This is a genomic window from Streptomyces niveiscabiei, from assembly GCF_033794345.1.
Lineage (GTDB): Bacteria > Actinomycetota > Actinomycetes > Streptomycetales > Streptomycetaceae > Streptomyces > Streptomyces niveiscabiei.
In genome coordinates, this window is sequence record NZ_JARAYJ010000008.1 from 1 (window position 1) to 227,619 (window position 227,619).

Here is a 227,619-nt window from a genome sequence, read left to right on the forward strand (position 1 = left end):
AGCACCAGCTCGGCCTTCGGCCGTCCCGTCCTCGCCATCCGGCCATCATGCCGAACCAGCACTGACTTACGCAGCGAATTCCCGACTCAGGACACTAGCTCCCGCCAGCCACCACACACCGCGAAGTCGATGCCGTCCAGCACGGTCTTGTCGCCGTACGCCTTGCGCAGCCCGTACGCCTCGATGGCGAGCCGTTGTTCTGTCGTCATGCGGCAAGAGGATGCGGCGGGGTGGGTTCAGCGGGGTTTCACGGCGGTTTCAGCGCGGCCGGGACGCTTTTCGAGGGGCGCCTTTTGAGGGCGCCTTTCGGGCGAGCCGCAGCGCAGGGTCCGCTCCGTTGCGGGCCCGGCGCCGCGGGGTTCTCAGAGGGCGTGCGGGCCGCTGGCTGTGGGTGATCCCGGCGCCGAACATGGCCAGCGCGCGGCCGGACGCGGCCAGGGGGACGAGGCCCGTCGCGATGTCCACGGCGGCGGCCGGCCGCGCAGGGCGCCGATGCGGTCGCGCATACCCGGTAGTGCGGCCGGTGCAGCTCGCGCGCCTCCTCGTCGGTGTCCGCGAGGAAGCCGGGGGTGCATGCCGACCGGGTGGGCGGTCGTGCCGAACTCGGCGGCGGCGCGGCTGTACAGCTCGATGTGGGAGAGGAAGCGTTCGGGGGAGCCGCCGACGCCGACCCAGGTGGTGAGGTGCCCGGACGTGGTCTTCGGGAAGACGTCCGCCTGCTCGCTGAGGACGGTCACACCCCGAGGGGTGTCCGATGGCGCACCAGGCGGTCGGTGAAGTGTCAACTACGTTTACACTTTCCCCATGGAACAAGAGGTGCGGTGGTTGACGGCGGAAGAGCAGCAGGCCTGGCGTGGCTTTCTGCGCCTGCACGACCGGCTTCGGGGGCACCTGACGCGGCAGCTCCAGGGGGAGGCGAACGTGTCGGCCGCCGATTTCGCGGTCCTCGTCGAACTGACCGACCTCCCCGAGGGGCGCCGGCGCATCCTGGACCTCGCTCGCGCGCTGGAGTGGGAGAAGAGCCGCATGTCCCACCACATCGCGCGCATGGTCAAACGCGGGCTCGTGGTGCGCGACGAGTGCCTCGAAGACGGGCGCGGCGCGTTCGTGGTGATCACGGACGAGGGCCGCCGGATGATCGAGGCCGCCGCTCCCCGGCACGTGGAGGCGGTGCGCGGACTGTTCCTCGACCATGTGACGCCGGCCGAGCTGCGGGTGATCGCCGAGGTGTCGGAACGGGTCGTGAGGAAGATCGACGAGGCGCCGGAGTGCCCCACCGCCGAGGCGGACTGACGCCCGGGTGCGGCGCTGTCCCGTACGGCGCGCCGATGGCATGATGGTTGACATGGCAACCAAAGCTTGTGGGAGGTGACCCGGTGAGCAACGCCGAAACCGGTCCCGAGGCGCTGAAGTGCGGCGGCGACGAGGCCGCGCCGGACGCCGTCGACGTCCTGACACCCCGCGAGGTCCCTCTGGGCGGCCCCCGCTCCCTCTCCGTACGGCGCACGCTCCCGCAGCGCGCCCGCACCCTGATCGGCGCCTGGTGCTTCTGCGACCACTACGGCCCGACCGAGGTCGCCGGGCGCGGCGGCATGGACGTCGCCCCGCATCCGCACACCGGCCTCCAGACCGTGAGCTGGCTCTTCAGCGGCGAGATCGAGCACCGCGACAGCCTCGGCACCCACGCCCTGATCCGCCCCGGCGAGCTGAACCTCATGACCGGCGGCCACGGCATCTGCCACTCGGAGGTCACCACCCCGGCGACGACCCTCGTGCACGGCGTCCAGCTCTGGCTGGCCCTGCCTGGCGAACACCGCTCGGCCGCCCGGGACTTCCAGCACCACGTCCCCGACCCGGTCCGCCTCGACGGCGCCGAACTCCGCGTCTTCCTCGGCACCCTCGCCGGCAGCGCCTCCCCGGTGCGCGTCTTCACCCCGCTCCTCGGCGCCGAACTCGTCCTCGCCCCGCACGCCGAGGTCACCCTGACCGTCGACCCGTCCTTCGAGCACGGCGTCCTGGTCGACACCGGCACCGTCCGCCTCGCCACGACCACCCTCCGGCGCGCGGAACTCGGCTACGTCCCCCGCGGCGCCGGGACCCTGACGCTGGCCAACGAGTCCGGCGCACCGGCACGCGTGATCCTCCTCGGCGGCACCCCCTTCGAGGAGGAGATCGTCATGTGGTGGAACTTCGTCGGCCGCACCCACGAGGACATCGTCCGAGCCCGCGAGGAGTGGGAGGCCGAGGGCGACCGCTTCGGTGCCGTCGCCGGCCACCCCGGCCCCCGCCTCCCCGCCCCCGCCCTGCCCAACGCGGTGATCCGGCCGCGCGGCAACCCCGTGAAAGGTCCCCGAGATGAGTGAGTCACCGCAGGTCGGCCGCGTCGACGCCGAGGAGCTGTACGAGATCGTGGTGGACGGCCGCCGCGCCGGTCTCACCGCCTACCGCGACCGGGGCGAGCAGCGCGTCTTCTTCCACACCGAGGTGGGCGAGGAGTACGGCGGGCAGGGGCTCGCGGCGCGGCTCGTGCTGGGCGCCCTCACCGACGTACGGGCCTCCGGGATGCGGATCGTGCCGGTCTGCCCGTACGTCGCGCGGTATCTGGAGCGGCACGACGGGTTCGCGGACCTCGTCGATCCGGTGACGCCCGAGGTGCGGGCGTGGCTGAAGGAGCGGCTCGGGGGCGGGGCGGAATAGGACGCGCGCGGGGTGCGTTCCTCCCGTCGAAGTTGATGTATCAACCAGATGGGAGGCCGAGGACGATGCAGTTCGGCATCTTCACCGTCGGAGACGTGAGCACCGACCCGGCCACGGGCCGCACCCCGACCGAGCACGAGCGGATCAAGGCGATGACGGCCCTGGCGCTCAAGGCCGAGGAGGCCGGGCTCGACGTCTTCGCGACCGGCGAGCACCACAACCGGCCGTTCGTGCCGTCCTCGCCGACCACCCTGCTCGGCTACCTCGCCGCGCGGACCGAGAAGCTGATCCTCTCCACCTCCACCACGCTGATCACCACCAACGACCCGGTGAAGATCGCCGAGGACTACGCGATGCTCCAGCACCTCGCGGACGGCCGCCTCGACCTCATGACGGGCCGCGGCAACACCGGACCCGTCTACCCCTGGTTCGGCAAGGACGTCCGCGACGGCATCGACCTCGCGATCGAGAACTACGCCCTGCTGCGCCGCCTGTGGCGCGAGGACGTCGTCGACTGGGAGGGCAGGTTCCGCACGCCGCTCCAGGGCTTCACCTCCACCCCGCGCCCGCTCGACGGCGTACCCCCGTTCGTCTGGCACGGCTCCATCAGGTCGCCGGAGATCGCGGAACAGGCCGCGTACTACGGGGACGGGTTCTTCCACAACAACATCTTCTGGCCCGCCGACCACACCAGGCGGATGATCGACCTGTACCGGCAGCGGTACGCCCACTACGGGCACGGCACGCCGGAACAGGCGATCGTCGGGCTCGGCGGGCAGGTCTACATGCGGGCCAACTCCCAGGACGCGATCCGCGAGTTCCGGCCCGTCTTCGACCACTCGCCGGTGATGGGCGGCGGGCTCCCGCTGGAGGAGTACATGGCCCAGACCCCGCTGACCGTCGGTACGCCGGACCAGGTGATCGAGAAGACGCTCGCCTTCCGTGAGTACGCCGGCGACTACCAGCGCCAGCTGTTCAACGTGGACGGCGGCGGCATCCCGCTGGAGACCGCGCTGGAGCAGGTCGAGATGCTCGGGGAACTCGTCGTGCCCGTGCTGCGCGAGGAGTTCGCCGCGCGGCGCCCGGCAGGGGTGCCGGACGCGCCGCCGACCCACGCTTCGCTGCTCGCGACCCGCTGACCACAGATCCGAGAAATCCGAGAGATCCGAGAAATCCGAGAAGGAGGCCACCGTGACCGCCGAGTTCAACGCCTACCAGGCGACCGACGGCGTTGCCCCCGACCGCTGGGCCAGCGCCCTGCACCTCTTCGACGACGGCCCCGGCGCCGTCCGCGAGGAGACCCCCGGCGAGCTCTGGGAGCGGGCCGGGCTGCTCTTCGGGGCGAAGGACTACATCGGCGCCGTACGGCTCCTGACCCGCGTGGTCGAGGAGTTCCCGGAGCAGACCGCGCCCCGCCTGCTGCTGGCGCGCGCCTACTACCACTCCGCCCAACTCGGCCGCGCCGAGGAGCAGTTGCGGATCGTCGTGGAGCGCGACCCGGTCGAGCACTACGCCCACCTCATGCTGGGCCGCACGCTGGAGCGCCAGGGCCGGCAGGCCGAGGCGGCGCCGTGGCTGCGGATGGCGGGGGCGTTCGCGGGGGAGTTCCCGCAGGACGCGTGAGGGGGTGACGGTGTGACGGTGTGAGGGGGTGGGGCGCGGGGGTGTCCGTGGCGGTGCTGCGGATGCCCCCGCGCTCTGCGTTGTCGATGCCCCTTGGCCGGGAATGTTCCGCGCCGGGAGTTGTTGACATCTCAAGGGGTCGGGATGGAGAGTGGTTGATGTGTCAACATCTCCGGTCGGCCGGGTACAGCGGTGCGGCCGGTGGGAACAGGAGGCTGCCGTGAAGGACGACCGTCCCGGCGCCACGGCCGAGGGAACGGTCCGGTGAGCGCACCGGCCGTACGCGGCCACCACCTCGACCGGCGGCTCCTCGCCGGCACCGCGGCCCTCGCCGCCGCCGCGTCCGCCGCCCTCGCGCTCCACGGCGACGCCGTACGCCTCGCCTCCGGTGCCGACGGTTTCGTCCGCTGGCCCGTGACCGCGCTGACCCTCCTGTGGCTGGCCCGCCACGACCAGAACCACTACGCGCGCGGCGCCGTCGCCCTCGCGCTGACCGGCGCCGGCGGCCTCGCCGTCCTCGTCGCCCGGCACGGCGTACCCGCCCACGAGACCTCCCTCGTCCAGGACTACCTGGACCTCCCCGGCACCGCCGCGAGCTGGTACGTCCTCATGGCGCTGGCCGTGGCGGGCGGGGCGAAGCACCCCCTGACGCGCGCCGGAGCGCTGCTCGCCGCGTCGGCCGTCGGCGTCGGCGCGGTGCTCGCCGCCCACGACCGCCTCCTCGTCGCCCTGCTCGCCGTGGCGCTGCCCGGCGCGGCCTGGACGCTGGCCGGGAGCCTGCCGCTGCGCCGGTCGGGCTGAGCGGGCGGCTCGGCGGGCTGCCGGGCGGTCGGCTGTGCGGGCCGCTGGGCGGGCGATCACCCGGCTCGGCGCGCAGGCTGATGTCTATACCTCCACATTTGGTCATTCGCATTCGCTGGAAGGTCACTCATGGGTTTCAAAGGCGCGGAACTGGCTGTCGTACCGCTCGACTCCGAGCAGGCGCGGCACACGGCCGTAACGGGCGCGAAGGCCGCCAACCTGGCACGGGCCGCCGTCGCGGGCCTCCCCACGCTGCCGGGGTTCGTCCTCGTACCGGCCGACCGCGCGCCCGACGCCCCGGTCGGCGAGTACTCCGTACGAGCCCTCTGGCACGAACTCGGCGGTGATCGGATACCCCTGGTCGTCCGCTCGTCCTCCGCGCACGAGGACACCGAGGACTCCTCCATGGCCGGCCGCTTCGAGTCCGTGCTCGACGTCCGCGGCTGGGAGGAGTTCAAGGTCGCCGTCGGCGTCGTCCTCGACTCCGCGCGCACGGTACGGCCCCTGCGGCCACCGGAGGACGGACCCGGGAGCGACGGGATGGCCGTCCTCGTGCAGCCCATGCTGACCTCGTCCGTCGGCGGGGTGATGTTCGGCGCCGACCCCGTCGAGGGCCGTACCGACCGCATCCTCGTCAGCGCCGTACGCGGCGGACCCGACCAGCTCGTCGACGGCAGCACCCAGGGCGTGCGCTACCAGCTGACCCGCATGGCCCGCCTGGTGCGCACCGAACCGCCCGGCGAGCGGATCCTCACCCACCGGCAGCGGGCCCGCCTCGTCCAGCTCGCGAAGAAGACCGAGAAGGTCTTCGGCGGACCGCAGGACATGGAGTTCGGCTTCGACGGCGACGGCAAACTCTGGCTCTTCCAGGCCCGGCCGATCACCGCGATGGCCGCCCGGCCCGCCCCCGGCGCCCGGCTGCTGGGCCCCGGACCGGTCGCCGAGACCCTGCCCGGCGTCCTCCAGCCGCTGGAGGAGGACCTCTGGGTCGAGCCCATGTCCCACGGGCTCACCCTCGCCCTCGACATCGCCGGTGCCGCGTCCCGCCGCCAGCTGCGGCGGCTGCCCGCCGTCACGACCGTACGCGGGCGGGCCGCCGCCGATCTGCGGCTGCTCGGCGCCGTGCCGTCCGCGCATCCCGTGCTCGACTTCATCAACCCGGCGCCGGGCGCCCGGCGGGCGGGGGCCGCGTGGCGGGTCGGGCGGCTGCGGTCCGCGCTGCCGCTGCTCGCCGTGGACCTCATGGCCGACGTCGACCGGCAGCTCGCCGACTTCCCGCCGCCCCGCGAGATGCTCGGCGGCCAGCTCGTCGAAGCCGTCGCCTGGGGGCGGCAGACCCTGGCCTCGCTGCACGCCCAGGAGTCCCTCGCGGGCGCCCTGCTCGGCGCCGGGACCGGGGCGTCGGCCGCCGGGGAGGCCCTCGCCGAACTCGCCGAGGGGCGGGTGCGCGGCCTCACCGACGACCAGCTCATCGAACGGCACCCCGTCCTGCTGGCCCTGCTGCCGCCTACGCTCGGCGAACGCGCCCCGCTGCCCGGCCGTACCGGATGGACCGCCGCGCCGCGCGGCGTGGGGGCGCTGCCCGTCCGGGAGGGGCTGCGGCTGCGGATCCGGTGGGTGCAGGAGATGCAGGCGCGGATGGTCCAGGAGATGAGTGGACGGCTCGACGCCGGGGACTGCGGTGTCGGACCCGACCGGCTCATGCTGCTGCGGTGGGCCGAACTGGTGCGGGTGGCCGAGGGGGGTGCGCTGCCCGCCGACCTCGACGGGCGGGTGCCGCGGGCGGACGAAGGGCCGCTGCCCGCCGTGTTCCGCGTCGCGGACGGGCGTCCCGTGGCGCAGGTCGCGCCCGGGCGGCGCAGGTCCGGGGAGGGGCAGGGGGCCGGGGGCGGCTTCGGCGCCGGGGTCGCCTGGGACGGACACGGTGAGCGTCCCGAACACGCCGTCCTCGTCGTCCGCTCCCTCGATCCCGCCCTCGCGCCGCTGCTCCCCGGGCTCGCCGGACTCGTCGCGGAGACCGGCAGCGCGCTGTCCCATCTCGCCGTCCTCGCCCGGGAGTACGGCGTTCCGACGGCCGTCGGGGTGCCCGGCGCCGTCGACCGGTTCTATGCCGGGACACCCCTCACCGTCGACGGCGGCACCGGGGCCGTGTCGGCGTCCGCGCAGAAGGAGCTGGCGGCATGAAGACCCTACGATTCGTCGGCTACGCCTTCGGCGGACTGTCCGCCGTGTACGCCGGGTACTACACCGTCGTCTACCTCACCCGCTGGGAGTGGCAGCGCGCGCTCATCTCCGCGGCCCTGTTGATCGTCGTCGAGGTGTTCCTCGCGACCGTCCTGCTGCTCACGCGGCTCGCTCGGCTGGAGAGCCGGATCGAGGCGTCCGACGCGCGGGTCGAGGAAGTGCGCCGGCGCCTCGAACAGTCCCGCTCGCCGATACCCCATCGCTTCAACTGGCTGTCCTCCGTGGACCGTACGTCCCTGAACGGGGCCCAGCGGACCTTCGTCTTCGTGCCGGTGCTGATGGTGGCGGGGGCGGCGTTGTCGGGACTCGCCCTCGTCATCCAGAAGATCGCCGGCGCCACGGCCCGCCCCGGCGCGGAACGCCGCCTCGCCGGCCGCCTCGCCACCCTGACGGCACCTTCGCTGGGCGAGGGACTGACGGGACGGGGGCAGGGGTGGCCCGGCGGGGCGGCTGGAGGGGGCCGGCAGGGTGAGGCGACGGCCGGGAGCACGGTGACGGAGGGGCGGGGGCGTCGAGTCGAGGGTGACTCGGTGCAGGGGAGCCGGGGGGAGAGCCTGGCGCTTGCCCGGGACCGGGACCGGGGCCCGGGAAGGGCGCTGGGCCGGGTACGAGGGCTCGGTCGGCGGCGTGCTGTGCCGGAGGCCATGGTGTCGGGGAGCCTCGGCGATGCCGTGCCGCCCGCCCGTGTCGGACGCAAGCTTCTCGCCGTGACCGCCGGTGTCGCCGGGCTCCTCCTCGTCCCCCTGCTCTGGTCCGCCCTCGCGGACGCGACCCAGACCCGCGCCGAGGACGCACCCCGCGCGGCCAGTACCACCATGGTGTTCAGGGTCGACACGTACGGCGACAAGAGCGCCGCCGCCGTCCAGCTCGCCGCGCAGGACCTGTGGGAGACCTGCCGGCGCTCCACGGCGGCCCAGAACGCGGACGCGAACCTCAGCGCGCTGCGGGACGGCGTCTACACCGGCGTCATCCGCCCCGCCCTGCCCTCCCACGACGTGATGCGCCTGCGGGGCTGCCTGGAGGACGCGAACACGAACCGGACGAGCGCGGTGGTACTGGGGGAGGGCCGGGCGGAGAGCCGGTGAGACCGGGCCGGCCCCGGCGCCCGGTACGCCGCGGAGGAGCAACCGGGGGCGCCGGCGCGGGAATTGGGGAAGCCCTCCGGCTGAGGAATGGCATAGTGATCTCCCGGTGGCAATGTCCCGGCGCGCGAGCGGAGAGTCACGGATGCCGATCGGACTGGTCGCGCTGGCCCTCGGCGGGTTCGGCATCGGGCTCACCGAGTTCCTCATCGCGGGACTGCTGCCCCAGGTGGCGGCCGACTTCGCGGTGTCCGAGGCGGCGGCCGGCCGGCTGATCTCCGGGTACGCGCTGAGCGTTGCGGTCGGGGCGATCGCGTTGACCGCGGCGACGGCACGGCTCCCGCGCAAACAGGTCCTCGTCGGTCTGGTCGTGTTGTTCGTCATCGGCAATCTCCTTTCCGCCGTCGCTTCCGACTACTGGCTGATGATGCTGGGCCGCGTCGTCGCGGCCCTGTGCCACGGCTCCTTCTTCGGCATCGGGTCGCTCGTCGCCCGCTCGCTCGTCGTACCGGAGAAGAAGTCCCAGGCGGTCGCGGTGACGTTCGCCGGTCTCACCGTCGCCAACGTGCTCGGCGTGCCGTTCGGGGCGCTCATCGGCGAACGGTGGGGCTGGCGCGCCGCGTTCTGGGCGGTCACCGCGATCGGCGTCCTCGCGCTGGCCGGCATCGCCGCCCTCGTCCCGGCCACGGCCTCGCCGCCCGCTTCTCAGGGTCTGCGTGCACAGTTCCTCGCGTTCCGCTCCTCTCAGGTCTGGCTCACTCTGGCCGCCACCGCGCTGAGCTACGGCGGCATGTTCGGCGCGTTCAGCTATATCGCGTACACCTTCACCGAGGTCGGCGGCTTCTCCTCGGCGGACGTCGCCTGGCTGCTCATGGTGTATGGGGTCGGTCTGGTCGTGGGGAATCTGGTGGGCGGGCGCGCGGCCGACCGGGACCGGGACCGCGCGTTGGTGTGGGCGCTGGCGGGACTCGCGGTGACGCTGGCGGTGTTCGGGGCGCTGGCGGGAAGCGCGGGCGCCTCGGTGGTGCTGGTGTTCCTGATGGGGGTGACCGGGTTCGCGAGCGTGCCGGGGATGATCACCCGGGTCACGGATCAGGCGGGCGGGGCGGCGCTGGCCGCGAGTGCGAATGTGTCGGCCTCCAATGTGGGGAATGCGTTGGGCGCTTGGCTGGGGGGTGTGGCGATCTCGGCCGGCCTGGGCTATCGGTCACCTCTCTTCGTGGGGGCGGGGATCGTGGTGGTGGCACTGGGGGTGATGGTGGTCGCGGCTCGTGGGGAGAAGGCGGTTGTGGTGCGGGGGTAAGGGGGTGTGCGGTTGAGGGGAGGGCGAGGGGCTGAGTCGGGTGGGATCGGTGCGGCGATACGGTGAGTTGGGCCGGGGTGGGATCGGTGGGGCGGGGCGGTGAGCCGGGTTGGGCGTTCCTGGTCTTCGGGCCTCGGCCTTGCCGGCGGCTCTCCCCCATTCTGGTCCGGCTCCCCGCTCCGCCGCCTCGGCCGAACGGCCGACCCCGATCGGGTGATGCGGCGGTTTTCGAGGCCGGATCAGTGGCCGAACGGCCGAGGCGGCGGCGGACCGGATTCCGCGAAGGTTGATCCACGACGGCAGGGCATGGCCCGCCGGTGGAGGGCGACCATCTCTACCGAGTGGTGGACGCGCTCGACGAAACGGCCCAGGAGACCGGCAGGACGATCCCCCAGGTGGCCATCAACTGGCTGCTGACGCGCCCCACGGTGTCCTCGGTCATCATCGGCGCCAGGGACGAGGCTCAACTCCGGGAGAACCTGGGGGCGATGGGCTGGGAACTGACCCCCGAGCAACTGGCGCACCTGGACAGCGCGAGCGCCCGAACCGCCCCCTACCCGCACTTTCCCTACCAGCGCCAGGCCGGGTTCGCCCGCCTCGCCCCGCCGGTGGTGTGACGGCATGCGGCACTCAGACCTTGTCGTCCCGCCCGAGGAGACGGAACGCCGACCCGCGGGCAGCGGGCGGGGTCCGGGATGACCCGCCGGATCAGGGCGGCGGCCTGGGCGGAGCTGGCCGGGAGCCGCGCGGGGTCGATGGCGACGACCTCGGCCGGAGGGGCGGTCGGTCTCGGAGTCGGGGAGGCCGAGGAGGGTGCGCGCGCCGATCCGCCGTCCCCGTCCGACGACGTGCACCCCGCGAGCAGCACCCCGCACACCGCCACGGCACACCCGAGCCGTACCCCTCGGATCCCCACTGGCCCTCCCCACCCGGTAACCGGTTCCCGGCCTCTGCCCCCGATGCTAGGCAGCAACTCGCGTTGTTTCACGACCGGTTGACGATCATGTGGCACAGCTGTACCCGATCTGTCACGTATCCGGCGCCTCGGAACAGGCATCCGGGGAACGATGTGCGCACAGAGGGAACGGTGTACGCACCGCAGGGTATGCTGGCCGCACCCCACGTACCGGCGAGGAACAGGAGCGTCATGACGGCCAAGCGGAACCCGATCCCCTCGGTATGGGCCCGCCCCAGGCGCGAACCGGACCAGCCCGCGCTCAGCCGGGGCGCGATCGTGCGCGAGGCGGTCGCGATGCTGGACGCGGAGGGTGTCGAGGCGCTCAGTATGCGGAAGCTGGGGGCTCGGCTGAACGCGGGGGCGACCTCGCTGTACCGGCACGTCGCCACCAAGGACGAGCTGATGGAGCTGGCGGCCGACGAGGTCTTCGGCGAGATCGCCGTACCCCCGGCCGACGGCGACGACTGGCGGGGTGCCGTGGCGGACGCGGCGTTCTCGTTCCGGGCGACGATCCTGCGCCACCCCTGGCTGGCCTCCGTCCTCGGGCAGGCGGGCCTCGCCTACCTGGGCCCCAACTTGATGTCCCGCAGCGAGAGCCTGGCCGCGCTCTTCGTCCGCGCCGGCTTCCCCGACCCCGACAAAGCGATCTCCGCGCTCCTGGCGTACGTCACCGGCATGAGCGGGACGGAGGCCGCCTGGCTCGGGACGGTCGCGCGGTCCGGGGACACGGAGGCCGAGTTCGTGGCCCGCCTGATGCCGGCGGCGGAAGAGGCGGCGGCCGGGTACACGCACCTCGCGGACGGGTACCGGGCGCCGGAGGGGCGGGGGCCGGAGGAGACCCGGGAGGCGAAGTTCCGGTACGGGCTCGACGTGGTGCTGGACGGGCTGGCGATGAGGCTGCCGGGCAAGGGGTGACATCGCCGCACGGATGGAGTCACGCAGGCGGATTGTCGTACCGACCCGACCCGACCCGACCCGACCCGGCCCGGCCTCGGCCTCCGCCTCCCGTTCCCGCCATCGCCCCGGCCCGCCACCCCATCGCTGACGCCCCTACCCCGCCGGCGCCTCCCGGGACCCACCCCGCTCCGGCGCCCGCGCACCTCAGAGATCCAGCAGATCCCGCGTCCGCACCACCGCCCCCGTCTCGAACGACCGATTAGCGGCCAGCCCCGTCACCAGCGACCGCGCCCCGTCCACCGCGTCCGCCGCCCGCCCCAGCGGATCAGGCGCCCGTGTCCCGAACAGATCCTCCAGCATCCGCGCGTCCCCGCCCCCGTGCCCGCCCTCCCCGCTCGCCACCTTGATCTCCCGGGGCCGCTCCCAGGACCGGCGCAGCAGGAGTTCCGTACGGCCGGTGTTCGCCTCGACGCCGTGGGCCGAGGCGGGGCTCACCGGGCGAGGGGTCCAGGTCGTCTCCTCGACGAGCAACTCCAGCCGCCCCTCGCTGCCGTTGAAGGCGATCCGGTACCCCTCCCAGGGGGCGTACGCGGTGAGGTGGTAGGTCAGAGAGGTGCCCGAGGCGTACCGGACGAGGACCGCCATGTCGTCCTCGATGGTCACGCCGGGCGCGAAGACGTTCCGGTCGCGGTGGTAGCCGTCCTCCGACTCGGCGTCCAGGTAGAGGGACTTGAGGTCGGGGTCGTCGGCGAGGTGCAGGGCGAACGGGTCGGAGGCGGCGGCCGGTTGGCCGTGCGCGCGGTCGTACTCCCGGGCCAGCCCCCGGCGTCGGCCCGCCTCGGGGCCGTAGAAGAACAACGCGCCCTGCGCGTAGACGAGTTCGGGTGAGCTGCCCAGCCACCAGTTCACCAGGTCGAAGTGGTGGGTGGCCTTGTGGACCATCAGGCCACCGGAGTTGGCCTTCTCGCGGTGCCAGCGCCGGAAGTAGTCCGCGCCGTGCCGCAGGTCGAGCAGCCACTCGAAGTGCACGGACCCGACCTCGCCGACCGCGCCGTCCGCGAGGAGTTCCCGTACGGCCGAATGGACCGGGTTGTAACGGTAGTTGAAGGCGACGCGGACATTACGCCCGGTGCGTTCGCGGGCCGCGAGGATGCGGCGGGCCTTGTCCGCGTCGGTCGTCATCGGCTTCTCGGTGACGACGTCGCACCCGGCGTCGAGCGCCCGCACGATGTACTCGTCGTGGGTCCGGTCGACGCTGCACACCACGACGAGGCCGACGCGCTCGCGGCGCAGCATCTCGTCGAACTCCCCCACGGGGTACGCCGGTACCGAACGGCCGAGCCACTCGTTGTGGACGGCCGTCCGGCGGGAGTTGACGTCGCAGAACCCGGCGAGTTCGTACCGGTCCGCATAGGGTCCGGCGAGCGCGTTCACGAACAGCCGGGCGCGGGAACCGAGTCCGACGACGGCGACTCGACGGCGGGCGGTGTCGCGGGGCATGGGGGTCTCCGTTCCGACGTACGAGGTTGCGGCGTACGAGGTTCCGGCGTACGGAAGAACCGCCGAGAACACCGCGTCGGAGCGTACCCACCCTGGCGCCGGGCCGAAAGATCACCCGGAGCCGAGCCGAGAACACCTTCCACCGCCGTCCTGCGCCTGCGTCCCGGTCGGCGGCGAACGCGGGCGGGCCGGCCAGGATCGTGCCGGCGACCGCGGTCACCGCCGCGACCAGGTGTGTGAAGGTGTCCGCTCAGGCCCGGCAGGTCACGTCCCGGGCGGGAAGGCGCCCGCTCGCCAGGTAGGCGCGCACCCCGTCGTCCGCGCAGGCGTTCCCGTACACGCCGAACACCGCGTGCTGCGCCGGTCCGGCCAGGGTGATCAGCCGCGACGACGGCCAGTTGCGGCGCTGGGCCACCGCGCCCGCGTACGTGGTGCGCGGATCGCCGGTCGCGTTCACCAGGAGCGCCGGGAAGTCGTCCCGGACCGCCGTCGGGGTCTCGCGTGGGGCGGGCCAGAAGGCGCAGGGGCCGATGTTGCGGGTCATGGGGGCGAGGAGGGGGTCCGTCAGCCGGCCGCGCTCGATGTCGCGCCGGTACGCCTCCGGGTCGCGTTCCGTGGGGACGTCACCGCAGAGGATCGCCGACTGGGCGCTTCCGTACGACGACTCGTCGCCGGTCAGGACGAACTTCAGCGCGTCCAGCAGCGCTGGGGGCGGGTCGGCGGGGGCGTCCTTCGCCGCCAGGTGCCGTACGGCTCGCGCGAGTTCGCCGTACGCCTGGTCGTTGTCCTGGGAGAGGCCGGTGAGCAGGATCATCGGGACGACACGTTCATCGACCCGGTAGGGGCCGACGGTCAGCGGCTTGCGGGTCGCCGCCGCCTGGATGCCGTCAACTGTCTTGAGCACGGCGTCAGTTGTGGTGCCCAGTCCGTACGTCGCGTGCCGGGTCGCCGTCCACCGCGCCCAGTCCCGCAGCGCGGCCCGGTTCTCCGGCTCGGCCACGCGCAGGAGGCGCGGGGAGTAGCGGGCCGGGTCGATGACGCCGTCCAGGACCATGCGCTCGACGCGGGCCGGGAACATCGTCGCGTACACCTCGCCCAGGTAACTCCCGTACGAGTAGCCCAGGTACGAGACCTTGCGCTCGCCCAGCGCCGCGCGGATCACGTCCATGTCGCGGGCGGTGTTGCGCGTCGTCGCGTACGGCAGGACGTCCCCGGCGTTCTCGCGGCACAGGGCGGCGAGGTTCTGCGCGAAGCCGGCGTCGAACTGCGCCGGGGCGCTCCAGAGGGACGTGCCCGTGGGCCACTCGCAGTCCAGCGGCGTACTGCGGCCGACGAAACGGGGGTCGACGCCGACGACGTCGTACCGGCCCGCGATCCCCTTCAACTCCCCGTGGATCCACGGCGCGTCACCGATCGTGGACCCGCCCGGACCGCCGCCGTTCAGCAGCAACGGGCCGACGCGGTGGGCGGTGTCGGTGCCCCGGATGCGCGATATCGCGACGGTGATGGTCCGGCCGCCGGGGTTCGCGTAGTCCAACGGCACGGTGACGTCAGCACACTTGGCGCCGGACCGCTCCAACTCCTTCCCGGTGGCGTCGTCCGGGCCCGTCACACAGCTCTTCCAGTCGAGGCGCTGCTCGTGGAAGCGGGCCAGAGGGTCGGTGGCCGCCGACGCGGTCAGCGGGAGCGCGGCCAGGGCGAGCGCGGAACAGAGGGCAACTCGGGTTCGTACGGCGAAAGTTGTCACGCGACCCCACGCTAGGGACCGCACAGTGCCCGGACACTCCGGCGTCCCCGCCGACCCCTCCGGGTGCCAACCCCCTTGCATCCGGCTCCCGAAGCCGGTAACACCCGCGGAACGAACGGGCCGCCCCGACGGACACCGGGACTCGCGCCCGTCACCCCGCGTACGGCGCCCGCGAACTCCCGCCACCATCCTTGAGCCGGAGGCGCCCGCAAGCACCCCCGGCCCCGGAGTCACTCGCCCTTCGGCCCCGCCTGCTGGACCACCTCGAAGGACCACAGGGTCGACGCCGACGACGCCGGCTTCGGGCGTTCGCCGCCCGCCCCGCCCTGGTGGGCCTGCTTCATCGGGCCCTCCATCCACGCCTGGAAGGACTCCTCGTCGCGCCAGCGGGTGTAGACGAGGTACTCCTCCGTGCCCTCCAGCGGGCGCAGGAGTTCGAACCACTCGAAGCCGTCGGAGTTCTCCACGGCGTGCGCGCGGCCCGCGAAGCGCTTCTCCAGGGTCTCGCGCTGCTCCGCGGGGACCGTCAGTACGTTGATCTTGACTACGCTCATGGGCCCATCCTGCCTGTCACGTGCGGCGCACCGGCACACCGACCCCCGGATCACGACGTGCGGGGCGCGGGGGGCTGCCCGACACTGTGAGCCCGGGGGCCGCACGTGAGGAGCGTTCCGCATGGCCTCGTCGCTCTACCGCCTGGGCAGACTCGCGTTCCGACGGCGCTGGTACGTGGCGGGCCTCTGGTTCCTGGTGCTGGTGGGCCTCGGCGCGGCGTCCGCGCAGGCGCCCGAGGCCCCGGACACCGCGTTCTCCGCCCCCGGCATCGAGGCGCAGCGCGCCTTCGACCTGATGGACGAGAGGTTCCCCGGCGCCCAGGCGAACGGCGCGACCGCACGCGTCGTCTTCGTGGCCCCGAAGGGCGAGAAGGTCACGTCGGCGAGGAACAGGGCGGCGATCGACCAGGCCGTCACCCGGGCGGCGGCCGGACAGCAGGTCGCCTCGGCGGTGGGCCCCTTCACGGCGGGAGCCGTCAGCGAGGACGGCTCGACGGCGTACGCGACGGTCACCTACGCGGTCGCCGCCGCCGACCTCACGGACGCCGCGAAGGACACCCTGCGCGGCGCGGCGCAGGGCGCGCGGGACGCGGGCCTGACCGTCGAGACCGGCGGCACGGCGCTCGCGGACTCCCCGGGCCCGGGCGGCGCCGGCGAGGTCATCGGCATCGTCGTCGCCGCCGTCGTCCTCCTGGTCACCTTCGGCTCGCTGGCCGCCGCCGGTCTCCCGCTGCTCACGGCCGTACTCGGCGTCGGGGTCAGCATGACCGCGATCACCACCCTGGCCGACCCCCTCGGCCTCACCTCGACGAGCAGCACACTGGCCTCGATGCTGGGCCTGGCCTGCGGCATCGACTACGCCCTGTTCGTCCTCTCCCGCTACCGGGAGGAACGCGCCAACGGCCACACCGAACAGGACGCGGCGGGCCTCGCCGTCGGCACCGCCGGTTCCGCCGTCGTCTTCGCGGGCCTCACCGTCGTCATCGCCCTGGCCGGCCTGTCCGTCGTCGGCATCCCGATGCTCACGAAGATGGGCCTGTGCGCGGCGGGCGCGGTCGTCCTCGCGGTCCTGGTCTGCCTGACGATGACCCCGGCGCTGATCGGGTTCTGGCCGCGCGCCGTGCTCTCGCGGCGCTACCGGCTCACCGGGCGGCGCGTGCAGGGCGTGTTCGGCAACCGGGGCAGCCGGTGGGCGGAGTTCGTGCAGCGCCACCCCTTCCCGGTCCGGTTCACCGCGATGTGCAGCCTGATCGTGCTGGCGATCCCCGTGCTGAGCCTCCAGCTCGGCATGCCCGGCGACGAGGTCAAGTCGACCGCGACGAGCGAACGCCGCGCCTACGACGACCTCGCGAGGGGCTTCGGCCCCGGCTTCAACGGCCCCCTGACGATCGTCGTCGACGCGAGGAAGGCGGGCGACGCGAAGGCGGCCGTCACGACGATCGAGAACCGGGTCAAGGGGACGAAGGGCGTCGTCTCGGTCACCGAACCCCGCTTCGACCAGGCCGGTGACACGGCCGTCTTCTCCGCCGTCTCCGCCTGGTCGCCGACCGACAGGAAGACCGAGGACCTCGTCCACACCATCCGCGACCACCGCACGCGGACGGTCGCCGGGACCGGGGCGACCTTTGAGGTCACCGGCACGACCGCGCTCAACATCGACGTCGCCCAGAAGGTCCAGCGCGCCCTGATCCCGTACCTGGTCGTCGTGGTCGGGCTCGCCGTCGTCCTGCTGCTGATGGTCTTCCGGTCGGTCTTCATCCCGCTGAAGGCGGCGGTGGGCTTCCTGCTCTCGGTCCTCGCCGCGCTCGGCTGCGTCGTCGCCGTCTTCCAGTGGGGGTGGGGCGCCTCGCTCCTCGGCGTCGAGTCCACCGGCCCGATCATGAGCATGATGCCTATCTTCCTCGTCGGCATCGTCTTCGGCCTGGCCATGGACTACGAGGTGTTCCTCGTCTCCCGCATCCGCGAGGCGTACGTCCACGGCCAGGGCGCCGGCGAGTCCATCACCACCGGCTTCCGCTACAGCGCCCGGGTCGTGGCCGCCGCCGCGCTCATCATGATCTCGGTGTTCGCCGGGTTCGTCACCGCCGACGAGTCCATGATCAAGATGATCGGCTTCGGGCTCGCCGTCGCCGTCCTCTTCGACGCGTTCGTCGTCCGCATGGCCTTCGTCCCCGGCGTCCTCGCCCTCCTCGGCGACAAGGTCGCCTGGCTCCCGAAGTGGCTCGACCGCCTCCTGCCGCACCTCGACGTGGAGGGCGAGGCCCTCAGCCGCGCCCACCCCGCGCCGACCCCGCAGGCGGGGACCGGACAACCCGGCTAACAGATGTTCTGCGTACTGTTCACCAGCCGGTTGTTACGGAACGTCGTGTTCGTCCCGCACGGGTTCTCGGTGATCCGCGAGTTCGTCACCGTCAGGTTCTGTACGACGATGTCGGCGTTGTTCGGGAACTCCGACCGGGCGGCGAGGCGGATCTCGCCGCCCCCGGAGACCGTCCCGCTCTGCGCCGCGAGACTGACGTTGTAGCAGTTCTCGATGAGGACGGCGTTGTTGCCGGTGTTCGTCAGGCTGATCCGGTCGATGACCGCGCCCCCGCTCTCCGACACGCAGAACACCCCGCGCCCGCCCCCGCGCGCGACGACCTCGCCGACCCGGATGTTCGTCGGGTAGGAGCTGCCGATCCGCCCGTTGCGGTTGGCCATCCGGAACGCCGCGTACCCGGTCCCGGTGCCCGCGCCGTCCGCGTCGACCTTCGTGACGTTCGCGTTGACCGTCTGGTTGAGCAGCAGCCCGGACTCGCCTACGTTGCGCGCGGTGACCGTGCCGACGGTCAGCCCGTCCACGCCGTACGTCTCGACGGCGTGGCTGGACGCGCCGGACACGAAGACGTTGTCGATCCGCACGTTGCGGGTCCACTCGGCGGTGTTGCCCCGGTTGTCGATGCGGACGCCGAGCCCGGCCGACAGGCGCATGTCGAGCTGGCCGAGGACCACGTTCTGCACGTTGCGCAGGAAGATCCCGTACAGCGGGGAGCCCGTCAGGGTGAGGTGCTGCACCTCGATGTCGCGGGTGCCGCGCGAGTACACCGGCGCCTGGTCGCCCGAGCCGCCGCCGGTCACGTTGATCGTGCCGCACACGTCGAGGACGGTGTAACTGGGCAGGGAGACGCGGGAGTTCGCGGCGATGTTCCCCGACCCCCGGACGACGACGCGTTCCTTCGACGTCCGGTTCGCCGTCAGGCTGTTGACGGCGGCCTGCATCGCGGCCCGCATGTCCGTGCCGGTGTAGCTGACCGAACTGCCGCGCCGGGCCGTCCAGGTGGAGCCGCTCAGGACGGCCTCCGCCTGGTACGAACCCTCGCCGCAGGCCGCCGCCGACGCCGTGGGGGAGTGCGTGAGGAGGAGGCCGCTCGTGAGGAGGGCGAGGGTCGACACGGCGACACCGAGTCTGCGCATGGTCGTCTCCTGTGGGGTGGGAGAAGTGCGGGTGGAAAGCGCTTTCCCCGGAGTGTGGCCAGTGCGCGGGTGTACGTCAAGGGTTCGTAAAGTCAGCGCAGTTGGAGCCGGGCCGGGACGCTCGGCGCGACCCGTACGGCCGAGGCTCCCGTCCAGCGCAGCAGCGTCGTCCCCCAGGTCACCCCGCCGCCGAACGCGATGATGACGACGAGGTCGCCCGCGTGCAGCCGCCCCTCGGACGCCGCCTTCGCCAGCGCGTAAGGGATGTTCGCCGCGCCGATGTTGCCCACCTCGTGCCCCACCACCACGAGTTGACGATCCGTCACCCCCATCTCGCGGGCCGCCTGTTGGAGCAGGACCGGGTTCGGCTGATGGGTGACGACAAGGGCCACGTCGTCCAGGGTGACCCGGCCCTGGCCGAGCGCGTGCGCGAGCATCCGGGGGAACACGTCGAGGATGAAGTCGCGAACTCCCCTGCCGTTCATGGTGATCCGCTGGGCTGCCAGGGGCGAGGGGAGCCGGCTGCCGCCCGCCGCGATCATCGCGTGGTCGGCGTACCGGCCGTCCGAGCCGAGCGTGAACGCCCCGAAACCCTGGCCCTCGGCGACCGGACCCAGGAGCGTCGCCGCCGCGCCGTCCCCGAACAGGGAGGCGGTGGCGCGGTCGGTGGGATCGACGAACTTGGAGTACGCCTCCACACCGACGACCGCCGCGTACCGTGCCGAACGGTCGCCGGTCAGCCAGTCGCGGGCCACCCGGGCGCCGAACAGCCAGCCCGAGCAGGCCGCCGTGACGTCCAGCGCGACGGCGTGCCGGGCCCCGGTCAGGGCCTGGACCCGGCAGGCCGTCGCGGGGCCCAGCTCGTCCGGCGTGGAGGTGGCGACGACGATCAGGTCGAGCCGCTCGGCCTCCAGGTCGGCCGCCGCGAGCGCGGACTTGAGGGCCGCCGCGCCCAGATCGGAGGCGGCCTCGTCGGGGGCGGCGGCGTGGCGGGCGAGGACGCCGGTTCTGCCGGCGATCCACTCCGCCGAGACTCCGGCCAGCTCGGCGACCTCGGCGTTCGTGCGGCGGCGGGCGGGGAGGTAGGAGCCGGTGCCGATGATGCCTATGGGTGCGTTCATCACTCAGCCTTCCGAAGAGGGGAGGAGGCGCCGGGGAGCCGGTGGGGCGGCCCGCCCGGCGCCGCCCCCTCGTTCTCGCACAGCACCCCGGCGGCGTGCGAGGCACACGCGAAGCAGTACGGCTCACGCCGCTCCCGCCGCGAGCCGGGGGCGCACCCACCGGGGCGCCCGACGCGGGCCGGGGTCGCACGGGCGTCCACGCGCGCCGCAATGCCGACCATGCGTCCTTTACAGGGGGCGGGCAGCTGGTTTGACTTGGGAACGATCTCCCTCATCCCCCCATCTCCTGCCCGTCGGGCGGCCCCTGGCGTTTCCCGGCGGACGCGTCCCCGCGTACGTACGACTGCTGCGTCTCACCATGCCGACCACGAAAGGCAGTTGACGTTGAGCATCCTCACGCTCGTCCCGCCCGAGGACCAGGTGGCCGACTATCTCGCCGACCGGGTCGACACCGACACCGGGCAGCCGGTGCGCCGGCGGCGGCTCGCGGACGTGCGGGAGGCGTTCGCAGCCGCCGCGCTCCCGCCCGGCAGCCCGGTCCTCATCGCCGTCCCCGACCCGCACACCCAGCTCACCGCGTTCCTCGCCGCCCACTACGCGGGCCTCGTGCCCGTCCTGCTGCCCCGCGTCTGCCCCGAGCACCGGCGCCGCATCATCGCCGACGCGCTCGGCGCCGCCGCCCTCGCGACGACCGCCCCCGACCTCGTCGTACGCCGCATAGCCACCGCCCACCCGCGCGCCTACGAACCCGGCCAGGCGATCGTCATGACCTCAGCGACCTCCGGGACGGCCGGCGGCTGCCTGCACCGGGTCGCCGCGCTCTTCGGCAACGCGCGCCGGCACGCGGGCGCGATCGGGCTGCGCGGCAGCGACACCGTCTGGCTCAACCTGCCGCTGCACTACTCCTTCGCGCTGGTCGCGCAGGCCCTCGCCGGGGTCGCGACCGGCGCGCGGCTCGTGCTCAGCGGGCCCCCGTTCGCGCCCGGCGCCTACCGGGAGGGGCTGCGCCGGCACGGCGTGACCGTGTCCTCCCTGTCGCCGTCCCTGGTCCGCTCGTTCCTCGACGACACGTACGAACTCCCCTCCTCCTTACGCGTCCTGACCGTCGGCGGCGACTCCCTGGAGGCCACCCACGTCAAGGAACTCCTGGCCCGGCACCGGGGTGGCGAGCTGTACCTCACCTACGGCCTCACCGAGGCGGGCCCGCGCGTCTCCACCCTCGCCGCGCACCGCGCGCCCCCCGAGCGCTACACCTCCGTCGGCCTCCCCCTGCCCGGCGTCGAGGTCGCCGTGCGCGGCGAGGGCGTCAGAGGCGAACTCCTCGTCACGACGCCGAGCGCGATGGTCCGGCGCGTGGGCCACGGGGCCGCCGGGCGGCGGGGGCTGGTCGCGGCCGACACCGTCGCCACGGGAGACGTCTTCCGGGTCGACGAGAGCGGGCACCTCTTCTTCTGCGGGCGCATCGCCGACTTCGTCGTCATCAACGGGGACCGCGTATCGCTGCGCTGGGTACGGGAGTTGGTGGGCGCGCTGCCGGGGGTGCTGCACGTACGGACCGAGATCGTGCAGGCCGCCGCCGGCCGTGGAGGGATCGGCAGGCAGCGGTACCGGCTGCACGTCACCGCGCGGGAGGCCAGCCAGACGATCCGCGATCAGGTGACCCGGCGGCTCAAAGAGGTGCTGCTCCGGGTGGAGTTCCCCTGCGACGTGGTGGTGCGGGAGCCTCGCGCCAACGAGTTCGCGAAGTGATCCCACAGGGCGGTCGCGTAGTCGGGGGCACCGAGCGGGGGAGTGCCATCCTGTGTCTCGAACTCGCTGATCAGATCGGACAGTCGGGCCATCAACTCCGCACAGAGCCGGTCGATCGCCTTCGGGAGCGCGCGTACGCCCTCCGGGGTGAGGACGCCGGTCGCGACGAGGCGGCCCGCCGCCCGGTCGGCTTCCAGCAGCCCATGGAGAACGCCGAGGGGATGACCGGTGAGCGCACGGGCGATCAGCGTCGCCCCCGCCGCCTCGCCCAGCTCCTTGAGGCGGACCAGATCACCGGGTACGGCGTCCGCCGCGAGCCGGAGTTCGTGCGCGCGGGCCATGCTCGGCCACCACGCCGGGTCGGTGAACTCCCCTGGAATCACCGGCTCTTCGCCGCCCGCACCGGCCCCCGCCCGCCCCGTGTCCACAAAGATCAGCGCGTTGTCCCCGCCCGCGACGGTGAACGCCTGCGCCGCCCCGAGATATCCCTCCAGCAGGTTGACGTCGAGGAACCCCGCCAGCCCGCAGTGCCGCCGGCACACCTCGACGACCCGTACCGCCTCCTGGGTCGACACGGCCTTCAGCAGCGCCAGCGACGCGTCCACGGCGACCCACGGCGAGAGCGCGCCCTCCGGCGCGGCGGAACCCGACGCCTTCCGCCGCCACGCCCGGAGCGCCGCGTCCGCCGAACACGACAACGCGTACGCCCCCGCCAGCGCCCCCAACAGGGCCCGCTGATGCGTGACATGCCCCAGCAGCGGCGCCCCCGACGGAGTCGTACGGTGCTGCGCGAACCGGAGCGCGGACAGCGCCGCCCGCCGGGCCATCGCGGCCATCGCGGAGGGAACCGTCGCCCACAGCGCCTGCCCGACGGACATGGTCCGCCGCAGCCGCGCGCCGGGCGAGCCCGAGGGGTCGGTGAACCGGCCGTCCGAATCGATCCACGCTCCGTCCGACAGCCAACGCCCGTACGGCACCCGGCAGTTCCGGAACCGGATCAGCCCGTACGCCAGCGGCAGCGCGCTCGCCGTCAGCGGCCCCGAGATCTCCACGCCCGGCGCGGCCCGCTCGCCGTCGGTGAGGTCGACGAGGAACACGAACGTCCCCCGGTCCACCCCCTCGACCACGGCCCGCGCGACGACCGCGCCGTACGTCGGCGGGCCTTCGGGGGTCACGCTGGAGAACTTGAGGGCGTCCGCGTCCGGCGTGTCCAGCACGAACTCCCGGGTCGTGAAGTCGAATGCGGCGGTCGTCCGGGCCCCGAGGTGACTGCCCGCGCGCCCCACCTCCGTCACCAGGAACACGCCCTTGGCCACGCCCCCCTCCAGCGCCGCCCGGCAGGGCCCCAGACAGGCGTCGTCCATGCCGAAGCTGACGACCGCGTTGAGGCACAGGACGTAGTGGTTGACCAGCGCCATGTACAGCGCGGGCCGCCGGACCGCCGCCTCGGCCTGCACTTCGGCCAACCGGTCGATGTCGCCCAGGAGTTCCCCCGCGTCACCCAGAACCGCCGCGCACCGCAGCAGATCTGACGCCACGTCACGCTCACCGGCCATGCGGCACCCCCGTGACCCACGCGAACCCGTCCACCGTCGCCACGTCCCCCTCCGCGAACAACTCCCGCGCGCTGCGCGTCAGTGCGCTCCCCGTACCGGCCTCCAGCAGCAGCGCCGGACCGCCGTCCACCGACTGCCGCAGCACCCCCGGCAGCCGGGCGGGCCGCGTCAGGCCGTACGACAGGACCTCGCGCACGTCGTCGTCCGGGCGGTACGCCCTGCCCAACAGGGACGAGTAGAGCGGGAGTCGGGCCACCTCGACCCGGACGTCCCGGATCGCCTCGACGAACCGCCGGGCGTCGTCCTCCAGTTCGGGGTGGTGGCACAGGAACGGCAGCCGCAGGCGGACGACCGGCAGGGCGAGGCCCAGGAGGAGCTGCTCGGCGCGGGTCACCGCGTCCGGCGGGCCGGTGAGGATGACGCGGCGGTCGTCGTTCACGCAGGCCAGCGCCAGGCCGGGCAGGTTCAGGGCGGCGAGGAGACGGTGCGCCTCGGCCTCCGGGTCGCCGTCCGTCACCGGGGGTTCGACCAGGAGCATGCCGCCGGGGTGGCCGGTCAGGGCGCGGGCCACCAGACAGGCGATGCGGGTGCCGTCCGCGACGTCCAGGACGCCCGCCGCGACACAGGCCGCGATGTCGCCGAAGCTCATCCCGACGACCCGGTCCGGGGCGAGCCCCGAACGGCACAGCGCCCGGTGCACGGCGACCGAGCAGGCGAACAGCGCGTACTGCGGCGTCCCGACGGGGCCGTCCGCCAGCTCCCGCGAACTCCTCAACTCCCCGCTCAGCAGCCGCGAGACGACCGGCGCCACCCCGAACTCCCCGGCCACCGGATCCCCTTCGGCCGCGACCTCCTCCAGCGCCTCCTCCACGACGTCCTGCGCGTCCAGCGCTCTGAGCAGCGGCGCCAGCGTGAAATCCCCCTGCCCGGCGAAGGCGTGGACCACCATCCGATCGCTCACCACGGCGACTCCCAGACTCGGCCGAGTGTGTGTCTCTCGTCAGAGACCTCAGCACAGCGCCGCCCGGCGGCGGCAGAGCGCGCGGCGGCACAGGGGAGCGACGCGGGCGCGCACGCCGGGTCCGGCGCGGCTTCGCGGTGACCGCGGCGCGTGCGCCCCGCTCACACCGGGCCGAGGAAGCGGATGTGCGGGCGGCCGTCCGGCGCCTCGTCGGTGACGGCGGCGCGCACGCCGTACACGTCCGCCACGAGCGACTCCGTCAGGACCTCGCGGGGCGTGCCGGCCGCGATCACGCGGCCCTGCCTGAGGACGGCGAGGCGGTCGCAGTACATCGCCGCCAGGTTGAGGTCGTGCAGGGCGACGACCGTCGTGACCTTCAGCTCCGTGATCAGGTTCAGCAGCGCCAACTGGTGCCGGATGTCCAGGTGGTTGGTGGGTTCGTCGAGGAGGAGCTCGCTGGGGTCCTGCGCGAGCGCGCGGGCGATGTGCACGCGCTGGCGCTCACCGCCCGACAGGGAGTGCCAGGGGCGGTCCGCCTTGTCGGTGAGGCCGGTGCGCTCCAGCGCCGTACGCACCGCGTCCTCGTCGCCCGGCGCGGCCGGCGTCCACGCGCGGCGGTGCGGGACACGGCCGAGGCGTACGACGTCCACGACCGTCAACGCGACCTGGGTGTCCGCCTGTTGCTCGACGACGGCGACCCGGCGGGCGATGCCCCTGCGGCCCACCTCGGGGAGCGGGCGGCCGTCCAGGGTGACCGTGCCGGAGTCGGGGGCGAGGACACCCGCGAGGACGCGCAGGAGCGTGGACTTGCCGGAGCCGTTCGGGCCGAGGAGGCCGGTCACCCGGCCGGGGCGGGGGGCGAGGGTGACGCCGTCGAGGATCAGGGTGCCGGCGGCCGTGCGGGTCACGCGGTCCGCGCGCAAGCCGTCGTCAGTCGCCTTGTCCGTCGCCGTGCCGGTCATCGTGCGCCCTTCGTCCGGTACAGCACCGCCACGAACGCCGGGACCCCGATCAGGGATGTCACGACCCCCACCGGGACCTCCTGCGGGGACAGCACCGTGCGGGCCAGCGTGTCGACCCAGACCAGGAACACCGCGCCCGCCAGCGCCGTCGCCGGGAGGAGGCGGGTGTGTCCTGGGCCGGTCAGGGCGCGCGTCGCGTGCGGGAGGACCAGGCCGACGAAGCCGATCGCACCCGCCGAGCTGACCAGGGCCGCCGTCAGCAGGGCCGTCGTGCAGAGCAGGATCAGACGGGTACGGGCCACCGAGACGCCCAGCGACATCGCCGCGTCCTGCCCGAACGCGAACGCGTCCAGCGTGCGCGCCTGGCCGACGCAGACCAGCAGCGCCGCCGCGAGGACCGCCGTACCGACGGCGACGTCCGTCCAGTCCGCGCCGCTCAGCGAGCCCAGCAGCCAGAACAGGACGCCCCTCGTGGTCTCCGCGTCCGCCGCCGTCATCACGATGAACGACGTCAGCGCCGAGAAGAGCTGCATCGCCGCGACCCCCGCGAGGACCACCCGGTCCGTCGTACCGCCCAGCGTGTGGCTCAGCAGCAGCACCAGGCCGAACGCCAGCACCGCCCCGATGAACGCGCCGCCCGACACCGACACCAGGCCGCCGCCCGCGCCGAGCACGACGATGACGACCGCGCCCGTCGAGGCGCCCGAGGAGACGCCGAGGACGAAGGGGTCGGCGAGCGGGTTGCGCAGCAGCGACTGCATCACCGCGCCGCACACCGCGAGCCCGGCGCCGCACACCGCCGCGAGGAGCGTGCGCGGCAGGCGCAGGTTCCACACGATGCCGTCCCGCAGCGGGCTCAACTCCGTGTGGCCCCAGCCGAGATGGGACGCCACCGACGCCCACACGTCCGCGACCGCGATGTCCGCCGGGCCGATCGTGATCGCCAGCGCGACCGACGCGGCCAGCAGCGCCAGGCCGCCCGCGGTGAACAGGAGACCGCGGGTCACGAGGCGGCGGGTCACCGGGAGAGGCCGTACGTCCGCAGCGCCGCCGCGACCTTCTCGATGCCCTCGACCGTACGGATCGTCGGGTTCATGGCCTGGCCCGACAGCAGGACGTACCGCTTGTTCCTCACCGCCGTCATGTTCCTCGTGACCGGGTTCGACTCCAGGAACGCGATCTTCTTCGCGGCCGTCTCCGCCGTCTGCTGCTTGCGCGTGAGGTCGCCGATCACCAGGACCGCCGGGTCCCGGTCCGCGACCGTCTCCCAACTCACCTGCGGCCATTCGTCCTTGGTGTCGTCGAAGACGTTCTTCGCGCCCAGCGCGCGGGTGATGACGCCGGGAGCTCCGCAACAGCCCGCGAGGTAGGGGGACTGGGAGTTCGCGAACCAGTAGAGCAGGGTGACGTCCTGGGCCCTCAGACCCGAAGTCGCCTTCCGCACGCGCTCCTTGAGGTCAGCGACCAGCTTCTCGCCGCGCTCCTCGACGCCGAAGATCCTCGCCAGGTCCAGGACTTCGCCGTACACCGTGTCGATCGACAGCGGCTGCGTGCGCGCGCCGTCGCCGTCCCCGCCGTTGTCCTTGCCGACGCAGTCCGAGGGGGACAGGTACGTCGGGACGCCCAGCTTCTCGAACTGTTCCCTCGGGGCCACGCCGCCCTTGCCCAGCGTCGACGCGAACGAGGCCGCCACGAAGTCCGGTTCCGCGTCCAGGACCCTCTCCAGCGAGGGCGCGTTGTCCGCGAGGCGCTCGACCTTCGCGTTCTCCTTCTCCAGGCCCTTGGACACCGGGTCCGTCCAGGTCGCCGTCCCCACCATGCGGTCCGCGAGGCCCAGGGAGAGCATGATCTCCGTGGTGCCCTGGTTGAGGGAGACCGCGCGCTTCGGGGGGCTGCCGACGGAGACTTTCTCGCCGCAGTTCGTGAGAGTGAGGGCGCCTGAACTCTCGTCCTCGGGGGACGCAGGGGACGAAGACCCGCACCCCGCGACGAGAACAGCGGACACAGCAGCCAGTACGGCAGGACGTGCGAGTCGCACAGAGCTTCCTTCGGCGTCGAGGGCTCGTACGCGAAGCCCGGTCGTACGGTCGCACCCCCTCGCCGGGGCTCCGGCCGGAGGCCGCCAGCAGGTCTTCGGACTCGGGATCGTCCAGCCGGGACGCCTTCCCGGACGAACCGTCCAGTGGCCTGCTGTCCCGCCCGTCACCCTCACCGCTGCGCGTCAGCTCCGGAGTCCCACCGGATTCCCTGACCTCGTGCGTTCGCTCGGACGCACGTGGGTTCGACTGGCCCTGGGAAGCTATCACGCGGGGAAGGGGCGGAGGGGGGTGGGGCGGGGCCGGGAAGTGACCGACCGGCGGGGACGCGGGTTCTCACCCCCGCCCGCTCTCCCACTCCCGCGCCAGCATCGCGTACACGTACTCGCTTCCCCACCGCTCCCCGTCGAGGTCGTTCTCCACCAAGTGGGCCTCGCGGCGCATGCCGAGCCGCTCGGCGACCCGTACGGAACCGGTGTTCAGGGCGTCGATACGGGCGTACAGGCGGTGGGTGCGCAACTCGCCGAAGGCCAGGCCGGCTCCCGCGCGGGCCGCCTCCGTCGCGTAACCCCGGCCGCTGTGCGCGGGGTTGAAGACCCAGCCGATCTCGGTCTGCCGGGCACGCACACTCGCCGCCTTGAGGACGATCTCCCCCACGACCCCGGGCTCGCCCCGCCGGCACACCGCCAGGACCAGGCTGTCACCGTCCTCGCCCCAGGGCGACCCCTCGGCGCGGCGTGCCAGGCTCTCCCCGCACTGCTCCCTGCTGAGCGGCGGCCGGTACAGATGACGGGCGACCTCGGGCAGCCCCTGATACGCGTACAGGTCGTCGAGATCGTCCGGGGTGAAGAGGCGGAGGTGGAGGCGGTCGGTGGTGAGGGAGGTCATCGGGGCAACGTAACTCCTGCGCGGCGACAGGCGCTTCACGTTTTCCTCACCCACCGCATCTCGCCCTCGTGCCACTCCCCGGTGGCCACGAGCCCCGCCCCTCTCGCCACGGCGGCGGACGCCGCATGCTCGGGATGGACATGCGCGACGACCGTACGCACCGACATGCCACCGAGCCACTCCACCAACCCCCGGGCTGCCTCACCCGCGATCCCCCGCCCCTGCCACGGCGTTCCCACGACCCACGCGACCTCGGCACGCGGCCCGGCGTCCACGACCGTCGCCTGAACCGTCCCCACCAGACACCCCTCCTCCCCAAGCCGCACCACCCAGTTCAGCCACGAGACCCCCGGCTCCGGAGCCCCCGCCGCCAACCGCTCGTACCGCGCCCGCACTTCCTCCACCGTCCCCGGCCCCCCGCCGATGAACTCATACAACGCCGGATCGGCCAGCACCCCCGCCATCTCCTCGGCATACTCGACCCGCAACGGCAACAGCCCCAGCCGCGCGGTACGGATCGGCTCCGCCGAAATCCTGTCCAACGGTGTGCTCCCCTTGTCCTATCGTCGGACCCTGATCGTAGGGGGAACGCAGATCATGGACCTGTGTACGGCCATCGCCGCGTACGACGACACCGCCGCCGAGAGACTGATGTACGACGATGGAGCCGACCCGGACGAACTCCTCCCGGACGGCACCACACCCCTGTCCCGCGCGGTGGACAGCGGCTCCCCGTCCCTCGTCCTCACCCTCCTGGGCAAGGACCCCTGCCTACGCCTTCCCCAACCCGACCGAGCCCGCCTCCTCGCATCGGCCAGGCGCTGGTACGAGACCGGCGCGGAGGAGGAACTCCGGCGCAGGACAGGGGAGTCGGGGCCGTCTGAGTCGGTGCGGGTGCTGGACGACGAGTACGACTGGGTCGAGGAGATCCGCCTCGGCGAGCACGTCGTACGAGCCGGGCACGGCGCGGTGCTGACGCTGCTGGAGCGGGCCTTCCTGATCCTGACCCCGGTGGACGAACTGGTCGCCCGTGCCGCGGCGGTCGCGGACGAGGGTCACGTGGACTGGACGGCGGTGGACTGGCACCTGTGCAACCGCCCCAGCCTGGAGACCTGGTCCGCTCTCGCGGCTCACCACCGCCACCCGGACCCGGTCCATCGCCGGTTCGTGGCCCACCACTTGTGGTCACGCGGGATCAGCGGCCGGGGCCCTGTGCCGGAGACGCTCGCCCTGCTGACCACGTGGGCCGCGCAGGAGGTGGACCCCGGGATACTCGCCGAGGTGGTGAAGGCTTTCGGCCAGTACACGGACCCCAACCACGGCCTCATGGCACTGAGTTACGCCGACCACCCCGACGTCCGAGTACGCCGCGCGGTCCCCGACGTCCTCGCCGACTACGGAGGCGCTCCTCTCACCCCCGGGGCCGCGACCGCCCTGCGTGCGCTCATGCGCGACCCGGACGCACTGGTCCGCGCCTGCGCGTGCGCGGCGAGCGCGGGGGACAGCGGCCTCCTCGCGGCACGGACCGAGGCGCTGGTCCTCCTCGCCGAGGGCCCGGACACGGACATGCACGGCACGGCCGCCGAACAACTCGGCTCCATCGAGGACACCTGCCCGGCCGTCATCGACGCCCTGTGGAGCCTGCTCGGTGACGATGACGTCATCGTCCGGCTGGAGGCCGCCTATGGTCTGCTGCGGCACGGAGACCCCCGTATCGCTGAGGCCGTCGAACGTGTCGGACCGCTCGGCGAGGGGTTCGAGGACGACCACCGGCGGAGCGCCCTGAGGCGGTGGGGGTGCTGAGCTACCCCGCGTCCTCGTACGACGCGTCCACCGTTCGTTCCTCGCCCAGCCAGGTTGTCAACGCCCACCACCAGTGCAGGGTTTCGGTGTGGCTGACCGGGGCGCCGGCCAGGGAGCTGTCGGTGATCTGCTGGAGTCGGGCCAGGCGGTAGCGGACGGTGTTGGGGTGGGTGAAGAGTGCTGCGGCGGTCTGGTCGAGGCGGCGGCCCAGGTCGAGGAACGTGAGGGCGGTCAGGGCGAGTTGGCGGTGGAAGTCGTCGGTGGGGTCGAGGGCGCCGAGGCGGCGGGTCGTCACGTACGCGCCCAGCAGGGGCTGTTGGGAGAGGGCCAACTCGGCGGCCAGGTCGGTCAGTTCGTGGAGGCCGTGGCGGCTCTGGCGGCGGAGCAGGTCGACCGCGTCGACGCACAGGCGGTACAGCTCGGGGAGGTGTGCCAGCGGGGCGGCCGGGGCCATGACGACCAGCGCGCCGGGTTCGAGCTGGTCCGGCGTCGGGGGCAGGGGGGAGAGCGCGGCAAGCCGGCCGTCCAGGAGGGCGGTTGCCGCCGGGATGCCCGGGAGGGTGGTGTTGTCGGCGGCCAGGCAGTGGTGGAGGCCGTCGGGGCCGGGGCGGATACCCGCGCGGGTCAGTTCGGAGAGCGGGGGGAGCGCGCCGCCCAGCAACACCTGGCGGAGGAGGCGGGTACGGGCAGCGCCGGTGCCGCGCGGGGTCTCGCGTTCGGCCGCCCGGTAACCGTTGATGACCTGGCGTTCCACCGCGTCGCCGTACTCCTTGAGCCTGAGGACGACGTCGAGTTGGGCCCGGTCCGGGATGCCCGCCGAGCGGCAGCGGTCGACCGTGATCTCGGCCGCGCGGGTGAGGGCCGCCTGGACGCCCCGCAGGACGACGGTCATCGGGACACCCTGGGCGGCGCGGTCCGCACCGAGCAACAGGGCGGCGGTGAAGTCCTGTTCGTCGAGGGAGTCGGGGGAATCGGGGGAGTCGGAGAGGTCGGAAGAGCCGAGAGGGCCGGGCGAGCTGAAGGGCGCTGAGGAGCTGGGGGAGTTGGCGGAATCGGGGGAGGCGGCTGAGCCGGAGGAGCCTGAAGGGGTGGGGGAGCCGGAGTTGTCGGGTGCCGTATGCGGGTCCGGGTGTTCCAGTGCCGTGAACCACGCCCCCGCCGCCCGCAGCATCGCCATCGCGTGCGAGCGGGTCTCCTCCTCGGTGAGGCGCGCCAGTTCGGGGGAGCGTCTGCGGGCCGCCGTGACGAGTTCACGGCATACGTCCGTGTCGTCGGCCATGCCGCGCAGGATGCCGGCGACCGGTTCGGGTCCGTGGCGGACGCTCATGGGCCCCCTTCGTCCGTCCGGACGCTGTGCCCGGGCCACAACGAAGGGGAGTTCCTGTTGCCGCCCGGCCACTACCGGATCAGGGTGACGACCTGATTTCCTGTGGGCTACCGAAGGTAACAGGGGTGGGTCCGGACGCAACACCCTCCGCACTCCCCGTGGCGACACGTCACACGGCCAGGGCGACCCGCCGTACCCCGCAGCACCCCTCCCGTCCCCGCACGGCGCGCACCGTCGCGCGCCGTACCCGGAAGGAAGCACATGGAGCCTGTGGAGCACCCGTCCCGCCGTCGCGTGATGACCGTGGCCGGCGGTGTCGTCGCCGGTGCCGCCCTCGCGCAGTCCCTCGCCGCGCCGTCGTTCGCCGCCGAGGCGCAGGACGCGGACGCGATCGTCGTCGGGCACGGTCTCGCCGGCCTCGTCGCCACGTCCGAACTCGTCGCCGCCGGACGGAAGGTGCTGCTCCTCGACCAGGAGCCCGAGGCGAGCCTCGGCGGGCAGGCGTTCTGGTCGTTCGGCGGGCTGTTCTTCGTCGACTCCGCCGAGCAGCGGCTGATGGGCATCAAGGACAGCCGTGACCTCGCGTGGCAGGACTGGCTCGGTACGGCCGGCTTCGACCGGGACGTCACCGACCCGGCCGGGCAGGACCACTGGGCGTACCAGTGGGCCGAGGCGTACGTGGACTTCGCGTCCGGCGAGAAGCGGTCCTGGCTCGCCGGGCTCGGCGTCCAGTGGTTCCCGATCGTCGGCTGGGCCGAGCGCGGAGGCGGGCTCGCCACCGGGCACGGGAACTCCGTACCCCGCTTCCACGTCACGTGGGGGACCGGGCCCGCCGTCGTCGAACCCTTCGAGAAGAAGGTTCGCGCGGGGGTGGCCTCGGGCAAGGTCACGTTCAGGTTCCGGCACCGGGTCGACGAGCTGATCGTCACGAACGGTACGGTCACCGGGGTGCGGGGCGCTCTCCTGGAGCCCTCCGACGCGGCCCGGGGGACGGCCAGTTCGCGCACCGTCGTCGGTGACTTCGAGCTGCGCGCGCCTGTTGTCGTCGTCACGTCCGGTGGCATCGGCGCGAACCACGACCTCGTACGGGCCAACTGGCCCGCGCGGATGGGGAATCCGCCGAAGTCGATGATCACGGGGGTGCCCGCGCACGTCGACGGCCGCATGCTCGGGATCACCCAGAAGGCGGGCGGGCGCATCGTCAACCCCGACCGTATGTGGCACTACACGGAAGGGCTCCGCAACTACGCGCCCATCTGGCCCGGCCACGGCATCCGCATTCTCCCCGGGCCGTCCTCGATGTGGTTCGACGCGAAGGGCCGGCGCTTCGACACGCCCGACATTCCCGGGTACGACACGCTCCACACGCTCAAGTCGATCACCGACTCCGGGTACGACTACTCGTGGTTCGTCACGACCCAGAAGATCCTCGCGAAGGAGTTCGCCCTCTCGGGCTCGGAGCAGAACCCCGACCTCACGAACAAGGACGTCTGGAAACTCCTCTCCCGTATCTGGCAGTCACCCGAGCCGATCGAGAGGTTCAAGGAGAAGGGCGCGGACTTCGTGGTCGCGTCGACGCTGTCCGAACTTGTCGCCGGGATGAACAAGCTGACCGGTGAGAACCTGATCGACCTCGCCGACCTGAAGCGCCAGATCGAGGCGCGTGACCGGGAGATCGACAATCCGTACACGAAGGACGTCCAGGTGATGGGGATCCGCAATGCGCTGGCCTACCCCGGTGACACCCTGAGCCGCACCGCCTCGGCCCACAAGATCCTGGACTCCTCGGCGGGCCCCTTGATCGCGGTCCACCTGAACATCCTGACGCGCAAGACACTGGGCGGCTTGCAGACGGACCTCTCGGGGAGGGTGCTGAACGCCGCGGGCAACCCGATTCCGGGTCTGTACGCGGCGGGCGAGGTGGCGGGCTTCGGCGGAGGCGGCGTCCACGGATACCGGTCGCTGGAGGGGACGTTCCTCGGGGGCTGCCTGTTCTCGGGCCGCCAGGCGGGGAGGGCGGCAGCGGCGGCGATCTAGGAGGCCGACTGCGGGAGCGTCGTGGCTGGTCGCGCAGTTCCCCGCGCCCCTGAACGGTGGCGGCTTTGCCGCCGACCGTTCAGGGGCGCGGTGCTGTGTTCTGAAAAGACAGGCGCTTGCGGCGTCTTTTCAGGGGCGCGGGGAACTGCGCGACCAGCCACAGCGCACCCGCAGCCGAACTACTGCCCCTCCCTCGGCCACGGTCTCCCCCCAATCGCCTCGATCCCGTTGTTGAACCGCCTCAAATACCCCGCGAACGCGGCGATGTCCTCATCGGACCAGTCCCCCATCACCCGGTCCAGCACCTCGACGATCCCCGTGCGTTCCTGCTCCAGTAGCCGCTCACCCTCCTCCGTGAGCCGGAACTTCCGGGCCATCCCCCCGGCCGGATCAGGGATCCGCTCCAACAGCCCCGCACGGGACGCCGCAGCGGTCTGCCGGTTCAACGTCGACGCGTCCAAGGCGAATGCCTCGCTCAACTCCCCGATCGACATGGGCCCCTGCATCCGGATCCGGCTCAGCATGATGTACGCGCTGCGTTCCATCACCCCGTCGGTCCGCCGCCCACCCCGCTTGCTCATGAACGAGTGGCGGCTGAGCAGCATCTGCTCGTACTCGACCTGATGAGTGGGCGTCTCCATGGATCAATCCTGGCACACGGCAAAGGACAGATCACATGCTTGATACATACGACATGTACGATGCACATCCTTCACCCCTGACACCCCTGAGAGAAAGCGGAGTCCTGAATGGACGCCCCCCAGCCCACGACCCAGCCCACGCCCCGCCCGGGCGCCGTGGTCGCCACGCTGGCCTTCGCCGGCACGACCGCGGCGATCATGCAGACGCTGGTCACCCCCCTGATCGCGGAGCTGCCGAAGATCCTGGACACGACGTCGTCGAACGCGGCGTGGGTGATCACGGTCACCCTGCTGGTCTCGGCGGTGTGCGTGCCGGTCGTGGGGAGGCTCGGCGACCTGGTCGGGAAGCGACCCATGCTGCTGGCCTGCTCGATCCCGCTGGTCGTCGGCTCGGTGGTGTGCGCCCTGGCCTCCGACGTGGTCATGATGATCGTCGGCCGGGGCCTCCAGGGCATGGGCATGGGCATGGTCCCCCTCGGCATCGCGCTCCTGCGGGACGTCGTGCCGACGGAGAAGCTGAGCGGCTCGATAGCCCTGGTCAGCGCGTCGATGGGGATCGGCGGCGCGATCGGACTGCCGATCGCCGCCGCGGTCGCGGAGTACGCGAGCTGGCGCGTCCTGTTCTGGGGCTCGGCGACGCTGGCGGCGGCCGTGGCCGTACTGATCTGGTTCCTGATCCCGGACGTCCCGGCCGGCGCGAAGGGCCAGCGCTTCGACGCGCCCGGCGCGATCGGCCTCGGCGTCGGCCTCGTCGCGCTGCTGCTCGCCGTCTCCAAGGGCGGCGACTGGGGCTGGGGTTCGGGCTCGGTGCTCGGCCTGTTCGCCGTGGCGGTCGTCGCGCTGGGCGCGTGGGGCTGGTGGGAGACCCGTACGAAGGACCCGCTGGTCGACCTGCGGACGACGGCCCGCCCGCGCGTCCTGCTCACCAACGCCGCGTCCGTCTTCATCGGCTTCGGCATGTACGCGTCGATGCTGGTCCTGCCGCAGCTCCTCCAGTTCCCGAAGGAGACCGGCTACGGCCTCGGCCAGTCGATGCTGGCCGCCGGTCTGTGGATGGCGCCCGGCGGCGTCACGATGATGCTGGTCTCGCCGCTCGGCGGAAAGCTCACCAACGCCCGCGGCCCCAAGTTCACGCTGGTCTGCGGCGCGCTCGTCCTCGCGGCCGGGTACGGCGTCTCGCTCGCGCTGATGGGCTCGGCGGCGGGCCTGATGGCCGTCACGATCATCACCAGCAGCGGCGTCGGCCTCGCCTACGGCGCGATGCCCGCGCTCATCATGAGCAGCGTCCCGGCGTCGGAGACGGCCGCCGCGAACGGCTTCAACACCCTGATGCGCGCGCTGGGCACCTCGATCGGCTCGGCCGTCATCGGCGTGATCCTCTCCCAGATGACGACGACGCTCGGCGGCCACACCTTCGCCTCCGAGGCCGGCTTCCGTACGGCCCTGCTGGTCGGCGGCGCCCTCGCCCTCGTCTCGGCCGGCATCGCGGCGGCCATCCCGGCGGCCAGGCCGCTCGCGGACGGCACGGAGAAGACGGACGCGACGGAGGAACCGGAAGAGGCCCGCGTCTGACCCACGCCACGGACGGCGGGGCGCGCTCGGAGACCTCTCACGTCAGGTCCAGCACCCCCCGCCGTACCGCCTCCGACACCGCCGCCGCCCGGTTGTCGACCCCCAGCTTCCGGTAGATCCGCACCAGATGCGTCTTCACCGTCGCCTCGCTCAGGAACAGCGCCTGCGCGATCCCCCGGTTCCCGCACCCCTCCGCCAGCAGCCGTACGACGCCGATCTCACGTGCCGTCAACTCCCGCTCCCGGTCGGGCTCTTCCCCGACGAGCGCCCCCACCAGCTCCGGCGCGAGCCCCAGCGCCCCGGCGGCGGCGCCGCGCACCGCGCGGAACAGCTCCTGCGGCGGCCCGGCCTTCAGGACGTACCCCCGGGCCCCCGCCTCCAACGCCCGTACGACGTCGGCGCGTCCGGAGTAGCTCGTCAGCATCACCACGGCCACCCCGGGAGCCGCAGCCCGCAACCGGCGTACGGCCTCCACCCCGTCGATCCCGGCGGCCCCCGCGAACCGCAGGTCCATCAGCGCCACGTCCGGCGCCAGCTCGGCGGCGAGGCGTACCGCTTCCTCGCCGCTCTCCGCCTCCCCGGCGACGACGAGATCGGCCTCACCCTCCAGCAGGGCACGCAGACCCGCCCGGACGACGGTGTGGTCGTCGGCGAGCAGCAGACGCAGCGCGGTCACCCGGCCACCTCGTCGAGAACCTTCCCGGCCGGCACGGGAATCGACGCGCGCACCCGCGTCCCGTGCCCCGGCGCGCTGCGCACGTCCAGGACACCCCCGCACTCCCGCAGCCGCGCACGGGCGGCCGGCAGGCCGAACCCCCGGGACGGGCCGGTGCGGCCGGGACGTTCCGCGAACCCCAGCCCGTCGTCCCGGATCTCCAGCTCCGCGCCGTCCGGCCGTTGGTGGAGCGTGACGTGGACGTTCACCGCGCGGGCGTGCTCACGGATGTTCGCCAGCGCGCCCTGCGCGACCCGGAACAGGGTCGCGGCGCCCTGCCCGCCGAGTGCCGGGCACGCGGCGCCCGTCGACCGGAACCGGACCCGCGCCGCCGCGCCCTCCGTCTCCGCGCGCTCGCACAACAGCCTGAGCGCGCCCGCGAGTCCGGCCTCCGCGACCGCCGACGGCGTGAGGTCGCTGATGATGCGGCGGGTCTCCGCGAGGTTCGCGTGCAGACCGTCCGCCGCCGCCCGGACCCGGGTCAGCGCGACGTCCGGACGCTCCGCCCAGTCCCGCTCGGCCGCCTGCAACAGCATGACGCCGCCCGCGAGTTCCTGGGCCAGCGTGTCGTGCAGGTCCCGCGCGATGCGCTCCCGCTCGGTCAGCACCCCCGCGCGGCGCTGCTGCCGGGCCAGTTCCTCGCGCGTGGCACGCAACTCCTCGACCAGCCGCCGCCGTCGGTCCGCCTCCCGCCGCAACGTGCCGTACAGCGCGGCCGTCCCCCACACCGCCGCCACCGGTACCAGCATCTCCGGCGTGAAACCGCCGTTGCCGCGCACCAGTTGACCGACCAGGGAGACGGTGACCACGCCCACGGCGAGGCTCGCCGCCCGCCGGTCCAGCACCCGCAGCGCCGCGCAGGCCAGCGGAACCGCCGCCCACACGTACGCGTCGGTCAGCGTCACCGGGGCGCGCAGCACGAGCGCCGTCCACAGCGCGACCAGCGCGGCCACCCAGGTGCGCCGCGCCGCCGTGCCCCACCGGTCGCCGGCCGCCAGGCCGACCCCGTACACCAGCGCCAGCAGCGTGCTGAGCACCACGATGTCGCGGCACAGCGGGTCCCTGTCCGCCGCGGCCCGGACCAGGCCCGCGACGACGACGAGCGCGAACGCGCCGTGCGCGAGGTGGTCCAGGGACCGGCGGGGGGCGGGGGGACGGCGGTCGGACACGGGGACCCCTTGATCCGGTGGAGGAGGGGCGCCGAGTCTAGCGGGCGGCTGTAGGGGCCCTGTCAGTTTTGGCTGTCGGTTTGACAGCTGGGCGCGGGCCGCGCCAACCTCCGCATCGTCAGCGCCAGCTGGAGCCGGAAGCGGCCCTGCGGGGTGCGGACCGGCCAGCCCAGGGACTGTTCCGCGTGCACCAGCCTGTCCTGCAACGTCGAGTGGTGGACGGTGAGTTCGGCTGCCGCCGCGCGCAGGCTCTGGGTGGACGCGACCGCGTGCAGCGTCGCCAACATCCACGGCGCCTCGACCGCCGCACGCTCCAACGCCCGCACGTCCGGCGGCGGTTCGCCACCCGGCACGACCGTCTCCGCGAGCAGCGCGATACCGCCGAGATCATCGGCGTACACGACCCGCTGCCCCGGGTCCCCCGCGGTGCCCTCGGCGGTGAACCGCAGAGCGACACGAGCGGCGGCCCAGGAGCCGGGGAGGGAGAGAAGGGGAAGGACGGGACCCACGCCGGCCCGGGAGGCCGCGGGGCCCGCACCGGCCCGGGGCGCGAGGTCGGTGCGAGTCTCCTGGCCCGGCGGCACCGGGACCACGTACGGCGGCCCGCCCGACGGGGCGACCACACGGGCCCGCGCGTCCGGGGCAAGACCCAGCCCGCGCGCCGCGTGCAGGCGGGCCTGCTCGGAGGCACCGGCATCGAGGAGCGTCTCCACGAGCGCCGGGTCGTCGGAGGGGGCGCGGCCCCGCGTACGGTCCAGGACCCGGCTCACGACACCCGCCGCGCGCTCCAGGATGACGGCGTCGACGACACTGGGCGTGGCTGCCGCCGGGGTGCCGGGCGAGCGGGTCGTGACAGCGCCGGGCGGGCTGGCCGCACCCGCGCCGGGCGGGCTGGTGGCGCCGGTGTCGGGCGGGCTGGTCGCATCCGCGCCGGGTGAGCTGGTAGCGCCTGCGCCGGGCGGGCTGGTAGCGCCTGCGCCGGGCGGGCTGGTCGCACCCGTGCCGGGCGAGCCGTTCGGGCCCGTGCCGGGTGCGTCGTTCGCGTCCGCGCCAGGCAGGGCGTTCGCGTCGGCGCCGGGTGAGTCCGCCGTGCGTTCCAGCCACAGGGCGGGACGGCCGCCCGGGGTGAGCGGTGCGCTGGGCCAGGTCGGGTCGGGGGGTGTGTCGTCGTCCCGGCGGACGCCGTCCGCTTCGACCCGGACCCGGACCCGCCGCTCCTCGTCCACCAACCGCACCGGCACGCCCGCCAGCACGGCGGCCCCCCGCACCAACGCCTCCACCCCGGCCCGGGCCTCGGCCAGCCGGTCGAAGTACGCGATCACCCCCACAGCGGCCCCCGCCACGGGATCCACCGCGCTCAACCGCCCGGCCAGCTCTTTCATACGCCCATCATGCGCCACCCTTTGGGGGGGACCGGCCCCGTGCTACTCCGCGAGCAGCCTCCGCAGCCAGGCCACCTGTGCCCCCTTGGCCGCCTGCGACAGCGCGGCCTGGGGCGCCATTCCGTCGAAGCCGTGGAACCCGCCCGGCCAGACGTGGAGTTCGGCCGTGCCGCCGGACTGCCAGATGCGGGTGGCGTAGGCGACGTCCTCGTCGCGGAAGGTCTCGGCGGAGCCGACGTCGATGAAGGCCGGGGGGAGGCCGGAGAGGTCGGTGGCGCGGGCGGGGGCGGCGTAGGGGGAGACGCCGGCGGTGCCTCGGTCGGGGCCCAGCAGGGCCGTCCAGCCGGTGTCGTTGGACGTCCGGTCCCAGACTCCCCGGCCCGCCATCTGGTACGCGGACGGCGTGTCGTTGCGGTCGTCCAGCATCGGGCACATCAGGAGCTGGCCGAGGGGGCGGGGGCCCTCGCGGTCGCGCAGGAGGAGCGCGAGGGCCGCGGTGAGCCCGCCGCCCGCGCTCGCGCCGGCGATCACCACGCGCTCGGGGTCCACGGACAGCTCGTCCGCGTGGGACACCGTCCACAGGAACCCGGCGTAGACGTCCTCGACCGGCGCCGGGTGGGGGTGTTCGGGGGCCAGCCGGTACTCCACCGACACCACGACCAGGTCCAGTTCCCGCGCCCACTCCAGGACCCCGTCCACGCCCGTGCGGTTGTCGCCGAGGACCATGCCGCCGCCGTGGGTGTGGTAGATCACCGCGCGGGGCCGGGCCGGCGGGGGAGTCGTCGGCGTACAGATCAGCAGGGAGATCGAGGGGGCGCCCTCGGGGCCGGGCACCACCCGGTCCTCGACGGTGAACGCGCCGCCGAGGGTGAGGTCGGCCGGGACCAGGAGCGCGGGCCGCTCCCCCCGCCGCAGCGCCCGCACGTCCTCGATCGTGATGCTGGGCCCGACGACGTCCTTGATCATCTCCAGCGCGGCGGACAGCTCGGGGTCGAAGGGCGGCGGTGACATCGTCGTCATGGCTACTCCTGCTCAGTGGGTGGACTGGAGCCATGTTCCGGCCACGGGAACCTCTCCGGCCCGCCGCCGTACGGCGGATGCTGCCCGCCGACCGGCGGGTGGAGCCGTCTGAGCTGGGCAGGTCGCGTTCCGTGACGCTTCGTTCACCGGATCGCAGTGGAAAGAATCCGGCCGTTGAAGGATCATGGCCAATCCCCACAGCCCCCCACAGCCAAACAGGAGTACCGAACCCGTGAACGTCACCCTGACCGTCTGGCTGGTGACCGTGGCCGCCCTGTGCGTCCTGGTCGCCGTCGACTTCTTCATCGGCAGAAAACCGCACGAGGTCTCCCTGAAGGAGGCCGGGACCTGGACGGTCGTGTGGGTGGTGCTCGCGGTCCTGTTCGGCGTGGGCGTCTGGATCTACGGCGGCGGCCAGTCCGCGGGCGAGTTCTTCGCCGGGTACATCACGGAGAAGTCCCTCAGCGTCGACAACCTCTTCGTCTTCGTCCTGATCATGTCCAAGTTCGCGGTGCCGCCGCAGTACCAGCAGCGGGTGCTGATGGTCGGCGTCCTGGTGGCGCTGGTGCTGCGCGCCGGCTTCATCGCGGCCGGCGCGGCGATCATCTCCGCGTTCTCGTGGGTGTTCTACATCTTCGGCGCCTTCCTGATCTGGACCGCCTGGAAGCTCGTGCAGGACGCCCGCAAGGGCGGGCACGGCGAGGAGGAGTACGAGGAGAGCAAGATGCTCAAGATGGTCGAGGAGCGCTTCGGCGTCGCCGACCGCTACCACGGCACCAAGCTCTGGATCGAGCAGAACGGCAAGAGGGTCATGACCCCGATGCTGGTCGTGATGCTCGCCATCGGCTCGACGGACATCCTGTTCGCCCTCGACTCCATCCCCGCGATCTACGGCCTGACCGACGACCCGTACATCGTGTTCACCGCCAACGCGTTCGCGCTGATGGGCCTGCGCCAGCTGTACTTCCTGATCGGCGGCCTGCTGAAGAAGCTGGTGCACCTCAGCTACGGCCTGTCGATCATCCTCGGCTTCATCGGCGTGAAGCTGTTCCTGCACGCGCTGCACGAGTCCGGCGTGCACGTCCCCGAGATCAGCATCCCCTTCTCCCTCGGGTTCATCGTCCTGGTCCTCGCGGTGACGACGTACACGAGCCTGCGCGCGTCGAAGAGGCGGGAGCTCACGAACTGAGCACGACGAGCTGCCGGGTGGCCCGCGTCATCGCCACATAGTGGTCGACCGCGCCGAACCGCTCGGGGTCCACGAGGACGACGAGGTCGAACTCCAGCCCCTTCACCAGCTCCGGCGACAGCGACCGCACCCGCCCGCCGTCCCCGGCGTACGAGGGCGCCCCGATGACGCAGGCCGTCCCCTCGTCGTGCCCGGCGAGCCACGCGCCGACCACCGGCTCCAGCTCCGACACCGCGCCGTAGGAGACCGGCACCCCCGAACTCCGCACGGACGTCGGCACGTTCGCGTCCGGCAGCACCGCGCGGATCACCGGCTCGGCCTCCGCCATGATCTCCTCCGGCGTCCGGTAGTTGACGCTCAGGGAGGACAGGGCGACCCGGTCGAACCCGACCCGCTCAAGACGCTCCTGCCACGACTCGGTGAACCCGCGCCGCGTCTGCGCCCGGTCCCCGACGATGGTGAAGCTGCGCGACGGGCAGCGCAGGAGCAGCATCTGCCACTCGGCGTCGGTGAGTTCCTGCGCCTCGTCGACGACGATGTGCGCGAAGGGACCGGCGAGCAGGTCGGGTTCGACGACCGGCGCCTGCGGGGTGGCCAGGGAGTTCTGGAGGTCCTGGCCGGTGAGCATGGACATCAGCATGCCCTCCCAGTCGTCGTCGCCGCGCTGGAGGTTCTCCGTGACCTGGGCCCGGTACTCCCGCTCGGCGGCGGCCTCGGCCTCCTGACGCCGCCTGCGCCGGGACGCGCCCGGGTCGCCGAGCCGCTGCCGGGCGGCGTCGAGGTAGGGCAGGTCGGACACGGTCCACGCGTGCGCGTCCGCGCGCTGGAGGCGCCGTACCTCGTCGGGGGCCAGCCAGGGCGCGGCCAGCCTCAGGTACGCCGGGACCGTCCACAGGTCGCCGACCAGGTCGGCCGCCTCGATCAGCGGCCACGCCTGGGACAGCGCCGAGGTCAGCGGCTCGATCTGGCGCAGCATCCGCTGGAACAGCTGGGGCGAGAGGTCGCCCTCGTACTTGTCCCAGAGGATCTCGACGAGCTTCGCCCACACCTCCTCGCGGCCCTCGTTGTGCGGGGTGCCGGGCTCGACGGCGTCGAACGCCTCCGCCCAGTCGCCGGCGGTCAGCGGCAGCAGGACACGGTCGACGGCGAGGGTCATGCCCTCGGCGGGCGGCTCCTCGTAGAACCGCACCGCCCGCTCGACGGCCCGCACCAGCCGCGCCGACTCCTTGAGGCGGGCCACCTCCGGGTCGCCCTCGGGCTTCGCCGTCGCGCCCTCGGCGACCAGGTCGCGCACGATGCACGTCTGCACGCCCTCCTCGCCGAGGCTCGGCAGCACGTCGGAGACGTAGTCCAGGTAGGGCCGGTGCGGGCCGACGAACAGGACGCCGCCGCGCCGGTGCCCGAGCCGCGGGTCGGCGTACAGCAGGTGCGCCGTGCGGTGCAGGGCGACGACCGTCTTGCCGGTGCCGGGACCGCCGTCCACGACGAGCGCGCCGCGCGAACCGGCGCGGATGATCGCGTCCTGGTCGGCCTGGATGGTCGCGAGGACGTCCCGCATCCGCTCCGAGCGGCCCGAGCCCAGCGAGGCGACGAACGCGGACTGGTCGTCGAGCGCGACGCCCTGTTCGAGGCCGTCGGCGGTGAACACCTCGTCCCAGTAGTCGGAGACGCGCCCGCCGGTCCAGCGGTAGCGGCGCCGCGAGAGCAGGCCCATCGGGTTCGCGTGGGTCGCCGCGAAGAACGGCTCGGCGGCGGGGGAGCGCCAGTCGATCAGCAGCCGCCGCCCGTCCTCGCCGGTCAGCCCGAGCCGCCCGACGTACACGATCCCCTCCTCGGTGACCATCCGGCCGAGGCACAGGTCGAGCCCGAACCGGCGCAGGGTGCGCAGCCGCCCGCCGAGCCGGTGCACCTCGATGTCCCGGTCCATGGCGGCCTGCCCGCTCCCGCCGGGCGCCTTCAGCTCGGCGTCCAACAGCCGCGAGGTCTGAGCGATCGACGCCTTCAGGCTCTCGGCGACGGCCGCGAAATGCCGCTCGTCCTCGGCGACCAGCGCCGGGTCGGCCTTCGCGGCCAGCCGCTCCGGCAGGTCGAAGGCGCTGGTGGTGAGGGGGTTCATCAATGACTCCGTACGTTGTTCCGTGGCTCAGCCCGCCACATCGATCAGCAGCTTCGCGGCGACGTCCGCCCCGTCCGCCCGCACCGTCTCGGCGACGGCCTTCGCCCGCACGGCCGTCTCGGGCGCGAGCGCGATCCCGAGCGCCGCCGACAGGGTCTCGTACGTCGGTACGGGACCGTCGTGCGCGGCCCCGATGCCCAGCGCCGCGACCCGGGAACCCCAGTAGGGCTGGTCCACGATCTGCGGGACGACGACCTGCGGCACCCCGGCGAGCGCGGACGTCGTGGTCGTACCGGCGCCCCCGTGGTGGACGACGGCCGCGACCCGGCGGAACAGGGCCTGGTGGTTGATCTCGCCGACGACGTGGCAGTCGGGCCGGCCGTCGACCGGCGCCAGTTCGGCCCAGCCGCGCGCGAGCAGCACCCGGCGGCCCTGGGAGCGCACCGCGGCGACGGCCGCGCGGGCGACCTCGGCGGACGCGTCCTTCAGGGCCATGCTGCCGAAACCGACGTACACGGGCGGCTCCCCGGCCGCCAGGAACTCCGTCACGTCGGCCGGGAGCGGGCGGCCGTCGGGCAGGACCCACGCGCCGGTGTGGACGACAGCGCGGTCCGTCGGGGCGAGCGTCTCGTCGGCGGCGAGCCAGGGGCGGTCGGTGAAGACGTGGTCGCGGACGTTCGCCACGGGCGGCAGGCCGCGCGCGGCGCGGTGGGTGTTCAGGGCCTCCCCGTACAGGGCGTTCACCTTCTCGCCGTCCAGGCCCCACAGGACCATGTTGTCCTTCTCGTCCGGCGGGAACGGCTTGCCCGGACGCGGCAGCGGCGGGTAGTCGGGGGACGGGATCGAGGTCGGCTGGAACAGCGCGAACACGTACGGGATCCCGTTCAGCTCGGCCACCGACCGCGCCCCGGCGGGCAGCAGCCCCGTCGCGAGCAGCACGTCACAGCCCTCGGCCGCCGCGCCGACCGTCTCGAAGTGCTCGGCGACCAGCGCCTTCGCCGTCGCGAAGGGGTCCGGCCGCCCCGGGCCCGACACCAGGGCCCGCACCGACATCCCGAACGGCACGACTTCGGCGCCGACGGCTTCCAGCAGCCGCGCGAATTCCTCGTCCGGCGGTACGCACACCCGGACCTCGGCGCCCCGCGCCCGCAGCCGCGCGGCGACGGCGGCGAGCGGCTCGACGTCTCCGCGCGACCCGTACGACATCAACAGCACACGCATTCCCACAACCCCCAGATACGCAGGTGGAACAGGTCAGGTCGGTGATTGTGCGGGACGGAGGGGGCCTTGCCGCAAGGCCCCCCATGCGTTATAACTTGAGCATGGCAAGGAAAGCCGTTGGGCTCCTTGCCTTTTTGCTGCCCTGCTCCTGTCTTGACTTCGAGAGCGCTCGAAGTCATAGCGTCGGATGTGCCAGAAGATCGTCCGGTGAGCAGGAGACGGCCCATGCGTGTCGGTGTGCACATCAATCGTTTCGACCATCCCGAGGGCGGCGGCGCGCTCGGCGCCGAACTCGCCACGGCGGCAGCCGCGGCGGAGGCGGCCGGGGTCAGCCGCCTGTCGGTGATGGACCACTACTTCCAGATGGAGTTCAACGGCGGCGCCGAGGACCCGATGCTGGAGGCGTACACGACGCTCGGCTTCCTCGCGGCGCACACCTCCACGGTCAAGCTGGGCGCGCTCGTCACCGGCGTCACCTACCGCCACCCCGGGCTCCTCGCGAAGATCGTCACCACCCTCGACGTCCTCTCCGGCGGCCGGGCCTGGCTGGGGATCGGCGCGGCCTGGTACGACCGCGAGCACGCGGGCCTCGGCGTGCCGTACCCGGCGGTCGCCGAGCGGTTCGAGCGGCTGGAGGAGACGCTGCGGATCACCCTCCAGATGTGGGACCCCGAGAACAACGGCCCCTTCGAGGGACGGCACTACCGGCTCGCCGAGACCCTCTGCGTCCCCGCGCCGGTCAGCGCCCCGCACCCCGAGATCCTCATCGGCGGCGAGGGCGAGAAGAAGACGCTGCGGCTGGTGGCCCGGTACGGCGACGCCTGCAACCTCTTCGCCTCCTCCCCCGAGTCCGTGCGCCACAAGCTGGAGGTGCTGCGCGGGCACTGCGAGACCGAGGGCCGGGACTACGACGCGATCACCAAGACGATCACGTACATGGGCGGCGCGGCGGGCGAGGGCGACGCCGAGGCGTTCCTCGCGGACATCGCGGGGTACGGGAAGCTCGGCATCGACACGGTGATCCTCGGGCCGACGACCGGGAACCCGGCCGGGTGGATCGAGGGGTTCGTGGGGCGGGTCGCGCCCCGGCTGGCGGAGCTGGACTGAACGCGCGAGGGCCGGAGCCTCTTCCGGAAGGCTCCGGCCCTGTCGGCGCTGCTGGGTGCGTCAGGCGGCGGCGGGCTCCGTCGCGTGGCCGTGCAGGGTGTTGACGACCTCGGTCAGCTGGGCCACGACCTCGGCGTCGTCCGACGGGTGGGTCTCGGCGAAGCGGGTCAGGGAGCCGGGGATGGAGAGCTTGGCGTCCTCCAGGACCTTGCCGCCGGCGATGCCGACGGCCTTGCGGGCCTCGTCCTGCGCCCAGACACCGCCGAACTGGCCGAAGGCGGTGCCGACCACGGCGGCGGGCTTGCCGGTGAAGGCGCCGGCGCCGTACGGGCGGGACAGCCAGTCGATGGCGTTCTTCAGGACGGCCGGGATCGTGCCGTTGTACTCGGGCGAGAAGAGCAGGAAGGCGTCGGCGGAGCCGGCGGCCTCGCGCAGCTTCGCGGCGGCGGCCGGCACGTTGCCCTCGACGTCGATGTCCTCGTTGTAGAACGGCACGTCGGCGAGGCCCTCGAACAGCACGACCTCGGCGCCCTCGGGAGCGATCTTGACGGCGGCCTCGGCGAGCTGACGGTTGGTCGAGCCGGCGCGGAGGCTGCCGACGAGCGCCAGGATACGGACAGACATGGGTACTCCCAGAAGGACGGAACGATGCTGTGTGGAGATCCGGACCGAGGTCCGTTTAAGGTTCTACCACTCTAACCGGACCAGGGTCCAGTTCCATTCCCGGTGCTTTACGCTGAGTTCATGTCCGCCCTTCTGCCCCCCTTCGTGAGCCCTTCGGACGACTCCTCCGCCGCCCCCGAACTCCTCCAGCTCGGACAGCCGGAGTCCGAGCCGTGCCTGCGGGCGGACGCCGCGCGCAACCGCGCCCGCCTGCTCGACGCCGCGGCCAGACTCGTCGCCGAGCACGGCGCGGCCGGCGTCACGATGGAGGCCGTCGCCGTCGAGGCGAACGTCGGCAAGGGCACCGTCTTCCGCCGCTTCGGCGACCGCACCGGCCTCCTCACCGCACTCCTCGACCACTCCGCGCGCAAGTTCCAGACCGCGTTCATGTCAGGTCCCCCGCCGCTCGGCCCCGGCGCTCCCCCCGTCGAGCGGCTCCACGCCTTCGGCCGCGAACTGCTGCGCACCACCCTCGACCACCTCGACCTCCAGATCGCCGCCGAGGCCCCCGCCGAACGCCGGTACGCCATCGGCGCCGGCCGCTTCCTGCACAGCCACGTCGTGATGCTGCTGCGCCAGTGCGTCCCCGAAGCCGACCACGTCCTGCTGGCCCACGCGCTCCTGGGGTACCTGAGCCCGCCGTTCGTGCACCACATGGTCCGCCAGTGCGGCGAGCCCGTGGAGCGGCTCGAAGCGGGCTGGAGCGACCTGGTGGACCGGGTGACGCGCACCCCCTGCGACTCCTGAGGCGGGTGCCGCCCGAGCCTGCGGAAACACTGTGTGACGAAGGTCTCGTCACGCCCCTGAGACCCTGGTCACAGGGGGTCCCGACCGGCCGGAAAGACGTCGTCCTGAATTCCCCTTGCCCCCCTCCGGCCGCCGCGCGCGCCGGGTCTGCCAAGATGCCGTACGTCATGGTGCAGATACCCAGAACGCCCGTGCCGCCCGCGCCGCGGCCCGTGCCCACCAGCGCCGATGTCGCCCGCCTCGCCGGAGTCTCCCGGGCGACCGTCTCCTACGTCCTGAACAACACCAGCGCGGTCCGGATCAGCGAACCCACCCGCCGCCGCGTCCACGACGCCGCCCGCGAACTGGGGTACGTCCCGCACGCCGCCGCCCGCAGTCTGCGCGCCGGACACAGCCGCATGGTGCTGATGCCCTCCCCGACCGTCGCCGCGGGCCCCCTCTACAGCCAGTTCGTGCACGACCTCCAGCAGTCGCTCAGCCACCTCGGCTACACCGTCGTCCAGTACGGCGCCAGCGGGCTGCGCGGACAGGAGGCCGTGCGCGCCTGGGCCGAACTGCGGCCGGTCGCCGTCCTGGTGCCGGGCACCGGCATCAGCGCCGAGGGCGTCGCCGTCCTGAAACACGCCGGAGCCAAGGCCGTCGTCGCCCTCGCCGCCGGACCCGTCCCGGGCGCCCACACGCTGATCCTCGACCACACCGACGTCGGCCGCCTCGCCGCCCGGCACCTGTACGAGCGCGGCCGACGCCGGATCGGTGTCGTCGTCCCCGTCGAACGCGGGATGGACATGTTCTCCACGCCCCGGCTGACCGGCGTGCGCGCGGAGCTGGCCGGGACCGACGCCGGGGTCACCGAGCTGCCGATGGCCCACACCGAGGAGTCCGCCGCCGAACTCGCCGCCCGCTGGCCGGACTTCGGGCTCGACGGAGTGTTCGCCTACAACGACGAGTACGCCCTTCCGCTGCTGCGCGCCCTCCAGGACAGGGGAGTCCGCGTCCCCGAGGACGTCTCCCTCGTCGGCGCCGACGACCTCCTGATCGCGCGGCTGTCCCGGCCCCGCCTCACCTCCGTCGCCATCCGGCTGCCCGGCGGGCCCGCCCTCGCCGACCTCGTCGACCGCGCGGTGCACGCGCCCGGCACCGAGGCCGAGTACGCGGACGCCATCCAAGTCGCCTTGGTGGCACGGGAGTCCAGCTGAATTCGATGCTGTGAATGTGCGTCACGAGCCGTCGTGATTCTGTTCGACGTGGCTAAGCTGTTGCGCGCTCAACCAATTGGGCCCGCTGCTGTACAGAGCCGCCGAACGGAGAGCCGACATGCCGCTGCTCGACCCCTCGACCTGGCTGACCCACCCCGGCGGGGAACACCCCGTCGTCGAAGCCGCCACCGGCGAACGGCTCGCCACCGTCACCCTCGCCGGCCCCTCGGACGTCGCCACCGCCACCGAGGCCGCGCACGCCGCCCAGCGCGACTGGGCCGCCGCACCCCACTTCGCGCGCGCCGCCGTCCTGCGCAAGGCCGGGGACCTGTTCACCGCGCACGCCCCCGAACTGCGCGACTGGCTCGTCCGCGAGTCCGGGTCGGTCCCCGGCAAGGCCGACTTCGAACTCCACGTCGCCGCCCAGGAGTGCTACGAGGCCGCCGCCCTCGCCTCCCGGCCCACCGGGCACCTCCTGCCCAGCGAACAGCCCCGGCTCTCCTACACCCGCCGGGTCCCCGCCGGCGTCGTCGGCGTCATCGCGCCCTTCAACGCGCCGCTGATCCTCTCCATCCGGTCCGTCGCGCCCGCGCTCGCGCTCGGCAACGCCGTCGTGCTGAAACCCGATCCGCGCACCGCCGTCTGCGGGGGACACGCCCTCGCGGCGGTGTTCGCCGAGGCGGGGCTCCCCGACGGGCTGCTGCACGTGCTGCCGGGCGGCGCCGGGACCGGGGCCGCGCTCGTCGCCGACCCCCGGGTGCCCGTCCTGTCGTTCACCGGGTCCACCGGCGCCGGACGCGCCGTCGGCGAACTCGCCGGGCGCCACCTCAAGCGGGTCCACCTCGAACTCGGCGGGAACTCCGCGCTGATCGTCCTCGACGACGCCGACCTCGACGCCGTCATCTCCACCGCCGCCTGGGGGTCCTTCTTCCACCAGGGCCAGATCTGCATGACCACCGGCCGCCACCTCGTCCACCGCTCGCTCTACGACGAGTACGTCGCCCGGCTCGCCGCCAGGGCCGACTCCCTCGCCGTCGGCGACCCCCACCGGGAACAGGTCCACCTCGGGCCGCTCATCGACGACGGGCAGCTCGCCAAGGTCCACGGCCTGGTCACCGCGAGCGTCTCCGCCGGGGCCAAGGTCGCAGCGGGCGGCACCCACGAGGGGCGCTTCTACCGGCCCACCGTCCTCGCCGACGTCACCGACAACACCCCCGCCTACGCCGAGGAGGTCTTCGGACCCGTCGCCCCCGTACGCCCCTTCGACACCGCCGAAGAGGCCGCCGCCCTCGCCGGCGCGAGCACGTACGGCCTCTCCCTGGGCATCGTCACCCCCGACGTCGCCCGGGGCCTCGACCTCGCCTCCCGCATCCCCACCGGCATCGTCCACATCAACGACCAGACCGTGAACGACGAAGCCGTCGCGCCCTTCGGAGGGCTCGCCGCGTCCGGGAACGGGGCGCGCTTCGGGGGCGAGGCGAACCTCGACGCGTTCACCGACGTGCGGTGGACGACCGTACGCGGGGACGCGGCGCAGTACCCGTTCTAGCTCTCGGCGGGCTTGTCCTGCCCCTGCCCCTGCTGCTCCTGCTGCTCAGCGATCGACTTGCGGACCTCGTCCATGTCCAGCTTGCGCGCCTGCCCGATCACGTCCGCCAGGGCCGCCTCGGGCAGCGCGCCCGGCTGCGCGAACACCGCGACCTGGTCACGGACGATCATCAGCGTCGGGATCGACTGGATCCCGAACGCCGCCGCCAGCTCCGGCTGGGCCTCCGTGTCGATCTTCCCGAACACCAGGTCCGGGTTCGCCTCCGCCGCCTTCTCGTAGACCGGCGCGAACGAGCGGCACGGGCCGCACCACGCCGCCCAGAAGTCGATCAGCACGAACTCGTTCTCGGTGACCGTGCTGTCGAAGTTCTCCTTGGTGAGCTCGACCGTGCTGCTCATGGTGTCCAACCTCTTCTGTGGGGATCTCGTGGGCGTCCGTCCCGGCAAACACGGCCCGGGGCATCGGTATTCCGGGCCCCTACCCCTGTGGCCCCCGCGTACGCCACCCACCAGACTGGGCCCCATGAGCGAATCGGAAACCCTTGCGTACGACGTGATCGTCATCGGCGCCGGACCCGTCGGTGAGAACGTCGCCGACCGTACGAGGGCGGCGGGCCTCAGCACCGCGATCGTCGAGAGCGAACTCGTCGGGGGCGAGTGCTCCTACTGGGCCTGTATGCCGAGCAAAGCGCTGCTGCGGCCGGTCATCGCCCGCGCGGACGCGCGCCGGGTGCCGGGGCTGCGCGCCGCCGTCGCCGGGCCCCTCGACGTGCCCGCCGTCCTCGCCAACCGCGACTCCTTCACGTCCCATTGGAAGGACGACGGGCAGGTCGGCTGGGTCGAGGGGATCGGGGCGGAGCTGTACCGGGGGCACGGGCGCCTCGCCGGTGAGCGGACCGTGCAGGTCGGTGACAAGGTCCTGACCGCTCGGCACGCCGTGGTCGTCGCGACGGGGTCGCGGGCGGCCCTGCCAGATCTGGAGGGGCTCGCCGAGGTGCGGCCCTGGACCAGCCGCGAGGCGACGAGTTCGCAGAGCGTGCCGGGGCGGCTGGTCGTCGTCGGCGGGGGAGTGGTCGCGGTCGAGATGGCCACCGCCTATCAGGCGCTGGGCTCGCGGGTGACGGTGCTGGTGCGGGGGAGCGGGGGGCTGCTGCCGAGGATGGAGCCCTTCGCGGGCGAGCTGGTCGCCGAGGCGCTCACGGAGGCGGGGGCGGAGATCCGTACGGGGGTGACCGTCGCGTCGGTGAGCCGCGAGGACGGCACGGTACGGGTCGCCCTCGACACCGGGGACGTCATCGAGGCGGACGAGATCCTCTTCGCGACGGGCCGCGCGCCGCGTACGGACGACCTGGGCCTGGAGACGGTCGGCCTGACGCCGGGTACGTGGCTGGACGTGGACGACACACTCCAGGTGACCGGCGTGGACTGGCTCTACGCGGTGGGCGACGCCAACCACCGCGCGCTCCTCACCCACCAGGGCAAGTACCAGGCCCGCATCGCGGGCGCGGCGATCACGGCCAGGGCGGCGGGCGACCCCCTGGGCCCCGCGCACAGGGCGGTCGCCGACCATGACGCCGTCCCGCAGGTCGTCTTCACGGACCCGGAGGCGGCTTCGGCGGGCCTGACCCTGGCCGAGGCGGAGTCCGCCGGGCACCGGGTCCGCGCGGTGGACGTGGAGCTCTCGTCGGTGGCGGGGGCCGGCCTGTACGCGGAGGGCTACCGGGGGCGGGCGCGGATGGTCGTGGACCTGGAGGAGGAGATCGTCAGGGGGGTGACCTTCGTGGGCCCCGGAGTGGGGGAGCTGATCCACTCGGCTACGGTCGCCATCGCCGGGCGCGTGCCGGTGGACCGGCTGTGGCATGCGGTGCCGGCCTATCCGACGGTCAGCGAGGTGTGGTTGCGGCTGCTGGAGGCGTACCGGGATCAGTAGCGGGGCCGGCGGCTGGGGGCTACGGCAACGCGAACCCCAGCCCCTGCGCCGCCTCCCTCGGCGTCCCCTGCCCCCACCTCCGCGCCAGCACCTCGTTCGCGGCCAGCGACCTCAGCTCGGCCCGGTCCAGGTACAGCCCGCCGTCCAGGTGGTCCGTCTCGTGCTGGACGATCCGCGCGGCCCAGCCCGAGAAGACCTCGTCGACGATCCGGCCCGTCTCGTCCTCGCCCTTGAGACGGACCTCGGCGTGGCGGGCGACGACCGCCTGGTAGCCGGGGACGCTCAGGCAGCCCTCGTAGAACGCGGCCCGTCCGGGGCCCACCCCTTCGTACGAGGGGTTGACCAGGACCCGGAACGGCTGGGGGGCGCGGCTCCTCGCCGCCTTGATCTCCTCCGGGACCGTCGCCGGGTCCTCGATCACCGCGATGCGCAGGGGGACGCCGACCTGGGGGGCGGCGAGGCCCACTCCGGGGGCCGCGCGCATCGTGGCGCGGAGGGCCTCGACGAAGCGGGCCAGCAGGGAGGGGGCGAGCTGGCCCTCGTACCGGGGTGTGCCGGCGCGCAGGACCGGGTCGCCCGCCGCGACGATCGGCAACGGGCCGTCCGTGGCGAGGAGTTGCTCGATCCGGTCCGTGAGGGGGGTGTTCGGGGGTGTCATCGGGTCAGGATGCCACGCGGGCGACAGGGTGTGACGCAGGTCACTGAAATCGGCGGGAACTTGTGGGCCCCGCCACCCGACTACTGGACCGCAACAGCTGACCGTCCCCGTCCCCAGCCCCCGGAGAACCCCGCCGATGTCCACCGCTCCCCCGATCACCACGGACGACGCCCCGACAGCGGACCCGGCGCCCAAGAAGCGGGGCCCGTGGGCGCCGCTGCGTCCGCTCGTCCTGCGGCTGCACTTCTACGCCGGAATCCTGGTCGCCCCGTTCCTGCTCGTCTCCGCGCTGACCGGCCTGCTCTACGCCGCCTCGTTCCAGGTGGAGAAGATCGTGTACGCCGATGAACTCACCGTCCCGGTGGGCGAGTCGAAGCTCCCCATAGCGGAGCAGGTCGCGGCGGCGCGCAAGGCGCACCCGGAGGGCACGGTCTCGGCGGTCAGGCCCTCGCCGAAGGACGACGCGACGACCCGCGTCCTGCTGTCCGGCGTGCCGGGCGTCGAGGCCACGCACACGCTCGCCGTGTTCGTGGACCCGTACACGGCGAAGGTGAAGGGCGACCTGGAGCAGTACGGCTCGACGGGCGCCCTCCCGGTCCGCACCTGGATCGACGAGTTCCACCGGGACCTGAGGCTGGGTGAGAACGGCCGCCTGTACAGCGAGTTCGCGGCGAGCTGGCTGTGGGTGATCGCGCTGGGCGGCGTCGTGCTGTGGTTCTCGCGGCGCAGGGCGCTGCGGAAGGTGCGCGGTACGAGTGGCCGCCGCCGCACCCTGGGCCTGCACGGCGCGCTGGGCGTCTGGGTGGCGCTCGGCTTCGTGTTCCTGTCCGCGACCGGCCTCACCTGGTCGAAGTACGCGGGCGAGAGCGTCACGCAACTGCGCACGTCCCTCGGCCAGGCGACCCCGTCGGTGTCGTCGGCGGCGTCGGGCGGCGAGCACGCCGGACACGGCTCCGCCTCGGCGGCGGGCGGCACGGGCGAGCACGGCGTCGGCCTGGACAAGGTCCTCGCGGCGGCGCGGGCGAAGGGGCTCGGCGACCCCGTGGAGATCGTGCCGCCGGCCGACGCGGAGTCGGCGTACGTGGTCCGGCAGATCCAGCGCAGCTGGCCGGAGAAGCAGGACGCGGTGGCCGTGGACCCGGGGACGGGACAGGTCACGGACACGGTGAGGTTCGCGGACTACCCGGTGCTGGCGAAGCTGACCCGCTGGGGCATCGACCTGCACACCGGGATCCTCTTCGGCCTGGTCAACCAGATCGCGCTGGCGCTGCTCGCGCTCGCGCTGGTCACGATGATCCTGCTGGGCTACCGGATGTGGTGGCAGCGCGGACGGGGCAGGGCGTTCGGGCGGCCGATCCCGAGGGGCGCGTGGGCGGAGGTCCCGCCGTACCTCCTCGTACCCGGCATGGCGCTGATCGCGGCGCTGGGCTACTTCGTCCCGCTGCTCGGGATTCCGCTCGCCGGGTTCATCGTCGTGGACGTGGTGCTGGGGGAGATCGCGCACCGCAGGAAGAAGACGGCGGCCTGACGACACGTACGGGGCCCGGTTCCACGCACGGAACCGGGCCCTACGCCGACTATGCCTCCAGTTCGGTGTTCGCGCGTCGCGTCACGACCTCCAGCACCCGCCCCGCGACGGCCAGTTCCTCTTCCGTGAGCCCGGCGTAGATCCGCGCCGACGCCTCCGCGATCTCCGCACTGGCCGCCGCGAAGAGCGCGCGCCCGGCGAAGGTGGGCCGCAGGAGGTGCGGGCCGTCGAAGAACTCCAGGTATCCGCGCGCGGCGAGGGCGGTCACCGCCTCCTTCGACACGGCGGGGTCGTTCTTGAGGTCGCCGGTGAGCCGTGCCGCGAGGTCGTCCGGTGTGAAGGGTTCCTCGGCGTCGAGCGCCGCGCGCAGCGCGAGGTGGTCGAGGAAGCCGAGCCGGTGCCGGTCGAGGACGCGCTCGGCGACCGCGCGTCCGGCGTGGTGGGCGAGGCCGATGATGCGGCCGTCGACAGTGGTCATGACGTCTCCCGAGTGGTGTCGGACAGTGTCAGGGGTGTCTCCAGCAGCAGGCGCAGGTCGTCCGCGAAGGCCGTCGCCCGCGCGCTGTCCTGCCCGCCGAGCGGCGCCAGCAGCTGGTCGAGCAGCTCCCGCACGACCCCGATGGCGCGCCGGGTCACCGCGGCACCCTCCTCCGTGAGGGTGAGCCGCATGGCGCGCGGGTCGCGGGGGTCCTTCTCCCGTGAGAGCAGCCCGGCGGACTCCAGGGCCCGCGCCAGCTTGGAGACGTACAGCGCTTCGAGCCCCGTCCGGTCGGCGAGCCGGCGCTGGCTGGGCCGTACCCCCGCCCGCCGCATCCCGTGCAGCGAGGCCAGGACGACGTACTGCGCGTGCGTCAGGCCCAGCGGGGCCAGCGCGCGGTCCACCGCGACCCGCCACTTGCCCGCGAGGCGCCAGACCAGCGAGCCGTGCGTCGCCTGTTCGTTCCCGGTGCTCATGGATCGATACGGTACATGGCTACTATGTCCATGGCTACCATCCGGGCGAAGCCGCCGGACAAGACCCGCCCCACGGGGCTAGGTTGACCCCATGAGCAACCTAGATCGGGCCCCGGCCCCCGCCGTCTGCGGCGGCCGGGGATTCGTCGTAGCGGAACCGGTACGCGAACTCCTCACCCCCCGCCGGGTCCAGCTCGGCGGGTCCACCGAGGTCCGCCGCCTGCTGCCGAACCTGGGCCGCAGGATGGTCGGCGCCTGGTGCTTCATCGACCACTACGGCCCCGACGACATCGCCGGCGAACCCGGCATGCAGGTCCCCCCGCACCCCCACATGGGCCTCCAGACCGTCAGCTGGCTGCACGAGGGCGAGGTCCTGCACCGCGACTCCACCGGCAGCCTCCAGACGATCCGCCCCCGCGAACTGGGCCTCATGACCTCGGGCCGCGCGATCAGCCACTCCGAGGAGAGCCCCCGCGACCACGCCCGCCTCCTGCACGGCGCCCAGCTCTGGGTCGCGCTCCCCGACGCGCACCGCCACACGGAACCGCGGTTCGAGCACCACGCGACGCTCCCCGAGGTCACCACCCCCGGCCTGACCGCGACCCTGATCCTCGGCACCCTCGACGGCACCGCCTCCCCGGGCACCGCCTACACCCCCATCACCGGCGCGGACCTCACCCTCACCGAGGGCGCGGACGTCCGCCTCCCCCTCGACCCCGGCTTCGAGTACGCGGTCCTCGCGATGTCCGGCGAGACCCACGTCGACGGCGTCCCCGTCCTGCCCGGCTCCATGCTCTACCTCGGCTGCGGACGCACCGAACTCCCGCTGCGGGCGGGCTCGGACGCGAGCGTGATGCTCCTGGGCGGCGAACCCTTCGAGGAGGAACTCGTCATGTTCTGGAACTGGATCGGCCGCTCCCAGGAAGAGATCGAACAGGCCCGCGCGGACTGGACGACCGGCACCCGCTTCGGCGAGGTCAAGGGCTACGACGGCGACCGGCTCCCCGCCCCCGAACTGCCCACGACTCCGCTGAAGGCCCGGGGGCGGGTGCGCTGACTGCCGGAATGCCTGAGCGTCCGTCGTCGCCGTGGAACGGGGCGCTGATCGGGAGTCGAGCCTGCGGCTGATCGTTTCCCAGGAACGGCCGAGTCGGAGGGAGCCGGAAGGAAGCCGTCCACACTCCGTCAGGTGCCGACGGCGGGCAGCCCGGGGGCCGCCGCACGCCTGACCTTGCCCAGGGAGTTCTTCGGCAGCGAGGCCACGAAGCGGACCTCGGCGGGAACCTGGTACGGCAGCAGCCGGGCGCGGCAGTGCGACGCCAGCTCCGTCGCGTCCAGTGGCCCCCGGGCGACGACTGCGGCCCGCACCCGCTCCCCGGCACTGTCGCTCGCCTCGCCCCACACCACTGCCTCGACGACCGCCGGGTGCGCGAGCAGCACTTCCTCCACTTCGAGAGGGTTCACCTTCCTGCCACCGACGTTGACGAAGGTGTCCTTGCGCCCGACCAGACACAGATGCCCCTCGGGACCGAGGCGGGCCACATCGCCTGTCCGGTACCAGCCGTCGAGGAACGCGCGCCGTGTGGCCTCGGGGTGACCGAGATAGTGGGTGAACATCGCCGGTGTCCGCACCAGCAGCGCACCCGCCTCACCCCGGGGCACGTCGTGCCCCTGCTCGTCGACGACCCGGACCCGCACACCGGGCATGGGCCGGCCGACCCCCGGTTCCCCGGGCCGCTGCGCGGCGATGACCCCGGCCTCGGTGCACCCGTACACCTGCCGGACGGCTGTCCCGAGCTGTTCCTCGGCCCGCCGCGCCACCTCGGGCGGCAGCGCGGCTCCCGAGGACAGGCACAGCCGCAGCGCATATGACGGGCGTGCGGACGACGGGGCCGCGCGGATCACCAGGTCGTACACCATGGGCGCGCCGACCAGCACGGTGCAGGCGTGCTCCTCCAGGGCCCGCAGGAGTCGCGCGGGCGTGAAGCGGCCGAGCAGGACGAGCTGTGCCCTGGCGTGCAGCGCGGTGACCAGCCCGGCGACCGTTCCGAAGGAGTGCGGCAGCGGGACGGCGAGCAGGATGCGGTCTTCTCCGGTGATGCCGTAGGCGCGTGTGTAGATGTCGCCGCCGTGAACGAGGTTGCGCTGAGTGTGCACGGCCTGCTTGGGCTCCCCGGTCGAGCCGGAGGTGTACTGGTGGAGGAACGCCGCGTCGGGCGCCGGGGGTGAGGAGGGCTCTTCGTCGGCCGCGTCGGCTGCGTCGTCCGGGGGCCCCGCGGGGAACTCCACGGGGACGAGGAGACAGCCGGAACCTTCCAGCGTGCTGAGTTGTGCCGAACGTCCCACGACGGACAGGGAACCTGCCTCGTCCCGGACGGCGAGCAGACGCTCCCGCGAGACGCCGGGTTCCAGCGGGACCAGGCGCAGCCCGAGCCGCGCGGCGGCGAGGAAGGCGACGGCACAGTCGGGGGTGTTCTCCAGGAGAAGCCCCGTCGTGCCGTGCCCGGTGAGCCCGCACGAGCGGAAACGGCGTGCGGCGGCCCATACCCGTCGGCGCAGTTCGCCGTAAGTGAGGACGGCATCCTCACCGCGCAGGGCGACGGCGTGCGGGGCGTCGCGGGCGGCGCTGTCCAGCAGTTCGGCGAGGGTCGCGGGGACATCGGACGCGGTGGACATCGGTTCTCCTCTCAGCCCCGCAAGGCTCGCGCGTACGGCGTGACCTCGGCGGGGTCGGCGTCGGGCCGCTGATGGCTGAAGTAGCGGTCGTAGAGGCGGCGGTAGGCGCCGCCCCGGGCCAGGAGGGTCGTGTGGTCGCCCTCCTCGACGATGCGGCCGTCGTCGACGACGACGATCGTGTCCGCCTTGCGCACGGTGGGCAGGCGGTGGGCCACGATGACGGTCGTGCGGTTCGCGGCGAGCGCTTCCAGACCCTCCTGGATCTGCGCCTCCGTCAGTGGGTCGATGCTGGCGGTGGCCTCGTCGAGAACGAGGACGGGCGCGTCCTGGAGGAAGACGCGGGCGAGGGCGACGATCTGCCGCTGGCCGGTGGAGAGATTGCGTCCGCCGTCGTCGGTCGGGGTGTCCAGGCCCTGCGGGAGCTGCGCCAGCCAGTCGCCGCCCGCCACCGAGCGCGCTGCCGCCTCGATCTCGTCCCGCCCGGCACCCGGACGGCCCCGCGCGATGTTGTCGGCGACCGTTCCGGAGAAGAGGAACGGCGTCTGCGTCACCACCCCGAGACAGCGCCGGTACCGGTCGAGGTCCAGGGTGCGCACATCGAGGCCGTCGATCTCGATCCGGCCCTCCTGGAACTCGTACGCGCGCGTGATCAGCCGCACCACGCTGGACTTCCCGGCCCCGGTGTGTCCCACGAGCGCCACGGTCCGGCCCGCCGGGACGGTGAGGTTCACCCCCTTGAGCACGGGACGGGCGGCGTCGTAGCCGAAACGGACGTCGCGCAGCGTGATCTCGCCCCGCAGCCGTGGCACCGGGATCCGGTCGCGCTGGCGTACGGCGGGCTCTCGGTCGACCAGCGCGAAGACCCGCTCACCGGCGGCCAGTCCTTGCTGGAGCTGGCTCCAGAACGAGGCGATGCTGGTGAGCGGCGCCCAGAACAGGGCCAGGGCCTCCAGGAACAGCACCCACTCGCCCGGCGACACGGAGCCCGCTTCGACGCCGTGGCCGCCCACCAGGACCACGGCGACCGTGCCCAGCCCGGTGAGGGAGATCAGCAGCGGGAAGATGCCGCTGAACAGCCGGTTCAGCCGCACGCTGGCCGAGAACCACCGGCGGTTGACCTCGTCGAGGCCGGCCTGCGCAAACCGCTGGTGGCTGTGGTTGCGGGCCACGGCGACACCCCGCAGCGTCTCCTGGACGTATCCGTTGACCTCGGCGAGCGCCTGCTGCTGGCGGCGCGAGGCACCGCGCGCCGCACGCCGGAAAGCGAGGCTGACGACGACGATGACGGCGGCCACCAGAGCCGTCACCAGCGCCAGCGGCACGTTGATCACGAAGAGCGCGGTCAGCAGGATCACGATCATCAGCACCTGCCCGAGCAGGCTGAGCACCAGGCTGATCAGCGTCGCGAACGCCTGGGTGTCGTTGGTGACGCGGCTCACCACCACTCCTGTCGGGTGGGCGGCATGGAACGCCATGTCCTGGCGCATGGCCGCTGCGAACGCCCGCTCCCGCAGCCGGAGCACCACGTCACCGGCCAGCGTCCCGGTCACCCGCTCCTGGAGCAGGGTGAGCAGCCAGGCGGTGACGCCCGAGACGAGGACGGCCCCGATCAGCAGGGCCAGGTGCCGGTCGCCCGCGTCCTCCAGCGCCGAGTCCACGGTCCGGGCCAGCAGCAGGGGCACGGAGCTGCCCGCCGTCGCGGCGATGACCACGGCGAGCGTCACGAAGGCCACGGCCCCGCCCCTGCCCCGGAAGTAGGGGGCGATGCGGCGGGCCAGCTCACGGTCACCGTAGCGGCGGTCGTAGCCGTCCGGTTCGATGCCCTCCAGCAGAAGTGCCATCAGGGGTTCTCCTTCTCGGCGTCCGCGCCGGCGGGCGCCGGTTCGCTCAGGTAGGGCGCGAAGATCCGGCGGTACAGGGAGCAGCCCCGCATGAGCTGTTCGTGAGTGCCCTGGCCGACGATCCGGCCGGCGTCCAGGACGAGGATGTGGTCGGCCGCCCGGACCCGGGACAGCCGGGGCGTGACCAGGAACGTGGTGCGCCCGTTCGCCGCCTGCCGCATGGCGCGCTGCACCTCGTACTCGGTGGCGCTGTCGACGGCGCTGGTCGCGTCGTCCACGGCGAGCACGCGGGGGTCGGCGACCAGCGCGCGGGCGATGGCGAGCCGCTGGCGCTGCCCGCCGGAAAGGGTGGCACCGCGTTCGCCGATGACGGTGTCGTAGCCGTCCTCGGTCGCCGTGATGAAGTCGTGCGCCTGCGCGATGCGGGCGGCGGCCTCCAGTTGGGCGCGGTCGGCGCCGTCGCCCGCGCCGAGGCCGATGTTCTCCGCGATCGTGCGGGAGAACAGTACGACGTCCTGTTCGACGACCGAGATCTGCGCGCGCAGCGCTCCGACGTCCCAGCCCGTGGTGGCGACACCGTCGATCAGAACCCGCCCCTCGTCCGGGGAGTAGGTGCGGTTCAGCAGGTGGAGCAGGGTGGACTTCCCGCTTCCGGTGGCGCCGACGACGGCCACGGTAGTGCCGGGAGGCACGCAGAACGACACGTCGCGCAGCACTGGCTCGCCCGGCCGGTAACCGAAGGTGACGTGCTCCATGGCGACCTCGCCCGTGACGGTCGCGCGGTGGCCGCCGTCCCGCTCGTCCTCGTCGTCGGGGTCGTCGACGACCTCCTTGATGCGCTGCGCCCCCGCCAGGCCGAGGTGGATGAGCCCGAGGCTGAAGGACGCCAGCTGGGTGGGACCGCGCAGGGTGCCCATCAGCCCGAGGACCGCGACGAGTTCGCCGATGGTCAGCGAGCCCGCCCGCAGCAGGAGCACGGCGTGCACGAGGGCGCCGACGGTGGCGAGGGCCAGCAGCAGCGGCGGCAGGGCCAGTGCCTGGACGCGGACCTGGCGCACGGAAGCGTCCCGGTAGGCCCTCGCCAGTTCGGCGAACCGGGCGTGTTCCCGGTCGGCGCCGCTGGTCGAGGCGACCACCTCGACGCCGGTGACGCTCTCGGACGCCTGGGCCGTCATGGCGCCGAAACGCTCCCGCGCGAGGTCGGAGACGGGTTCGAGGCGCCGCCCGTGTTCGGCGAGAGCCACCGCGAACAGCACGACGAAGGCGACGGGCGACACCAGCAGCCGGGGATCCACCAGGGCGATGAAGACGATCGGCATGAGGATGTTCAGCGCGAGATCGACCGCCAGGTCGAAGCCGGGCGACACCATCAGGTTCAGCGACTCGGCGTCCCCGGTGGCCCGCGCGGACAGGTCACCGACCCGGCGCCGGTTGAAGTACCCCTGGTTCTTGCGCAGCAGGCTGGCGAACACCCCGGCGCGCGCGTCGCGTTCGAGTCCGCTGGCGAAGGACTCGAGACAGTAGGTGGAGGCGATGCCGCACACGCCCCGGACGAGGACGAGCCCGAGGAGGACCGCGGCGATGGTGTGGAAGCCGGACCTTTCCTCGCCCGCGTCCTCCGCCAGGACGGCATCGAAAGCCAGCCCCGTGACCAGCGGGATCGCCGCGGTCAGCGCCTGCCAGACCACACTGCCCAGCAGGAACACGGCGATGTACGGCCCGAAGGGTCGCATCTGCCCGAGCAGCCAGCGCGGCACATCGTCCCCGGCGGCCGGATTCTTTCCGTCCGAAAGGTTCTCCATGGTCATCTGCGCTCCTCTCCGCGGGTTTTCGGCCATGACTCGATGAATTTCACGGCGGACGGCGCACAGGGATTTCCGCCCCGCCTTCGAATTCGGCTCGGCGGACGGCGGAATGGCGCGACCGAGGCCCGGGGAGGGTGCGCTGCAGCTCGGAAGCTACTTGTTTTCACCCCGAAACGAAAGTCCCGGTACGCGGGGTCCGAAAATACCTGCGGCTTGAAAATTAAATCATCGGCCGGGGTGGCGCCTCGTCGGCATTCTTATGGTTGATCCCATCCAAATCGTCTGGGTACTGTGACGGGGGCCAGGCGTCATTTCCAGGCCCCGGTCAGATGTATGACTGAAATAAGAAAGGAGTGCGAGTGAGTCAGACGCTGCGCCACCCCACGATTTCAGGAGAGCAGCTGATGGTGACCACTCTGGTGCGCAACGGGTTCCTACAGCTCGGATTGCGGGCAGCGCTGTCCACGACTCCCCTGGTGCGGGAGGCGAGACACTGCGGTGACTGGAACGAGGTGGAGGACACCTTGGGCGCCCATCGAGTCGACGTCCTGTTCCTGCACGAGAAGGACTACGGCCTGGGCCGCGACGTACTCGCCGGCGCCCGGAGCCCGCGCCCGAAGGTTCTGTTGTTACTCAGCGGCAGCGACGTGCCCGGGGACGTCCTCTCGGGTCCCCCGGTCCCCGACGGATTCCTGGTCGAGAGCGAACTGACGGCCACCGCGGTCGAGGACGCGCTCCAGCGGACCGTGGCGGGCGAGGTGCCCATGCCCACTTCGGTCACCCGCGCGCTTCTGCACCGGGTCCAGGAGCCACCGGAGGGCCGGAGCCGTGTCCTTGCGCTGACCGGCCGGGAGCGCGAGGTACTGCCGTTGCTCGCCGAAGGGCTGAGCAACAAACAGATAGCCCGGCGCCTCGGCATCTCCAGCCACGGTGTCAAACGCATCGTCGCCAGTCTGCTGCTCAAGCTGGGGGCACCCAACAGGACCGCCGCGGTGGTCATCGCGATACAGAACGGCCTCCTCGCCTGACCCGCAGGCCCGGCACGAGTCGCGCCGCCCCGCCCGGTGCCGCGAGCCGCACGGCGCTCGCCGCACCGGGCGGGCGCCCGTTCGGCGCACCCGGACGGGCCGCCCCGAAAGCGCCGGTGACGACCGCTCACCGTCGCGGCTACGGTGAGCCGAAGCGCGGCCCACCGCGCGATATCGCCCGGGTCCAGGCCCGTCGCCGGCCTGGCCGTGCTGGAAAGGAGCGAGCCGTGGCCGAGTCCGTCCGGCACTGTGTCTCCTTCGGCGGACGACGGGCCGTCAACGCGCCGGCCACCTGCGCGCAACGGCACATCTGGAACCTGATCCGACGTCAGCTGCCGGACACCGCCTTCTACGACGTGTGCCACTGGACGGCTCTGCCGGGCCACGGCACCGCACACGACCTTCTCGACGTCTACGCCGAACTCGTCAGCCGGCACGAGTCGCTGCGCACCGGCTTCCACCTCGACGCGGACGGCCTGCTGATCCAGCGGGTCGTGGACTCGGGGACGTTCGAGGCCGAGGTATGGACCCTCCGGCGCGAGGAGGATCCCGCTGCCGTGCTGGACGCCTGGCGGCGGCGCATGAGGTACACCGCCTTCGACCCCGCCCGCGCCCCGCTGATCCGGTTCATGGCCGTCCTCGTCGAAGGCGCACCTGCGCTCGCCGCGTTCTGCGCGTCTCACCTCGCGGTGGACCTGACCTCCGTGCGGCTGCTGGCCGACGAGATGATCCGGCTGCTCGACGCCACAGCGGCAGGCCGCCTCCTGCCGCCGCCGGTACCGGCACGGCAGCCCGTGGAGCAGGCCCGGATGGAGAACTCTCCGCGCGGACGGGCACTGCTGGCGCGGGCACACACCTACTGGCGCCGGCAGCTCACGACCGCACCCGCCACCCTCTTCCCGCCGCGAGGCACCCCGACGGCCCCGGTCCGCTACAGCGCCTCCATGCGCTCCCGCGCGGTGGCCCTCGCGGTACCGGTACTGGCCCGGCGCTGGCGGGTCAGCACGTCCGTTGTTCTGCTGACCACCGTCGCCGGCCTCCTGTGCCGTCGCGCCGGGCTCCCGGCCTGCACGCTCCGACTGCTCACCGCCAACCGCTCGGACCCCGAACTGCGCGCCACCGTCGGCAACCTGCACACGGAGGTCGCCGTGACCATCGAGGTGGAGGGCGACCGCGTCGAGGACATTGCACGCCGTGCCCTCGCCGCGTGCACCGCTGCGTACGCGAATGGCCTGTACGACCCCGACGAGGTGGCGGACCTGATCGCCGTCGGCCACGGGCCCGGTGCGCCGGTGGACCTCTCCTACTGCTTCAACGATGTCAGGGAAGAACAGACCCTGCCCGACGGGGCCGACGGCCGGGTCACGGCCCAGGGTGCCGACCTGCGGGCCGCGATGGCCGACACCGTCGTCGAGCCCGACGATTTCGAGGAGGGGGAGACCTTCTTCCTCGTGATCGATGACGAGGAGCCGGGCTGGATCCGGCTGGTGCTCAATGCCGACCACCGGGCGCTGACTCCGTCCGAGGTCCATGGCTTCTTGAGTGACGTCGAGCGCTCGCTCGTCGAGTACGCAGAAGCCGCGACGCCGACGACCGCCCGTCCCTGAACGAGCCTCCGCGCCGGCCCGACGAGCCCGGCGCGGGCGCGGTCTGAAACGTGAGCGCGTACGCCCGATGCTCCCCGAAAGTCCCAGCATCCGCCATGAGCTTTCGGCCGGGCCTTCGGCGTAGCCGGATGGCCCTAGCCCAAAGTAGGGGTGTCCGAGCTCGGAGGTCCCGGCAAGACTGTTCTGCGAGTCGCCCGGACCATGACAGGCCGGGCGTACGGTCCGAGGATCCGGCGCCGCGATGCCGGACGGCGACCGGCCGAGCCGCTTTTCCGCCCGCCACCTGACGGCGACCGCCCTGCGCGACCTCCTCGTGATGGGAACCCATGTCCGCATTCGTTGACCGACCCGCCCGCCGCGCCACCCCGAACGACCGTGACCGTGTGCCATCCCAGGAGTGGGGACCGGTACCGGTCGAGAACCCGGCGACCGGTGAGGTGTTCGCCCACAGCCCCGGATGCTCCCCCGAACGTCTGGACGCCGTGCTGGAGGACGCGGCCCGTGCCTTCCCCGGCTGGGCGGCGACCCCCGTCGAGGACCGCCGCGAACGCCTTCTCGCGTGCCACCGGGCCCTGCTGGCCGCGCTGGAACCGATGGCCGCCCTGCTCACCACTGAGCAGGGCAAACCCCTGAGGCACGCCGAGGCGGAAGTCCGCCTGGCTGCCGACTGGTTCGCTCACACCGCACGGCTGGAACTCTCGCCGTGCCGACTGGTTGACGAGCCCGCCGTCCGCGTCGGACTGGAACGCGTCCCCCACGGTGTGGTGGCCGCCGTCGCGCCTTCCAACTACCCCGTCCTGCTGGCCGTCTGCAAGATCGCCCCCGCGCTGCTGGCCGGCAACACCGTGGTCCTCAAACCCTCCCCGGACACACCGCTGACCAGCCTGAAGGCGGGCCTGATCCTGAGCGAGGTCCTGCCCGCAGGCACGTTCGCCGTAGTGGACGGCGGCGCCGCGCTGGGCGTCCGGCTCACCGGCCACCCCCTGGTCAGGCTGATCTCGTTCACCGGCTCGGCCGGCGTCGGCAGAGCCATCGCCCGACAGGCGTCGGCCGACCTGAAACGGGTCGTGCTGGAACTTGGTGGCAATGACGCAGCGGTCGTCCTGCCCGGCACGGACGTCGCCGCAGTCGCGCGGGGCCTGTTCACCCGGGCCATGACCAACAGCGGTCAGTACTGCGCCGCCGTCAAACGGGTCTACGCCCCCCGAGACCGGTACCACGAACTCGGCGAGGCCCTGGCGGACGTGGCGAACACGGCTGTCGTGGGCGACGGACGCGACCCGGCCACCGAGTACGGCCCTCTCGTCAGCCGCGCCCACCTGGAGCGGGTCGCGGGACTGGTGGACGACGCAGTGGCCGCCGGGGCCCGCGTCCTGGTCGGCGGCCGGGCCCTGGACCGGGCCGGCCATTTCTATCCTCCCACTGTCGTCACCGGCCTTCCGCCGGGCAGCCGCCTCGAAGAGGAGGAGCAGTTCGGCCCGGTGATCCCGGTCCTCCCTTACGACGACCCCCGGCAGGCGATCGCCCGCGTCAACGCCTCGTCCTACGGACTGGGCTGCTCCCTGTGGGGCGACGAGGACCGGGCGCGGGCCCTGGCCGGCCTGCCGGAGTGCGGAACCGTGTGGATCAACACCCACGGCGACCTGCGGCACGACGTGCCGTTCGGCGGGCACCGGCACTCAGGGATCGGCGTCGAGTACGGCGACTGGGGTCTGCACGAGTACACGCAGCTCAAAGTGCATCACGTCGCGCTTCATCAAACAGATCGGGAGATGTCATGAGTGACCGCACAGCGTCCGGTACCGCAGGACCCGAAGACGTCGACCTGACCGGGGTCGACGTGTTCGTCGGCGGCCCCATCCAGCACGCGATCCACGGCGACGGCTTCCACCAGCCGCTGCGGCGCACCATCCGCGGCATCGTCGACGCTGTCTCGGCCGCGCACGGCACCGTCTTCTCCGCCCATGTCGCCGAGCGGTTCGGCGCGGACACATCGCAGTTCTCGCCGGATCAGGTCAGTGTGCGCGACTTCGGCTGGATGCGCCGCTGCGACGTGTTCGTCCCGGTGCTGCCGGTGGACGGCGCTGGTGAGTTGATCCGCACGGACGGTACCCATGTCGAACTCGGCTGGGCCTCCGCGCTGGGCAGGCCGATCGTCGTCGTCACCCCACTGCCGATGGCAGCGGGCGCCAGCCACTTGCTGCGCGGTCTGCCCTCTGTCGCTGACGTCACCCTCTTCGACCTGGCAGAGGCGGACGCTGACCCCGCCGAACTGCTGCGGCTGATGGAGAAGCTGGGCCGGGCGGCCGTGATGGCGAAGTGAGGGCCGCCGACAGTGCCGACGTCACGCCGGCCGCGGTGGAGGTTCTTGGACTGCGCCTGAAGTCTCCCGTCGTCGTCGGCTCCGGTCTGCTCACCGACCAGGAACGCAACATCCGCAGACTGCTTGACGGCGGAGCGGGAGCCGTCGTCACCAAGACCATCCATCCCGACCCCGGCCCTCTGGGCAACGAACGCCTGCTGCGGCTGCCCACCGGCATGCTGAACAGCACCACCTACTCCCGGCGTTCTGTGGCCGACTGGTGCGCGATGCTGAGCCGGTTTGCCGCCGACGGCCTGCCAGTGATCGCCTCCGTGTACGCGAACTCCCCGGCGGAACTCGCCGATCTCGCGGAGCGCGTGACGGACGCGGGCAGCGCCGCCTTGGAACTCGGTATCTCCTGCCTCAACGAGGAAGGCGGTGCCCCGCAAGACACCCCTGAGCGGGTCGCCGCCTACACAGAGGCGGTACGAGACCGCACGCAGGTGCCGTTCAGCGTCAAGCTGGCGATAGGAGAGCAGGTGCGCGACCGCGTCGACGCCGCCGTCTCCCACGGCGCGGCCGCGATCACCCTGAGCGACACCATCGCCGGCCTGGCGGTCGACGCCGACACCGGTGAGGTGCGCCTCGGCGGGGCGTTCGGCTACTCGGGACCCGGCATCAAACCCCTGGTGCTCGCCGAGATCTTCGCGCTGCGCCGCGCCGGAGCTACCGTGCCGATCCTGGCCTGCGGCGGGGTCGAAGGCGCCACCGACGTCGTGGAGTACCTCAGCGTGGGCGCCGAGGCCGTGCAGGTCTACACGGCTCTGCACCGCAACACGCACACCACCCTCCGCGCCATCGGCCGTGGCTTCGACGAGTGGCTCGCCGAGCATGGCGGCACGGCGGCGGACCTGGTGGGACGCGGCGTCAAGAGGTCATGAGGTGAAAGCGATGAGACGACGCACCACACACGTGCCCTGCTACGGAGACCTGACCAGCCCGCAGGTGCCCGAGGCCGTGGAAGGCGCCACCTTGGTCTGGCCGGTTGGAGGACTGGAGCAGCATGGCCCGCACCTTCCGCTGTCGGTCGACATGGACATCCCCGAAGCCTTGGCTCGGCAGGTGGTCGCGCAGACCGGCGGCCTGCTGATGCCGGGCCAGCCGGTCTCGGCCAGATCTCTGCCGCAGAGCGGAGGCGGATCGCGTTTCCCGGGCACGGTGCACCTGAGCGGCACCACGTTCATCCACTACCTCACCGACTGCCTCACGTCCCTCTCCAGGCTCGGACTCGGCCGACTCATCGTGATCAACGGGCACTACGAAAACGAGGGTCTGCTGTTCGAGGCGATCGACAACTGCTCTCCGGACACGCTCTTCCCCACCACCGAGGTGATCGCCTTCAGCTGGTGGAGCCTTGTCACCGAGGAGTGGCTGGGCGAGCACATCCCCCGGTTCCCGGGATGGCACGCGGAGCACGCGGGCCTGACGGAGACGAGTCTGATGATGTACCTGCGCCCGGGCACCGTCCGCGCGGAGCGCCCCGACCATGCCTCGCCGCCGCCCGCCGGGGTGTACCGGCACCCTGTCGACGCGGACGAGATCTCCGAGCGGGGTGCGCTGTCCTCGGCTGTGGGCGCTTCGGCGCAACTGGGGGAGAGCCTGTTCTGGCACCTGGTCGACGGCGCCGTCGCGCTTCTCGGTAGGCCGCCCCTGGACCTGTCCGTACCCGCCGGCGAAGCCACCCCGAGTCCCGCCGCCCGCTCCGCGTGAGCACCGCCGTGCCCTCCGCACGACGTACCGGCCGCATTCCACCCACCCACGCCACCTCCAGGGAGTTATGCCAATGCCATCGACCAGGCCGTACGAGGACTACGACGTGTGCGTGGTGGGTCTGGGCTACGTCGGCGTCACACTCACCGCCGCACTGCTGGCCACGGGCAGAACCGTGCTCGGCCACGAGACCGACTCGAAGGCGGCGGACGAACTCGCCCGAGGCGTACTCGAACTGGCCGAGCCGGGTGTAGAGGAACAGATCGAGGCCGGGATCGCGAGTGGTGCCCTCGCCGTCACCACGGACATCCACGGACACGGACTACCACCCGTGGTGATCGTTTGTGTCGGCACCCCGGTCGAAGCCGGCACCGCCACACCTGATCTGAGCCACCTCCGGGCCGCTGTCGGGGCGATCGCGGCCGGCATCGACGAGACCACCCTGGTCGTCGTCCGCAGCACCGTGCCCGTCGGCACCTCGAGGGGCCTGGTGCTGCCTGCCCTGCGCGACCGGGTCCCTGAACCGCTGATCGCCTACTGCCCGGAGCGCACTGTCCAAGGGCGGGCCCTGGCGGAGCTGCGGTCCCTGCCGCAGATTGTCGGCGGCCTGAGCGACGAGGCGGGCAAGCGGGCGGCGGTTTTCTTCGCCACTCTCACCGACCAGGTCGTGCCCGTGTCCTCGCTGGAGAGCGCCGAACTGATCAAGCTGGTGTGCAACTGCCACACGGATCTGATCTACGGCTTCGGCAACGAGGTCGCCCTCATCACCGAGAAGCTGGGCCTGGACGCGCAGGAGGTCATCGACTCCGCCAACCTCGGCTATCCCCGCCCCGCTCTGCACAAACCGGGCTTCGTCGGCGGCAGTTGCCTGACCAAGGACCCCTACCTGCTCGCCCACTCGGTCGCGCCGTACGGCCACACACCTCGGCTGATCGGCGCGGCCCGCACCCTCAACGAGTCCCTGCCGCGCAGGGTGGGCGAACGGGTCCTGACCGCCTTGCGGGAGAGGGGCAAGGACCCGGCAGAAGCCCGGATCCTGCTCTCGGGTTTCGCCTACAAGGGCCGGCCCGAGACCGACGACCTGCGCGGTGCTCCCTACGAGAGCCTGCTGCCATACCTCAGGGACCGGGTCAAGGAGATCGTCGGCCACGATTTCGTGGTCCCGAAGGACCACATCGAGGCACGGGGCGTCCGGGCGGTCGGCCTGGCTGAGGGCTTCACCGGCGCGCACGCGGCCATCCTCCTCAACGACCACCCGAGCTACGGCACCGTCGATGCCGCCGACCTGGTCGCGCGCATGGCAGAGCCGGCACTGGTCTATGACACCTGGCGGGTTCTCCCGCCCACGACGAAGGCGATGAGGCTCGGCCGTGCGTAAGAAGATTCTGATCACCGGCGGAGCGGGCTTCATCGGCCTGCATCTGGCCCGCCGCCTCGCGGCCACGTGCGACGTCACCCTGCTCGACGACTTCAGCAGGGGCCGCACCGACGCGGAGCTGGACGAGCTCCTGGACAGGGCCGAACTCGTCGAGCACGACCTGACCACACCCATCCCCGACGGACTGCTCCAAGGCGACTTCGCCGAGGTCTACCACCTGGCCGCCGTCGTCGGCGTCGCCCGGTCCAACGACGACCCCCTGCGGGTCCTGCGCACCAACATCCTCACCACCGTCCACCTCCTCGACTGGCTCGTCGGCCGCACCGCAACCACCCTCTGCTTCGCCTCGTCCAGCGAGGCGTACGCGGGCAGCGTCGAAGCCGGCGCACCCGTCCCCACTGCCGAGGACGTGCCGCTGCTGCTCCCCGACCTCACCGTGCCCCGTACCTCCTACGGCTTCAGCAAGATCACTGGCGAACTGCTGTGCCGCACCTACGCCCGCGTCCACGGCTTCCCGCTGCGTATGGTCCGCTTCCACAACGTCTACGGCCCCCGTATGGGCTACGACCACGTGATCCCCCAGTTCATCGAACGGCTCGCCGGCGGCGCGGACCCCTTCGAGATCCACGGGGCCCACCACACCCGCGCGTTCTGCCATGTCGACGACGCCGTCGACGCCGTCATCGCCCTGACCGCCCTGCCGACGAAGGAATCACTCCTGGTCAACGTCGGTAACGACCAGGAGGAGATCCCCATCGAAGACTTGGCCCGGTGCGTCTTCGATGTCATGGGACGGCACCCGGCCGTCGACGTCCGCCCCGCGCCCCCGCTGTCACCGGCCCGGCGCTTGCCCGACCTCTCCCGGCTGCGGGACCTGACCGGGTACCGCCCCCGCGTCCCTCTGGACGAAGGGCTGCGCCGCACCTGCGCGTGGTACCTGAAGGACCTGGCAGCACGCGGAAGCGGGGTGTGAGCGGCGTGCGCGTACGATACGTCCACCGCGGCTACTTCCCGGCACGCGCCGGGGCCGAGCTGATGACGCAGTACCTTGCCGTCGCGATGACCCGCCTCGGCTGGGACACCGGCGTGTACTCGAACACCGTCGACGTCGACACCGCCGCGTTCCTGCGGAGCGCCGGCGTGCGTGTCCAGTCCCTCCCGGCCACGCCCGACGACACCGAACGGGCGGACCTGGTCCACGCCATCGACGCCTTCCACCCGCAGGACATCGCGGCCGGCCTGGAGTTGGCCCGCGCCTGGGACGCGCCCTTCGTGGTCACTCCCGCGACCGCCCCGGACGTCTGGCCGGACCGTGAGACCGTGCTCGACGGATGCAGACGCGCGGACGCGGTCTTCGCCCTGTCCACGGCCGAGCACGACATGCTCTGCCACGCGGGCGTCGACACCTCGAGACTGCACATCATCGGTCAGGGCCCGCACCTGCCCGGTACTCCCGACCCCGTACGGTTCCGCCGCCACCACGGCATCGAGGGCCCCATCGTGCTGTTCCTGGGACGCAAGACGCGCTCCAAGGGCTACGTCATGCTTCTGGAGGCCACCCGGCACGTCTGGGCGGAACACCCGGACGCCACCTTCGTGTTCATGGGATCCCGCTGGGACGAGGACTGCGCGCAGCGGTTCGCCGAACACGCCGATCCCCGCGTCATCGAGCTCGGACTGGCCGACGAGGACGCCAAGCACAGTGCCCTCGCCGCCTGCGACCTGCTGTGCGTGCCCTCCACCGTCGACCTGTTCCCGCTCGTCTACGTGGAGGCGTGGGCCTGCCGCAAACCCGTCATCGCCTCCACCTTCCTCGGCAGCGAGGAAGTGGTCGCCCACGGCAGGGACGGGCTCCTGGTCCGCCCCACCGTCCGGTCCGTCGCCGAGGCCGTCGGCAGGCTCCTCGCCGACCCGGCCGAACGCTGTGCCATGGGACAGCACGGATACGACAAAGTCCGCCGAGATCTCGGCTGGGACGCGGTCACCGAGCGGGTCCACACCGTCTATCGCAGGTTGACAGCCGTCCGCAAGTGAACGGAGAAGGCCCGATGAGAGCAGTCGTACTGGCCGGTGGCGAGGGCCGCAGGTTACGGCCCACCACCCTGACCGTCCCCAAACCCCTCGTACCCGTCGACGGCGTGCCGATCCTGCACATCATCCTGACCCAGCTCAGGAGCGCGGGTTTCACCCATGTGTCGCTCTCCCTCGGCTACCGGGCCCGCATGATCGAGGCGAGCCTCGCCGACGACCGCTGGTCCGGGCTGGACCTGGACTTCTTCCTGGAGGAGGAGCCCCTGGGCACTGCCGGCCCGCTCACTCTGCTGCCGCCCTTCGAGGATTCCACCCTCGTGATGAACGCCGACCTGCTCACCGACACCGACTTCGCCGACCTGGTCCGGTGCCACAGGAAGTCCCGCGCCGCCGCCACGGTCGCCCTCAGCCGACAGGGCGTCGACCTCGCACACGGCGTCGTAGAACTGGATCAGGAGCGGCAGGTGACCAGCTTCCGCGAGAAGCCCCGGCTGAGTTTTCTCGCCAGCGGAGGCATCTACGTGCTGGAACCCTCTGTGCCCCGACTGCTGGCACCCCGCGCCCGCTGCGACATGCCCGCTCTGCTGGAACGGGCCCGAGCCGCGGGCGAGCGAGTCGAGGGCCATGTCATCGAGGGGGACTGGCACGACATCGGCACCCCCGAACAACTGGAGCGGGCCACCGCCGCGTTCCGGGCCGACCGGGCCCGCTACGTGGGCCGGCCGCGCGCGGACATCGGCGCTCTCCAGGAGGCGGCACGCCCATGACGGACTTCGAGATCCCGCTGTACGGCCCGCGGATCGGGCCGGCCGAGACAGAAGCGGTCGTCAGCGTCCTCAAGTCCGGATGGTTGTCCGCAGGTCCGGTCACCGAGGACTTCGAGGGGAAGTACGCCGCCGCACTGGGCGTCGAGTCCGCCGTCGCCGTCAGCAGCGGCACTGCGGCCCTGCACCTGGCCGTCCTGGCGCTGGGACTGGGTCCCGGTGACGAGGTCGTGCTGCCCTCGCTGAACTTCGTCTCCGCTGCGGCGGCCGTCGCCCTGTCCGGCGCCACACCGGTGTTCGCCGATGTCACCGGCCCGCACGACCTGTGCCTCGACCCCGCCGACGCCGCGCGCCGGATCACCTCGCGCACCCGGGCCGTCGTCGCCATGCACTACGGCGGCCATGCCGCCGACCTGACGGCACTCGGCCGGCTGGCCCGCGCCCACGGCATCGCCCTGATCGAGGACTGCGCGCACGCTCCCGTCACCGACTCCGCCCACGGCATGCTCGGCACGGTCGGCGACATCGGCTGCTACAGCTTCTTCGCCACCAAGAACCTCGCCATGGGGGAGGGCGGCATGGTGGTCGCCCGGGACCCCGCCGTGGCCGACAGGATCCGGCGGCTGCGCTCTCACGCTCTGACCGTCAGTGCTCAGCAGCGCCACGGCGGCGGACCCGCGGGGTACGACGTCGATGCCCTGGGCCTCAACTACCGGCCCACCGAGATCGGCTGCGCTGTCGGCCGGGTCCAGCTGGAGTCCCTGCCGGCCGCGCAGGCCCGCCGGCAGGATGCCGTCCGCGGGTACCGTCGGCGGCTGGCCGCATTGCCCGGACTCGTCGTGCCGTTCGTCGGCAGGCCTGTCGAGGACGGTGCCCACCACCTGCTTGCGGTGGTGCTGCCTGAGCATGTCGACCGCGAAGCCCTGCGAGATCGGCTGCGTGCGGCGGGGATCCAGACCGGCGTGCACTACCCGCCCACCCACCTCTTCACTGCCTACCGTCGCCGCTGCGTGGGCGGACCGGACCGGTTACCGGTCACCGAGGACGTGATGGCGCGCCAGCTCTCACTGCCGCTCCACCCGGGCATCGGCACGGCCGAGGTTCTGCGGGTCACTGAGGCGATGAGCGCCGCATGGCGGGAGGCACGGTGACCGGCGGCCGGGTGACGTGTGCCGACGGCGCCCTGCGCCGCGACGGGCGCCCGTTCGTCAGCGTAGGTGTCAACTACCACCCCTCGCCGACCGGTTGCGACTACTGGCGGGAGTGGGACCTCGCCCGGATCGACGACGACTTCCGCCGGATGGCCGAGGCGGGCCTGAACACCGTGCGCTTCTTTGTCTTCTGGGCCGACTTCGAACCCGAGGAAGGCGGTTACGACCCGGTGATGACGGGCCGGCTGCGGGAGCTGGCCAAGACCGCCGGCCGATACGGACTGGTCTGCCTCCCCTCGCTGCTGACGATCTGGATGAACGGCCAGCGGTTCGACCCGCCCTGGCGGGCAGGCCGGGACCTGTGGCGGGACGCGGACATGCGTGAACGGCAGCGGGCCTTCGTGCACCACATAGCGGGTTCACTGAGCGGCGAGCCGAACATCCTCGCCTACGACCTGGGCGACGAGGTGATCCACGTCGACTCCACGTCGTCCGCGTCCCTCGGTGCCGAGGAGGTCCGCGCCTGGTGGGGAACACTTGCGTCGGCGATTCGTGACGCCGACCCGCACGCTCTGGTCCTCCAAGCCAACGAGGCGTCTGCTGTGCACGGCGGACACGCCTTCCGCCCGGAGCACGCGTGCCCCCTGGACCTGGCCGGACTGCACGGCTTCCCGGTGTGGACGCCCTTCCACATCGAGTCTGCCGCCGCCCGCAAAGCCACCGCCTTCCTGCCCTACCTCGTCCGGCGGGGCACTGCCCATTTGCCTGTTTATGCCGATGAACTGGGCAGCTACGGCTGCGACGAGACCACGGCGGCGCTGTATCTGCGGGCGGCGTCCTACTCGGCCTTCGCGGCTGGCGCGATCGGCACCGCGGTCTGGTGCTGGCAGGACTTCACCACCGGACGCAAGCCCTACGCACTCAGGCCCAACGAACGGTACGTCGGCCTGCTGGCCGAGGACGGCCGCGAGAAGGCCGCCCTCGCCGAGTACCGGGCGTTCGCGCGGTGCGTGACAGGCGAACTCGCCGGATTCCGGCCACTGCCCGCTCCCGTGGGAGTCCTCGCCCCCGAACCGCGGCCGCAGGACGAGGCCGGATACCTGACGCCCTCCGGCAGCGACGCACCCGCCGCGTTCTACGCCCACCTGCTTCTCCAACAAGCACACCTGCCTTACGAGTTCACGCGCCACGACACCGGACTTGAACGCCACACCCTGCTGATCCATCCCTCGGTGAGGACACTGACGCTGCCCGACCGACGGAGTCTGGAACGGTTCGTCCGTTCCGGTGGAGTCCTCCTGTACTCCACCGGCAGCCTGCTCGACGCCGCCGGCGACGAAGAACTGTTCGGCGTCCGCGTACGGGACTTCACCCGGGCCGCCGGCGCGCACGACCACTTCACCTGGGCAGGCGAACGGTTCCCGCTGTACTGGGACGACGGCCCGATCCCGGTGATCGACACGGCGGGAGCCGACACCCTGGCCGCGTTCGCCGACGGCTCGCCCGCTCTGACCCGCCACAGCCTCGGCGAAGGACGCGTCTACTACCTCAACGCCCCCCTGGAAGCTCAACTGAACTCCCCCTACCGCCTTGCGGAGGCCGCCTGGCACCGGCTGTACGAGGCGATCGCCGAGGAAGCGGGCGTACGCGCGCCGCTGACCGCGGACGACCCGTCGGTGGAAACCACCGTGCTCGGACGCGGCGACGAACGCTGCGGCGTCGTGATCAACCACGACCTCCGGCCGGTGCGTACGACGGTACGGCGCCCGGAGGCGGAGGGTGCTCCGGGAAGCGCGGAGCACCTGTCGCTGGAACCCAAGGAAGTGCGGCTGCTGTTCTGGCGCGAGGCCACCTCCGCACGGCGTCCCGGCCTCGCAGGGCACCTTGAGGAGCAACAGGCATGATCATCGACGCGCATGTGCACGCGGGCGAGTACTACCGCCACTACCCGGCCCCCTTCGCCGAACAGATGACGGCCACCACCGGCCTCGCACCCGAGGACCTTTCCGCACCGGAGACGAAACTCCTCGCCGAGATGGACGCGGCGGGAGTCGGGCATGTCGTCCTGCTGGCCTTCGACGTACGCCGCGTCGAGGGGTTCTCGGTGCCGAACGAGTTCGTCGCCGCGCTGTGCGCCAGCCACCCCGATCGACTGACCGGCTTCGCCTCCGTGGACGCGGGTGTCCCGGGCGCTGCCGACCGCCTGCGTGCGGCGGCACGCGACCTCGGCCTGCGCGGACTGAAGACCGCCCCCTGCTACCTGCGTATGTCACCCGCTGACCGCCAGTGGTACGAAGTGTACGAAACCGCCGCAGAACTGGGCCTCCCGGTTCTGATCCACACCGGGTACACGCCCTCACGCAACGCCGACGGCCGGTTCTTCTCCCCGCTTCTAGTCGAGCGGGTCGCCCGGGACTTCCCCGGCCTGACGATCGTCCTCGCCCACCTCGGCACACCTTGGACCCGCCAGTGCCTCGACCTGCTCGCCCGGTACCCCGACCTGTACGCGGACTTGTCGATCTTCGGCTCCTACCAACCCCCCGCGACGGTGGCACGAGCACTGGCCCACGCGCGCGACAACGGCGTCCTCGACCGGCTGCTGTGGGCCACCGACTTCCCGTTCGCCTCCATGACCGAGTCCGTGACCCGTATGAGGGAACTCGCCCGGAACCCCGCGCTGTGGCCCGCCGGCAGCGGTCCGCTCACGCAGTCCGAGTACGCGTCCCTGATGGGAGGCGCGGCGGCGCGGCTGCTCGGCCTCCAGGCGTCCTCCCCACCCCGACGAGATGAGATCTCATGACGTTCGTCCACGGCCACGAGTTCGACGCCATGTCACGCCGCCCGCTGTACGGGGACGTGACCCAATGGCTGGTCGACATCTGCGAACCCCCGGACAGCGGTGTCGTCGCCGACATCGGCTGTGGCTCGGGCCTCGCCACCGAATTGCTCCTGGAACGTTTCGGGCACGTGGGCACTGTCGTCGGAATCGACCCATCGGAGCACGAACTGGCCATCGCGCGGCTCCGCTTGCGTGATCCCCGGGTGCGCTTCGTGCAAGGGCGGGCGCAGGATGCGGACTCCTTGACCGGGCCGGTGGACGTCGCCGTCCTGAGCAACGTGATGCACCAGATACCCCGAGGCGAACGTGCCGCGGTGATCGCCGGGTGCCACCGTCTGCTCGTGCCGGGCGGACGCTGCGTTCTCAACACCCTGTTCTACGAGGGAGCAGTTCTTCCCGAGACCCGGCCCTTCTACGCGCACTGGCTGCGGGCCACGCGTGACGCCCTGCGGGAACGGGGCGAGGATCTTGTACTCGCACGCGACAGGCCGACAGCCCTGGAGACGCTGACTCCGCGCGGGCACGAAGAGCTGTTCGTGCGGGCGGGTTTCTCCCGGACCGGGGTACGGGAGGTGGTGTTCACATGGAGCCTGCGGGACTGGGAGGCGCTGTGTACGTACTCGGTGTTCGCGGAGGGGGCCACCGGGGTCCGTGACCCAGGACTCGCCTCCGCGGCGCTGGCTCAGGGACTGCGGATCACTTTCGAGCGGCTGGGACTGACCGGGGTGCCGCGGCGCTGGCTGTTCGCGTGGGGGGTCAAGTGACTCGAACTGCGAAGGAGTCCGTCCGGGCAGGGGAGTGCGGCGTCAGCAGGCTCGGCGGCTTCGCAGCATCCGCGGCCGAGACTCAGGAGGACACGTGAGAGCGCTTCAATGGCACGGTCCACGCCGGGCGGTCGTCTCGGACGACGTCGTCACGCCCCGTGTCGATGAACCGCGAGACGCCGTCGTCCGCGTCGTCCGCAGCGCGATCTGCGGCACCGACCTTCACCCGTACCGGGGTGAGATCGACGGGTTCACGCCCGGAACGGTCACCGGCCACGAATTCACCGGCGTGGTCGAGGCGGTCGGACCCGAGGTGCGCGGCCTCGGGCCCGGCGACCGGGTCGTGGCCTCGGACGTCGTCGCCTGCGGGCGCTGCCGCTCCTGTGGCCGAGGCTGGCACTACCAGTGCGAACGGGTGGGTCTGTTCGGATACGCGACCGTGGTGGGCGACCGTGCCTATGCCGGGGGACACGCCGAGTATGTGCGGGTGCCCTTCGCCGACACGGTGCTGCATCCGATCCCCGACGACGTCGATGACGAGCGGGCGCTGTTCGTCGGGGACGTCCTCGCCACGGGCTACGCGTGTGCCGTGGGTGCCGAGGTGCGCCCCGGGGACACGGTGGCGGTGGTGGGCTGCGGTCCCGTGGGCCTGCTCGCCCTGGAAGCGGCCTGGACCCTGGGCGCAGCACGGATACTCGCCGTCGACCCGTCGGAACGCCGGCGGAAACTGGCCGCCGAACGCGGTGCGCGGCCCGTGCCGGGCCCGCTCGACGTCGAGCGGCAGATCCGCGACCTGACCGGGGGGCGTGGCGCGGACGCCGTCCTGGAAGCCGTGGGCAGCGACGCCGCGCTGCTGACCGCGCTCAACGTCGTCCGGCCGCACGGAGTGGTGTGCGCGGTGGGCTCCCATGCTTCCGACGCGATGCCCATGCCGACACGACTCGCGTTCGCCAAGGAGATCACGCTGCGCTTCGCCGTCGGCAATCCCATCAGGGACTTCGAACCGCTGATGAACCTGGTGCGCGCCGGCCGTGTCGACCCCACCTTTCTCATATCGCACCGCATGCCCCTGACCGACGCCGCGCAAGGGCTCCGGCTGTTCGACTCCGGCGAGGCCACCAAGGTGGTGCTGATTCCGTGAACACCCCCACGACCCATGGAGGAACCATGACGGACAACCTGACAGGCACCGACATCTCCACCGCGCGCCGGTATGGACGGCTTCCGCACGAGCCGGGCGACGCGCGGGCGGCGGCGGAGGTGGTGCGCGGTATCTGGGCGCACGTACTGGAAGTGAGCCCCGACTCCGTCGACGTCCACCACAGCGACTTCTTCGAGATGGGCGGATACTCGCTGCTCGCCTTGCAGGCGATCGGCAGGATTCTGGCCGCGTATGGGGTCGACGAAGTCGAGGCAGTGGAGTGGGAAGGGGAACTCCTCAACCGGCTGTTCGAGAACGCGACGGTCGAGGGACAGGCCGAGTTCCTGGCAGAGAAGGGGTGCGGTTCACCGCTTGGGTGAGCGCGCGTCGAAGGGCGCCTGGCGGGCTTCTGCCCCAAGCCGGGCGCCCTTCGGGTGGACTGGGCGGAGGGCGCGTCGACGAGGTGCCGGCAGCAGGCTTTCACGGTTGCGGTCCCTCACCGGCTTCGCGATCTACCCGAGGCTCCTCGCCTCCGGTTCCGTGCAGACGGCACCGATCCCGGCCATGGCGGCGCTGACGGCCTGATGCGCCTCCGCGGCGATGTGCTCGCCCTCCGCGGCGCTTCCCGCACACACGACGACACCCAGTGAAGGCCGGTGCCCGGCGAGTGCGCGGACGGTCGACGGGTACGCCCGAACGCCTCGCTCCCACAGTTCCTCGAACACGGGGCGGACGTGTGCCGCGTACGACGTGGAACTGGTGAACCGCAGCGGCAGCGAGTCGTGGGTGTAGGCGACCGGGCTGTCACCGGCCCACCGCTCCGCGAGCGCGACCGCGTGCATGGCGCCGGAGCGCCGGGCGTTGATCTCGGTGACGTAGAGCTCGTCATCGGTGCTGAGAAGACAGTCGATCGTCATCCAGCCCCGGTACCCGAGCGACCGGGCGAATCCGTGAACGGCGGTGCCCAGTGCGGAGAGCCGTTCCTCCAGTGAGGGTTCGAGGACTCCCGGGCCGAGGGCGAGACTGCGGTAGCGCAGCCCGTCGACGCCGAGCACGCTGTATTCCATCCGCGGTGTTTCGCCGTCACCGACGAGGACGTCCACGGCGGGACACCCCGCCTCGTGCTCGACGTACTCCTGGACGGTGAGCGGGAAGGTGCCGAAGAAAGGCTCGCGCTTCAGGGTCCGCCAGAAGCGTGTGACATCTCCGTCCGCTTCGCTCTGCACGACGGCGGAACCGTAACCGCCGACGCCGTACATGCTCTTGACCACGGCTCGGCCGCCCCTGCCCGCGATCGTCGAGACCGCCCCTTTGAGCTGGCCCCAGCTGACGACCGTGATTCCCCGCGGCACGCGGAAACCGGGGATACGGGAGGCGAGCTCGACGCAACTCAGTTTCGACTCGAGGTATTCGCACGACCAGTAATGCTGCGGTTCGGCGATGTCCAACCGCACCTCGTGGCCCTGGCCGCGGAGTGCCGCGGCCAGGGAGTACAGCTCGGGCGACGCGCCGAAGGACACGAACCGCACGGTGCGCGATCCACTGGTCGCCGAGTACAGCGTGGCGAGTGCCCGGCCGTCGTTGAGCAGGTCGTGCACCAGACGGCCGGTGTGTGGCGTCGGCGACACGACCGGCGGGACCGGACTGCCGAGGCCCGCGTGGACGTCGGCCAGCCAATCCGGGCAGTAGCCGGCCGGGAGCATGAGCACACGGTTCTCGGCGCTCCAGAAGACACACTGATCGGCGAACCCCGTGCCGTGCTCGACGAGGTCGTGTTCCACCCCCGGGTCAAAATCCAGGAGTCCGTGTTTCAGATTGAACTCGACGATATTCGGGATCACCAGGTCGATGCTTTCGGGCACCTTCTCCAGCCTTCCGTCGAGGCTTGTTTCTAGTAGCTCGAATGCACACCGGGCGTGAGTAGATGTCTCTCCGAACCGTTCAAGGCCGGCGAGAAGACGCACATCAGTGTCATGCCGTGCTGCGAGCGGAGCACATGAGGCTCTCCCATGCCGGGGGCGTACAGCATTCCCGGCCTGATGTCGAAGACGCCGTCGGCCGTCTCCACGGAACCGGATCCGGACACGCAGTAGCACACTTCCTGGTGATTGTCGTACCTCAGATACGACTCGCTTCCGGGCTCCACATAGGTCTCGGTGAGACTGAATCCCAACTTGTCGGCCTGAACGAGCAGCCGTCGGCTCGTCCCGTTTCCCCAGTTGACGTCGAGTTCGCTCCCTACGACATCTTCAACCGCGCGCACCAGCAAGGTTCACCTGTCCAGGATTAGTTAGTTCCGTCAGGGTCGTCAATCGAGTCTATGGAACGTGGGATCGGTGTTCTACGGGAAGAACGGGTATGGCCGATCGGCTATACCCGCCGATGCGTGCGTAAACCTGGGGGTGTTGTTTCGGCTGCAAAATCTGTAGCTTGCGCATGAGGCGACCCTTCGGAGGTTCAGGAATGACGTACGCACAGGAGAACGCTCACCTCGACCGACACAACGTCTTCTCCTCGGCGGAACTGCGCGAGCTGACCCGCCGTTCCAGCGGGCCGGCTCTGCGCCGCTTGTCGGTGCACTGCCTGCTGTACGCCGCGGTGGTGGCAGGTGCACTGGCTGTCGATCGGTGGTGGGCGATCGGGTTGAGCTGGGCACTGGCCGGTGTCGTGGTCGCCTCGCTGCACAATCTGCTGCACTGCGCCTCACACGGCACTTTCGTCCGCACCCATCGCGGAAACCGGGTCGCCGGGCAGATCGCCGGCACGTTCATTCTCATCAACAGTGCCCTGTACCGAGTGTTCCACATGCACCATCATCGCAACACGCACACCGCGCATGATCCCGAGCCCGACGGTGTCATCACCACTCTGCGGGAATATGGAATCGCCATGCTCAACGTGGATTACCTTGTCGGTTTTCTCCGTATGTCGATTGCTTCATTGTGGCGTAGGTACCCTTATTTCGTGAAAACCGAACGTGCTCGCTCCGTCATACGCCGTGACACCTGGATACTGCTTCTGTGGATCGCTTGCGCGACCGTCCTGACCGTTCTGTGGCCTATGGTGATGCTCACCGCCTACATCATGCCGGCGTGCGTCGGATGGGTCCTGAACAATTTTTCCATCATGCCCGAGCATTACTACGCGGAGCGGACCGACGACCCTTGGCGCAACACCAACTCCGTCTACACCGGGAGCAGGTGGTTCGGATTCCTCAACTGGAACACGAACTATCACGCCGAACACCACCTCTACCCCGGGGTCCCGGCCTGGAATTTGCGCGAGGTGTCAGAGCGCGTCCGTGATCGCCTAGCGTTCACCGAAACCTCCTACATCCGCTTTCACGTACGCCTCATCTCGGATGTGATCAGTGGACGTGCGAAAGAACAGGAGCGGGCGTTCGTGCCGCAGGAGGGCCGGGCGACGAGCTTCATCTATCCGCTGGCGAAGGCCGAGTGACGGCACCGACTCCGGCTCGCCCGGCTGTGAGTGGTCCGAGTCCAAGGCGAGTCCAGTTGCCGCGGGGCAGCCGTCGGGGAAAGCGGGGCTTCGTGATCACTCGGGAAGGGAAGAGTCGTTTCGGCCAGACTGCCGCGAACCTGGGCTGTCGACGGTTCGGGCACGGTGGTGACCTGGCGTTCACGCAACCTGCGGGTCCGTGCGACCCTGCGGGAACAACCCCGCGGCCATGCGCGCACTGGCTTCCGCCCGCCTGGTCCGCGGCGGTCAGGATCGCCGCCTCGTGCATACGCGGCGAGGGTGGGATCCGGAGAACTGCCTTGTGCGGAAAGGGCGATGACGCCGTGCGGGGGCGTCGTTCTCGGTAGGCCGGCTCGGCGTGGTGGAGAAGATCCGTCTCGCACGCGCCGCCTGCTGCGCGGACGGGGAGCTCCAGGTCGCGACGGAACACATGCGCTGCACGGGTGACCCGAGGCCGGGGACGACGGAACACCGGCTGCGCCGGCACGACTGCCGCAACAGCGCCGAGCGCAGGACCGGCACCGACTCCCGCCTCACCGCGCGGGGTTGGCCGCGCTCCTCGCCGGGGAGCGGGCGCGGCTGGACGTCGGTGAGGTCACCGGGGAGCCCTCGTTCCGCGACGTCCACGAGCGGATCGCGTACGCCTGCGCCCATGGCCCGCGCCCCGCACCCCCGAGGTCGAGAGCCTGCCGGCCGCCGCCGACACCGTCGTCCGCGAGACGGCCGCCGAGGACGCCAAGGACGCCAAGGACCAGGAGGGCCGCAACACCGCGCTGCGGCACCCGCTGCTGCTCGGCCGGTGGGGGAACGCGCTGCGGGAACCGGGCCGGACGACGGCGGTGCGGGCCCGCGAGAACCCGTACGTGCTGGCGGCGGGCGAGGCGAAGGCGGGTGCCTCCGCGCTGCTCGTCGAGCGATACCCCCGGGAGTACGCCTACGTGCTCGGTGTCCCGCGCCCTGTGTAGGAGCGGGACGGCGTCCTGCCCCAGGAGCTGGTCTCCAGCCCCTGGCGGGCCGAGCTGAAGCGGGGGGTCTTGGCGGCACTGGCGGACGGGAGTTGGGCCCCGGAAGCCTCGGAAGGGTGAACTCCAGTGGTCAACTTGCGGTGATTTGTCCGGAATATAGGCTTTGAGATGTCACCCCTTCTCTAGGAGTTGATTTCCATGGGCATGGAACGCACGTTGCCGACCGAACTCACCGTCCAGGTGGACCACCTGATCGACGCGCCCGAACAGGACGGTGTCTATCAGGACAGCGCCGAGTGCGCGGCCCTCCTGCTCGTCGGCGCTGCGCTGCTGCTCTCGCCGCCGACCCCGCGTCCGACGAAGCCGGCGAAGAGCTAGAGGAGCCCCGCGTTGGCCGAGCTGCACACCGCTGTGGCCGACGCGGCGACCGGGGTCGTCCTCGCCCTGCGCGAGGGTGACCCCTACGCCGTGTCCCGCGTGCTGCGCCCCGACGACCCCCTCACCCCGGCCGCCGTCCGGGTCCTCGGCGCCGACGTCCTCGTGCCGTACGCGCTCAGCGGCCACGCCGCCGACGCCGACGGCCCCCTCGTCCGCCAGGCCCTCGCCGCCTACCCGCCGACGGCGGGCTCCGCCGTGTCCGCGTGGAGCCACCACGGGCTCGCCGAGTCGGCGCGCGCTCTGCTGCCCGGGGCCTGGCCCGCCGCCGGGGACCCCGACACCGGCTGGACCGAGCGCGAGCCCTGGCCCCGCCTCTCCCACCAGGTCTCCCAGCTCGCCGCCCTCGCCGTGCCCGGACTCGCGCCGGGCCTTGAGGAGCGGCTCGCCGCACGCGCCGTCGACCTGTCGCGCGGGTTCGTGCGCGCCGTACGCCGCCGCGACTGGCTCCAGGCCGCCGGCGTCGGACGCTGGCTGGCCCGGCTGCCCGGCGTCCCCGACTCGCTGGGGCTCGCGGCGGGCCTCGTCTTCGTGGGCCGGTGGGGCGCGGCCGACCCGCGCGTCGTCCTCCAGGTGGAGGCGGCCCGGCGGCTCTTCGGGACCGGCCGGTGACGGCCCTCGTCGCCGAACGCGCGCTCGGCTGGCTGACCGCGCACCGCGACGCCTTCCGGCTGCCCGCCGACGCGACGACCGACGCCGACCGCGACCTCACCTGGAAGCCGCTCGGCGAACTCGCCCAGCTCACCCGCCGGATCGCCACCCTGCACCCCGACCCCGCCGTGCGCGCCGAGGCCGAGGCCCTCTTCGCGTTCGCCTGGGCCGAGACCCGCGAGGGCGCGCTCTTCGCCGAACTCGTCCACCGCGAACCCCACGCCACCTACCCGGTCGAGATCTACGCCGTCTTCGCCCAGGCCGGTCTCCGCCACCCCGACGCCGACGAACTCGCCTCGGTGAGCGTGCGGTTGAGGTCCCGCGGCGTCGCCCTCGACACCCCGACCCGCACCCTCGGCGTCCTGCTGGCCGAACGCCGCATCGGACTCGCCCCGCACGCCGACCCGGCCGCCGAACTCGCCCGCACCTGGCTCGGCCTGCGGCCCGAACCCTGGGCGCTCGACCTGCGCACGGCCTACGGGCTCACCCACGACGTCTTCCACGTCACCGACTGGGGCGCCGACCCCGCCGCGCTCGACCCCGAGGCCGCCGGCTACCTGCGGCTGTGGCTGCCCGCCTGGCTCGACGACCGGCTCGCGCAGGGCGAGTGGGACCTCGTCGCCGAACTCCTCGCGGTGGGGGCCTGCCTGCCGGACGCCGACCCGTACGACGACGCCTGGGCGCGGCTCGCCCGGGCGCAGTCCCCGGACGGGGGCATCCCCGAGCAGGAGGCGTTCCCCCGGGACTCGTTCCGGGCCTGCTACCACTCGACGCTGGCCGCGGCCTTCGCGGCGACGCTGGCGCTCTTCGGAAGGGACCGCGCGTCATGACCGTCACGGCAGCCTCCCCGGCCCTGCTGCACCGGGTGGGGGAGCGGGCCCTCGACTGGCTCGACACCCACCGGGACCGCTTCCGGCTCCTCCCCGAGGACCACGCCTCGGGACTCGCCCTCGGGGAACGCCTCAAACCCGTCGGTGAACTCGGCGTCAACATGCGGGTGCTGTTCCGCGAAGGCGTCGTCGGCTCCCGGCAGCGGGAGCGGTGCGGCGCGCTCCTCGACTTCGCCTGGCGCGAACTCCTCGACGGGGGCCGGGTGCTGGCCGAACTCCAGCGGCAGGAACCGCACTCGCCGGTGCCGCTGGAGGTCTACGTGCCGTTCCACGAGAGCGGCTACCGGCACCCCGGCCTGGAGGAGATGCTCGCCGTGTCCCGGCTCACCCGCAGCTGGGCCGCCGTCGAACGGCCCCCCAACCGGCAGCTCGCCCTGCTCTCCGCCGAACGCCGGATCGGGCTCACACCCAGCGCCGACTTCGACACGACCCTGCGCCGGACCTGGCTCGGACAGCTCCCCGAACCGTGGACCGTCCAGCTGCACATCGCCTACGACATCACCCACACCGTCTTCCACGTCACCAACTGGGGCGAGAAACCCCACGCGCTGCCGACCGACATCGCCGGCTACCTCGACCACTACCTCCCCGCCTGGCTGGAGACCTGGGCCGACCTCGAACACTGGGACCTCCTCGGCGAACTCCTCGTCGTGGACGCCTGCCTGCCCCGGCCGACACTGGACGCCGACCTGTGGGAGCGGTACGCGGCGGCCCAGGACCCCTCCGGCGCGTTCCCCGTCCACGGGCCGATGCCCGACGGCGACGTCTTCGACCTCGTCCACCACCCCACGCTCGTCGCCGCGTTCGCCTCCGCGATGGCCGTCTCCCGGGCGCTCGGCTGATGCCGGCCCCCGACCCCCGCCTCACGGAGGCCCTCCACCTCATCGACGCCCCCGACGCCGTCCTGGGCGTCTCCCGGCACGGGCGCCGGACCGTCGTCGGCGCCGACGGGGCCGTACGTCCGCTGCGGTACGAACTCGGGTCGCTCACCAAGACGTTCACCGTGCTGCTCACCGCGCGGCTCGCCGACGAGGGGCTGATCGGGCTCGACGACCCGCTCGCCGCGCACCTGCCCGTACCGGCCACGCCGATCACCCTGCGCCACCTCGCCACGCACACCTCGGGGCTGCCCCGCATCCCCCGCGAGCTGCTCCCGGGCGCGCTGCTGCGGCCCCACCACAACCCCTACACCGCGTACGACACGGACCGGCTGCTCGCCGCGTTCGCCCGGACCCGCCCCCGGCACAAGCCCGGTGAGTACTGGGCCTACTCCAACTTCGGCGTCGCCCTCCTCGGACAGGCCCTGGCCCGGACGACGGGGACGCCCTACCCCTCGCTGCTCGCCGAGCGGATCCTCACGCCGCTCGGCCTGACCCGGACCGGCGCGACCCCCGCGCCCACGGACGCCGTCGGCTACCGCAAGGACGGGACGACCCGCGTGCCGTCCACCCCGATGGGGGCGTTCGCACCGGCCGCGTCGGTCCGCGCGACGCCGGGCGACCTCCTCACGTACGCGGAGGCGCACCTCGACCCCCGGGGCGTACTGGGCGACGCCCTGCGCCAGGTCCTCGTACCCCAGCTACGGCGCGGACGGCGCCGGGAGACCCACACCCTGACCTGGTTCCAGCACGACACGGACCACGGACCGCTCCTCTTCCACAGCGGCGCGACCTTCGGCCAGCAGGCCTACGCCGGCTTCCACCCGGCCTCCGGCACCGCCGTCATCGCCCTCGCCAACCGCCACCACCGCGGCTGCCGCCTCGTCCCCATCGCCCACGAACTCCTGCACGCGCTCGCCGCCACCACCGGCGCACCGCGAACGGCGGCCTCCGAAGCCTGAGTTCAACGCAACCGCGACCAGAGCGACCGCTCCTCGGGAGTCGGCGGCACATCCGGCACCGCCCGCTCAGGATGCCCGGGCCCGGGAAGCCCGGCCGGCGGGTCCGGCAGGGCCGGCGGGTGGGCCTTCTCGTCCAGGACCTCCGGCGACATCCCCACCGCCAGCGCACCCATCACCTGCACACTCTTGACGAACTCCCGCAGCCATCTCCTGAACCACCGCACCACCATGGACCGACCACCCTCCGCCACCGGGTCCCGACTGCGGGCATCCTGCGGGGGGCTCCTTCACGTCCGGTCGAGGAGTGGTGGAAACACGCTGATGAGGGATCGCCGGACAGTTGTTACAAGGGGTGGCCGGGGATCTACGTACGATGTGGCCGTTCCCGTGGTCGAGGAGGAGTGGTGAAGCGGTTCTGGCAGGTCGGAGGCTGTGTCGTGGCCGTCGGCTGGCTGGCCGCGTGTGGGGGGCCCGGAGGTGGGGTGAAGGTCGAGGGGCCCGCGGTGACGGCGGCGGAGTGGTCGGGACCGTCGTACATCAGCGATGTGTACGGGCGGGCCTGGCGGCATCCCGACGAGATCGCGGTGGAGAGCCTCTACCTCGTCGGGCTGCGCTGGACCGGGTGGGGGACCGCGCGGCCGACGGCCACCGGGGTCGCCCAGGACAGCGTCTGCAACGCCGGATGCGACGACGGGAAACCGGCGGAGTACCGCGTCAAGGTCGTGCTCAGCGGGCTGACCCGGCGCGGGGACGTCGCCTACTACGGGCATGCCGCCGTCACCCCGCTGAAACCGCCCGCTCCGTTCTGGGCCGAGGGCAACGAGGACATGATCCTGGATGTGCCGGACGAGTGAGAGGTACCGCCTTGCCTGAGGTGCTGCTGGTCGAGGACGACGACCTGATCCGGGAGGCGACACAGCTGACGCTGGAGGCGCGCGGCTACCGGGTGCGGGCCGCCGCCGACGGGGTGAGCGGGCTCGCGCTGTTCCGGGAGCGGTGGCCCGACGTCGCCGTCCTGGACATCATGCTGCCGGGCCTCAACGGAGTCAGTCTCGCCGGGCGGATCCGGGAGGAGTCGCGGGTGCCGGTGCTGCTGATCTCGGCGCGCAACGACCCGATAGACGTGGTGATGGGCCTGGAGGCGGGCGCCGACGACTACGTCACCAAGCCGTTCGACGGGCCGGTGCTGGTCGCCCGGATCCGCTCCCTGCTGCGGCGGGCCGCGCCGCTCGCCCCCGCCGAGGACGCGGACCCGCGGCTGCGCTTCGGGGACCTGGAGTTCTGCCCGCAGTCCATGACCGTCGAGCGCGCCGGCGAACCCCTCGCGCTGACCGCGACCGAGCTGAAGCTGTTCGGCGAGTTCGCGGCGGCACCGGGCAGCGTCCTGTCCCGCGACCTCCTCCTGGAGCGCGTCTGGGACTACGCCTGGTCGGGCGACACCCGCGTCGTCGACGTCCACGTGCAGCGGCTGCGCGCCAAGATCGGCCGGGAGCGCATCGAGACCGTGCGCGGCTTCGGCTACAAGCTGCGCACATGAGGCGGCCCGGTACGAGCCTCGGTACGAAGGTGGCGCTCGCCGTCGCCGCCGCCGCGACCTGCGTCGCGAGCGCGGTCGGCGTCCTCGTGCACCACCTCACCGCCGAGGACCAGCTGAAGACCGCCCGCGCCGCCTTCGACCGCGACATGGTCACCGCCGCGTACGACCACGCCTCCGGCCGGCGCACCGCTGCCCGCCTGGACCGCCCCGGCCTGCCCGCGCCGGTCGCGCACGCCGTACGGAACAAGGTCCGTGTCACCTACCTCCACGACGGCGTCCTCTGGGCGGCGACCCCGGTCGCGGGCGGCAAGGTCCTCTCCCTGAGGCGGTCGTACCGCCCCGAGGAGAAGGCCCTGGCCACGCTCGACCGGACCCTGCTGGCGACCGGCGCCGCCGCGACCGTCGCCGTGTCGCTGGCCGGACTGCTGCTCGGCATGCGCGTGGGCCGCCGGGCCACCGCCGCCGCGCGCACCGCCGAGCGGATCGCCGAGGGCGACCTCGACGCGCGCGTCCACCCGCGCGGCCACGACGAGATCGCCCGCCTCGCCGCCGCCGTCAACACGATGGCCGACGCGCTCGGCGCCCGCCTCGAAGCGGAACGCCGGGTGACGGCGGACATCGCGCACGAGCTGCGTACGCCCGTCGCCGGGATGTCCACGGCGGTGGGGCTGCTGCCGCCGGGGCGGCCGTCCGAGCTGATCGCGGACAGCGTGGGGAAGCTGCGGGGGCTGGTGGAGGACGTCCTGGAGGTCGCGCGGATGGACGCGCAGGTCGCCGCGGTGGACAAGGAGCAGCGGGAGGTCAGCGCGATGGCGCGGCGGGCGGTGTCGGGGCTGGCCGGGGTGAGCGTCGACGTCGTGGCCGACGCGGTCGTGGCGACCGATCCCCGGCGGGTGGAGCGGATCCTCGCCAACCTCGCCGCGAACGCGCTGCGGCACGGCCGGGCGCCGGTCGTGATGACGGTGGAGGGGGCGGTGATCCGGGTGCGGGACCAGGGGGCCGGGTTCCCGGCGGACCTGCTCGCGATCCTGCACGCTTCCGGGCCGCAGCGGTTCAGGACCGGGGCGCGGACGGGCGGTACGGGGCTGGGGCTGACCATCGCCACGGGACAGGCGCGGTTGCTGGGGGCACAGCTGGCGTTCCGCAATCACCCGGGGGGCGGGGCGGAGGCGGAGCTGAGGCTGCCGGTGGGGGAGTGAGGGCGGTGGGGGCCGGGGGCGGCTTTCGCCGGGAGGGGAGCCGTCGGCAGGTGGGTGAGGGCGGTGGCGGCCCGGGGTCAGCTCTCGTGGGAGGGGGAGCCGTCGTGGAGGGGGGAGTTCTCACGGGCGGGTGAGCGGCCGTGCCGGAGCGGGCCGCCGTACGGCGGACGGCCCTCGTGCCGGGGCGGGTCCTGGTGCCCGGGCGGGTCCTGGTGCCCGGACGGGTCCTCGTGCCGGGGTGGGTCCTCGTGCTGGGGTGTGCTGTCGTGCCGGGGCCTGCCCTCGTGCGGCGGTGTGCCGTCGTGGCGGGCCGTGCCCTCGTGGAAGGCGTCGTTCGCCCTCCCGTGCCGTTCCGCCTCGTCCTGGACGAGGATCGTCAGCAGGGAGGCGACCGTCAGGCCCGCCTCGGCGGGGTGGCGGAGGATCTTCGTGGGGTCGATCTCGTAGTCGTTGCCCCGGCCCCGGCGCGTGTGGGACAGGTACCCGTCCTGTTCGAGGTCGGCGATGATCTTCTGGACCGCGCGCTCGGTGAGCCGGCAGCGGGCGGCGATGTCCCGGATCCGGGCGCTGTGGTTGTCGGCGATGGCGGCCAGGACACGCGCGTGGTTGGTGAGAAACGTCCACCCGGCGTGCGGCTCGGGCACTCCATCCACTCCGACCATGAGGAGATCCTACGGCTGGGCGTTCGCGTGTCCAAAAGCGCGAACCAGAATTCCGGTATCACTTGACGTGTCCTGCGTGCCGGGTCGACTCTGGAAGCACAGGACCAGTAGGCGAGTACCCGCGGAGAGGAAGCCATGCCCAACCCTCCTGGAGAAGCCCGGCCGCACCCTGCCGCGCCGTCGGTGCGGACGCGCCGCGACGGCGACCGGGTCGTCGTCACGGTGGGCGGCGAACTGTGCCTGGACGACAGCGCCCTGCTGGAACGCACCCTGCGCGCGGCCCTGCGCGAACCCGCCCGGCGCGTCGAACTCGACCTGGGAGCCCTGGAGTTCTGGGACTGCTCCGCGCTGAACGTCCTGCTGGAGATCCGCCGGTACGCGATGGCCGCGGGCAAGTCGCTCGCCGTCACCGCCGCGAGCCCCGTCGCACAGCGCCTGCTGGCCCTCACGGGCACCTGCCCGCTGCTCGTCGAGGGACACGTCACCGAGGAGGAGGCCCTGCGCGGCGAGGTCGTCCAGCTGCGCCGCGCCATGCGGACCCGGCCGGAGATCGACCTGGCCCGGGGCATCCTGATGGCGTCCTTCGGACTGAGCCCCGACGAGGCGTGGAACGTCCTGGTCAAGGCGTCCCAGAACACCAACACGAAGCTGCACCGCCTCGCGTCGACCGTGGTGACCACGGTCCGGGGCGAACCCCTGCCCGACCCCGTCCGCCAGCACCTCACCGAGGCCGTCGCGAGCGTGAGCGACGCGGAGAAGACGCCGCCCTGACAGGTCCGGGCACTCCGGGTACCCGGGCCGTCGGCGGGTACCCGGAGGCCCGGTCCCCATATTCAGGAGGCGCTGTGACCGACTTCGGATACTTCCTCGCCAGCGAGGAGCACTCGCCCGCCGCCCTCGTCGAGCAGGCCCGCATGGCCCAGCAGGCGGGGTTCGACGCGCTGTGGATCTCCGACCACTACCACCCGTGGAACGACGCGCAGGGCCAGAGCCCCTTCGTGTGGTCGGTGATCGGAGCCCTCTCCCAGGCGGTGTCGCTGCCCGTGGAGACGGCGGTGACCTGCCCCCTCGTGCGCACCCACCCCGCCGTGATCGCCCAGGCCGCCGCGACCAGCGCCGTCCAGCTGGAGGGCCGGTTCCGGCTCGGCGTCGGCACCGGCGAAGCCCTCAACGAGCACGTCCTGGGCGGCGGCTGGCCCGAGGCGCCGGTCCGGCTCACCATGCTGGAGGAGGCCCTCCAGATCATCCGCAAACTGTTCACCGGCGAGCGGATCAGCCACTACGGCCGCCACTACACCGTCGAGAACGCCCGCCTCTACACCGTCCCCGCCACCCCGGTCCCCATCGACGTCTCCGCGTTCGGCCCGCACGCCGCCGAGGCCGCCGCCCGCATCGGCGACGGCCTGATCACCATGAGCCCCGACGCCGGCGTGGTCGAGCGCTTCCGGCGCGGCGGAGGCGGCGCGAAACCGGTGTACGGCGGCTTCAAGGTCTGCTGGGGCACCGACCGCGAGAAGGCCGTCGCCACCGCGCACCGCCTCTGGGCCAACCAGCAGCTCCCCGGCGAACTCGCCCAGCTCCTGCCCACCCCGCGCCACTTCGAGCAGGCGTCGGAGCTGGTGACCCCGCAGATGTCGGCGGCGGCGATCCCCTGCGGCGACGACCCGGACCTCCACGTCGAGGCGCTGAGGGCGTTCGTCGACGCCGGCTTCGACACGGTGTACGTCAACCAGATCGGCCCCGACCAGCAGGGCTTCTTCGACTTCTACCGCACCAAGATCCTCCCCCAGGTCCGCGACTGAACTCCGCGACGCGGGTTACCCGGCGGCCATGAGCACACGTGACCTGGCCGCGACCCTGCGCACGGAGACCGACGCCGAGGTCCGCTTCGACGCCGGCAGCAGAGCCGCGTACGCCACCGACGGCTCCAACTACCGCCGGGTACCGCTGGGGCTCGTCGTCCCGCGCACCGTCGAGGCCGGGGCCCGGGCGGTCGAGGTGTGCGCCGCGTTCGACGCACCCGTCCTGTCCCGGGGCGGCGGCACGAGCCTCGCCGGGCAGACGGCCAACGCGGCCGTCGTCATCGACTGGAGCAAGCACTGCGACGCCCTCCTCGCCGTCGACCCCGACGCCCGTACGTGTGTCGTCGAGCCCGGCATCGTCCTGGACGCCCTCGACGCCCGGCTCGCCGACCACCGGCTGCGGTTCGGCCCCAGGCCCTCGACGCACAGCCACTGCGCGCTCGGCGGCATGATCGGCAACAACTCCTGCGGGGCGTCCGCGCAGGCGTACGGCAAGACCGTCGACCACGTCCGCCGCCTGGAGATCGTCACCTACGACGGGCTGCGCACCTGGGTCGGCCCGACCGGCCCCGCCGAACGCGCCCGCATCCGCGCCGAGGGCGGCCGGAAAGCGGAGCTGTACGACGGACTCGACCGGCTCGTCTCGGCCAACCTCGCGGAGGTCCGACGCGGCTACCCGAAGATCCCGCGCCGCGTCTCCGGCTACAACCTCGACTCCCTGCTCCCCGAGAACGGCTTCGACCTCGCCAAGGCGCTCGTCGGCAGCGAGGGCACCCTCGTCGCCGTCCTGCGCGCCGAACTCGGGCTCGTGGACGTGCCGCCCTGCGAGTCGCTGCTCGTCCTCGGATACGCGGACGTCTGCCGGGCCGCCGACGACGTACCGCGTCTCCTGGAGCACTCCGCACCGGCCCAACTGGAGGCGCTGGACGGGCGGATGGCCCAGCTGATGCGGGAGGAGGGGGTGCACGGGGAGTCCCTCGACGCGCTGCCCGAGGGGGACGCCTGGCTGCTCGTCCAGTTCGGCGGGGAGAGCCGGGAGGACGTCGACGAACAGGCCCACGCGCTGCTCAAGGCCGTCGGCCGGGACACCGGTGACCCCTCCGTCGCCTTCTCCGACGACCCCGCCCGCGAACAGCGCATGCTCCGCGCCCGCGAGGCCGGACTCGGGGTGACCGCACGCCCGCCGGACGGACGGGACACGTGGGAGGGGTGGGAGGACTCCGCCGTGCCGCCCGATCGACTCGGGGCGTATCTGCGGGACTTGAGGAAGCTGTTCGCCGAGTTCGACTACGGCCGTCCGTCCCTGTACGGGCACTTCGGGCAGGGGTGCGTGCACACGCGGATCCCCTTCCAGCTGCGGACTGGGCAAGGGGTCGGCCAGTTCCGGCGGTTCGTGGAGCGGGCCGCCGATCTCGTCGTCGGATACGGGGGGTCGCTGTCCGGGGAACACGGGGACGGGCAGGCCCGGGGAGAGCTGCTCACGCGGATGTTCGGGGAGCGACTCGTGGGCGCGTTCGGCGAGTTCAAGGCGCTCCTCGATCCGCGCAACGGGATGAACCCCGGCAAGGTCGTCGACCCCGAACCGCTGGACGAGCGGCTGCGGGTCGGGCCGCTGTGGCAACCCGCCGACTCCCGCACGCACTTCGGGTACCCCGAGGACCAGCACTCCTTCAACCGGGCCGTGTTGCGCTGCGTCGGCATCGGCGACTGCCGCGGCCACGAGGGCGGGGTGATGTGCCCCTCGTACCGGGTGACCCGGGAGGAGGAGCACTCCACCCGCGGGCGCGCGCGGCTGCTCTTCGAGATGCTGGACGGCCATCCCGACTCGGCGATCACCGACGGCTGGCGCTCACCCGAGGTGCGGGACGCGCTCGACCTGTGCCTCGCGTGCAAGGGGTGCAAGTCGGACTGCCCGACCGGGGTCGACATGGCCACGTACAAGGCGGAGTTCCTCGCGCACCATTACGCGCACCGGCTCCGTCCGCTCGCCCACTACTCGCTGGGCTGGCTGCCGGTGTGGACGCAACTCGCCCAGCACGCGCCCGCGTTGGCGAATCTGGCGTTGCGTCCGGGCCTCGCGAAGAGGCTCGCCGGCGTCGACCCCGCCCGCGAGGCGCCCCGGTTCGCCGCGCAACCCTTCGTGCGACGCCGCCGGGCACGGGGGGCCGTCCGTCCGACGCCGGGTGACCCCGCGACCGTCGTGCTCTGGCCGGACACGTTCACCAACTTCTTCCGTCCGGTGCTGGCGAGGTCGGCGGTGCGGGTGCTCCAGGCCGCCGGGTACACGGTGGCGGTCCCGGCGACGCCGGTGTGCTGCGGGCTGACGTGGATCTCGACGGGGCAACTGGACGTGGCGAAACGGGTGTTGAGGCGCACGCTGCGGGTCCTTGGCCCGTACCTGGAGGCGGGGACGCCGATCGTCGGCCTCGAACCGTCGTGCACGGCGGTGTTCCGCTCCGACGCGCCGGAACTGCTGCCGGACGATCCAGCGGTGCGGCGACTGGCCTCGCAGGCGAGGACGTTCGCCGAGCAACTGGCCGGCTGGGAGCCGCCGTCGCTCTCTCGCCGGGCGATCGTCCAGACGCACTGCCACCAGCACGCGGTGCTCGGCTCCGACGCCGACCGCGCCCTGATGCGCCGGGCGGGCCTGGACGCCCGGATGCTGGACGCCGGCTGCTGCGGCCTCGCGGGCAACTTCGGCTTCGAACGCGGCCACCACGAAGTCTCCCTGGCGGTCGGCGAGTCGGGGGTGCTCCCCGCCGTACGCTCCGCCGCTCCCGGGGACCTGATCCTGGCGGACGGCTTCAGCTGCCGCACGCAGATCGAGCAGGCGGGAACGGGACGGCGCGCCCTGCACCTGGCGGAGGTGCTGGCGTCGGCCCTGGACGGCCCGCTGCCTGCCGAGTACCCCGAACGCGCGCTCACGAAAGACACGTTGTCCCCATCTGTGCGAAGGACCCTGTCATGAAGGTTTCCGATCACCTCCTCAACCGGCTGCGCGAATGGGACGTCGAGTACGTCTTCGCCTACCCAGGCGACGGCATCAACGGGCTGCTCGCCGCCTGGGGGCGGGCCGAGGACCGGCCCAGGTTCATCCAGGCCCGGCACGAGGAGATGTCCGCGTTCGAGGCCGTCGGCTACGCCAAGTTCTCCGGCCGGGTCGGGGTCTGCGCGGCCACGTCCGGGCCCGGCGCCATCCACCTGCTGAACGGCCTCTACGACGCGAAGCTCGACCACGTCCCCGTCGTCGCGATCGTCGGCCAGACGAACCGGAGCGCGATGGGCGGCTCGTACCAGCAGGAAGTCGACCTGCTGAGCCTCTACAAGGACGTCGCCTCCGACTACTGCGCGATGGTCACCGTCCCCGAGCAACTGCCGAACGTCCTGGACCGGGCGATCCGCACCGCGTACGCGCGCCGCACGGTGACCGCCGTGATTCTCCCGGCAGATGTGCAGGAGCTGGAGTACTCGCCCCCCGAGCACGCCTTCAAGATGGTCCCCTCCAGCCTCGGCCTGTCGCACTACGCCCCGATCCCCGCCGACACGGACCTCCAGCGCGCGGCGGACGTCCTCAACTCCGGCGGGAAACCGGCCCTGTTGATCGGCCAGGGCGCGCGCGGCGCCCGGACGGAGGTGACGGCGGTCGCCGAACGCCTCGGCGCGGGCGTCGCGAAGGCGCTGCTCGGCAAGGACGCCCTGGACGACGACATCCCGTACTCGACGGGCGCGATCGGCCTGCTGGGCACGCGGCCGTCGTACGAGATGATGCGGGACTGCGACACGCTGCTGGTGATCGGCTCGTCGTTCCCCTACACGCAGTTCCTGCCGGACTTCGGCAAGGCGCGCGGCGTACAGATCGACGTCGACCCGCACATGGTCGGCATGCGGTACCCCTTCGAGGTGAACCTCGTCGGCGACGCGGCGGCCACGCTCCAGCGGCTGCTGCCGCTGCTGGACCAGGTGAAGGACTTCGCGTGGCGGGAGAAGATCGAGGCGAACGTGGGCCGGTGGCGCCGGGTGATGGCCCGGCGGGCCGAGGTGTCGGCGGACCCGGTCAACCCGGAGTACGTGGCGCACGCGCTGAGCGGACTGCTCCCCGAGGACGCCATCCTCACCGCCGACTCGGGCTCGGCCGCCAACTGGTACGCCCGGCACGTGGAGTTGAGGGGCGCGATGCGGGGCTCCCTGTCGGGGACGCTCGCGACGATGGGGCCCGGCGTGCCGTACGCGATCGGCGCGAAGTTCGCGCACGGGGACCGGCCGGTCGTCGCGCTGGTGGGCGACGGGGCGATGCAGATGAACGGGCTCGCGGAGCTGATCACGGTCGCCAAGTACTGGCGGGAGTGGGCGGATCCGCGTCTCGTCGTCGCCGTGTTCAACAACCGCGACCTGAACCAGGTCACCTGGGAGATGCGCGGCATGGAGGGCGCCCCCCAATTCCTGCCCTCGCAGTCGATCCCGGACGTCGCGTACGCCGACTTCGCGCGCTCCCTCGGGCTGAGCGGGATGCGGATCGAGAAGCCGGACCAGGTGGGCGGCGCGTGGGAGGCGGCGCTCGCCGCGCGGGAGCCGTACGTCCTCGACTTCGTCACCGACCCCGCCGTCCCCCCGATCCCGCCGCACGCGACCCTCGACCAGATCGAGGCGGCAGCGGCGGCGGTCCTGAAGGGCGACAGCGACCGGGCGGCGATGGTGAAACAGGGGTTCAAGGCGAAGGTGCAGGAGTTCCTGCCGGGGAAGCACGAGGGGAAGGGCGGCGGGAAGCGGGGCGGGAGGCGTGACGGTGACCGATGAACCCGTCGTCGAGCGCGTCGACAGTGCCGTCTACACCGTCCCCACCGACACCCCGGAAGCCGACGGCACCCTCTCCTGGGACCACACGACCCTCGTCCTCGTGACCGTCCACGCCGCCGGGACCACCGGGCTCGGCTACACGTACGCGCCGCCCGCCGCCGCGCACGTCGTGGACGACCTGCTCGCCGGCGCCGTCGTCGGCACCTCCGTCCTGGACGTGCCCCGCGCGCACGAGGCGATGACCCGTGCCGTGCGCAACGCCGGGCTGCCCGGGATCGCCGCGCAGGCGCTGTCCGCCGTCGACATCGCCCTGTGGGACGCGAAGGCCCGCCTCCTCGCCGTACCGCTCGCCGGACTGCTGGGCGCGGCGCGCGACGAGGTGCCGGTGTACGGCAGCGGGGGCTTCGTGACCTACGACGAGGGGCGCCAGGAACGGCAGTTGCGCGGCTGGGTCGAGGAGCAGGGCATCCCTCGAGTGAAGATCAAGATCGGGGAGTCGTGGGGCCGCGCGGAGGCCCGCGACCTGTTGCGCACGTCCCGCGCACGGGACGCGATCGGCTCCGCCGCCGAGCTGTACGTCGACGCCAACGGCGGCTACGGCGCGAAACAGGCGGTCCGGGTCGCCGCAGCTCTGGAGGGTGAGGGAGTGACCTGGTTCGAGGAGCCCGTCTCCGCCGACCGGCTCGGCGCCCTCGCGGAGATCCGCGGCCGTACCGACGCGGAGGTCACCGCCGGGGAGTACGGCTACACCCTCCCCTACTTCAGAGGGATGCTCGACGCGGGCGCCGTCGACTGCCTCCAGGCCGACGTGACCCGCTGCGGCGGCATCACCGGCTGGCTGCGCGTCGCCGCCCTGGCTCTCGCGTACGGCCTCGACATATCGGCCCACTGCGCCCCGCACGTCTCCGCGCACGTCGCCGCCGCCGTCCCGAACCTGCGGCACATCGAGTGGTTCCACGACCACGTCCGCGTCGAACGCCTCCTGTTCGACGGCGTCCTCGACCCGCTCGGCGGCGCGGTGACCCCACAGCAGGGACCGGGCCTCGGGCTCGCCCTCGACGCCGAACAGGCACGACCGTTCAGGAGCCGGTGATGGACACGCACAAGGACACCGTCGTCGTGACCGGCGCGAGCGCGGGAGTCGGCCGGGCCGTAGCCCGCCTGTACGCCGCGCGCGGAGCCCGCGTCGCCCTGATCGCCCGGGGCCGCGCGGGCCTCGACGCGGCGGCCCGCGACGTCACCGAGCTGGGCGGCCTGCCGTACGTGTACGAGGCGGACGTCGCCGACGCCGACGCCGTCGAGGCAGCGGCGGGTGCCGCCGAAGCGGCCCTCGGGCCCCTCGACGTGTGGGTCAACTGCGCCTTCACCGGCGTCTTCGCCCCCTTCACCGACATCACCCCCGAGGAGTACGCCCGCGTCACCTCCGTGACCTACCTGGGGTACGTCAACGGCACCCGCGCCGCCCTCGCCCGCATGGTCCCCCGCGACCAGGGCACGGTCGTCCAGGTCGGCTCGGCGCTCGGCGAACGCTCGGTGCCGCTCCAGTCGGCGTACTGCGGCGCCAAGCACGCGATCAACGGGTTCACGTCGTCCGTACGGCTCGAACTCCTGCACCGGGGCAGCCGCGTCCGCGTCACCGTCGCCCAGCTCCCCGCCGTCAACACGCCCCAGTTCAGCTGGGTGCGGTCCAGGATGCCGCGCCAGCCGCAGCCGATCCCGCCGATCTACCAGCCGGAGGCCGCGGCGAGGGGAGTCGTGCGCGCCGCCGACCGGCCGGGGCGCCGGGAGCGGTGGATCGGGGCGAGCACGCGGGCGACCCTGCTGGCCAACCGGGTCGTACCGGCCCTCCTCGACCGCTACCTCGCCCGTACGGGGTACGCGTCCCAGCAGGTCGACGCGGCGCGGACACCGGGGCCGGACAACCTGTTCGTGCCGGCCGACGACGAGGCCGACCACGGGGCGCACGGAGTCTTCGACTCCCGGTACCGGCACCGGAGTTGACTCACTGCTCTTCGGTCCGGTCCGTTCGGGGGATGCTCGTGAGGCGTGGCCGGACGGGGGTGTCCTGCCACCAGTCCGTGCCGTCCTCCAGGTAGCGCAGCAGGATGCCCTCGCGCAGTGCCCAGGGGCAGATCGTCACCGCGTCCACGCCGCTGAGCTTCATCACGCTGTGCGCGGTGACCGCCCCGGCGAGGCTCTGCCGGGCCCGGGGCGCGGAGATCCCGGGGAGCCCGGCGCGGTCGGCGGCGGAGAGGGCCGCCAGCCGGTCCACGGCACGGCGCAGGTCGGCGCGGCACAGGACCCGCTCCACGAACAGGCCCCGGCGGCCCGGCGGGGCCCCGCACAGGCGGGCGAGCTGCTGGAACGTGCGCGAGGTGGCCAGCGTCGTGCGGGGGCGCTCCCAGCGGATACGGGCCGACGCGTCGCGCAGGGCGTGGCGGACATGGCGGCGCAGGGCGCGCAGCTCGCCGCCCGTGGGCGGGTCGGCGGCGGTCAGGAAGTCGCGGGTGAGCCGGTTGGCGCCGAGCGGCAGGGAGGCCGCGAACTCCGGGGTGCGGCCCCGGCCGTACGCCACCTCCAGGGAGCCGCCGCCGATGTCGAACAGGGCCAGCGGACCCGCCCGCCAGCCCATCCAGCGGCGTACCGCGAGGAACGTCAGCTCGGCCTCCAGCTCGCCCGGCAGCAGCCGCAGCCGTACCCCGGTGCGGTCCTGGACCGTGCGCAGGACCTCCGCGCGGTCCGGGGCGTGGCGGATCACCGCCGTCGCGAACGCCGGGGGATCGGGGGCGCCCCAGCGGCGGGCCGTCGCGGCGGCGGCGCCGACCGCCGAGACCAGCTGCTGCGTCGCCGCCTCGCCGAGCCGGCCGTCCGGGCCCGTGCGCTCCGACAGACGCAGCCGCCACTTCGCGGTGTGCACCGGCAGGGGAACGCCGTCCCGCGCGTCCGTCACCACCAGCCGTACCGTGTTCGACCCCGCGTCCACCACAGCGATTCTCATGGCTGCCGGTTACCCCTGCGGACCGGAGGGAATCGCCGGACTGTGAATGAAACGTGGAGTCCGGGAAACCCGGAGCACAGGAGGTTCACACCATGGTTCCGATTATTCTCGTACTGCTTCTGGCGCTGTTGCTGTTCGGCGTCGGATTCGCCGTGAAGATTCTCTGGTGGATAGCGCTCGTCGTCCTCGTCGTCTGGCTGCTGGGATTCCTGGTGCGCGGGACGTCGGCGACCGGCACCAGGGGGCGCTGGTACCGCTGGTGAGCTGAGCGTCAGCTCCGCGGGAGCAGCGGCCCGAGCGGCCCGAGGTCCAGATTCAGGTCCTCGGGCCGCAGCCCGTACCGCTCGCGCAGCTCGGTCATCCGCTCGTCGAGGAGCATCAGCGTCAGGCCGACGCGCTCCTCCTGCTCCTCGGTGAGATCGCCCTCGTCGAAGCGGCGAACGGCCTGCCGTTCCATGAGCTGGCGAAGGAGTTCGATCACCGTGAGGACGAGTTTGATCAGATCGCGCTCCACGGTGTCCGGTTCGAGGTCCAGGCGGCCGGTCATGGTTCCTCCCACGGCGACGGCACCTGCGCCGTCACCGAGCTGATCAGGGCGTTCAGGTCGATCCGGACGAGGTCCACGTCCGCGATCCGCAACGTGATGTCGCCGGTGATGACGACACCACCGGCGAGGAGACGGTCCAGGAGGTCCACGAGGGAGACCTCACGGCGCTGTACGACGGTCACGGGCCCGCCTCCTCGTCCGGCTCCCCCGACGCGAAGGAATACGCCGCCCACGGCCCCGTGAGTTCCACGCGAATTCCGCGGTCCCCGTCCCGGACGCCCTCCGCGATTTCCACGAACCGCTCGGAGAGTTCCCGCCGGACGAGGAAAGCGGCGTTGAACACATTCTGCCCGGAATTCTCTCCTCCGGGGGCGAGGGCGGAATTCTGCGGCGGGCGCAGGCGTACCGCGTCGGCGTGTGTGCACAACGCGCTGTGGAGCTTTTCGGAGAACAGTTCCGCCCGGTGCCAGGACTCCTCGTCCGAGAGGGCCGCGCGGCGCCGCTGCCGCAGATAGTCGCGGCCCGACGCCGGGCTCGGCACCTCCTGGGGCGCCTCCCGGTCGACGTACACCTTCACCCCCCACTCCACCCGGCCCGCGATCCGCTCCAGGACGTGCCGGAAGCGGGCCTCGCCCTCCTCCAGCATCGTCCGTACGCCGCTGTCGTCGCGGAAGACGGTCGCCAGCCGCAGCGGCAGCGGGGTCGTCACGGTGGTCAGCGCGTCGACGACCCGCTCGTGGGCGCGGGCCGTCGCGGTCAGCCAGTCCAGGTCCTCCAGGCGCCGCCGCAAGGGCTCCTCGGCGAAGACGTCCTCGGGGACGCGGCTGACGACCGCGACGAGGTGGCCGTGGGCGAGCCGGGCGGGTGGCTCGCCCACGACGCCGGTGAGATCCGCCGGGAGCGGCGTCTCGAACGGGGGGCAGACGGCGTACACGTAGCGCAGGGCGGTCACCGGGGCTCCTCCAGCGCTTCCAGGGCTTCGAGGCGGGCCCGCAACTCGGCGTTCTCGCGGGTCAGTTGATCCCTGCGGGCCTTCGTGGACAGCGCCGGGTCGTCCTCCCACCAGTCGATGCCCATCTCCTTCGCCTTGTCGACGGAGACGACGACCAGGCGGAGCTTGACCGTGAGGAGTTCGATGTCGAGGAGGTTGATGCGGATGTCGCCCGCGATGACGATGCCCTTGTCGAGGACGCGCTCCAGGATGTCGGCGAGGTTGGCGCCTCCGTTGCCGTTGTACGGGTCGGGGAGGCGGCTGGGCATGGTCACCGCCGGCTCCGGGGGGCCTCGGCCTCGTCGGGGGCGTCGTCCGGCTCCTCGTCCTCGTACTCCAACTCGGCCTCGGCGTCTTCGGCTTCGGCGTCTTCGGGTTCGGGGTCTTCGGGCTCCTCGTCCTCGAACTCGTCGCGGGGCTCGTCCTCCTCCTCGTACTCCGCCTCCAACTCCTCGCCGTCCTCGGCGTCTTCGGTGTCCTCCGCCAGCGCGTCCTCGTGGCTCACCACGACCTTCCCGTCGTGGATCTCGCCCCGCCAGCCCTCCTCCGCCTCACCCTTGAGGGTGATGAAGCGGGCGTAGTTCTTGAGGTCGAGGCGGATGCGGCGGCCCTGGGCGCGCCAGAGGTTGCCGGTGCGTTCGAAGAGGCCCGCGGGGTAGTACTCGACGACCAGCAGGACACGGGTCAGGTTGTCGGCGAGGCGGTGGAAGGTGACCGCGCCCTTCGTGGTCCCCTTCGCGCCCTGCGAGGTCCACGAGATCCGCTCGTCCGGGATCTGCTCCGTGGTCATCGCCTGCCAGCTCCGGCTGGACCAGAAGACCTTGAGCCGCCAGTCGGAGCGGGTGTCGTCGGCGCGGTCGGCGCTCTTGACGCCCTTCGCGAAAGAGCCGAAGTCCTGGAAGCGGGTCCACTGGTCGTAGGCGGTGCGCAGCGGGACGCCGACGTCGACGTGTTCCATGACGACCGTGGGCTTCTTGCCTGCGGCGCTCTTGCCCTTGCCCTCCTTGCCCTTCTTGCCGAGGCCCTTGAGCGCCTCCTTGACGCCGTCCTTCGCGCGGCCCGCGCCGACCTCCAGCGCCGAGCGCAACGGCCCCTTGCCCTCGGCGAGTTTGCGCCCGCCGTCCAGGGCGAGACGGGCGAAGCCGGGGCTCTCGCCGGACGCGATGTCGTTCAGCTTGACGGTGGTCTCGCCGAGTTTGCGGCCGGCGCCGACGAGGAGGCGCTGTGCCTGGGCGGCGACGTACTCCCGCAGCTCCGCCTTGAGCCGGTCGGCGGCCTCGCTGCGGGCCACGCCGGAGAGGGTGTCGGTCACCGCTCGTCACCCCGCTTCGCGGAGCGCGCCGGGGGTTTCTTCGCCGCGCGGGGGGCGGCTTTCTTGGTGACGCGCTCGGGGGAAGCGGTCTTCCTGGCGGCGTCGGCGGCCTTCTTGGCGCCGGGCGCCTTCTTCCGGGGCTTGCCCGCACCCTCGGACCTGCCGCCCTTGGCGCGCTCCCGCCCCGCGTCGGCATCCGCGCCGGCATCCGCGTCGTCGTCCTCGTCCCGACCGGCGACCTCCGGGACCACCCCGTCGAGCCGCCCCCGCACCTCCGCCGTCCGCCCGTGCAACCGCCCCGCCAGCGAGTCCAGCTGGCGTTCCACGACCGCCCCCGTCGCCGCCTTCCCCACCCCGCGCAGGTCCTCCCGGAGCTGATCCCCGATCTCCTTGAACTGCGGGTTGTTCTGGAGCTGCTGGGAGACCAGGTCGGCGACCCCCCTCGGCGTGAGGTTCAGCCGCTTGCCCGCGACCACGGAGCCGACGGCGAGCGCCAGTTTCAACTTCCGTGTGCGGCCCAGGAGGTAGCCGGCCCCGATCGCGAGGCCCAGTGCCGTTCGGTTCATCGTGTCGTCCCGTCGCCTGTTCGCGTACTGGTCTCCAGCCGGTCGAGGAGCTGGTCCTCGGCCCGGTCGAACTCCTCCGCCGTGATCTCACCCTCCGTCAGGAGCCGTTCAAGACGGGCGAGTTCGGCGCGGATCGCGGCGGGGTCGTAGTAGATCCGCTCCGCCTCCCGCACCACCTGCCCGATCACCCACGCGCTGCCGCGCACCGGAGCGAACGGCAGCAGCAGCACTTCCCCGATGAGCCCCATCGCTCACTCCGGTCCGGGCTCCACGAAGCTGTACGGCGGCAGCGGCCCGGCGAGGCGCACTTCGAGGTGCGCGTGGGTCTTGCGGAACGCCTCCACGGCCTCCGCGAACGCCGCCGAGGCGTCGCGCTCGACGAGGAAGGAGAAGTTGGCGAGCCAGCCCGTGGACTCGGGCCCCGGGTCGACGGCGGCGGCGAGCGGCTCCAGCGCGCGCCGCACGGCGGCGGCGTCCTCGGCCTCGCGGGCCCGCACCGCGGTGGCGATCATCTCGCCGAACCGCAGCTTCTGCTCGTAACTCCCGCCGCCGTCCTGCCGGTTGGCCTCGGCGAGGGCCCGCAGTTCCGGGGTGTCGGCGAGCACCCGGTGCAGGACCGCCTCCTCCAGATGGTTGGCCTTGACGTTGTACTCGACCTTGTTGTCCAGCGCCCGCAGCCGCTCCCGGTAGTGCTCGGCGCGCTCGGCGAGGACCTCGGTGACGGCGGAGTCGTCGGGGGCGACGCTGCCGAACCGCATGGGCAGCACACAGCCCTCGGCGCCCGCGGCGACCAGCACCTCCTGGTGGGCGAGCAGGTCGCGCCGCTTGGGCCGCAGCCCCTCGGGCGCGTCGCTGACCAGCGCCGCCAGCGGGCCCGCCCGCAGCACGCGCACGGTCGCCGGCGGATCGCCCACGCCCTTGCCGCCCTCGGGCAGGGCCGGGTGCGAACTCGCGGCGATGCCGTAGACGTACGTACTCACTCCGACTCCTCCTTCCGGCGCGCGGCCGTGCTCTTGCGGCGCGGCTTCGGCTGCCCGTCGGCCTCCTGCTCGTCGCGGGCCTGCCGGAAGGCGCCGGCGACCGTCTCGGCCGCGCCGGACAGCGCGCCCTTCGACTTGCCGCGCGCCCCCGACTCGGTCATCTCGCCCACGAGGTCGGGCAGCCCGGGGCTGCGGTGCGGGCCCGCCTCCAGGTCGAGGCGGTTGCACGCCTCGGCGAACCGCAGATACGTGTCGACGCTGGCCACGACGACCCGTACGTCGATCTTGAGGATCTCGATCCCGACCAGGGAGACGCGTACGAACACGTCGATCACGAGTCCCCGGTCGAGGATGAGTTCCAGGACGTCGTAGAGACCACTGGTACCGCCTCCACCGCCGGTCTGTGCCGGGACGACGGTCATGTCGGCCATGCCTCCTCGCATGGTGGGGGAACGTTCGGTGCGTGGGGACCGGTCAGTGCGGGTCGGCGCGTCCGCGCTCGTAGCGGCGCACGCGCCGGTAGCCGGTGACCCGGCCCTGCGGGTCGAGGTCGACCCGGTATCCGGCCATCAGGCTCATCGTGTCGGGGACGCGGGCGAGTTCGAGTACCTCGATCTCCAACGACCAGCCGTCGTCGGTGCGTTCGAAGGACGAGACGGTCTCCGCGGCCGTTCCGGTCAGCTCGGTGAGCTGTTCGCGTGCCCGGTTCAGCACTTCCATGGGCTCTGCCAAGCCGTCGTCCGCCATCTCTCCGCCCCGTGTCCTCCGTCGAGTTGTGAAGGGCTTGTGCCCATCATCTGCCGAGTGGCCCGAACTCCCCCTGCCAAACCTTCAGTTGCCGCGCAGTGCGGTCAGCCTCCGGCGGGCCGGGCCCAGCGCGCGGCCTCGCCTCGGCAGACCCCGCCAGGGGCGCGTACGGGCCTGCTCGACGGCGTTCGCGACCGTCCAGCGGCGCGGTCCGACGCCGGGCTCGTCGAGCTGGTCCCACGCGATCGGCACGGCGACCGGGGCGCCGGGGCGGGCCCGGACGGTGTACGGCGCGACCGCCGTCTGCGCGTACGCGTTGCGCTGCACGTCCAGGTAGAGCCGCCCGCCGCGCGCCTGCTTGCGCACGGCCGTCGTCAGCAGGTCCGGATGGCCGGACGCCAGCAGTTCGGCGGTGTCCCGGGCGAAGGCGCGCACCTCGTCGAAGCCGTGCCGTCCGTCGAGGGGCACGACGACGTGCAGGCCGCGCGAGCCGGTCGTCATCGGCGCCGACGGCAGCCGCAGGGCGTCCAGCAGCTCGCCGAGCCGGCGGGCCGTGTCCCGTACGGAGGCGAAGTCGCCGTCGTCGGGCGGGTCGAGGTCGAAGACCATCAGGTCGGGGCGCTCCGGGTGGCCGGCGCGCGACAGCCAGCGGTGCAGGGTGAGGCGCGCCTGGTCGGTGAGGTAGGCGAGGGTGTCGGCGTTCTCGCACAGGGGGTGCAGGACCGTGCCGCCCTCCTTGGCGACCTCCACGCGGGGGATCCAACCCGGGTAGTGGTCGGGGGTGTTCTTCTGCATGAACAGCGGGCCCTCGACGCCGTCCGGATGCCGCTCCAGCATCAGCGGACGGCCCCGCAGGTGCGGCAGCATGAACGGGGCGACCTCGCGGTGGTACGCGGCGAGGCCCGCCTTCGTGACCTCGCCGCCGTCCGGGCCCGCGGGGAAGAGCACCTTGTCCGGGCGGTGGATCTCGACGGGCACCGGGTCACTCCTTGGCGTGCTTCGGGGTCGGCGCGACGACCGGCGACGTGTTCTCCGGCTCGCCGCCCGGCGTGCGCGGCAGCTCGGGCGAGGCCGTGTCCAACGGCACCGACCAGCCGCGCACCAGGCCCAACTGGACGCTCTGGCGCGGCAGTACGGCATCCAGCAGCCAGTCGGCCGCGACCCGGACGCGGTTGCCGGGGAGCGCGGCGAGGTGGTAGCCGCGGGTGACGAGACCGGCGGGCAGCCCGGACAGGGGCAGACCCAGCGGATCGGCCGCCGCCTCACCGCCGCCCAGGTCGACCGTGAAACCCAAGTCCTTGTGGTGGTACGGGCGTTGCTCGCGGCCCGTGAACGAGGCGGCGACGTTCTCCGCCGCCAGCTTGCCCTGCCGCCAGGAGTGCTGCGCCGTCATCGCCGTGAACTCACCCGGCCGGTCGGTGTCCGGCACCGCGGCGACGTCGCCGCACGCGAACACCTCGGGCCTGCCGGGCACTTGGAGCGTCGGCTCGACCAGGACGCGGCCCCGCTCCAACGGCAGGCCCAGCGACTCGGCGAGCGGGTCGGGGCGCACCCCCACGCACCACACGAGCGTCCGCGTGGGCACCGACTCGCCGTCCGTCAGCAGGACCCCGTCCTTGCGGGCCTCCTTCACGGACGTCCCCGTCCGCACCTCCACGCCCCGCTCGCCCAGCACGCGCGTCGCCGTGCGCGAGAGGCGTTCGTTCAGCTCGGGGAGGATGCGCGGGGCCGTGTCCAGCAGGAGCCAGCGCGTGGTGAGGGCCTCGTGGCGCGGCCGGGCGCGCTGCAACGCGTCCGTGAACAGGCGGCCCTGGGCGGCGACTTCGGTGCCGGTGTAGCCCGCGCCGACGACCACGAACGTGCAGCGCGCCCCCGGGTCGTCCTCCGTCGCGGCCAGCTCCATCTGCCGGGTGATGTGGTCCCTGAGGTACAGCGCCTCGGGCAGGCCCCGGAAACCGTGCGCGTACTCGGTGACACCGGGGACGGGCAGCAGCTTGTTCACGCTGCCGACGGCCAGCACGAGCCGGTCGTACGGCAGCGAGCCCGTGCCGCCCTCCGGTCCCCGGTAGTGCACGGCCCGGTGATCGAGGTCCACCCGGTCCGCCTCCCCCAGCACGACCCGTACGTCACGCAGGGTGCCGGGCAGGGAGACGGCGACCCTGCGCGGCTCCAGCACGCCGGTCGCGACCTGCGGAAGCAGGGGCAGGTACAGGAAGTGGTCGGTCGGGTTCAGCACCGTGATCTCGGCCCGCCCCCGCGCCGCTCGCGCGAGCTGCCGAGCGGCACGGTATCCGGCGAAACCGGCTCCGACGATGACGATACGGGGGCGGCTCACGGGGGCTCCTGAGGGTGGTGGAGGGGTGTCTGTGCTGGTGAGGTGGCCGGACGAGATGCCGTCCTGGCGGACACCGTGCCTAGATGGGCCGCTGCCGGGGATCCGGCGTCGACTCCGGCTGGGGCGGTGTCACCGGCGGGTACGGGACTCCCGGGCCGCCCGTCGGCATCGGGCCCCGCAGCGCGTCCTCGCGGCGCTGGGCGCGGAGAGGGGCCTCCGGGTCCGACGGGGGGTCCGGCGAGGGGGCGTGCGGCGGCGGGGGGTGCGGCGCGGTGTGCGCCGGCGGGTGGGGGCGGGCCGCTCCGCGCAGGGCGTACGCCGCCGCGCCCAGGACCGCCGCCATGATCAGCGCCGCCGCCCAGGCCGGGAGGGCCGCGTCCAGGGCCAGGCCCACCGTGAGGGCCAGCGCCGCGCCCGCGTACAGCGCGACCGCGCCCGACGCGGCGTACAGCGTGGCCCGGCGCCGCTGCCTGCGGGTCTGCTCGCGCAGCTCCTCGCGGATCGTCTCGCGGGCGACCTCGGCCAACTCCTCGACCAGGTGTTTGTCGAGATGTTCGAGATGGTCCATGCGTTTCATGGCGGCCGGGTACCCCTCGGCGGCGCCCCGTAACGCGACGGTTCGCACCGGGGCGGCGGGGTACCCGGCGGGCGTCCGAGGCCCTGCCGGGAAACCGGCGACAGGGCCGACCACCCCACCGTACGAAGGAGAACCGGCCATGGGCCACGGCGGAGACGTCATCGTCGAACTCACCACCGACCACCGGGAGGTGGAGGAACTGTTCGCCCGGATCGAAGCGCTCCCGCCGGGGGACGCGCGGCGCCGCGACCTCGCCGACAAGGCCGTGATCGAGCTGGTCCGGCACTCGGTCGCCGAGGAGATGTACCTCTACCCCGCCGTCCGCACCGCCCTCCCCGACGGCGACCGGGTCGCCGACAAGGAGATCGCCGACCACTCCGAGGCCGAGCGCACGATGAAGACCCTGGAGGGCCTCGGCGCGGACAAGCCGGAGTTCGACCGCCTGATCCGCGAGCTGATCGCGGACGTCCGCGCGCACATCCGCGACGAGGAGGACACCCTCTTCCCGCGCCTGCGCGAGGTCACCACCCCCGACGACCTGGGCAAACTCGGCGACCAGGTCCGCCACGCGAAGTCCACGGCCCCCACCCGCCCGCACCCCTCGGCGCCGGACACCCCGCCGGCGAACAAGCTCCTGGCCCCCGGCGCGGGGCTGGTGGACCGCATCAGGGACGCCCTGACGGGCCGCGGCAAGGACTGACAGCAGACGCGAGAGGTGGGTGGGACGGCCTGGCCGTCCCACCCACCTTCTGTCACCTTCTGTGCCCGGCTACCTCCCCAGCGCCCGGGCCAGTTCCGCCTTGTTCATCCCCGACCTCCCCTCGATCCCCCGCTTGCGCGCCTCCTCGTACAGCTGATCCTTGGTGGGCCCGCCGGCCCCCTGGTGCGACCGCTGCCCGCCGCGCTGCGAGGCCGACTTGGGGTCCTTCAGCGACGTACGGCTCGCGGTCTTCGACTCCCCGGCCCGCGCCCGCTCCTTGTTGACGGTCCGCGCGGCGATCTCCTCGGCGCGTGCGGTGGACTCGCCGCGCTTCTTGGCGGACGCCTTGACGTGCTCGTACTGGCGTTCCCGTTTGCTGCTCGATCCTCGGGGCATGACGGCCCCCTCCTCTCAGGCTTTCGCGAACACCTCGGTGAACGTGTGCGTGAACTCCGGCAGATCATCCGGCTTGCGGCTGGTGACCAGCAGGTTCGTCCCGTGGTCGCAGACCTGCACGGGTACGTCGACCCAGGTCCCGCCCGCGTTGCGGACGTCGGTGCGCAGGCTCGGCCAGGACGTGAGGACACGCCCGTCGAGCACGCCCGCCTCGACCAGCAGCCACGGCGCGTGACAGATCGCGGCGACCGGCTTGCCCGCCTCGAAGAACGACCGGGCGAACGCGACGGCGTCCGCGTCGAGCCGCAGCGCGTCGGGGTTCGCGACCCCGCCGGGCAGCACGAGCGCCCCGTACTCCCCAGGGTCCGCCTCGGCGACCGTGCCGTCCACCGGGAACAGGTCGCCCCGGTCGAGATGGTGGAACGCCTGGACGGTGCCGGGCCGCGTGGACAGCAGGGACGGCCGGTCCCCGGTCGCCAGCACCGCCTGCCACGGCTCGGTCAGCTCGATCTGCTCGGTGCCCTCGGGGGCCGCCAGGAAGGCGATGTTCACAGGGATCCACTCCTCGGTGTCGGTGGCCGCCTGGCGGGTACCCGGCCCCGATCCGGTGATGCGTACCGGAGGGAAGGAGCAGGACTCATGGGACTGGGAGGGTGCCTCGGCCTGATCGCCGTGGGAGCGATCCTCACGTTCGCGACGGACTGGGACGTGGAAGGAGCCAACCTCGACCTGATCGGCGTGATCCTCATGGCCGTCGGCGTGATCGGCACATTCACCTTCGCGAGCATCGCGCGCCGCAGGCGGGTGATCGTCCCCCCGACGACTCCCGTCGTCGACGACCGCGACCGGCACCCGTACGAGTGAGGACTTCGCATGCGGTACGACGAACTGGCCGAACTGGGACAGCAGTTGAGGGTGGACGCGGTACGCGCCGCGCAGGCGGCGGGCTCGGGACACCCGACCTCGTCGATGTCGGCGGCGGATCTCGGCGCGGTCCTGCTCGCCCACCACCTGCGCTACGACTTCGGGCACCCCGCGCACCCCGGCAACGACCGGCTGATCCTCTCCAAGGGCCACGCCTCACCCCTGCTGTACGCGCTGTACCGGGCGGCCGGAGTGGTGGACGAGGCCGAACTCCTCACCTTCCGCCGCAAAGGCAGCCGACTCGAGGGCCACCCGACCCCGCGCCTGCCGTGGGTCGACGTCGCGACCGGCTCCCTCGGCCAGGGCCTGCCGGTCGGCGTCGGCATGGCCCTCGCCGGTAAGCGCCTCGACCAACTTCCGTACCGGATCTGGGTGGTGTGCGGGGACAGCGAGCTGGCGGAGGGCTCGGTGTGGGAGGCCGTCGAGCACGCCGGGCACGAGCACCTCGACAACCTCACCCTGATCGTCGACGTCAACCGCCTCGGCCAGCGCGGCCCGACCCGCCTCGGCTGGGACCTCGACGCGTACGCCGCGCGGCTCGCCGCCTTCGGCTGGCACACGGTCGCCGTGGACGGGCACGACGTCGCCGCCGTCGACGCCGCGTACCGCGAGGCGGCCTCGACCGAAGGGCGGCCCACGGCGGTTCTGGCCCGCACCCTCAAGGGCAAGGGCGTCGCCGGGGTCGAGGACGAGGAAGGGCACCACGGGAAGCCGCTGCCCGACGCCGAGCGGGCCATCGAGGAACTCGGCGGGGTGCGGTCCGCGCGGGTCGGGGTCGCCCTGCCCGTCGGGAGCCGGCGCCCCGAGCGGCCCAAGCCGGAGCAGGTGTCCCGGCCCCGCTACGAGGTGGGCGAGCAGGTCGCCACGCGCGCCGCGTTCGGGGACGCCCTCGCCGCGCTCGGCTCCGAACGCGGCGACGTCGTCGTCCTCGACGGCGAGGTCGGCGACTCCACCAAGGCGGGCGTGTTCGGGGAGGCCCACCCCGAGCGGTACTTTGAGTGCTACATCGCCGAGCAGCAACTCGTCGCCGGGGCCGTCGGCCTGAGGGCGCGCGGCTATCTGCCGTACGCGGTCACGTTCGCCGCGTTCCTCACCCGGGCCCACGACTTCATCCGCATGGCCGCCGTCAGCGGGCTCGCCATCCAGCTCTGCGGCTCGCACGCGGGCGTCTCCATCGGCGAGGACGGGCCCTCCCAGATGGGCCTCGAAGACCTGGCGATGATGCGCGCCGTGCACGGCTCGACCGTCCTGCACCCCTGCGACGCGAACCAGACCGCGTACCTGGTGCGGGAGATGGCCGACCTGACCCACATCGGCTACCTGCGGACCTGCCGCTCCCCGATGCCGGTGATCTACGGGCCCGGCGAGGAGTTCCCCGTCGGCGGGTCCAAGGTGCTGCAGTCCGGGCCCGACGACCGGGTGACCGTCGTCGGCGCGGGGACGACCGTCCACGAGGCCCTGCGCGCGGCGGAGTTGCTGGAGTCCGTCGGGATTCCGGTGCGGGTGATCGACCTGTACTCCGTGAAACCCGTCGACGAGGTCGCGCTCCGGGCGGCTGCCGAGGCCACCGGGTGCCTGCTGACCGTCGAGGACCACCGGCCCGAGGGCGGCCTCGGCGACGCCGTCGCCGCCGCCTTCGCCGACGGACGCCCCCAGCCCAGGCTGGTCCGGCTCGCGGTGCGGGACATGCCGGGGTCGGCGACACTCGAAGAACAGGTACGGGCCGCCGGGATCGACGCGGAGGCGATCGCGGCGACGGTGATGCTGCTGACGGGGCGGGCCGTTGTCTCCTGACGTGTCTCCTGAAGGGCTTCAGATGAGCGAGGACTCTGAGCCGCGCACCGGCAACGGCCGCCGGGAGACCCCCGAGGAGCGGGCCGACCGGCGCTGGAACGACCTGCTCCAGGAGGTGCGGGTCGCCCTCACCGGCGTACAGGTCCTCTTCGCGTTCCTGCTCGCCGTCGTCTTCCAGCCGAGGTTCGCGGACGTCTCCGACACCGACCGCGCGCTGTACGTCGTGACGGTCGTCCTCGCGGCGGCCACCACCGGCGCGCTCATCGGGCCCGTCGCCCTGCACCGCATCCTCACCGGCCGGCAGGTCAAGCCGCAGACCGTGGACTGGGCGGCCCGGCTCACCGTCCTCGGCCTGGGCCTGCTGCTCGGCACGATGACGACCGCCCTGCTGCTGGTCCTGCGCGCGGTCGTCGACGACACGCTCGCCGCGTGGCTGACCGTCCCGGCGGCCGGCTGGCTCGGGGTGTGCTGGCTGCTGCTGCCGCTGTGGGCGCGGGGGAGAACCGGGGGGACGAATGGCGGGGACCGGCAGGGGAAGCCGCACCCGTGACGATCTGTATCTGTCCGGCACGATCTGTTAGGAGGGCCGACCCCATGAGGGCCAAGCCCGGAGCACGGTACGTCGAGACCGGCGGGCACAATCGGATGGACTGGCAGCGCGACGCCGCCTGCGCCGACGCCGCCGACCCGGACCTGTTCTTCCCCATCAGCCTCAACGGCCCCGGCGCCGACCAGGTGGAGGCGGCCCGCCGCGTGTGCCGCCGCTGCCCCGTGGCGGCACGGTGCGCGGAGTGGGCCCGCGAGACACATCAGCGCGCGGGGGTGTGGGGCGGGGTGCCGGTGGAGGCGGAGACGGCCGGGGGGTGAACGGTACGCGGGGCGGGCCCGCCGCTCGCGGGCCCGCCCTCGCCTTCCGTCACCGGCCGGGCCGGATGCGGAACCTCCAGAACCTCCAGAACCTTTAGAACCGCCCCGGCGCCCGGTACGGATGCCGGTGGGCCGCCAGCGCTCGTGTGAACGCCTCCACGAACTCCGGCCGGGCCGGGCCCGCCGCCGCGTCGGTCACCACGCCCTGGTGGGAGACCGGTCCGCTGGTCGGCGTCGCCGTGCGCACCGTGTCCGGGACGACCGCCGCGAGCACCCCGACCCCGGAACCGAGCGCCCCGACCGGCTTGCCGTGCCGGTACGCGTCCCGGGCGAACCGGACCACGTCCGGGTCGGCGGCCAGGTCGGGCGTGCCGACGGGCCCGCCCGGCAGCAGCACCGCGTCGTACAGCACCGACGCGACGGTGGGCAGCGCGCGGTCCGCCGGGTGGGGGTCGCCGTCCGTCGTCGTCAGGGACCCGGCGAACGGGGCGACCACCTCGACGACCGCCCCCTGCGCGCCCAACGCCTCCTTCAGGGAGGCGAGTTGCCGCCCGTCCACCCCGTCGCGCGCCAGGACCGCGACCGTACGGGTGCGCACGGAGCCGTCGCCGGGCAGCGCCTCGATGCTCAGCGCGGCGGAGACGGCGCTGAACTCCGGCCGCTTGTCGGCGGGTTCGGGTACGCCGATGCCCCGGGCGACCTGCCGGGCGAGATCGAGGTCGACGTGCGCCAGCTCGGTGACCGTACGGGTGCGCACCTGGATCGCGCCGACCTTGCCGAGCTCGAACCGGAAGGCCTCGACGATGTGTTCGCGCTCCCAGTCGCTCACGCTGTGCCAGAACAGCGCGGCCTGGCTGTAGTGGTCGGCGAAACTCGCCGCGCGGGTACGGGACTTGGTGCCCTGGACGTGCTCCGGGTAGTGCATGCGCGGTCCCGACACGGCCGGGTGGCCGCCGCCCAGGGAGTTCGGGGTGTAGTTGGTGCCCCGGTGGATCGCGCTCTGCTGGAAGCCGTCGCGCTGGTTGGTGCGGACGGGTGCCACCGGGCGGTTCACCGGGAGCTGGGCGAAGTTGGGGCCGCCGAGGCGCAGCAACTGCGTGTCCAGGTAGGAGAAGTTGCGGGCCTGGAGCAGCGGATCGTCCGTGAAGTCGATACCGGGGACGAGGTTGGCGGTGTGGAAGGCGACCTGTTCCGTCTCGGCGAAGAAATTCTCCGGGTTGCGGTCCAGGACCATCCGGCCGATCGGCCGGACGGGCACCAGCTCCTCGGGGATCAGCTTCGTCGCGTCCAGCAGGTCGAAGTCGAACGCGAACTCGTCGTCCTCCGGCACGAGTTGGACGCCGAGTTCCCACTCGGGGAACTCCCCGGCCGCGATGGCCTCCCACAGGTCGCGCCGGTTGAAGTCGGGGTCGCGGCCCTGGCACTCCTGCGCCTCGTCCCACACCAGCGAGTGCACGCCCAGCTTCGGCTTCCAGTGGAACTTCACGAACGTACCGCGCCCGGCCGCGTCCACGAACCGGAAGGTGTGCACGCCGAAGCCCTGCATCATGCGGTAGCTGCGCGGGATCGCGCGGTCCGACATCAGCCACATGATCGCGTGCAGCGTCTCCGGCTGGAGCGACACGAAGTCCCACAGCGTGTCGTGCGCCGAGGCGCCGGTCGGGATGTCGTTGTCCGGCTCCGGCTTCAACGCGTGCACGAAATCGGGGAACTTGATGCCGTCCTGGATGAAGAAGACCGGGAAGTTGTTCCCGACCAGGTCGTAATTCCCCTCCGCCGTATAGAACTTGACCGCGAACCCGCGGACGTCCCGGACGGTGTCCGCCGACCCTTTCGGCCCCTGCACCGTGGAGAACCGCACGAACACCGGCGTCCGCTCGGCGGGGTCGCGCAGGAACGCGGCGCGGGTGAACTCCGCGCAGGACTCGTACGGTTCGAACCAGCCGTAGGCGCCCGCGCCCCGCGCGTGCACGACCCGCTCGGGGATGCGCTCGTGGTCGAAGTGGGTCAGCTTCTCGCGGAAGTGGAAGTCCTCCAGCAGCGTCGGGCCGCGTTCGCCGGCGGCCAGCGAGTCGTCCGTGCGGTCGACCTGGACGCCCTGGTCGGTGGTGAGGGGGCCGACGGCGGGGTCGTCGGCGGTGGAGCGTTCGTTCTGGTGCCGTTTCGGATCGTCGGGGCTCATGGGTCCTCCTTGCCGCAGTGGTTCCCGGCCCACCGGAGTACCCCTTCTGCCGCCCGGCATACGGGGTTTGGCCCACCGGGGCCAGGGGACCCGGGCAGTTCACCGGGGTCCGGTGCGGCCCCCGGAGAAGGGAGGCAGGACATGACCACCGCACGCGAGATCATGACGCCGGACGCCGTCTGCGTCGATGAGCGCGAGAGCGTGGCCGAGGCCGCGCGCAGGATGACGGGCCTCGATGTCGGCGCGCTGCCCATCTGCGGCGCGGACGACCGGCTGAAGGGCGTCCTCACGGACCGGGACATCGTCACCAAGGTCCTCGGCATGGGGCTCAGCCCCGAGAAGTGCACCGTGGGGGAGCTGGCGCAGGGGGAGATCGTCACGATCGGCGCGGACGACGAGGCGCACGAGATCCTGCGGACGATGGCCGCGCACAAGGTGCGCCGGCTGCCGGTCCTCGACAAGGGGCGGCTCGTCGGGATGGTCGCGCAGGCGGACGTGGCGCGGGCGCTGCCGAATCCGCAGGTGGGGGAGTTGCTGGAGGCGCTGTCCACGGAGTGAGCGAGCCGGTGTGGTGCTTGCTCGGCGGCGCGCCGGAGGAAGTAGGTCAGGATCTGGCCTAGTGCGGTGCGAGAGTGGCCGCAGAGCCGATCGACCGCACCGAACGGAGTACACCGTTGAGTCTCGACGTCCAGGTCACCTTCGACGCGCACAACCCCGCCGCCCTCGCCGAGTTCTGGCGCGAGGCCCTCGGGTACGCGTATCCCGCTCCTCCCGGCGTGCGGCTCGCCGACGGGGACGACGTGCTCGCGGCGTGGGACGAGTTCCTCGCGAAGGCCGGGGTGCCCGAGGAGGAGTGGAACGACAGGTCGGCCCTCGTGGACCCGGAGGGGCGCGGGCCCCGGCTGTTCTTCCAGCGGGTCCCCGAGGGCAAGAGCGCCAAGAACCGGGTCCACCTCGACGTCCGCGCGGCGCCCGGCCTGGACGGCGACGCCCGGATGGCCGCCCTGGAGGCCAAGAGCGCGAGCCTCCTCGCCCTCGGCGCGACCCTGCTGCGCCGGCACGAGCCGGCGCCCCCGTTCAGCGGCGGCTTCCTCGTCATGGCCGACCCCGAGGGCAACGAGTTCTGCCTGGACTAGTCGGTGGGGGCGGTGATGTTGACCATCCACGGGACGCCGAAGCGGTCCGTGCACATGCCGAAGACGTCACCCCACATCTGCTGGTCCAGCGGGACCGACACCGAGCCGCCGGCGGAGAGCTTCTCCCACCAGCCGCGCAGCTCGGTGTCGTCGTCACCGCTGAGGCTGATCGAGTACCGGTGCTCGGCGGGCGGCGCCATGCCGGGCGGGGTGTCGGCGCCCATCAGGGTGAAGCCGGCCGGGGTCTCCAGCATGCCGTGCATGATCTTGTCGGCGAAGTCGGGGCCCGCCTGGCCGAAGGAACCGTACGTGTTCAGCGACAGCGTGCCGCCGAAGACCTGCTCGTAGAACTCCAGCGCCTGGCGGGCCTCGCCGGTGAACGTGAGGTAGGGGTTGAGCCGAGAAGCCATGCGAGCCTCCATGAGTGCGGATGCTCCGCACCGTAACGCGGCCCACTGACAACGGCGCGGCGACCTCACACCAGCTTGCGCAGGATCCGCTCCTTGACCTGCGTGAACGGCGGGTACGCCACCCGCAGCGGGTCCAGCAGGAGCGGCTTGTCCAGGACCGCCTTGTGGTGGCTGAACGTGTCGATGGAGTGGGCGCCGTGGTAGCGGCCGACCCCGCTCTCCCCGACCCCGCCGAACGGCAGCCCGGGGACGGTGAGGTGCGCGTTGGGCACCCCGAACGCGAGCGCCCCCGACGACGTCTCCGCCTCCAGCCGCTTCTTGGAGCGGCCCGACCCGACGAACGCGTACAGCGCGAGCGGCTTGTCCCGCGCGGTGATGAAGGAGATCGCCGCGTCCAGGTCGGAGACGCGCACGATCGGCAGGATCGGCCCGAAGATCTCCTCCCGCATGACCGCCGACTCGGGCGACACGTCCGCGAGGACGGTCGGCGCGATGAACCGCGCCTCCTTGTCGTGCTCGCCGCCCACGACGGTCCGGCCGTCGCCGAGCAGGCCGGTGAGCCGCTCGAACTGCCGCTCGTTCACGATCCGCCCGTAGTCCGGGCTCTGCGCGGGCCGCTCCCCGTACATCTCCCGTACGGCCGCCGCGAGGTGCTCCTCGATCTCGCCCGCCGCGTCCCCGACCGCGAGGACGTAGTCCGGGGCGACACAGGTCTGGCCGGCGTTCATGAACTTGCCCCACGCGATCCGGCGCGCGGCCGTCGCGAGGTCTGTGCCGGGCTCGACGACGGCGGGCGACTTGCCGCCCAGCTCCAGGGTGACCGGCGTGAGATGGCGGGCGGCGGCGGTCATCACGATCCGGCCGACCGTGCCGTTGCCGGTGTAGAAGATGTGGTCGAACCGCTGCTCCAGCAGCTCCGTCGTCTCCGGCACCCCGCCCTCCACGACCGCCACCGCGTCCGGGTCGAGGACCTTCGGCAGCCAGTGCGCGAGCGCCGCCGAGGTCGCCGGGGCCAGCTCGCTCGGCTTCACGACCGCGCAGTTTCCGGCCGCGAGCGCGCCGACCAGCGGGGCGAGGGCGAGCTGGAGGGGGTAGTTCCAGGGGCTGACGATCAGGACCGTGCCCAGCGGTTCGCGGACCGTCCGGGCGCGGGCCGGGGCCAGCGAGACCGGGACGCCGACGCGGCGCGGGCGCATCCAGCGGTTCAGGTGGCGCAGGGTGTGGTCGATCTCGTTGACGACGAAGCCGAGTTCCGTGAGGTACGACTCCAGGGGGCTCTTGCCGAGGTCGGTGTGGAGCGCGTCCGACAGCTCGGTCTGGCGGTCGACCAACAGGGCGCGCAGGGCGCGGAGCTGCTCCTTGCGCCAGCTCGCGGGGCGGGTGCGGCCGGTGGCGAAGGTGGCGTTCAGGCGGGAGACGGTCGCCGCGGCGTCGGGGGTGGTGCGGGTGTCGAGGGGCATGTGGGCCAGGGTATACGAAACGAAAATGTTTCGTTTCGTATAAGTGTATTCTCGTACGCATGACCCCCGCTCTGCCCGACCTCACCGACCGCGTCCTGGAACAGCTCCACCGCCCCGAGGGGGACCTCCTGGAGACGGACGCGGCCTGGAACCTCTCCCAGACGCTCCAGCACTGCGCCCAGACCGTCCGCTACTCCGTCACCGGCTACCCGCGCCTGAAACCCGCCCTGTTCCGCGCGACGGCGGGCGCCCTCGCCAAGAAGGTCTTCCTGAGCCGGGGCGCGATGAAGCACTCCCTGTCCGCCGAGATCGACGGCGCCCCGCCCCTGAACCCCGACCTGCCCCTCGCGGAGGCGGCTGCCGACCTCGCGGCGGCGGTGGCCCTCTTCACCACCCACACCGGCCCGCACGCCCCCCACCCGGCGTACGGTCCGTGCACACACGACGAGTACGCCCGCCTGCACGCGTACCACCTCGCGGAGCACCTGCCGGGGCTGACCGGTGTCCGGCACTGAGCCCGGCGTCGGCGTGGCGGGGGCGTCCGGTGCCGGCCCCGCTCCCGCACGCCGGGGGCGTCCCCGCGATGCCGCTCGCGACCGAGCGCTCCTCGCCGCCACCCTCGCCGTTCTCGCCGAGAGCGGGTACGGCGGGCTGACCACCGCCGCCGTGGCGGCGCGCGCGGGTGTCTCCACCGCGACGCTCTACCGGCGCTGGTCGTCCAAGGAGGACCTCGTCCTCGCCGCGGCTGCCGTGTTCACCGCCGACCTGGAACAGCGTCCCGACACCGGCACCCTGGAGGGCGACCTCCGTGTCCTCCTGCGTGCCAAGGCCACCGGCCTGACCGGCGAGAACGGCCGCCTCATGCGCGCGCTGATCGGCGAGGCCGCCCACAACGTCACCCTCGCCGAGGCCCTCACCGCCGCGTTCATGACGCCGGTACGCGACCGCGTCGAGGAAGCCGTCCGCCGGGCCGTCGACCGGGGTGAGATCGCCCCCGTCGAGGACGCCGGCCTGGTCGGGGACTTCGTCATCGGCCCGATGGTCAGCCGCCTCCTGCTGACGGCCCGCCCCACGGAGCCGGCCGACGCGGAGGGAACGGCGGACCGGCTGCTGCCGTTCCTGCTGAGGGCGGTCGGCGGGAAGGGGTGAGGGGCCGCCCCGGTGCCTGACGCCCGGAGACTCAGGGCCCGGCCGCCGCCCCCGCTCAACCCGCCAGCGGCGACGCCGGCTTCGGGTAGCCCGCGAGCCCCCCGTCCGGCACCGACACCCCGCCGTCCACCACCAGCGCGTGCCCCGTCACGTACGACGACGCCGGTGACGCGAGGAAGAGGACCGACCCGGTGATCTCCTCGACGGTCGCCCAGCGGCCCATGGGCACGTGTCCCATCAGCCACTCCGACAGCGCGTCCGTCTCGCTCGCGAAGGTCGTCATGTCGGTGAGGGTCCAGCCCGGGCACACCGCGTTGACGCGGATGCCCTGCCGCGCCCACCCCACCGCGAGGCTCTTCGCCAGCGACACCTGCGCCGCCTTGGTCGCCGCGTACGAGTCGAGGAGCGGGGCGCCGAGGACGGCCGCCGTCGAGGACATCAGCACCAGGCTCGCCCGCTCCGACTCGGCGAGGTACGGGTACGCGGTCCGGCACAGCGCGGCGGTCGCGTCGAGGTTGACCGCGACGACCCGGTCCCAGGCGACCTCGGGCAGGTCCTGGAGCTGGACGAGCAGCATCCCGCCGTCCGCGCCGGCCGGGGTGACCCCCGCGTTGTGGACGACGACGTCGAGCCCCCCGAGCGCCTCGGCGGCCCGCTCCACGAGCCCTGCCGCGACCCCCGCCTGACCGAGGTCCCCGGCGAGGGCCGTCACCTTCCGCCCCCGCTCCTCCACCTCCCGCACGGTCTCCTCCAGCGCGGTGGCGGTCCGCGCGGTCACCACCAGATCGCACCCCGCGTCCGCGAGCGCCTCGGCGACCGCCTTGCCGATACCACGTGAGGCGCCGGTGACGAGGGCGCGGGCACCTTCGAGCCGGAACAGATCAAGGGACGAGGCCATGGGGGAGTCCTCTCAAGCGGAGAAGCGGAAGAAGCGGAAGGGCGACGGCGTCCCACGCGTCGCCCGCACCCCGGCGGACGGCGTGCGCGGCAGCCGCACGCGCCGCCGATGCGCACTGCGCGCGACCGCCCGTACGGACGCACCCTGAGCCTGTCCGACACCGGCCGCGCCCGGCGCCCGTGCCGCCGGCCGGTGTGTTGAACACGAGCGGACGTTGAACGTCCGCCGGGGGTGACCGTGCGACGACCGAAACCACCGAACCGAGCCCTGCGCGCACTCCTCACCGAGTCCGGCTGGTCGGGCGCCCGCCTGGCCCTGGAGGTCAACTCCCTGGGCGCGGCACAGGGGTTCACGCTGACCTACGACCGTACGGCGGTGTCCCACTGGCTGTCGGGCACCCGACCCCGCCCGCCCGCACCGGAGTTGGTGGCACAGGTGCTGTCGAGGCGACTCGGCAGACGGCTGCGGGCCAGCGACACCGGACTCGTGGACGCGGCCGACCCTGAGGCGGGGGAGGGCGGAGTGGCCCTGCTCGACGGCGCGTTGGGACTCACCGCACGAAGAGCGGTGTACCTCCCGGGAGGAACACCCCCACCCGGCACCCCCCACCCCGACCCGCCGGACGGCACCCGCATCGGCACCTCCCACGTCGAATCCGCCCGCCACCTCCTCGTCGTCCTCTCCCGCAGCGACGACGTCTTCGGCTCCGGCGCCGTCCGTGAACCCCTGCGCCGGTTCCTCGGCACCACCCTGCTCCCCTGGCTGCGCGGCTCGGCCCCGCCCGGCATCCGCCGCGAACTCTTCGAGGTGGCCGCCCAGTTGGCGTACCTCTGCGGATTCGTCGCGTACGACAGCGGCCGGCACGCACTCGCGCAGCGCATGTACTGGGCCGCCGCGAGGCTCGCGGACGAGGTCGGCGACCGCGTCGGACACGCGGTCGCCCTGCGCGGACTCAGCGTCCTGGCCCACCAGTTGGGCCACGCCGACGAGGCGAGGGCGCTGGCGCGGGGCGCCGCCCGGATCGGCGTCCGGCATGCCCCGCCCCGCCAACACGCCTTCTTCCTCGGCCAGCTGGCGGTCGCGGAAGCCGCCACCGGCGACCCGGCCTGCCTCGCCCGACTCACCCAGACCGAACGCTGCCTCGAACGCGCGGGCGGCGCGGGGGAGTTGCCCACCGGCGCCTTCCACCCCGGCGTCCTCGCCCTGCAACAGGCGTACGTGCACCGGGCACGAGGCGACCACCGGTCGGCCGTACGGGCCCTGGAGACCTCGCTGCGCCACCGGCCGCCGGACGAACGCCGCTCCACGGCGATCACGCTCGCCGACCTCGCCCTGACCCACCTGGACATCGGCCACCTCGACCGGGCCTGCGCGGCGGCGCACACCTTCCTCGACACGTACCCGGTGATCGCCAGCGACCGGGCCGACACCCGGCTGCGCACCCTCCTGGCCCGGCTGCGCCCGCACGCGCGCAACCGGGCGGCGGCGGGCGTCCTGGAACGGGCGCGGGAGACGCGGCGCACCGCGCCGTGAGCACTCAGCCCCGGGGCAGGCACAGCACGCGGCGGACCAGGTCCGCCCACGCCGCGTACAGGCGGGACTCCGGGATCGCGTGCCGGTCGAGGTAGTCCATCGTCTCCCAGCTCAGGAAGGACAGCAGGGCGCGGGCGAGGAGGTCGTGGTCGCCCTCGACGCCCGCCTCGCGCAGGAGCGCCGTCACATGGGTCTGGAAGGCGCGGCCCGGTGCGGAGTCGTCGCGGTGGCGCGGCAGCAGGACCCGGGCGAGGGGCGGGCCGAGGTCGCCCTCGACGGCCGTCCGGTCCAGCAGGGCGTGGCCGAACGCGGTGAGCCGCTCGACGGGCGGCACGCCGGGGCCCAGCGGCGGAGGGCCGGACGTGCACGCCTCCAGGAAGTCCGCGTCGGCCTCGTCGAGCAGCGCGGCGAGCAGGCCGTCCCGGTCGCCGAACCGCCGGAACAGGGTGCCCTTGCCGACCCCGGCCTCGGCCGCCACCTCCCGCATCGTGACGTGCTCGGGCCCGTGCTCGACGACCAGGCGGTGCGCGGCGTCCAGGATGCGCTCCCGGTTGCGGGTGGCGTCCGAGCGCGCGCCGTCGGCGGCGCCCTCCATCAGCCCTCGCCCGGCAGGCACACGTACACGTGCCCGTCCGTGACCCGCACCGGGTACACGGGGACCGGCCTGGTCGCCGGGGGGTCGAGCGGCTTGCCGGTGCCGAGGTCGAACCGCGAGCCGTGCAGCCAGCACGACACGCTGCGCCCCTCGACGTCCCCCTCCGAGAGGGACACCGCGCTGTGCGAGCAGACGTCGTGGATCGCGAAGACCTCCGCCTTCGTCCGGACGACGGCCAGGGGCACCCCCGCGACCTCGAACCTCCGGGGGACGTCCTCCTCCAGCACATCCAGCGCGCACACGTGGGCGAAGCCGCTCTCGGGCACCGTTCTCCTCGGGGGGAAGGGGGGATGGGCCGCTCAGGTTAACGACGCCGGTCCGCACCGGTAAGGGCCTCGGGACCGAGGAGGAGTAGGCGGAAGGCCCTAGGTCCCCGGCGCCCTCAGCAACGCCTCCGTCAGCAGTTCCGCGCAGCGCGTCGCCGCCCACGGCAGCCGCCGTGCCGCCGCCGTCTGGACCTGCGCCTCCCGCTGGCGGAACACCGGGTGGTCGACGCGGACGTGGGCGAGACCCGTGTCGTCCTGGTCGCCGAGGTCGCCGACCAGGGCGATGCCGCCGCCCGCGCGGACGAACGCGTACTGCGGGGCGAGCGCGTCGCACACCAGGGCCGGGCGGACGGTGAGCCCTTCGAGGCGTACGCCGATGTCGAACAGCTCGCGCTGGCTGGTCCCCGGGCCGGCCAACGCCAGGGGATACCCGCAGAGTTCGGCGAGGCCCACCCGCTCGCGCCCGGCGAGCGGATGGCCGTAGGGGACGAGCGCGGTCACCGGCACCACCACCGAGCACTCGACGCGCACGTCGGCCTGCGGCCCCATCGCATAGGTCACCGCGACGTCCGCGAGCCCCTCCACGACCCGGCGCGTCGCCTCCTGGCGCCGCACGACGTCGACGCGGAACGACACGTCGGGATGGTCGCGGCGCAGCGCGGCGACGGCGAGCGGGACGAGGCGCTGCGCGAACCCCTCCGAGCAGGCGACAGCGACCGTGCGCGCCGCCGCGCCCCCGCCGCTCCTCAACTCCTCGACCAGCGCGGCCGATTCGGCCTCCGTGCGGCGCGCGTGGGCCAGCAGCCGCAGGCCCGCCTCGGTCGGGGTCATCCCGCGCGGATGCCGGACGAACAGCGCCACCCCGAGGCTCGACTCCAGCTTGGCGATCTGCCGGCTGACCGCCGACGGCGCCACGTTCAGTCCCTGCGCGGCCTCCGTCACCGAACCCGCGCGGGCCACTTCGAGGAAATACGCCAGGTTCACCGGCAGCATCTGCACCAAAACCTCCTGAGGGTTGCCGAAAAGAGAACGCGGGGCGTCACAAACGGCAATGGTCGCAGACCGCGAACCGCCCTACTCTGCTGATGCCACACCTCCCCGCAACCCTGGAGTGCGCACCCGTGACCCCCGAGAAACTCGCCCGCGCGGCCGAGGAGTTCGTCGACTCCGGTGCCTTCTTCGCCGAGCTCGCGACGATGGTCGCGTACGCCACGGAGAGTGCGCTCCCCGAGGGCCGCCTTGCCCTGGAGGCATACCTCGGCGAGATCCTGACCCCCGCGCTGACGGACCTCGGCTGCACGGTCACCCGGCACGAGAACCCCTCACCGGCGGCCGGCCCCTTCCTGGTCGGCCGCCGGATCGAGGACCCCGCGCTGCCGACCGTGCTGTGCTACGGCCACGCCGACGTCGTCGAGGGCATGGCCGGCCGGTGGAGCGAGGACCGCGACCCGTGGACCCTCACCGCCGACGGCGACCGCTGGTACGGGCGCGGCGCAGCCGACAACAAGGGCCAGCACCTCGTCAACCTCGCCGCGCCTCGGCTGCTGCTCGCCGAACAGGGCCGCCTCGGCTTCAACGTGACGTTCCTCTTCGACCCCGGCGAGGAGATCGGCTCGCCCGGCCTCGCCGAATTCGCCGCCGCCCACCGGGAGTTGCTCGCGGCGGACGTCCTGCTCGCCTCCGACGGACCCCGCCTCGACGAGACGACGCCGACGCTGTTCCTCGGCGCCCGGGGCGCCGTACAGCTCCTCCTCGACGCCGATCTGCGGCCCGGCTCCCACCACTCCGGCAACCGGGGCGGCGTCCTGCGCAACCCGGCGACCACCCTCGCCGGGGCCGTCGCCACCCTCGTCGACGGGCACGGCCGCATCCTCGTCCCCGAGCTGCTGCCGCCGCCGGTGAGCCCCGAGGTGCGCGAGGCGCTCGCCGGGGTCGAGGTCGACGCCGACCCGCACTGGGGGGAGCCCGGACTCACCCCCGCCGAACGGCTCTACGCCTGGAACACCCTCGAAGTCATCGCCTTCTCCTCCGGCGACGCCGAGCACCCCGTCAACGCGATCCCCGGGCGGGCCCGCGCGGTCCTCCAGCTCCGGCACGTCGTCGGCACGGACGTCGAGGGCGCCGCCGCCGCAGTCGCCGCGCACCTCGCCTCCCACGGCTACCCGATGGTCGACGTCAGCACGCTCGGCGCGTACCCCGCGAGTCGTACGCCGCTCGACGACCCGTGGGTGCGGTGGGCGCGGCCCGTCCTCGACCGCGCCGCCGGGCGGCCCGTCGCCGTCCTCCCCAACATCGGCGGCGGCCTGCCCAACGCGGTCTTCACGGACGTACTCGGCCTGTCCACCCTCTGGCTCCCGCACTCCTACCCCGGCTGCCGGCAGCACGCCACCGACGAACACCTGCCCAAGGGCATCGCGCGGGAGGGCCTGGTGCTGACCGTGGGGCTGCTGCACGCGCTGGGGAATCCGACGGCGGACCATCCGCTGCCGGTGCGTGCGTAGCGCTGCCGCGCGTAGTCCTCAGGTAGTCCCCGTGTAGTACCCCCCCACCCGCAGTACCTCCGGCCCCCCCGCACCCCTCCCCGCCCCCGTCTCCCCGCCTCGGCCCGCCGGAAGGACCCCTCCCCATGACCGCTCCCGCCCCGCAGCCCACCCACACCGCCGCCCCCGTCCCCCGGAGCGCCACCAGAGCCATCGCGGCGGCGGCCATCGGCAACGCCCTCGAATGGTTCGACCTCGCGGTGTACGCGCTGATGGCCGCGCACATCGGCCGCACCTTCTTCCCCAGCGGCGACCCCGGCGTCCAACTCGTCCAGGCGTACGCCGTGTTCGGGGTCACCTACCTGATCCGGCCCCTCGGCGGCCTCCTGCTCGGCGCCTACGCCGACCGGCACGGCCGCAAGAAGGCCCTGATGCTGTCGATCCGGCTGATGGTCCTCGGCACGCTGATGCTCGCGGTCATGCCCGGCTACGACACGCTCGGCATCGCCGCGACGATCGGCGTCGTCGTCGCCCGGCTCCTCCAAGGGTTCGCGGCGGGCGGCGAGTTCGGGGCGGCGACCTCGTTCCTCGTCGAGCAGGACGAGCGCCGCAAGAGCTTCCTCGGCAGCTTCCAGTTCGCGAGCCAGGGCCTGTCGACGCTGATGGCCGCCGGGTTCGCGGCGGGCCTCACCGCCGTACTGAGCACCGGGCAGATGGACGCCTGGGGGTGGCGGGTCCCCTTCGTCTTCGGCCTGCTGATCGGACCCGTCGGCTATTTCGTGCGGCGCTACGTCGAGGAGTCCCCGGCGGCCCCGCGCGAGCCGCGGGCCACGTCGCCGATGGTGACGGTGTTCCGCGACCACTGGCGCGGGCTGCTGATCGCCGGGGGCGTCCTGGTCGTGTCGACAGCCGTCAACTTCATGTTGCAGTACCTCCCGACGTACGGGATCAACGAACTCGGCCTCGACGACTCGCTGTCCTTCACCGCGCTCCTCATCGCCGGGGCCGTCCTCACCTTCGTCACGCCCGTCGTCGGCCTGCTCGGCGACCTGTACGGGCGGCTGCGCCTCATGGTCCCGGCCGCGCTGCTCCTCGGCGTCTCGGCGGTCCCCCTGTTCCTGTGGCTCACGGCCTCCCCGACGTTCCTGACGCTCGCCCTGTGCACGACCGCCCTCGGCCTGCTGAAGGCCCTCTACTTCGGCACGCTCCCCTCGGTGATGGCCGACGCGTTCCCGGCCCACGCCCGCGCCACCGGCCTCTCCTTCAGCTACAACACGACCGTCGCCGTCTTCGGCGGCTTCACCCCGACGATCGCGGCGGCCCTGACCCGGGCGACGGGGTCCGGAGTAGCCCCCGGGTACTACCTCCTGGCCACGGCCCTGCTCAGCGTGGCGGCGCTGGGGGCGGCGGTACGGGTGGGAGGCATCCGCTGAACAGGAGCAGCCGTCCACCGACCCGGTATCCTCCGGCGCCATGACCACCCCCCTGCCCAGGCTCACCGACGCCCACCGCCGCGCCCTCCTCGTCACCCGGCACCGCCTCGCCCCCGCCCTGCGCGCGGCCACCCCGGAGGAGGTCACCGAGTCGGTGCTGTGCCTGCACGCGACGGACCCGGCGAGCGTCTACCTGTCGGTGGCGGCACGTCAGGAGGCGCCGTCCGTACGGGATCTGGAGCGGGCGCAGTACGAGGACGGCACCCTGGTGCGGATGCTGTGCATGAGGCGCACGGTGTTCGTGGTGCCCCGCGACCTCGCCCCGGTCGTCGACGCCGCAGCCGCCCGCCCCGTCGCGGCCCGCCTGCGCCGGGACCTGCTGAAGGTGCTGGCCGAGCAACTCGGCTACGACGAGGACAGGTTCACGGCCGTCGAGCGCGAGGTGGTGGCCGCGCTCACCGGACTCGGCGAGGCGACGGCCGCTCAGCTCTCCAGTGCCGTACCGGAGTTGAGCGAGCGGATCGTGCAGGCGCCCGGCAAGAAGTACGAGGCGCGGCCGAAGATCGCGAACCGGTTCCTCGGCGTCATGGCGGCGGAGAACCGGATCAGGCGCGGGCGCCCGCTGGGGAGCTGGGCGTCGTCGCAGTTCCGCTGGCGCCTCGTCGAACCGTACCCGCAGCTGTCGGCGCCCGAGGCGCGGGCGGCGCTGGTCACCCGCTACCTGGAGGTGTTCGGCCCGGCCACCACCGAGGACGTCAAGTGGTGGACGGGCTGGAACCTCACCGACACCCGCAAGGCCCTCGCGGAGACCGGCGCGATCCCGGTCGCCCTCGACCATGGCGAGGGCCACGCCCTCCCCGGCGACCTGGAGACCCCCGCACCCGCAGACCCCGGCATCGCCCTGCTGCCCGCCCTCGACCCCACCCCCATGGGCTGGCGGCACCGCGACTGGTACCTCCAACCCGCCCTGACGGCCGACCTGTTCGACACCAACGGCAACATCGGCCCGACGGTCTGGTGGGACGGCAGGGTCGTCGGCGTCTGGTCCCAGCGCCCGGACGGCGAGATCGCCACCCACCTGTTCGAGAAGGGGATCAGCGCGGCGGCGGTCACGGCGGAGACCGAACGCCTCCGGGAGTGGTTCGGCGACACCCGCGTCCGCGCCAGCTTCCGTACCCCGGTCGAACGCCGCCTGTACGACGGCACCCTCTGAAAGCCGCCGTCCGAAGCCCCCGGAACGGAAAGGAGGTTGCCCTCCGCAGGGCGCCAACCCCCCGTGACCGGTGAGAATTCTGCGAAGCACGCTTTCGTCCGAGACGTGAACGATAAGGTTCTCAGCATGAACGCGCGGTTGGCTTTGCTCGGCACGGTAGGCCCCGGAATCCCGGAGAGCGAAGTCTTCCGACTGGCCCTCCAGCACGCCGTGGCCGAGCTGGGCGCCCTCGGTGGCACGATCCACCTGCGCGGCCTCAAGTCCCCGCTGCGCCTGGTCTCCTCGACCGGCCTGCCGTCCGCCCTCACCCGCGCCTGGGAGATCGTCGACCACAACGGCCCGCTGGCCCCCGCCCGCGCCCTGCACCGGGGCAGCGGAGTCTGGGACCCGCTCCCCGGCGACACCGCCGACCCCGCCTGGCCCGGCACCGGCCTCGCCGCCCTCCCGCTGTACCGGGGCGAGCACAGCATCGGCGCCCTCACCCTCCTCACCGGCGACTCCGGCCAGCCGACAGCCGCCCAGTGGTCGTACCTGCGCTCCCTCGTCGCCTGGGCCGAGGAACGCCTGGGCCAGGCCCCGCCGCTCACCCACCGGCCGCGCGGCGAACAGCACGCCCGGCTGCGCCAGGCCCTCAAGGAGGCCCGCGTCGGCGCCTGGGACTGGGACCTCACCAGCGGCGCCCTCAGCTGGGACGAGGCGGCCATGGACCTCTACGGCACGCGCCCCGCCGACTTCACCGGCCACATCGACAGCTGGATCCGCGTCGTCCACCCCGACGACCTCGCCCCCACCCTCGCCCTCGCCGAACGCGCGGTCCGCGACCACGCCGTCTTCGAGGCCGAGTACCGGGTGCGCGCCCTGGACGGCGGCTGGGGCTGGACCCGCACGCGCGGCAAGGCGACGTACCACGCGGACGGCGAGCCGCACCGGCTCATCGGCATGGCCTGGGACAGCGACGACTCCCGGCCAGGACGCGACGCCCTCGGCCGCGCCCTGCGGCACATGAGCGACGGCTTCCTCGCCGTCGACGACGACTGGCGGATCACCTTCGCCAACCTGGAGGCCGAGCGCACCCTCGGCCTCACCGAGGAGGAACTCTTCGGCCGCACCCTGTGGGACGTCCCCGCCGTCCGGTACGTCCCCGGCCTCGAACAGCGCTGCCGCAAGGCCGCCGCCGAGGAGAGACCCTCCGAGTTCGACATCCACCCCAGCGACACGTGCCGCCGCTACCACCTGCGCCTCGTCCCCGGCCCCGACGGGCGCACGCTGTACTTCACCGACGTCACGGACAAGCGCCGCCTCGCCGACGAACGCCGCGCGGCCGAGCGCGCCGCCTCCCGGCGCGCCGCCCGCATCGCCGAGCTGACGGCGGCCCTCGCCAAGGCGACCACCTCCACGGACGTCGTCGAGGCGGTCGCCCGCCGGGTGCTGCCGCCGTTCGCCGCCTCCGGGCTCCTCGTCCAGGTCATCGAGGACGACCGGCTGCACAACGTCGGCGCCGTCGGCTACCCCGACACCTTCCTCACCGAGGTCGAAGGCCGCCGCCGCGCCCCGCGCGACCCCTCCTGGGACGCCGTCACCCACGGCACCCCCCTGTTCCTGTCCACCGCCCGCGAACTCGTCGAGCGCTCACCCCAGCTCGCGGGGATGCCCGAGCGCGCCGGGAAGGAGGCGTGGGCGTTCCTGCCGCTCACCGCCTCCGGCAAGACCTTCGGGATCTGCGTCGTCGCCTTCGACCGGCCGCGCCGCCTCACCGACGAGGAACGCACCCTGCTGGCCACCATCAGCGCCCTCGTCGCCCAGGCCCTGGAGCGCGCCCGCCTCTACGACGCCGAGCACACCCGCTCCCGCGAACTCCAGCGCAGCCTCCTGCCGGACGCCCTGCCCGCCCTGCCCGGCGTCACCGCCGCCGCCCGCTACCTGCCCGCGGGCCAGGGCATGGACGTCGGCGGCGACTGGTACGACATCATCCCGCTCTCCGGCGGCCAGGTCGCCCTCGTCGTCGGCGACGTCATGGGCCACGGCCTGTCCGAGGCGGTCACCATGGGACGGCTCCGCACCGCCGTCCACACCCTCGCCGACCTGGAACTCCCGCCCGACGAGATCATGGGCCACCTCAACGACATCGTCGGCGCGATGGGCGAACGCTCCTACGTCACCTGCCTGTACGCCCTGTACGACTCCACCACCCAGACCTGTTCCATCGTCCGCGCGGGCCACCCGCCACCGGCGCTGGTCCACCCCGACGGGACCGTCCACTTCCCGGACGACGTCGTCGACCCGCCGCTCGGCGCCGCGAGGCCGCCCTTCGAGACCGTCGAACTCGCCGTCCCCGAAGGCAGCCTGCTCGTCCTGTACACCGACGGCCTGGTGGAGTCCGCGACCCGCGAGGTCGACCAGGGCATGGCCGACCTCGGACGGCTCCTGCGCACCGCGCACCGCGACGGCACCGCCGCCGACCTCGAAGGGCTCTGCGACCGGCTCACCGCCGAACTCCTCCCCGCCGACCAGCAGGCCGCCGACGACGCCGCGTTCCTCGTCGCCCGGCTGCACGCGCTGCCCGCCGAGCAGATCGCCTCCTGGTGGCTCCCCGACGACCCCCGCGCCGCCGGACAGGCCCGCGGCCACGTCCGCGACCAGCTCACCGCCTGGCACCTCGACGACCTCATCCCGACCACCGAACTCCTCGTCAGCGAACTCGTCGGCAACGTCGTACGGCACGCGCGCGGCCCCGCCCGCCTGCGCCTCCTGCACGGCACCGACCTCGTCTGCGAGGTCTTCGACGGCAGCCTCACCATGCCGCGCATCCGGCGGGCCACCGACACCGACGAGGGCGGCCGGGGACTCCAGCTCGTCTCGGCGCTCGCGCACCGGTGGGGGACCCGGTACACGGCGACCGGCAAGTGCATCTGGACCGAGCAGCCGGTCGACGGCTCGGGAATCCTCCCCGGGTTCGCCGACGCCGACGGGGCGGAGATACTCCCCGGGTTCGCCGACTTCGACGGGGACCTCGACAAGCTGCCCTTCGGCGACGACTGGTGAACCCCCTCAGTACGCTGGCCCCATGCGCATCTCCGTCTCCTCCGACATGGACGAACCCGTCGCCCGCGCCCTCGTCGCCGAACTGCGGGAACGCGGCCACGACGTGACGCAGTACGGCGCGCTGCGGGAGGGCGCCGACCCCCGGTGGGCGGTCTGCTCCGAGGCCGCCGCGCGGGACGTCGCCGAGGGGCGCGCCGACCAGGCCGTCGTCTGCTGCTGGACCGGCACCGGCGCCTCCATCGCCGCGAACAAGGTCCCCGGGGTGCGCGCCGCCCTGTGCACCGACGCGTACACCGCCGACGGCGCCCGCCGCTGGAACGACGCCAACACCCTCGCACTGGGCCTGCGCCTCACCTCCGAGCCGCTCCTCAAGGAGATCCTCGACGCCTGGTTCACGGCCGGGGCCGGCGAGGACGCCGAGGACCGGGAGAACGTCGAACACGTGAACCGGCTCGACGAGCGCTGACCCCAGCGGCGTACCGGCGACAGATCAACGGCGTATTCGGACGACGGCCCGGCCCCCGTCCAGATCGACCGTCGTGCGGTGCGGCGGCGCGCCGTCCTCCTCGTCGTCCCGCAGGACCAGCGACGACTGGCGTTCCTTGAGCTCGTTCTGCTTCCCCGGCGACAGCGCCGCGTGGAGCTGCTCGAAACCCGTCGCCGAGATCTGGCCCTGGCGCGCGGAGTTGCGCCAGGGGAGGAGCCCGGCGCGGCCCGCGCGCAGCAGGAGCTGGTCGGTGAAGGCGACCGCGGTCAGGATGATGACCAGCCCCGGCAGGGTCATGAAGACGACGAATTCCATGGAACCCAGTATGGGACGGCGTGAACCCGGGCATGCGTGTTCCGCCGTAGAACGGGCAGACGGATTCCAGGAGCCCCCACGGTGCGCCGATGCGCCCGAAGAGCCGTACGGCAAGGGGCGGTTGGGGCCGGACAGGGCTCAGGGGTCGCCGTACGGCACCCGGCACAGGGGCGGGGCGCACGGCCGGGGCGTCCGGCGCAAGGGCAGGGGCAGGGCGCCGGGGCGCGTGCGCCCTGGCCCGGTCCGGCACCGGGCGCCTACTGTGGCGCCACAGCCCTGCGGCGCGGGACCGGCGGGGCACCCCGCACGAGCCCCGGAGCCCCGGCAGCCGCCCGACCGGCCGGGCCCGCACCCCGGGCCCGCGCCCCCACGGCCGCCGGCCTACGGGACCCGGGCACCCCGCGCGACAGGCACCACCCGTGACACCGCACGCGCCGAGGCGCCGACCGTCCGACGCCGCGAGCGCGCGTCGAGAGCATCTGGAGGCCGCTGTGTCCCGACCCCGCATCGCCCTGATCGCCGACCCCACGTCGCCCGAAGGCTGCCGGGACTACCTCGCCGAGGCCGTCGAACTGCTCACCGGAACCCCGCCCGTCCGCGTCGACTCACGGCACTTCGCGACCGGCGGCGCGGGCCGCGCCGACCGCGACGACGGCCGGTTACGGCTGCGGGTTCCCGGGGAGGGCCTCGACCTCGTGCCCGACGTCGTGGTCCTCTACGAGATCCCGCCGCACCGACGCGCCGAACTCGCCGGCTTCCAGCGGCTGCTGGAGGAGTGCGACGTCGTCACCCTCGGCACCGGCCCCGACGCCTGGCGCACGGCCACCGAGAAGAACCTGACCGTGGAGCGCTTCCGGCGCGACGGCGTCGCCCAGATGGAGACGGTCGTCCTGTCGCGGCCGACCCGGGACGAAGCCCAAGGCGCCTTCGAGGAGTTGGGCGGCGACACCTGGGCCCGCCCGGTCGTCGGGACCGGCGGCAACGACACCTTCCACGTCAACAGCCTGGAACGGCTCGCCGAGGCCGCCGCCTACTACGCGGGGCAGGACACCGACTGGCTGCTGTCGCGCGACGCGGGGAACGTCACCGCCGACGGCCTGCGCCACCAGTTCCGCGTCTTCGTCCTCGGCTCGCGGATCGTGCACGCCCGTGAGCACCTCCAGCCCGAGGACGACACGCCGTGCAACACCTGCCGGGGCGCGACCCCGGTGCACCTGGGGGCGCACGGACTGCCGCCCCGCCTCGCCGAGCTGGCGATCGCGGCGACCGCCTCGGTGGGACTGCCGTTCGCCGGGGTCGACCTCGCGGTGGAGAACGGCGGCGTCGTCTTCGAGGTCAACGTGCAGCCCGCCTTCGTGGACGGTGAACTCCCGCTGGTCGCCGTCCCGTACATCGAGGCCCACCTCGAAGCCCACGCCCTGGCCACCGGCGCCCGCCACGGCGCGACGCGGGTGCCGCTGGGGCGCGGAGACAGGCTCCCGTCCCGGTGACGTGACATGACGGCCGGAGCACCCGACCGACGTGCTCCGCCCTGACCGTCACCGGGACGGGGTCCAACTGCCCTGACCTGCGGGGGAGTCGGACCGTACGACACAGAGGGAAGCGGCGCGGCCGGGAGTCGGTCCCGGCCGCGCCGCCGTGTTCGGAAGGCGCGCTGTGCTGAATGCCGTCAGTAGGGAAGCGGACGGCCCGACGGCGTCCGCAGGTCCTGCGGCTCCGGTCGGCGGGGTCCACGGGGATGCCTGTTCAACTGGATCCTCTTCACGTCCGCCTCCTCGTCCCCCGCAGCACGGTCCGGCTCGCGTCCCGTGCGCTCGGGCGTGTTGACCTTCTTGGGGCCGGTCATCCCCATCTCCCGGCCGGAATATGCCCGTGGGTCCCCTCGAATGTGTGCAGGTCGGGGCGCACGCTCCGATGAGCCTGCGCCGCCTCTCTTGACGTGTACTTGGCCAAGTGGGTTTATGGGAGCGCTCCCATCTCTTCTGTCCCTAGCCTGAACCTCTTGGCGCTCACTTACTGGAGCCGCAGTGAGAACACCCAGAGCCCTCTTCCGGAAAGTGCTGGCCGCTCTCCTCGGAGCACTCCTGCTCGGCGCGCTGGCACCGGCCGCCGTCCAGGCCGCGGCGCCGCCGCGCGTCAAGGCGACCGGCCTGCACATCAGCAACGGCCGCCTGCTGGAGTCCAACGGGAACGACTTCGTGATGCGCGGCGTCAACCACGCGCACACCTGGTACCCGACCCGCCTCAACCAGTCCCTCGCCGACATCAAGGCGTTCGGCGCCAACACCGTCCGCGTCGTCCTCGCCGACGGCCACCGCTGGACCGCCAACACCGCCTCCGACGTCGCCAACGTCATCGCCCAGTGCAAGGCCAACCGCGTCATCTGCGTCCTGGAGGTCCACGACACCACCGGCTACGGCGAGGAGTCCGCCGCCGGCACCCTCGACCAGGCCGCCGACTACTGGATCGGCCTCAAGAGCGTCCTCGCCGGACAAGAGGACTACATCGCCATCAACATCGGCAACGAGCCCTGGGGCAACACGAACCCGGCCGGCTGGACCGCCCCCACCATCGCCGCGATCCAGAAACTCCGCAACGCCGGCTTCCAGCACCTCCTCATGGTCGACGCCCCCAACTGGGGCCAGGACTGGCAGGGCGTCATGCGCGCCAACGCCCAGTCCGTGTACGCCGCCGACCCCACCGGCAACCTCATCTTCTCCATCCACATGTACAGCGTGTTCGACACGGCGGCCGAGATCACCGACTACCTGAACGCCTTCGTCACCGCCAAACTCCCCTTGCTGATAGGCGAGTTCGGCGGCCCCGCCGACCAGTACGGCGACCCCGACGAGGACACGATGATGGCGACCGCGCAGCAGCTCAAGCTGGGCTACCTGGCCTGGAGCTGGAGCGGCAACACCGACCCGATCCTCGACCTCGCCCTCAACTTCGACGCGAACAACCTCAGTTCGTGGGGGAAGCGGATCTTCAACGGCGCCAACGGCATCGTCAGCACCTCCAAGGAGGCGACCATCTTCGGCGGCGGCGGCCCCGGCGGCGACACCCAGGCGCCGACCGCCCCCGGCACGCCCACCGCGTCGGCGGTGACCGGGAGTTCGGCGACCCTGACCTGGGCCGCGTCCTCCGACAACGTTGGCGTGAGCGCATACGACGTCGTCCGGGTGAGCGGCACCACGGAGACGCCGGCCGCCGCGTCCACCACCAACTCGGCGACCGTGACCGGGCTTTCGCCCTCGACGGCGTACACGTTCGCGGTGTACGCGCGGGACGCCGCCGGGAACCGCTCCACCCGGTCGGGGACCGTGAACGTGACCACGGGCCCGCCCGCCCCCGGCCAGTCCTGCTCCGTCGGCTACCGGGCGGTGGGGGAGTGGCCCGGCGGCTTCCAGGGGGAGATCGTCGTCAAGAACACCGACACGACCGCGATCGGCAACTGGACCCTCGGCTTCTCCTTCGCCGACGGGCAGACCGTCAGCAACATGTGGGGCGGCACGGCCACCCAGTCCGGCGGGGCCGTGACCGTGAAGCCGGTCAGCTACACCGCGAACATCCCGGCGGCGGGCTCGGTGACCGTCGGGTTCATCGCGAGCAAGGGCGCCACGAACAGCGCTCCGGCCACGTTCACGCTCAACGGCACGACCTGCGCGAAGAGTTGACGGACCATCAGCCGGGCCGGGGCGAGCGCGGAACGCCCCGGCCCGTGTGACCGAGTCCGCGACCGGGGCTCGATCCGGGCCCCCTTCGAGGGAGACCCCGGCCCGCCCGGCTCAGAGCCTGCGTCGCGGGCTCTCAGTCCTTCGCGGGCGCCTTCTTGGCCGGGGTCTTCTTCCGGCCCCAGCGCGGGCTGAGCCGGGAGCGTTCCACCTGCTCCAGCGGGTCGTCGGCGGGCGTGTGGTCGCTCCACGACTCGTACCCGGCGAACGGGTCCTCGGCCACCTGCCCGCCCGGGAGGGCGCGGCGCAGGGTCAGCGTGTCGGTGTCGGGGAGCGCCTGGCCGGTGACCGAGGCGGGGAGCATGACGAGGGACGTCGTGCCCGACCGGGCGGCGGACGGCCGCAGCTGGACGCGGACACCGTGGCGGTGGGCGAGCCGGCTCACCACGAAGAGGCCCATGTGCTGGGAGGCGGTCGCGTCGGGGGCCGGGGGGTCGGCGAGCTTGCGGTTGATCGTCGCGAAGTCCTCCGGGCGCAGCCCGATGCCCTGGTCGTGGATCTCGACCATCACCCCGCCGTCCGGGAGCCGGGTCGCCAGCACCCGCACCGGCGCCTTCGGGGACGAGAACGACGTGGCGTTCTCCAGGAGTTCGGCCAGCAGGTGCACCAGGTCGGTGACGGCCGGGCCGTCGATCTCGACGTCCGGGACGCCCGCGAGCTCGATGCGCTCGTAGCTCTCCACCTCGGAGGAGGCCGCCCGCACCACGTCCACCAGCGGCAGCGGCCGGTCCCACAGCTGGCCCGGCGGCTCCCCGCCGAGGACGAGGAGGTTCTCCCCGTTGCGCCGCACCCGGGTGGCGAGGTGGTCGAGGCGGAAGAGGTTCTCCAGCTGCTGCGGGTCGGTCTCGTGGTCCTCCAGCTCGCCGATCAGCGCGAGCTGACGCTCGATCAGGGACTGGTTGCGGCGCGACAGGTTGGTGAAGATGGCGTTCACCTGCCCCCGCAGCCTCGCCTGGACGGCGGCGAGCCGGGCCGCCTCGCTGTGCACGTGGTCGAAGGCGCGGGCGACCTCGCCGATCTCGTCCGTGGAGGTGATCGGGATCGGTGTCACCCGGGGGTCGACGGTGTGCGGGTCGTTCTGCGACAACCTGCCGATCAGCTCGGGGAGTTGACGCTCGGCGATGTCGATCGCGGAGGCGCTCAGGCCGCGCATGGCCCGGCTGGTGAGGCGGGCCATCCACGCCGCGAACAGGAACGCCAGCAGGATCGCCGCCAGCACCACCGCGCCGGTCAGGATCGCGTCGTCGCGCGCGTCGTCCGCGATGGCCCGGGCGTTGGTGAGCGCGCTGTCCACCAGCTGCACCTGGACGCTGCGGTAGGCGTCGAAGCCGAGCGTGGACGACGCGAAGAACGACTCGGCGGTGATGCCCTCCCGCGCCAGTTCCTCGACGGACGCCCCCGAGGAGATCCGCTCGACCATCGTGGCGATCGTCGGCGGCGGCACGTACGTCCGCCCGGCCGCCTTCGCCTCGGCCGCGGCCCGCGCGTTGCGCTCCTGCCCGCGCGCCTGCGCCGTCGCGAGGGCCTGCTGGAGGCGGGTCGTGTCGTCGGGGGTGCCGGCCGCCGCGTACTCGCGCAGCGCGACCTGTTCCAGATAGGCGTACGAGCTGAACGCGGTGAGCTGGACGGCGAGTTCGCCGCGTGCGAGCTTGTCGCGGTCGCCGACGAGGAGGTGGGTGCCGATGGACCGGATCAGCGACTCGGCGGCCTGCGTGAGGGAGATCGCGTACAGGGAACGGCCGAAACTCGACTGGTTGGAGCGGCCGTACCCCAGCTCGTTGGAGATCTCCATCAAGGGGTGCTGGACGGCGTAGTAGCTCTCCTCGGTCCGCACGCCGGTGGTCCGCTCGGTGAACGCGGCGGCCCGTACCTGCGGCAACTGCCGCTCCCCGGCCCGCACGAGAGCGACCCGGCGGATCAACCGGGCTTCCTGTGGCATCCGTTCGACCGCCTCGGCGAACGCCTTCGCGTCCGCGTCGGTCACCCGGCGCGCCTCGGCGACGACCGGAGCGTCCCGCTGCCCGCTCAGCAACGGGACGACGGAGACGTCCCGTTCGTTGATCGCGTCGCTCGCGTACTGGCTCGCCGCGCGCACCAGCTCGGCCACCCGGACCGCGTCGTCGGCGGCCCGCCAGGTCTCCAGCGAGTCCCGCACCCGGACCCCGCCGAGCACCAGGGTCACCAGCACCGGGATCAGCAGCACGGCCCGCAGGCGCCTGGCCACCGGCCAGTTGCGGGTGAGTGACGTCCGCGCGGGCTTCTGCGCGGGCCCTCTCCGGGGCTCGGCCGCCGGGGCGTCGGCTGAGGTGTTCGGCAAGTGCGTCCCATTCGGTTCCGAGCCGTCACGCGTCCGGGCAGGGTGGGGCGGGGCTCGATCTGATCTGGCCAATTCTTAGCATCGAGTGATCGTCGATGTTCATCGTTCGGCCCAAGCCGTCCAAGTTTCACACAACCCGGTCGATCTTCACGACCCGCGTGTCAGGTCACCGCCCCGTCAACCGGAACGCAGCGCTCCCCACGTCGAACGGTCCACCGAGCCCGTCGCCTTGAGCCCCGCCGAGTTCTGGAAACTCCGTACCGCCGCCTCCGTGCCCGCCCCGTAACTGCCGTTCTCGCCGCCGATGTCGTAGCCGCGCGCGACCAGCAGACACTGCGCCTGCTGGACCTTCTTGCCGCTGTCGCCGGGGCCGACGGGGCCGTTGCCCGCGTAGTACGAGCAGCCCGCGGGCCGCGGCTCGGGGTCGGTGGACGGGGACTCGGCGCCCGGGGTGGTACCGGGGTCGACCACCCCGCCGCTCGGGCCCGCCGAGGGCGTCGGACCCGCCGGTACGGTGTCCTCGTCCGCCGAGCCGTCGGGTGTGGGCACGCTGGGGCCGCCGCCCGGGTCGGCGGGGTCCGAGGCCGAGCGGTCGCCGGAGATGGTCTTCGTCCCGCTCGGCTCGCCCGAGCCCGAGACGCCGGCGCTCGGGGCGGTGCCGCCGCTGGTCACGACGCTGTTCTTCGGCGGGGCGGCGGAGGCGGGGGCGCCGGGGCGGGTCAGCACGAACGTACCGGCCGCGACCGCGCACAGGGAGACCCCGGTGGTGGCGATGATGAGCCGCTTGCGCCGACGGCGGCCGGGACCGGGGAGGAGGGGCTTGGAGCCGCCCGAACTCCCGTTGCTTTCCGGGGAGTCGGGCTCGCGGCCTGGCCGCGAGCCGTTCGCCGCCGGCGCCGGTCCGGCCGGCTCCCCCGGCTCCGCCGCCCCGTACGCCAGCGACCCCGGCGTCTGCGCCACCCCGCTGTCCGCGACCGGCGGGATCACGACGGCGTGGGGGGCCGGGCGGCTCAGGGGGCCCGGCGGGGGTGTCGCGCCGAGGGGCGGGCGGTGGCCGCGCGGGCGCAGGTGCGGGACCAGCGCGACCGGCATGTCATGCAACACGTCGTACGCCTGGCGCAGTTCACGCACCCGGGAGCCCAGCGGCTCGGGCCAGCCGGGCGAGGTGACGTGCGGTGCGGCGGACGCGGTGAGCTCGGCCGGGGTGGGGCGCTCGGCGGGGTCCTTGGCGAGGCAGGAGGCGAGCAGCGCGCCGAGGGCGGGGTCGGCGGCCGTCACCTTCGCGAGGACCTCCGCGTCGGGCTCCTCGAACGCCACCCGGTGCATGACGTCCACACCCGTGCCGTCCCCGAACGGCGCCCGGCCCACGGCCGCGTAGATGAGCGTCCCGGCGAGCGAGAACACGTCGGACGCGGTGTCGCAGTGGCCGGTGCGCAGATACTCCGGGGACATGTACGCGGGCGTGCCGACCCGGTTGCCCGTGCCGGTGATCGCGCTGACGTCGACCGCCTTGGCGATGCCGAAGTCTATGACGTGCGTACCCCGGTCGGAGAGCAGCACGTTGGACGGCTTCAGGTCGCGGTGCACGACATGCGCCTCGGCCAGCACGCCGAGCGCCTCGCCGAGTTCGGCGACGAGCCGCCACACGGCGGACGTCGCCAGCGCGCCGTCCTCCCGGACCGCGTCGGCGAGGTCCAGCGACGGCAGGTACTCCGTCGCCATCCACAGCAGTTCGGCCTCGAAGCCGGTGCCCCGTAAGCGCGGCGCGCGGGCGGTGCGGATCCGGTCGTGGACGAGGGCCTCGCGCTCGAACCGGCGGCGGAACCGGGGGTCTTCGGCGTACTCGGGCCTGATCACCTTCACCGCGAACAGCCCGGGGCCGTCGTCCGCCGCACGCCCGAGGTACACCCGGCCCATGCCGCCACTGCCGAGCAGCGCGAGCGTCGCGTACGGGCCGACGCGGTCCGGATCGCCGGGCCGCAGCGGCTGCGCGCCGGTCAGCCGGAGGGCACCGGCCTCGTTGGTCACCGGGCCAGGTGGGACCGGTCGCTGGTCTGACACAGATCAACCCCGAAGTGATGTTCGCCGTACGTCAGTTCGTCTGGGACGGGAGGTACGAGGCTAGCCCAGTACCGGCAGGTGACGCCGGTGATTGCGGCGATCGGATCAGGCCGGGGTCCGGGTCGGGAGCATGGCCCAGACGGTCTTGCCCACAGGCGTGCGTTTCGTCCACCCCCAGTGCTCCGACAGCGCTTCGACGATCCTGAGCCCTCGGCCGTGTTCGAGCAACGGGTCGACGGACGACGGGTACACGGGGACGTCGTCGCTGCGGTCGGTGACAGCGCACATCAGGTGCGTTCGGCGCAGGGTGAGCCGGACCCGTACGTCGCAGGTGTCCGCGTGCGGGAGGGCGTGCAGCACGGCGTTGGCGGCGAGTTCGGTGACGACCGCGACCGCGTCGTCGACGTCGAGGCGGTGCTCCAACTCCCAGTCGTCCAGCGTGCGGTGGGTGAAGTCGCGGGCCTCGGCGAAGCCCTCCCGGCTGCCCGTGAGATCCAGGGTCGCGGACTTCGCGGCGGGGAACGGGGCGCGTGGCGGCACGGCTTCTCCCTGGGACGACGTCAGAACAGGGCTCTGGCACACCGGTTGTCGGCCTGTCTATTATCCACGGTGTCGATGGCCCCGTGCAATTTCACGGGAAATTGCCCTCACCGCCTAGGAGGCAGCCGTGCCGGTGGAGAACGGAGTACGGGCGAGCTCGCTGGACGCCCGCTGGACCAAGAGCCGCCACAGCAACGCGACCGGCAACTGTGTGGAGGCCGCGGCGCTGCCCGGCGGTTCCGTCGCCCTGCGCAACTCCCGCGACCCGGACGGGCCGGCGCTCGTCTACACGCCGGAGGAGATCGCGGCGTTCCTCGCGGGCGTGAAGGACGGGGAGTTCGACCATCTGCTGTGACATGTTCCGGCGGCATGTGCCGCGCGGTCCGGAGATGGGATAATCCGGTCGGGAAAGTGCAGTCTCGTCATGTGCCCGGCCCTGAGGAGTTCAGGATGCCCGCGGAGTCACCACGCGTCTCCCGCCTCGAACCGTATCTGAACCGGCGAGATCCCGCGCCGACCCTGCTGAAGACCCTGGTCGGGCTGCAACTCGCCGGTATCCGGGAGGACTTGGGGCTCGCCCAGGAGGAGGCCGCCCGCGCCGCCGGGTTCAGCCCCGCGAAGCTCTCCCGCATCGAGTCGGGCAAGGGCCGCAAGCCGCCCGCCGAGACCGACGTACAGCTCCTGCTGCGGCTCTACGGCACCGACGAGTACGAGGCGTCGGTCCTGCTCCAACTCCTGCGCAGAGCGGGCGAACCCGGCTGGTGGCAGCGGTACGACAAGCGGCTCATGCCCGAGTGGTTCGACCGGCTCGTCGGCCTCCAGGAGGGCGCCACCGCGATCCGCACCTTCGAGATCCAGTACGTGCCGGGCCTGTTGCAGACCCCCGCGTACGCCCGTGCCGTCGTCGAACGCGGGCTGCCCCGCGCCCCCTCGCGCGAGGTCGAGCGCCGGGTCGACCTGCGCATGCGGCGCGCCCGGCTCCTGCACCGCGCCGACGCCCCCGCGCTGTGGGCGATCGTCGACGAGTCCGTGCTGCTGCGCGTGCTCGGCGGGCGGGACGTGATGCGGGAGGAGCTCACCCACCTCCTGGACATGGCCGGGCGGCCCCACGTCACGCTCCAGGTCGTCCCGCTGGACGGCGCGGTCGCCTCCGCGCCGCCCCTGCCCGTGACCTACCTGCGCTTCGGCGGCGTCGACCTGCCCGACGTCGTCTACCTGGAGCACCTCGCCGGAGCCGTGTTCGTCGAGGCGCAGGAGGAGACCGAGGAGTACCGGGCGTCGCTTGACCGGCTGGCCGACCAGGCGCTCAACCCGCGTGACTCCCTCGAACTGGTGAAGCGGGTGATGGCGGAGCGCTACCCCGGATAGAGCCGGGCCGGGCTCAGCCGGGGATGCGGCCCAGGCCGCCGAACTCGATCCACTCCAGGGTCTGCTGACGCGGCGCGACCTCCGTGTCCGGGCGCCAGGTGGAGACCTCCACCAGGCCCGGCTCCAGGATCTCAAGACCCTCGAACCACGCGGCGACGTCCCGCTCCCGCCGCACCCGGCCCCAGTGCCCCTGCGTCGCCTGGTCCATGAAGTCCGTGACGAACTTCCGCACCTTTGCGTCCTCGCTGACGAGCTGGCACATCACCAGGAAGCTGCCGGGCGCGAGCCGCTCGACGACCCTGCGGACCACGGCCTCGGGGCCGTCCGCCTCGTCGTCCGGGATGCAGTGGAACACCGAGTTGAACAGGACGGCCACCGGCCGCGAGAAGTCGATCAGGCGCTCGGTGTCGGGGTGCGCGAAGATCTCCTCCGTGCGCCGCATGTCCGCGTGGATGACGGCCGTGCGCCCGTCCTCCTCCAGCAGCGCGCGGCCGTGCACGAGGACCATCGGGTCGTTGTCGACGTACACGACGTGCGCCTGCGGGTCGACGCGCTGGGCGACCTGGTGGACGTTGTCCTGCGTCGGCAGGCCCGAGCCGTGGTCCAGGAACTGGCGGACGCCGTACTCCCGCGCGAGCGTGCGGACGACCCGCTGGAGGAAGCGGCGGTTGTTCAGCGCGAGCGCGCGGGTGCTCGGGACGACCTGGTCGAGCTGTTCGCAGGCCGCCCGGTCCGCCGCGTAGTTGTCCTTGCCGCCCAGGTAGTGGTCGTACATCCGGGCCGCGGTGGGCACCGCCGCGTCGATCTCCGTGGACAGTCGTTCACCGGGCCGCATGCGGGTCCCCCCCCAGTCCTGCTCCGCCGGGGCGCGGAGGCGAACTCATCGTAGGGAAGCGGGAATCGGGGGCGCCAGGGGTCCGGGCGGGGTTCGCCCGGGGTGGTGGGGGTGGCCTGGGACGTCACCCGAAAGTGGACTGTTCGTCCAGGCTCTGGATGTGTAGTCTAAGCGGCAGAGGTGAGGGAGGCGGACGATGGGAAGCGGCAGGGACGCCGAGCGGGACGCGATCCTCGCGGCGCTGCGGCCGGTCGTGGACGGGCTGGTGGCGACGTTCGGGCCGGTGTGCGAGGTGGTGCTGCACGACTACCGGCGGCCCGAGCACTCGGTCGTGGCCGTCGCCGGTTCGGTGACCGGGCGCGTGGTGGGGGCCGCGATGAGCGAGATCGGGCTGCGGGTGCTCGCCGGGGGGGACGAGGCGCCGGACGACCTGAACTACGTGACGCGCACGGTCGGGGGGAAGCTGGTGAAGTCGTCCACGATGGTGCTGCGGGACTCGGGGGGCACGGTCTTCGGCGCGCTGTGCGTGAACGTGGACATCACCGAGGTCGCCAAGGTGCAGAACCTGCTCGGCGCGCTCGCCGGACCGGCCGTGCCGGTGGCCCAGACGCCGGTGACGACGTTCGAGCACGACATCGACGCGGTGGTCGACGTCCTGGTCGACACCCACCTTCCCGCCCGCGAGGGCACCTGGTCCGACCTCGACCGCCCGCGCCGCCTTGAGCTGTTCCGCAGCCTCGACGCGCGGGGGGTGTTCGCCGTCCGGCACTCCGTGGAGCAGGTCGCGGCCCGGCTCGGGATCTCCAGGGCCTCGGCGTACAGCTATCTGTCGCAGGCGAGAGCGCAAGAGCGGCACTGACATGCGGGTGAACGACTGGAGAGGTGGACCACCCATGACGACCACAGACCTGCCGATCGACTTCGACGACGTCCGTGAGGCGGCCGTCCGCCTCGAAGGGGTCGCGCACCGCACCCCGGTCCTGCGTTCGCGGACGCTGGACGAACTGGTCGGCGCCGAGGTGTACCTGAAGTGCGAGAACTTCCAGCGGATCGGCGCGTTCAAGTTCCGCGGCGCCTACAACGCGGCGTCCCGGCTGACGCCGGAGCAGTTGGAGCGGGGGCTCGCCGCGTACTCCTCCGGCAACCACGCCCAGGCGGTCGCCCTCGCCGCGCGTGAACTCGGTACGACAGCCGTGATCCTCATGCCGCAGGACGCGCCGCGCTCCAAGGTCGAGGCGACGGCCGGGTACGGCGCCGAGATCGTCACGTACGACCGGTACACGGGCGACCGCGAGGCCATCAGCGAGGCCCTCGCCGCCGAGCGTGGCCTGACCCTGATCCCGCCCTACAACCACCCCCACGTGATGGCGGGACAGGGCACGGCCGCGCTCGAACTTCTCGAAGAGGTCGGCGAACTGGACGCCCTGCTCGTGCCGGTCGGCGGTGGCGGACTGATCGCCGGGTGCGCGACGGCGGCGAAGGCGCTCGCGCCGGACATCCGCGTGATCGGCGTGGAACCCGAGGCCGGGGACGACACGAAGCGCTCCCTCGACGCCGGTCACCGCGTCAGCGTCCCGATCCCCCGCACGATCGCCGACGGACAGGCCCTGGACACGCCGGGGGAGCTGACGTTCGCGGTGATCCAGCGGCTGGTGGACGCCGTGGAACTCGTCTCGGACGACGAGATCAGGACGGCGATGCGGTTCGCGTTCGAACGCCTGAAGATCGTGGTCGAGCCGAGCGGGGCGACGCCGCTGGCAGCGCTCCTCGCGGGGAAGGCCGAGGGGGTGTCCGGGAAGGTCGGGCTGATCGTGTCGGGCGGGAACGTGGACGCGGAGAGGTTCGCGGGGCTGTGCGGGGGAGGGGCGTGAGGCGGGGGAGGCGGGGGAGGTGAGCGGGGATGGGCATCGGCAGCCCCGTTCCCCCGAATGGCGGCCCCCACTGGACAGGCGGACCATGAAGACGTAAGGCCGGAAGCGGTGTCGGGGGCCGGGCCCGGTCGTGATGTTGGTGTGGCCGGAAGGGAGGAGCGTCATGCTGGAGACGAAGACGCTCGACAAGCCCGACGAACGGCGCGATTTCCCGCGCGGTCACCTCGAAGCCGTCCACCTCACGGGGCTCGACTTCGCCGTGGCGACGTTCGAGCCGGGCTGGCGCTGGTCCGAGTCGGTGGCACCCCTCGCGGGCACGGACAGCTGCGAGATCCACCACAACGGTTACGTCGTCCAGGGACGCATGCGCATCCGGATGGACGACGGCGGCGAGGGCGAGGTCGGCCCCGGTGACGTGTTCGTCTGCTCGCCCGGGCACGACGCGTGGGTGGTGGGCGACGAACAGGTCATCGTGTACGACTTCGCCGGGTCGATGGCGAAGGAGTACGCGAAGGCGGACTAGCGGGCTCACGCCCCGCCACCTGGCGGGGATGGTTCCGCCGGTCAGGGGGTAGGGCCGGGCGGCCGTGGGCGGCGAGACTGGTGGTGGCCGGGGCGTTCCCCGGGCCGCAGCCGCCTGTCCCATGGAGGCTGTACCTGGCAGTGGAGCCGGTCACCGCACCCGCGGCGACGGGCTCCATTGCGTTTCGGGGCTTATATTCCTTTTCCAGCCGTTATGAGTCGTTGTGCGCCGGAGAGAGATTTGTTGTCTGCACGCTCGATCGCGAGGCGGTCGCCCGCCATCCGCCTCGGAGTCCTCGCTGTCGGAGCCACTGTCGTGTTCTCCTCTCTCGCGGGCTGCGAGAGTGCGAAGTCGACCCCGGCAGCCGGCGAGAGGAAGCCGGCCCCGGCAGCCGCCGGAAAGCCACTGCCGACCACCGAGAAGCAGACGGCCGGCATGGTGCCCGGTGCCGCACTGGTGGAACCGCCCGACCTCAACGAGGCAACCCCCGAGGACCAGACGGTCGAGCTGACCACGGTGGAGAAAGAGGTGACGATCTCGGGCAAGAAGGTGCTCGCGGAGACCTACAACGGGAGTCTCGTCGGGCCGACCCTTCACGTGGTTCCCGGTCAGCGCCTCACCCTGAAACTGACCAACAGACTCGGCACGTCGACCAACCTGCACTTCCACGGGCTGCACCTGTCTCCGGGAGGGCACGCGGACAACATCACGCTGTCCGTCGAGCCCGGTCGGACGCTCACCTACGATCTCGACATCCCCAAGGACCAGCCGCTCGGGACGTACTGGTACCACGACCACGACATGTGCCCCAAGGACGGCCACTCGATGCCGGGGATGACGATGCCCGACGCCCCGAAGAACTCTCGCTGCGACGGAACCGAGAGCCAGGTCGGGGCAGGTCTGTCGGGAACCATCATCGTCGGGGACAGCCGCGAGTCGTTGCCGTCGGACTACCGCCGGGTCACCGCTCACACTCTGGCCCTCAAGGACGCACAGATCAGCTCGACCGGCTCGATCGTCTACCCGGACGGGGTCCTCGAACCCGCGTCACCGACGACTCGCCTGGTCAACGGCCAGTACCGGCCGACGCTGACCATGCGAGCCGGTGAGACCCAGTTGTGGCGCCTCGCCAATGTGGGGTACGCCATCGACTACGACCTCCAACTCGACGGCGGTACCTTCACCGTCGTCAACCAGGACGGGAATCCTTCCGCGACACCGGCTCGGGTGAAACACCTCCTGATCCCGCCCGGCGGACGCTTCGACGTCCTGGTGACCGCGGGAGCCCCCGGATCGACCTGGCTCAGGACTCTCGCCTATTCGACCGGGTCGGACGGCGACGACTACCCCGACACCACCCTCATGAAGGTCGACGTCCGGCCAGGAGACGCGGACGCGGAGCCGGCTGCCGCCGGGGCACCGCCGGGCGCGGCCACCTCGCCGCAGCTCACCGGGCCGCTCACCGGAGCCCTTCCCGACCTGTCCGGAGAGTCCGTCGCCCGGTCCCGCAGCCTGGTCCTGAGCGACGACGGCGGCAACAACTTCTACATCAACGGCAAGCTGTACGACATGAAGCCGACGTTCACGCAACCGGCCACGCTCGGCACGGTCGAGGAATGGACGCTCACCAACACGGCCAACCAGAATCACCCGTTCCATCTCCACACCGTCCCGTTTCAAGTCCTCAGCGTGAACGGCGTCGCCCAGCCTCCCGCCGACTTCAGGGACGAGGTGATCGTCCCCCACTCGGTCAACGGGAAAGCCGGAAAAGTGGTGATCCGGATGCGCTTCACGGACTTCACCGGGCAATGGATGTTCCACTGCCACGTCACCGGACACGAGGACAACGGAATGATGGGCTCCCTGACCGTCGTCGCCGCCGACGGCCAGGGATAAGCGGCTCAGGCGCCGGCCGGAGGCGTTTCTTCGGCCCGGCGTTCGCGCATCTCCAGGACCAGGCCCTGCACGACAACGGCGCACAGGCCGCCCGCGATCAGCAGCTCGACCCAGAAGAAGGACGCGTAGTCGAGCAGCGAACCCGCGGGCGGGCTGCCGGGCGCGGCGTTGCGCATACCCACCAGGGCGAACAGGGTGGCGGCCATCCAGCTCAGGGCGGGCCACACCAGGCCACGCCGCCGGCTCACGATGATCCAGGCCGCCGAGGCCACCGCGAGCCCGAGCAGCCACATCGCGACCATCATGAACCACGCCAGGATGAACGACCCGCGCGAGCGCACGAACCGGACCTCTGCCTGCACCACGCCGCCGAACTGCTCGGCCTCGGCCGGACGGAGCAGGAAGAAGGGATCGGCCTCCTCCACCGACAGCGTCACGGGCACCTCGCGCCCGCCCACGGCGGCGCTGAAGAAGACCTCGGCGGAGTAGCGGTCGAAGGGGTAGTCGGAGATCGTCCCGCCGGAGAGGACGACGGACACCTCCTGTGCCGAGGTGGGCCGCCCGGCGGGGAAGGCCAGCCGGTCACGGGCCAGCCCCGACGTCGTCAGCTCAAGGTCACGGGCGGGCACACCGGTCGTGGGGTCGCCGTAGATACCGGAAGGGGCGACGGCCACTCTCAGGGTGGCGCGCTGGTCGGCGGCGTCCACCTTCTGGACGGTGACCTGAATGTCGACGCGGTCGACGGACCCGGCCTCACCGACCAGCAGGTCCCGGCTCCGGGCGTGGCGTTCGTTGAGATAGAGCAGGAAGCCGCTCGCGCAGACCGCCAGCACGAGGACGAAGGCGAACACCGCGAGCAGACCGCTGCGGCGCAGGTGGGGGTCGGTGGGGACAAGGCGCATGGGACGGACTCACAGGCAGAAGGGGCGTGACGGCTTCCATCACAGCGCCCGCGCACCGGCGCACCCCGTACCGGCGGCCTCGACAGGGCCGGACGCCAGCGGATCGGCCCAATCCCCCCGCCCGGACGGGGAACAGCACGAGGTCAGACCGGGAGCAGCCGGCTTACGAGATCGCCGAGCTGGCGGGCGGTGCGGCACTCGTGCATCGCGACCAGCCCGGCGTACTCGAGGGCCGCCGAGTCCCCGGTGCCCCACAGCGACCGGGGCTCGGGGTTCAGCCAGTGCACGCGCCGCGCGCGGCCGGTGATCTCGCGGACCGCCGCGAGGTTCGGGTCGCTCATGTTGGTGCGGGCGTCGCCGAGGACGAAGACGGTGGCGCGCGGGGTCAGCGTGAGGCCGTACCGCTCGGCGAACTCGCCCAGCGCGGTGCCGTAGTCGCTGCTGCCGTGCCAGCGCGTGAGGTCGGCCTCCGCGCGGATCACCGCACCGAGCCCCGCCGGGTCGGCGGCGCCGTGCCGCAGGAGGCCGGTCACCTCGTCGATCCGGTTGACGAACGCGAAGACGCGGACCTTCGAGAACTGGTCGTGGAGGGCCTGCACGAGCAGCATCGTGAAGTCGGAGAACCCGGACACGGACCCCGACACGTCGCAGAGCAGGACCAGTTCGGGCCGCACGGGCCGCCGCCGGCGCAGCACCGGACGGACGGGCACCCCGCCCGTCGACAGGGAGGCCCGCAGCGTGCGCCGCAGATCGATCGTCCCCCGCGCGGCACGCCGCCGCCGCGCCGCCAGCCGCGTCGCGAGCTTGCGCGCCAACGGCTGCACCGTACGCCGCAGTTCGGCAAGCCGGTCGCGCCCGGCGTACAGGAAGTCCACCCGGTCGGCGGTCGGCGCCACCGCGCGCCGCGCGATCATCTCCCGGCCGCGCCGCTCGGCCACCCGGCGCCGCGCCTCGGCGGCCACCAGTGCCCGGAACTCCTCGATGCGCGCCCGGAGTTCGTCTTCGAGGAGCCGGTCCGCGAACCCCGTACCGGCACCCCGCGAGCGCACGTCGTCGCGGACCCGCGCCAACAGGGTCTGGGGACGCAGCCGTTCGAGGGTCTGGTGCGCCGACCACCCGTCCGACCCCGGCGAACTCCCGTACCCGCCCAGGGCGTCGACCGCCTCGACGGCCAACTGCCCCAGCGCCGCGCCGTCGTTGTCCGCGAGAGCCTCCGCGAGCCGCTCCCGCAGCGACTCCCGGTCGCCCGGCGCCTGCCCCGGCGCCCCCACGGAGCGCGGGAAGTACAGGTCGAAGACGGAGTCGAACACCGCGCGTTGCCCCGCCGTGTGCAGCAGGGTCGCCGCGAGCCCTTCGCGCAGCACCTCGCGGTCGTCGAACCCGAGCACGGCGAGTGCCTCGGCCGCGTCGACGGTCTCGCCGGTCCCCACCGACACCCCGTGCTCGCGCAGCACGCCGACGAACCCGGCGAGGCGGGCCGCGACGTCGTTCACACCGCGTCCAGGTCGAGCTTGGCGGCGGCCTTCAGGATGTCGTCCTGGTGCTTGAGGACGACCCCGAGGGTCTCGCGCACGACGGTCTCGTCCAGCGTGTCCGCGCCGAGCGCGAGCAGGGTGCGCGCCCAGTCGACGGTCTCCGCGACCGAGGGCGCCTTGCGCAGGTCCATCGCCCGCAGCGCCCCCACGACCCGCACCACGGACGCGGCCAGCGCCTCCTCCACGCCGGGCACCTTCAGCCGGACGATCCGCCGCTCCAGCTCCTCCTCCGGGAACCCGATGTGCAGGAACAGGCAGCGCCGCCGCAGCGCCTCGGACAGCTCACGGCTGGCGTTGGAGGTGAGGACGACGAACGGCCGGTGCGTCGCGGTGACCGTGCCCAACTCCGGGACGGTGACCTGGAAGTCGCTGAGCACCTCCAGGAGCAGCCCCTCCACCTCGACGTCCGCCTTGTCGGTCTCGTCGATCAGCAGCACCTTGCGCGCGTCCCCGCGGATCGCCGTCAGCAGGGGCCGGGGGAGGAGGAACTCCTCGCTGAAGATGTCGGTACACGCCTCGTCCCACGTCTCGTCACGCCCCGCGCTGATCCGCAGCAACTGCTTGGCGTGGTTCCACTCGTACAGCGCGCGGGACTCGTCGATGCCCTCGTAGCACTGGAGCCGGACCAGTTCGGCGCCGCCCACCGCCGCGACCGCCTTCGCCAGCTCCGTCTTCCCGACCCCGGCCGGGCCCTCGACGAGCAGCGGCTTGCCGAGGCGGTCGGCGAGGAAGACGGTCGTGGCGATCGCCGGGGAGGCGAGGTACCCGGCCCCGGCGAGGCGGGCGGAGACGTCGTCGACGGACGTGAACAAGGGGGCCTCCGGCAGGAGAGGCGGCACGGACGCTCCTATCTAAGCGCTTGTTCACCAACGTTGTCACTGCTTACCAGGATCACTTCCAGCGTCCGGGGCCCGTGCACACCCTCGACCCGGTCCAGCTCAATGTCACTCGTCGCCGACGGACCCGAGATCCAGGTCAACGGCCGCAAGGGGTCCAGCCGTTCGAGCGCCTGCGGTACGGACGACACGACCTGATCCGGCACGCGGACGACGCAGATGTGGTGGTCGGGGATGAGGGTGATCCGGCGTCGTCCCTGGCCAGGACTGCCGTCCAGGACGATCGTGCCGGTCTCGGCGATGGCGAGAGCGCAGCCGGTGATCACGCTCTCGATCTTGTCGAGGTAGGCAGGCGTGTTGGCGGCGCGATCGTGGATGCGTACCGGGTCGGCGGAGGCCAGCCAGTGCGCAGGCAGGCCGGGAGGCACCAGGACATGTTCGGAACCCCGCGCGGCGAGCAGTCGCATGATCAGATCGTCGAGTTCCTGCTCCTCCGTCCGGTGCACGATCGCCCGATAATCCGCCAGATTCTCCGCCAGCAACTCGACACACTCCGCCGGACTCAGCCCCCCGTGCTCCCGCAGATACCCCCGCTCCACCGGCGCATCGTCACGCGGCACATCGGCGAGAGCGCGCCGCACCCGCCCCAACACCCGTTCCCTGCTGCTCACTTCGCGCCCCCTCGGGTCCGCTGCCACCAGTCACGGAACGGCTCGACGGGCACCGTCGGCAGATCCCGCGTCCCGCTCCACGCCTTACCGGGCCCGGGCAGCGTCCGCGGATGGAACCGCCGGCTCCGCGAGGCGGCCCGCTGCCCCGCCCGCAGCGCGCCCGCCCGCCCGAACGCCCACCCCGCCGCCCGCATCGCGGCCCGCTCGGCGGCATGACCCTTCGCGGGCTTCAGCACGACCCGGTTCCCCTCCCGCACGACGGGCCCGCCCTGCACGACCCGCTCCCGCAGATGCACCAGCACCTCGGGAATGTCGATCGCGACCGGGCACACCTCGTAACACGCCCCGCACAGCGACGACGCGTACGGCAGCGAGGCGTCGATCTCGCTTCCCGTGCCCCGGAGTTGAGGGCTGAGGATCGCCCCGATCGGCCCCGGGTACACCGACCCGTACGCGTGCCCACCGGCCCGCTCGTACACCGGGCACACGTTCAGGCACGCCGAGCAGCGAATGCACCGCAGCGCCTGCCGCCCGACCTCGTCGGCGAGGGTGTCGCTGCGCCCGTTGTCCAGCAGGACCAGGTGGAAGACGCGCGGCCCGTCGCCGTCCGTCGTACCGGTCCACATCGAGGTGTACGGGTTCATCCGCTCGGCCGTCGAGGAGCGCGGCAGGGTCTGGAGGAAGACCTCCAGGTCCTGCCAGGTCGGCACGATCTTCTCGATGCCGACGACCGAGATCAGCGTCTCGGGGAGGGTCAGGCACATCCGCCCGTTGCCCTCGGACTCGACGACGACGAGGGTGCCGGTGTCGGCGACCATGAAGTTCGCGCCGGAGACGCCGACCTTGGCGCGCAGGAACTTCTCCCGCAGGTGCAGCCGGGCAGCCTCGGCGAGTTCGGCGGGCGTGTCGGTGAGGCCCTCGGGGGCGGGGCGGCCCCACTCGCTCATCTCGGTGCGGAAGATGTCCCGGATCTCACCCCGGTTGCGGTGGATCGCCGGGACGAGGATGTGCGAGGGCCGGTCCTTGCCCAACTGGACGATCAGCTCGGCGAGATCGGTCTCGTACGCGTGGATGCCCGCCGCTTCGAGTGCCTCGTTGAGGCCGATCTCCTGCGTGGCCATCGACTTGACCTTGACGACCTCAGTCTCGCCGGTCTCCTTCACGAGTCGGGTGACGATCGCGTTCGCCTCGTCGGCGTCGGCTGCCCAGTGCACGACACCCCCCGCAGCCGTGACCGACTCCTCCAACTGGACGAGATACCGGTCGAGTTGGCGCAGCGTGTGGTCCTTGATCCGCTTGCCCGCCTCGCGCAGCTCCGCCCAGTCCGACACCTCGGCGACGGCCTTGGCGCGCTTGGCGCGGATCGTGTGCGTGGCGTGGCGCAGGTTCCCGCGCAGGGTCGCGTTGCCGACGGCCTCCTTCGCGGCCACCGGGAACGCCGGCATCCCTACGAACGTTCCACTCATACGGCGGGTTCCTCCTCCGTGCTCGCCAGGATCTCCGCGATGTGCACCGGCCGCATGCCGGTCCTGAGCCGGGCCATCGTCCCCCCGATGTGCATCAGACACGAGTTGTCGGCGGCGCACAGCACCTCCGCGCCGGTCGACGCGGCGTTGCGGACCTTGTCCGCGCCCATCGCCGCCGAGACGTCGGAGTTCTTCACGGCGAAGGTCCCTCCGAACCCGCAGCACTCCTCCGCGCCCGGCAGCTCCACCAGCTCAAGTCCCTTGACGGCCTTGAGGAGTTGGTACGGCCGCCCGCCGAGCCCGAGGCTGCGCAGCCCGTGACAGGTCGGGTGGTAGGTCACCGTGTGCGGGTAGTACGCCCCCACATCCGTCACTCCCAGCACGTCCACCAGGAACTCCGTCAGCTCGTACGTCTTCGGCACGACCGGCGCGAGCACCGTGGCCAGCGAGTCCCCCCGGCCCTCCGCCCGCGCCCGCTCGCCCATTCGGGGATACAGCTCCCGCACCATCGCGCCGCATGATCCGGACGGCGTGACGATCGCGTCGTACCCCCCGAAGACATCGGAGAACTTCCGGGCCAGCGGTTCCGCCTGGTGCCGGTACCCGGTGTTGTAGTGGGCCTGCCCGCAGCACGTCTGCGCCATCGGGAAGTCCACGTCGACGCCCAGCCTGGTCAGGAGCTTCACCACGGCCCGGCCGGTGTCCGGATACAGCGTGTCGTTGACACAGGTCAGGAACAGAGCGACACGCATCGCGGCTCCTCGGGGTCAGTCATCGGATGAGTGCAGGGTAGTCGGAGACGGGGCGAGAAGGGAGAAGGCGGGGAGAAAGGGGGCGGAGGGGTGGGGTGCGGTCCCGGGGATGCGCACCCCACCCGGTCTGCGGGAGCGGCCCCTCACCGCCCCCCGAGCCGCTCCTGTGCCTCCCGCCACCGGTCCGTGCCCCCCTGGGGCTCGTACCGGGTCAGCGGCAGGCTCTGGACCAGCAGGCGCCGCATGTCGGTCCGGTCGCCGACCAGCCCGTGCGCCCGCGCCTGCACCAGCACGTTCCCGAGCGCGGCGGCCTCGGTCGGCCCCGCGACGACCGGCAACCCGCAGGCGTCGGCGGTGAGTTGGCACAGCAGCGCGTTGCGCGTCCCGCCCCCGACGATGTGGACGACGTCGACGGGGTGATCGGCGAGCCGCTGGGCGTCCTCGACCGCCCGGCGATGAGCGAGGGCGAGGGAGTCGAGGATGCACCGGGTGATCCCACCCCGTGACTCCGGGACCGGCTGGCCCGACGCCCGGCACGCCTCGGCGATCCGCTCCGGCATCCGCCCCGGCGCGAGGAACGCCGCGTCCCCCGCGTCCACCACCGACCGCAGCGCCGGCGCTGCGGCGGCCTCCCGCAGGAGGAGCCCCAGGTCCGGCTCGCCCCACGCCCGTACGCACTCCTGGAGCAGCCAGAGCCCCATGATGTTGCGCAGGTAGCGGACCGTGCCGTCGATCCCCAGCTCGTTGGTGAAGTTCGCGGCCCGGCTCTCCTCCGTGAGGACCGGCGCGTCCAGTTCGAGACCGGCCAGCGACCAGGTCCCCGTGCTGATGTACGCGAACCGCTCGCTCCCCGCGGGTACGGCGGCCACCGCTGAGGCGGTGTCGTGCGAGGCGACGGCCGTCACCGGGACGGGGCCGGCGAGCCCGGTCTCCTCCAGGACGGCGGGCAGCAACTCCCCGGCACGGTCGCCGGGTTGCCGCAGCGGCGCGAACAACCCCAGGTCGATCCCGACGCGTTCGGCGACCTCGGCCGACCAGTCGCGCGTCCGGGGATCGATCAGCTGGGTCGTCGAGGCGTTGGTGAGCTCGGTGCCCTGCTCGCCGGTCAGCCAGTACGTCAGCAGATCCGGGATCAGCAACAGGCGTTCAGCTTGGGCGAGTTGAGCGGACCCCTGTGATGCCGCGAGCTGGTACAGCGTGTTGAAGGGCGCGTACTGCAACCCGGTCGCCGCGTACAGCTCGGCCGCCGGGACCGACGCCCACACCTTCTCCGCGACCCCCTCCGTGCGGGAGTCCCGGTAGTGCACGGGGTTGCCGAGGAGCACCCCGTCGGCGTCCAGCAGCCCGTAGTCCACGGCCCAGCTGTCGATGCCGACGGAGTCGACCTGACCGGCCGCCTTCAGCCCGTCCAACACGCCGCCGTACAGGGCGAGTACGTCCCACCGCAGCCCCTCCGGAAGCCGCACCGGCCGGTTGGTGAACCGGTGCACCTCCGTCAGCTCCAGCGAGTCGGGGCTCACGCGGCCGGCCATCACGCGTCCACTGGACGCGCCCAGGTCGACGGCCGCGTAAGCCTTCTGACGCCCGCTCACCGCAGGAACGCGGCGGCCACACCCGCGTCGACCGGCACATGCAGCCCCGTGGTGTGCGTCAACTCCCCGCCCGTCAGCGCGAACACGGCGTTGGCGACGTGCTCGGGCAGCACCTCGCGCTTGAGGATGGTGCGCTGCGCGTAGAACTCGCCGAGTTTCTCCTCCTCGATCCCGTAGGTCGCCGCCCGCTGGGCACCCCAGCCCCCGGCGAAGATCCCGGACCCGCGCACGACCCCGTCCGGGTTGACCCCGTTGACCCGGATCCCGTGCTCGCCCAACTCGGCTGCCAGCAGCCGTACTTGGTGGGCCTGGTCGGCCTTGGTCGCGGAGTACGCGATGTTGTTCGGACCGGCGAAGACGGAGTTCTTCGAGGCGATGTAGACGATGTCCCCGCCGATGCCCTGCGCGGTCATCACCCGCGCCGCCTCCCGCGACACCAGGAACGACCCGCGCGCCATGATGTCGTGCTGGAGGTCCCAGTCCTTCGCCGACGTCTCCAGCAGCGGCTTGGAGATGGAGATGCCGGCGTTGTTCACGACCAGGTCCACACCGCCGAACGCGAGCACGGCCGCCTTGAACGCCTCGGCGATCTGCTCCTCGGACGTCACGTCGACCGTGACCGCGACGGCCTTGTCCGAGCCGCCCAACTCCTCGGCCACAGCAGCCGCGTTCCCGGCGTTGAGGTCCGCGACGACGACACACGCCCCCTCGGCCACCAGCCGCTGCGCGATCGCCTTCCCGATTCCGCTCCCGGCACCCGTCACGAGCGCCACGCGCGTCGCCAGCGCCTTGGGCTTCGGCATCCGCTGGAGCTTGGCCTCCTCCAGCGCCCAGTACTCGATGCGGAACTTCTCCGACTCCTCGATCGGCGCGTACGACGAGACCGCCTCGGCCCCGCGCATCACGTTGATCGCGTTGACGTAGAACTCCCCGGCGACCCGCGCCGTCTGCTTGTCCTTCCCGAAGGAGAACATCCCGACGCCCGGGACCAGCACGATCGCCGGGTCGGCGCCGCGCAGGGCGGGCGAGTCCGCGTCGGCGTGCCGCGCGTAGTAGGCGGCGTACTCCTCGCGGTACTCGGCGTGCAACTCCGTCAGCCGCGCCACCGCGTCCTCCAGCGGGGCGGCCGGCGGCAGGTCGAGGACGAGCGGGCGGACCTTCGTGCGCAGGAAGTGGTCCGGGCAGGAGGTGCCCAGCGCGGCCAGCCGGGGGTGCTCGGCGCGCGCGAGGAACTCCAGCACCGGCGCCGCGTCGGTGAAGTGTCCGACCTGCGGCTTGTCCCGCGACGCGAGCGCACGGACGTACGGCGCGAGCGCGGCGGCCCGCTCCCGGCGCTCGGCGTCCGGCAGCGCCTCGTACCCGTCGATCACCGCACCGAACGGCTCGGCCTTGCCCTTTTCCGCGAGGAACTTCTCGGCGGTCCGGATGATGTGCAGCGAGTTGCGCTCGCACTCCTCGGCGGTGTCGCCCCACGCGGTGATCCCGTGCCCGCCCAGGATCACGCCGATGGCCTGCGGGTTGGCCTCCTTGATGGCCGCGATGTCCAGGCCGAGCTGGAACCCGGGCCGCCGCCAGGGCACCCACGCGACCGTGTCCCCGAAACACTCGGCGGTCAGCTTCTCCCCGTCGGCCGCGCAGGCGAGCGCGATCCCGGAGTCGGGGTGGAGGTGGTCGACGTGCGCGGCGTCGACGAGCCCGTGCATGGCGGTGTCGATGGAAGGAGCGGCGCCGCCCTTGCCGTGCAGGCAGTAGTCGAACGCGGCGACCATCTCGTCCTCGCGCTCGACGCCGGGGTACACGTCGACGAGCGAGCGCAGCCGGTCGAGCCGCAGCACGGCGAGCCCGGCCTCGGTCAGCGTCCCGAGGTCGCCCCCGGACCCCTTGACCCACATCAGCGGCACATCGGTCCCGGTCACAGGATCGACGGCGTCGCCCTTCGCGGACGCATTCCCGCCGGCGTAGTTGGTGTTACGAGGATCGGCACCGAGCCGACGCGACCGAGCGATGAGGGCAGCGGCCTCGGGATGAACGCTCACGGATCTTTCCTTAGCTTTCTGGGGAGAAGGGGACTGTTTCTTCTGCTGGTGCCGGAGGCTCAGGCTCCCCACCCGGCCTGCTGCCCACCCACACGCTCCGCCACGATCTTCTCGGCCCAACCGGACCGGCCGTACGCGGCGATGGGGTCGCCGTCCAGCCCCATCTCCTCACGCACCTCCCGCAGCAACGGACGCACATCCGTGTTGAACGCGTCCATCAGCACCGCGTTCGCCGCCAGGACGTCCCCGGCGACCTGCGCCGCGCCCAGCGCCTCCCGGTCGACCAGCAGCGCCTTGGCCGTCGCCTCCTGCACGTTCATCACCGACCGGATGATCGCCGGAATCTTCGCTTCGAGGTTGTGGCACTGGTCGAGCATGAACGCGACGTCCGAGGTGAACCCCCCACCCCGCGAGACCTCGTACATGATCCGGAACAGCTGGAACGGGTCGGCGGCCCCCACCATCAGGTCGTCGTCCGCGTAGAACCGCGAGTTGAAGTCGAACCCCCCGAGCTTCCCCTCCCGCAGCAGCAGCGCGACGATGAACTCGATGTTGGTCCCCGGCGCGTGATGCCCCGTGTCGACGACGACCTGAGCCTTCGGCCCGAGCTTGAGGCAGTGGGCGTAGGCGGTTCCCCAGTCCGGTACGTCGGTCGTGTAGAACGCCGGCTCGAAGAACTTGTACTCCAGCAGCATCCGCTGATCGTCACCGAGCCGCGCGTACACCTCCGCCAGCGCCTCGCCCAGCCGCTCCTGCCGGGCAACGATGTCGTCCTGCCCCGGATAGTTCGTCCCGTCGGCGAACCACAGCTTCAGGTCCCGCGACCCGGTCGCGTCCATGATGTCGACGCACTCGACGAGATGGGCCACGGCCTTGCGGCGCACAGCGGCGTCCGCGTGGCAGACGCTGCCGAGCTTGAAGTCGTCGTCCTGAAACGTGTTGGAGTTGATGGCGCCCAGCTTCAGGCCCCGCTCCTCGGCATGTTTCGCAAGTGCCGAGTAGTCCTCGACCTTGTCCCACGGAATGTGCAGGGCGACGGTGGGGGCCACGCCGGTGAACGCGTGGACCTGCGCGGCGTCGTCCAGCTTCTCCCAGGGCGTGCGCGGGACCCCCTGCTGGGCGAACACCTTGAAGCGGGTGCCCGAGTTCCCGTACGCCCACGACGGCGTCTCGACGGCCTGGTTCTTCAGTGCGGCCTTCACCGCGGCGAGATCGGTCACTTCGGGCTCCAGAGGCAGGCGCGGATGAAACGATTCAGAAGGGGAAGCTATGAGCACGCCGGGGGAGTGTCAACCCCTCCGGCCGGGCGGGTTCTCCGTGACCGTCGCGTGACCTTCGGCTATCGAAATTTTTTCGAGGCGGACCCATTGACGTGACATGCCCGTGGTGCCTACGGTCCCGGCAATCCAGTTGAAACCTTTCACGACGTCGTGGGGCCTCACCGCCGGCGTCGTCGTCGAGGAGTCCCCATGACCCACCCGTCCGACCCGGGACCCGCCCCGGTGCTGGCGCTCAAGGACGTCGCCAAGTCCTTCGGCGCCGTCCGCGCCCTGCGCGGCGTCTCCCTGGAGCTGTTCCCCGGCGAGGTGCACGCGCTCGCCGGGGAGAACGGCGCGGGCAAGTCGACGCTGATCAAGACGCTCGCCGGGGTGCACAGGCCGGATACCGGCCAGGTGCTGCTGGACGGCGCACCGGTCGCCTTCCACGGCCCCGGTGACGCCCGCGACGCCGGTATCGCCGTGATCTACCAGGAGCCCACGCTCTTCCCCGACCTGTCGATCGCCGAGAACATCTTCATGGGCCGCCAGCCGCGCCGCGCCCTCGGCCGCATCGACCACAAGGCCACCCACGAGGCCACCGCCGCCCTGATGACCCGCCTGGGCGTCGCCCTGGACCCCGACCGCCCGGCGCGCGGCCTGTCCATCGCCGACCAGCAGATCGTCGAGATCGCCAAGGCGCTCTCCTTCGACGCCCGGGTCCTGATCATGGACGAGCCGACCGCCGCCCTCACCGGCAGCGAGGTCGCCCGCCTCTTCGGCGTCGTCCGCACCCTGCGCGAACAGGGCGCGGCGGTCCTGTTCATCTCGCACCGGCTGGAGGAGATCTTCGAGATCTGCCAGCGGGTGACGACGCTGCGCGACGGCGCCTGGATCGCCAGCGAGCCCATCGACGGCATGACCGAGGACGACCTGGTGCGCCGCATGGTCGGCCGCGACCTGGACGAGCTGTACCCGAAGCAGGACGTCACCCCCGGCGCCGTCGCCCTGAGCGTGCGCCGCCTGACCCGCGAGGGCGTCTTCACCGACGTCTCCTTCGACGTACGGCGCGGCGAGATCGTCGGCCTCGCCGGGCTCGTCGGCGCCGGCCGCACCGAGGTCGCGCGGGCCGTGTTCGGCATCGACCGCTGGGACGGCGGCGAGGTCGTCGTCGACGGCCGCCCCCTCACCAACGGCGCCCCCTCCGTCGCGATGGCCGCAGGTCTCGCCCTGGTCCCCGAGGACCGCCGCGCCCAGGGCCTCGTGATGGACATGTCCATCGAGCGCAACATCGGCCTCACCGGACTGCGGACGACCGTGAAGGCCGGCCTCATGGACCGGGGCGCCGAGCGCAGCCGCTCCCTCGACTGGGCCGTCAAGCTCCAGGTCAAGTACGCCCGCCTGGCCGACACCGTCAACACTCTTTCGGGTGGAAACCAGCAGAAGGTCGTCCTCGCGAAATGGCTGGCCACCGGCCCGCAGGTGCTGATCGTCGACGAACCCACCCGGGGCATCGACGTCGGTACGAAGGCCGAGGTGCACCGCCTGCTGAGTGAACTCGCGGCCGACGGCGTCGCCGTCCTGATGATCTCCTCCGACCTGCCCGAGATCCTCGGTATGGCCGACCGCGTCCTCGTCATGCACGAGGGCCGGATCACCGCCGAGATCTCCCGTTCCGACGCCACCGAGGAAACCGTGATGGCCGCAGCCACCGGGAGGGCCGCATGAGCGCCCTGCCCGTCGAGGTGCCGAAGTCCTCCGGGACCCGGCTCGTCGACCGTGTCTTCAAGATGCGCGAACTCGCCATCCTGGTCGTCTTCCTGGCGATGATCGCCATCACCCAGGCAGGCAACAGCGAGTTCCTCTCCGAGCAGGGCATCAAGGACCTGCTGCTGAACGCGACGATCCTGGTCCTGGTCGCCACCGGCCAGTCGCTGGTCGTCATCACGAGGAACGTCGACCTGTCCGTCGGCTCCACCCTCGGCATCAGCGCCTTCGCCGCCGGCACCTACCTGCACGGCGGCGGCAACCCGGTGATCGCGGTCGTCCTCGCCGTCCTGCTCGGCATCGGGTTCGGGCTCCTCAACGGGCTGCTCGTCAGCCTCGGCCAGGTCCCCGCGCTCGTCGTCACCCTCGGCACCCTCTACATCATCCGGGGCATCGACTCGATCTGGGTCGGCTCCCGCCAGATCACCGCCGCCGACCTGCCCGGCTCCTTCGTCGACTTCGGCTCCGGCGGCATCTCCGCCGTCCCCTACCTCGCGCTCATCGCGCTGGCCGTGCTCGTCGCGACCGCCTACTACCTCAAGCACTTCGGCAGCGGACGCGAACTGTACGCGCTCGGCTCCAACCCCGAGGCCGCGCGGCTCGCCGGGATCCCGGTCCGCAAGCGGATCCTCGCCGCGTACACGTTCTGCGGGGCCCTCGCCGGGCTCGCCGGCGCGCTGTACCTGGCCCGGTTCGGGAACGTCGACTCCGGGACCGGCAACGGCTACGAACTCACCGTCGTCAGCGCCGTCGTCGTCGGCGGGGTCGTCTTCACCGGCGGCTCCGGGAGCGTGTACGGCGCGGCCCTCGGCGCGCTGCTGCTGACGTCCGTCAACAGCGTGCTGCCCGCGCTCGGCGTCAGCTCCGTGTGGGTCCTCGCCATCAACGGGGTCCTGCTGCTGCTCGCCATCGCCGTGGACCGGGTCGTCGCGGTGCGGGTCGCCGCCTCGCTGAAGAAGAAGGCGGGGGCCGCGCGGATCGCCGCGAACGGCAACGGCGTACAGAAGACCGTCGTAGAGAAGAAGGGTGATCCCCGTGCCTGAGTCCCTGACCAGGGCCGTCCGTTGGGACACCGTCGTCGGTGGCCTGCTGGTCGTCCTGCTGCTGCTCTCCTTCACCACCGTGGACGGGTTCGGCAACGCGCTCAACCTGTCGTTCCTGCTGGGGAACACGCTGCCGATCGCGCTCATCGCGCTGCCGATGACGATGCTCGTCGTCTCCGGCGAGATCGACCTGTCCGTCGCCTCGACCGCCGGGCTCTCCGGGGCCGTCATGGGGCGGCTGTGGAACGAGGGCATGACGATCGAGACGATCATTCCCATCTGCCTCGTCCTCGGTGTGGTGTGCGGGCTGATCAACGGGCTGCTCGTCACCCGGCTCGGCCTGCCCTCCCTCGCCGTCACCATCGGGACGCTCGCCGCGTATCGCGGTATCGCGCAGATCGTCCTCGGGTCCGACGCGGTCACCGACTTCCCGTCCCAGTACCTCGACTTCGCGGCCGGGCGGGTCGGCGACAGCTTCCTGCCGCAGGCGTTCCTGCCGTTCGTCGTGCTGCTGGCCATCGCCGTCGTCGTCCTGCACGCCACCCCGTTCGGGCGGTCCGTGTTCGCGATCGGCGCCAGCGAGGAGGCCGCGCGGTTCGCGGGCATCCGCGTCAAGCGGGGCAAGCTGATCCTGTTCGTCGTCACCGGGCTCATGGCCTCGCTGACCGGGATCTTCTGGGCGCTGCACTACGCCAGCGCCCGCTACGACAACGCCACCGGCCTCGAACTCTCCGTCATCGCCGCCGTGCTGCTCGGCGGCATCGACTTCGACGGGGGCAAGGGGACCCTGGGGGGCGCCATCGCCGGGGTGTTCCTGCTCGGCACCGCGCAGAACGTCATGAGCCTCCAGGACGTCTCCGCACAGTCGCAGATCGTCGTCACCGGCGTCCTGCTGGTCATCTCGGTGCTCGGCCCGAGGGTCGCCCGCCAGATCTCCGTCGCGAGGGCGGGCAGACAAGCCGCCTCGACACCGACGTCGTAACTCCGCTCTCGTAAAGGAAACCCGCCATGCGCAAGACCACCCTCCGCCGCACCTGCGTCGCCCTCGCCGCCGTCTCCTCCCTCGCCCTGACCGCCACCGCGTGCGGCGGGACCACCAAGGAGGACGTGAAGACCGAGAACAGCGGCGCCGCGAACACCGGTGGCAAGGCCGATCCGAACGCCGCGACCAAGAAGGGGCTGACCGTCGGCTTCCTGCCGAAGCAGGTCAACAACCCGTACTTCACGAGCGCCGACAAGGGCGGCGAGACCGCGCTGAAGGAACTCGGCTCCAGCTACAAGGAGGTCGGCCCGTCCAGCGCCACCGACACCTCCGGCCAGGTGAGTTACGTCAACACGCTCACCCAGCAGCAGGTCGACGCGATCGCCGTCTCCGCGCAGGACCCCGGCGCGCTGTGCCCGGCGCTGAAGACCGCCATGGGCAACGGCATCAAGGTCGTCACCTACGACTCGGACACCAACCCCGAGTGCCGCAACGCGTTCATCTCGCAGGCCAGCGGCGAGGACCTCGGCCGTACCGAGGTGCAGCTCCTCGCCGAACAGATCGGCTACAAGGGCGAGATCGCGATCCTGTCGGCCGCGCAGACCGCGACCAACCAGAACGCGTGGATCGACTTCATGAAGCAGGAGCTGAAGGACCCGAAGTACAAGGACATGAAGCTCGTCAAGATCGCCTACGGCAACGACGACGCGCAGCAGTCCTTCCAGCAGACCCAGGGCCTCCTCCAGGAGTACCCGAACCTGAAGGGGATCATCTCCCCGACGACCGTCGGCATCAAGGCCGCCGCCCAGTACCTCTCCGGCTCCAAGTACAAGGGCAAGGTCAAGCTCACCGGCCTCGGCACCCCCAACGACATGCGCAACTACGTCAAGAACGGCACCGTCGAGGCGTTCGAGCTGTGGGACCCGGCGAAGCTCGGCGACCTCGCGGCGCGTACGGCTGTGGCGCTGTCCTCGGGGCAGATCACCGGCAAGGAGGGCGAGACCTTCAAGGCGGGGTCGACGACGTACACGATCGGCGCGAACGGCGTGATCACGCTGGGCAAGCCGACGGTGTTCGACGCGAAGAACATCGACCAGTTCAACTTCTGATCAACCGTCAGTTCTCTTACATTCAGGGGGCGTTGATGCAGCGTGTCTGCTTTCTGCTGAAGGTCCGCGCGGACCGGCTCGACGAGTACCGCGAGCGCCACGCCGAGGTGTGGCCGGAGATGCTGGAGGCGCTCAGCGCCACCGGCTGGCGCAACTACTCGCTGTTCCTGCGCGAGGACGGCCTCCTGGTGGGCTACCTGGAGACCGACGACTTCGCCGCCGCGCAGGCCGGCATGGAGGCCACCGACGTCAACGCCCGCTGGCAGGCCGAGATGGCGCCGTTCTTCGAGTCGCTGGACGGCGCCCGCCCGGACGAGGCCATGAAACCGCTCACCGAGGTCTTCCACCTCGCCTGAACCCCGTTCTCCCCAGGGGACCCCCGCTTTCAGGAGCCGCTCATGAAAAGACGTACCGTCCTCACGACAGCGATACTTGCCGCCGTGAGCACGCCAGGCATAGCAGGAACCGCGCGAGCGGCCGACCCCGGCCCCTCCGTCGCCCTCCGCCAGAACACCCGACTCGACGCCCAGGCCGTCTTCTTCGTCTCCTACGACGGCCTGGTCAACAACAACTCGTTCCAGAAGAACGGCCTGTTGACCTACAAGGGCTACCAGTACGCCGTCTGGTACACGGCCACCCGCAACGCGGTCGTCGCCCGCCGCGCCCTGAACTCCTCGGCCTGGTCCACGGTCACGCTCTCCCACCAGCTCAAGGCGAACGACTCCCACAACGTCATCTCCATGGGCGTCTCCAAGGTCGACGGCCGCCTCCACCTCAACATGGACTCCCACAGCGACGGCTTCTTCTACGTCAAGTCGGTCGCCGGGCTCATGGACAACCCCGGTACCACGGCGTGGACTTCGGCCGCGTTCGGCGCCGTGCAGACCACCCTGGACGGGCTGGCGCTGACGACCCAGTTCACCTACCCGCAGTTCATCGCCACGCCCGAAGGGAAGTTGCAGCTCAGCTACCGGGTCGCGATCTCCGGCAACGGCCGCAACGCCCTTGCCGAGTACGACGGTTCGCGCTGGACGGCGCTCGGGGAGTGGTCCAGCTCGACGGGGACGTACACGAGCGAGCACGGCTCCTCGACGGCCCGCAACATGTACCTGCACGGCATCGACTACGACAAGAACGGCCGCCTGCACTCCTTCTTCACCTGGCGGGAGCAGAACGGCGCGGTCATGTGCTCCTCGGGCGGCATCACCAACCACGACACCGGCTACGTCTACTCCGACGACCGGGGCCGCACCTGGCGCAACAACGCGGGCACCGTCGTCGGCACCACCGGCGGCTCCGACAAGGTCGCCGTCACCGACAGCGGGCTCGTGGTCGACGCCCTCAACCCCGACCACTCCCTGATGAACCAGGAGAGCCAGACCACCGACGCCTCCGGCCTGCCGCACGCGATCATCTCCTACGTCCCCGGCCGCTTCGGCCAGTGCACGACGAACTACGTGAACGACCGCACCGCCAACGGACGCGCCTTCCACCTGCGCAAGAACGCTTCCGGCGCCTGGCAGAAGACCGAGATCCCGGTCCCGCTGAACTCCAGCCAGCGCACCAAGCTGCTCCTGGACAAGTACGGCAACGCCTACGCGATCTTCCCCTTCGGCCGGATCGCCGCCGCCTCCAAGTCCTCCGGCTACACCGACTGGACGGTCCTGTACGACGGCTCCGGACTCAACGCCTTCGGCGAGGTCGTCATCGACGAGTCACGGGTCGCCGCCGACAACGTCCTGTCCTTCATGTACCAGGAGAAGTCCAGCGGTACGACGCCGTCGGCGCTGCACGTCGTCGACTTCGCGCTGCCCGCCTGACCCGCCAGGGGTACGGCCGGGACGGTACTGTGAGGTTCCGCCCGCCGTACCCCGCTCACCTGGAGGTATCCGTCCGATGGCCCAGTCGGTGGGGATCAAGGACGTGGCCCGCGCCGCCGGAGTCTCCGTCGGCACGGTCTCCAACGTCATCAACCGCCCGGACACGGTCGCGACCGAGACCCGGGCGCGCGTTCTGTCCGCGATCGACCGTCTCGGGTACGTGCGCAGCGAGTCCGCGCGCCAGCTGCGCGCCGGGCGCAGCCGGATCATGGGGCTCCTCGTCCTCGACATGGGCAACCCCTTCTTCGTCGACGTCGCCCGGGGAGCCGAGCGCGCCGCCCGCAACGCCGGGCTCGGCGTGATGGTCTGCAACAGCGCCGAGAGCGTCTCCGAAGAGGCCGACTACCTCTCCCTCTTCGCCGAACAGCGGGTGCGGGGCGTCCTGTTCACGCCCGCCGACGCGACCGGGCGCAACATAGCGTCGTTCCGCCGGCACGGCATCCCCTTCGTCCTCGTCGACCGCGTCTCGGACGGTACGACCGAGTGCTCGGTCTCCGTCGACGACGTCGCCGGCGGCGCCCTCGCCGTACGCCACCTCATCGACGCGGGCCACCGCTCCATCGCGTACGTCAGCGGCCCGCCCGGCTTCAACCAGGTCCGCGACCGCCGGACCGGCGCGCTCCAGGCGCTCGCCGAGGCGGGGCTCGGCCCCGAACGGCTCCGCGAGCTGCCGACCGAGCGCCTCGACGTCGCCGCCGGGCGCGACGCGGGCGCCCGGCTGCTGGGCCTCGCGGACCGGCCGACGGCGGTGTTCTGCGCGAACGACCTGCTGGCGCTGGGTGTCCTCCAGGCCATGTACGCCGCCGGTGTGAACGTCCCGGACGACCTCGCGATCGTCGGGTACGACGACATCGAGTTCGCGGCGGCAGCCGCGGTGCCGCTGACGTCCGTGCGCCAACCGGCCGTCACGATGGGGGCGTTGGCGGCGGAACTGCTGCTGGAGGAGACGGACGAGGAGACCCCGAAGCGGGCGCACGAGCACCGCGGGGTGGTGCTCCAGCCGGAGCTGGTGGTGCGGAGGTCGAGTCTGTCGGCGCGGTGAGTGATCATGGGGGCTGTCCGCCTTCACCCCGGGAGCAGCCGTGACCGACCCGCACTACCGCCAGCCCGGCGTCGTCCTCACCGACCACCGCTTCACCGTCCCCCTCGACCACGCCGACCCGCACGGGGAGACGATCTCCCTGTACGCCCGTGAGGTCGTCGCCAGTGAGAAGGCGGGCCAGGAGCTGCCGTGGCTGCTGTACCTCCAGGGCGGGCCGGGGTTCGGGGCTGACCGCAGCGTCGGGCGCCCCGGGTGGCTGGCGAGGGCGCTCAGGGAGTACCGGGTGCTGATGCTGGACCAGCGGGGGACCGGGCACTCGACACCGGCGACCCGGCAGACACTGCCCTTGCGCGGAGGTCCCGCCGAGCAGGCCGCGTACCTCACCCGCTTCCGTGCCGACTCCATCGTCCGTGACTGCGAACTGATCCGCCGCGAGCTGACCGGCGACGCCCCCTGGACCGTCCTCGGCCAGAGCTACGGCGGGTTCTGCACGGTCACGTACCTGTCGTTCGCCCCCGAGGGCCTCGCCGCCGCCGTCATCACCGGCGGCCTCCCGTCCCTCGACGCCCACGCGGACGACGTGTACCGCGCGGCCTACCCGCGCATGGAACTCAAGGTCACCGCGCACTACGCCCGCTACCCGCAGGACGCGGAGCGAGCCCGCCGTATCGCCGAGTACCTGGCGGACAACCCGCTGACCCTGCCGAACGGCGGCCTCCTCACGGTCGACGGCTTCCGCACCCTCGGCATCCTCCTGGGCGGCGGCGAAGGCAGCCACCACCTCCACCACCTCCTGGAACACGCGTTCGTCCCGACGCTCGCGGGCCGGACCCTCTCCGACGAGTTCCGGGAGAACCTCCAGAACCACCTGTCGTACGCGAAGAACCCCCTCTACGCGCTGGTCCACGAGTCGATCTACGGCCAGGACGACCGGCCGACGGCATGGTCGGCGGACCGGGTACGCGCCGAATTCCCGCAGTTCACCGGCACGGACCCGTTCCTGTTCACGGGCGAGACCATCCACCCGTGGATGTTCGACACCGACCCGGCCCTGCGTCCCCTGAAGGAGACGGCGGACCTCCTGGCGGCCCGCACCGACTGGACCCCGCTGTACGACAAGGCCCGCCTGGCGGCGAACGAGGTCCCGGTGGCGGCGGCGGTCTACCACGACGACCTGTACGTCCACACCGCGCACTCGCTGGAGACGGCCGGGGCGATCAAGGGCCTGCGGACGTGGGTGACCGACGAGTTCGAGCACGACGGGATCAGAGCGGGAGGCACGCGGGTACTGGACCGACTGCTCGCGCTGACGCGGGACGAGGCGTGATCGTCCCGGGGAGCGGGGGGAGCAGGCGCATGACCACCCCGTCGCACCCCGCGCCCGACACCCTGGCGGCCCGCTTCGAGGAGCAGCGCCCCCACCTCAGGTCGGTCGCCTACCGCATGCTCGGCTCGCTGAGCGAGGCGGAGGACGCCGTCCAGGAGACCTGGCTGAGACTGTCCCGCCAGGACCCGGCGGAGATCCGCAGCCTGCCGGCCTGGCTGACGACGGTGACGGGCCGCATCTGCCTGGACCTGCTGAACGCGCGGACGTCCCGAGGGGAGCAGCCGATCGACGAGGCGTCCGTCCCGGACCCGGTGATCACGCCGCTCGTGAGCCCCGAGACGGAAGCCGTGCACGCGGACTCGGTCGGCCTGGCGATGCTGATCGTCCTGGACACCCTGGACCCGGCGGAGCGGCTCGCGTTCGTGCTGCACGACATGTTCGCGGTGCCCTTCGACGACATCGCGGAGATCGTGGAGCGCACCCCGGCGACGACGCGCCAGCTCGCGAGCCGGGCCCGCCGCAAGGTGCGGGGCGCCACCCCGGCCGCGCCGCCGGACCGGGCACGCCAGCACCGGGTCGTGGAGGCGTTCATGACGGCCGCCCGGACCGGCGACTTCGACGCCCTGCTCGCGGTCCTGGACCCGGACGTCGTCCTGCGCGCCGACTCCGGCGCCCTGGTGCGCGGCCGGGCCGCCTCGAAGCTGGTCCGGGGCGCCGCGCGGGTCGCCGAACAGGCGCTGCTGTTCCGCGAGTTCGCCCCGTTCGGCCGGTTCGCCCTGGTCGGCGGCGACGTCGGGGTCGTCAGCGTGGTGGAGGGGACGGTCCGTTCGGTCATGGGCGTCACGGTCGTGGACGACCGGATCGTGGGCCTGCACATCCTGGCCGACCCGCGCCGCCTCGCCCGGCTCGACGTACCGGAGGGCATCGTCCGCTGACCGGTTCGCGGGACAAGTACGCAGGTCAGTAGGGTGGCGGGATGGAAGAGACGAAGCCCGCGCCCACTGACCTGCGCGGCGACTGCGATAGCTGTTTCGGGCTGTGCTGTGTGGCGCTGCCCTTCGCGCGCTCGGCGGACTTCGCCTTCGACAAGCCCGCCGGCACCCCCTGCCGCAACCTCCTCGCGGACCACACCTGCTCCATCCACGACCAGCTGCGGCAGCGGGGCTTCAACGGCTGCACGGTGTACGACTGCCTCGGCGCCGGCCAGAAGGTCTCCCAGGTCGTCTTCGAGGGCCGCGACGGGGGCCGCCGTATGCACGAAGTCTTCCCGGTCGTACGGCAGTTGCACGAACTCCTGGCCTACCTCACCGAGGCCCTCGCGCTGCCCGCCGCGCGTCCCGCGCACGCCGGGCTGCGCGAGGCGCTGTCCCGGACGGACGCGCTGACCCGGGGGACGCCGGACGAACTGCTCGCGCTGGACGTCGCCGCTCACCGGCAGTCCGTGGCCCGACTGCTGGCCGAGGCGAGCGAGTTGGCGCGGGCCGGGGTGCCGGGGAAGAAGAAGCGGCGGCGGGGCGCCGACCTCATGGGGGCCCGGCTGAGGGGCGCCGATCTGCGCGGAGCCGATCTGCGGGGCGCCTACCTGATCGCCGCCGACCTCACCGGCGCGGATCTGCGGGGTGCGGACCTGATCGGGGCGGATCTGCGGGACGCCGACCTCAGCGACGCGGACCTGCGCGGGGCGCTGTTCCTGCTCCAGCCGCAGGTCGACGCGGCGCGGGGGAGCGCGGGGACGCGGCTGCCGGGGTCAGTCGGCAGGCCGGTGCACTGGACAGCCGGGGGGTGAGGCGGGGGCGGGGTCCGGAGCGGCGGTGCCTGTGGGGGTGGTGCCTGTGGGGCAAGGGTCCGAGAGGTCGGGGTGCGCGGGGCCGGTGTTCGTGGGTTCTACGGGGGGCGCGGTCGCTGTGCGGTCCTCAACGGCCTTGCCGGGGGCGGGTGTTCGGCGTTCGAGGCCCAGGCGCAGGCCCTCCGGCATCAGCGTCAGGCGTTCCGTCACCTGGAGCCGGTACGCGGGGTCGGCCCTCAACTCGTAGCGGCGCAGCAGGAGTCCGAGGACGAGTGTCGCCTCGTGCAGCGCGAACTGCCGGCCGATGCAGGCGCGGGCGCCCGTACCCCACGGCTTGAAGGTGTGCGCGGGCCGCGCGCGGACCTGTGCCGCGTCGAAGCGGTCCGGGTCGAACCGCTCGGCGTCCGGGCCCCACGCCTCGGGGTCGCGGTGCAGCAGCGAGATCAGGACCAGCACCCAGGCGCCGCGCCGCATCGGGTGCTCCCCGGCGAGCACGGTGTCCTCCAGCGCCTCCCGCGAGAACGCGGGCGCCGTCGGCCACAGCCGCAGCGTCTCGTCCAACACCCGCCGTACGTACCGGAGTTTGGCGACCTGCTCGTACCCCGGCAGCTCTCTGTCGCCCCACACCCGGTCCACCTCCGCGCGGGCGCGGGCGGCGACCTCGGGGTGCAGGGAGAGGTAGTGCAGGGCGAAGGAGAGCGCCCCCGACGTCGTCTCGTGCCCGGCGACCAGGAAGGTGATCACCTGTCGGCGCACGTTCTCGGCGGACAGCCGCTCGCCCGTCTCCGGGTGGGCCGTCTCCAGCATCCGGTCGAGCAGGTCGCCGTCCCCGCCGCCGCTCGCCTTCCGGGCGCGCACGAGGTCGTCGACGGTGTCGTTGAGGAACGCGATGTCGGCCTCGTTGCGTTTGGCCGCGCGCCTCAACAGGGCGGGAAACGGCAGGCCGTTGAGGCGCTGCGCGTAGCTGAGCGTGCCGACCATCGCGGTGACGAAGGGGTGCGGGCGGGTCCGTTCGAAGGAGCCGAAGTCGTGGCCGAAGCCGGTGCGGGAGATCGTCTCCAGGGTCAGCTTCGTCATGTCCCCGGGGACGTCCACGGTGGTCCCGTCCGCCGCCGCACGGTCCCAGCCCGCGGTGAGGCGGGCCGCCACCTCCAGCATCATCGGGTGGTACGCGGCCATCGCCTCCCGGCTGAACCCGGGTGCCAGCACGTCATGCGCGAGCTGCCAGTTGGGCTCGTGGTTGTGCGCCGTGAACAGGCCGTCCCCGGCGATCGGGCGGAGGTTCGCGATGCCGAGGCCGACATGCTTGGCGAACCGCGACTCGTCCGCGAGGTCGGCCGCCAGCCGTGCGCCGCCGACGAACACGAACTCCTTGCCGAACGCCTTGCGGCGGAAGATCGGGCCGAGTTCGGTGCCGAAGCGCAGCGTGTCCTGGAGGGGGGTGCTGCGGTTCACGCCGCGTACGTCGCCGAGCAGCGGCAGGCGGCCTTTCGGGTGCGGTATCCGGTGCAGTTCGGGCCAGCCCTGCGCGGCGTCGCGGAAGCCCTTGGGCAGGCCGGTGCCGGTGCCTGTCGTCGTCCCCGTCATGACGCGATCTCCCTTGATCCTGCGGCACGTTGAGCGTGTTGTACGTGGGTTCAATAGCGCGTTTCAGTCTGATCCGCCTACTGAACCGGCGTCAAGTAAAGTGCGCGTATGACCGCCGAACAGGGGGAGCGCGTCCGGCGCCGGCTCAGTGCCGAGGAGCGTCGCGAGCAGTTGTTGTCGGTCGGCGCCCAGCTGTTCTCCGAGAGCCCGTACGACGAGGTGTGGATCGAGCAGGTCGCCGAGATCGCCGGGGTCTCGCGCGGGCTGCTCTACCACTACTTCCCGACGAAACGGGACTTCTTCGCGGCGGTCGTCGAGCGCGAGAGCGTGCGGATGCTGCGGCTGACGGCCGCGGTCCCCGGAGTGCCGGCCCGTGAACAGCTCTCCGCCGGGCTCGACGTCTTCCTCGGCTACGTCGAGTCCCACGCGCACAGCTTCCGTGCCTTCCACCGCGCCGACGCGGCCGGTGACCAGGCAGTGCGGCGCGTCTATCAGCGGGCGCTCGCCGCGCAGGAGCGGCAGATCCTCGCCGCGCTCGCCGCCGACCCCGAGTTCGGGCCGCTCTTCGGGGAACGCCCCGAGGTGCGGCTCGCGGTGCGGGGGTGGCTCGCGTTCATGACGTCCGTGTCCCTGGAGTGGCTGCGCGGGGGTGAGTTGTCGCGGGCGCAGGTGCGGGATCTGTGTGCGCGGGCGTTGTTGGGGGTGCTGGTGTGAGCTGTGCTGCTGGGTGAAGCGGTGTGGGGTGGGTGGTTGGCGTGGACCGGTGGTTGGCGTGCGCCCCGATCTTCGGTAAGTTAGGTGAGGCTTACCTAAGGAGGTCTTTGGATGGGTGACAACCCGAGCTGGACTGCCGCGCCTTCCGCGGCTGAGCGCGCCCGGTCGATCCTCGCGACCGCCTGGTCCTGCGGGGTCACCGCGGACGGCGGACGCGAGGAGTTCATCGGCGCCCACACCGTCACCGACGACGGCCGTGTACTGCTCTCCGTCCCCGACGACAGCGCCCTCGTCACCGCCGCGATCTGCGCGCCGCGCGGCGAGCCCTCCTCGGTCCTGGAGTTCGCCGACGTCGCCCCCGTCCCCGTCCGGGGCCGCATCCGCTCCCGCCTCTGGCTCGCCGGCTGGTTCACCCCCGAGGACGGGGTCCTCGGCTTCCACGCCACGCGCATCGTACTCAAGCAGCCCACGGGCGCGGTCGTGGTGGACCGCGACGAGTTCGCCACCGCCACGCCGGACCCCCTCGCCGGCGCCGAGGCCCAACTCCTCACGCACCTCGCGGACTCCCACCCCGACGCGGTCGAACGCCTCACGCGGCTCGTCGGCCGGGACAGCCTCCACGGCGCCGTCCGCGTCCACCCTCTCGCCGTGGACCGGCACGGGCTGACGCTGCGCATCGAGCGGGCCCGTACGCATGGCGATGTGCGGCTCGCGTTCCATGCTCCGGCCGACGATGTGTCCCAACTGACCGAGCGGATGCATGCGTTGCTGATGCAGGCGAGCGCGGCGTCCTGCGGGCGGGCGTTGCAGAGGCAGAGGGAGGAGGGGTGAGGGCGCTTTGCGGCGGGGGCGGCTGAGGGGGAGGGGGCGTGGTGCCGGTGCCGGTGCCGGTTCCTGTGTCGAGGAGCGGGGGCGATGTGAGTTGCTGAGGAGAGCGGGGCTCGTGGTGGCGGTTGCTGATGAGCGCGCGGTTCGTGGTGCCGGTTGTCGAGGGGACGTGGGGTTCGTGGTGGCGGCTGCTCAGGGGCGCGGGGTTCGTCGTGCCGGTTGAGTGGTCCGGGGGCCTCGGGCGGGCGGGGTGGGTCAGAGGGGCAGTGCGCAGACCGGCGTCGGTGAGGCGTACGGTGCGCCGGTCGGGGTGAGGGTGCCGGTCGTCGGGTTCACGTGGAAGACGGTGACCGCGTCGGAGCGCTGGTTCGAGGCGAACAGCAGGGTGCCGTCGGGGGAGAGGGAGACGTGGCGGGGGAAGTCGCCGCCCACCTCGACCGTGTCCAGCAGGCGCAGCCTCGCGCCGTCCGCCTCCACGCCGTACCTGGCCAGCGTGTTGTCACCCCGGTTCGCGAGATACACGTACGCCCCGTCCGGCGTCACCACAGGCTGGGACGGGTAGGTGGGCCGCGTCTTCGATCCCGTCGACTGCGGCTCCCCGATCGTCAGGCGCCCCGACTCCGCGTCGTACGCGCACACGGCGATGGTGTCGTCCAACTCGTTGGCCAGGTACGCGTACCGGCCCCCGGGGTGGAACACCAGATGCCGGGGGCCCGCTCCCGAACGGGTCTGCGCGCGGGAGACCTCGGTGAGCTTCCCCGCAGTGGCGTCGAGCCGGTACGTGTAGACCGTGTCGGTGCCCAGATCCACCGCCAGCACATGCCGTCCGTCCGGCGTGGTCACGATCTGATGCGCGTGCGGCCCTTGCTGACCGGGCCCCGGCGCGGGCGAGTCGTGCGTCACGGACTGGGTGCGTTCCCCCAGCTCACCACCGCTCCCGATCGGGTGCACGGCCACGCTCCCCGACCCGTAATCCGCGCTCAGCAGCCACTTCCCACTGGGATGCACCGACAGATGACAGGGGTGCCGCCCCCCTGTCCCCCGACTCCCCAACACCTGCCCGTCCGCGATCCGCACGGCGGTCACCGCGCCCCGCTCCTGCTCGTTCACCGCGTACAGGGTCCGCCCGTCCGGATGCACGGCCAGGAACGAGGGGTCCGGCACCCCGGTCACCGTCCTGCCGGACGCGATCTCCCCGGTCACCGGGTGATACGACGCGAACCGAATCCCCTCCCCGCCACCCTCCTGGGACGTATAGGTACCGACGTAAAGAGGCCGAGGCCCATCACCCACAGAACTGGGCGCCCCACTCGGAACGGCCCCCACCCCGGCCCCACCCACCCCAGACCCACCTGCTGCTCCGGACCCACCCGCCCCGGAATCCCTCGCCGCGCTCTCCGCCACAGCCTCCCGCCCCTCACCGGCACACCCCACAACCCCGCCTCCGACCACAGCCCCCAACACCCCGGCGAACCGCCGCCTGCTCCACCCGCCACCCATCCCGCACCTCACATCCTCGCCACCACTGCCGTCAGCCACCATGACCCGCCGAACCCCGAGGACGCAAAACGGAAGCCCCAGCAAGGACCGTTTCCCGCCGCCCGTTTCCCGCTGCCCGCTGCCCGCTGCCCGCCGCGCGCTGCCTGCTGCCTGTTTCTTGCCGCCCTCCGCGCGTGCCCGTTTCCTGCCGCCTGCCGCCTGCCGCCTGCCGCGCGTTGCCCGTGCCTACCGCTCGCTGCCCGTGCCTGCTGCCCGCCGCCCGCATGGCACCCGGGCCCGTCGCCCGCCGTGAGCTGCCTGCGCTAGCCGCCCCCGCCTGTCGTCGGCCACCAGTGGCGCCCTCCCCTCAGCCGCTCCCCGCTCCGGCGCTGGCCCTCACCACTCCCCGTCCTCCACCACCTTCCCCCGCGCATCCTTCAACGGCGTCACCTGCCCCGCCCCCGGCTCCTGCCACGCTTCCAGGTCGTCGCCGATCCAGTCGCCCACCGGCTTCACCCCGCCCAGTGTTCCGGTCGGTGTCAGGTCCTCCGCGGTCTCGTCGTAGTAGTCGAACCACGGCAACCCGGCCTGCGTGTATGCCGCGCGGTCGACCGGGGACGGCGGGGGAGCCTCGCCGGTGATGCGCTGCCATTCCGGGGGAGTGACGAGGTGGACGAAGAGGCGGGCCGCCGGGGTGGGGGACCAGTCCGTGAGGGGGCGGTCGTCGCGGTAGACCTCCTGCCGCATGGAACCGCCGACACCGAGCCCCATCGCCGCACCCGCACGAGGCGCGGCGGCCATCGCGCGCATCGGACTCGCGGCGGGGCCCTCCGCGAGGAAACCGGTCGGTCCGAGCCGCTTCGTGTGCCGGCGCTGCGCCTCGCGCCAGACCCGGAGCCGCTCCTCGGTCAGCGTGAACGACTGGAGCTGGACCCCGCCCCAGGTCTCCTCGCCGGTGACCTGCCCCTCGACCGTCGCCCCGAGCCCCAGCGGAACGGCGACGAACTGGCGGACGGTGCCCTTCCCGGAATTGATGCCGTCGAGCCAGGGCTGGCGGGGAAGGACCACGTAGTTCTGGGGGTCCCGGGAGAGGCGGTCGCTCCACGGCTCGCCCGAGACCGCGCACACCTTCCCCGCCCCGACCTGGAGCGCGGCCGGTTCCTTCGTCCCCGTGAAGTTCAGCCACATCGCCTCGCGCAGGTACATCGGCAGCATCACCCCGCCCCGGGCGAGCCAGTGCGCGGGCGCCGTGTCGGGATAGTCGGCGATCCGCCGCACCGGAAAGTCCCCGAGCCCCGGAGGCAGCGGATGCGTCCCCGTCTCCGGCAGCCGCAGCGTCCGCATGAACTGCACGGCCACCCCACCGGGCATCCGCACGACATCCCCGTCGATCCGAACCGTCGCCTCCGCCATGACCCCGCTCCTTCCGCCGTCTCCTGCCCGAGCCGTCCCCAGTTGCCCGTTGAACGCCCGGCCCTCCCCACCCAGTTCCCCACCCTCACTCGATCACCCGTTCGGGTCAACCCTCGCCTGAACTCCGCCCTGAACTCCGCCCCGCCCCCACCTCGAACGCTTCCGCCCCACCCCCGAACACCCCGCATTCCAGCTACCCCCACCCCACAACGGTGGCCAGCGGGATGTCCCCCCGCCCCCGTACCGAGCCACGCTGTGATCATGATCCGCACGCACTTAACAACCCCCGCAACCGCCGCCACCCTCCTCACCCTCACCCTCGCCCTCACCGCAACCCCCGCCACCGCGACGCCCGCCCCTACCCCCGCTCCGGTCCTCACCGCCCTGAACCACTCCGCCCACCCCCTCCGCACCCCCGAACCCGGCGGCGACACCCGAGACCTCCGCCCCCTCGACCAGGCCATCGGCGATGCCGAGGTCGTCGGCCTGGGCGAAGCCACCCACGGCTCGCACGACTTCTTCGCCCTCAAAGCCCGAGTCTTCCGCCACCTCGTCGAGGAACAGGGCTTCCGCACCTTCGCCCTGGAAACCCCCTGGAGCACCGGCCGCCGCCTGGACGCGTACGTCGTTCACGGCAAGGGCACCCCGGAGCAGATCTTCAAGGAGGAGTTCCAGCGCGACTACCGCTGGTGGAACAACACCGACTACCTGGCCCTGGTCAAGTGGATGCGGACGTACAACATCCACCACCCCCACGACCCCGTACGCTTCCTCGGCGACGACATCGCCTGGACGGGCCCCGAGGTGTACGACGAGGTCGAGCGGTACGTCGCCGAACACCGCCCGGAGCTGAGCGCGAGGCTCGCCGAGCTGTACGCGGGCCTGCGCCCGACCCGGCAGACGGGCGCATACATCGAGGAGTACCTCGCCACCCCGTACGAGGTCCGCGAGGAGCGCGCGGAACGGACCGCCCAGGCGCTGAAGCTGATCAAGGAGAAACCGTCCGGCGCCGGATACGCGATGGCCGTCCAGAACGCCACGGCCATCGACCGCACGGCGGGCCAGTACGCGTTCGAGTTCGAGCGGGGCCGACCGCAGATCGCGGCCGGGATGCGCTACCGCGACGAGGCGATGGCCGCGAACGTCGCCTGGTGGGCCGCGCACACCGGAACCAAGGTCCTCCTGTCGGCGCACGACGATCACATCGGGTACGTACCGGTGGACCCGGACAGCTACCCGAAGATGCAGGGCGCGTTCCTGAGGGACCGCCTCGGGGACGGCTACGTCAGCGTCGGCGTGACGTTCGGACACGGCTCGTTCATGGCCACGGACGCCGCCGAGACGGCCGTCAGGCGGTGGACGGTCGGCCCGCCGGAGCCCGGCAGCAACGAGGCCACCCTCGACCGCGTCCGGTACCGGAACTACGTCCTGGACCTGCGCACCGTACGCGCGCCCGCGCGGGAGTGGCTCCGCACGGCACGCCCCACGCGCAGGATCGGCACGGCCTACCCGGGCGAGGGCCCCTCGGACGTCGCCCTCGCCCGCGCGCACGACGTGCTGATCCACCTCCACCGCGTGACGGCGGCCCGCCTGCGCGCGCAGTGAGTCAGACGGCGAGCTTGTCGAGGAACCCCGCCAGCAGCCCCGTCGTACGGGCGACCTGCTCCTCCACCGTCAGGCTCTCCTCGAAGCGGCTGCCCGAGTCGGGGACCTTGCGGCCCCGGACGTACAGCGAACAGGCGAGGTCCGTGCACATGTAGACGCCGACGGAGTTGCCCTCGCGGCCCGCCGCGCCGGCCTTGCGCGCGGTCATCAGGGAGACGCCGCCGCCCCGGTGGGTCGTGAGGCACAGGGAGCACATGCTGCGGTGCAGGAAGCCGCGCTGGGACGACGGGAAGCGCAGGGTCACGCCGACGAGGCGGCCCCCGTGTTCGGCGACCAGGTAGCTGCGGTCGGGCGCCCCGGGGTCGCGCCAGCCGAGGAAGTCGAGGTCGTCCCAGGGGCGTACGTCCAGGTCGCGCGGGATCGCGAGCCGCTTGGCCTCACCTTTTGAACAGTTCACGAAGGAGCTGCGGATCTCGTTCTCGGTGAGCGCGCGCACGGTTAGCCTCCAGGGAGTTCGAATCTCGAACCTAGTGGTCCTAGGTTCGGGGCTAGAGTAAGCAGCTGTCGTCAGGAGGTTCCAGTGGATTTCGCGTCCCCGCGCGTGCGTGCCGCCATCGCCCATGTCTCCACCCGCGCGTACGGGCCCGCCATTCCGCCAAACCTGCGGATCACCCTGAATTTCCACCCCGACCGCACGACACGCGGGGAACCGATTCTGCGGGCCCTCTCCCGGGACGGCGCGTACCACTCCCAGTTCGTCACCGGCTCCAGCAACGGCGGCCTCACCGCGCACCCCGGGGGCGACCGCTGGCGCTGGGAGAGCCGGATCTTCGGCGGCGCCTACGACGACGCCACCCCGCACGAACGGCCCGTCTACGGCGCGCTCGACTTCCGCCGCCAGGTCGTCGGCGCGGCCCCGCGCTTCGGCTCCTCCCACTTCCGCCTCACCGCCGACACGCTCGCCCGCGCGACGTTCTGCTATCCCGACAGCGCCGCCGAGCCAACCGATTTCGGCGTCGCCGCGTCCTCCTCATTGATCGCCCTCGCCGAAGCCGACGAACAGGACGCGCTCAACGACTACATCGAGACCCAGGTGCACGGCGGAGTCGACCTCGCGCGGGACGTCGAGGCGGTCGTCCTGGACGCCTGCTACCGGGGTACGCAGGTGGAGGACGACGCCCGTCTCCTCCCGTGCCCCGTCGAATGGCACCCCGGCTACCGCCTCACCGTCGCGGAACTCCACGCCCACGCGGACTACCGGGGCGCCGAGTACACCGCCCTGGGCGAGGAGATCGCGGCCGACGGCCACATCACCCCACGGGTGATCGGCGACGCCGCCCGCACCGGCCGGTACGAACTCCAGGACCTCAAGATGATCTGGCACACCCTGGCCCGCTTCGGGGCACCGGAGGGGGCGGGAACGGCACGAGCGCAAACGCCGACGGACGAAGCGGAACCGGCGCGCGCGGCGACTCCCGGCGCCTGAGACGGCGCACCTCCTGCCCGGGCCCTGCTCGCTCGACCTCGGTGCCTCGACCCCGGCGCCCCGATTCCGCACGCCCGAGACCCAGCCCAGCCCCCTCCTACAGCCCAGCCCCTCCTAAGCCCCCGCCCCTTCCTAGACCCCCCTCCCCTCCGGCGGCCACACCCCCACCGTCAGTACCCCCTCCGCATACGCCCGAGCCACCAGCTCCGTACGGTTCGCCGCCCCCCACCGCGCCGACAGCCGCCGCAGGTGGTAGCTCACCCCGTCCGGTGTCAGCCCTGTCTCCCGCGCCGCGCGTGCGGTGGTCGCGCCTCCGGCGAGCAGCGCGAGGATGCGGGCCTCGACGGGGGTCACGGCGTCGGAGGGGGCCGGGCGCGCGGGCGTCTCCTCGGTGAGGACCCGCAGCATGACCAGCAGCGCCGGGGTCATGCCGACGCCGTCGCTGACGGGGTCGGCGGTGAGTTCGCCGTGCCGGACCCGGCCGCCGGGCGTGTCCCACCGGACGGAGACCTGGTAGCGGGAGCGGTGCCGCAGCCGCAGCGCCTGGGCGATGCGTTCGACCTGTTCCGCCTCGACGGGCCGGAACAGGTCGAGTACGTCCAGCCCCTTCAGCCGCCCAGGCGGGGACCCGCACTCGGCGGCCATCGCCGGATTCGCGAGCAGCACGGCGCCGTACACGTCGCACACGGCGACCGGGACGGACACCCGGTCGAACAGGGTGAGCGCGCGGTTGCGCCAGACGACGGCCTCGTCGGCGCCGGGTTCTCGCATGTGACCGCCCCTATCGGCCGGCGTGGACGGGGTGGACGGCCTGCCACGCGAGCCGGGTGTCGGCGGCCTCGCCGATGCGGGTCAGACTCTCGTCCAGGGTGAGGAAGACCTCCCAGACCGGGCGCCCGGACGCGCGGGAGAGTTCGGCGACGACGAGGTCCTCCAGGTCGGTGACGCGCTTGTTCTTCCAGATCTTGTCGGCGAGGCTCACGAGGAGGTCCTCGGCGTCGGCCTCGGGGGACTGCCAGGACGCGTGCGTGCCCGCGAACCGGGCGAGCGGGGCGGGCACTCGACGCGCCAGCAGCAACTCCCGCCCAGCCTCCTCGTGTCGGGCCCCGGGCCCGGACAGCTCGGCGGGGTGCAGGGCCTTGCCGATGTCGTGCGTCGCGGCCCCGAACAGCACCGCCTCCCGGTCCACGGCGAGCCCGAACCCGGCGACGGCGTCGAGGAGTTGGGCCGCGACGTCGTGCACCAGCCGCAGATGGGCGACCAGCCGCGGCGGCGCCGACACGGCCGTCAGCAGCTCGACGGCCCGCGCGGGCAGCGGACGCAGCGGCGGATCGGTGGTCTCGTCGAGCGCGATCACGGAGACAGACATCCGATCAGCCTAGCCGTGAGCCCCGAACACGCTTAGCACAAGGGCTATTGCGAATTCTTGACTGCACGATCGTGTAGTCCTCCCGCCCGGCCCGCCCCCGCCCGTGGACAACGCTGGACGACATACCCGCCGTCCAGAGAGAGGCAGCCGAGCGCCATGTCCCCCACCGCGCCGCATCCGCAGCCCACGTCCGTCCCCGTCGCCGACATCAGCGCCACCGGACCCGGCCACACGCCGGTCCAGCAGGTGATGGGCCTGATGCGGGAGCAAGGGCCGCTCCTGGTACGGCGGTTGCACGGCCGGGACACGCTGTTCGTCGCGGACCTGGACCTGGTGAGCGACCTCGCGGACGAGACCAGGTTCGCCAAACATGTCGGCCCCGCCCTGGAGAACGTACGGGAGTTCGCCGCCGACGGCCTGTTCACCGCGTACAACGACGAGCCCAACTGGGCGAAGGCGCACGACATTCTGATGCCCGCGTTCGCGCTCGGCTCGATGCGCACCTACCACCCGGTGATGCTGAAGGTGGCCCGCCGCCTGATCGACGCGTGGGACCGCGCGGCCGGCGCCGGACAGCCGGTGAACGTGCCGGACGACATGACCCGGATGACCCTCGACACCATCGGACTCGCCGGATTCGCCTACGACTTCGGCTCCTTCGAGCGCGCGCAGCCGCACCCCTTCGTCGAGTCGATGGTCCGCTGCCTGGAGTGGAGCATGACCCGCCTCGCCCGCGTCCCCGGCACGGACCACTCGGCGGCCGACCAGGCGTTCCGCGACGACGCGGCCTACCTCGCGCAGGTCGTGGACGACGTCATCGCCGCCCGCACCGGCACCGACCAGTCGGCCGCCACCGACCTCCTCGGCCTCATGCTGAGCGCCACCCACCCGGCGGACGGCACGACCCTCGACCACGCCAACATCCGCAACCAGGTCATCACGTTCCTCATCGCCGGACACGAAACCACCTCAGGGGCCCTGTCGTTCGCCCTCTACTACCTCGCCAAGCACCCCGAGGTCCTGAACCTCGTCCGCCGCGAGACCGACGCGCTGTGGGGAGACCAGACGGACCCCGAGCCGACGTACGACGAGGTCGGCCGGCTCACCTACACGCGCCAAGTCCTCAACGAGGCCCTGCGGTTGTGGCCCACGGCCGCTGTGTTCGGCCGGCACGCCCTGGAGGACACGCTCCTCGGCGGACGCGTCCCGCTGCGCGCCGGACAGGCCGTGACCGTCCTCACGCCGATGCTGCACCGGCAGCCCGCATGGGGCGACAACCCCGACCTGTTCGACCCGGAACGCTTCACCCCCGAGGCGGAGGCGGCCCGCTCGCCGCACGCCTTCAAACCGTTCGGGACCGGCGAACGCGCCTGCATCGGACGGCAGTTCGCGCTCCACGAGGCGACGATGCTCCTGGCGATGCTCGTCCACCGCTACCGCCTCCACGACCACGCCGGCTACCGGCTCACCGTCAAGGAGACCCTCACCCTCAAGCCCGACGGCTTCACCCTCACCCTCACCCCGCGCACGCCCGCCGACCGAACCCACGCCCCCCTCCCGGGAGTTGCGCCCACCGAACCGGCGAGCACCGACACCGCGACCCTCCCGGCCCGCGTCCTCCCCGGCACCTCCGCGCTCTTCCTGCACGGCAGCAACTACGGCACCTGCCGCGACTTCGCCGCCCAACTCGCCGACGAGGCGGGCGACATCGGGTGCACGACACAGACGGCGCCCCTCGACGCGTACGCCGGCGGCCTGCCCACCGACCGCCCCGTCGTCATCGCCGCCGCCTCCTACAACGGCCGCCCCACCGACGACGCCACCGCCTTCGCCGCCTGGCTGGAGGAGGACCACGACCTCACCGGCGTCACCTACGCCGTCCTCGGCGTCGGCGACCGCAACTGGGCCGCCACCTACCAGCACGTCCCGACCCGGATCGACGAGCGCCTCGCCGAACTCGGCGCGACCCGCCTCACCGACCGCACGGCGGCCGACGCCTCCGGCGATCTCACCGGCGCCGTACGGGAGTTCACCCGCACCCTGCGCACCGCGCTCCTGGAGCGGTACGGCGACCCCGAGGCGACCCCGGCGGACATGGAGGCCCCGGAGAACGCCTACACCGTCCGCGTCCTGACCGGCACCCCCCTCGACGCCCTCGCCGAACGCCACGGCCTGGTCCCGATGACGGTCACCGAGGCGCACGACCTCACCGACCCCGACCACCCGCGCCGCAAGTGCTTCCTGCGCGTCGCCCTCCCCGAGGGCACCACGTACCGCACGGCCGACCACCTCACCGTCCTCCCCGCCAACTCCCCTGCCCTGGTGGACCGTACGCTCACCGCGCTCGGCCTCGACCCGGACACCCTCCTCGACGTCCGCCCCACCCGCCGCGCCGGACTCACCGTCGACCGCCCGGTGACGGCACGTCAACTTCTCGCCCACTACGTCGAGTTGCAGGACCGCCCGACCGCCGCCCAGCGCGCCGCGCTCGCCGCGGCCAACCCCTGCCCGCCCGAACGCGCCGCCCTCGTCGCCCTCACCGACGACGACCCGCGCACCCTGACCGAGCTGATCGAGGCCGGCCCGGCGCTGCGCGGAGCCCTCGACTGGGCCCAACTCCTCGATCTGCTCACCCCGTTGCGCCTGCGCCACTACTCCATCTCCTCCTCACCCGCCAACGACCCCGGCCACGTCGACCTGATGGTCTCCCTCCTCGACGCCCCCGCCCGCTCGGGCAACGGCCGCTACCGGGGCACCGGTTCGGGCCACCTCGCCGGCCTCGCCCCCGGCGACACCGTGTACGCCCGCATCCAGCCCTGCCGCGAAGCCTTCCGCATCGACCACACCACGCCCGTGATCATGATCGCCGCCGGTACAGGCCTCGCCCCCTTCCGGGGCGCGATCGCCGACCGTGTCAACGCGACCGGACAACTCCCGCCCGCCCTCTGTTACTTCGGCTGCGCCGCCCCCGACGCCGACTACCTGCACGCCGAGGAACTGACCGCCGCCGACACCGCCGGAGCCGTCTCGATCCGGCCCGCCTTCAGCGCCGGACCCGACGGCCGGTACGTCCAGCACCGGATCGCCGCCGAAGGCGATGAGGTCTGGAACCTGCTCACCGAAGGCGCCCGCGTCCACGTCTGCGGCGACGGCTCGCGCATGGCACCCGCGGTGCGCGACGCGTTCCGTACGCTGTACCGGGACCACACGCCCGACGCCGACGGCGCCGCGGCCGAGACCTGGCTGAACGAGCTGATGGCGAACGGGCGTTACGTCGAGGACGTGTACGCCGCGAACTGACCGGAAGGACACGGGAGATGACGACGGACTCCTGGGAACGGGCCCGGCGCGTCCTGAAGGACGCGGCCCGACACCTCGTCGCCGTCACCCCCTTGAGCGGCGGCACCTACAACGCCGTCGAGGAACTCCGCCTCGACGACGGCACCCGGTACGTCCTCAAGGTCGCCCCACCCGACCAGGGCCTCCGCCACGAGAAGCGACTCCTCGTGGCGGAGGCCCGGTTCTACGAGGGCGCGGCCCGGGCCGGCGTACCCGCCCCGAAGGTCGTGGCCCAGGGCGACGGCTACCTCCTGATGACCGCCGTACCCGGCGAACAGTGGTCCGAGCCCGCCCAACACGCCGCCCTGCGCGCCGAGTTGGCCGGACTCGTCGCCCGCCTCCACCGGATCACCGGACCGGCGTACGGCTATCCCTCCGGCGCCCTCGGCCCGCTCGCCCCCGACTGGCGTACCGCGTTCACCGGCATGCTCGACGCGGTCCTCGCCGACGCCGACGACTACGCGGCCGAACTCCCGCTCGCGACAGGCGAGATCAGGGAGATCGTCCGCACGGCGTACGGCGCGCTGGACGACGTCACGACCCCCTGCCTCATCCACTTCGACCTGTGGCCCGGCAACATCCTCATCGACCCCGCCGTCCCCCGCGTCACCGGACTCATCGACGGGGAACGCATGTTCTGGGGTGATCCGCTGGCCGACTTCGTCTCCCTCGCCCTGCTCGCGGACATCCGGGAGGACGAGAATTTCCTGACGGCATATCAAAAAGCCGGAGGAGAGGCGGAGTTCGACGACTCCGCCCAGCAGCGGTACGCCCTCTACCGCACCTATCTCTACCTGATCATGCTGACGGAACAGGTCCCGAGGAAGGCCGGCGAGGGGCACCGGCAGTGGGCGCGGGAGACCGTGGCGCCCCAACTGCTGGGCGCGCTACGGGAGATCGAGGCGCTGACCCCCTAGACCCGAGCGGAGTCAGCGCCTCCCCAGGTCAGCCCGCGAACGCGTTCACGCCCGTCCGCTCCGCCGACAGCGCCCACAGCCGCTCCGCCTGCTCCGCGTCCCGCGCCCACGGCGCGACACCGGCGGTCACCGACCCGGACGCGATGTCCTCGGCGGACACCTCCTCGGACACCTCGCAGTCCTCCAGATACACCCCGCCCAGGCCGTCGAGCCGCGTCGACGTCGCCGCCCACACCTGCGTCGCCGCGCCCTGCTCGGGCGTCTTGAACGCCTCCGGCATCAGCAGCTCGCCGTTCTCGTCGATCCAGCCGCGCTCGATCATCTCCTCCTTCGCCAGATGGCGCTGGAGGGGCGTGAGGATGCCGCCCGGGTGCAGGGAGAACGCCCGCACGCCCGACGCGCGGCCCAGCTTGTCGAGGTGGAGGGCGAACAGGGCGTTCGCCGTCTTCGCCTGGCCGTACGCCTGCCACTTGTCGTAGCCCTGCCGCCAGTCGACGTCGTCCCAGCGGACGCCGGAGAAGTGGTGGCCGCGCGAGGAGACGGACACGACGCGGGCGCCGCCCGGCTCGATCGCCGGCCACAGCCGGTTGACCAGCGCGAAGTGACCGAGGTGGTTGGTGGCGAACTGGGTCTCCCAGCCGGGACCCACGCGCGTCTCGGGGCAGGCCATGATCCCGGCGCTGTTGATCACATGGTCGAGGGTGCGCCCGGAGGCGAGGAAGCGGTCCGCGAACGCCCGCACGCTCTCCAGATCACCGAGATCCAGCTCGTCGACCTCTACCCCGGCGATCCCCCGAACCGCCTCGCGGGCCACATCCGCCCGCCGCGCCGGTACGACCACCCGCGCGCCCGCCCTCGCCAGCGCGCGCGTCGTCTCCAGCCCGAGGCCCGAGTAGCCCCCGGTCACCAGGGCCAGCGTGCCCGTGAGGTCACGGTCCGCGAGAACGTCGTCAGCGGTGCTGCGCGCACCGAAACCCGAACCGATCTTGACTTGAGGAGTGTCGCTGTTGCTCAGGTTGCTCATGCCGACGACCGTACGAATTGAAGTGCTCTCGAAGTCAAACGCGGCCACCCACCCACTCCATCAGCCGTTCGTACGACCACGTCGTCACCACCCGCTCCGCCGGGACCCCGCACTCCTCCGCCCGCGCGCACCCCAGCACCTGCCAGTCCAGCTGCCCCGGCGCGTGCGCGTCCGTGTCGACCGAGAACAGCACCCCCGCGTCCACGGCCTGCCGCAGCAGCCGCCGGGGAGGGTCCAGGCGTTCCGGGCGGCTGTTGATCTCCACCGCCGTCCCCGATTCCGCGCACGCCGCGAACACCGCCGCCGCGTCGAACTCCGACTCCGGGCGCTGTTTCCCCTGTTCTCCCGCGATCAGGCGGCCCGTGCAGTGGCCCAGGATGTCCGCGTGCGGGTCGCGTACGGCGGCCACCATGCGGCGGGTCATCGAGCGGGCGTCCATCCGCAGCTTGGAGTGCACCGACACGACGACCACGTCCAGGCGGGCCAGCAGCTCCGGGTCCTGGTCGAGGGAGCCGTCGTCGAGGATGTCGCACTCGATGCCGGTGAGCAGGCGGAACGGGGCCCACGTCGCGTTCAGCTCCGCGACCAGGTCGAGCTGCTCGCGCAGGCGGTCCGCCGTGAGACCCCGGGCCACCGTCAGGCGCGGCGAGTGGTCCGTCAGCACCGCCCACTCGTGGCCCAGCGCCGCCGCCGTACGGGCCATCTCCTCGATCGGGCTGCCGCCGTCCGACCAGTCCGAGTGCAGATGGCAGTCCCCCTTCAGCAGGGCCCGCAGGCGCGCGCCGCCCTCCGGGGGCGGGGGCTGCTCGGCCGCCACGCGCTCCAGATACGCCGGGGTACGGCCGGCCAGGGCCTCCCGCACCACCTGCGCCGTCTTCGGGCCGACCCCCTTGAGCGACTCCAGCGTCCCCGCCGCCGCCCGGTCCGCGACCTCCGCCTCCGGCAGCGCCGACAGCACACGGGCCGCCGTACGGAACGCCTTCACGCGGTACGGCGGGGCGAGGGACCGCTCCAGCAGGAACGCGATCCGCTCCAGGGCCTCTACGGGGAGCATGTCACCAGGGTTGCCCAGGAACGGGGGGTCCGCTCGCCGGGGCCGGGGCCGGGGCCGGGGCCGGGGGGCGGCTTGTAGGGCGCGGGGCCGTCCGTCTCGCCGGGTAGCGGTCGGCCTGAGTCGTCTTACCCTCGATTACATGACCGAGATAGCGAGCCCCTACATCTCCCACCCGCGGGTCATGGTGCTCGGGGTCCAGCCGGGCACACCCCCATTCCGCATCATGGAGATCGACGGCCGGGTCGTCGGCTCCGCCCACGCCGTCACCGAGGTCCTCGCCACCGCGGCCCTCTACGGCATCACCATCCACGACCTCGACGACCCCGACGCGATCCGCTGGGTCGGCGGCGACCGCTACACCTGGCGGCCACGGCTCTAGCCGCGCCGCGCGTGCACCCCGCGCCCCAGGCGGCGGCCCAGGAGCAGGTAGCCGATGAGGGCGCCCGTCGTGTTGAGGATGACGTCGTCGATGTCGAAGGCGCGGCCGGTGACCAGGGCGCCCTGGGCGAACTCGACCGCGAGCATCACGAGGGACGTCAGGAGCAGCACCTTGAGGATGCCGCGCGCCTTCGGGGCGACCACGGGGACGAGGATGCCGAACGGGACCCCCAGCAGGATGTTCCCGCCGATCTGCCGCACCGCGTCCCGCAGCGCGGGCTGGTCCAGGTACGCCTTGAGGGAGTGGCCGGGGCGGAGGTTCGTGTGGATCAGGGGCACCGAGGCGGGGGACGGTTCGAGGGTGAGGCGGGCGAGGATCGCGCCGAACCCGACGAGCACGGCGAAGCCGACGGCCATCGCGGGAACGCGGAGGTAGAGGGGGAGGGGACGAGGGCCGGCGGGGGAGTCCTTGGGGGTGCGTTTCTTGCTCTTGGCAGTTGCGGGGGCCGCTGGTTTCGCTGTTTTCGCCGGTTTCTTCGAGGTCCGGATCCGTACGGCCGTCAGCCGCTTCGTGAACGCCTTCACTCCTCCTGGGGCGGGCTGCGGTTTCGCGGGGGTGGGCGCGGACTTGGCCTTCGCGGTACGCGGACGTGAGGCTGCACGGGCCATCTGCGGTCCTCCAGGCTTCAACTTCCCAGCGTCCTAAGGCTGTTACCCAGGAAACGCCCGGGGATGCCGGTCCTCGCACCCCGGGCGCCACCCGGTCAGGCGACGTAGGAGACGGTGACCTCCTTGAAGCCGAGGGACCGCAGCAGGCCCTTGAGCATGCCCGTCGTGTTGGTCTCCGCCCGCGCCGTCAGCTCGCTCTGCCGCGCGGCCTCGCCGATGTGCCGCACGGCGAGCTTCTGCACCGCCTGCTCGCTGTTCGGGTTGCCCGAGAAGAAGTCGCCGAGCCGGTCCAGCAGGCCGCGCTGCTTGGACACGGCGTACGAACGGTCCGGGTCGAGCGCCGGTGTCGCGAGCCGCGCGTGCGGCAGGCGGAGCGTCGCCGTCGTACGGTCCTCGTCGACCGTCACGTCCTTGTCGCCCACCTTTCCGAGGTCCACGTACGCGTCCACCGTGCCCGCCCCCACGTACAGGGTCCGGGAACCGCGGATCGAGTCCGGCAGGAACTTCGCGTCCTTCTCCAGGTCCACGACGACCTGGAAGTTGCCCGACGCGCCCTCGTAGCGGCTCATGTCCTGGATCGACTGGAGGAGCGCCGGGCCCGTGCGGTCCTGTGTCTCCGTGCCGAAGAAATCGCGCAGTCCCGGCAGGAGGCTCAGCCGGATGCCCGCGAACATGACGGCCAGCACCACTACGACCGAGGTGAGCACCTTCGCCCATGCCGGCATGCGCTGCGGCAGCCGCTTCGGGGGAGTCGTGACGGTGTCGGGGGGAGTCGTCGTCATGGCGGTCTCCTTCCTGCGGTCCCCGCTGTCGCGGGGTCCCCGTACTGGTGTTCCCGCCATACGGATTCCCGCCGAACGCCTCTCCGCACCGCCTTGTCGACAAGCTGTGACAGGAGAGGCGGCTACCTGGGAGGTAATCGCGGAGGGAACTGCGGGGCGGCAACAATCCGTCGGGCAGGGCGAGTTCACGCCACCCACGTCCCTGTGTCCCGAGTTCGCGCAGAGAGGCCCCGCCATGAACCCCGACACCCGTACCTCGGTCCTCCGGCTCCTCCAGGTCATCGGCGAGGGCGATCCCGACCGCATCGCCTCCCGCTACGCCGAGCACGTCGACTGGAAGCTCGACTGGCCCGCCGGGGAGCACGGGCGGACGGCCACGCCCTGGATCCGGCGCCGCTCCACCCGCGCCGAAGTCGCCGCGCACTACCGGGAGGTGGCCGCACATCATGTCGCCGAGGAGGTCGACACCCGCGTCGAGCGTGTCCTCGTCGACGGCGCCGACGCGGTCGTCCTCGGGGAGATCCGGCAGACCGCGCGGGCGACCGGGCGGGCGTACCGGGCTCGGTTCGCCCTTCATCTGACGCTGGCGGACGGGGTGGTGACTCGGCATCACGTGTACGAGGACAGTCTCGCCGTGGCCCAGGCGTTCGACGGGGCGGGATGAGCGCCGGGACGATACGGGAGGCCCGCCGAGGTCGGGGGCGTGTGTCCTGGCCGCCCGGCCTCACCAAGCCGTGGTCGAACGCGAACACCACCGCGTGCACCCGGTCCCTCAGCCCCGGCTTCTCCAGGACCCGGCCCACATGCGTCTTCACCGTCTCCTCCCCGATGTGCAGCCTGGCCGCGATCTCCGCGTTCGACAGTCCCCGGCCCAGCAGGAGCAGTACGCCGTGCGCCCGCTCCGTCAGTCTCGCCAGCCTCCTCGCCGTCTCCGGCGACGGCTCCAACGGCGTGGCCCTCGCGAACTCCGCGAGCAGACGCCGGGTGACTGACGGGCCCAGCAGTGCCTCGCCGGCCGCGAACACGTACTCGTCCAACTCGAAGGTCGTCAGGATCAACACCTTGGGCGCACTGTCGTCTTCGGCCCCGATCGCCCGCGTCGCGGCGACCCCGTCCAACACCGGCATCCGTACATCCATCAGCACGACGTCCGGCTTCGCCGTCCCGGCCGGCCGGACCGCCTCCTCGCCGTCCCGCGCCTCACCCACGACCACGAGATCCGCCTGCGTCTCCACCATCATCCGCAGGCCGGCACGCATGAGGTCTTCATCGTCGGCCAGAAGTACACGGATCACTGGATGCCTTGCTCGGAAGGGGAGTTGGGGGTATCCCGCGGGGGTGAGGGCGGAGGGAGCCGGGGAGAGGGCTCGTCGAGGAGGGGCCTGCCTTCGCGACCGGCGTCGAGGCGGGGCCTGTCCTCGCGATCGGCGTCGAGTTCTACGGGGTGTCCCCGCGCGGGCGGTGCAGGGGCGGTGCGCTGGGACTCCGTCGGCACCGGAACCACAGCCATCATCCGCCCACCCCGACCCCCCTCCACCACCCCTGCCTCCACCGACACCGCGCCCCGCCGCACGCGCACCCCGGCCGAGACCGGCATCCCGGCTCAGCTCAGGGCCTGCACGGCGGCCCAGGAACCCCGGGCGACGGCCCCGACGGGATGCACGGTCGCCCGGCAGGTCGCGGACCTGGAGGCCGTACGGAAGAAGATCGGCGCGGAGAAGGTCGTCCTGATGGGCGCGACCCTCGCCGCCGAGTACCTGGCCGAGCACCCCGGGCACGTCGAGCGGATGGTGCCGACGTCGCCGGGAGTGCTGTGGGCACCGGCGTGGAAGGACCGCGACGAGGGGGCATCTGGGACCGGCTGACGCCGGAACCGCAGGCCCGTATCGACGAGTTGGAGGCGAACCCCCGCCTGATGGCGTGGTCGCTGATGGCGGCCCACCCCCCGGCTTCTACGCCAACCAGCCCACGACGGCTGACCAGTCGACGGTCCCGGACCCCCGCCCCGCCCTGCGCCGGACGGCCGTCCCCGTGCTCGTCGTCCGGGGCGACTGCGACTACAAGAACCCGGGCATCGCCCGCGAGTACGACGAGGTGCTCCCCGGCGCGACCCTCCTGACGGTCGAGGACGCGGGCCACCTCGTGGACATGGAGAAACCGCACGAGTACCGGCAGGCGGTGACGGAGTTCCTGACGGACCGAAGCCGCCGCGGCGGGCCGCCGCCGGACCCTCCCGACCCGGGCTTCCCGACGTCCCCGGCCCGCCCACGAGTTCCGCCCGCACCAACAGCCCTCACCAGTCGCCCTCTCCAATCGCCCCTCGAACACCCCTACCATGAGAGCCCCCGACATGATCATCAGAGCCCCTTAGGAGCCGATCGTGCGAGACATAGCCGTCTTCTCCGGCAGCGCCCACCCCGAACTCGCCGCGGAAGTCTGCGCCCACCTCGGTGTTCCCCTGCGCCCGACCCAGGTCAGCAGGTTCGCGAACGACTGCCTGGAGGTGCAGCTCCAGGCCAACTGCCGGGAACGGGACGTGTTCCTGGTGCAGCCGCTCGTCAAACCGGTTCAAGAACACCTCGTGGAGCTGCTGTTGATGTGCGACGCGGCGCGGGGCGCGTCGGCGCGGCGCATCACCGTCGTGCTGCCGCACTACTCGTACGCCCGCTCGGACAAGAAGGACGCGCCCCGTATCTCGATGGGCGGCCGGATGGTCGCGGACCTGATGGTGTCGGCCGGAGCGAGCAGGGTCCTGGCGATGACGCTGCACTCCCCGCAGGTGCACGGCTTCTTCTCGGTCCCGGTCGACCACCTGCACGCGCTGCGCGAACTGGCCGCGCACTTCCGCCAGTACGACCTGGCCCGCACGACGGTGGTCTCCCCGGACCTCGGCAACGCGAAGGAGGCGGCGGCGTTCGCGCGGCTGATCGGCGCGCAGGTCGCGGCGGGCGCGAAGCAGCGGTTCGCGGACGACCGGGTCAGCATCAGCGCGGTGATCGGCGAGGTGACGGGACGGGACGTCATCGTGCTGGACGACGAGATCGCGAAGGGCAGCACGGTCCTGGAACTCCTGGAGAAACTGCGGGAGTTGAAGCCGAGGTCGATCAGGGTGGCCTGTACGCACGGCCTGTTCGCGTCCGGCGCCCTGAAGCGGCTGAGCGAGCAGCCGGACGTGCTGGAGATCGTGTGCACGAACACCGTGCCGGTCCCGGAGGAGGAGCACACGGACAAGCTGCGCGTCCTGTCGATCGCCCCCGCGCTCGCCGAGGCCGTGCGCCGTATTCACAACGGCGAGTCCGTCAGCGCCCTGTTCGACGCGCCCGGGAGCGAATAGACAGGAGGCAGGCGCCTGTTGACGCCGGGCGCCCTTCAGGGACAGGAGGCCCGCAGTGGCGAAGGCACGGTTCGAACGGACCAAACCGCACGTCAACATCGGCACCATCGGCCACATCGACCACGGCAAGACGACGCTGACCGCGGCGATCACGAAGGTGCTGCACGACCGGTTTCCCGACCTGAACCCGTTCACGCCGTTCGACCAGATCGACAAGGCGCCGGAGGAGCGCCAGCGCGGGATCACGATCTCGATCGCGCACGTCGAGTACCAGACCGAGGCCCGGCACTACGCGCACGTGGACTGCCCGGGCCACGCCGACTACATCAAGAACATGATCACGGGTGCCGCGCAGATGGACGGCGCGATCCTGGTCGTCGCGGCGACCGACGGGCCGATGCCGCAGACCAAGGAACACGTGCTGCTGGCGCGGCAGGTGGGCGTGCCGTACATCGTCGTCGCGCTGAACAAGACGGACATGGTGGACGACGAGGAGATCCTGGAACTCGTCGAACTGGAGGTCCGCGAGCTGCTCACGGAGTACGAGTTCCCGGGGGACGACCTTCCGGTCGTCCGGGTGTCGGCGCTGCGGGCGCTGGAGGGCGACCCCGAGTGGTCGCGGTCGGTGCTGGAACTGCTGGACGCGGTCGACACGGCCGTACCGCAGCCGCAGCGGGACGTGGACCGGCCGTTCCTGATGCCGATCGAGGACGTGTTCACGATCACCGGGCGCGGGACGGTCGTCACCGGGCGGATCGAGCGCGGGACGCTCCGGGTGAACACCGAGGTCGAGATCATCGGCATCCACGAGCAGAAGACGCGGACGACGGTGACGGGCATCGAGATGTTCCGCAAGCTCCTCGACGAGGGCTGGGCGGGGGAGAACGTGGGGCTGCTGCTGCGCGGCGTCAAGCGGGAGGACGTCGAGCGCGGGCAGGTCGTCATCAAGCCGGGCTCGGTGATGCCGCACACGCGGTTCGAGGCGCAGGCGTACATCCTGTCGAAGGACGAGGGCGGGCGGCACACGCCGTTCTTCGACAACTACCGGCCGCAGTTCTACTTCCGGACGACGGACGTCACGGGGGTGGTGACGCTGCCCGACGGGACCGAGATGGTCATGCCGGGCGACAACACCGGCATGCTCGTCCAGCTCATCCAGCCCATCGCGATGGAGGAGGGGCTGAAGTTCGCCATCCGCGAGGGCGGGCGGACGGTGGGCGCGGGGCAGGTGACAAAAATCCTCAAGTAGCCGGAGATCCTCAAGCAGCCGGAACAGTACCGGAGTTCATAAGGTCTCCCCGGGCTTCCCGAGGGCGGTTTCCACGCTCGGCGCGGGCGGCAGGAGCTTCGACAGGCCCGTCGCCCGCAGCACCCGCAGGGTCAGCGGGTGGACGCAGACCAGGCGCAACTCCCCGTCGCGCTCCAGGGCCCGGGCGCGGGCGCGGTAGAGCAGGCGCAGCCCCGAGCAGTCGAAGAACTCGACCGGGGTGAGGTCGATGAGCACGCGCGGGGCCTGCCCCGCCACGCGGTCGTCGATGTGCGGCAGGATCTCCATCGCCGCGACGATGTCGATCTCGCCGTGGAACTCCAGCACGACGTACCCCTGTTCCTCACGTATGCGCAGGTGAGGGGTGTCGACCAGGGGTTCCTGCGGCACCATGGCATTGCCTCCAGCACGGGCCGGCGGATGGGACGAGACGGACGCTGGGGAGCGCTCGGCGGAGCCTGCCTCAGCAAGTTACCCCCGATGGAGTGAATTTCAGCATGTTCGATTGACATATGTCTTCGAAAAAGGACCGATCGTAGTCGGCCAGTTCGCGACGGAGCGCGGAAGCCCGGCCCGGAGCCCTACGACAGTGCCTGCCACGCCCGCGTGAGCGACTGCCGGAACTGGTCCGTCTGGCGCTCCGTCAGGGCGTTGACCATGCGGTCCTCCAGCTCGCGCACCTGCTCCGCGTGCAGCGCGAGCAACTCCCGCCCCGCGTCCGTCAGCAGGATCCTCAGCTCCCGCCTGCTGGCCGGATTCGGCTCCCGGCGCAGCAGCCCCCGGCTCTCCAGGGACCGCACCAGATCGGCGGTCGACTGCGCCGTCACGAACGAGTCCCGCGCCAACTGGGCGGCGGACAGGCCGTCGTGGCGCTCCAGGACCGTCAGCGCCGTGTATTGCAGGGCGGTGATGCCCGACGGCCTCACCAGCTCGTCCAGCCGCGAACGGACGGCGAGTTCGAGCTGCTTGACCATGTAGAGGAGGGAGGGGGGTGCGCTTCCGGCCATGGGTCGAGCGTAAACCATTGACAGGAAACCTGTCTGTAAAGAGACTGCGAACCACCAGGAATCCTGTCGGTTGACGACGCGGCGACGGCGCCGCAGACCCGAGGAGTGGCGATGACCGCCTTCCAGATCGACCCCGGGCAGCTCTTCATCGGGGGCCAGTGGCGGGAATCCGCCGACGGAGCGCGCACCGAGGTGATCGACCCGTCCAGGGGCCGCACGCTCACCACGGTCGCCGAGGCCGCACCCGCCGACGTCGACGCCGCCGTGCGCGCCGCCCGCGAGGCGTACGAGACCGGCCCCTGGTCCCGGTTCACCGGCCGCGAACGGGGCCGCGTCCTGCTGCGCGTCGCCGAGCTGATCCGCCAGGAGACCGATCGGATAGCCGAGTTGGAGAGCCTCGACGTCGGCAAGCCCATCACGCTGGCCCGCGCCGTCGACGTCACCAACGCCGCCAACGACTACGAGTACTACGCGGCCCTCGCCTTCCAGCTCGACGGCGCCACCCGCGAGACCCAGCAGGGCACCCACGCCTACACCAGACGCGGCCCGCTCGGCGTCGTCGCCGCGATCACGCCGTTCAACTTCCCGCTGATCCTGGCCGGTTCGAAACTCGCGCCCGCACTCGCCGCCGGAAACACGGTCGTTCACAAACCGGCCGACGAAACCCCCCTCAGCGCCCTGTACATGGCGGGCCTCCTCCAGCGCGCGGGCGTCCCCGACGGCGTCGTCAACGTCGTCACCGGCACCGGGCCCGTCGCCGGGGAAGCCCTCCTGCGCCACCCCGGCATCGACAAGGTCGCCTTCACCGGCTCCACGGACATCGGCCGGCACGCCGCCGCTCTCGCCGGGCAGGCGCTGAAACCGGTCACCGTCGAACTGGGCGGAAACGCGCCCCACCTGGTCTTCGAGGACGCCGACCTGGAGAAGGCCGTCGGCGCGATCATCAAGGGATTCGTCTTCAACACCGGCCAGTTCTGCATGGGCGGCCCCCGCCTCCTGGTCGCCCGCTCGGTCTGCGCGACGCTGCTGAACATCCTCGCCGAGGCGGTCCCCGGCATCCCGGTCGGCGATCCGCGCGACCCGGCGACCGTCGTCGGCCCGCTGGCGGGGGAGCGGCATCTGCGCAAGGTCGAGGAGTACGTCGACCTCGCCCGCAAGGACGGCGGCCGGATCGTCTGCGGCGGCGAACGCCTCGACCTGGACGGCGGCTACTACTACCAGCCGACCGTCATCGCTGACCTCCCCAACGACTCGCGGGTCGTCCAGGAGGAGGTCTTCGGCCCCGTCCTCACCGTCCAGCCCTTCGACGACGAGGACGAGGCGGTCGCCCTCGCCAACTCCACGCCCTACGGCCTGGCTTCGGGCATCCAGACCGGCAGCCTGGCCCGCGCCCACCGCGTCGCCGACCGCCTCCAGGCGGGCATCGTCTGGATCAACGACTGGGCGATGCTGGACCCCGCGGTGCCGTTCGGGGGAGTGAAGGACTCGGGATTCGGCAGGGAGTACGGGCCGGAGGCGCTGGCGGGGTACCTGAAGACGAAGTCGGTGGTCGTGTCGCTGGACTGACGGGGTCGGCCCCGTAGAGCAATCCGCCCTCGAAACCCAGGAGTTCAGCCATGCCCCGCACCACCAGGGCCGCCGTCGTCGAGACGGGCGGCGCCCCCTTCACCTTCACGGACGTCACCCTCGACGACCCCGGCCCCCGCGAGGCCGTCGTCCGCATGGTCGCCGCCGGCCTCTGCCACACCGACCTCGGCGTCGCCTCCGGCGGCCTGCCGTTCCCCCTCCCCGGCGTCCTCGGCCACGAAGGCGCCGGGATCGTCGAAGCCGTCGGCGCCTCCGTCACCTCCGTCGCGCCCGGCGACCACGTCGTCCTCTCCTTCACGTCCTGCGGTGCCTGCCGCAACTGCAACGGCGGCCACCCCGCCTACTGCGCGGACTGGCTCCCGCTGAACCTCCTCGGGGGCCGCCGGGCCGACGGCAGCGCCACCATCACCCGCGACGGCGAGGCCCTCGGCGGCCACTTCTTCGGCCAGTCCTCCTTCGCCGAACGGGCGTTGGTGGACGAGCGCAGCCTCGTCAAGGTCGACCCGGAGGTGCCGCTCGCCTCGATCGCCCCGCTGGGCTGCGGAGTCCAGACCGGGGTCGGCGCGGTCTGGAACGTCCTGAAGCCGGAGCCGGGCAGCACGGTCGTCGTCCTCGGCGCCGGCGCGGTGGGCCTCTCGGCGGTGATGGCCGCCGCGCTCTCCCCGGCCACCGAGGTCGTCGCCGTCGACCGGGTGCCCGAACGGCTCGACCTGGCACGCGAGTTGGGCGCGACCCGCACCCTCACCGACGTACACGGACTCCACCAGGGCGCCGACGGTGTCGTGGAGACGACCGGCAGTACGGCCGTCCTGCGCGCCGGGGTGGACGCGCTCGCCGCGCGCGGCACGCTCGTCGTCGTGGGGGCCCCGCCCTTCGGGACCGAAGTCGCCCTGGACGTCAACGGGTTGCTCACCGGCAAGCGGGTCGTCGGCCTCACGCTGGGGGACAGCGAGACGCAGAGCCTGGTCCCGACGCTGGTCGGCCTGGTCAAGTCGGGGCGGCTGCCGCTGGCGAAGCTGATCGGGACGTACGGATTCGAGGACATCGGGCAGGCGGTGAAGGACATGACCGAGGGCCGGACCGTCAAACCCGTCCTGCTGTTCTGACCCGACCCGGCGGGCAGTTCACCGGCTGGCGTGCAGCGCGACCAGCAACTGCCACACCTGGTCGGCTATCTGGCGAGGTGTCCCCGCCAGCAGCCCGTGCAGCCAGTCCCCCAGCACCCCCGCGAAGGTCGCCGCCACCGCCGACGCCACCAGCGCGGCGTCGGCGGCCCCCGCCCGCTCCCGCTCGCGCAGGCTGTACGCGCGCAGGTCCCGGTGCAGCACCAGCCCCAGCGGCCCGCCCCCGCCGGGCGTCAACAGCCGCCGGTACAGGGCGAGATGGGGGGTGAGGGAGGCGAAGAACTCCGGCAGCGCGGCCGGCGCGCGCACCGGATCGGGCCGCCCCTGCCAGGCGTGCAGCGCCTCGACCGCCTCCCGTACGACGTCCGCGCACGCGTCGACCGCGAGGTCTTCGAGGTCGGTGTAGTGGACGTAGAACGTGGCCCGCCCGGTACCGGCCCGCCGGACCAGCGCGGCCACGCTCACCTCCTCCAGCGGACGCTCCGCGCACTCCGCGAGCAGCGCCGAGCGCAGCCTCGCCCGGGTGCGGGCGGCCCGCGGGTCCTCGGGCGCGGCGCGGGTCACTGCGCGATCAGCACGGCGGCCAGGGCGATGGCGCCGGGCACGGCCTGCGCGAACAGGATGCGCCGGTTCGCGGTCGCCGCGCCGTACACCCCCGCGACGATCACGCAGGACAGGAAGAAGACCTGCGCGCGGAAGCCGGTCGGGTCGTCCGCGATCAGGCCCCAGACCAGGCCCGCCGCGAGGAAGCCGTTGTAGAGGCCCTGGTTGGCGGCGAGCTTCGCGGTGGCCGCCGCGAACTGCGGGTCGAAGCCGTGGAAGCGGCGGCCCGGCGGCTTCTGCCACAGGAACATCTCCAGCACCAGGATGTACGCGTGCAGCAGGGCGATCAGCGCCACCAGTACGTTCGCGACCGTTTCCATGTTCTTTCTCGACTCCCTCGGCTCAGAACTTCATGGACACCTGTCCACTATAGCTGGACAGGTGTCCATGAAGTCGCATCCGGGCACGGGAAAGCCCCGCCGCGACGGGGGAGCGCGGCGGGGCCCGTAGACCGCGTTCCCGGCAGGCGGGGATTCACACCTGCCGGGCCATGGATTTCTACGCCAGCGGCTCCAGCACGAAGACGGGGATCTCCCGGTCCGTCTTCTTCTGGTACTCCGCGTACGGCGGGTAGGCGGCGACCGCACGCTCCCACCACGCGGCCTTCTCCTCGCCGGTGACCTCGCGGGCCGTCATGTCCTGCTTGACCGGCCCGTCCTGGAGCTCGACATGCGGATCGGACGTGACGTTGTGGTACCAGACCGGGTGCGTCGGGGCGCCGCCCTGTGAGGCGACCAGCGCGTACCGGCCCTCGTGCTCCACACGCATCAGCGGCGTCTTGCGGATCTTGCCGCTCTTCGCACCCCGGGTCGTCACCACGATCACCGGCAGCCCGGTGTCCAGCAGCGTCGTCCCCTCGGTCCCGCCGGACTTCTCGTACAGCTCCACCTGCTCCCGCACCCACTGCGTCGGGCTGGGCTCGTACTCGCCTTCGAGCGGCATGGCAACCATCCTCTTCTCAAGTCGTACGACGTACTCACGCGTCATGAACAACACGCGTCTCCTGCGAACCCATCCTCACAGGCCACGCCGGTCGCCGCACCGCCCGGAGGGCAGACTTCCGGCCAGATCGCCGCCCGCGCCCATCTGGCCGAACACCACGTCGCCGCTTAGATGCTTGAGGCATCTAATGGGGAGCGGTACGTCGGAACCGACTTTCTGCGAGGTCTCCATGACCCGACCGGCCCCCGTCGCCTTCCCCCAGGACCGCACCTGCCCCTACCAGCCCCCCACCGCCTACGACGCGCTCCGCGCCGACCGCCCCCTCACCCGCGCCACCCTCTACGACGGCACCACCACCTGGCTCGTCACCGGCCACGCCCTCGCCCGCACCCTCCTCGCCGACCCCCGTCTCTCCTCCGACCGCACCCGCCCCGGCTTCCCCGGCACCAACCCCCGCACCAAGGCGCTGAGCGACCGCCCGATCCCGATCCTCGGCGTCGACGACCCCAAGCACCGCAGCCAACGCCGCATGCTCCTCGCCGACTTCACCCTCCGCCGCGCCGAGGCACTGCGCCCCGCGATCCAGCGGATCGTGGACGACCGCATCGACGCCCTCCTCGCCCAGGGACCGCCCGCCGACCTCGTCTCCCTGTTCGCGCTGCCCGTCCCCTCGATGGTGATCTGCGCCCTGCTCGGCGTCCCCTACGCCGACCACGAGTTCTTCGAGGAACAGTCCGGACGCCTCCTGCGCAGCCGCGACGAGGCCGAGGCGCGCGACGCCCGCGACCGCCTGCGCACCTATCTGGGCGACCTCGTCGACCGCAAACACGGGCGACCCGGCGACGGCGTCCTCGACATGCTCGTCCACAGGCACCTCCAGGAGGGCGAACTCGACCGGCACGACGTCCTCGACATGGCGTTCATCCTCCTCGTCGCCGGCCACGAGACCACCGCCAACATGATCTCGCTCGGCACCTACACCCTCCTCGGCCACCCCGAACGCCTCGCCGAACTCCGCGCGAAACCCGACCTGTTGCCGGACGCCGTCGAGGAACTGATGCGGCTGCTGTCCATCGTCGACGGCCTGCTGCGCATCGCGTGCGAGGACATCGACGTCGACGGCACGACGATCAGGGCCGGCGAAGGCGTCGTCTTCGCCACCTCCGTCGTCAACCGCGACGCCACCGCCTACGACGACCCCGACGCCCTCGACTTCCACCGGCCCGCCCGCCACCACGTCTCCTTCGGCTTCGGCATCCACCAGTGCCTCGGCCAGAACCTCGCCCGCGCCGAACTGGAGATCGCCCTGCACGCCCTCCTCACCCGGCTCCCCGGCCTGCGCCTGGCGGTCCCCGCCGACACGATCCCCTTCAAGGCCGGCGACACGATCCAGGGGATGCTGGAACTCCCCGTGACCTGGTAGGAGGCTCCGGACATGCACATCGACATCGACACGGACGTCTGCATCGGCGCCGGACAGTGCGCCCTCACCGCCCCCAAGGTCTTCACCCAGGACGACGACGGCTTCTCGGCCCTGGTCGACGACCACGCGGACCACCTCGACGACCCCCTGATCCGCGAGGCGGCCCGCGCCTGCCCGGTCTCCGCGATCACCGTGAACTAGGAGCACACCCCACGGCCGGGCCCTCCAGCATGCCTCCCGTGTAGAGGGCCTGGCCGCGCGGCATCCAGTACCCCAGCTTCGAGACGACCGCCGTGCAACTGTCCCCGACGGCGGCTTCGACGACCACCGTGGACGGATTGCCGGGCTGGAGGTCGGTCAGCGCGCAGTCCAGGGCGTACGCGGTGCGCGTCCGCTCCGGGTAGCGGCCGACCAGGGGATTCACGCAGCGCGGGTCGTCCGTGGTGAGCGTCGTCCCCGCCACGCCGATCACCCCGAACCGCCCGCTGCCGTCGCCGAGTTCGCTGTCCCGGGAGACCGTGTACGTCAGGGTCGTCACCGCGTTCGGGGCGAGCGTCCGCCGGTCCACCTCGATCCGGTGCGTCGGCTTCGGGGCGGGCGCGGTGAAGGTGAGCCTCGCGCGGACGGTCCCCGAGAGATCGACCCCGGCCGGCGCGGAACGGACCGTGACCGTCGCCGTCACGTCGTAGGTGCCGGGCCCGGGGTACGGGGTCGAGCCGGGCAGCGTTCCCGAGGCGACCGGCACGCCGTCCCGGGTGGCGGTCCAGGTGCCGGAGGTGAGACAGACGGGGCGGACGCCGGGGCGGCGACAGGTGGCGGGAGCGGAGACCGCCATGACCGGGGTGCCGGTGCCCGCGCACAGAGCGACCCGGGCGAACCGCCCGCCGGGCCCGCGCAGGGAACCGGCGGGGGAGCAGAGGGTGGCGGGGGGTTCGGGAGCACGGGAGACCCCGTACGCCGCTGGTGCCGTCCTGGCCTCGTACGCCGTCGGCGCCGTACGTGTCTGCGGGCCCTGCCCCCAGGCCGCCGCGCCCCACATGCCCGGCACCAGCAACGCCCCCGCCGCCAGCACCCAGAACCCCGTCCGCCGTACCCGCACCGCAGCCTCCCGTACCTCGCGGGACCGGCCCGGTGCCGGTCGCCGGACCGAGGATGCGCACGCCCCTTGGGCCCCGCGCCGCTCCCACGCCGGGCCGTCACCTGAAATGCCTTGCGAAGCGGCGACGAGGCCGACGTACGCTCCCCTCTGTCACCCCTTCCGACGGCAGGAGCAGCAACGATGCAGTACGTGAAGCTCGGTTCGACCGGCCTGGACGTCTCCCGGATCTGTCTCGGCTGCATGACGTACGGCCTCCCGGACCGCGGCACGCACGAGTGGACCCTCGGCGAGGAGGCGTCCCGCCCGCTGATCCGGCAGGCCCTGGACGCCGGGATCAATTTCTTCGACACCGCGAACGTCTACTCCGACGGCACCAGCGAGGAGATCGTCGGCAAGGCCCTCGCCGACTTCGCGGTCCGCGACGAGATCGTCCTCGCCACGAAGGTGCACGGCCGGATGCGCCCGGGGCCCAACGGCGGCGGCCTCTCCCGCAAGGCGATCCTCACGGAGATCGACCACAGCCTGTCCCGCCTCGGCACCGACTACGTCGACCTGTACCAGATCCACCGCTTCGACCCGCACACCCCGGTCGAGGAGACGATGGAGGCGCTGCACGACGTGGTGAAGGCGGGCAAGGCCCGCTACATCGGGGCGAGTTCGATGTACGCGTGGCAGTTCGCGAAGATGCAGTACGCGGCCGAGCGGAACGGCTGGACACGCTTCGTGTCGATGCAGAACCACTACAACCTGATCTACCGCGAGGAGGAGCGCGAGATGCTCCCGCTCTGCGCCGACCAGGGCGTGGGCGTCATCCCGTGGAGCCCGCTCGCCCGGGGCCGCCTCACCCGTGACTGGGACGCCGCGACCGAGCGCAGTGCCAGCGACTCCTTCGGCGCCACCCTCTACCAGGACGGCGACCGCGCGATCGTCGAGGCGGTGACCCGGATCGCCGAGGCGCGTGGCGTCCCCCGCGCCCAGGTCGCCCTCGCCTGGCTCCTCCACCAGGACACGGTCACCGCCCCGATCGTCGGCGCGTCCAAACCGAAGCACCTGGAGGACGCCGTGGCCGCCGTCGAACTGGAGCTGACCGACAAGGAGTTGGCGGAGCTGGGGTACCCCTACAGCCCGCACCCCATCGCCGGTCACTGAGCTAGTGGGGCCCTTGCGCCGCGAACTCCGTGCCGCAGGGGCCCGCCCCCTCGCTCTCCGCCAGGACCACCCGCTCCCCGTTCATCTCGATCGTCCGGTAGTACGCCCCGATCCGCTCGGTCGAGCGGCCCACGTAGTGCCCGATGAACGACCGCCGGAACCGCCCGGCGGTCCGGTTCGGCTGCGACCCGTGCACCAGGCTGCCGTTGAAGAACAGGACGTCACCGGGCGCCATGTCGACGGGTACGGCGGACAGGCCGGGCGGCGGCGCGACGTACTCGCGCGCGAACGACACGGACTCGTCGGCCTCCTCGGGGCAGAACAGGTCCAACAGGTGGGTGCCGGGGACGACTTCGAGCCCGCCGTTGTCCCGGTCGATGTCGTCGCAGGCGACCCACGCGGCGACGCACGTCCCCGGCTCGACCCGCAGATAGAAGTTGTCCTGGTGCAGCGCCTGCCCCCGCGCGCCCGGCGGCTTGAAGTAGAACATGCTCTGCGCCGCGAGCACCTCCTCGCCGAGCAACTCCTCCAGCACGCCCCGCAGTCGGGCGTCCAGCAGCATCTCCCGGGCGACCTCGCTGATCTCGTGCGGCTGCATCACCCGCGGATACGCGTCCAGCGGATCGTCCCCGGCGCGCGGCCGGAAGTGCCCCGGCACCTCCCGCCCCGCCGCCTGCAACGCCGCGAACTCCGCACGGACGCGCTCGACCTCGTCGTAGGAGAAGAGACCCCGCACGACCGCGTAGCCGTCCTGCTGGAACCGGTCCAGAATGCCTGTGACTGTCATGGCACAGGAAACTAGGCCGGAGAACGCCGGAGGAGGATGCCCGTGTGTGCTGAAGGGTTGACCGAGACTGCCGCGGACCCGTCGCCGCCGCCGGGGCTCGTGGTGGTCGGGCGGTTCGACCAGGCGGCGGGGTACGCGGTCAACCGGCCCTCAGGGTCGGACAGTTGGCTGATCCTGTGGACCACCGGGGGCGCGGGCCTGGTCGGCCAGGGCCGCACCGAACTCCCCGTGGTCGCCGGTGACTTCGTCCTGCTCGCCCCCGGCGTCCCCCAGCGCTACGCCGTCCGGCCCGGCGCCCCCGCCTGGCGGTTCTGGTGGGCCCACTGCCAGGTGAGACCGTCCTGGCTGCCCTGGATCCGGCCGTACGACGCCGGCGACGGCGTCCATACGACGGGACCCGTGCCCGAAGTGCTGCGCGGGCGCGTCGAGTCGGCGTTCCGGCGGATGCTGGACGACGCCCGCTGGACCGGCGGGGAACCGGTCAGGCCGGCCGAGGAGGTGGCCGTCGCGCACAGCGCCGTCGCACGTGAACTCGCCCTGTGCGCACTGGAGGAGGCGGTTCTGCTGGCCGCCGCCCCGCCGAGTCCCGTACCGCCGGGCGCCGATGAGCGGATCCGGCGGGCACAGACCCTGATCGCCGCCGACCCCGGGGCCCCGCACACCGTCGCCTCGCTCGCCGAGGCCGTCGCCCTGTCGCCGTCCCGGTTCGCGCACCTGTTCACCGAGCAGCTCGGGATGTCACCGATGCGGGCCCTGCGGGAGGTCCGGCTGCGGCATGCGGCACGGCTGCTGGAGAGCACCGGGCTGACGGCCGAACGGGTCGCGGCGGCTTCGGGGTTCGCGAGCGCGTTCCACTTCAGCCGGGCGTTCAGGGGGCGGTACGGGGTACCGCCGGGGGAGTACCGGGCGGGGCGGCGGTGAGGGGGTTTGGCCGGGCGCGGGCCTCTCGCGAGTGCCGGTTCCTCAGGGGCGTACCCCGCTGCTGAAGCCCGTCCAGCGCAGGTCCGGCGGCAGGTGGCCCATGTCGTTGAAGAGGACGACCGCCGGGGGCAGGCCGTCCCGGTACTGGATCGTCGTCAGCGCGGTGTTTCCGCAGTTCAGGCCGATCCAGCGGGCGGGCGGCGCGTCGAGGGCGTGCCGCAGGAGCCAGGCGACCTGGAAGGCGTGGGTGACGAGCACCTCGTGGGTCTCCCGCTCGGCGGGGCGCGCGAACCTCGCGGTCAGCGCGTCCGCCAGCCGCCTCCCCTCGGCCGCCTCCTCGCCGCCGAACCCGTCGAAGAAACCCGCGTATGCGGGCGGCATGTCCTCGGGGACGTACGGCACATGGTCGGTCAGCTCGGGCGCCTCCCGCACGGGGGCGTCCGGCAGGTGGGTGCCGAGGATCCGCGCGGAGCGTTCCGCGCGGGGCAGCGGCGAGTGCCAGACCGCGTCGACCGGCAGCGCGGACAGCCGCCGGCCGAGCGACTCGACCTGGCGGTCGCCGGTCGCGGTGAGGTGCCCGAAGGCGTCGGCCTCGCCGTGCCGGACGACGTGGAGGTGGCGGGTGGGCATGTCAGAGGACTCCTAGCGTGCGGTGGGCGTCTTCGAGGCGCTGGACGTCGTCGCGGGGGGTGTGGTTCCCGGAGACGTCGTCGGCCCAGGCGAGGAGGCGGTGTACGTGGGGGCCGGGGGCGCCGGCGAGGACGCGGGGGGTGCCGAGGGCGACCTCGCCCGTGGTGCCGTCGATGGTGACGAGGGTGCCTTCGGGGAGGGCGGAGCCCCGCGCCCCGACCACCGCCGGTTTGTTCAACGCCCGTGCCACGACCGCCGCGTGGCTCGCCGGGCCGCCCCGCGCCGTGACGATCCCGGCCGCCGCCGCGATGCCGCGCAGGTCGTTCGGGGAGGTCTCGGGGCGGACCAGGACGACGGGGGAGTCCCGGGCCATGCGCAGCGCCGACTCCGTCGTCGTCGCGACCCGGCCGACCGCCACGCCGGGACACGCGCCGACCCCCCGGGCCACGACGTCCCTGGGCCCGGCGACGCGGGGCGTACGGACGTGGGCGAGGCTCCGGACCCGGCGCAGCGCCTCGCGCCGGCCGATGACGTCCGCCTCGGCCAGCTCCACCGCCGTACGGACCGCCGCCGCGTTCGTAAACCGGCCCGGCCGGACCTGGAGCAGCCACAACTCGCCGGACTGGAAGGTGAACTCGGTGTAGCAGGCGTCCCGGTAGCGGCCCTCGACGCGGCGCAGGGCGTCGAGCAGCTCCGCCCACAACGCCGGTTCCCGGTCGGCGAGTTCACGCAGCGGGCGGGTCGGCCGCGTACCGGACACGACGTCCTCGCCCTGCGCGCGGAACAGGACGTCGCCGTACGGGGTGTTCTCGCCGGTGTTGGGGTCGCGGCTGAAGGCGACGCCGGTTCCGCTGCGGGGGTCGCGGTTGCCGAAGACCATGGCCTGGACGACGACCGCTGTGCCGAGGTCGTGGGGGACGGCGTGGAGGGTGCGGTAGGTGTGGGCGCGGGGGGAGCGCCAGGAGGCGAGGACGGCTTCCACGGCCAGGGCGAGCTGAGCCGGGGCGTCGTCCGGTACGGGGACCGGCGTGGCCGCCGCGAAGCTCGCGAGGAAGCGGGCCCGGGAGTCCCGCGCGAACTCCTCGTCACCGGTCTCGGCGGCAAGGCCCGCCGTCGCTGCGGTCGTCAGGCCCAGGCCGAGCACCGTGTCCATCATCCCCGGCATCGACACCCCCGCCCCCGACCGCACGGACACCGCGAGCGGCCTGCCCAGGCCGCCGAAGACGCGGCCGGTGGCGCGTTCGAGCCCGGCGATCCCCTCGGCCAGCTCCTCGCGGAGCCCCTCCGGGAGCCGCTTCTCGCGGAGGAAGGCCCGGCATGCCCGCGCCGACACGACGAACGCGGGCGGCACCCGCAGCCCGAGCCGGTGCAACAGCGCCAGCCCGAGCGCCTTGCCGCCCAACTCCTCGCTGTCCCCGGCGAGTTCGGCCGACACCGGGTACACCCACCTCATCGCGGCAGCCCCAGCGTGACGAGCAGATCCTCGTGCAGCTCCGCCCAGACCGTGTGGTACGACGCCGTACTGTCCGTCACGAACTCCCGCTCACCGCCCACCGCCCGCTCCAGCGCCCCGGCCAGCCGGACCCGGTAGCGGCCGAACCGGGGGAGCGCGGCGGCGAGTTCGTCACCGACCGGGGCGAACCGCCGGTCCAGGTCGGTGAATCGGTCGAGGACTCTCGCGTCGTACGCCGGGTCGCTGTGGTCGTTGACGCTGAACGAGCCGTCCACCGGCCGCAGTTGCCATGCCGTGCACAGGTCGAGCAGCTCGGGGTTGAGGACCAGGAACCGCTGGAACGCCGCCCGCAGCGAGTCCCGGGCGCCGGACGCGTCGAGTTCGGCGGTGATCCGCCGGAGGTTCTCCGCGCGCCCCGCGTCCGTGAGGCTCCAGGCGTCGTACGAGCGCGTCACGAAACCCTCGACACCGAGGTCGATGAGCGAGGACTCGACGTCCGGTTCGGCGAGGCCGGTGAAGGCGCCGATACGGGTGGGGCTCGCGGCACCTGCGCAGCGCAGGGCGTGCAGGACGGGGAGGGGCATGGGCGGCCTCGTGGATGTCGGGTGCCGTGGATGTTCGGCGTCTTGGATGGTTTGCGTCTTGGATGGTGCGAGTTTTCGGATGACGTCAACATCTGGATGGTCTCGATATCATGGCACAGTCCGAACCGAAGGGGACACCATGGCGAGACTCACCCGCGTCGAGCAGCAGCACCGCACCCGCGCCGCCGTACTCACCGCCGCCCGCGCCGAGTTCACCGAGCACGGCTACACCGACGCCAAGATCGACCGCATCGCGGAACGCGCCGACCTCACGCGGGGCGCGGTGTACTCCAACTTCGCGGGGAAGCGCGCGCTGTACCTGGCGGTGCTGGCGGCCGACGCGGAGGCGGCCCGGTCGGCTGCCCAACCTCCCCTGAAAACGCCGGAGTCGGCGGGCGAGGCGCTGGGCGCGTTCGCCCGCGTCTGGCTGGAGCGCCTCCCCCTGGCCGGTGACACCCCGGCGAGCGGCCACCTCCAGCTCCGCTCCCTGTCGGGGGTCGTCGACACGGCCCCGATGCGGGCGGCGCTGGCGGAACTCCTGCGCCTGGAGGCGCTGTTGCTGGCGCTGTGCTTGAACGCGGAGAGACCGCCGGTACGGGTGGCGGACCTCGCGCTGACGCTGCTGCACGGGGCGGCGGGGCTGGCGGAGAACGCGCCGGGCGCGGGGGACCCCTTCGACGTGGCGCGGGCGGCGGAACACCTGGCGGAGCTGCCGCTGACCGCCGACGGACCGGCACCGCACCTGGCGTTCACGGCCCCGGCGCGAGAGACACGGGAAGCCTGGACGCCGCCCGCCGGTCCGCGGGACGAGATCACCGGCCGACCGGTCGATCTGCGGGACGACGGAGTGGTGGTCGTACTGGGCGCCGCGCGGCTGGGGGCGGTGAGGGAAGCGCCGAGGGAGGGGACGACGTTCGTCGTGGTGACCGCGGACCCCGCGGAGACCGGCCGCTTGGTCCGACTACGGATCACGGACCTCGTAGCGTGCCTGCGCCGCGTGTTCGCCCCCACGGACCTGCCGCGCATCCGGATCGTCCTGGACGAGGAGGAAACGATCGCGAGAGCGATCGGCGGCGCGGCGGTCGACGACCGCACGGAGACCGCCGTACGCATTCACCACGGCCTCATCACCCGTCGAGCGGAGGGACACGGCGCGGGACACGCGGCGAGCGTCTGACGCCCTACCCCGGCACCCGCAGGCTCACCTCGAACCCACCCTCCTCCGTGGGCCCCGCGGCAAACGTCCCGCCCAGCAACTCCGCCCGCTCACCCAACCCGATCAGCCCCTGACGCGCCCCCGGCAACGGCAAGGACGCCCGCGTCGCAGGTGTGTTCCGTACCGTCACCCCGAACCCCGACGCGTCGTGCCACAGGCGGACCGTCGCCCGGGCCCCCGGCGCGTGCTTGCGCACATTGGTCAGCGCCTCCTGCACGGTCCGGTACACGGCCCGCTGAGCCGTCGTACTCACCTGCACCGGCAACTCCCCGGCCAACTCCGTCTCGATCCCGCTCCCGGAGACCAGCCGCTGAAGATCCGTGAGCGTCGGCTGAGGCGTCAACTCGGTGGCCCGCCCCCCGGACGCCCGCAACAACGTGACCATGTGCCGGAGTTCATCGAGCGTGTCGACACTGAGCGACCGGATGGCCCGCACCCCCTCCCGGAACTCGGGATCCTTCGCGGCGACCTGGAGCGCCCCGGCCTGCACGGCGATGAGACTCACCTGATGCGAGACGACGTCGTGCATCTCACGCGCCAACTGGGCCCGCTCCCGCGCCAGTACGGCCTGGGAGTGCAGCAACCTCTCGTGTTCCCGGGCCTCCTCGATCTCGACGAGCCGCCGGGCGAGATCGCGCCGGGCCTGGAGGAGCTGCCCGAGCAGGACGGGCGCGGCGGCGGTGGCGAGCGTGTAGAAGAAGTAGACGACGGTCCACGTACGGTCGTGCTGGGACAGCCCGTCGAACGGCCACGGCAGGGCGGACGCGACGGCGAACAGCAGCGCGCACGCCCCGAGCAGCCGCCGGTCCCGCGACCGCTCGGAGAGGGTGAACAGGGCGGCGAACGGCGCGAACACGATGTCCTGCATGGTGGTCGCCGGGATCGTCAGCAGGAACACGGCCAGCGGGAACCGCCGCCGCAGCACCAGCCCCGCACAGGCGACCGAGGCCGCCACCAGGGTGAACGTGCCGCCGTCCTCCAGGTTGATCAACACGTCCGCGACGGCGATGACGACGACCAGCGCGTCGAGAGCACGTTCGGACGGCCGCCACTTCATCGCCCCGACCCGCCGTCCCCCGAGTCCAGCAGCCCCGCCCGCTGGGCGAGCAGCGCGGCCTGCACGCGGCTGCCGACGCGCAGCTTCGTGAGGATCGCGCTCACGTGATCCTTGACGGTCCCGGCGCTGAGATGGATCCGCGCCCCGATCTCCGCGTTGGACAGCCCCTCCGCGACCAGCACGAGCACCTCACGCTCCCGCTCGCTGAGCCGCCCGACACGCCCCGTCTCCTCATCGTCGGTGGCCGAGGCGGGCCGGCCCCGCCACACCGCGTGCGAGGCCTTCGGCGACATCACGACGCCGCCCGCCGCGAGCGTCCGCACGAGCTGCGCCAGCTGGTCCGGCTCGGTGTCCTTCAGCAGGAACCCGGCCGCGCCGGACTTGAGGGCGGTCACGACGTATTCGTCCGCGTCGAACGTCGTCAGCATCGCCACCACCGGCGGCTCGGGCAGCGCCCGCACCTGGCCGAGCACGGTCAGGCCGTCCACGTCCGGCATCCGGATGTCCAGCAGCACCACGTCGGGCCGCTCGCGCCGGACCGTGGCCACGGCCTCCGCGCCGGTCGCCGTCGCGACGACCTCGATGTCCTCGGCCGCGTTGAGGATGAGCCGGAAACCGGACCGCACCAGGGCCTCGTCGTCCACCACCATGACACGGATCACGTGCGTCCCGCCTCGTCGTCCTGAGTTGTGATCGGCACCTGTCGTCTGCGCCGTCACATCCGACCGTAGAGGGCGAAACCCCTCGTGGCAGAGGGTACGGGGCACAGTCCCGCCGGTCGGGGGGAGGGGACCAGCCGCCCGGGGGGTACGGCGGGACGCCCCCGGTCGGCGGGGGCGGACCCCCCGACCGGCGGGGGGTGCCCGGACGAGTGCCGGATACCTGGGCGGCTCCCCGCCGACCAGCCTGGACGCATGACCCAGAACGCAGACCGGACGACGCTCACGGACCGCGCCGCCGACCCGGCCCCCGGGCGCTCTGAGGAGCCCGCGCGGCCTGCCCCCCGGGCTCTGGGGCGCCTGATCGGCGTCGACCTCGCGCGCGGCCTCGCCGTCTTCGGCATGTACGCCGCCCACGTCGGCCCCGACCCCGCGCAGGGCGGCTTCGTCGGGCACGTGATGGAGCTGGCGCACGGCCGGGCCTCCGCGCTCTTCGCCTTCCTCGCCGGGTTCTCGGTCATGCTGATCACCGGCCGCCGCACCCCGAAGACCGGCCGCGCGGGCCGTCAGGCGGTCGCGAAGGTCGTGATCCGGGCGGCGATCCTGCTCGTCCTGGGCACGCTGCTGACGATGAGCGGCACCCCCGTCGAGGTCATCCTCGCCTTCTACGGCCTGTACTTCCTCCTCGTCCTCCCGCTGTACCGGCTGCGCGCCCTGCCCCTCGCGGTCATCGCGGCGGCGAGCGCCCTGGTCCTGCCGCAGGTCCTCTACGTCGTCCAGCACTTCCTGGCGAACCACGAGCCCGGCGGCCTGTGGACCTGGCCGGCCGAGACCGGCGGCGTCGTCTCCCTCCTGTTCTCCGGCAGCTACCCGGCCCTGACCTGGATCCCGTTCGTCATCGCCGGGATGGCCGTGGCCCGCCTCGACCTGGCCGCGGCCGTCGTCCGCACCCGCCTCGCCGTCACCGGCGCCGCGCTCGCCGTCCTCGGCTACGGCGGCTCCTGGCTCGCCCTGCACCTCGTGCCCGGCGCGCTGACGCGGCTGGCGGAGAGCGGCTTCGGCGGCTGGGGCAAGGGCGGCGCGGGCCTGGACGGAGCGGACGTGGGCGGCGCGGGCCTGGGCGGGGGCGGCTCGGCGGCGTCCGCCTGGTGGTCGGACACCTGGGGCTACCCGACCGGCGACACCCCCTACGGCCTGCTCGTCGCCTCCCCGCACAGCGAGACGACCCTGTCCGTCCTCGGCAACACCGGAGTCGCGCTCCTCGTCCTGATCGGCTGCCTCGCCGCCGTCGACGCCTTCCCCCGCTTCCACCGGCTCGTCAAGCCCGTCATCGCCGTCGGCTCGATGTCCCTGACCGCGTACCTCTTCCACATCGCCGGCATCCACGTCCTTGGCATCGAGGAACTGCCCGGCTCGCCGCTGCACGTCCTGCTCGGGTTCATCGTCGCCGTCACCGTGTTCGCCGCCGTGTGGGCCCGGTACTTCCGGCGCGGGCCCCTGGAGTGGCTGCTCGGCAAGGCCACGAAGCCCGCCGAACTCGTCCGCTGACCCCCGCCCCCACGACCTTCCCGGAGTCCGCTCATGCTGTTCAACCCCCTGAACAGGGCCAAGGAACCGACCCCGCTGCGCGGCACCCTCGTCGCCGCGGTCCTCGCGACGACCGTCGCCGCCGTCGGCCTCGCCTTCGGCGCCGCCACCCGCTCCGAGGCCCGGCCCTCCGACGAGGAGACCAAGACCCTCGACCAGCTGTACGCCGCCGCGAAGGCCGAGGGCGGCAGGCTCGTCGTCTACGCGGGCGGCGACTGGAAGGACCAGCAGGACGACACGAAGAAGGCGTTCGAGCGGCGCTTCCCCGGGGTCACCGTCGACATGGTCGTCGACTACAGCAAGTACCACGACGCCCGCATCGACCACCAGATCGCGACCAGGAGCCTCGTCCCCGACGTCGTCCAGCTCCAGACCCTCCAGGACTTCGACCGCTGGAAGCGGCAGGGCGTCCTGCTGCCCTACAAGCCCGCCGGGTTCGACAAGGTGCACGCCTCGTTCAAGGACCCCGACGGCGCCTGGATCGCCACCGACGTGTTCGCCTTCGGCGCCGCCTACAACCGGCAGGCCGTCGGCGCCGACGCACCCCGCAGCGTCCGTGACCTCGCCGCCGCGCGCTGGAAGGGCAAGGTCGCCTCCGCCTACCCGAACGACGACGACGCGACCCTCTTCCTCTACAGCCGGTACGTGAAGGCGTACGGCTGGAAGTGGCTCGACGGCATGGCCCGCAACACCCGGTTCCTGCGCGGCTCCGACTCCGCCGGCAACCTCATGGCCGAGGGCAAGAAGGCCGTCGGCCTGGGCGGCTGGGTCACCCCCGGTGCCGAGGGCAGCATGATCCCGAACACGACCGACCCGTTCGTGGCCTGGGGCCAGCGCGAGGCGATCCTCAAGACGGCCCGCCATCCCGCCGCCGCGAAACTCTTCCTCAACTGGCAGCTCTCCATGGAACGCCAGACCAGCGACGCCTGGTCCGTCCGCACCGACGTCACCCCACCCACCGGCCTGAAGCCCGTCTGGCGGTACCCCGGCGCCAACATCGACACCTTCCCCGCCTTCATGGCCGACCGCACCAGCGCCGAACGCCTCCGCCAACAGATCACCCTCTACATCGGCGAGGTCCAGGGCCCCCCGACCCCGGGCCACCTCGGCCCCCACCCGGGCCGCTGACCGCACCGGACCCCCGCCCCCCGGCCCGGACCGGCCGAGCATCGACCTGGCCTGCTGGTTCGGACCGGTCGGGTACGGGTCCCGCCTGCTGGTCCACCACCCCCGCCCCACCTCGCCGCCGGCCGGCTCGGCCCCTACCCGGGCCGCTGACCTCAACGAGCCTCCGGCCCTCGCCTCCGGTCCGGGCACTCGCCCCGACTGCTCGTTCCACCGAAACCCCAGCTCCACCCCGGACCGGCGGCTCCGCCCCCACTTCGGCCCTGGCCCCTGCTGCGGCCCTGGCCCCGGGCCCGGGCCGACCGGGTGTCCGCCCCGGCCGCTGATCGCGCCCCCTGCTCCGATCCTGGCCGGCCCGGCACCTACCCTGGCCGCCAGCCCCGCCAGCCCCGCCAGCCCCGCCAGCCCCGCCAGCCCCGCCAGCCCCGCCAGGTTCTCGGCCCCGCCTCGGGCCCTCCCGGCGCTCCCCCCGGCCGGCGGCCTCATCGCACCCCCGTCCCCGCCCCCAGGCCGAGCCCTCGCCGCCAGTTCGGGCGGGGTCCGGCCTGGGTCAGTACTGCCGCGCACCGTTGGTTTGTCGCGCAGGCCTGCCCGGGGGCCGTCGAGGGGAGCAGGGTGTTCGCGGTGAACGACAGATCGTGGGGGTCTCCGCAGCCCTCCTCGGGGTTCGCCGGGTCGGCGGGGGGCCAGGCGCCGGGGTAGGGGCGTCGGGGGACCCAGTCCGGGACCGCGTCGTCCCAGAAGTTGCCCCGGTAACGGACGTTGCGGACAGGCCGGCCGCCCCACTCCTCGCTGCACCCGCCGATCGACGCCACGTAGTCGTAGACGGCGTTGTCCGCCACCGTCACCCAGTTCGTGCTGTCGTCCGTGTAGATCCCGACGTTCCAGATCCCGTACCGGCTACCCGTCACCGCGTTGCCGCTGATCACCGCCCCGTCCGCGAACGAGCGGCCCTGCTCGCCCCGGAGATAGATCCCGCCCCCGTCGACGAGCACCCGGTTGGTCGCGAAGACCCGGTTGCCGACGATCCGGTTGCCCCGCATGATGCCGCGCAGATCCTCGCTGGGCCCGGAGAGGATGCCGGTGTAGGGCACGTCGTTCACCTGGTTGTGCGCGAGGACCGTCTCCTGGGTCGCCGAGTCCCAGATCGCGGACGACGCGCGGTACTCCCGGCCGGTGTGGTGGATCCAGTTGTCCGTGACCCGGTTCCCCCGGTTGACGCCCTTCTCCTCGGGCGGGAGCACCCCGAGCGCGATCCCGCCGTCCGACGTGTCGCTGATGACGTTCCCGACGACCGAGCTGCCCGAACTGTCCCTCAACTCCACGGCCTGCGCCCCGAGATGAGTGAACCGGTTCCCCGTCAGAGCCACCCGCCGCACACCCCGGAACGACACCGCCCCCGGCACCGTGAGCAGCTTCCCGTCCGGCCGCAGGTACATGCTCCACGCGGCCGGGAACCCGGCGGGCGAACTCGGCGCCAGCCACGTGGCGTACGCGAACGTCAGCCCCCGGAAGGCGACATCACGCACCCCCGTCCCCGAGACCAGCGACTCCAGCACCGGCGCGACCACCCGCGCCCGCCGCATGTCCTCCCCGGCACGCGGCACGTACAGCAGCGCGTGCCGCCCCGGCCGCGACCGGTCCAGGTACCAGTTCCCGGGCCGGGCACGGAAACCGGGCGAGTTCTCCACGGCCACCGGCTCCGCCAGCAACTCGTCCGACGCGTACAGCTCCCGCACCAGCGACCAGCATGGCTCGTCCATCGTGATCGCCGCACCCCGCCCCGCCCGCGCGACCCCGGCGACCCCGCACCGCCCCTCGACGTACCCCGACCGGTACACGAACTCGACATCCCCGGGCCGTTGCCACCGCAGAGGCGCCGAACTCCCCGTCACATACCCGGTCTTCGTCACCGTCAGCTTCCCCCCGACACCCCCGGCGAACCGCTCCGCACGCCGCCCCTCCACATACAGCTGCCGCGTCTCCAAGGCCCCGACCTCGGCTCGCCACACACCCTTCAACCGCCCGTCGGGCCGCCACCCGGAAACATCCCGCCCCCCGCTCAACGTCACCCGCTCGGCCCGCGAACTCCCGTACCCGTACGCCTGATACACCACCCCGGAATCCGCCCCGGTCAACCGCAACGGCGCCGTGAGCGCATACGTACCGCCCCGCAGATTCACCACCGCACCACCCCGCCCCCGCGCCTCCCGCTGCGCCCGCCCCGGCGTCGCGAAAGGCTGCCGGAAGGTACCCGGCCAGGAATCCCTGCCCCACGGGGCGACGTACAACTGCACGGCGGAGACGGCCGCTTGAACCGGCACGGTCAGCACCGCCGCCAAGACCGCCAGCACGAGCGCCGCCACCCCGCCCGCTCTGCCCGCCCTGCTCAACGTACGCACCATCACCGTCCGCCTCCCTGAACCCGACACCGCCGAGATGAACCCGCCTCCACTGTCCCGCCCGACCCCACCCCGCCACATCGGCCGATCGGCCATCCCCGATCACCTGGAGTAGCGAATCCCGCGACCGAAGTTGACGCCGTCTCGGCCTTTCGGCCGATTCGCCCACCCCGGAATCCGGCATCCCGGGCGGAAAGCAACAGTGAAGTCCCTTCACCATCATCTTGAAAAGAAAAGCATTTCGGGGGCCGTGGCCACAGAACGCGCACCGTTCGGCAAGATCTCTTGTTCCGTCTCCACGGCCTGTGCAAAGGTGTGCCTGTCAACGCGCCCAGACGCGTTCTCCACTTCCGCACGAAGGCCCCCCGGCCCTTTCCGTGCATCTCCCCCGGGAGGAATCCAACTGTGACAGAAGCGGGTCAGCCGAATTCCCCCACTTCGGCTCGGCGTTCGAACGCGACGGACGAAATGCTGAGCGCGGAACTGAAAAGCTGGGAAGGAGCGGGGCCCGCACTGCACCCCGTGGGCGAACTCCTCGACCGGCACTGGGAAGCGGCCTTCACCTACGCGCGCCTGTGCACCGACGGCGACCGCGCCGCCGGCATGCTCACCACCGCGGCCTTCACCCGCCTCTTCGGCGAGTCCCTGAGCCACGACGGCCCCACCGCCGCCTGGCGCCCCCATCTCCTGGTCACCGTCCGCCGAATAGCCTCCGAGTGGTCCACCGACGGCCGCCGCGACCTCCTCCATCCCGGCCTGCGCGTCGAGGACACCGACGTCCTCGCGGCCCGCCTCCTGCCGCCGTTGAACAGACGCCTGCTGTCGAGGTCGTTCCAGCGGCTCTCCCCGACCTCCCGCTGCCTCCTGTGGCACATCGAGGTCGAGTCCGAACCCTTCGAAGCCCCCGCCTCCCTGCTGGGCCTCGACAGCGACGGCGCCCGCGTCGAACTGCGCCGCTCCCGCGAGCGCCTGCGCGAGGAACTCCTCCAGTCGCACCGCGAACTCGCCGTCGAGGAGGAGTGCCACCGCTACGACCGCCTCCTGGACGTCACCAGCCGCCGAGGCGACGGCATGGACGCCGACCTGCGCGGCCACCTCGACCGCTGCCGCCACTGCGCCTACACCGCCGACCAGCTCGCCTGCTTCACCGAAGGCCCCGCCCTCGGCACCGCCCTCGCCGAGGGCTCCCTCGGCTGGGCCGCGCACGCCTACCAGGACGCCCGCGCGCGCAAAGAGCCGCAGCGGGACGAAGGAACGGCCCAACCGGCCCTCCCCGGCGAGGACTTCCCCACCCCGGGCACCGCCCTCGTCCCCGCCCCCGGCGGCTCCGCGCGCGCGGTCCGCAAGGCCCGCCGCCGCGCCCGGCGCCGCAACCTCGCCGCGGCCGTCCTCACCGTCAGCGGCCTCGTCGTCCTCCCGCTCGCCGTGTGGTCCGTGACGGGCTCCGGCGACAGCGGCAGCCAGGCGGGCGAGAGCGTCGAGTCACCGGGCCCCGGCAAGAACCCCTCGGACAACGGCCCCTCCTGGGTCGACGCGGGCGACTCCGTCCAGGGCACCCTGCGCGGGCGCCTGCACAACGTGTTCTCCGGGCAGTGCATCGGCATCGAGGGCGGCAAGGCCGTCGCGGGCGCCGAAGCCGTCCTCGCGAGCTGCTCCTCGGTCGCCTCGCAGCAGTGGTCGTACGAGACGAGCGGTCTCCTGCGCAACGGCCTCGCGCCGAACCTGTGCCTCGACTCGCACCTCGGCTACGCGGTCCGCCTGACCCCCTGCACGGACGCCGCCACCCAGGAGACCGGCGTCCGCTACGACTTCACCCTCCAGGGCACCCTCGTCCCCCGCTGGAGCCAGGACCTCGCGCTCGCCCCCGCCGCGACCGACGGCTCCGGCGCGCTCGTCGCGAAGGCCCGCGCGGACAGCACCGCCCAGCGCTGGGTCATCGACACGTCCAAGCCCGACCTCCAGATGGAGATCGTCAACTGGGACACGGCCCAGACCCCCGACAAGACCCCGGCCACCCCCAAGAAGGCCGCACCACGGCCGACCCCCACCCCGACACCCCCCAAGAAGCCCGCCCCGAAGCCCACCCCCACGCCCACCCCGACACCCCCCGCGCCGAACCCGCCCGCGCAGTCCCCGTGCTCGTACGCCAACCCGTACGCCTGCGACTGGTACGGCGACGGAAAGGGCTACGGCGGTGGTTACGGCTACGGCGGTTACCCCTATGGCTGGGGAGGCTACGGGTACGGAGGCTACGGCCGCTGACCCCCCAAAGCCGCGCCAGCCCCAAAGCCGCGCCAGCCCCCAAGTCGTGCCTGCCCTCAAGCCGCGTCCGCCTCCCAGCCGCACCCCCCCCGCAACCCCCGTGTCACCGCCGAGCCCCAAGCCCGGCGGTGACATGGTTACACGACCTGGAGCGCCCCCCACAACGCCACCACCGACCCCACCAGCGCCACCGGCACCGTCAGCAGCCCGAGCCGCGTGAACTTGCCCACGTCCACCCGCTCCTCGTGCCCGTGCACCACCCGCCGCCACAGCAGCGTCGCGAGGGACCCGGCGTACGTGAGGTTCGGCCCGATGTTCACCCCGAGCAGCACCGCGAGCACCGCCCCCGGCCCCACCGGCGCGGCCAGCGGCGCCAGTGCCAGGACGGCCGGCAGGTTGTTGATCAGGTTCGCGAGCAGCGCGGCCACCGCGGCGAACCCGAGCAGCGCGAGCAGCCCCGATCCGCCCGGCAGCACATGCCCGAGCGCGTCCCCGAGCCCGTTGTCGACGACACCCCGCACGACGATCCCCAGGGCCAGCACGAACGCGAGGAACCCGGGAGCCGCCGCCCGCACGACCTCGACCGGCCCGGCCTGCCCCCGCACCAGCGCGCGGACCGCCAGGACGAGCGCCCCCGCGAACGCCACCCACGCGGGCTCGACGCCCACCGCCGACGCGACCACGAACCCGGCGAGCGTCGCCGCGACCGTCACCAGCGCGAACATCGGCACCTCGGGCGCGGGCCCGTCCTCCTCGACGGCGTCCAGATCGGGCAGATCGGCGGCGAAGAACCGCCGCATGACCAGGTACTCCGCCCCGATCGCCACCACCCACGGCACCACCATCAGCGCCGCGAACCGCGTGAAGCTCAGCCCGCTCGCCGTGAACGCCAGCAGGTTGGTCAGGTTCGAGACGGGCAGCAGCAGGGATGCCGTGTTGGACAGATGCGCGCAGGCATAGACATGCGGCCTGGACCGCACCTTCAGCCGGGTCGCCGTCGCGAACACGACGGGCGTCAGCAGGACGACCGTGGCGTCCAGGCTCAGGACGGCCGTGATGACCGACGCCAGCGCGAACACCGAGGTCAGCAGCCGCCGGGGGCGCCCCGCAGCACGCCGCGCCAGCCAGGCCCCGCACGCCGTGAACAGCCCCTCCACCGCGCAGAAGTGCGCCAGCACCAGCACGGCCGCGAGGAACCCGACGACCGGCCCGAGCCGCTCCGCCTCCTCCCACGCGTCCCCGGCGGAGATCGCCCCGAGCGCCACGACCAGCACGGCGGCGGGCACCGCCACCAGAGCCTCCGACTTCCCGGAGGGCCGCAGCACCGCCCACCCGAGCGAGACGGCGAGCAGCACGGACGACAGGGACACGGCGAGTGCGGTGTTCAGGGCAGATCCTCAGGAGACGCGGGAGACGAGGGAGACGTAACGGAGAAGGGCAACCCCTCATGAAAACAGGCCGGGGTAAGAACACCACCCCCGCCCCCTCTTACTCCTCCCCGAGCAGCCCCAGCTCCGCCCAGATCGTCTTCCCCTCGGACGTGTGCCGCGTCCCCCACCGGTCCGTGAGCTGCGCCACCAGCAGCAGCCCCCGCCCGCCCTCGTCCCACGTCTTCGCCCGCCGCAGATGAGGCGCGGTGTGACTCGTGTCGGACACCTCGCAGATCAGCGTCGCCGCGTCGTGGATCAGCCGCAGCCGGATCGGGTGCGAGCCGTACCGGATCGCGTTGGTGACCAGCTCGCTGACCACGAGTTCCGCCGTGAAGGACACCGCGTCGATGCCCCACGCGACCAGCCGCTCGGCGACCTGCTTGCGGACGCTCGCGACGAGGGCCGGGTCGGGCGGGACGTCCCAGGTCGCGATGTGGTCGGCGGGCAGCGCGCGCGTGCGCGCGAGGAGCAGCGCCACGTCGTCGGCGGAGCCGCCCGGCGGGAGCAGCGCGTGCAGGACGCGGTCGCAGGTCTCGTCGAGGGAGTCGGCGTACCCGTCGAGCGCCTCGCACAGCGCGCGGAACCCGGAATCGACGTCCCGCGCGCGGGACTCGATCAGGCCGTCCGTGTACAGCGCGAGGACGCTGCCCTCGGCGAGCTGGATCTCGGCCGACTCGAACGGCAGCCCGCCGAGCCCGAGCGGCGGACCGGCCGGCAGGTCCACCCGGCGCGGACGCCCGCTCGGCGGCACCACCACGGGCGGCGGATGCCCGGCGCGCGCCATCGCGCACCGCCGCGTGACCGGGTCGTACACCGCGTACAGGCACGTCGCCCCGACCTCCCCGGGGCTTCCCTCGCTGCCGGCCTCCTCGGAGAGCCGTACGACGAGGTCGTCGAGGTGGGTGAGCAACTCGTCGGGCGTCAGGTCGATGTCGGCGAGGGTGCGCACGGCGGTCCGCAGGCGTCCCATCGTCGCGGACGCCTGGATGCCGTGCCCGACGACGTCCCCGACGACCATCGCGACCCGCGTCCCCGACAGGGGGATCACGTCGAACCAGTCGCCGCCCACGCCCGCGCGCGCGGCCGGGAGGTAGCGGGAGGCGGCGTCGACGGCGGCCGTACGGGGCAGGGAGCGCGGCAGGAGGCTGCGCTGGAGGGCGATCGCGGTGTCGCGCTCGCGCGAGTAGCGGCGGGCGTTGTCGACGCAGACGGCGGCCCGCGCGGTGACCTCCTCGGCGAGCAGCACGTCGTCCGGGGTGAACGGGTCGGGGCGGCGGAACCGGGTCAGCACCGCCACGCCGAGGGTCGCCCCCCGCGCGCGCAGGGGCACCGACATGACCGAGTGGATGCCGACCTCCCGCACGCGCGCGCCGCGCGCCGCGTCCCAGGCCAGCCACTGGTCCAGCTCCCCGCCGGGGACGGTCGCGACGATCGTGCGCCCCGCCGCCAGCGAGTCCGCCTGCGGCGAGCCCGGCGGGTACGTCTGGACCTCGCCGGGCTTGGCCACCGCCTCCGGGCTGCCCGGGTTCACGGACTGGTGCGCGGCCCGCCGCAGCGGCGTCGGCGACGCGGGCGGGGCCGGGAGTTCCGGGCCGTCCGGCGGGTCCAGCAGGTCGACGCTCACGAAGTCGGCGAGCGCGGGCACACAGACGTCCGCGAGCTCCTGCGCCGTACGAGTGACGTCGAGGGTGGAACCAATGCGGACGCTCGCTTCGTTGACCAGTTGCAGCCGTTCCCGGGCGAGGTAGTTCTCGGTGAAGTCGTGGGCCGACAGGGCGACGCCGAGGACCCGCCCCTCCTCGTCGGTGACCGGCGCGAGCCTGGCCAGCCAGGCGTGCGCGTGCTCCTCGCCCCCGGTGCGCGTGTAGGTCTGTACGTCCTTGGCGAGGCCGGTGGCGAGCACGTCGGCCATGTGCTCCTCCAGTTCGTCGCTCTGGGGCCGCCCGCCGATCTCGGCCAGTCTCAGGCCCCGGATGCGCTCCTCCGGGAGCCCGATCGCCGCCTCCATGGCGTCGTTGACCATCCGCAGCCTCAGCCGGTCGTCGTACACGGCGAGGGCGCACGGCGACTGGGCCAGCGCGGGCAGCGCGAGCGGGTCGTCGGGGGCGCGCGGGCCGCTGCCGGTCAGCGGCGTCACGACCAGCCAGGACCCGGGCCCGCCGTCCCGGGGGCGCCGGTGGTGGGCGAGGAGCCAGACCCGGACGACGTACCCGTCGCGGTGACGCAGCGCGACCGTGCCGTCCCAGCGGGACGCCGACGGGACCGGCAGCGCGCCGTCCGCCAGCAGGGCCGAGGCCGGGCCGCCCACGACCTCGCCGGCCTCCCAGCCGAGCAGCGCGTGAGCACCGCCGTTCCACTCGACGAGGGCACCGTCGTCCCCGACGACCACCCGTGCCGTCTCGGCATCGTCGAACGGATAGACCGGGCTCATCCTCGCCACTCCATCGCGGACACTCACAGTGAACAGACCAGCCACTTCCGCCCCAGCCTAGACCGTCCGGCCGGAGAGCGAACGGGGATGCGGACGGGGGAATGGCGCGCACCCGACCCGCGCCCTTGACGGGCGTGAGCGGACCGGCGTCACATTCTGTTGTTTGACGATCAGTTGTGAGTAGTTCTGATTCCCGACGCCTGTTTGGAAGAGCCGCCATGACGTTCACCCGCAGATCGGTCCTCCTCGCCTCCGCCGCCGCCCCCGCGGCCGGAGCCCTCCTGTCCACCGACGCCCACGCCGCGCACGCCCCCGCCCCGGGCCGCCACACCCTCCCCCTGCGCGACGGCTGGCGCTTCGCGCTGGTCAACCCCGGCGGGATCACCGACCCGACCGGCGCCTACGACCGCGCCGCCGACCCCGCGTACGACGACACCGCCTGGCGCGAGGTCGCCGTCCCCCACGACTGGTCCATCGAACTGGCCCCCACCACCGAGAACGGCACCACCAGCGGCACCGGCTTCTTCCCCGGCGGCCTCGGCTGGTACCGCCTCTCCTTCACCGTGCCGAGCGCCTACGCCGGGAAACGGATCTCCGTCGAGTTCGACGGCGTCTACATGGACTCCACGGTCTTCGTGAACGGCACCGAACTCGGCACCCACCCCTACGGCTACACCGGCTTCGCCTACGACCTCACCGGCCGTCTCCACGCCGACGGCACCACCGAGAACGTCCTCGCCGTCCGCGTCCGCAACCGCCTCCCCAGCAGCCGCTGGTACTCCGGCAGCGGCATCTACCGCGAGGCCCGCCTGATCGTCACCGACCCGGTCCACGTCCCCCGCTGGGGCACCCACGTCACCACCCCCGAGATCACCGCCGACCGCGCGAGAGTCGACATCCGCACGACGGTCGCCAACACCTCCGGCACCCCGCAGGACGTCGAGATCACCTCCCGGGTCGTCGCTCCCAACGGCCGTACGGTCGCCCGTACGACGTCCACGGTGACCGTCGCCGACACCGCGACCGAGGCCCACACCGCCATCGTCCCCGACCCGAAGCGCTGGGACTTCACGGACCCGCACCGCTACCGCCTGGAGACCGAACTCCGCGTCCGGGGCACGGTGGTCGACACCTACGGCACGGTCTTCGGCATCCGCACCTTCCGCGTCGACCCCGACGAGGGCTTCGAACTCAACGGCAGGCACGCCAAGCTGAAGGGCGTCGACCTCCACCACGACCTCGGCGCGCTCGGCGCGGCCGTCAGCGCGGACGCGATCCGGCGGCAGATGACCATCATGAAGTCGATGGGCGTCAACGCCTTCCGCACCTCCCACAACCCGCCCTCCACGGAGATGATCCGCGTCTGCGAGGAGCTCGGGATCGTGATGCTGGTGGAGGCGTTCGACTGCTGGAAGACCCCCAAGACCCGCTACGACTACGGCCGTTTCTTCGACGAGTGGTCCGACCGCGACATCGCCGAGATGGTCCTCGCGGCCCGCAACTCCCCGGCCGTCGTGATGTGGTCGATCGGCAACGAGATCACCGAGTTCACCTCCACGGCGGGCCTGACGATCGCCGACCGCCTCATCGCCGGCATCAAGGCGCACGACACGACGCGCCCGGTCGTCATCGGCTCCCACCGCCACCGCAGCGTCCCCGCCCCCGGCACCCCCGCCGACCTGATCCTCGCCAAACTCGACGGCCTCGGCCTGAACTACAACACCGCGAAGTCGGTCGACGCCCTCCACGCCCGCTACCCGCACCTGTTCCTCTTCGAGTCGGAGTCCTCGTCGGAGACGTCGACTCGCGGCGCCTATCAGGAACCCGAGCACCTCAACACGGGCGAGAACCACACCCCCGGCAAGCGCGCCACCTCCTCCTACGACAACAACCTCGCCTCCTGGACGATGAGCGGCGAGTACGGCCACAAGAAGGACCGCGACCGGAAGTGGTTCGCCGGGCAGTTCCTGTGGTCCGGCATCGACTACATCGGCGAACCCACCCCGTACGACGTGTTCCCGGTGAAGGCGTCGTTCTTCGGCGCGGTCGACACCGCCGGGTTCCCCAAGGACATGTACCACCTCTTCCGCAGCCAGTGGGTGAGCGAGCCCATGGTCCACCTGCTGCCGATGAGCTGGAACCACGCGGCGGGGGAGACCGTCGAGGTGTGGGCCTACGCGAACGTCCCGGACGTCGAACTCTTCCTGAACGGCCGGTCGTTGGGGGTGCGGTCGTTCGACGTGAAGAAGACCGTGGACGGCCGCGCCTACCTGGAGACGACCGAGGCGACCGGCGACGACAAGACGTTCACCGACGGCCCGTACCCGGGGAGTTACACAAGCCCGGGCGGCAGCGCGGGCAAACTGCATCTCACCTGGAAAGTCCCCTTCGAGGAAGGCGAGTTGAAGGCGGTCGCCCGGCGGGGCGGCAAGACCGTCGCGACCGACGTCCTGCGCACGGCCGGTGCCCCGCACGCGGTACGCCTCACCGCCGACCGCAACTCCCTCCCCGCCGACGGCCGTTCCCACGTCTTCGTCACCGCCGAGGTGGTCGACGCGCGCGGGACCGTCGTCCCCGGAGCCGAGCACCTGCTGACGTTCACCGTCGACGGCGGTTCCCTCGCCGGCCTCGACAACGGGCGCCAGGAGAGCGCCGAGAAGTACCAGGCGAGCACCCGAACCGCCTTCCACGGCAAGGCACTTGCCATCGTCCGCTCGGGCGGCGAACCCGGGACGCTGAAGGTGACGGCGACGGGGGAGGGGCTCAGGAAGGGCACGGTCTCCGTGCGCACGACCTGGGCGCGCTCGGCGTCCGCGACCCCGGCGCCCGCGTTCGCGCCGGAACACCCCGAGGCACCCACCTACCCCTACGCCGACGCCAGTTACTCCGGCCGGCCCGACACCCTCCCGGCCGCCGTGCTCGACGGCGACCCCGCCACCGGCTGGTCCAACGGGTTCCTCAAGGCGGCCACCGCGCTGCTGCCGGCGTTCAGCGGGGCGCGGGCGGCGGACTGGCTCGCGGTGGACTACGGCAGGGTGCGGGACTTCGGCCGGGTCGAGGTGTCGTTCACCGTCGACGCCGGGCACAGCCTCCCCAAGAGCGTCGGGGTCGAGGTGTGGGACGGGCGAACGTACGTACCCGCCACGGGAGTCGGCGTCCAGTGGGCCACCGCCTCCGACGCGCCGTCCGTGATCACGTTCGGGGCGCTGCGGGGATCGCGCGTCAAGCTCACGTTCACGAGCGCGCGGCCGGGTGAGGTCCAAGGGGCGGTCAGGGTCGGCAAGTTCGCGGCGTAGTCGGCCAACGGGCCACCGTACGACCGGCCTTCGGCGGTCCGGACAGGAATCTGTTCTGTCCGGACCGTTGACGCAGTGACGTGAGGGCAACAAGCATGGGCGGCCCGTCCGCAATATGGGAGCGCTCCCATTCCGTGGAGGGCGTCTCTCCGAGGAGCCATGACGTGAAACGACGACGCAGAACGAGCCTGCTGACCCTGGCCGCCCTGCTCGGCGGCGCTCTGGTCGCGCTGCCCGCCGCGCCCGCCGGAGCCGACGAGGTCGAGCAGGTCAAGAACGGCGGCTTCGACAACGGCACCGCCCCCTGGTGGACCAGCAACGTCACCACCGTCCCCGCCGACGGACGCCTGTGCGCCGACGTCCCCGGCGGCACCGTCAACCGCTGGGACTCCGGGATCGGCCAGAACGACATCGCCCTCGTCAAGGGCGAGACCTACCGCTTCTCCTTCAAGGCGTCCGGCGTCCCCGAGGGGCACGTGGTCCGCGCGATCGTCGGCCTCGCCGTCTCCCCGTACGACACCTGGCAGGAGGCGAGCCCGGTCCTGACCGAGGCCGACGGCTCGTACTCCTACACCTTCACCTCGCCCGTCGACACCGCGCAGGCGCAGGTCGCCTTCCAGGTCGGCGGCAGCGCGGACCCCTGGCGGTTCTGCGTGGACGACGTGTCGCTGCTCGGCGGGGTGCCGCCGGAGGTGTACGAGCCGGACACCGGCCCGCGCGTGCGCGTCAACCAGGTCGCCTACCTGCCCGCCGGGCCCAAGAACGCGACCCTCGTGACGGACGCGACGACCCGGCTGCCGTGGCAGCTGAAGAACGCGGCCGGGAAGACGGTCGCGCACGGCTGGACCGTACCGCGCGGCACCGACGTCTCCTCCGCGCAGAACGTCCACACCGTCGACTTCGGCGCCTACCGCAAGCCCGGCACCGGCTACACGCTCACCGCCGACGGGGAGACCAGCCGCCCGTTCGACATCGGGAAGGCCGCCTACGAGAAGCTCAGCCGCGACGCCGTGAAGTACTACTACACGCAGCGCAGCGGCATACCGATCCGCGACGACCTGCGCCCCGGCTACGGCAGGGCGGCCGGACATGTCGGCACCGCGCCCAACCAGGGCGACATCTCCGTACCCTGCCAGCCCGGCGTCTGCGACTACACGCTGGACGTCAGCGGCGGCTGGTACGACGCCGGGGACCACGGCAAGTACGTGGTGAACGGCGGCATTTCGGTGTGGGAGGTGCTCAGCACCTACGAGCGTTCCCTCCACGCCCGCACCGGCACGCCGGCCCGCCTCGGCGACGGGCAGCTCGCGCTCCCCGAGAGCGGCAACAAGGTCCCCGACGTCCTCGACGAGGCGCGCTGGCAACTGGACTTCCTGCTGAAGATGCAGGTCCCGGACGGGCAGCCGCTCGCCGGGATGGCCCACCACAAGATCCACGACGAGAACTGGACCGGCCTCCCGCTGCTGCCGAGCGACGACCCGCAGAAGCGTGAACTGCACCCGCCGTCCACCGCCGCCACCCTCAACCTCGCGGCGGCGGCAGCCCAGGCGGCCCGCCTCTACAAGCCGTACGACAAGGCGTTCGCCGCGAAGGCCCTGACCGCCGCCCGCAAGGCGTGGACGGCCGCGCAGGCCCACCCGGCGATGTACGCCGACCCCAACGACGGCACGGGCGGCGGCGCCTACAGCGACAACAACGTCACCGACGAGTTCTACTGGGCCGCCGCCGAGCTGTATCTCACCACCGGCGAGAAGCAGTTCGCGGACTCCGTCCTGGGCTCCCCGCTCCACACGGCCGACGTCTTCGGCCCCGTCAGCTTCGACTGGGGCGGCACGGCCGCCGCCGGACGCCTCGACCTCGCCCTCGTCCCCAGCAAGCTCCCCGGCCGCGACAAGGTCCGCGCGTCCGTCGTGAAGGGCGCGGACGGCTACCTCGCCACCCTCGCGGGCCAGTCGTACGGCATGCCGTACGCGCCCAACAACAACATGTACGACTGGGGCTCCGCGCACCAGGTGATCAACAACGCCGTCGTCGTCGCGAGCGCGTACGACATCACCGGCGCCTCCAAGTACCGCGACGGGGCCGTGCAGAGCATGGACTACGTGCTCGGCCGCAACGCGCTGAACATGTCGTACGTCACCGGCTACGGCGAGGCCAACGCACACCGGCAGCACAGCCGCTGGTACGCCAACCAACTCGACCCGAAGCTGCCGTCGCCGCCCGCCGGGACGCTCGCCGGCGGTCCCAACTCGTCGATCCAGGACCCGTACGCGCAGAGCAAACTCCAGGGCTGCGTCGGCCAGTTCTGCTACATCGACGACATCCAGTCCTGGTCGACGAACGAGACGGCCGTCAACTGGAACGCGGCGCTGACCCGGCTCGCGTCCTTCGTCGCCGACCAGGGGTAGAGGCCCCCGGGGTAAGAACGTCTGTACGCCTCCGGTACCGCTCGGGCACCTAGGTGACCTGGGGATATTTACGGGTAAGTACCCGAGCGGTACCGTGAGGGGTATGCCAGCCCTCAATGTGGAGTTCAGCGAACGCGAGCTGGAGGACCTGCGGCAGATCGCCAAGGAGCGCGGGACGTCGATGAAGGCGCTCGTCCGCGAGGCCGCAGCGGCGGACATCGCCCGGCACCGGGCGCTCCAGGAAGGTGCGGCGGCGTTCCGGACGTTCTTCGCCGCCCACGCCGACGAATTCGCGGCGGCCTTCCCCGACGACGAGAGCCCCGCCCGGGCGAGGGGCAGGTCGGTCCGCAGGTGACGACCGTCATCCATATCGACGTACCGTGGCTGCTCCAGCGCCACGAGGAGGTCCTCCCGGACCAGCCGACCGTCGACGACTTCTCCGCGCTCGTCGCCGCCGTCGCCCGGCACCGCGTCGACCCGCCGCGCCTCGGTGTCGACTCGGACCCGGCGTGGCGCGCGGCGGCCCTGCTGCACACGCTCGCCGTCCTCAAACCGCTCCCCGCCGCCAACGCGCGGTTCGCCTGCGCGACGGCCGTGTCGTACATGTACGTCAGCGGCGCCGGGATCGATCCGCCGTACGGGGCGTTAGTGGATCTCGCCCGGGACCTGATGTCCGGGAAGGCGGACGCGTACGGGGCGGCGGACCGGCTGCGGTCGTGGCAGATATGACCTGAGCCGGTGCCGAGCGGGACTCCGGGTGGTTCCGATTTCAACAGTGTGTTGAAATCCCGTTCCTCCGGGCGGAGTTGAGGTTCTCCCGAACCGGCGGACGCCGTTCCTCTTGCCTTGTTGTGCACGAGTAAGTTGTGCAATGGTGAACTACCGTGCGCCGAGGTCCGGCCGGTCGCACCGTTCCGCACCGAAGGATCAGCCCAGTGCCCTCCGCCTACCCGCCGCGTCCCCCCGTATCCGCCGCCCGGCGGGGACCCCGGAGAGTCCGACGACGCGCTCGCGGCGGGCGTGCGGAGCGGGACGGACGGCGAGGTCGCCGAGGCCACCGCGCTGCTGATCGCGCGGCACTGGAGACCCGTCCACGACTACGCGGTGATCTGTCTCGCCGGGGGCGGGCAGGTCGCGTCGATGGCCACCGGGAACGCCTTCCACCAGGTCTTCGACCGGCTCAAGCTCGGCGAGACCGGGACCGATCTGCGGCCCCGGCTGCTGCTCGCCGTCCGTGAGACCGTCCGGCTGTGGGCCGCCGCCGAGCGCGTGTCCGCCGTCCTGCCCGAACTGCGCAAGCCCGCCGGGGCGCGCGGGATGCGGGCGGCGAAGGGGATGACGCCGGACAACCGCGTCCTCGCGGAGTACGCCTACCACGCGCTTCCGGCGACCGAACGGTGCCTCCTGTGGCACGTCGAGGTCGAGGGCGAGCCGGTCAGCGTCCCCGCCGCGCTGCTCGGCGTCGACACGTCCACGGCCGCCGCCGCCCTCGAGGGCGCCCGCGACAAGCTCCGCGAGGGCATCGTCCGCGCACACCGGGAGCTGGCGCCGAGCAAGGAGTGCCGCTTCTACAACCGGCTCCTGGACGTGCCGCTGCGCCGCGGGGGCGACCTGCTGCCGGACGTCCGCCGCCACCTCGACGCCTGCCGCTACTGCCGGTCCGCCGCCGAGCAACTCGCCCAGGGCGCCGGGTGGGTGGGGCTCATGCTCGCGGAGGCGGTGCTGGGGTGGGGGGCCCGGCGCTACCACGACTCCCGGCCGGACCGGGGGCGCGAGGAGCCGGTGCGGTTGCGGGGAGCGGTCAAGCGGGGGGCGGGTCGGAGGCTCCTCGACCGGATGCCGTCGCCTGCACGCCGGGAGGAGACCGGCCTGGGGCGGCTGTTCGGGGCGCGGGGGAGCGGGGGCGGCACACAGGGTGCCGCCGAGGTGCTCCCGGGCGACATTCCGCCGGGCGGCGCGCAGGGTGTGGGGGTGCTCGGCGGCGGTGTACGGCGCCACGGGCGACCGGGACGGCGGGGGCGAGGCGTTGCCGGGGCCGGGGCGGAGGGGATGCCGGTTGGGGGTGAGGGGGCGTTTCCCGATCCCGACGGAGTGGTGGCGGGTGAGGGCGGTCAGGTGTTCGGCGGTCCTGGCGGTGTGGTGGCGGGCGGGGGCGGCCAGACGTTTGGCGGTCCCGACGGTGTGGTGGCGGGTGGGGGCGGTCAGGTGTTCGGCGGTCCCGGCGGCGTGGTGCCGGGCGGGGGCGGGCGGGCGTTCGCCGAGCCCGGTGGGGTGATGCCGAGTGGTGCGCCCGGAGGGGGATCGCGGCGGAGTTCCGAGGCGGGGTTCCCTGGCGCCGACGGCGAGTTCGGCGGGGTCGGGGGCCACGAGGCCGGTGCTGGGGGCGGCCGTTCGGAAGCCGCCTTCGAGTACGGGGGCGGGGTGCCGTCCTTCCCTGACCCCGACGGTGAGGTCCCCTTCGAGGCGGGTGATCATGACGGTTCCGGTGGGCGGCCCCGGTCACGGCGGGCCGCTGGGCGGGCTCGGGTGCGGGGGGTTCGGGGGGCGCAGGGGACCCGGCGTGCTGTGCGGCGGTTCGGGAGGGGGGCGCCCCGGGCGCTCATCGCCGGGGTCGGGATCGCTTCCGCGGGGGTGCTGACGACGTTCCTCGCCGCCGGGATGTGGTCCGACGAGGGGTCCGACCCGGCCTCGTCCACCAGCGCCAGTGGCGGGGGCACCCTGCCCGGGGCCGACTCCCTGTCGCCCGCGCCCTCGCAGGGCACGCAGGGCAGCGTCGGCATGCCCGGCGGGCCCCACCAGACGCGGCTGCGCAACGCCGGCGCTGACCTGTGCCTGGAGGCCCCGGTCGGCGCCCGCGCGGGTACGGCCCTCGCGCTGGAGGTGTGCTCCTCCAACTGGGCCCAGCAGTGGTCGTACGAGGACGACGGCCTCCTGCGCAGCGTCGCCGAGCCCGCCCTGTGCGTGGACTCGCACGCGGACGCCGGGGTCGTCATCGCCAACACCTGCGCGGACGCGGACAGCCCCCGCGCCGACGACGTCCGCTACGACCTCACCGTCCAGGGCGAGTTGCTGCCCCGCTGGGACGAACGCCTCCCGCTGGCGGCCGTGGGCGACGACCCCGGCGCGAACGTCGTCGTCAAGGTCCGCGACGGCTCCCCGTCCCAGCGCTGGCTGACGGATGCCCCCCGCCCGACCCCGAGCTCCTTCTCGGTGAACGGCTCCCCCGGCCCGTCACCGCGGCAGGTCTGAGAACCGAGCACCGGATACCGGGCGGCTCGGACAGCCCCGCACGCCGAGGCGCATCCACCCGAGCCGCCCACACCACCGCACGGCGTGCGCCCGCCCGGGCAGTGCCCCACCCGCATCGGTGGCCGGTGGTGCGAGCTGCGTCGTCCGCCGTGGCCACTCTCCGAGCGGCCCACTCCTGCGGGATGGGCCCGCCCGAGCCTGTCCCCCCGCCGGTGTGGTGCCTCGACCCGGATCGCGCGGCCCGTACCGGTGGCCGGTGGGCCGAGCGGCACTGCTCGGCCCGACGGCTCCCTGAGCGGCCGACTCCCACGGCCCTCGCGCCGGGCGCACACCCTGTCACATCGGCGCCTCCTCCAGCGCGTCCGCCCCGACCGTCCCCACCCCCGCGTGCCCCGACAACGCCAGCGTGAGGTCGA

General features: G+C 72.5%; 214 protein-coding genes, 3 pseudogenes and 1 riboswitch (1 of these 218 only partly in view). Of the genes and pseudogenes, 117 read left to right on the forward strand and 100 right to left on the reverse strand.

The genetic code is table 11. From position 1 onward, the window contains the following. Positions 1-86 precede the first annotated feature (86 nt). On the reverse strand, positions 87-209 hold the full coding sequence (locus PV682_RS13125; RefSeq protein WP_319729600.1) for a hypothetical protein: 123 nt from the start codon (positions 207-209) through the stop codon (positions 87-89). 153 nt (positions 210-362) lie between these two features. Continuing rightward, entirely contained in the window at positions 363-737 is a 375-nt protein-coding gene (locus tag PV682_RS13130) for a hypothetical protein (protein ID WP_319728949.1), read from the reverse strand. A gap of 67 nt (positions 738-804) precedes the next feature. On the opposite strand from PV682_RS13130, the gene PV682_RS13135 reads away from it, so the two are divergent. The 11 genes and pseudogenes from PV682_RS13135 to PV682_RS13185 all read left to right on the forward strand — a co-directional run bounded on the left by PV682_RS13135 (position 805) and on the right by PV682_RS13185 (position 11,623). Continuing rightward, positions 805-1,293 carry a MarR family winged helix-turn-helix transcriptional regulator gene (locus tag PV682_RS13135; RefSeq protein ID WP_055723308.1) on the forward strand — a complete coding sequence of 163 codons (489 nt, stop codon included), beginning with the start codon at positions 805-807 and terminating at the stop codon, positions 1,291-1,293. Between the two features lie 83 nt (positions 1,294-1,376). Further along, the gene (locus PV682_RS13140; protein ID WP_319728954.1) at positions 1,377-2,363 is read left to right on the forward strand and encodes a pirin family protein; all 987 of its coding nucleotides are present in this window, start codon (positions 1,377-1,379) and stop codon (positions 2,361-2,363) included. Beyond that, positions 2,356-2,697: a GNAT family N-acetyltransferase gene (locus PV682_RS13145; protein ID WP_319728956.1), complete on the forward strand. Its 342-nt coding sequence runs from the start codon at positions 2,356-2,358 to the stop codon at positions 2,695-2,697. Before PV682_RS13140 ends, PV682_RS13145 begins: the two co-directional genes overlap by 8 nt. A 65-nt stretch (positions 2,698-2,762) precedes the next feature. Beyond that, positions 2,763-3,836: an LLM class flavin-dependent oxidoreductase gene (locus tag PV682_RS13150; protein ID WP_319728958.1), complete on the forward strand. Its 1,074-nt coding sequence runs from the start codon at positions 2,763-2,765 to the stop codon at positions 3,834-3,836. A 52-nt stretch (positions 3,837-3,888) separates the two neighbouring features. Then, entirely contained in the window at positions 3,889-4,320 is a 432-nt protein-coding gene (locus PV682_RS13155; protein ID WP_319728962.1) for a tetratricopeptide repeat protein, read from the forward strand. A gap of 264 nt (positions 4,321-4,584) precedes the next feature. Beyond that, positions 4,585-5,121: a hypothetical protein gene (locus PV682_RS13160; RefSeq protein WP_319728965.1), complete on the forward strand. Its 537-nt coding sequence runs from the start codon at positions 4,585-4,587 to the stop codon at positions 5,119-5,121. A 129-nt stretch (positions 5,122-5,250) separates the two neighbouring features. Next, positions 5,251-7,305, forward strand: coding sequence for a PEP/pyruvate-binding domain-containing protein (locus tag PV682_RS13165; protein ID WP_319728966.1), 2,055 nt, complete (start codon positions 5,251-5,253; stop codon positions 7,303-7,305). Continuing rightward, positions 7,302-8,450, forward strand: coding sequence for a hypothetical protein (locus PV682_RS13170; RefSeq protein WP_319728968.1), 1,149 nt, complete (start codon positions 7,302-7,304; stop codon positions 8,448-8,450). Before PV682_RS13165 ends, PV682_RS13170 begins: the two co-directional genes overlap by 4 nt. A 142-nt stretch (positions 8,451-8,592) precedes the next feature. Further along, positions 8,593-9,750, forward strand: a complete 1,158-nt coding sequence (locus PV682_RS13175; RefSeq protein WP_319728970.1) for an MFS transporter — start codon at positions 8,593-8,595, stop codon at positions 9,748-9,750. Positions 9,751-10,046: 296 nt separating this feature from the next. Continuing rightward, positions 10,047-10,367: pseudogene (locus PV682_RS13180) on the forward strand (aldo/keto reductase); the annotation flags it as partial. A 530-nt stretch (positions 10,368-10,897) separates the two neighbouring features. Beyond that, the gene (locus PV682_RS13185; RefSeq protein WP_319728972.1) at positions 10,898-11,623 is read left to right on the forward strand and encodes a TetR/AcrR family transcriptional regulator C-terminal domain-containing protein; all 726 of its coding nucleotides are present in this window, start codon (positions 10,898-10,900) and stop codon (positions 11,621-11,623) included. A 186-nt stretch (positions 11,624-11,809) separates the two neighbouring features. On the opposite strand, the gene PV682_RS13190 is transcribed toward PV682_RS13185, so the two are convergent. The 3 genes from PV682_RS13190 to PV682_RS13200 all read right to left on the reverse strand — a co-directional run bounded on the left by PV682_RS13190 (position 11,810) and on the right by PV682_RS13200 (position 15,406). Then, positions 11,810-13,105 (reverse strand): Gfo/Idh/MocA family protein, encoded by a 1,296-nt coding sequence (locus PV682_RS13190; protein WP_319728974.1) that lies wholly within the window; start codon positions 13,103-13,105, stop codon positions 11,810-11,812. Between the two features lie 250 nt (positions 13,106-13,355). Next, the gene (locus PV682_RS13195; RefSeq protein WP_407705659.1) at positions 13,356-14,933 is read right to left on the reverse strand and encodes an alpha/beta hydrolase; all 1,578 of its coding nucleotides are present in this window, start codon (positions 14,931-14,933) and stop codon (positions 13,356-13,358) included. Between the two features lie 149 nt (positions 14,934-15,082). Then, the gene (locus tag PV682_RS13200) at positions 15,083-15,406 is read right to left on the reverse strand and encodes an antibiotic biosynthesis monooxygenase family protein (RefSeq protein WP_075736808.1); all 324 of its coding nucleotides are present in this window, start codon (positions 15,404-15,406) and stop codon (positions 15,083-15,085) included. A gap of 121 nt (positions 15,407-15,527) precedes the next feature. On the opposite strand from PV682_RS13200, the gene PV682_RS13205 reads away from it, so the two are divergent. Beyond that, complete coding sequence (locus PV682_RS13205; protein WP_319728980.1) at positions 15,528-17,726, forward strand: MMPL family transporter; 2,199 nt, start codon at positions 15,528-15,530, stop codon at positions 17,724-17,726. On the opposite strand, the gene PV682_RS13210 is transcribed toward PV682_RS13205, so the two are convergent. After that, positions 17,723-18,859, reverse strand: a complete 1,137-nt coding sequence (locus tag PV682_RS13210; RefSeq protein WP_319728982.1) for a hypothetical protein — start codon at positions 18,857-18,859, stop codon at positions 17,723-17,725. The two genes, PV682_RS13205 and PV682_RS13210, sit on opposite strands and share 4 nt — an antisense overlap. Before the next feature lie 92 nt (positions 18,860-18,951). Next, entirely contained in the window at positions 18,952-19,980 is a 1,029-nt protein-coding gene (locus tag PV682_RS13215) for a 3-oxoacyl-ACP synthase III family protein (protein ID WP_319728983.1), read from the reverse strand. A gap of 378 nt (positions 19,981-20,358) precedes the next feature. On the opposite strand from PV682_RS13215, the gene PV682_RS13220 reads away from it, so the two are divergent. After that, entirely contained in the window at positions 20,359-21,729 is a 1,371-nt protein-coding gene (locus PV682_RS13220) for a class I adenylate-forming enzyme family protein (RefSeq protein ID WP_319728985.1), read from the forward strand. Here the strand turns inward: PV682_RS13220 and PV682_RS13225 are convergent. The 7 genes from PV682_RS13225 to PV682_RS13255 form a co-directional block, all read right to left on the reverse strand. After that, on the reverse strand, positions 21,633-23,285 hold the full coding sequence (locus PV682_RS13225) for an acyl-CoA dehydrogenase family protein (protein WP_319728986.1): 1,653 nt from the start codon (positions 23,283-23,285) through the stop codon (positions 21,633-21,635). The two genes, PV682_RS13220 and PV682_RS13225, sit on opposite strands and share 97 nt — an antisense overlap. Then, positions 23,275-24,246, reverse strand: coding sequence for an ACP S-malonyltransferase (locus PV682_RS13230; RefSeq protein ID WP_319728989.1), 972 nt, complete (start codon positions 24,244-24,246; stop codon positions 23,275-23,277). Before PV682_RS13230 ends, PV682_RS13225 begins: the two co-directional genes overlap by 11 nt. 161 nt (positions 24,247-24,407) lie before the next feature. Then, a complete protein-coding gene (locus PV682_RS13235) occupies positions 24,408-25,208 on the reverse strand; it encodes an ABC transporter ATP-binding protein (RefSeq protein WP_319728991.1) in 801 nt (266 codons plus the stop codon). Next, complete coding sequence (locus PV682_RS13240; RefSeq protein WP_319728994.1) at positions 25,205-26,215, reverse strand: FecCD family ABC transporter permease; 1,011 nt, start codon at positions 26,213-26,215, stop codon at positions 25,205-25,207. The genes PV682_RS13235 and PV682_RS13240 overlap by 4 nt, the downstream gene beginning before the upstream one ends. A gap of 11 nt (positions 26,216-26,226) precedes the next feature. After that, positions 26,227-27,246 carry an ABC transporter substrate-binding protein gene (locus tag PV682_RS13245; RefSeq protein WP_319728996.1) on the reverse strand — a complete coding sequence of 340 codons (1,020 nt, stop codon included), beginning with the start codon at positions 27,244-27,246 and terminating at the stop codon, positions 26,227-26,229. A gap of 89 nt (positions 27,247-27,335) precedes the next feature. Beyond that, positions 27,336-27,457, reverse strand: a riboswitch (cobalamin riboswitch). A 123-nt stretch (positions 27,458-27,580) separates the two neighbouring features. Continuing rightward, positions 27,581-28,132 (reverse strand): GNAT family N-acetyltransferase, encoded by a 552-nt coding sequence (locus PV682_RS13250; RefSeq protein ID WP_319728999.1) that lies wholly within the window; start codon positions 28,130-28,132, stop codon positions 27,581-27,583. Positions 28,133-28,167: 35 nt separating this feature from the next. Further along, complete coding sequence (locus PV682_RS13255) at positions 28,168-28,674, reverse strand: GNAT family N-acetyltransferase (protein ID WP_319729001.1); 507 nt, start codon at positions 28,672-28,674, stop codon at positions 28,168-28,170. 55 nt (positions 28,675-28,729) lie between these two features. Between PV682_RS13255 and PV682_RS13260 the strand changes: the two genes are divergently transcribed. Beyond that, positions 28,730-29,935 carry a HEAT repeat domain-containing protein gene (locus PV682_RS13260; RefSeq protein WP_319729003.1) on the forward strand — a complete coding sequence of 402 codons (1,206 nt, stop codon included), beginning with the start codon at positions 28,730-28,732 and terminating at the stop codon, positions 29,933-29,935. Between the two features lies 1 nt (position 29,936). Here the strand turns inward: PV682_RS13260 and PV682_RS13265 are convergent, their stop codons facing one another. Then, positions 29,937-31,262 (reverse strand): helix-turn-helix domain-containing protein, encoded by a 1,326-nt coding sequence (locus PV682_RS13265; protein ID WP_319729006.1) that lies wholly within the window; start codon positions 31,260-31,262, stop codon positions 29,937-29,939. Positions 31,263-31,523: 261 nt separating this feature from the next. On the opposite strand from PV682_RS13265, the gene PV682_RS13270 reads away from it, so the two are divergent. Continuing rightward, a complete protein-coding gene (locus PV682_RS13270; RefSeq protein WP_319729008.1) occupies positions 31,524-33,299 on the forward strand; it encodes an FAD-binding dehydrogenase in 1,776 nt (591 codons plus the stop codon). Between the two features lie 179 nt (positions 33,300-33,478). Here the strand turns inward: PV682_RS13270 and PV682_RS13275 are convergent, their stop codons facing one another. Next, positions 33,479-33,940, reverse strand: a complete 462-nt coding sequence (locus tag PV682_RS13275) for a MarR family winged helix-turn-helix transcriptional regulator (RefSeq protein ID WP_319729010.1) — start codon at positions 33,938-33,940, stop codon at positions 33,479-33,481. Between the two features lie 108 nt (positions 33,941-34,048). Here PV682_RS13275 and PV682_RS13280 point away from each other — a divergent pair, with 108 nt between their 5' ends. Next, positions 34,049-35,512 (forward strand): MFS transporter, encoded by a 1,464-nt coding sequence (locus PV682_RS13280; protein WP_319729011.1) that lies wholly within the window; start codon positions 34,049-34,051, stop codon positions 35,510-35,512. Between the two features lie 37 nt (positions 35,513-35,549). Here the strand turns inward: PV682_RS13280 and PV682_RS13285 are convergent, their stop codons facing one another. The 4 genes from PV682_RS13285 to PV682_RS13300 form a co-directional block, all read right to left on the reverse strand. Next, complete coding sequence (locus tag PV682_RS13285) at positions 35,550-36,188, reverse strand: response regulator transcription factor (protein WP_319729012.1); 639 nt, start codon at positions 36,186-36,188, stop codon at positions 35,550-35,552. After that, the gene (locus tag PV682_RS13290) at positions 36,185-37,396 is read right to left on the reverse strand and encodes a sensor histidine kinase (protein ID WP_319729014.1); all 1,212 of its coding nucleotides are present in this window, start codon (positions 37,394-37,396) and stop codon (positions 36,185-36,187) included. Before PV682_RS13290 ends, PV682_RS13285 begins: the two co-directional genes overlap by 4 nt. 62 nt (positions 37,397-37,458) lie before the next feature. Then, positions 37,459-38,778, reverse strand: a complete 1,320-nt coding sequence (locus tag PV682_RS13295) for a helix-turn-helix domain-containing protein (protein ID WP_319729017.1) — start codon at positions 38,776-38,778, stop codon at positions 37,459-37,461. 42 nt (positions 38,779-38,820) lie between these two features. Then, positions 38,821-39,798 carry an alpha/beta hydrolase gene (locus PV682_RS13300; protein WP_319729019.1) on the reverse strand — a complete coding sequence of 326 codons (978 nt, stop codon included), beginning with the start codon at positions 39,796-39,798 and terminating at the stop codon, positions 38,821-38,823. 232 nt (positions 39,799-40,030) lie between these two features. Between PV682_RS13300 and PV682_RS13305 the strand changes: the two genes are divergently transcribed. Continuing rightward, positions 40,031-40,987, forward strand: coding sequence for a TerC family protein (locus PV682_RS13305; RefSeq protein ID WP_319729021.1), 957 nt, complete (start codon positions 40,031-40,033; stop codon positions 40,985-40,987). On the opposite strand, the gene helR is transcribed toward PV682_RS13305, so the two are convergent. Both helR and PV682_RS13315 read right to left on the reverse strand, forming a co-directional pair. After that, a complete protein-coding gene (gene helR, locus PV682_RS13310; RefSeq protein ID WP_319729023.1) occupies positions 40,977-43,103 on the reverse strand; it encodes an RNA polymerase recycling motor ATPase HelR in 2,127 nt (708 codons plus the stop codon). The genes PV682_RS13305 and helR overlap by 11 nt on opposite strands. Before the next feature lie 27 nt (positions 43,104-43,130). Further along, positions 43,131-44,324, reverse strand: a complete 1,194-nt coding sequence (locus PV682_RS13315; RefSeq protein WP_319729026.1) for a glycosyltransferase — start codon at positions 44,322-44,324, stop codon at positions 43,131-43,133. Between the two features lie 225 nt (positions 44,325-44,549). Here PV682_RS13315 and PV682_RS13320 point away from each other — a divergent pair, with 225 nt between their 5' ends. Further along, positions 44,550-45,431 (forward strand): LLM class F420-dependent oxidoreductase, encoded by an 882-nt coding sequence (locus PV682_RS13320; RefSeq protein WP_319729029.1) that lies wholly within the window; start codon positions 44,550-44,552, stop codon positions 45,429-45,431. 60 nt (positions 45,432-45,491) lie between these two features. On the opposite strand, the gene PV682_RS13325 is transcribed toward PV682_RS13320, so the two are convergent. After that, the gene (locus PV682_RS13325; RefSeq protein ID WP_319729031.1) at positions 45,492-46,055 is read right to left on the reverse strand and encodes an NAD(P)H-dependent oxidoreductase; all 564 of its coding nucleotides are present in this window, start codon (positions 46,053-46,055) and stop codon (positions 45,492-45,494) included. A 120-nt stretch (positions 46,056-46,175) separates the two neighbouring features. Here PV682_RS13325 and PV682_RS13330 point away from each other — a divergent pair, with 120 nt between their 5' ends. The 3 genes from PV682_RS13330 to PV682_RS13340 all read left to right on the forward strand — a co-directional run bounded on the left by PV682_RS13330 (position 46,176) and on the right by PV682_RS13340 (position 49,586). Further along, positions 46,176-46,841 (forward strand): TetR/AcrR family transcriptional regulator, encoded by a 666-nt coding sequence (locus PV682_RS13330; RefSeq protein WP_319729034.1) that lies wholly within the window; start codon positions 46,176-46,178, stop codon positions 46,839-46,841. Positions 46,842-46,996: 155 nt separating this feature from the next. Continuing rightward, positions 46,997-48,037, forward strand: coding sequence for a LacI family DNA-binding transcriptional regulator (locus tag PV682_RS13335; RefSeq protein ID WP_319729035.1), 1,041 nt, complete (start codon positions 46,997-46,999; stop codon positions 48,035-48,037). A 118-nt stretch (positions 48,038-48,155) separates the two neighbouring features. Beyond that, entirely contained in the window at positions 48,156-49,586 is a 1,431-nt protein-coding gene (locus tag PV682_RS13340) for a benzaldehyde dehydrogenase (protein WP_319729036.1), read from the forward strand. Here the strand turns inward: PV682_RS13340 and trxA are convergent. Next, on the reverse strand, positions 49,583-50,149 hold the full coding sequence (trxA, locus tag PV682_RS13345; protein WP_319729037.1) for a thioredoxin: 567 nt from the start codon (positions 50,147-50,149) through the stop codon (positions 49,583-49,585). The genes PV682_RS13340 and trxA overlap by 4 nt on opposite strands. On the opposite strand from trxA, the gene PV682_RS13350 reads away from it, so the two are divergent. Continuing rightward, a complete protein-coding gene (locus PV682_RS13350; RefSeq protein WP_319729038.1) occupies positions 50,109-51,515 on the forward strand; it encodes a dihydrolipoyl dehydrogenase family protein in 1,407 nt (468 codons plus the stop codon). The genes trxA and PV682_RS13350 overlap by 41 nt on opposite strands. A 19-nt stretch (positions 51,516-51,534) precedes the next feature. On the opposite strand, the gene PV682_RS13355 is transcribed toward PV682_RS13350, so the two are convergent. After that, positions 51,535-52,173, reverse strand: coding sequence for a peptide deformylase (locus tag PV682_RS13355; RefSeq protein ID WP_319729040.1), 639 nt, complete (start codon positions 52,171-52,173; stop codon positions 51,535-51,537). 136 nt (positions 52,174-52,309) lie between these two features. Here PV682_RS13355 and PV682_RS13360 point away from each other — a divergent pair, with 136 nt between their 5' ends. Then, positions 52,310-53,701 carry a PepSY-associated TM helix domain-containing protein gene (locus PV682_RS13360; RefSeq protein ID WP_319729042.1) on the forward strand — a complete coding sequence of 464 codons (1,392 nt, stop codon included), beginning with the start codon at positions 52,310-52,312 and terminating at the stop codon, positions 53,699-53,701. 49 nt (positions 53,702-53,750) lie between these two features. Here PV682_RS13360 and PV682_RS13365 read toward each other — a convergent pair whose 3' ends face one another. Continuing rightward, positions 53,751-54,179, reverse strand: coding sequence for a MarR family transcriptional regulator (locus PV682_RS13365; protein ID WP_319729044.1), 429 nt, complete (start codon positions 54,177-54,179; stop codon positions 53,751-53,753). Then, a complete protein-coding gene (locus tag PV682_RS13370) occupies positions 54,176-54,655 on the reverse strand; it encodes a MarR family winged helix-turn-helix transcriptional regulator (RefSeq protein WP_319729046.1) in 480 nt (159 codons plus the stop codon). Before PV682_RS13370 ends, PV682_RS13365 begins: the two co-directional genes overlap by 4 nt. Before the next feature lie 91 nt (positions 54,656-54,746). Here PV682_RS13370 and PV682_RS13375 point away from each other — a divergent pair, with 91 nt between their 5' ends. Further along, a complete protein-coding gene (locus PV682_RS13375; protein ID WP_319729049.1) occupies positions 54,747-55,712 on the forward strand; it encodes a pirin family protein in 966 nt (321 codons plus the stop codon). 128 nt (positions 55,713-55,840) lie between these two features. Here PV682_RS13375 and PV682_RS13380 read toward each other — a convergent pair whose 3' ends face one another. From PV682_RS13380 to PV682_RS13390, 3 genes are read right to left on the reverse strand one after another with little or no spacing between them, the layout of a single operon-like run. Next, entirely contained in the window at positions 55,841-57,331 is a 1,491-nt protein-coding gene (locus PV682_RS13380) for a class I adenylate-forming enzyme family protein (protein ID WP_319729052.1), read from the reverse strand. Positions 57,332-57,342: 11 nt separating this feature from the next. Continuing rightward, positions 57,343-59,172, reverse strand: coding sequence for an ABC transporter ATP-binding protein (locus PV682_RS13385; protein WP_319729055.1), 1,830 nt, complete (start codon positions 59,170-59,172; stop codon positions 57,343-57,345). After that, entirely contained in the window at positions 59,172-60,980 is a 1,809-nt protein-coding gene (locus tag PV682_RS13390) for an ABC transporter ATP-binding protein (protein ID WP_319729057.1), read from the reverse strand. The genes PV682_RS13385 and PV682_RS13390 overlap by 1 nt, the downstream gene beginning before the upstream one ends. A gap of 401 nt (positions 60,981-61,381) precedes the next feature. Between PV682_RS13390 and PV682_RS13395 the strand changes: the two genes are divergently transcribed. From PV682_RS13395 to PV682_RS13470, 16 genes are all read left to right on the forward strand, one after another. Then, positions 61,382-62,005: a helix-turn-helix transcriptional regulator gene (locus PV682_RS13395; protein ID WP_319729060.1), complete on the forward strand. Its 624-nt coding sequence runs from the start codon at positions 61,382-61,384 to the stop codon at positions 62,003-62,005. 227 nt (positions 62,006-62,232) lie between these two features. Continuing rightward, positions 62,233-63,612: a condensation domain-containing protein gene (locus PV682_RS13400; protein ID WP_319729062.1), complete on the forward strand. Its 1,380-nt coding sequence runs from the start codon at positions 62,233-62,235 to the stop codon at positions 63,610-63,612. A gap of 383 nt (positions 63,613-63,995) precedes the next feature. Next, complete coding sequence (locus tag PV682_RS13405) at positions 63,996-65,393, forward strand: aldehyde dehydrogenase family protein (protein WP_319729064.1); 1,398 nt, start codon at positions 63,996-63,998, stop codon at positions 65,391-65,393. Beyond that, entirely contained in the window at positions 65,390-65,935 is a 546-nt protein-coding gene (locus tag PV682_RS13410) for a hypothetical protein (RefSeq protein WP_319729067.1), read from the forward strand. Before PV682_RS13405 ends, PV682_RS13410 begins: the two co-directional genes overlap by 4 nt. A 35-nt stretch (positions 65,936-65,970) precedes the next feature. Further along, a complete protein-coding gene (locus PV682_RS13415; protein ID WP_319729069.1) occupies positions 65,971-66,855 on the forward strand; it encodes a beta/alpha barrel domain-containing protein in 885 nt (294 codons plus the stop codon). 10 nt (positions 66,856-66,865) lie between these two features. Beyond that, positions 66,866-67,684 carry a creatininase family protein gene (locus PV682_RS13420; RefSeq protein ID WP_319729071.1) on the forward strand — a complete coding sequence of 273 codons (819 nt, stop codon included), beginning with the start codon at positions 66,866-66,868 and terminating at the stop codon, positions 67,682-67,684. Between the two features lie 73 nt (positions 67,685-67,757). Then, positions 67,758-69,062 (forward strand): nucleotide sugar dehydrogenase, encoded by a 1,305-nt coding sequence (locus PV682_RS13425; RefSeq protein ID WP_319729073.1) that lies wholly within the window; start codon positions 67,758-67,760, stop codon positions 69,060-69,062. Then, complete coding sequence (locus PV682_RS13430; RefSeq protein WP_319729075.1) at positions 69,055-70,035, forward strand: NAD-dependent epimerase/dehydratase family protein; 981 nt, start codon at positions 69,055-69,057, stop codon at positions 70,033-70,035. Before PV682_RS13425 ends, PV682_RS13430 begins: the two co-directional genes overlap by 8 nt. Before the next feature lie 5 nt (positions 70,036-70,040). Further along, the gene (locus PV682_RS13435) at positions 70,041-71,096 is read left to right on the forward strand and encodes a glycosyltransferase family 4 protein (RefSeq protein WP_319729077.1); all 1,056 of its coding nucleotides are present in this window, start codon (positions 70,041-70,043) and stop codon (positions 71,094-71,096) included. Between the two features lie 14 nt (positions 71,097-71,110). Continuing rightward, positions 71,111-71,860 carry a sugar phosphate nucleotidyltransferase gene (locus PV682_RS13440; RefSeq protein WP_319729079.1) on the forward strand — a complete coding sequence of 250 codons (750 nt, stop codon included), beginning with the start codon at positions 71,111-71,113 and terminating at the stop codon, positions 71,858-71,860. Next, positions 71,857-73,008: a DegT/DnrJ/EryC1/StrS family aminotransferase gene (locus PV682_RS13445; protein ID WP_319729081.1), complete on the forward strand. Its 1,152-nt coding sequence runs from the start codon at positions 71,857-71,859 to the stop codon at positions 73,006-73,008. The genes PV682_RS13440 and PV682_RS13445 overlap by 4 nt, the downstream gene beginning before the upstream one ends. After that, positions 72,990-74,912: a beta-galactosidase trimerization domain-containing protein gene (locus PV682_RS13450; protein WP_319729083.1), complete on the forward strand. Its 1,923-nt coding sequence runs from the start codon at positions 72,990-72,992 to the stop codon at positions 74,910-74,912. Before PV682_RS13445 ends, PV682_RS13450 begins: the two co-directional genes overlap by 19 nt. Further along, positions 74,909-75,808 carry an amidohydrolase family protein gene (locus PV682_RS13455; protein ID WP_319729085.1) on the forward strand — a complete coding sequence of 300 codons (900 nt, stop codon included), beginning with the start codon at positions 74,909-74,911 and terminating at the stop codon, positions 75,806-75,808. The genes PV682_RS13450 and PV682_RS13455 overlap by 4 nt, the downstream gene beginning before the upstream one ends. Then, positions 75,805-76,611, forward strand: a complete 807-nt coding sequence (locus PV682_RS13460; RefSeq protein WP_319729087.1) for a class I SAM-dependent methyltransferase — start codon at positions 75,805-75,807, stop codon at positions 76,609-76,611. Before PV682_RS13455 ends, PV682_RS13460 begins: the two co-directional genes overlap by 4 nt. Before the next feature lie 94 nt (positions 76,612-76,705). Beyond that, entirely contained in the window at positions 76,706-77,752 is a 1,047-nt protein-coding gene (locus PV682_RS13465) for an alcohol dehydrogenase family protein (protein WP_319729089.1), read from the forward strand. 26 nt (positions 77,753-77,778) lie between these two features. Continuing rightward, positions 77,779-78,132: an acyl carrier protein gene (locus PV682_RS13470; protein WP_319729091.1), complete on the forward strand. Its 354-nt coding sequence runs from the start codon at positions 77,779-77,781 to the stop codon at positions 78,130-78,132. Positions 78,133-78,264: 132 nt separating this feature from the next. Here PV682_RS13470 and PV682_RS13475 read toward each other — a convergent pair whose 3' ends face one another. Together PV682_RS13475 and PV682_RS13480 are read right to left on the reverse strand one after the other, a co-directional pair. Further along, entirely contained in the window at positions 78,265-79,614 is a 1,350-nt protein-coding gene (locus PV682_RS13475) for a hypothetical protein (protein ID WP_319729094.1), read from the reverse strand. Between the two features lie 29 nt (positions 79,615-79,643). Continuing rightward, complete coding sequence (locus PV682_RS13480; RefSeq protein ID WP_319729096.1) at positions 79,644-80,015, reverse strand: ectoine synthase; 372 nt, start codon at positions 80,013-80,015, stop codon at positions 79,644-79,646. A 200-nt stretch (positions 80,016-80,215) separates the two neighbouring features. Here PV682_RS13480 and PV682_RS13485 point away from each other — a divergent pair, with 200 nt between their 5' ends. Beyond that, complete coding sequence (locus PV682_RS13485; RefSeq protein ID WP_319729108.1) at positions 80,216-81,211, forward strand: fatty acid desaturase; 996 nt, start codon at positions 80,216-80,218, stop codon at positions 81,209-81,211. Positions 81,212-81,765: 554 nt separating this feature from the next. Here PV682_RS13485 and PV682_RS13490 read toward each other — a convergent pair. After that, on the reverse strand, positions 81,766-82,014 hold the full coding sequence (locus PV682_RS13490; protein ID WP_319729110.1) for a hypothetical protein: 249 nt from the start codon (positions 82,012-82,014) through the stop codon (positions 81,766-81,768). A gap of 57 nt (positions 82,015-82,071) precedes the next feature. Here PV682_RS13490 and PV682_RS13495 point away from each other — a divergent pair, with 57 nt between their 5' ends. The 6 genes from PV682_RS13495 to PV682_RS13520 all read left to right on the forward strand — a co-directional run bounded on the left by PV682_RS13495 (position 82,072) and on the right by PV682_RS13520 (position 86,013). Further along, positions 82,072-82,197 (forward strand): hypothetical protein, encoded by a 126-nt coding sequence (locus tag PV682_RS13495; protein WP_319729112.1) that lies wholly within the window; start codon positions 82,072-82,074, stop codon positions 82,195-82,197. A 198-nt stretch (positions 82,198-82,395) separates the two neighbouring features. Further along, complete coding sequence (locus PV682_RS13500) at positions 82,396-82,575, forward strand: hypothetical protein (protein WP_055721676.1); 180 nt, start codon at positions 82,396-82,398, stop codon at positions 82,573-82,575. A gap of 12 nt (positions 82,576-82,587) precedes the next feature. Then, on the forward strand, positions 82,588-83,244 hold the full coding sequence (locus PV682_RS13505) for a hypothetical protein (protein WP_319729116.1): 657 nt from the start codon (positions 82,588-82,590) through the stop codon (positions 83,242-83,244). Continuing rightward, on the forward strand, positions 83,241-84,113 hold the full coding sequence (locus tag PV682_RS13510; protein WP_319729119.1) for a DUF6895 family protein: 873 nt from the start codon (positions 83,241-83,243) through the stop codon (positions 84,111-84,113). Before PV682_RS13505 ends, PV682_RS13510 begins: the two co-directional genes overlap by 4 nt. After that, entirely contained in the window at positions 84,110-85,015 is a 906-nt protein-coding gene (locus tag PV682_RS13515; RefSeq protein ID WP_319729122.1) for a DUF6895 family protein, read from the forward strand. The genes PV682_RS13510 and PV682_RS13515 overlap by 4 nt, the downstream gene beginning before the upstream one ends. Then, positions 85,015-86,013, forward strand: coding sequence for a serine hydrolase domain-containing protein (locus PV682_RS13520; protein WP_319729124.1), 999 nt, complete (start codon positions 85,015-85,017; stop codon positions 86,011-86,013). Before PV682_RS13515 ends, PV682_RS13520 begins: the two co-directional genes overlap by 1 nt. 2 nt (positions 86,014-86,015) lie before the next feature. On the opposite strand, the gene PV682_RS13525 is transcribed toward PV682_RS13520, so the two are convergent. Then, the gene (locus PV682_RS13525; RefSeq protein ID WP_319729126.1) at positions 86,016-86,243 is read right to left on the reverse strand and encodes a DUF6059 family protein; all 228 of its coding nucleotides are present in this window, start codon (positions 86,241-86,243) and stop codon (positions 86,016-86,018) included. 174 nt (positions 86,244-86,417) lie between these two features. Here PV682_RS13525 and PV682_RS13530 point away from each other — a divergent pair, with 174 nt between their 5' ends. Genes PV682_RS13530 through PV682_RS13540 form a run of 3 tightly spaced genes read left to right on the forward strand, consistent with a single transcriptional unit; the run spans position 86,418 to position 88,749 of the window. Then, positions 86,418-86,867, forward strand: a complete 450-nt coding sequence (locus PV682_RS13530; RefSeq protein ID WP_319729128.1) for a hypothetical protein — start codon at positions 86,418-86,420, stop codon at positions 86,865-86,867. Between the two features lie 11 nt (positions 86,868-86,878). Next, positions 86,879-87,550 (forward strand): two-component system response regulator CseB, encoded by a 672-nt coding sequence (cseB, locus tag PV682_RS13535; RefSeq protein ID WP_319729130.1) that lies wholly within the window; start codon positions 86,879-86,881, stop codon positions 87,548-87,550. Continuing rightward, on the forward strand, positions 87,547-88,749 hold the full coding sequence (locus tag PV682_RS13540; RefSeq protein ID WP_319729132.1) for a HAMP domain-containing sensor histidine kinase: 1,203 nt from the start codon (positions 87,547-87,549) through the stop codon (positions 88,747-88,749). The genes cseB and PV682_RS13540 overlap by 4 nt, the downstream gene beginning before the upstream one ends. 347 nt (positions 88,750-89,096) lie before the next feature. On the opposite strand, the pseudogene PV682_RS13545 reads toward PV682_RS13540, so the two are convergent. After that, positions 89,097-89,411 (reverse strand): annotated as a pseudogene (locus tag PV682_RS13545) (helix-turn-helix transcriptional regulator); the annotation flags it as partial. 135 nt (positions 89,412-89,546) lie between these two features. On the opposite strand from PV682_RS13545, the gene PV682_RS13550 reads away from it, so the two are divergent. The 6 genes from PV682_RS13550 to PV682_RS13575 all read left to right on the forward strand — a co-directional run bounded on the left by PV682_RS13550 (position 89,547) and on the right by PV682_RS13575 (position 98,008). Then, positions 89,547-90,182, forward strand: a complete 636-nt coding sequence (locus tag PV682_RS13550) for an ANTAR domain-containing protein (RefSeq protein WP_319729136.1) — start codon at positions 89,547-89,549, stop codon at positions 90,180-90,182. 74 nt (positions 90,183-90,256) lie between these two features. Beyond that, a complete protein-coding gene (locus tag PV682_RS13555) occupies positions 90,257-91,213 on the forward strand; it encodes an LLM class F420-dependent oxidoreductase (protein ID WP_319729138.1) in 957 nt (318 codons plus the stop codon). Positions 91,214-91,241: 28 nt separating this feature from the next. Continuing rightward, the gene (locus PV682_RS13560) at positions 91,242-94,181 is read left to right on the forward strand and encodes an FAD-binding and (Fe-S)-binding domain-containing protein (protein ID WP_319729140.1); all 2,940 of its coding nucleotides are present in this window, start codon (positions 91,242-91,244) and stop codon (positions 94,179-94,181) included. Beyond that, on the forward strand, positions 94,178-96,007 hold the full coding sequence (locus PV682_RS13565; RefSeq protein ID WP_319729143.1) for a thiamine pyrophosphate-requiring protein: 1,830 nt from the start codon (positions 94,178-94,180) through the stop codon (positions 96,005-96,007). The genes PV682_RS13560 and PV682_RS13565 overlap by 4 nt, the downstream gene beginning before the upstream one ends. Continuing rightward, positions 95,997-97,100: an enolase C-terminal domain-like protein gene (locus PV682_RS13570; protein WP_319729145.1), complete on the forward strand. Its 1,104-nt coding sequence runs from the start codon at positions 95,997-95,999 to the stop codon at positions 97,098-97,100. The genes PV682_RS13565 and PV682_RS13570 overlap by 11 nt, the downstream gene beginning before the upstream one ends. Then, positions 97,100-98,008 carry an SDR family oxidoreductase gene (locus tag PV682_RS13575; protein WP_319729147.1) on the forward strand — a complete coding sequence of 303 codons (909 nt, stop codon included), beginning with the start codon at positions 97,100-97,102 and terminating at the stop codon, positions 98,006-98,008. Before PV682_RS13570 ends, PV682_RS13575 begins: the two co-directional genes overlap by 1 nt. A gap of 1 nt (position 98,009) precedes the next feature. Here the strand turns inward: PV682_RS13575 and PV682_RS13580 are convergent, their stop codons facing one another. Further along, positions 98,010-99,005 carry a Ppx/GppA phosphatase family protein gene (locus tag PV682_RS13580; protein WP_319729149.1) on the reverse strand — a complete coding sequence of 332 codons (996 nt, stop codon included), beginning with the start codon at positions 99,003-99,005 and terminating at the stop codon, positions 98,010-98,012. 92 nt (positions 99,006-99,097) lie between these two features. On the opposite strand from PV682_RS13580, the gene PV682_RS13585 reads away from it, so the two are divergent. Beyond that, positions 99,098-99,268 (forward strand): hypothetical protein, encoded by a 171-nt coding sequence (locus tag PV682_RS13585; protein ID WP_055717941.1) that lies wholly within the window; start codon positions 99,098-99,100, stop codon positions 99,266-99,268. 8 nt (positions 99,269-99,276) lie between these two features. Here the strand turns inward: PV682_RS13585 and PV682_RS13590 are convergent, their stop codons facing one another. The 13 genes from PV682_RS13590 to PV682_RS13650 all read right to left on the reverse strand — a co-directional run bounded on the left by PV682_RS13590 (position 99,277) and on the right by PV682_RS13650 (position 107,060). Continuing rightward, the gene (locus PV682_RS13590) at positions 99,277-99,552 is read right to left on the reverse strand and encodes a gas vesicle protein K (protein ID WP_319729153.1); all 276 of its coding nucleotides are present in this window, start codon (positions 99,550-99,552) and stop codon (positions 99,277-99,279) included. Next, complete coding sequence (locus PV682_RS13595) at positions 99,549-99,734, reverse strand: gas vesicle protein (RefSeq protein ID WP_319729156.1); 186 nt, start codon at positions 99,732-99,734, stop codon at positions 99,549-99,551. Before PV682_RS13595 ends, PV682_RS13590 begins: the two co-directional genes overlap by 4 nt. Next, a complete protein-coding gene (locus PV682_RS13600; protein ID WP_319729159.1) occupies positions 99,731-100,504 on the reverse strand; it encodes a GvpL/GvpF family gas vesicle protein in 774 nt (257 codons plus the stop codon). The genes PV682_RS13595 and PV682_RS13600 overlap by 4 nt, the downstream gene beginning before the upstream one ends. Further along, entirely contained in the window at positions 100,501-100,818 is a 318-nt protein-coding gene (locus tag PV682_RS13605) for a gas vesicle protein (RefSeq protein WP_319729160.1), read from the reverse strand. The genes PV682_RS13600 and PV682_RS13605 overlap by 4 nt, the downstream gene beginning before the upstream one ends. After that, the gene (locus PV682_RS13610; protein ID WP_319729162.1) at positions 100,815-101,855 is read right to left on the reverse strand and encodes an SRPBCC family protein; all 1,041 of its coding nucleotides are present in this window, start codon (positions 101,853-101,855) and stop codon (positions 100,815-100,817) included. The genes PV682_RS13605 and PV682_RS13610 overlap by 4 nt, the downstream gene beginning before the upstream one ends. Beyond that, positions 101,852-102,421: a DNA primase gene (locus PV682_RS13615; RefSeq protein WP_319729164.1), complete on the reverse strand. Its 570-nt coding sequence runs from the start codon at positions 102,419-102,421 to the stop codon at positions 101,852-101,854. The genes PV682_RS13610 and PV682_RS13615 overlap by 4 nt, the downstream gene beginning before the upstream one ends. Continuing rightward, on the reverse strand, positions 102,418-102,669 hold the full coding sequence (locus PV682_RS13620) for a gas vesicle protein GvpG (RefSeq protein WP_319729166.1): 252 nt from the start codon (positions 102,667-102,669) through the stop codon (positions 102,418-102,420). Before PV682_RS13620 ends, PV682_RS13615 begins: the two co-directional genes overlap by 4 nt. A 3-nt stretch (positions 102,670-102,672) precedes the next feature. Further along, entirely contained in the window at positions 102,673-103,401 is a 729-nt protein-coding gene (locus PV682_RS13625) for a GvpL/GvpF family gas vesicle protein (RefSeq protein ID WP_319729168.1), read from the reverse strand. After that, the gene (locus PV682_RS13630) at positions 103,398-103,823 is read right to left on the reverse strand and encodes a gas vesicle structural protein GvpA (RefSeq protein ID WP_055723414.1); all 426 of its coding nucleotides are present in this window, start codon (positions 103,821-103,823) and stop codon (positions 103,398-103,400) included. Before PV682_RS13630 ends, PV682_RS13625 begins: the two co-directional genes overlap by 4 nt. Positions 103,824-103,875: 52 nt before the next feature. Beyond that, on the reverse strand, positions 103,876-104,148 hold the full coding sequence (locus PV682_RS13635; protein WP_240001719.1) for a gas vesicle protein GvpO: 273 nt from the start codon (positions 104,146-104,148) through the stop codon (positions 103,876-103,878). Positions 104,149-104,232: 84 nt separating this feature from the next. Next, complete coding sequence (gene ligD, locus PV682_RS13640; RefSeq protein WP_319729174.1) at positions 104,233-105,126, reverse strand: non-homologous end-joining DNA ligase; 894 nt, start codon at positions 105,124-105,126, stop codon at positions 104,233-104,235. Between the two features lie 4 nt (positions 105,127-105,130). Continuing rightward, a complete protein-coding gene (locus tag PV682_RS13645) occupies positions 105,131-106,483 on the reverse strand; it encodes an NAD(P)/FAD-dependent oxidoreductase (RefSeq protein ID WP_319729176.1) in 1,353 nt (450 codons plus the stop codon). Between the two features lie 79 nt (positions 106,484-106,562). Next, positions 106,563-107,060 (reverse strand): phage holin family protein, encoded by a 498-nt coding sequence (locus PV682_RS13650; RefSeq protein WP_319729179.1) that lies wholly within the window; start codon positions 107,058-107,060, stop codon positions 106,563-106,565. 139 nt (positions 107,061-107,199) lie between these two features. Between PV682_RS13650 and PV682_RS13655 the strand changes: the two genes are divergently transcribed. After that, positions 107,200-107,760: a hemerythrin domain-containing protein gene (locus tag PV682_RS13655; protein WP_319729181.1), complete on the forward strand. Its 561-nt coding sequence runs from the start codon at positions 107,200-107,202 to the stop codon at positions 107,758-107,760. Between the two features lie 69 nt (positions 107,761-107,829). Here PV682_RS13655 and PV682_RS13660 read toward each other — a convergent pair whose 3' ends face one another. After that, entirely contained in the window at positions 107,830-108,156 is a 327-nt protein-coding gene (locus PV682_RS13660; RefSeq protein ID WP_319729184.1) for a plasmid stabilization protein, read from the reverse strand. Positions 108,157-108,171: 15 nt separating this feature from the next. Beyond that, positions 108,172-108,708, reverse strand: a complete 537-nt coding sequence (locus PV682_RS13665; RefSeq protein ID WP_319729185.1) for a type 1 glutamine amidotransferase domain-containing protein — start codon at positions 108,706-108,708, stop codon at positions 108,172-108,174. An 87-nt stretch (positions 108,709-108,795) separates the two neighbouring features. Here PV682_RS13665 and PV682_RS13670 point away from each other — a divergent pair, with 87 nt between their 5' ends. The 4 genes from PV682_RS13670 to PV682_RS13685 are packed head-to-tail and all read left to right on the forward strand — an operon-like array spanning position 108,796 to position 111,741. Continuing rightward, the gene (locus PV682_RS13670; RefSeq protein WP_109361646.1) at positions 108,796-109,020 is read left to right on the forward strand and encodes a DUF6458 family protein; all 225 of its coding nucleotides are present in this window, start codon (positions 108,796-108,798) and stop codon (positions 109,018-109,020) included. A 9-nt stretch (positions 109,021-109,029) separates the two neighbouring features. Next, entirely contained in the window at positions 109,030-110,874 is a 1,845-nt protein-coding gene (locus PV682_RS13675; protein WP_319729188.1) for a transketolase, read from the forward strand. Between the two features lie 22 nt (positions 110,875-110,896). Beyond that, positions 110,897-111,424, forward strand: coding sequence for a DUF6328 family protein (locus PV682_RS13680; protein WP_319729190.1), 528 nt, complete (start codon positions 110,897-110,899; stop codon positions 111,422-111,424). A 44-nt stretch (positions 111,425-111,468) separates the two neighbouring features. Beyond that, positions 111,469-111,741: a WhiB family transcriptional regulator gene (locus PV682_RS13685; RefSeq protein WP_240001486.1), complete on the forward strand. Its 273-nt coding sequence runs from the start codon at positions 111,469-111,471 to the stop codon at positions 111,739-111,741. A 94-nt stretch (positions 111,742-111,835) separates the two neighbouring features. On the opposite strand, the gene PV682_RS13690 is transcribed toward PV682_RS13685, so the two are convergent. After that, positions 111,836-113,923, reverse strand: coding sequence for a catalase (locus PV682_RS13690; protein WP_319729192.1), 2,088 nt, complete (start codon positions 113,921-113,923; stop codon positions 111,836-111,838). 141 nt (positions 113,924-114,064) lie between these two features. On the opposite strand from PV682_RS13690, the gene PV682_RS13695 reads away from it, so the two are divergent. Both PV682_RS13695 and PV682_RS13700 read left to right on the forward strand, forming a co-directional pair. After that, on the forward strand, positions 114,065-114,481 hold the full coding sequence (locus PV682_RS13695; RefSeq protein ID WP_109361642.1) for a CBS domain-containing protein: 417 nt from the start codon (positions 114,065-114,067) through the stop codon (positions 114,479-114,481). A 116-nt stretch (positions 114,482-114,597) separates the two neighbouring features. Continuing rightward, positions 114,598-115,059, forward strand: a complete 462-nt coding sequence (locus PV682_RS13700; protein ID WP_319729195.1) for a VOC family protein — start codon at positions 114,598-114,600, stop codon at positions 115,057-115,059. Here the strand turns inward: PV682_RS13700 and PV682_RS13705 are convergent. Further along, the gene (locus PV682_RS13705) at positions 115,056-115,469 is read right to left on the reverse strand and encodes a VOC family protein (protein WP_319729198.1); all 414 of its coding nucleotides are present in this window, start codon (positions 115,467-115,469) and stop codon (positions 115,056-115,058) included. The genes PV682_RS13700 and PV682_RS13705 overlap by 4 nt on opposite strands. A gap of 65 nt (positions 115,470-115,534) precedes the next feature. Beyond that, positions 115,535-116,929 carry an aldehyde dehydrogenase family protein gene (locus tag PV682_RS13710; protein ID WP_319729201.1) on the reverse strand — a complete coding sequence of 465 codons (1,395 nt, stop codon included), beginning with the start codon at positions 116,927-116,929 and terminating at the stop codon, positions 115,535-115,537. Positions 116,930-116,988: 59 nt separating this feature from the next. On the opposite strand from PV682_RS13710, the gene PV682_RS13715 reads away from it, so the two are divergent. Both PV682_RS13715 and PV682_RS13720 read left to right on the forward strand, forming a co-directional pair. Further along, positions 116,989-117,444: a DUF1569 domain-containing protein gene (locus PV682_RS13715; protein ID WP_319729203.1), complete on the forward strand. Its 456-nt coding sequence runs from the start codon at positions 116,989-116,991 to the stop codon at positions 117,442-117,444. After that, positions 117,431-118,078 carry a TetR/AcrR family transcriptional regulator gene (locus tag PV682_RS13720; protein ID WP_319729206.1) on the forward strand — a complete coding sequence of 216 codons (648 nt, stop codon included), beginning with the start codon at positions 117,431-117,433 and terminating at the stop codon, positions 118,076-118,078. Before PV682_RS13715 ends, PV682_RS13720 begins: the two co-directional genes overlap by 14 nt. 55 nt (positions 118,079-118,133) lie before the next feature. Here PV682_RS13720 and PV682_RS13725 read toward each other — a convergent pair whose 3' ends face one another. Next, the gene (locus tag PV682_RS13725; RefSeq protein ID WP_319729208.1) at positions 118,134-118,976 is read right to left on the reverse strand and encodes an SDR family NAD(P)-dependent oxidoreductase; all 843 of its coding nucleotides are present in this window, start codon (positions 118,974-118,976) and stop codon (positions 118,134-118,136) included. Between PV682_RS13725 and PV682_RS13730 the strand changes: the two genes are divergently transcribed. Next, positions 118,975-119,124 (forward strand): hypothetical protein, encoded by a 150-nt coding sequence (locus tag PV682_RS13730; protein ID WP_319729210.1) that lies wholly within the window; start codon positions 118,975-118,977, stop codon positions 119,122-119,124. The genes PV682_RS13725 and PV682_RS13730 overlap by 2 nt on opposite strands. 89 nt (positions 119,125-119,213) lie before the next feature. Beyond that, complete coding sequence (locus tag PV682_RS13735) at positions 119,214-120,509, forward strand: tetratricopeptide repeat protein (protein ID WP_319729212.1); 1,296 nt, start codon at positions 119,214-119,216, stop codon at positions 120,507-120,509. A 4-nt stretch (positions 120,510-120,513) separates the two neighbouring features. Here the strand turns inward: PV682_RS13735 and PV682_RS13740 are convergent, their stop codons facing one another. The 3 genes from PV682_RS13740 to PV682_RS13750 all read right to left on the reverse strand — a co-directional run bounded on the left by PV682_RS13740 (position 120,514) and on the right by PV682_RS13750 (position 122,423). Beyond that, a complete protein-coding gene (locus PV682_RS13740) occupies positions 120,514-121,125 on the reverse strand; it encodes a TetR/AcrR family transcriptional regulator (RefSeq protein WP_319729215.1) in 612 nt (203 codons plus the stop codon). After that, positions 121,104-121,430: a non-heme iron oxygenase ferredoxin subunit gene (locus PV682_RS13745; RefSeq protein WP_055725210.1), complete on the reverse strand. Its 327-nt coding sequence runs from the start codon at positions 121,428-121,430 to the stop codon at positions 121,104-121,106. Before PV682_RS13745 ends, PV682_RS13740 begins: the two co-directional genes overlap by 22 nt. A gap of 99 nt (positions 121,431-121,529) precedes the next feature. Next, entirely contained in the window at positions 121,530-122,423 is an 894-nt protein-coding gene (locus PV682_RS13750; RefSeq protein WP_319729578.1) for a LysR family transcriptional regulator, read from the reverse strand. A 128-nt stretch (positions 122,424-122,551) separates the two neighbouring features. Between PV682_RS13750 and PV682_RS13755 the strand changes: the two genes are divergently transcribed. The 5 genes from PV682_RS13755 to PV682_RS13775 all read left to right on the forward strand — a co-directional run bounded on the left by PV682_RS13755 (position 122,552) and on the right by PV682_RS13775 (position 130,064). Continuing rightward, positions 122,552-123,931 carry a M20 family metallopeptidase gene (locus PV682_RS13755; RefSeq protein WP_319729218.1) on the forward strand — a complete coding sequence of 460 codons (1,380 nt, stop codon included), beginning with the start codon at positions 122,552-122,554 and terminating at the stop codon, positions 123,929-123,931. A 125-nt stretch (positions 123,932-124,056) separates the two neighbouring features. Next, on the forward strand, positions 124,057-125,343 hold the full coding sequence (locus PV682_RS13760; protein WP_319729220.1) for an MFS transporter: 1,287 nt from the start codon (positions 124,057-124,059) through the stop codon (positions 125,341-125,343). A 40-nt stretch (positions 125,344-125,383) separates the two neighbouring features. Next, on the forward strand, positions 125,384-126,556 hold the full coding sequence (locus PV682_RS13765) for a winged helix DNA-binding domain-containing protein (RefSeq protein WP_319729221.1): 1,173 nt from the start codon (positions 125,384-125,386) through the stop codon (positions 126,554-126,556). A 126-nt stretch (positions 126,557-126,682) separates the two neighbouring features. Then, entirely contained in the window at positions 126,683-129,598 is a 2,916-nt protein-coding gene (locus tag PV682_RS13770; RefSeq protein ID WP_319729223.1) for an ATP-binding SpoIIE family protein phosphatase, read from the forward strand. Between the two features lie 22 nt (positions 129,599-129,620). After that, positions 129,621-130,064 carry an RpiB/LacA/LacB family sugar-phosphate isomerase gene (locus tag PV682_RS13775; RefSeq protein WP_319729224.1) on the forward strand — a complete coding sequence of 148 codons (444 nt, stop codon included), beginning with the start codon at positions 129,621-129,623 and terminating at the stop codon, positions 130,062-130,064. A 24-nt stretch (positions 130,065-130,088) separates the two neighbouring features. Here PV682_RS13775 and PV682_RS13780 read toward each other — a convergent pair whose 3' ends face one another. Further along, positions 130,089-130,400: a DUF6191 domain-containing protein gene (locus PV682_RS13780; protein WP_319729226.1), complete on the reverse strand. Its 312-nt coding sequence runs from the start codon at positions 130,398-130,400 to the stop codon at positions 130,089-130,091. A gap of 491 nt (positions 130,401-130,891) precedes the next feature. Between PV682_RS13780 and PV682_RS13785 the strand changes: the two genes are divergently transcribed. Continuing rightward, positions 130,892-131,890: an ATP-grasp domain-containing protein gene (locus PV682_RS13785; RefSeq protein WP_055718375.1), complete on the forward strand. Its 999-nt coding sequence runs from the start codon at positions 130,892-130,894 to the stop codon at positions 131,888-131,890. A 179-nt stretch (positions 131,891-132,069) separates the two neighbouring features. Here the strand turns inward: PV682_RS13785 and PV682_RS13790 are convergent, their stop codons facing one another. Continuing rightward, complete coding sequence (locus tag PV682_RS13790) at positions 132,070-132,246, reverse strand: hypothetical protein (protein WP_159051772.1); 177 nt, start codon at positions 132,244-132,246, stop codon at positions 132,070-132,072. 181 nt (positions 132,247-132,427) lie between these two features. Between PV682_RS13790 and PV682_RS13795 the strand changes: the two genes are divergently transcribed. Further along, positions 132,428-134,077, forward strand: a complete 1,650-nt coding sequence (locus tag PV682_RS13795; RefSeq protein WP_319729230.1) for a cellulase family glycosylhydrolase — start codon at positions 132,428-132,430, stop codon at positions 134,075-134,077. 133 nt (positions 134,078-134,210) lie between these two features. Here PV682_RS13795 and PV682_RS13800 read toward each other — a convergent pair whose 3' ends face one another. From PV682_RS13800 to PV682_RS13810, 3 genes are all read right to left on the reverse strand, one after another. Then, the gene (locus PV682_RS13800) at positions 134,211-136,358 is read right to left on the reverse strand and encodes a sensor histidine kinase (RefSeq protein WP_319729581.1); all 2,148 of its coding nucleotides are present in this window, start codon (positions 136,356-136,358) and stop codon (positions 134,211-134,213) included. A 270-nt stretch (positions 136,359-136,628) separates the two neighbouring features. Beyond that, on the reverse strand, positions 136,629-138,479 hold the full coding sequence (locus PV682_RS13805; RefSeq protein WP_319729232.1) for a protein kinase domain-containing protein: 1,851 nt from the start codon (positions 138,477-138,479) through the stop codon (positions 136,629-136,631). Between the two features lie 138 nt (positions 138,480-138,617). Then, the gene (locus tag PV682_RS13810) at positions 138,618-139,052 is read right to left on the reverse strand and encodes an ATP-binding protein (protein ID WP_319729234.1); all 435 of its coding nucleotides are present in this window, start codon (positions 139,050-139,052) and stop codon (positions 138,618-138,620) included. 133 nt (positions 139,053-139,185) lie between these two features. Here PV682_RS13810 and PV682_RS13815 point away from each other — a divergent pair, with 133 nt between their 5' ends. After that, positions 139,186-139,407 (forward strand): DUF397 domain-containing protein, encoded by a 222-nt coding sequence (locus tag PV682_RS13815; protein WP_407705666.1) that lies wholly within the window; start codon positions 139,186-139,188, stop codon positions 139,405-139,407. Positions 139,408-139,502: 95 nt separating this feature from the next. Beyond that, positions 139,503-140,420, forward strand: a complete 918-nt coding sequence (locus PV682_RS13820; RefSeq protein WP_319729239.1) for a helix-turn-helix domain-containing protein — start codon at positions 139,503-139,505, stop codon at positions 140,418-140,420. Positions 140,421-140,433: 13 nt separating this feature from the next. Here the strand turns inward: PV682_RS13820 and PV682_RS13825 are convergent, their stop codons facing one another. After that, complete coding sequence (locus PV682_RS13825) at positions 140,434-141,255, reverse strand: SAM-dependent methyltransferase (RefSeq protein ID WP_319729241.1); 822 nt, start codon at positions 141,253-141,255, stop codon at positions 140,434-140,436. Between the two features lie 196 nt (positions 141,256-141,451). On the opposite strand from PV682_RS13825, the gene PV682_RS13830 reads away from it, so the two are divergent. From PV682_RS13830 to PV682_RS13845, 4 genes are all read left to right on the forward strand, one after another. Further along, entirely contained in the window at positions 141,452-142,114 is a 663-nt protein-coding gene (locus tag PV682_RS13830; protein WP_319729243.1) for a helix-turn-helix transcriptional regulator, read from the forward strand. A 34-nt stretch (positions 142,115-142,148) separates the two neighbouring features. Continuing rightward, positions 142,149-143,126 carry a threo-3-hydroxy-L-aspartate ammonia-lyase gene (locus PV682_RS13835; RefSeq protein WP_319729244.1) on the forward strand — a complete coding sequence of 326 codons (978 nt, stop codon included), beginning with the start codon at positions 142,149-142,151 and terminating at the stop codon, positions 143,124-143,126. A gap of 163 nt (positions 143,127-143,289) precedes the next feature. Further along, entirely contained in the window at positions 143,290-143,649 is a 360-nt protein-coding gene (locus tag PV682_RS13840; protein WP_055722359.1) for a cupin domain-containing protein, read from the forward strand. A gap of 315 nt (positions 143,650-143,964) precedes the next feature. After that, positions 143,965-145,545, forward strand: a complete 1,581-nt coding sequence (locus tag PV682_RS13845) for a multicopper oxidase family protein (protein WP_319729247.1) — start codon at positions 143,965-143,967, stop codon at positions 145,543-145,545. A 5-nt stretch (positions 145,546-145,550) separates the two neighbouring features. On the opposite strand, the gene PV682_RS13850 is transcribed toward PV682_RS13845, so the two are convergent. The 9 genes from PV682_RS13850 to rhaI form a co-directional block, all read right to left on the reverse strand. Beyond that, positions 145,551-146,447: a DUF4436 family protein gene (locus PV682_RS13850; RefSeq protein ID WP_319729250.1), complete on the reverse strand. Its 897-nt coding sequence runs from the start codon at positions 146,445-146,447 to the stop codon at positions 145,551-145,553. Positions 146,448-146,590: 143 nt separating this feature from the next. After that, positions 146,591-147,940: a VWA domain-containing protein gene (locus PV682_RS13855; RefSeq protein ID WP_319729253.1), complete on the reverse strand. Its 1,350-nt coding sequence runs from the start codon at positions 147,938-147,940 to the stop codon at positions 146,591-146,593. After that, a complete protein-coding gene (locus PV682_RS13860) occupies positions 147,937-148,794 on the reverse strand; it encodes an AAA family ATPase (RefSeq protein ID WP_319729583.1) in 858 nt (285 codons plus the stop codon). The genes PV682_RS13855 and PV682_RS13860 overlap by 4 nt, the downstream gene beginning before the upstream one ends. 35 nt (positions 148,795-148,829) lie before the next feature. Then, positions 148,830-149,489, reverse strand: a complete 660-nt coding sequence (locus PV682_RS13865) for a LutC/YkgG family protein (RefSeq protein ID WP_319729255.1) — start codon at positions 149,487-149,489, stop codon at positions 148,830-148,832. Next, complete coding sequence (locus PV682_RS13870) at positions 149,486-150,955, reverse strand: LutB/LldF family L-lactate oxidation iron-sulfur protein (protein ID WP_319729256.1); 1,470 nt, start codon at positions 150,953-150,955, stop codon at positions 149,486-149,488. Before PV682_RS13870 ends, PV682_RS13865 begins: the two co-directional genes overlap by 4 nt. Beyond that, the gene (locus tag PV682_RS13875) at positions 150,952-151,707 is read right to left on the reverse strand and encodes a (Fe-S)-binding protein (RefSeq protein WP_319729257.1); all 756 of its coding nucleotides are present in this window, start codon (positions 151,705-151,707) and stop codon (positions 150,952-150,954) included. The genes PV682_RS13870 and PV682_RS13875 overlap by 4 nt, the downstream gene beginning before the upstream one ends. A 143-nt stretch (positions 151,708-151,850) precedes the next feature. Further along, positions 151,851-153,239 carry a rhamnulokinase gene (locus tag PV682_RS13880; protein ID WP_407705667.1) on the reverse strand — a complete coding sequence of 463 codons (1,389 nt, stop codon included), beginning with the start codon at positions 153,237-153,239 and terminating at the stop codon, positions 151,851-151,853. Between the two features lie 56 nt (positions 153,240-153,295). Beyond that, on the reverse strand, positions 153,296-155,335 hold the full coding sequence (locus tag PV682_RS13885) for a bifunctional aldolase/short-chain dehydrogenase (RefSeq protein WP_319729259.1): 2,040 nt from the start codon (positions 155,333-155,335) through the stop codon (positions 153,296-153,298). Positions 155,336-155,394: 59 nt separating this feature from the next. After that, a complete protein-coding gene (gene rhaI / locus PV682_RS13890) occupies positions 155,395-156,555 on the reverse strand; it encodes an L-rhamnose isomerase (RefSeq protein WP_319729260.1) in 1,161 nt (386 codons plus the stop codon). A 249-nt stretch (positions 156,556-156,804) separates the two neighbouring features. Here rhaI and PV682_RS13895 point away from each other — a divergent pair, with 249 nt between their 5' ends. The 10 genes from PV682_RS13895 (at position 156,805) to PV682_RS13940 (ending at position 167,527) form a co-directional block, all read left to right on the forward strand. Next, the gene (locus PV682_RS13895; RefSeq protein ID WP_319729261.1) at positions 156,805-158,319 is read left to right on the forward strand and encodes a sugar ABC transporter ATP-binding protein; all 1,515 of its coding nucleotides are present in this window, start codon (positions 156,805-156,807) and stop codon (positions 158,317-158,319) included. Further along, complete coding sequence (locus PV682_RS13900) at positions 158,316-159,401, forward strand: ABC transporter permease (RefSeq protein ID WP_319729262.1); 1,086 nt, start codon at positions 158,316-158,318, stop codon at positions 159,399-159,401. The genes PV682_RS13895 and PV682_RS13900 overlap by 4 nt, the downstream gene beginning before the upstream one ends. Further along, positions 159,394-160,383, forward strand: coding sequence for an ABC transporter permease (locus PV682_RS13905; RefSeq protein ID WP_319729263.1), 990 nt, complete (start codon positions 159,394-159,396; stop codon positions 160,381-160,383). The genes PV682_RS13900 and PV682_RS13905 overlap by 8 nt, the downstream gene beginning before the upstream one ends. 26 nt (positions 160,384-160,409) lie before the next feature. Beyond that, positions 160,410-161,492: a rhamnose ABC transporter substrate-binding protein gene (gene rhaS / locus PV682_RS13910; RefSeq protein ID WP_319729264.1), complete on the forward strand. Its 1,083-nt coding sequence runs from the start codon at positions 160,410-160,412 to the stop codon at positions 161,490-161,492. A gap of 35 nt (positions 161,493-161,527) precedes the next feature. Next, positions 161,528-161,848 (forward strand): L-rhamnose mutarotase, encoded by a 321-nt coding sequence (locus tag PV682_RS13915; RefSeq protein ID WP_055721601.1) that lies wholly within the window; start codon positions 161,528-161,530, stop codon positions 161,846-161,848. Positions 161,849-161,890: 42 nt separating this feature from the next. Next, positions 161,891-163,312, forward strand: a complete 1,422-nt coding sequence (locus PV682_RS13920; protein ID WP_319729269.1) for a BNR repeat-containing protein — start codon at positions 161,891-161,893, stop codon at positions 163,310-163,312. A 76-nt stretch (positions 163,313-163,388) separates the two neighbouring features. Further along, the gene (locus PV682_RS13925) at positions 163,389-164,414 is read left to right on the forward strand and encodes a LacI family DNA-binding transcriptional regulator (RefSeq protein ID WP_319729272.1); all 1,026 of its coding nucleotides are present in this window, start codon (positions 163,389-163,391) and stop codon (positions 164,412-164,414) included. Positions 164,415-164,454: 40 nt separating this feature from the next. After that, entirely contained in the window at positions 164,455-165,741 is a 1,287-nt protein-coding gene (locus PV682_RS13930) for an alpha/beta fold hydrolase (RefSeq protein ID WP_319729275.1), read from the forward strand. Between the two features lie 29 nt (positions 165,742-165,770). After that, positions 165,771-166,676: a sigma-70 family RNA polymerase sigma factor gene (locus PV682_RS13935; RefSeq protein ID WP_319729277.1), complete on the forward strand. Its 906-nt coding sequence runs from the start codon at positions 165,771-165,773 to the stop codon at positions 166,674-166,676. Positions 166,677-166,717: 41 nt separating this feature from the next. Then, positions 166,718-167,527, forward strand: coding sequence for a pentapeptide repeat-containing protein (locus tag PV682_RS13940; protein WP_319729279.1), 810 nt, complete (start codon positions 166,718-166,720; stop codon positions 167,525-167,527). On the opposite strand, the gene PV682_RS13945 is transcribed toward PV682_RS13940, so the two are convergent. After that, a complete protein-coding gene (locus PV682_RS13945) occupies positions 167,489-169,114 on the reverse strand; it encodes a cytochrome P450 (RefSeq protein WP_319729281.1) in 1,626 nt (541 codons plus the stop codon). The genes PV682_RS13940 and PV682_RS13945 overlap by 39 nt on opposite strands. Before the next feature lie 108 nt (positions 169,115-169,222). On the opposite strand from PV682_RS13945, the gene PV682_RS13950 reads away from it, so the two are divergent. Next, positions 169,223-169,828, forward strand: a complete 606-nt coding sequence (locus PV682_RS13950) for a TetR/AcrR family transcriptional regulator (protein WP_319729283.1) — start codon at positions 169,223-169,225, stop codon at positions 169,826-169,828. Positions 169,829-169,939: 111 nt separating this feature from the next. Next, a complete protein-coding gene (locus PV682_RS13955; RefSeq protein ID WP_319729285.1) occupies positions 169,940-170,659 on the forward strand; it encodes a DUF2470 domain-containing protein in 720 nt (239 codons plus the stop codon). A 252-nt stretch (positions 170,660-170,911) separates the two neighbouring features. Here PV682_RS13955 and PV682_RS13960 read toward each other — a convergent pair whose 3' ends face one another. Both PV682_RS13960 and PV682_RS13965 read right to left on the reverse strand, forming a co-directional pair. Next, positions 170,912-172,198 (reverse strand): lactonase family protein, encoded by a 1,287-nt coding sequence (locus PV682_RS13960; protein WP_407705663.1) that lies wholly within the window; start codon positions 172,196-172,198, stop codon positions 170,912-170,914. Between the two features lie 333 nt (positions 172,199-172,531). Continuing rightward, positions 172,532-173,548 (reverse strand): hypothetical protein, encoded by a 1,017-nt coding sequence (locus tag PV682_RS13965; RefSeq protein ID WP_319729289.1) that lies wholly within the window; start codon positions 173,546-173,548, stop codon positions 172,532-172,534. Between the two features lie 261 nt (positions 173,549-173,809). On the opposite strand from PV682_RS13965, the gene PV682_RS13970 reads away from it, so the two are divergent. Further along, positions 173,810-175,153, forward strand: a complete 1,344-nt coding sequence (locus tag PV682_RS13970; RefSeq protein WP_319729291.1) for an erythromycin esterase family protein — start codon at positions 173,810-173,812, stop codon at positions 175,151-175,153. 1 nt (position 175,154) lies between these two features. On the opposite strand, the gene PV682_RS13975 is transcribed toward PV682_RS13970, so the two are convergent. Continuing rightward, positions 175,155-175,649 carry an FBP domain-containing protein gene (locus PV682_RS13975; protein ID WP_319729293.1) on the reverse strand — a complete coding sequence of 165 codons (495 nt, stop codon included), beginning with the start codon at positions 175,647-175,649 and terminating at the stop codon, positions 175,155-175,157. 84 nt (positions 175,650-175,733) lie between these two features. Between PV682_RS13975 and PV682_RS13980 the strand changes: the two genes are divergently transcribed. Next, positions 175,734-176,639: a DUF3626 domain-containing protein gene (locus PV682_RS13980; protein WP_319729295.1), complete on the forward strand. Its 906-nt coding sequence runs from the start codon at positions 175,734-175,736 to the stop codon at positions 176,637-176,639. Positions 176,640-176,771: 132 nt separating this feature from the next. On the opposite strand, the gene PV682_RS13985 is transcribed toward PV682_RS13980, so the two are convergent. Continuing rightward, positions 176,772-177,410 carry a PAS domain-containing protein gene (locus tag PV682_RS13985; protein ID WP_319729297.1) on the reverse strand — a complete coding sequence of 213 codons (639 nt, stop codon included), beginning with the start codon at positions 177,408-177,410 and terminating at the stop codon, positions 176,772-176,774. A gap of 10 nt (positions 177,411-177,420) precedes the next feature. Beyond that, positions 177,421-178,008, reverse strand: coding sequence for an HD domain-containing protein (locus PV682_RS13990; RefSeq protein WP_319729300.1), 588 nt, complete (start codon positions 178,006-178,008; stop codon positions 177,421-177,423). Positions 178,009-178,164: 156 nt separating this feature from the next. Between PV682_RS13990 and PV682_RS13995 the strand changes: the two genes are divergently transcribed. Then, positions 178,165-181,308: a cytochrome P450 gene (locus tag PV682_RS13995; protein ID WP_319729303.1), complete on the forward strand. Its 3,144-nt coding sequence runs from the start codon at positions 178,165-178,167 to the stop codon at positions 181,306-181,308. A 17-nt stretch (positions 181,309-181,325) separates the two neighbouring features. Further along, positions 181,326-182,264 carry a phosphotransferase family protein gene (locus PV682_RS14000; RefSeq protein ID WP_319729305.1) on the forward strand — a complete coding sequence of 313 codons (939 nt, stop codon included), beginning with the start codon at positions 181,326-181,328 and terminating at the stop codon, positions 182,262-182,264. Between the two features lie 28 nt (positions 182,265-182,292). Here PV682_RS14000 and PV682_RS14005 read toward each other — a convergent pair whose 3' ends face one another. Together PV682_RS14005 and PV682_RS14010 are read right to left on the reverse strand one after the other, a co-directional pair. Beyond that, positions 182,293-183,288 (reverse strand): SDR family NAD(P)-dependent oxidoreductase, encoded by a 996-nt coding sequence (locus PV682_RS14005; RefSeq protein WP_319729307.1) that lies wholly within the window; start codon positions 183,286-183,288, stop codon positions 182,293-182,295. 34 nt (positions 183,289-183,322) lie between these two features. Then, positions 183,323-184,342, reverse strand: coding sequence for a PHP domain-containing protein (locus tag PV682_RS14010; protein ID WP_319729308.1), 1,020 nt, complete (start codon positions 184,340-184,342; stop codon positions 183,323-183,325). Positions 184,343-184,481: 139 nt separating this feature from the next. Between PV682_RS14010 and PV682_RS14015 the strand changes: the two genes are divergently transcribed. Further along, positions 184,482-184,721 carry a hypothetical protein gene (locus PV682_RS14015; protein WP_319729312.1) on the forward strand — a complete coding sequence of 80 codons (240 nt, stop codon included), beginning with the start codon at positions 184,482-184,484 and terminating at the stop codon, positions 184,719-184,721. On the opposite strand, the gene PV682_RS14020 is transcribed toward PV682_RS14015, so the two are convergent. Then, positions 184,718-185,389, reverse strand: a complete 672-nt coding sequence (locus PV682_RS14020; RefSeq protein WP_319729315.1) for a VanZ family protein — start codon at positions 185,387-185,389, stop codon at positions 184,718-184,720. The genes PV682_RS14015 and PV682_RS14020 overlap by 4 nt on opposite strands. A gap of 95 nt (positions 185,390-185,484) precedes the next feature. Beyond that, on the reverse strand, positions 185,485-186,171 hold the full coding sequence (locus PV682_RS14025) for a DUF4230 domain-containing protein (RefSeq protein WP_319729318.1): 687 nt from the start codon (positions 186,169-186,171) through the stop codon (positions 185,485-185,487). Positions 186,172-186,406: 235 nt separating this feature from the next. Between PV682_RS14025 and PV682_RS14030 the strand changes: the two genes are divergently transcribed. Beyond that, complete coding sequence (locus tag PV682_RS14030) at positions 186,407-186,835, forward strand: nuclear transport factor 2 family protein (RefSeq protein WP_319729320.1); 429 nt, start codon at positions 186,407-186,409, stop codon at positions 186,833-186,835. A 46-nt stretch (positions 186,836-186,881) separates the two neighbouring features. On the opposite strand, the pseudogene PV682_RS14035 reads toward PV682_RS14030, so the two are convergent. After that, positions 186,882-187,466: pseudogene (locus PV682_RS14035) on the reverse strand (response regulator transcription factor); the annotation flags it as partial. A gap of 177 nt (positions 187,467-187,643) precedes the next feature. Between PV682_RS14035 and PV682_RS14040 the strand changes: the two are divergent. From PV682_RS14040 to tuf, 3 genes are all read left to right on the forward strand, one after another. Further along, entirely contained in the window at positions 187,644-188,036 is a 393-nt protein-coding gene (locus PV682_RS14040; RefSeq protein WP_319729322.1) for an alpha/beta fold hydrolase, read from the forward strand. Between the two features lie 515 nt (positions 188,037-188,551). After that, complete coding sequence (locus tag PV682_RS14045; protein WP_055722411.1) at positions 188,552-189,505, forward strand: ribose-phosphate diphosphokinase; 954 nt, start codon at positions 188,552-188,554, stop codon at positions 189,503-189,505. A 55-nt stretch (positions 189,506-189,560) separates the two neighbouring features. Further along, positions 189,561-190,754 carry an elongation factor Tu gene (gene tuf / locus PV682_RS14050; RefSeq protein ID WP_055722412.1) on the forward strand — a complete coding sequence of 398 codons (1,194 nt, stop codon included), beginning with the start codon at positions 189,561-189,563 and terminating at the stop codon, positions 190,752-190,754. A 36-nt stretch (positions 190,755-190,790) separates the two neighbouring features. Here the strand turns inward: tuf and PV682_RS14055 are convergent, their stop codons facing one another. Further along, the gene (locus PV682_RS14055; RefSeq protein WP_055722413.1) at positions 190,791-191,165 is read right to left on the reverse strand and encodes an anti-sigma factor antagonist; all 375 of its coding nucleotides are present in this window, start codon (positions 191,163-191,165) and stop codon (positions 190,791-190,793) included. 188 nt (positions 191,166-191,353) lie between these two features. Next, a complete protein-coding gene (locus PV682_RS14060; RefSeq protein ID WP_055722414.1) occupies positions 191,354-191,779 on the reverse strand; it encodes a MarR family winged helix-turn-helix transcriptional regulator in 426 nt (141 codons plus the stop codon). Positions 191,780-191,890: 111 nt separating this feature from the next. Between PV682_RS14060 and PV682_RS14065 the strand changes: the two genes are divergently transcribed. Together PV682_RS14065 and PV682_RS14070 are read left to right on the forward strand one after the other, a co-directional pair. After that, positions 191,891-193,345 carry an aldehyde dehydrogenase family protein gene (locus PV682_RS14065; RefSeq protein WP_319729330.1) on the forward strand — a complete coding sequence of 485 codons (1,455 nt, stop codon included), beginning with the start codon at positions 191,891-191,893 and terminating at the stop codon, positions 193,343-193,345. Between the two features lie 50 nt (positions 193,346-193,395). Beyond that, entirely contained in the window at positions 193,396-194,472 is a 1,077-nt protein-coding gene (locus PV682_RS14070; RefSeq protein WP_319729333.1) for an NAD(P)-dependent alcohol dehydrogenase, read from the forward strand. Between the two features lie 18 nt (positions 194,473-194,490). On the opposite strand, the gene PV682_RS14075 is transcribed toward PV682_RS14070, so the two are convergent. From PV682_RS14075 to PV682_RS14085, 3 genes are all read right to left on the reverse strand, one after another. Further along, positions 194,491-195,054, reverse strand: coding sequence for a TetR/AcrR family transcriptional regulator (locus PV682_RS14075; protein WP_319729336.1), 564 nt, complete (start codon positions 195,052-195,054; stop codon positions 194,491-194,493). Next, on the reverse strand, positions 195,051-195,413 hold the full coding sequence (locus PV682_RS14080; protein WP_055722418.1) for a DUF1304 domain-containing protein: 363 nt from the start codon (positions 195,411-195,413) through the stop codon (positions 195,051-195,053). Before PV682_RS14080 ends, PV682_RS14075 begins: the two co-directional genes overlap by 4 nt. A 178-nt stretch (positions 195,414-195,591) precedes the next feature. After that, entirely contained in the window at positions 195,592-196,035 is a 444-nt protein-coding gene (locus PV682_RS14085) for a nitroreductase family deazaflavin-dependent oxidoreductase (RefSeq protein WP_319729340.1), read from the reverse strand. Between the two features lie 229 nt (positions 196,036-196,264). Between PV682_RS14085 and PV682_RS14090 the strand changes: the two genes are divergently transcribed. Together PV682_RS14090 and PV682_RS14095 are read left to right on the forward strand one after the other, a co-directional pair. Then, positions 196,265-197,458, forward strand: coding sequence for a cytochrome P450 (locus PV682_RS14090; protein ID WP_319729352.1), 1,194 nt, complete (start codon positions 196,265-196,267; stop codon positions 197,456-197,458). A gap of 12 nt (positions 197,459-197,470) precedes the next feature. Further along, positions 197,471-197,659, forward strand: a complete 189-nt coding sequence (locus tag PV682_RS14095; RefSeq protein WP_055725330.1) for a ferredoxin — start codon at positions 197,471-197,473, stop codon at positions 197,657-197,659. On the opposite strand, the gene PV682_RS14100 is transcribed toward PV682_RS14095, so the two are convergent. After that, the gene (locus PV682_RS14100; RefSeq protein WP_319729355.1) at positions 197,646-198,557 is read right to left on the reverse strand and encodes a hypothetical protein; all 912 of its coding nucleotides are present in this window, start codon (positions 198,555-198,557) and stop codon (positions 197,646-197,648) included. The genes PV682_RS14095 and PV682_RS14100 overlap by 14 nt on opposite strands. 180 nt (positions 198,558-198,737) lie before the next feature. Here PV682_RS14100 and PV682_RS14105 point away from each other — a divergent pair, with 180 nt between their 5' ends. After that, positions 198,738-199,706 (forward strand): aldo/keto reductase, encoded by a 969-nt coding sequence (locus PV682_RS14105; protein WP_319729356.1) that lies wholly within the window; start codon positions 198,738-198,740, stop codon positions 199,704-199,706. 1 nt (position 199,707) lies between these two features. Here the strand turns inward: PV682_RS14105 and PV682_RS14110 are convergent, their stop codons facing one another. After that, on the reverse strand, positions 199,708-200,493 hold the full coding sequence (locus tag PV682_RS14110; RefSeq protein ID WP_319729358.1) for a phytanoyl-CoA dioxygenase family protein: 786 nt from the start codon (positions 200,491-200,493) through the stop codon (positions 199,708-199,710). A 36-nt stretch (positions 200,494-200,529) separates the two neighbouring features. On the opposite strand from PV682_RS14110, the gene PV682_RS14115 reads away from it, so the two are divergent. Next, positions 200,530-201,414, forward strand: a complete 885-nt coding sequence (locus tag PV682_RS14115; protein ID WP_319729361.1) for a helix-turn-helix domain-containing protein — start codon at positions 200,530-200,532, stop codon at positions 201,412-201,414. Positions 201,415-201,456: 42 nt separating this feature from the next. On the opposite strand, the gene PV682_RS14120 is transcribed toward PV682_RS14115, so the two are convergent. Genes PV682_RS14120 through PV682_RS14130 form a run of 3 tightly spaced genes read right to left on the reverse strand, consistent with a single transcriptional unit; the run spans position 201,457 to position 204,081 of the window. Next, positions 201,457-202,044, reverse strand: a complete 588-nt coding sequence (locus tag PV682_RS14120; protein ID WP_319729363.1) for a histidine phosphatase family protein — start codon at positions 202,042-202,044, stop codon at positions 201,457-201,459. Position 202,045: 1 nt separating this feature from the next. Next, the gene (locus PV682_RS14125; RefSeq protein WP_319729366.1) at positions 202,046-203,497 is read right to left on the reverse strand and encodes a pyruvate, phosphate dikinase; all 1,452 of its coding nucleotides are present in this window, start codon (positions 203,495-203,497) and stop codon (positions 202,046-202,048) included. Then, a complete protein-coding gene (locus PV682_RS14130; RefSeq protein WP_319729368.1) occupies positions 203,494-204,081 on the reverse strand; it encodes a transcriptional regulator in 588 nt (195 codons plus the stop codon). The genes PV682_RS14125 and PV682_RS14130 overlap by 4 nt, the downstream gene beginning before the upstream one ends. 139 nt (positions 204,082-204,220) lie before the next feature. Between PV682_RS14130 and PV682_RS14135 the strand changes: the two genes are divergently transcribed. Next, complete coding sequence (locus tag PV682_RS14135; protein ID WP_319729371.1) at positions 204,221-205,258, forward strand: TetR family transcriptional regulator; 1,038 nt, start codon at positions 204,221-204,223, stop codon at positions 205,256-205,258. Positions 205,259-205,262: 4 nt separating this feature from the next. Here the strand turns inward: PV682_RS14135 and PV682_RS14140 are convergent, their stop codons facing one another. Both PV682_RS14140 and PV682_RS14145 read right to left on the reverse strand, forming a co-directional pair. Then, entirely contained in the window at positions 205,263-206,354 is a 1,092-nt protein-coding gene (locus PV682_RS14140; RefSeq protein ID WP_319729373.1) for a sensor histidine kinase, read from the reverse strand. After that, entirely contained in the window at positions 206,351-207,016 is a 666-nt protein-coding gene (locus PV682_RS14145) for a response regulator transcription factor (RefSeq protein WP_319729376.1), read from the reverse strand. Before PV682_RS14145 ends, PV682_RS14140 begins: the two co-directional genes overlap by 4 nt. Positions 207,017-207,268: 252 nt before the next feature. Here PV682_RS14145 and PV682_RS14150 point away from each other — a divergent pair, with 252 nt between their 5' ends. Both PV682_RS14150 and PV682_RS14155 read left to right on the forward strand, forming a co-directional pair. Next, on the forward strand, positions 207,269-208,561 hold the full coding sequence (locus PV682_RS14150) for a DUF418 domain-containing protein (protein WP_319729379.1): 1,293 nt from the start codon (positions 207,269-207,271) through the stop codon (positions 208,559-208,561). A gap of 33 nt (positions 208,562-208,594) precedes the next feature. Further along, positions 208,595-209,728 carry an ABC transporter substrate-binding protein gene (locus PV682_RS14155; RefSeq protein ID WP_319729381.1) on the forward strand — a complete coding sequence of 378 codons (1,134 nt, stop codon included), beginning with the start codon at positions 208,595-208,597 and terminating at the stop codon, positions 209,726-209,728. A gap of 479 nt (positions 209,729-210,207) precedes the next feature. Here PV682_RS14155 and PV682_RS14160 read toward each other — a convergent pair whose 3' ends face one another. Further along, the gene (locus PV682_RS14160) at positions 210,208-212,130 is read right to left on the reverse strand and encodes a right-handed parallel beta-helix repeat-containing protein (RefSeq protein ID WP_319729383.1); all 1,923 of its coding nucleotides are present in this window, start codon (positions 212,128-212,130) and stop codon (positions 210,208-210,210) included. Positions 212,131-212,595: 465 nt separating this feature from the next. Between PV682_RS14160 and PV682_RS14165 the strand changes: the two genes are divergently transcribed. Then, positions 212,596-214,389 carry an RICIN domain-containing protein gene (locus PV682_RS14165; RefSeq protein ID WP_319729384.1) on the forward strand — a complete coding sequence of 598 codons (1,794 nt, stop codon included), beginning with the start codon at positions 212,596-212,598 and terminating at the stop codon, positions 214,387-214,389. A gap of 137 nt (positions 214,390-214,526) precedes the next feature. Here PV682_RS14165 and PV682_RS14170 read toward each other — a convergent pair whose 3' ends face one another. Both PV682_RS14170 and PV682_RS14175 read right to left on the reverse strand, forming a co-directional pair. Further along, positions 214,527-215,777 (reverse strand): SLC13 family permease, encoded by a 1,251-nt coding sequence (locus tag PV682_RS14170; protein ID WP_319729586.1) that lies wholly within the window; start codon positions 215,775-215,777, stop codon positions 214,527-214,529. Between the two features lie 100 nt (positions 215,778-215,877). Further along, positions 215,878-218,250: a SpoIIE family protein phosphatase gene (locus PV682_RS14175; protein ID WP_319729385.1), complete on the reverse strand. Its 2,373-nt coding sequence runs from the start codon at positions 218,248-218,250 to the stop codon at positions 215,878-215,880. Between the two features lie 218 nt (positions 218,251-218,468). Between PV682_RS14175 and PV682_RS14180 the strand changes: the two genes are divergently transcribed. From PV682_RS14180 to PV682_RS14200, 5 genes are all read left to right on the forward strand, one after another. Next, a complete protein-coding gene (locus PV682_RS14180; protein WP_319729387.1) occupies positions 218,469-221,546 on the forward strand; it encodes a glycoside hydrolase family 2 TIM barrel-domain containing protein in 3,078 nt (1,025 codons plus the stop codon). Between the two features lie 164 nt (positions 221,547-221,710). Further along, positions 221,711-223,954 (forward strand): glycoside hydrolase family 9 protein, encoded by a 2,244-nt coding sequence (locus PV682_RS14185; protein WP_319729390.1) that lies wholly within the window; start codon positions 221,711-221,713, stop codon positions 223,952-223,954. A gap of 103 nt (positions 223,955-224,057) precedes the next feature. After that, positions 224,058-224,309, forward strand: coding sequence for a hypothetical protein (locus tag PV682_RS14190; protein ID WP_040836760.1), 252 nt, complete (start codon positions 224,058-224,060; stop codon positions 224,307-224,309). Beyond that, the gene (locus PV682_RS14195) at positions 224,306-224,683 is read left to right on the forward strand and encodes a toxin Doc (RefSeq protein WP_319729395.1); all 378 of its coding nucleotides are present in this window, start codon (positions 224,306-224,308) and stop codon (positions 224,681-224,683) included. The genes PV682_RS14190 and PV682_RS14195 overlap by 4 nt, the downstream gene beginning before the upstream one ends. A 291-nt stretch (positions 224,684-224,974) precedes the next feature. Continuing rightward, positions 224,975-227,203 (forward strand): RICIN domain-containing protein, encoded by a 2,229-nt coding sequence (locus tag PV682_RS14200; protein WP_319729398.1) that lies wholly within the window; start codon positions 224,975-224,977, stop codon positions 227,201-227,203. 336 nt (positions 227,204-227,539) lie between these two features. On the opposite strand, the gene PV682_RS14205 is transcribed toward PV682_RS14200, so the two are convergent. Then, positions 227,540-227,619, reverse strand: the final stretch of a protein-coding gene (locus PV682_RS14205) for a lactate 2-monooxygenase (RefSeq protein ID WP_319729400.1). It continues 1,090 nt past the right edge of the window; the window shows 80 of its 1,170 coding nt (coding positions 1,091-1,170); its start codon lies off the right edge, out of view; its stop codon occupies positions 227,540-227,542.

Excerpts from the sequence above, each read along its gene's own strand:
- PV682_RS13460 (WP_319729087.1), top strand. The coding sequence starts at position 75,805 with ATGACGTTCGTCCACGGCCACGAGTTCGACGCCATGTCACGCCGCCCG.
- PV682_RS13925 (WP_319729272.1), top strand. The coding sequence starts at position 163,389 with ATGGCCCAGTCGGTGGGGATCAAGGACGTGGCCCGCGCCGCCGGAGTC.
- PV682_RS13990 (WP_319729300.1), bottom strand. The coding sequence starts at position 178,008 with ATGTCTGTCTCCGTGATCGCGCTCGACGAGACCACCGATCCGCCGCTG.
- PV682_RS13135 (WP_055723308.1), top strand. The coding sequence starts at position 805 with ATGGAACAAGAGGTGCGGTGGTTGACGGCGGAAGAGCAGCAGGCCTGG.
- PV682_RS13960 (WP_407705663.1), bottom strand. The coding sequence starts at position 172,198 with ATGGTGGCTGACGGCAGTGGTGGCGAGGATGTGAGGTGCGGGATGGGT.
- PV682_RS13270 (WP_319729008.1), top strand. The coding sequence starts at position 31,524 with ATGGAGCCTGTGGAGCACCCGTCCCGCCGTCGCGTGATGACCGTGGCC.
- PV682_RS13935 (WP_319729277.1), top strand. The coding sequence starts at position 165,771 with ATGACCACCCCGTCGCACCCCGCGCCCGACACCCTGGCGGCCCGCTTC.
- PV682_RS13705 (WP_319729198.1), bottom strand. The coding sequence starts at position 115,469 with ATGGCTTCTCGGCTCAACCCCTACCTCACGTTCACCGGCGAGGCCCGC.
- PV682_RS14005 (WP_319729307.1), bottom strand. The coding sequence starts at position 183,288 with ATGAGCAACCTGAGCAACAGCGACACTCCTCAAGTCAAGATCGGTTCG.
- PV682_RS14055 (WP_055722413.1), bottom strand. The coding sequence starts at position 191,165 with ATGGTGCCGCAGGAACCCCTGGTCGACACCCCTCACCTGCGCATACGT.
- PV682_RS14165 (WP_319729384.1), top strand. The coding sequence starts at position 212,596 with ATGCTGAGCGCGGAACTGAAAAGCTGGGAAGGAGCGGGGCCCGCACTG.
- PV682_RS13580 (WP_319729149.1), bottom strand. The coding sequence starts at position 99,005 with ATGAGAATCGCTGTGGTGGACGCGGGGTCGAACACGGTACGGCTGGTG.
- PV682_RS13725 (WP_319729208.1), bottom strand. The coding sequence starts at position 118,976 with ATGGCCTCGTCCCTTGATCTGTTCCGGCTCGAAGGTGCCCGCGCCCTC.
- PV682_RS13915 (WP_055721601.1), top strand. The coding sequence starts at position 161,528 with ATGCAGCGTGTCTGCTTTCTGCTGAAGGTCCGCGCGGACCGGCTCGAC.
- PV682_RS13840 (WP_055722359.1), top strand. The coding sequence starts at position 143,290 with ATGCTGGAGACGAAGACGCTCGACAAGCCCGACGAACGGCGCGATTTC.
- PV682_RS13395 (WP_319729060.1), top strand. The coding sequence starts at position 61,382 with ATGGTGACCACTCTGGTGCGCAACGGGTTCCTACAGCTCGGATTGCGG.
- PV682_RS13125 (WP_319729600.1), bottom strand. The coding sequence starts at position 209 with ATGACGACAGAACAACGGCTCGCCATCGAGGCGTACGGGCTGCGCAAG.
- PV682_RS14115 (WP_319729361.1), top strand. The coding sequence starts at position 200,530 with ATGCCCGTGTGTGCTGAAGGGTTGACCGAGACTGCCGCGGACCCGTCG.
- PV682_RS13895 (WP_319729261.1), top strand. The coding sequence starts at position 156,805 with ATGACCCACCCGTCCGACCCGGGACCCGCCCCGGTGCTGGCGCTCAAG.
- PV682_RS13950 (WP_319729283.1), top strand. The coding sequence starts at position 169,223 with ATGACCGCCGAACAGGGGGAGCGCGTCCGGCGCCGGCTCAGTGCCGAG.
- PV682_RS13655 (WP_319729181.1), top strand. The coding sequence starts at position 107,200 with ATGGGCCACGGCGGAGACGTCATCGTCGAACTCACCACCGACCACCGG.
- PV682_RS13300 (WP_319729019.1), bottom strand. The coding sequence starts at position 39,798 with ATGACGACGATGTCACCGCCGCCCTTCGACCCCGAGCTGTCCGCCGCG.
- PV682_RS13375 (WP_319729049.1), top strand. The coding sequence starts at position 54,747 with ATGAGCAACCTAGATCGGGCCCCGGCCCCCGCCGTCTGCGGCGGCCGG.
- PV682_RS13550 (WP_319729136.1), top strand. The coding sequence starts at position 89,547 with ATGCCCAACCCTCCTGGAGAAGCCCGGCCGCACCCTGCCGCGCCGTCG.
- PV682_RS13205 (WP_319728980.1), top strand. The coding sequence starts at position 15,528 with ATGGCCTCGTCGCTCTACCGCCTGGGCAGACTCGCGTTCCGACGGCGC.
- PV682_RS13690 (WP_319729192.1), bottom strand. The coding sequence starts at position 113,923 with ATGAGCCCCGACGATCCGAAACGGCACCAGAACGAACGCTCCACCGCC.
- PV682_RS13760 (WP_319729220.1), top strand. The coding sequence starts at position 124,057 with ATGACCGCTCCCGCCCCGCAGCCCACCCACACCGCCGCCCCCGTCCCC.
- PV682_RS13825 (WP_319729241.1), bottom strand. The coding sequence starts at position 141,255 with ATGCGGCCCGGTGAACGACTGTCCACGGAGATCGACGCGGCGGTGCCC.
- PV682_RS13695 (WP_109361642.1), top strand. The coding sequence starts at position 114,065 with ATGACCACCGCACGCGAGATCATGACGCCGGACGCCGTCTGCGTCGAT.
- PV682_RS13145 (WP_319728956.1), top strand. The coding sequence starts at position 2,356 with ATGAGTGAGTCACCGCAGGTCGGCCGCGTCGACGCCGAGGAGCTGTAC.
- PV682_RS13660 (WP_319729184.1), bottom strand. The coding sequence starts at position 108,156 with ATGCCCCGAGGATCGAGCAGCAAACGGGAACGCCAGTACGAGCACGTC.
- PV682_RS13715 (WP_319729203.1), top strand. The coding sequence starts at position 116,989 with ATGACCCCCGCTCTGCCCGACCTCACCGACCGCGTCCTGGAACAGCTC.
- PV682_RS14110 (WP_319729358.1), bottom strand. The coding sequence starts at position 200,493 with ATGACAGTCACAGGCATTCTGGACCGGTTCCAGCAGGACGGCTACGCG.
- PV682_RS13355 (WP_319729040.1), bottom strand. The coding sequence starts at position 52,173 with ATGACACCCCCGAACACCCCCCTCACGGACCGGATCGAGCAACTCCTC.
- PV682_RS13780 (WP_319729226.1), bottom strand. The coding sequence starts at position 130,400 with ATGGAATTCGTCGTCTTCATGACCCTGCCGGGGCTGGTCATCATCCTG.
- PV682_RS13750 (WP_319729578.1), bottom strand. The coding sequence starts at position 122,423 with ATGCTGCCGGTGAACCTGGCGTATTTCCTCGAAGTGGCCCGCGCGGGT.
- PV682_RS13940 (WP_319729279.1), top strand. The coding sequence starts at position 166,718 with ATGGAAGAGACGAAGCCCGCGCCCACTGACCTGCGCGGCGACTGCGAT.
- PV682_RS14030 (WP_319729320.1), top strand. The coding sequence starts at position 186,407 with ATGAACCCCGACACCCGTACCTCGGTCCTCCGGCTCCTCCAGGTCATC.
- PV682_RS13250 (WP_319728999.1), bottom strand. The coding sequence starts at position 28,132 with ATGACCTCCCTCACCACCGACCGCCTCCACCTCCGCCTCTTCACCCCG.
- PV682_RS13275 (WP_319729010.1), bottom strand. The coding sequence starts at position 33,940 with ATGGAGACGCCCACTCATCAGGTCGAGTACGAGCAGATGCTGCTCAGC.
- PV682_RS13485 (WP_319729108.1), top strand. The coding sequence starts at position 80,216 with ATGACGTACGCACAGGAGAACGCTCACCTCGACCGACACAACGTCTTC.
- PV682_RS13360 (WP_319729042.1), top strand. The coding sequence starts at position 52,310 with ATGTCCACCGCTCCCCCGATCACCACGGACGACGCCCCGACAGCGGAC.
- PV682_RS14000 (WP_319729305.1), top strand. The coding sequence starts at position 181,326 with ATGACGACGGACTCCTGGGAACGGGCCCGGCGCGTCCTGAAGGACGCG.
- PV682_RS13775 (WP_319729224.1), top strand. The coding sequence starts at position 129,621 with ATGCGCATCTCCGTCTCCTCCGACATGGACGAACCCGTCGCCCGCGCC.
- PV682_RS13425 (WP_319729073.1), top strand. The coding sequence starts at position 67,758 with ATGCCATCGACCAGGCCGTACGAGGACTACGACGTGTGCGTGGTGGGT.
- PV682_RS14060 (WP_055722414.1), bottom strand. The coding sequence starts at position 191,779 with ATGGCCGGAAGCGCACCCCCCTCCCTCCTCTACATGGTCAAGCAGCTC.
- PV682_RS14135 (WP_319729371.1), top strand. The coding sequence starts at position 204,221 with ATGGCGAGACTCACCCGCGTCGAGCAGCAGCACCGCACCCGCGCCGCC.
- PV682_RS14175 (WP_319729385.1), bottom strand. The coding sequence starts at position 218,250 with ATGAGCCCGGTCTATCCGTTCGACGATGCCGAGACGGCACGGGTGGTC.
- PV682_RS13515 (WP_319729122.1), top strand. The coding sequence starts at position 84,110 with ATGACCGTCACGGCAGCCTCCCCGGCCCTGCTGCACCGGGTGGGGGAG.
- PV682_RS14130 (WP_319729368.1), bottom strand. The coding sequence starts at position 204,081 with ATGCCCCTCCCCGTCCTGCACGCCCTGCGCTGCGCAGGTGCCGCGAGC.
- PV682_RS13900 (WP_319729262.1), top strand. The coding sequence starts at position 158,316 with ATGAGCGCCCTGCCCGTCGAGGTGCCGAAGTCCTCCGGGACCCGGCTC.
- PV682_RS13410 (WP_319729067.1), top strand. The coding sequence starts at position 65,390 with ATGAGTGACCGCACAGCGTCCGGTACCGCAGGACCCGAAGACGTCGAC.
- PV682_RS13370 (WP_319729046.1), bottom strand. The coding sequence starts at position 54,655 with ATGAGCACCGGGAACGAACAGGCGACGCACGGCTCGCTGGTCTGGCGC.
- PV682_RS13330 (WP_319729034.1), top strand. The coding sequence starts at position 46,176 with ATGTCCGCCCTTCTGCCCCCCTTCGTGAGCCCTTCGGACGACTCCTCC.
- PV682_RS13565 (WP_319729143.1), top strand. The coding sequence starts at position 94,178 with ATGAAGGTTTCCGATCACCTCCTCAACCGGCTGCGCGAATGGGACGTC.
- PV682_RS13955 (WP_319729285.1), top strand. The coding sequence starts at position 169,940 with ATGGGTGACAACCCGAGCTGGACTGCCGCGCCTTCCGCGGCTGAGCGC.
- PV682_RS13235 (WP_319728991.1), bottom strand. The coding sequence starts at position 25,208 with ATGACCGGCACGGCGACGGACAAGGCGACTGACGACGGCTTGCGCGCG.
- PV682_RS14150 (WP_319729379.1), top strand. The coding sequence starts at position 207,269 with ATGACCCAGAACGCAGACCGGACGACGCTCACGGACCGCGCCGCCGAC.
- PV682_RS13850 (WP_319729250.1), bottom strand. The coding sequence starts at position 146,447 with ATGCGCCTTGTCCCCACCGACCCCCACCTGCGCCGCAGCGGTCTGCTC.
- PV682_RS13215 (WP_319728983.1), bottom strand. The coding sequence starts at position 19,980 with ATGAACGCACCCATAGGCATCATCGGCACCGGCTCCTACCTCCCCGCC.
- PV682_RS14065 (WP_319729330.1), top strand. The coding sequence starts at position 191,891 with ATGACCGCCTTCCAGATCGACCCCGGGCAGCTCTTCATCGGGGGCCAG.
- rhaS (WP_319729264.1), top strand. The coding sequence starts at position 160,410 with ATGCGCAAGACCACCCTCCGCCGCACCTGCGTCGCCCTCGCCGCCGTC.
- PV682_RS13875 (WP_319729257.1), bottom strand. The coding sequence starts at position 151,707 with ATGCGTGTCGCTCTGTTCCTGACCTGTGTCAACGACACGCTGTATCCG.
- trxA (WP_319729037.1), bottom strand. The coding sequence starts at position 50,149 with ATGACGATCACGTCGTACGCAAGGGTTTCCGATTCGCTCATGGGGCCC.
- PV682_RS13500 (WP_055721676.1), top strand. The coding sequence starts at position 82,396 with ATGGGCATGGAACGCACGTTGCCGACCGAACTCACCGTCCAGGTGGAC.
- PV682_RS13170 (WP_319728968.1), top strand. The coding sequence starts at position 7,302 with ATGAAGACCCTACGATTCGTCGGCTACGCCTTCGGCGGACTGTCCGCC.
- PV682_RS13420 (WP_319729071.1), top strand. The coding sequence starts at position 66,866 with ATGAGACGACGCACCACACACGTGCCCTGCTACGGAGACCTGACCAGC.
- PV682_RS13965 (WP_319729289.1), bottom strand. The coding sequence starts at position 173,548 with ATGGCGGAGGCGACGGTTCGGATCGACGGGGATGTCGTGCGGATGCCC.
- PV682_RS13835 (WP_319729244.1), top strand. The coding sequence starts at position 142,149 with ATGACGACCACAGACCTGCCGATCGACTTCGACGACGTCCGTGAGGCG.
- PV682_RS13630 (WP_055723414.1), bottom strand. The coding sequence starts at position 103,823 with ATGACCGTCGTCCCGGCACAGACCGGCGGTGGAGGCGGTACCAGTGGT.
- PV682_RS13385 (WP_319729055.1), bottom strand. The coding sequence starts at position 59,172 with ATGGCACTTCTGCTGGAGGGCATCGAACCGGACGGCTACGACCGCCGC.
- PV682_RS14085 (WP_319729340.1), bottom strand. The coding sequence starts at position 196,035 with ATGCCGCTCGAAGGCGAGTACGAGCCCAGCCCGACGCAGTGGGTGCGG.
- PV682_RS14020 (WP_319729315.1), bottom strand. The coding sequence starts at position 185,389 with ATGGCCCGTGCAGCCTCACGTCCGCGTACCGCGAAGGCCAAGTCCGCG.
- PV682_RS13280 (WP_319729011.1), top strand. The coding sequence starts at position 34,049 with ATGGACGCCCCCCAGCCCACGACCCAGCCCACGCCCCGCCCGGGCGCC.
- PV682_RS13615 (WP_319729164.1), bottom strand. The coding sequence starts at position 102,421 with ATGAACCGAACGGCACTGGGCCTCGCGATCGGGGCCGGCTACCTCCTG.
- PV682_RS13365 (WP_319729044.1), bottom strand. The coding sequence starts at position 54,179 with ATGACCACTGTCGACGGCCGCATCATCGGCCTCGCCCACCACGCCGGA.
- PV682_RS14095 (WP_055725330.1), top strand. The coding sequence starts at position 197,471 with ATGCACATCGACATCGACACGGACGTCTGCATCGGCGCCGGACAGTGC.
- PV682_RS13920 (WP_319729269.1), top strand. The coding sequence starts at position 161,891 with ATGAAAAGACGTACCGTCCTCACGACAGCGATACTTGCCGCCGTGAGC.
- PV682_RS13560 (WP_319729140.1), top strand. The coding sequence starts at position 91,242 with ATGAGCACACGTGACCTGGCCGCGACCCTGCGCACGGAGACCGACGCC.
- PV682_RS13335 (WP_319729035.1), top strand. The coding sequence starts at position 46,997 with ATGCCGTACGTCATGGTGCAGATACCCAGAACGCCCGTGCCGCCCGCG.
- PV682_RS13730 (WP_319729210.1), top strand. The coding sequence starts at position 118,975 with ATGGGGGAGTCCTCTCAAGCGGAGAAGCGGAAGAAGCGGAAGGGCGAC.
- PV682_RS13225 (WP_319728986.1), bottom strand. The coding sequence starts at position 23,285 with ATGGCCGGTGAGCGTGACGTGGCGTCAGATCTGCTGCGGTGCGCGGCG.
- PV682_RS13210 (WP_319728982.1), bottom strand. The coding sequence starts at position 18,859 with ATGCGCAGACTCGGTGTCGCCGTGTCGACCCTCGCCCTCCTCACGAGC.
- PV682_RS13710 (WP_319729201.1), bottom strand. The coding sequence starts at position 116,929 with ATGCCCCTCGACACCCGCACCACCCCCGACGCCGCGGCGACCGTCTCC.
- PV682_RS13830 (WP_319729243.1), top strand. The coding sequence starts at position 141,452 with ATGGGAAGCGGCAGGGACGCCGAGCGGGACGCGATCCTCGCGGCGCTG.
- PV682_RS13325 (WP_319729031.1), bottom strand. The coding sequence starts at position 46,055 with ATGTCTGTCCGTATCCTGGCGCTCGTCGGCAGCCTCCGCGCCGGCTCG.
- PV682_RS14015 (WP_319729312.1), top strand. The coding sequence starts at position 184,482 with ATGACCGAGATAGCGAGCCCCTACATCTCCCACCCGCGGGTCATGGTG.
- PV682_RS13675 (WP_319729188.1), top strand. The coding sequence starts at position 109,030 with ATGCGGTACGACGAACTGGCCGAACTGGGACAGCAGTTGAGGGTGGAC.
- PV682_RS13650 (WP_319729179.1), bottom strand. The coding sequence starts at position 107,060 with ATGAAACGCATGGACCATCTCGAACATCTCGACAAACACCTGGTCGAG.
- PV682_RS13620 (WP_319729166.1), bottom strand. The coding sequence starts at position 102,669 with ATGGGGCTCATCGGGGAAGTGCTGCTGCTGCCGTTCGCTCCGGTGCGC.
- PV682_RS13450 (WP_319729083.1), top strand. The coding sequence starts at position 72,990 with ATGGCGGGAGGCACGGTGACCGGCGGCCGGGTGACGTGTGCCGACGGC.
- PV682_RS14105 (WP_319729356.1), top strand. The coding sequence starts at position 198,738 with ATGCAGTACGTGAAGCTCGGTTCGACCGGCCTGGACGTCTCCCGGATC.
- PV682_RS13635 (WP_240001719.1), bottom strand. The coding sequence starts at position 104,148 with ATGGCGGACGACGGCTTGGCAGAGCCCATGGAAGTGCTGAACCGGGCA.
- PV682_RS13790 (WP_159051772.1), bottom strand. The coding sequence starts at position 132,246 with ATGACCGGCCCCAAGAAGGTCAACACGCCCGAGCGCACGGGACGCGAG.
- PV682_RS13670 (WP_109361646.1), top strand. The coding sequence starts at position 108,796 with ATGGGACTGGGAGGGTGCCTCGGCCTGATCGCCGTGGGAGCGATCCTC.
- PV682_RS13295 (WP_319729017.1), bottom strand. The coding sequence starts at position 38,778 with ATGAAAGAGCTGGCCGGGCGGTTGAGCGCGGTGGATCCCGTGGCGGGG.
- PV682_RS14090 (WP_319729352.1), top strand. The coding sequence starts at position 196,265 with ATGACCCGACCGGCCCCCGTCGCCTTCCCCCAGGACCGCACCTGCCCC.
- PV682_RS13765 (WP_319729221.1), top strand. The coding sequence starts at position 125,384 with ATGACCACCCCCCTGCCCAGGCTCACCGACGCCCACCGCCGCGCCCTC.
- PV682_RS13820 (WP_319729239.1), top strand. The coding sequence starts at position 139,503 with ATGCCCGCGGAGTCACCACGCGTCTCCCGCCTCGAACCGTATCTGAAC.
- PV682_RS13590 (WP_319729153.1), bottom strand. The coding sequence starts at position 99,552 with ATGACCGGCCGCCTGGACCTCGAACCGGACACCGTGGAGCGCGATCTG.
- PV682_RS13945 (WP_319729281.1), bottom strand. The coding sequence starts at position 169,114 with ATGACGGGGACGACGACAGGCACCGGCACCGGCCTGCCCAAGGGCTTC.
- PV682_RS13540 (WP_319729132.1), top strand. The coding sequence starts at position 87,547 with ATGAGGCGGCCCGGTACGAGCCTCGGTACGAAGGTGGCGCTCGCCGTC.
- PV682_RS14070 (WP_319729333.1), top strand. The coding sequence starts at position 193,396 with ATGCCCCGCACCACCAGGGCCGCCGTCGTCGAGACGGGCGGCGCCCCC.
- PV682_RS13380 (WP_319729052.1), bottom strand. The coding sequence starts at position 57,331 with ATGTCCACCGCGTCCGATGTCCCCGCGACCCTCGCCGAACTGCTGGAC.
- PV682_RS13440 (WP_319729079.1), top strand. The coding sequence starts at position 71,111 with ATGAGAGCAGTCGTACTGGCCGGTGGCGAGGGCCGCAGGTTACGGCCC.
- PV682_RS14190 (WP_040836760.1), top strand. The coding sequence starts at position 224,058 with ATGCCAGCCCTCAATGTGGAGTTCAGCGAACGCGAGCTGGAGGACCTG.
- PV682_RS14155 (WP_319729381.1), top strand. The coding sequence starts at position 208,595 with ATGCTGTTCAACCCCCTGAACAGGGCCAAGGAACCGACCCCGCTGCGC.
- PV682_RS13575 (WP_319729147.1), top strand. The coding sequence starts at position 97,100 with ATGGACACGCACAAGGACACCGTCGTCGTGACCGGCGCGAGCGCGGGA.
- PV682_RS14120 (WP_319729363.1), bottom strand. The coding sequence starts at position 202,044 with ATGCCCACCCGCCACCTCCACGTCGTCCGGCACGGCGAGGCCGACGCC.
- PV682_RS13880 (WP_407705667.1), bottom strand. The coding sequence starts at position 153,239 with ATGGCCGGCCGCGTGAGCCCCGACTCGCTGGAGCTGACGGAGGTGCAC.
- PV682_RS13390 (WP_319729057.1), bottom strand. The coding sequence starts at position 60,980 with ATGACCATGGAGAACCTTTCGGACGGAAAGAATCCGGCCGCCGGGGAC.
- PV682_RS13585 (WP_055717941.1), top strand. The coding sequence starts at position 99,098 with ATGGTTCCGATTATTCTCGTACTGCTTCTGGCGCTGTTGCTGTTCGGC.
- PV682_RS13970 (WP_319729291.1), top strand. The coding sequence starts at position 173,810 with ATGATCCGCACGCACTTAACAACCCCCGCAACCGCCGCCACCCTCCTC.
- PV682_RS13200 (WP_075736808.1), bottom strand. The coding sequence starts at position 15,406 with ATGAGCGTAGTCAAGATCAACGTACTGACGGTCCCCGCGGAGCAGCGC.
- PV682_RS13870 (WP_319729256.1), bottom strand. The coding sequence starts at position 150,955 with ATGAGTGGAACGTTCGTAGGGATGCCGGCGTTCCCGGTGGCCGCGAAG.
- PV682_RS13770 (WP_319729223.1), top strand. The coding sequence starts at position 126,683 with ATGAACGCGCGGTTGGCTTTGCTCGGCACGGTAGGCCCCGGAATCCCG.
- PV682_RS13525 (WP_319729126.1), bottom strand. The coding sequence starts at position 86,243 with ATGGTGGTGCGGTGGTTCAGGAGATGGCTGCGGGAGTTCGTCAAGAGT.
- PV682_RS13185 (WP_319728972.1), top strand. The coding sequence starts at position 10,898 with ATGACGGCCAAGCGGAACCCGATCCCCTCGGTATGGGCCCGCCCCAGG.
- PV682_RS13320 (WP_319729029.1), top strand. The coding sequence starts at position 44,550 with ATGCGTGTCGGTGTGCACATCAATCGTTTCGACCATCCCGAGGGCGGC.
- PV682_RS13445 (WP_319729081.1), top strand. The coding sequence starts at position 71,857 with ATGACGGACTTCGAGATCCCGCTGTACGGCCCGCGGATCGGGCCGGCC.
- PV682_RS13685 (WP_240001486.1), top strand. The coding sequence starts at position 111,469 with ATGAGGGCCAAGCCCGGAGCACGGTACGTCGAGACCGGCGGGCACAAT.
- PV682_RS14160 (WP_319729383.1), bottom strand. The coding sequence starts at position 212,130 with ATGGTGCGTACGTTGAGCAGGGCGGGCAGAGCGGGCGGGGTGGCGGCG.
- PV682_RS13175 (WP_319728970.1), top strand. The coding sequence starts at position 8,593 with ATGCCGATCGGACTGGTCGCGCTGGCCCTCGGCGGGTTCGGCATCGGG.
- PV682_RS14125 (WP_319729366.1), bottom strand. The coding sequence starts at position 203,497 with ATGAGGTGGGTGTACCCGGTGTCGGCCGAACTCGCCGGGGACAGCGAG.
- PV682_RS13350 (WP_319729038.1), top strand. The coding sequence starts at position 50,109 with ATGAGCGAATCGGAAACCCTTGCGTACGACGTGATCGTCATCGGCGCC.
- PV682_RS13260 (WP_319729003.1), top strand. The coding sequence starts at position 28,730 with ATGGACCTGTGTACGGCCATCGCCGCGTACGACGACACCGCCGCCGAG.
- PV682_RS13315 (WP_319729026.1), bottom strand. The coding sequence starts at position 44,324 with ATGCGTGTGCTGTTGATGTCGTACGGGTCGCGCGGAGACGTCGAGCCG.
- PV682_RS14010 (WP_319729308.1), bottom strand. The coding sequence starts at position 184,342 with ATGCTCCCCGTAGAGGCCCTGGAGCGGATCGCGTTCCTGCTGGAGCGG.
- PV682_RS13985 (WP_319729297.1), bottom strand. The coding sequence starts at position 177,410 with ATGCGAGAACCCGGCGCCGACGAGGCCGTCGTCTGGCGCAACCGCGCG.
- PV682_RS13470 (WP_319729091.1), top strand. The coding sequence starts at position 77,779 with ATGACGGACAACCTGACAGGCACCGACATCTCCACCGCGCGCCGGTAT.
- PV682_RS14080 (WP_055722418.1), bottom strand. The coding sequence starts at position 195,413 with ATGGAAACGGTCGCGAACGTACTGGTGGCGCTGATCGCCCTGCTGCAC.
- helR (WP_319729023.1), bottom strand. The coding sequence starts at position 43,103 with ATGAACCCCCTCACCACCAGCGCCTTCGACCTGCCGGAGCGGCTGGCC.
- PV682_RS14180 (WP_319729387.1), top strand. The coding sequence starts at position 218,469 with ATGACGTTCACCCGCAGATCGGTCCTCCTCGCCTCCGCCGCCGCCCCC.
- PV682_RS13680 (WP_319729190.1), top strand. The coding sequence starts at position 110,897 with ATGAGCGAGGACTCTGAGCCGCGCACCGGCAACGGCCGCCGGGAGACC.
- PV682_RS13340 (WP_319729036.1), top strand. The coding sequence starts at position 48,156 with ATGCCGCTGCTCGACCCCTCGACCTGGCTGACCCACCCCGGCGGGGAA.
- PV682_RS13190 (WP_319728974.1), bottom strand. The coding sequence starts at position 13,105 with ATGCCCCGCGACACCGCCCGCCGTCGAGTCGCCGTCGTCGGACTCGGT.
- PV682_RS14025 (WP_319729318.1), bottom strand. The coding sequence starts at position 186,171 with ATGACGACGACTCCCCCCGACACCGTCACGACTCCCCCGAAGCGGCTG.
- PV682_RS13265 (WP_319729006.1), bottom strand. The coding sequence starts at position 31,262 with ATGAGCGTCCGCCACGGACCCGAACCGGTCGCCGGCATCCTGCGCGGC.
- PV682_RS13195 (WP_407705659.1), bottom strand. The coding sequence starts at position 14,933 with ATGCAAGGGGGTTGGCACCCGGAGGGGTCGGCGGGGACGCCGGAGTGT.
- PV682_RS13455 (WP_319729085.1), top strand. The coding sequence starts at position 74,909 with ATGATCATCGACGCGCATGTGCACGCGGGCGAGTACTACCGCCACTAC.
- PV682_RS14140 (WP_319729373.1), bottom strand. The coding sequence starts at position 206,354 with ATGAAGTGGCGGCCGTCCGAACGTGCTCTCGACGCGCTGGTCGTCGTC.
- PV682_RS13150 (WP_319728958.1), top strand. The coding sequence starts at position 2,763 with ATGCAGTTCGGCATCTTCACCGTCGGAGACGTGAGCACCGACCCGGCC.
- PV682_RS13520 (WP_319729124.1), top strand. The coding sequence starts at position 85,015 with ATGCCGGCCCCCGACCCCCGCCTCACGGAGGCCCTCCACCTCATCGAC.
- PV682_RS13165 (WP_319728966.1), top strand. The coding sequence starts at position 5,251 with ATGGGTTTCAAAGGCGCGGAACTGGCTGTCGTACCGCTCGACTCCGAG.
- PV682_RS13995 (WP_319729303.1), top strand. The coding sequence starts at position 178,165 with ATGTCCCCCACCGCGCCGCATCCGCAGCCCACGTCCGTCCCCGTCGCC.